Here is a 230686-nt window from a genome sequence, read left to right on the forward strand (position 1 = left end):
GCCCTCGTCCTCGCCGGGGAGGGGCTGCTCCAATAGTGTCGGGTCGTCCACCTTGTTGTCGGAGAGCTGTACGGTGTGCAGGTCCACGTTGCCTATGTTTGTCACGGTAAAGGTATAGGTGATGCCGTCGATGCACCCGTCGCTGTCGGCGTCCACGTTGGCCGCTCCCTGTTTGGTGACCTGGATGGCAGGTGTTTGGCAGCTTGATAGATCAACAGTTGTTATTTGATCTTCTAGAAAACTATCATTATCTGAATTGTCTTCAATACTGATTCCTGGAAAATTCAGAACATCTGCGGTCACTTTTGCTTGGTTATCCACCTTACCTGTATTTATATCATCCGCGGTTATATCGTAAGTAGCTGTATAGGTCCATACTTCTGAGCCGTCCAGTATATCATCCCCATTATCTCCGAATGGCCCGTCGATGACAAGTCCTGGAAAGTTTAAGTCGGCCAATACCACATTATTTAACAGAAGGCCAGTATTACCTTGATTTACCACTGTAAATGTATAATCAATGGTCAAACAGTCCGGGTTTATAAGACCTTCTTTAATGAGAGAGATACGGGGCATACACCCAGAAAGATCTACCACCGTAGGACGATCTGACTTTTCATCTTCAAAATCCGAATCATCTTCAACATGAACATCAGTTCCTTGATAATCCATCGACCCGGTAACGCGAGCTTGATTGATTACCTCTCCTGCTAAAATATCAGCAGTGGTTATTGCATGTGAGCCTGTGAACACCCATACCTCTGCAGGGCTCATTACCCCATCATTATTGGCGTCGGATTGAGGACCGTTAATTACCATGAATGGAAAGGTTTCATCCTCAACGACAATCTCTTTTAAGGGACCTGTTAAGTTATTTCCCTGATTGGTCACTGTAAAGGTGTATAGAATTTCTTCGCAACCCGGAACTACCTCTCCGGTTTTAATCAGACTAATGCTTGGAGTACAAGCTGAAAAATTGATAATGGTGGGATTGTCAGCATTGAGGTCTGTAGGATCCGAAACATCTGACACCAAAACACTTGCATCTTGTACCGTAACACCTTCCACATAGCCCTGAAGCTCTATTTGACCTGCTGCAACTTCTGCTGCTGTAGGGCTATAACTTTCTGTATAGATCCAAATTTCTCCAGGATCTAAAACCCCAAATGGGGAATTGTCTCCCGAAAGTGGAGCGATAAGTTCATCACCGTTCTGGCCGTATACTACTATACTCTCAAAGGTTTCTCCAGGAATAATACTGGTGTAGTGAACTTCGTAAGTAATTTGAACAAAAGCACAGCCACCATCATTTCCGCTAATATCTTTGGTAACTCCCTTCAAAAGCATGTTAATACCTGACCTACAGCTTATTTTGGTCACGGTAGGCCCGTCCAAATTTATATCGGATGGGTGGGAGTCATCCATTACTATAGTACCACTCCCAACTACAGATGCTTCTATATGTGCTTGATAAATAATTTCAGCATTTAACTTATCTGCTTCTGTAATGGGCCTAAATGCTTCATAGAACCATACCTCTCCTTCATCTATTTGATTGTTGCTATTTGTGTCACCACTTACCAATGGCCCAACGGTAATGTCTGGGCCCATATCAATTACTACAGTGTTTCCATCAATGGATTCGTTGTTGGTGCTAGTATTAAATACCCTTATAACATACCTTAGGGAAGTACATCCCGGTGAGTCCCCGTTAAAAGTGAAGGAGCTACCGTTTAAGGTTATTGCTATTCCTGGGACAAAAAAACTTTCTTCATTTGATGAAAATGCCATGTCGTCCAGAGAATTTTTGGAGGTAATACCTGCAAATAAATTAGACGATTCCTGTATTTTGCTTTTTTGGGGAGCATTATCAAACAAAACCGAGATAATACCAATTAGAATGAAAAACAAAACTAGGAAGTCCTGTTTTCTCAAGGGGGAAGATTTGGAAAAGAGCATGGCTAAATGAGTTAAGTTCTAACCCACGATATTAAGGAAATGCCCTAATTATTTATTAGGTCAATTGACGGATGCCCTAAATGAATTGATATATGCGTGTTATGAATTAACCAATTATATACTTCTTGGTATGAAAAAGTGTTTTTTTGATGGTGATGAACTACCTTAAAAAGGAAAAAAATATAGTTTTTCTGACAGGTATCTCGCTGTATGTGATTGGTTGTTGCCAACGATTTCCTCAGGGGTGCCTTCAACAACCAAATTTCCTCCTTTTTCGCCTCCTTCTGGGCCGAGATCGATGATATAATCGGCACATTTTACGAGTTCCATATTATGCTCTATCACTACTACGGAATGTCCCTTATCGATAAGCTCATCAAATGATTTGAGCAGTTTTTTGATGTCATGAAAATGGAGTCCCGTTGTGGGCTCATCAAATATAAAAAGTGCTTTTTCCTTGGTATGTCCCTTTACTAAAAATGAGGCCAGTTTGATGCGCTGTGCTTCACCGCCCGAAAGGGTAGAGGAGGACTGACCCAATGCCACATAGCCCAAACCAACATCCTGCAAAGGCTTTAGTTTGGAAATTATTTTATCCTGCTTGTAATTTTTGAAGTGTTCTACGGCATCATCAATGGTCATGTTCAGAATGTCATCGATGTTCTTGCCTTCAAAATGGACTTCCAAAATGTCTTTTTTGAAACGTTTCCCGTTGCACACGTCGCACTCCAAGTGAACATCGGCCATAAATTGCATCTCTACCGTAATTTCTCCTTCGCCCTTGCATTTTTCGCATCGGCCACCATCAACGTTAAAAGAAAAGTGCTTGGCCTGATACCCCCTTAACTTGCTCAATTTTTGAGACGCGAATAGGCTACGGATGTCATCGTAGGCCTTGATGTAGGTCACCGGATTGGAACGGGAGGAACGTCCTATTGGGTTTTGATCTACAAATTCCACATGCTTAATATGGGCATATTTACCTTCCATAGAAGTGAACTGTCCGGCTTTTTCCCCATAGCCGCCTACTTCCTTTAAAATGGTCGGAAAAAGAATTTTCTTTACCAAAGTGGACTTGCCGCTCCCGGAGACCCCTGTGACCACGGTGAGCATGTTCAAAGGAAAAGTAACATCTATATTTTTTAGGTTGTTTTCACGGGCTCCTTTTATTTGGATATAGTGCTTGGAATTTCTACGTTCTTTTGGAACAGCTATTTCCATGGAACCATTAAGGTATGATGCCGTTAAGGAATCCGATTTTAAAATTGAATCCCAGTTTCCAGTGGCCACAACTTTACCTCCCAATGTTCCGGCTTCGGGCCCGATATCTATAATTTCGTCAGCAGCTGCCATAATATCTTCATCATGTTCCACCACAATCACGGTATTGCCCAGATCTCTCAGTGATTTTAGCACCTCTATCAAATTTTCGGTATCTCGCGGATGGAGCCCTATGCTCGGTTCATCCAAAATGTACATGGAACCTACCAAGCTACTGCCCAGAGAGGTTGCCAAATTTATTCGCTGGCTCTCTCCGCCCGAAAGCGTATTGGATTTTCGATTCAGGGTCAAATAACTCAGGCCTACCTTGTCCAAAAATTTCAAGCGAGTCGTAATTTCCTTCAACAATCGCTGTGCAATGGCCTTATCATGGTCGGAGAGTTGAAGCTCTTCAAAAAAAGGAAATAGTTGGTTGATGGGAAGTTCAATCAAATCCGAAATGGATTTTCCGCCCACCTTAACGTAGTCAGCTTCTTTACGTAGGCGTTTTCCTTTACAAACAGAACATCTGGTTTTTCCTCGGTAGCGGGAAAGCATCACCCTGTTCTGGATCTTATAGCTTTTTTCCTCCAGTTGTTCAAAGAATTTATGGATACCGATAAAGTGTTCGTTGCCATCCCAAACCAATTGTTTTTGTTCTTCGGAAAGTTGAAACCATGGTTTGTGTATCGGAAAATCAAACTTGTATGCAGCATTCACCAATTGGTCACGGTACCATCCCATGCTTTCGCCCCTCCAAGGAAAAACAGCATTTTCATATACTGATAATGCCGTATTCGGAATTACAAGGTCTTCATCAATACCAATCACATCACCGTAGCCCTCACATTTGGGACAGGCTCCGTATGGATTGTTGAAACTGAACAAGTGAACGTTCGGTTCCAAAAACTTCATTCCATCAAGCTCAAACTGATTGCTAAAAGTTTTTATTTCACCCGTTTGAAGGTTTTCAATGGCGCATTGGCCTTTTCCTTCAAAAAAGGCATTGTCCACCGCATTTCCCAATCGGTTGTAAAAATCTTCATCATCCTTTACAATGATCCTATCGACCACCAAATCAAAAGTCCGTCCAATATCTTTTGGGGCCTGGTCTATCCGGATGACCTCTCCTTTATATTTGATACGGGCATATCCCTGCTTGGAAAAAAGTTCAAGAGATTTTAATGGTTCCCGTTCATCTTTTATTTGAATACGTGCCAATAACAATAATTTATCCCCTTCGTTCAGGTTTTTAATATAATTGATGACATCGGTAACGGTGTGCTTTTTTACTTCTTTGCCTGAAATGGGGGATATGGTCTTTCCGATTCTGGCATACAACAATTTTAGATAGTCATATATTTCCGTGGTGGTCCCAACCGTAGATCGTGGATTGGTGGAGTTTACTTTTTGTTCAATGGCAATGGCTGGGGCTATACCTTTAATATAGTCCACTTTGGGTTTGTCCAATTTCCCCAAAAACTGTCGGGCATAGGAAGAGAGACTTTCCACATATCTACGCTGACCTTCGGCATAAAGCGTATCAAAAGCCAAACTGGATTTTCCTGAACCTGATAAACCTGTGATAACCACCAACTTGTTCCTTGGAATAACAACATCAATATCTTTAAGGTTATGTAGTTTGGCACCTTTTATGATAATATTCTGCTTGGGATCTACGTTTATATTGACTGCCATCTGTTAAAATTAGGATTCCAAAGATACGATACACTACACTTAATACGTATATTGCATCAGTTAACATATAAAAATCGACAACTCACAACATAGATTTTTAAGTCGCCTCCTTATTTATCTATATTTGAAGTGTAATTAAAATCCTGATAGGCCTATACAGAATAATTACTTTTTTAAAGATTAAAAACTGAATAACTAATGTCTTTCCTGCAAGGGGAGGGCTGTGATTTTAACCCAAAAAAAGTAATTTGTATGGAACAACTACAGATTAAAGACTCGATTTTAGTAAAGAACTACATTGACGGAGACGAGAAAGCGCTCGAAATCCTGATCAACAGGCACAACCAGAGAATCACCAGCTTCATTTACAGCAAAGTTTTGGATAGGGATGTCGCAGAGGACATTTTCCAGGACACCTTCATCAAGGTGATCAAAACCTTAAAAAAGGGAACGTATAGCGAAGAGGGCAAATTTTTGCCTTGGGTAATGCGAATTGCCCATAACTTGGTAATCGACCACTTCCGCAAGAACAAAAGAATGCCCAAATTCGAGGGAAGCGATGATTTCAATATTTTCTCCGTTATCCACGACGAAAAGTTGAACGCCGAAAAGCAAATCATCAAAGATCAAATTGAAAGCGACCTCACGCTTTTGATCGACGAATTACCTGACGACCAAAGAGAAGTATTGATCATGCGTATTTATAAGGATATGAGTTTTAAGGAAATATCCGAAAACACTAACGTTAGCATCAATACAGCTTTGGGAAGAATGCGATATGCCCTTATCAACCTTAGAAAGATTGTTGAGCGCAAGAATATCGTTTTAACGAATTAATCGAGCATTACGTCGAAGTCCGCAATAATTCCAATCTAGCGCCGTTATATAATGGAAACAATTACTTACGCTAGAATATGGAAAACATTTACTCTGAAGAACAAAAATCCGTAAAAACGGTAAAAGCAAGTCAGAAAACTGTTGATTTCTTGCTTAGCTTTTCGAAATCGATTCATGTAGTTGACTACAAAAAACACCAGTTTGAGGTAACATTGAATTAATTTAAGGATCAAACTGACGAAAAGAGCCGCAATTAGCGGCTCTTTTTGTTTTTATAGTATTCGTTGATCACCGTTTTACGGCCAACGGTCTTGGTAATGATATCCTTCTCCAGGTCCCAGCCCCTAGCTGGGGAATATTCCCGGCCGTACCATATGATTTGGAGATGTAACCGGTTCCAGATTTCCTCCGGGAACAATCGCTTGGCATCGCGCTCCGTTTGGACCACGTTTTTGCCATTGCTGAATCCCCATCTGTACATCAATCGGTGAATGTGCGTGTCCACCGGAAAAGCAGGGATGCCAAAAGCCTGTGAGACCACCACACTGGCCGTTTTATGGCCTACGGCAGGCAATTCTTCCAATAAGGCAATGTCTCTGGGAACCTTACCATTATATTTTTCGATCAATATTTTGGAAAGCCCATAAATACCTTTGGATTTCATAGGGGAGAGGCCAACAGGTTTGATGATTTCACGAATCTCTTCTTGTGAAAGCTTGACCATATCAAAGGGATTATCCGCCTTTTCAAACAATAAGGGTGTAATTTGATTGACCCGGACATCGGTACTTTGGGCCGATAATAAAACCGCTATCAATAATGTATAAGGATCTTTATGATCTAAAGGAATGGGAATTGTTGGATAGAGTTCATCCAGGGTCTTAATAGCAAAATCAACCTTTTCTTGTTTGGTCATATTTGTTTAACTTTGTTTGTGTAAATATTAAACAATAAATTCAAGAGCAACGCAAATGAATATGTTAAAAGTAGGAGATAAAGTACCTGATTTTTCAGCAAAAGACCAAGACGGGAACACAATTAATCTAAGCGATTACAAAGGAAAAAAATTGGTCGTGTTTTTTTATCCAAAAGCCAATACTCCCGGATGCACAGCCGAGGCCTGTAACTTGCGCGATAATTATAAGGAACTGCAGGCTCAGGGCTACGAGCTCTTGGGCGTAAGTGCCGATTCGGAGAAGAAACAATCCAATTTTAGGGTCAAATACGAATTTCCCTTTCCATTATTGGCCGATGAGGACCATACCGTGATCAACACCTTTGGTGTTTGGGGACCAAAAAAGTTCATGGGCAAGGAATATGATGGCATTCACAGAACAACTTTTGTTATTGATGGTGATGGCAAAGTGGAAAACGTAATTGAAAAAGTAAAGACCAAAGATCACGCCGCCCAAATATTAGCATAAATAGATTTGTCACATCGATTGGGTTGGAACTGACATTTAAAAATAAAAAAGGCGCTGAATCAGCGCCTTTTTTGTTTCTATTCTTTTTCTTCAAGAACCTTTCTGGTGAACAAGTTCTTTTCCTTTATGATTTCAGCAATACCTTCGGGAAGTTCATTCTCCCAACCATCGTCTTTATTGATGATTTTTTTGAGAACGTCCCTGGAGAAAATATGAAGAACATCGGGGTCGTAATCGATAATATCCATCACCTTGCCATTATATTTAAAGAATTTGTACAATTCCTTCATTCTAGGATGGACCTTAACATTGTTGCTCGTAAGAATCTGACCGGTCTCCGGGTCTTTCATTGGATATAGGTAAACCTTTAAATCCTTGAAGAACAGCTTACCGAACGCTTCCAAAATCCCACCGCTCAAATGACGGTAATATTTTTCATCGAATACATCTACCAAGTTATTGACCCCCATGGTCAAACCAATTTTGGCCTTGGTATAATTGTTAAAGTATTCCACCAATTTGTAGTATTCCTGAAACTTGGAAATTAAAACGGTGTGACCTAGCGAACACAACAGTTCGGCCCGGTCCATAAAGTCCTGTTCGTCAATTTCGCCCGAAGCTTTTAGGTTGGAAAGTGTTATTTCAAATACCACAATGGTGTTTTCGTATTCTACCGTTTGTTCCCTTACAAAGATGTCATAGGACTTTTGGAACATGTCCATATTTACCTTGGTCACAGGTCTAAAACTTCCCCTTAGTGCCAAAATACTCTTCTTGTAAAGCACCGCTGCCGGAAGCAAGTTGTTCCCATCGGGGCCGAACATTACTGCATCGGTCATATCGTTTTTAATAAGCTGTAGGCTCATCAAACGGTTATCCACATCGGCAAAATTGGGCCCGGTGAAGTTGATCATATCGATTTCCAAGGTGTCCTGGTCAATATGATCGTACAAATATTTTAGGAGCTTTTTGGGTTTATGGAACTTAAAAAACGCACCGTAAATCAAATTGACACCTAGGATACCCAAGGTTTCCTGTTGTAATCGGGCTTCGTTCTGCTTAAAACGGATATGAAGGATAATCTCATCATATTCCTTTTGGTCGGGGTCTAACTGAAACCGTAGTCCTACCCATCCATGCCCCTTGTATCGCTTGGAAAAATCGATGGTGGCCACGGTGTTGGCATAACTAAAGAACAAATAATCCGGATTGCTGTCCCTGCTGATACGTTCCTCTACCAAACGCATTTCGTGGTCCAACATCTTTTTTAAACGGGATTGGGTAACATAGCGCCCATCCTCCTCAATACCATAAATGGCATCACTAAAGGATTTATCGTAAGCGCTCATTGCCTTCGCAATGGTACCCGAAGCACCACCGGCCCTAAAAAAGTGTCTGGCAGTTTCCTGTCCGGCGCCAATCTCGGCAAAGGTTCCATAAATATCCCGGTTCAAGTTGATCCTAAGGGTTTTCGCCTTTATGGAAGGAATATTCTCAAAAGCATTTTCTTTGCTTGGTACGGTGGGCATATCCGAATTTTTTTATGTTGGCAAAGTTACACTCTTCAATCAATCTATTAAATAAATAAGTTATAATTTTGGATTTAATGGATGATAGTATGACCATTACATTTTTGGGCACGGGAACTTCGCAGGGAATACCGGTAATCGGAAGCGACCATCCCGTTTGCCTTAGTACCAACCCCAAGGACAAAAGACTTCGAGTATCCGTATTGATTTCATGGAAAGATTACAACTACGTAATTGATTGCGGCCCGGACTTTAGACAACAAATGCTCGCCAATCCCATTAAAAAATTGGATGGTATTTTATTTACCCATGAGCATGCGGACCATACGGCAGGTATGGACGATATTCGCCCCTTTTTTTTCAGACAAGGGGATATTCCCATATATGCACACCCTAGGGTCTTGAACTCCCTCCAAAGACGTTTCGACTATATTTTTGCCGATGAGGACCGATATCCGGGAGCACCAGCGGTACAGGTACATGAGGTTTCAAAGGATGAAAAACTAACATTGGGCGATTTGGACGTAGTCCCTATTGAAGCATTCCACAACAGATTACAGGTTTTCGGATACCGTTTTGGAGAGTTTATTTATATGACGGACGTAAAGCGTGTAGAGGAAGAGGAAATCAAAAAAATGAAGGGTGCCAAAGTTTTAGTCATCAATGCACTGCGGCGCGAACCCCATCATTCGCACTTCAATTTGAAAGAGGCCTTGGAGTTTGCCGAGAAAATAGGGGCGGAGCAAACGTATTTTACCCATATCAGCGCTTTATTGGGATTTCATGAGGAAGTGGAAAAAAGTCTTCCCAAAAACATACATTTGGCCTACGATAACCTACAGATTAAAATTTAAACTCGATGAAAAGCAGAATTTTTCTATACCTATTTGTTTTTGCCGCCTTATTGGCCCTTTTTCAATTTGTCACGGGGAACAATATGCAAAAGGCGTTGACAGAGGATGTTGAACAATTGCAAACGGGAGTCGGAGAGTTAAAGGACTCCTTGCAGACCATGCACTTGAAAGTGCTGGACATGCAATATTTTTCGCTGGAGAACAATGATGATGCGCTGGCCTATTATGACCATTTGAATTTGGAAAATCCATCACTATATATTCAAGATAAGTTGCTGGAGACCAATGAGCAAAAGGGCGACAATCCATTGATACCCTATGAAGGCATGGAGAGCGATTTTAAAATCAACAAGATCAAAGTGCTCAATCACAAATGGATCTTGGCCGATTTTTCCGATGGAAAATATTGGGGCGACCTCATTATAAAGTATGAGCTAAAAGATGATTTGAGCGTGGACTTTACCTTGGCAGAACATCTTTTGTATGCACCGCAGGAGTACTAATTTACCTGTGATTTTCTAAAAAAATCACTTCAGGGTCCATTGTTGGATGGGGTTCCGTGTCAAGCACGGAATGACAACTAGGATTTAAATATGCTTTTCCAACCACTTTTTAAAGGAAAAGAAGTTTTGTTGTGAGACACCGTGCCCCACGGGAAACTCCTCGTAAGTTGTAGGGATATTTAATTTTTTAAGAAAATCAGGGGATTTTTGGGCCCATTCCAAAGGAATTACCTGATCCACTTGTCCATGGGATACATAGAAATTTAAATCACGATGGTCTTTATCAGTATAGTCATTGATCAAAATGTTTTCATTGATGTATCCGCTCAGTGCCACTACATTTTTTACTTTTTCAGGATATGACAACGCCACCGAAAAACTCAAGATAGTTCCCTGGCTAAACCCAAGTAAGGTGATGCTCTTTTCATCAAGTGGGTAAGCTTCAATGGCCTCATCGATAAAAGCAACTATTTTTTCCCTGGATTCCTTCGCTTGTTCATCATCGCTCCATTTACCTTGTTCGGCATCAAAATTTATGGCATACCACGCATGGCCAAAGGGTTCAAGGTCGTATGGCGCCTTTACGGAAAAAATCATGAGTTCTTCCGGTAATTCGGAGGCAAAGGAAAAAAGGTCTTCCTCATTGCTGCCGTAGCCGTGAAACATAAAAAGGACAGGTACTTTTCCTGAATCTTTTGATGAAGGTCGAAGCAAGTATTCCAGCGATAGGGGTTTAAGGGACATTGTTTTAGTTTATGAAATGAATGTGAACCATTTTTGAAAATAGGGCCCCAAAATGGGCAGAGGTTTGATTTTACCGTTCAATGCCTGCAAAAAACCATACACCCAGATTCCCAGATAAAAGATATACACAAATGCAGACAGGTAAACCATTCCCGTGTAGGTCATTAAAATAGCCAGGGCGTGGAACAATATGTGAATCCCGAACGCCTGCCGAATATGGAAACGGGCAAATGCGTTTTTGGGCTCTATATTCATGGTGATGGCAATCAAACACCCGACAATGGTAATGTATGCCACAATTGCCGTGGTTTTGCCAGGGTCCGAATTACTCATTATAACGTAGTTTGGTCATTGTTGATGATTCCGTAAACTTTTCCTTTTAACGTGGCTCCTACGAACATGCTATTTTTTGATGTCGAAAGAATATTTTTTGTATCAAATGTATATTCACCATCTGGATTGAAGAGGGTCAAACAGGCTTTGGAACCTTCCTCCAGTCGTGGCACCTCAATTTGATATCGCGAGCGGCCCTTGGTCAACAATGCAACGGTTTCGTCCAGGTCAAAAATGGTGTTCAGGCATCCAAAGGCCGATTCAAGTCCAATGGTTCCGTTTTTGGCATTGTCAAACTCCACACGTTTATGTTCAATATCCATCGGTATGTGGTCCGAGGTGACAAAATCTATGGTACCGTTTTTAACACCTTTGATCAGTGCCTTACAGTCCGATTTGGTCCGTAATGGCGGGGAGACCTTATAATGGGTGTCAAAACTTTCCAGGGTTTCATCCGAAAAGAAAAGATTGTGCACCGCGACACTACAGGTTACATCCAATCCCTTTTTCTTGGCTTCGGCTATCAATTTTACCGATTCTGCCGACGAAATTGTCGGAATATGGAGTTTTCCTCCCGTATATTCCAACACGAACAAATCTCTTGCAATCTGAAGTTCCTCGGCCAAGGCAGGTATTCCTTTAAGTCCCAGTTTTGTGGAAATCTCGCCCTCGTGTACCACACCCTTGCCCTTAATGTCACCATCTTGGGGAAAAGAATAGACCAGTCCATTAAAGTTTTGGGCGTAGAGCAATGCAATCTTGAGCAGGTTTGGATTGGCAATGTGCTTTTTAAAATCGTAAAAGGCAACCGCACCCGCATTTTTCATGTCGAAAAGCTCTGCAAGGTCGATGCCCTCTGCATTTCGGGTCAAGGTTCCCAATGGATAAAGTTTTGTGGCCATGCCCTGCCCACGTTCCTTTAAAAACACCACGTCGGAACTTGTATCGGGCACGGGATGCGTGTTTGGATTGAGCACAATATCTGTAAATCCGCTTTTGCCCGCTGTAAAAAGTCCATTGGCAATGGTCTCGCGCTCTTCAAATCCAGGCTCCCCGAAACTTACGCTGCTATCGAACCATCCCAATGAAACATGGAGGTTTTCTTTTTCCACTACCTTGACATTGGGCGGGGTTTCCACAGCGGCACCGATTTTTTCGATCACTCCTTTTTTGATGAGGATATCGCGCTTTTTCAAGTGGAGCTCCTTGTTTTCTGGGCATACAATTTTTGCAGACTTCAGCAGAATGTTCATGTAACAAATTTTTGAATGAGTACCTCAATAAGCGCCAGAAGCAACGCTAAAATAACAAACCATTTCCAATATGCAGTAATGTTGTTCTCGGCTTTCAAGTATTCAAATAGTTCCGGAACGGAATCCATGGTGTTCACATTTTCCAAAGTTCCCAAATCCAGATATTTGAGTTGGCTTTCTGTTCGCGGATAGTTGAAACTTATATTTTGTAAAATTTGTTCGTTCTGTACAATCGAGTAAATCCCGTCTTCGGTAGGGTTTTGGTCAAAAGTGAGCCGGACCCGATTGGGAAAAGTCTGCTGTAGCGGAATAAACTCATATCCATCTTTGGAAACCTTTAAAATGTCATCGTTTCCTATTTCCGCGGAAATATCCACTGTGGAGACTTCCCCGAGGGTTTCGTAAGGTTTTGGTACCCGTAAACTGGATTGGGCCATATTGTAAAAGGTAGGTACGATCAATGGGGAGTTTATAAAGTTTGAGTTCTCCAATTCCAAAGGAACCGTAAACACGTACAGCCCATCGTCACCGACCAAAAAGGGATCACCGCCATCCATGGACAAAGCTACTGGCAGACTGGTCTGTATACCAAAATGTTCCTTTACCGATGGGTATTGGAAATTGGTGACTTCCTGTTTGAACACGTTCCGGTACAACGGATGCTCGAATGTAATTTTGGTCAATTGGGCGTTGGAAACCACTTTTTCCGAAAATCGGGTTGTTGATAAACTGGATAAGAGGCTGTTGTAGGATGAAATATCACTGTTCTGGTCGGGAACAATGATAAGGGTGCCCCCATCCGTCTTAAAAGTACGTAAAATGTTCTGGAGACTACTGGGAATCGACAACTGGTCATCCAAGATTACTACGTTTTGATTTCCCAAACTGCTGTAATCTAACTGGGTCAATCTGTTTTTTTGAAAATCAAACTCCTCACCACGAAACAGTCGTTCCAAATAATCACTATCCGATTCGCTAATGGCCAGCACTTTTATTTTTTCTTTCGAATTAATACTGAAAAAGAACCTATTGTCATACCCCAAAGCGTTATCGATAATGCTCAAACGTCCGTTCAACTGTTCATTCGTCGGAATGGTGAAATCTACCTTGGCATCACCAGAGGAACTGAATTTAGCTGCGGTTTTGGCAATCAGCTCATCGTTGTTGTAAAGCGAAATGGGCAAGGCCTCCTCCTCATTTCCGCCGGTTAGAAATACATTGAGGGTGGATTGGTCGTTTAAACTTTCATTGATAAAAATGGAATCAATGGAGACATTTTGAATTTCCCGTGGCCGCATCGGAACAAAGTGAGGAATCAAAGTGGTATCCAACGTGGTGCTCCCGGCTGATATCCGTTCCTGAAAATCAGAAATCACGATCAAATTCTTTACCGAGCCCCTATTTTGTGAAAAGAGGCTTTTTGCCTTAAGTCCAATTTCGTTCAGATTTAATTGTTTGTAGGAATAGGGTAGTGATAACAAAGTGTTTTGAATATCCTTTATTTGGACGTTGGCAAATGTTTTTTCGTTGGTAAAGAGGCTTAACCTGGAATCACCATCCATATTTTTTATTAAATCCTGAACAGACTTTTCTAGGAGGGAAATCCCATTGTTTTTGGCCTGCATACTGAAGGAATCGTCTAAATAGACCACGGTTTCCTTTTCCTTGAGCGCTATGGATGTTGAGGAAAAAGGTTGTGCAAATGCAATGATGACGGCCGCCAATAACAACAATCGGGTCAACAATAGCAACCATTTTTTAAGGGTATTGCTCTTTCTGGACTCCGAGACCACTTTTTGTAGCATGGCCACATTGGTAAACGGGGTTTTGGTAAAGCGGCGTAACTGGAATAAATGGATTAAAATGGGTATGACTAGAAGAAAAAGTGCCCAAAGAATTTCTGGATGTTTAAACTGCATTCCCAACATTGCTTGATCAAAGATAGGCATTAATATATTCTGATTTCAAACTTCATTTATCAATGATCAATTAATGATCTACAATTTATTGTCATTCTGAGCGGAGCGAAGAATCTTTTTTCAAAACACGGAAAACCTAGCAAAAAAAGAAGTAATCCTGCATTGGTAATTGATTTAAGTCTGAAAAATACCTTCGAATTTCTTGCTGTGCATCGGCATTGGCCACGGTGATGAGGCTCTGCGAATTATTCAATTCTTGTAATACCTCAAAATGGACCAGTTCTTTCCCATAGATCTTTTTACCGATTTTTTTCGGGTTATCGCACAGCCAAATAAAATCCAATCCCTGTTTTTTCAACCCTTTGGCAATCTTTTTTCCTTTGAATCCAGCACCCCAGACCACTAGTGGTCGGTCTATATCCCGATTCAATTTTAAAAAATAATGGAGCTTAATATCCAAAAAATAGTTTTGAGCGTAATGCTCGTGGGTGCGGGATGTGCGCGTGTCGTAATCACGCCAAAGATGCAATACTATATCGCAGGGAATAATTTTAAACCCATGTTCGTAAAACCGAAACGTGAGGTCATAATCTTCGGGATAGCGTTGGGGCTCAAAACCTTTGCACTTTTCAAAGTCGTCACGATAGGCCATCCAGCAAGGGGAGGGGATAACACATTCTTTGTAGATTTCATCAAAATTATTTCCTTGGGACGTCAGTTGGTTCAACCATTCCTCATAGCGTTCATAGCCATTGCTGATGCCCCTGTCCGAAAAATATTTTACCTGCCCCACAGCAATATGACCTTTCCCTTCTTTCTTCAATGCATTTACCATGAACTCCAAACGGTTGGGTTTCATAATGTCATCCGAATCCATACGTGTTATGAAGTTCCCTTGGCTTTGGTGATATGCCTTTTGAAGCGCAGGAATGATTCCATCTCCCTTATTTTGAAAGACTTTGATTCGCCCATCTTTTTGGGAATAGGAGGTGAGGAGCTCAAAGCTTTCATCGGTAGAATGGTCATTAACCGCGAGCACTTCCCAGTCGGTATAAGTTTGATTTACAATGGAATCCAGACACTCGGGCAGATAATGCGCGGTGTTCTTAAAGGGGATAATGATGCTGACCTTGCCATTTTGCATGCCGCAATGTAACGAAATTCTTAAGTGAAGGGAAGCAGGTCGGGTTCCAAATAGGCTGTTTTTCCTCTTGGGTCGGCAAGTAAACTTTCTCCGTAATGTTGGAAAAGTAATTCTTTGAATGAAGCAATAAGCTTTGGATTTTCGGCCACAAAATCATCAAACGTGGTCGCCATTGATTTTTGCTTAAAATGATGCACCACTTTTACCGCAGCAACGGTCAAGGTATGGTGGTATTTGCTGCCATCCCCATGAAGTTTATCAAAATTTTTGATGGCTCCGCACGTTTTGGAAATAGTGGTTTCTTCATCAAACAGATTCAGATAAATCCATGCCAGTTTTATATGTGCTCGGTGATTGAACGCTTTGGGTTGGAATTTTCCTGCTTCAAAAGCTCGTATAAAATGGGCATCATCCATTTTACTCGGTTTTGAGAGCCTTTTCTATGGCCTCATTCACCATACGCTCCATAATCTCATATCCTGCTTTAGTAACATGCACTTCGTCCGTAGTTAACTTGGACTGCATGCCATTTCTATCATCGACCATTTCGGAGAAATAATCCAAGTACATAATATCCTCGGTTTCCGTCATATCCTTAAGCATTTCATTGAGCTTTGGGATTTTAATATTTGGATTTAAACCTGGTCTCCATGGATAATCGTAGGCGGGAAGCACGGAACAAACTATGGGTTTTATTCCATTGGCTTTTGCCAGTTGGACCATGGACAAAATATTATTGTGTATTTGTTCCAGTGTCATGGGTCCTGTGTTGCCCGCTATATCGTTGGTGCCTGCCAAAATCACCACTACTTTGGGGTCAAGGTCAATTACATCCTGACGAAAACGCAACAACATCTGGGGAGTGGTCTGCCCACCAATGCCACGGTTCACGTAGGGGTTTTCGGTGAAAAAGTCAGGATGAGCATCCTTCCACATTTCGGTGATGGAATTCCCCATGAACACTACCCGATTTTCTCCTTTTGCGGGTGCGGGAAGTTCTGTATTTGCATTTTTATACTTTTCCAAATTAGGCCAATCTTGGGCTTTTATTTTTGAGGTGATAGATAATCCTAGAAACGATATCATGAACCAAAATATAGTTTGTTTTTTCACTATGTGCGGTTTTTGTTAAAAATAGAAAATTATCATAGGACAAATAGTAAATAGAGCATAAAAAAGAACAGAATGGTGGCTATAATAGCATAGAACATTTGTTTCTTCTCTTTTTCTTTTTGAATAAACATTTTTTTACGTATTCGAACTATATCGCGTCGTGTTGATTTTTTGAAATTAAGTTTAGTGATGTTCTCTTTGCCGTAAACGTCATCTCTAGATTTCAACCTTCTTTTTTTGAGCATCTCCCTGTTGGCCCTTAGGCTCTTCATGGCATGCATCATACTTCCTTCGCCTCCCATAATTAAAATATTATATCATATATGTATGATATATTGAGTATTTGTTACAAAAACACAAATGTTTCAAATAATAATTCAATGAAAAAGCGGTACAACTTATAAAGTCATACCGCTTTAATTATTTTATATACTACGAATTAATATTTCGCGCTCTTCCCGTTGGCTTGGGTTCTTAAAATGAACGCCCGAATATCTTCGTTGGCTGTTTTTAAGTCTTCTTTACGCAAATACATCATGTGTCCAGAGCGATATCCTTTCCACTCGAACCTGTCTTTCATTTTACCGCTGGGGTCTACTTGCGACATTGTGTACTTGGCTGCAAAATAAGTGCAGGCACCATCATAATAACCGGATTGTATCAAAACGTTCAAGTATGGATTCTGGGCCATAGCCTGGCGCAAATCGTCACGTACACTATCGTTACTGTCATCCCAAGGATGTACAGGGCCGAACATATTATACTTGATGTCAGTTTTAAAATCCAACTCTTCCTGTAAATAATAGTTGATTGCAGGAGTAAAACTGTGCAACCAAGAGGTCAGCTCTGGAGAATAATCTGGGCGGGTACCGGCCAAGGTTTTGTCAATTCCCAAATAGCGACTGTCCAAGCGACCGATGGTGTAACCTCCATCTCTTCGCATCAAAGCTTTCCAGAAAAATTGGGTAGGTACGTCCAAGTTGTGGTCCAATATGTCCTGTACTTCCAATCCAGAATAGCGCGCCATTTTATTGGCAATGGCCTTACGTTCGGAATCTGCTATAAATCCACCTTTGGCAATGGCTGGCAATAATTCGTTAATGGTAAATTCTTCCACTTCGGGCAACACCTCTAAAAGGTCTTTGCTTTGCAGATCGGAAGGCAATGCTTTATGATGCCATGCGGTAGCCGCAAAATAAGGCATGTTCAATGCGCTGGAAACCGGGTCATTGTCCCGGAACACCTTATAATCGGCAGGGGAAACCATGATGACACCGTTCAAGTACATCCACTGTTGGTTTTGAAGCGCCAAGGAAAGCCCCATGACACGGGTACCACCATAGCTTTCACCAACAATGTATTTGGGAGATCTCCAACGGTTGTTTCTGGTTACAAAAGTGTTCAGCCACTCGGCCAAATATTTGGTATCTGCGTTGATTCCGAAAAACTTATCGCGATCTACATCTTTTCCTGTTTCTGGAATAGTTCGGGAATAACCAGTATTAACTGGATTTACGTAAACAATATCGGTTACGTCCAATACAGAGTATGGATTCTCCTTAACGCCATAAGGCTGAACAGGGTATCCTTCATCATCAATTTTAAGGATTCGTGGTCCTGTGTAGGCCAAGTGCATCCAAACAGAACCGGAACCCGGCCCTCCGTTAAAGGAAATCAGCAAGGGTCTTGATGCCCTGTCCTTTACGTCGTTTTTGGTGTAGTACGTGTAGTGAAGTGTGGCGGTGGGTTTGCCCATTTCATCCCAAACGGGCTGTGTTCCCGTGGTGGCCGTGTAATTGATACGTGTTCCGTCAATGGTTACGGCATGTTGAGTGGTTATTGCCGTGTCAATAGGAATTTTTCGTTCTTGGGCAAAGGCAAATGACGTGCATAACGCCATACCTAATAGTAAGAGTTTTTTCATTATTATTTGGTTGAATTAGTCTAGCCATAAAAATAGGGAATTTGAAAGTTCTTACCTTGTTAAAAGAATTCTAAATGGTGAATTAACCTATTATTCTTAATTTTAGAGTACACTCACTAAATCAAAACCTTATGAAAATCATCACCCGAAGAAGTTTTAGCAGTCTCACCGCAAAAGGAATTGGCGGAGCAGCTTTATTGTCATCCGCGCCATTTGCATGTGCCATGGGAGCAAATCAGGATAAAAAGAAACTTGGGATAGCCTTAGTGGGATTGGGGAGTTATAGTACCTACCAGCTTGCCCCCGCCTTGCAGGACACCCAATATTGTTATTTGGCCGGAATTGTGACCGGAACGCCTGAAAAGGAGAAAATATGGGCTGATAAATACGGAATCCCGGAAAAGAATATCTACAATTATCAAAATTTTGATGATATCGCCAATAATGAGGATATCGATGTAGTGTACGTGGTGCTTCCCAATAGTATGCATGCCGAATTCAGTATTCGAGCCGCAAAAGCGGGCAAGCATGTGATCTGCGAAAAACCTATGGGAATAAGTGTTGAGGAGTGTACAGCCATAATCGAAGCGTGCAATGAGGCCGGGGTAAAATTGGGGATGGGCTATCGCTTACATTCCGAACCCTACACCCAGCAGGTAAAGGAATATGTAAAAGAAAAAACCTTTGGGGATATTCTCTTCGTTTCCGCTGATGCTGCCTACCGCTCAACGGGCAATCCAGACCAGTGGCGATTGAACAAAGAAATGTCAGGAGGTGGTGCTTTAATGAACATGGGCGTTTATGCCGTACAAAGTACCATTTATGGTACAGGTGAAAATCCTATTTCAGTTGCGGCTCAGGAATTTAGTACTCGCCCCGACTATTTTAAGGATACCGACGAGACCATTACGGCACAATTTAAATTTCCAAGTGGGGCAGTAGGGAATATTACCACTTCCCACAATTTTAATGCAAATGCCATGTATGCTTCGGGAACATCGGGATGGTTTCGGTTACAGCCCGCCAATAATTATGGACCGTTGAGCGGGGAGACCTCCAATGGAGATACCATTAAATTCCCGCACGAAAGCCAACAAAAATTGCAAATGGACGACTTTGCTCGACATGTTTTATTCGATGAACCTAACAAAGCGCCTGGCGAAATGGGCAAACGTGATATGATGATCGTAGAGGCTATTTATAGATCCATCGCCAATGGGGGAGAGACCATTGCCTTGGATTTTGAACCTGGTTATGGGTTTGGGGGGTAAAATTTAAAGTTTACTATAAAACATTATTCAAATCCTGACTCCCAATAATAGCAATAATTTCAACTAAATCATTATTCAGTTTATAATAGATACTATCTGAGCCACAAACACAACGTTTATATCCTTTTTTGATATGGTCCACTGATTCAAAAGAATATGGTTGCTGGGCAATGATTTGGAAATATTCAAAAAAAGTTTCAAAATATTTGTCAGCTTGAGCCATCCCAAACCTTTGAACGCCATATTGATGGATTCTAATTAAATCTTCTTTTGCTGTGTTGCTCAGTCTATATTTAGCCATTCAGCATTGACTTGGACTGGGCCAGGATTTCTTCTTTGCTATCACTGGTAAACCCGCTATTTTCGGCTTTTTCCAACTTAGCTTTGACCCAATCAATTTGTACTTGTTGTTTTCTTGCCTGACGTATCAAATCATTGACAAGTTCACTTTTGCTGGAATACTCTTCCTTATCCACTTGTTCTTTAAGCCATTGATCGTTAGGTTTTGTGAAGGAAATACTTTGACGAGCCATAATTTCTGATTATTTGATATGGTGTAAAAATACACCAAATCCGAATCATCTCAAACAATTTTATGATTTTGATACGGACATTTAATCTAAAACCTTTCAAAAACCCCCAATCCAAACAGTGCGAAATCGTATTTTACAGGGTCGGTGGCATCCAGTTTTCTTAGATTTTTGTCCAACTCCAATAATGCTTTGGCATCGTTCTGTTTGCGTTTGAGCAGTTTGAGTTTACGGGCCACGTTACCTGAGTGCACATCCAACGGGCAAGAAAGTTTGGCAGGGGCAATACCATTCCACAAGCCAAAATCAACCCCAGTATTGTTGTCTCTCACCATCCACCGTAAAAACATATTGATGCGTTTGGCTGCAGAGCCTTTATTGGGGTCGGAAACGTGCTTTTGCGTTCGACTCTGGTGTGGCAGCTCAAAAAACAGTTCCTTGAACTTGGAAATGGCAGGCTGCATGGAATCTTTGGTCTGATGTGCGGTGAAAACCGCTTCCAAACCATCGTGGTTTTTGTAAATATTTTGAAGGCTGGTTACAAAGTAACCAAGGTCAATACCATTAAAAGTACGATGTACAAAAGGAGAGAGGCGCTCCAAATCACCATGGGTATGGTTCATCACAAAATCATGGGGTGTGTTGCCCATCAATTCTATGAGTCTTGTGGCATTGTTGATGATGCTTTTTCGGTTTCCCCACGCTATGGTGGCCGTTAAAAAAGCACTGATCTCAATATCCTCCTTTTGCGTGAATTTGTGTGGGATTTGCAAAGGGTCATCCTCCAAAAACTTGGGATGGTTGTATTCCAAAACCTTGGCCTCCAAAAATTCTTTGAGTTCCGCTTTGGTCATATCAATCTTTGGAAACGATCAAACCATCCACCATGGTGAGTTTTCGGTCCGCCATATCGGCCAATTCTAGGTTGTGCGTCACCAAAACAAAGGTCTGGCCAAATTCATCCCGAAGTTTAAAAAACAGCTTGTGAAGATTCTCGGCGCTCTCTGAGTCCAAGTTTCCGCTGGGCTCATCGGCCAAGACCACAGAAGGATTGTTCATTAGGGAACGGGCCACGGCCACGCGTTGTTGCTCACCGCCCGATAGTGCATTCGGTTTATGGTCGTAGCGATCCTTTAGTCCCAAAAAGTCCAATAGTTCCTTGGCACGTTTTTCCGCTTCGGCTTTCGCAGTTTTTCTGATAAAAGCAGGTATACACACATTCTCCAAAGCGGTAAACTCGGGCAGCAACTGATGAAACTGAAAGATGAACCCTATATGCTCATTTCTGAACTTGGCCAAATTCTTCTCGTTGAGTTGGTTTACGTCCGTATTATTGATCAACAACGTGCTTTCCCCTTTATTGGTCGGGCTGTCCAATGTGCCCAGAATTTGTAATAAGGTAGTTTTTCCCGCACCAGAGGCACCTACTATGGAAACTACTTCGCCCTTTTGGATTTCGAGATCAACCCCTTGTAAAACCTTGAGGTCTCCGTAACTTTTTTGAATATTTGTGGCCTTTATCATATGTACAACTTCACTGGTCGAAGATAATCATTGTTGTTGTATCGCAAAGATGATCGTTTTGACATGAATTCCACAAATTTTCACCAAGTATCCTTGTTTCATGTTGAGCCAAGGGTAAAATGATAGCATATCCGATGAAATAAGTTTTAGACCATAATTTCGACCAAGGAACATATAAATATTTGTTAGAATTAATTGTTACACTCAAATATTGTTTAACTTTGAATCAAAATGGATAAACAAAATACTTTAGGATTGGAAACCGCAATATTTGCGAATGGTTGTTTTTGGTGTACCGAAGCGGTTTTTCAAAGACTTGAAGGTGTAGAAACCGTAATTTCTGGTTATACGGGCGGAAACATAAAAAATCCAGCCTACCGAGAAATCTGTACTGGCCGTACAGGTCATGCCGAAGCCATCAAAATAACCTTTACCCCATCAAAAATATCGTACAACGAGCTGTTGGAAGTGTTTTTCGCTACCCATAATCCTACAACTTTGAACAGACAAGGGAATGATGTGGGCACTCAATATAGAAGCGAAATCTTTTACACGGACCTGGAACAAAAGAAGTTGGCAGAAGACTTTATTGCTCTTTTGGAAAGCAAAAATGTTTTTGAATCACCCATAGTGACTGCGGTATCCGAAGAAAAACCTTTTTACGCTGCCGAAGAGGAACATCACAACTACTACAATCAAAACAGGCGACAACCATATTGTCAAATCATTATAGATCCCAAGATCAAAAAATTGAATAATTATTTTTCAAAAAAATTAAAGCATGGCTCCATATAGAAACCTCGAAGAGTATAATATTGAAATTACCAATGAGGTTAAAGACCATTTCTCCAAAATTGTAGGGGATATTGGTGAAGACGTTACCCGAGAGGGATTGATCAAAACTCCAGAACGGGCCGCAAAAGCGATGCTTTTTCTTACCCAGGGCTACAAGCAGGATGCCGAGAAAATCCTAAAGGGTGCCATGTTCGCCGAGGAATATGATGATATGGTCATCATAAAGGATATTGAATTATACTCCCTTTGCGAGCACCATATGCTGCCCTTTTTTGGGAAGGCGCACGTAGCCTATATACCCAACGGACATATTGTTGGTTTAAGTAAGATTCCCCGGGTGGTCGATGTTTTTGCCCGTAGACTTCAAGTGCAGGAACGTTTAACGCACGATATTTTGGAATGCATCAACAAAACCTTAAAGCCTAAAGGCGTGGCCGTTGTAATCGAAGCTTCCCATATGTGCATGATGATGCGCGGGGTGCAAAAACAAAACTCGGTCACTACTACCTCTGGTTTTAGGGGGCAATTCGAAAAAATTGAAACACGGAACGAGTTTTTGAAGCTGGTGAGCGCCGATTTGTCATAATCTTCTTTTCCAATTAAGCGGGAATCGCTATTTTTCCCGTATGGCAACTGAAAAAAATAACAAGTACCGAAACCTCCTTTTGGGTTTACTATTTGATGGTATTGGTATGCTGTCCTTTGTAATTCCTGGGATCGGGGAGTTTTCGGATGTAATTTGGGCGCCAGTAGCTGGCTGGCTCATGACCCGTATGTACAGGGGAAGAGTAGGGCAAGCCGCAGGTCTAGTCACCTTTGTGGAAGAGTTGGTACCCGGTATGGACGTGATTCCCACATTCACCCTTACTTGGATATATACTTACCTATTAAAAAGGAAAAAAGGTCAACCTATAAAAGATTGACCTTTATTTTATTTGTGAAGACCCAGCGATTACAAGGGAACATTCAAATTAAAAGAAATATTCCTTCCAATGTTGGCGATGCCATCCGCTTTTAATCTTGACAGGTGTGAGATATAGTTCTTGTCGAACAAGTTGTTCCCGGTAATGGAATAGCCCACTTTTTGATTGAAGATTTTCATATCGCCACCAATGCCTACATTGAACAAATTGTATCTTGGGGTCCTTGTCTCAAAATCGGCCACTTTGTTCTGGTCAAAATTTGTTTGAAGCGTTACGAACGCATAACACCTATAGTCTTGGTTCCTCTTTTTCCATTCCACCCTAAACGTATTGGTCCAGCGGTTGGCAGGAATCAAAGGTAGGTTGGATTTGTCTTCCAATTGTCCGTAAACAATATCGTAGCTACTTTCCAAGTGCAACCAATCAATAGGGTGGGGGTGCAGGTGGAAACCAAACTCACCACCATATAAAATGGCGTTTTGTTGTTGGAAATCGTAGACGGGGTCCAACTCCCTGAACTCTCCCGTAGGTTCCAAATAAATATAATCGTTTACAATATTGTAGAACGTGTTTATGTAGGCTTCAAGATGTTTATTGCCATACTCCAACGCCAAATCTATTTGAAAGTTTTGCTCACTGTCCAAATCGGGATTACCGATTTCCACACGGTTGGCACCACTATGCAATCCATTGGAAGCTAGTTCGGACAGGTTGGGAGCTCTAAACCCCGTGGCCAAGTTCAATCGGCCCATTATATTTTGGGTAAGATCCATACGATATCCCACGGCTGCATTGAAACTGTTGAAGTTTTTATCCAAAGTAGGGATGTATTCCTCATCGCCCTCAACTCCGCTTGATTCACCATTTATTGATCTTAGGTCGTACCGTAAACCCAATTGTAGGTCACTTTTATTAAAATGGATATGTGAGGTTGCCAAAATCCCAAAATCGTTGGTGATCGCGTTGGGAACCAGCACTTCCTCTCCAAAATTTTCATTGGTCTGGTGCATTCCCTGAACCCCGAAAATGGTTGTCATTTTGCCCCATTGCGGATTGAATTGGATGTTGTAGTTAAAGGTGCTCAATCGCATATCCAATGCGGCACCTTCGTGCTCTTCTTCATGTTCCTCCTCTGCGTGTTCTTCCTCCTCCTCGGCATGTTCCTCGCCTTCATGCTCTTCGTGGTGTTCCTCAAACTCTTTTCTATCGTTTACCGTGTATCCAAATGTTGCTTCCAAGCTTGATTTTTTGAAAAAGAAGTTGTTCTTCGAACTCAAAATATGGGTGGACAGCTCCTGATAGGGCATCAAAGGGTCACGGTCGTTATTTTGAACACCAATTTCCTCAGGAATCCCAAGTTCCGAAGCATTGTAGTTGTAACGGAGCTCTGTTTTAAATTTTGAGGCTTGGTAGGCCAGTCCGGTTTTTAGGTCGGCTTCGTTAAATCTGGAATTGGTAACGCTTGTACCGTCACCGGTCTCGTAATCCGCATTGGACGCATAGGCACCACGGACCAAAAACTTGAGCTTTTCACCGGATGTTTTGAATCCGGCATTGGCATTGTACCCCAAGGTATTGGTAAAATACCTCATATTTACATCGCCCGAGGTTTCGCCGGAGGTTTCAAATTTTTCAGGATTTAGATAAAGTACACCGCCCAGAGCATCGGAACCATAAAGCAAAGATGCAGGACCTTTTATAACTTCTACACTTGAAATCCCAGCATCGTTCAGGCCAAGCCCGTGTTCGCCCCCATATTGTTGGTTTTCCAATCGTACCCCTTGGGTATAGACCAGAACACGGTTAAAACTAAGTCCCCGGATAACAGGTTTTCCTATTCCAACTCCTGTGGATACCGAAGAAACGCCTGGAATGTTGGTAATTCCTTCGGATAGTGTTATGCCCCCTTGTTGCTTGAGCTCCTCCATGGATTTCTGTTCCACCTTCATTACGTTTTCGCGTTGCAATTTGTGAAAAGGGGTGGAAAGCACCACTTCATCCATTTCTATGGCCGAGGGGGACAGCTGATGGTCAAGTTGATTGTTTCCAGGGTTGATTTCAACGGAAGTGGAATAGGTTTCGAACCCAATGTAGGATACCACCAGTTTATAGTTTCCTTCCGGTAAATTTCTAAGGGTAAAATCCCCGTTTTCGTCCGTTATCGTGCCGTTTTCAAGCTGCGGGATGTAAACAGAGACCTGCTCCAACGGTTCTCCAGATTCAGCGTCCGTTATTTTTCCCGAAAGGGTATTTTGTGAATAGGTATATAGTGATGTCAATGCCAATAGCATTGAAATATAGAATTGTTTCATTGTAAAAAATAAATGGTTTTAAAAAAACTTAAATCGACCGTATTTACTATGAAACAGCAGGTGGACCTCGCAAAGCCCGGAAAGAAACCTCTTTGGGTTTATAAATGTAGGTATATACCGAGGTCGTGTACTTTATTGTGGGTATCTCGACCGGGATATAGTTGAAAGAAGTATTAATGAGTACTTTGTTGACCAAAGTAAAATCGTGAAAATCACAATCCAGATCAGCATCGTGAATATGATTTGTGCCATATGCAACACAATGTTTTTCTTGGCTATGCTCGTAAAGGGTATGTCCCAGCTTTATGAGGGAGGGGGCCAAAATGGCCATTGCCATCATCAGGGAACCAAAAATAAGTATGCGCTTGTAGAGGTCGGAAATCATACTAGGGCAAAGTAACCACTGTAAAACCTCTTTTTATGTTAAAAAAACCATAAACTATGGTACAAGAAAGCCCAAACCCATTCGTTTCAGCATCTTTTTCTCAAAATTCCAGAAAAACTCAAACTGCCCGAACAACCACCCAAAAGCAACGAGAATGACCTGGTATATGGGGAAAATCAAAAGGATACGAAGTGACCAATAAATTGCTCCGTGCACATTCCCACTATCCAAACCAATCCAATGAACCAGGGGGCCTGCCAATTTTCCGGCAGCACTTCCCGTCAAGGCAAAAACAATGAAGATGGCAATCATCTCCCATTTGTAATCCACTTTCCATTTGTTTTCTACCTTTTTAAAGCACCAAAGGAAAAACTTCACCAGTATAAAATACAGTAAAGCCACACCACCAAAGGTGACGATCCATTCAAACACGGAGTTGTTGAGGCCAAAAATGTGCAAAAAGCTTCTAGATATGGTGTAGGCGGTGAATAAAACCAATAGTGCGCCCAAAATAGGAAAGATAATTTGCCAGTTCTCTTGAATCTCCCAGCGCTGTTTAAGTTTTTGCATTGCTCAGATGTAATTTAACGCAAAAATAGTACATTAAATCCTTGGAATGAAAGGGCCCAATCGCTGATTATATTTTCTCTGAAAATAAATGAAGTAATTATAGAGCTTGTAATTTACCTCGTAACCATAGTCAATGCTTGGATCGTAATTGATCTGCATTTCGTAGAGATTGGGGTTCCATCTTAGTGGGTTGAGCACCCTTTGGTTCCAATTGGTCACCAAAATGATGTTCCGATTCTCCAAGAACGATTGCGAATAATATCCTTCCGGCCTGGCGATGGACTGTAGCCATGTATTGAACCCAGGTTCTATTATGATGATTTCATATTCGGTTTCGTCATCCGCAATTTCTACGGGTTCTTCATCCTGAGATTCGAAGACTGCCTTCTCTTCACTGGAAACATCTACCACCGATTTTTGTGAAGTACAGGAAAGTATTCCAAAGCACATTATCAAACCGATTAAAATGGGGAATAAAAGTCTCTTTTTCATACTTTTAAAATACAAAAAAAGCCACTTGAATCTTCAGGTGGCTTTGTTAAATAAGGTTAAGATGTGGATTTATTTCCCAAAAAGTCCGCCAAGTACTCCTCCCAGCCCCCTTTTTTTCTGATTTCCACCATTTAGCACCATTCCGGCCAAATCATCGATAACACTGCCATCGCCATCACTGTCCAAGAAAGTTTCGATCAAGGATTGCTGTTTGTTCGCAACTTTGTTTCCTCCCATCAATCCTCCAAGAAGTCCGTTGAGCCCATCAGGACTGTTCACGTTCTGTTGTCTGGTTTGTTTGCCCAAATATCCTAAAAGGATAGGGGCGGCGATTTTCAATATTTGAGCAACAGATCCTGCATCGATTCCTGATTTGGTGCTCAGGGCATTTTCCACCTGTGACTGTTTGGAACCAAGCACATGACCAAGAATCCCGGCGCCATCGTCCATAACTGTTTGGTCCACACCACCTCCGAAGAGACTTCCCAAATCATCCAGAATGCCACCATCATGTTTGGAGGAGAGGGCATCCATAAGTCCCTGTGCGCCCCCCGGTGTGGAAGCGTTCTTTTTCATTGCACCCATTAAAAGGGGCATGGCCATGCTCAAAACCTCGGCCGTTTTATTTTCTGGTTGTCCTGTTTGTCCAGCGACACCGCTGACCAACTGTTTGCCTACGGGGCTGTTGATCAAATCTAATAATCCTGACATTGTGTTAGTGTTAAGGTTGAAAGGACAATGTACAAAAAAGTAGGTTTTGATAAGGTCTCAAACCTTTCAAAACTATCATTTTAGCAATTTGATAACCTTCTCTGCCAGTTCCACTGCAATTCGTTCCTGCGCTTCCGCGGTAGAGCCACCAACGTGCGGACTAAGGGAAATTTTGGGATGCATCAATATTTGGATTTCCGGATTGGGTTCGGATTCGTATACATCCAGACCTGCAAAAGCAAGGTGGTCGGAGTCCAAAGCCTCTATAAGTGCTACTTCATCCAAGACCCCACCTCTAGATGTATTTATAATTCCCGCTCCCGGCTTCATAAGTCCAAGTTCTTTTTTTCCGATCAGATATTTTTCTTGTGAAGGAACATGTAAGCTCACAAAGTCCGAATTCGCCAAAACCTCCTTCAAGGCCCTACTTTTAACTTCAAAACTTACGGATTGTCCATCAAAAAAAGAAAGCTCGAGAGTAGCTTCATTGGTTTGGTGATCGGTGAACAAAACATCCATTCCCAAAGCAAGGGCCATTTTGGCCGTAGCCTGTCCAATTCTCCCAAAACCAACTATTCCCAAAGTCTTTCCGCGAAGTTCCACACCACCGGCATAGCTTTTTTTGAGTTGTTTGAATTGACTGTCTCCTTCCAAAGGCATATTCCGGTTGGAATCGTGCAAGAACCGAACACCGTTCAGCAGGTGAGCAAAAACCAATTCTGCCACGGATTCCGATGATGCCTCCGGCGTATTGAAAACTTCGATTCCCTTGGATTTTGCATGTTTAATATCAATGTTGTCCAGACCTACGCCGCCTCTCCCTATAAGTTTAAGGGTAGGGCATGCGTCAATGAGTTTCTTGTCGACCTTGGTTGCGCTACGTACCAATAATCCTTCAACATTGTTTTTATTGATATAGTTGGCCAATTGTTCCTCGGCAACACGGGTGTTCTTTACTTCAAAACCCTCTTTTTCAAGCAGGTCAATTCCTTGTTGGGCAATTCCGTCGTTAGCTAAAATCACTTTCATAAATAAATGTTGAATTATAAGTTCTAAGTGCTAAATCTCTTTTTGACTGGTCTTCACGATTTTAGTCAGAATTCTAATGATTTGGTCAATTTCATTCAGGTATTCGGATAGTTCTAATTGCGATAGATTGGCCTCCTTTATCAATTTTAGCCAATATCTGGTTTCCCTTGCTTCTTTGGAAGCAATTGCCATTTTTGAAATAAAATCTTTCTTGGATTGCCTTGCCCCAGCTTCTGCTACGTTGGCCCCAATACTTGTTGACGACCGAAGAAGTTGATCCGCAAAAATAAACTCCTTGTTGCTCTTCAAGTCTTTTACCAACTTGATTATGCTCAAAGAGAACTGAAAACTTTTTTCTTCAATCAACACTTAAAATTTAGAACCTAAAACTGAAGGACGTTATCCTTTCTTTTCCAGTTCACTCATAATATCCACCAAAACACCGACACTTTCAATGGGAAGGGCGTTATACATCGAAGCCCGATAACCGCCCACAGAACGGTGTCCGTTGATGCCGCTTATACCTGCTTCTTTGCACATATCGTCAAATACATCTTTTAGTTCATCATCGGTGATGTTGAAGGTCGCGTTCATAATGGAACGGTCTTCTTTGGCGGCAAATCCTGAAAAAATAGGGTTGAGCTCAATTTCCGAATATATCAAGTTGGCTTTCCGCTCGTTGATTTCCTCGATGGCGGCAATACCGCCCAAATCTTTCAACCATTGCATGGTAAGCATGGACACATAGACGGCAAAAACGGGAGGAGTGTTGAACATGCTTTCCTTGGATACGTGTACCGAATAATCCATCATGGATGGTATTTTACGTGATACCTTGCCCAGAATATCCTCTTTGATTACAACAAGGGTAGCCCCAGCTGGCCCCATATTTTTTTGTGCGCCGGCGTAAATCAAATCAAATTTTGAAAAGTCCAACTGACGTGAAAAAATGTCTGAACTCATGTCGCAAACCAGAGGAACATCGGTTTCGGGAAATTCTTTGATCTGTGTACCGAAGATGGTGTTGTTGGAAGTAAGATGCAGATAATCCAGATCGGATGGAATTTTATAACCTTTTGGGATGTATTTAAAATTATCTTCTTGGGAAGATGCCACTTCCACCACGTCGCCGAACAATCGGGCCTCCTTTATCGCTTTTTGGCTCCAGGTTCCCGTGTTCACATATCCTGCTTTTTTGTCGAGCAGATTGTACGCGGCCATCAAAAATTGCATACTGGCTCCACCTTGAAGGAATAAGGCTTGATACCCTTTGCCCTCCAGTCCCAAAAGCTCCAGGGCAAGTGAACGGGCCTTTTCCATAATGGCCACAAACTCTTTACTTCGGTGGGATATTTCTATAAGTGAAAGTCCGATACCATCCAATTCTTGGACAGCCTCGGAAGCCTTTAACATTACCTCTGCGGGCAAAATGCAAGGGCCTGCGCTAAAATTGTGCTTTTTCATTGATTAGGTTTAAGGAGTAAAGGTCTTAAAAATTGTTGGATCTTAAAACGTTTCCTGTGGTTAGGATTTTCTTAAAGTTTCAACAGGAATTCCATTGTATCGATTCCATCCGCATAGTCGTTTAAACTTGGTTTTTGGGTGTCGCCAAAGTTTACCTCGTTTTCCTTTGCTTTACTGGAAACCACACATTGGATTTGATCCTCCATTTCTTGTAACTTTTCTCTCAGGCTGGATTCATTATCATAATAGGAATAAAACAGAGCGGAAATGGGGGAGGTGAGTGATTCGTCCTCTTTCAAAATCAGAAAACCGTTATCCAAGATCTTAAATTCACTCATCAAATAAACGGCCTTGTTGTAATCGTAATTATTGGCGTATTTATGTTGGTTGATGATATCCTTATAAGGGAAAAGTGCATTGAACAAACCGTCAAAATTATAATCTTTCGGCACATAGATTTTGGAAACATTGCGGCAGCCCAGTCCGTAGTACCTGAAAATATCCTCTCCGAGTACTTTTAATTCTTCTTCGCTCTCGTTTCCGCTAAGGACGGCCACCGAGTTTCTATTTTTTCGGATGATATTGGGCTTGTTTCCAAAATAATATTCAAAATAGCGACTAGTATTGTTGCTCCCCGTGGCGATTACGGCATCAAAATTTTCAAGTTTTCCCTCAACAAATTCAATTTTATCCGCAAGGGACGATTCCTGCGCCATCAAATATTTGGAAAGATAGGGCAATAGCACTTTATCGTTGGACGACAACTTGGCCAAAACCTTGTTGCCTGAAAGAAGAACGGATAAAAAATCGTGAAATCCTACCAATGGAATGTTCCCCGCCATAACGATGCCCACGGTTTTTGGCTCACTATTTTTGCTAAAAGTGTAACGGGATAACCAATTGTTCAAATTTTCTGTCGTAAGCAATTCTCCCCACTGTCTCAAAGAAAACAAAATGTTATCCTCGGTAAACCAACCGTTGTGATGACCCGCCAAGGTGACGGCTTCCTTCAGCTTTTCATCAACTTTTGGGTCATCGGAATACCATTTATCACAAAAATCCGTTAGGTATTTTCCAAGTTTAACAAAAGCTTCTATGGTATTTCTATCTGGTGCCATTAAATTTGTACACTAATTTACTAGGGTTTATTTTTGTCAAAAGTAAGCATGCTGATAAGAATCAGCCCAAAAGGAAAAGAAAATTATGGCAATTATTATAACAGATGAGTGCATAAATTGTGGTGCTTGCGAGCCAGAATGCCCCAACACGGCAATTTATGAAGGTGCGGATGAATGGAGATATAACGAAGGAACATCCCTTTCCGGTGATGTGGTATTGCCCAATGGAAAAGAGGTAAATGCCGATGAAGCCCAAGAGCCTGTTAGCGATGAGCTTTACTATATAGTCCCCGATAAGTGTACCGAATGCAAGGGATTTCATGAAGAACCACAATGTGCGGCGGTATGCCCCGTGGATTGCTGTGTTCCCGATGAAGATCATGTTGAAACGGAAGAGGAGCTATTGGGCAAGCAAAAGTTCATGCACCCCGATGGTTAGGCGATAAAAAACATTTAATTTAGCCCCGGACCAATGTTCGGGGTTTTTTATGCAGGAAAAAGAAAAGGAATACAACGGTATTTGGAAGCAGGCAGGATGCATTTTATCCCTGATAGCCATTTTTGGCATAATCGCCTTGGTAATAATAGGACTTTATTTATTGATTCAAGGGTATTAGGCACCAGTGCCAAAACTTCAACTTATATTTGCACCCTCAAAACATAAGAATTTAAATGAAAGCAGGTATTGTAGGATTGCCAAACGTAGGTAAATCAACACTTTTCAATTGTTTGTCCAACGCAAAAGCGCAAAGTGCCAACTTCCCTTTTTGTACCATTGAACCCAATATTGGCGTGGTAAATGTGCCCGACCAACGTTTGGAAAAATTGGAAGAATTGGTGAATCCGGAACGTGTGGTGCCTGCCACCGTTGAAATCGTGGACATTGCCGGGCTTGTAAAGGGCGCCAGTAAGGGTGAGGGACTTGGAAACCAATTTTTGGGCAACATCAGGGAAACCGATGCCATTCTCCACGTGCTCCGTTGTTTTGACAATGATAATGTGGTACACGTTGACGGCTCCGTAGACCCAATTAGGGACAAGGAGACCATAGATATGGAATTGCAGTTGAAGGATTTGGAGAGTGTGGAAAAGAAACTGGACAAAGTAAAGCGTGCTGCCAAAACTGGAAACAAGGAAGCCCAAAAGGAAGAAGCCGTACTTTCTGCATTGAAATCAGGTCTCGAAGCTGGAAAATCCGTCAGGGCCATCGAAATTGGAAAGGAAGACCGTGAAGAATTCGTGAGGCCCATGCAGTTGATTACGGACAAACCCGTAATGTATGTTTGCAACGTGGACGAAGGAGCGGCTGTTGACGGAAATGCCTATGTTGAAAAAGTAAAACAGGCCGTTGCCGACGAAAATGCCGAAGTCATCTTTTTGGCCGTTGGAACAGAGGCAGATATCACTGAATTGGAGACCTATGAAGAACGCCAAATGTTCTTGGAAGACTTGGGACTTTCCGAGCCAGGTTCAGCCAAATTGATTCGTGGCGCATATAAACTACTTGATTTGGAAACCTATTTCACCGCAGGGGTAAAGGAAGTCCGCGCCTGGACTATTCCCGTTGGTGCAACAGCTCCCCAAGCTGCCGGCGTAATCCATACCGATTTTGAAAAGGGCTTTATCCGTGCCGAGGTCATCGCTTACGATGATTACGTGAAATATGGAAGCGAAGCCAAAGTAAAAGAGGCTGGTCGTATGCGCGTAGAGGGTAAGGAATATATCGTGAAAGATGGTGATGTAATGCACTTTAGGTTCAACGTGTAACCGCTGGGCATTGTAATTCTTATAATTTTCCGTTTTCATCTTTTTTGGTATAAAATAGCTTTGCCCAATGTCCAGTAAAGGTTTGGGAATTTTATACGGTGTTTTGGGGGTGGTTCTCTTCTCCTCAAAGGCTGTAATGGTCAAACTCGCGTACCGCTACGATGTGAATACGCTCGATTTGCTGTTGTTTCGAATGCTATTCTCCCTTCCGTTCTATATTTTTATTCTTTTCTTGATCCGAAAAAAATCATCAAAAGCAAAAATTGTGACCAAAGATTATGCGTGGCTCATTGTTTTTGGCTTCGTGGGCTATTATTTGGCCAGTTATTTCGATTTTGAAGGATTGAATTACATCAAGGCTGGTCTGGAACGCATTATTCTTTTTGTATACCCGACTATTGTAGTATTTCTAACTTGGTTGATTTTCAGGAAAAAGATTACCCAGGTTCAGTTTATCGCCATTTGCGATACCTACGTTGGGGTGCTCATTACCTTTTGGGACGAATTGGACACCTCGGGCAACGAAGTACTGTTGGGAGGATTCTTGGTATTGTTAAGTGCCATTACCTATGCATCCTATTTGGTGGGCAGCGGTTGGTTGATTCCCAAGTTTGGCGTGCTTCGGTTCACCTGTTACGCCATGATCGTATCTACCATTTGCATTGTACTGCACTATTTGGTCGCTGGGAACTGGGATTTTATGGATTACCCTGGGCCTGTGTATGCTTATGGTTTGGCCATGGCTATTTTTGCCACATTGATTCCGTCTTTCCTAGTGTCAGCGGCCATAGAACGATTGGGCGCCTCCAATTTTTCAATTTTGGGAAGTTTGGGACCCATCTCCACCATTTTGCTTGCTTTTGTGTTTTTGGACGAAAAACTAACATATTGGCAGTTGGTTGGGATGTTGGTGGTTATTTTTGGGGTCACATACCTTTCGGTGCAAGGAAAGAAAAGGGCCGGACGTTGATTTATATTAACAATTAATAGTATTCATTGTTGATTACTTTCTATAGCGCAACCTTTTATTTTTGCTCCTAAATTTTATATTGCAGGGATTAACCCTTTACTAATGGCAGATACTCAATATACCGAGGATAATATTCGTTCGCTGGACTGGAAGGAGCATATTCGTATGCGTCCTGGGATGTATATTGGTAAGTTGGGCGATGGTTCCTCAGCGGATGATGGTATTTACATCCTTCTAAAAGAAGTACTCGATAACTCCATCGACGAATTTGTGATGGGAGCGGGGAAAACCATTGAAATCAGTATTAAGGAAAACACGGTCCATGTCCGCGATTACGGTCGTGGCATTCCCATAGGAAAAGTGGTGGATGTTGTTTCCAAAATGAACACCGGAGGAAAGTACGATACACGTGCCTTTAAAAAATCCGTGGGACTGAACGGGGTAGGTACCAAGGCGGTGAATGCTCTTTCAAATTACTTTAGGGTAGAATCCAACCGGGACGGACAATCAAAATCTGCGGAGTTTGAAGCGGGGAATTTGGTAAATGAAGAGCTTTTGGAAGATTCTTCTCGAAGAAAGGGAACCAAAGTCAGCTTTACCCCGGATGAATCCATCTTCAAAAAATATAAATATCGAAATGAGTATGTGGAACGCATGCTCAAAAATTATGTCTATCTAAATCCAGGTTTGACCATTGTCTTCAATGGTGAGAAATTCTATTCCGAAAATGGTCTTAAGGATTTATTGGAGGACAATAACAACGAGGACGATTTCCTTTATCCCATTATCCATTTAAAGGGTGACGACATCGAAGTGGCCATGACCCATAGCAGAACGCAGTACAGTGAGGAGTACCACTCCTTTGTGAACGGGCAGCACACCACACAGGGAGGTACGCACCAATCTGCCTTCAGGGAAGCCGTGGTAAAGACCATACGTGATTTCTACGGGAAAAATTATGATGCTTCCGATGTTAGGAAATCGATAATCTCTGCTGTATCCATCAAGGTGATGGAACCTGTTTTTGAGAGCCAGACCAAAACCAAATTGGGTTCGACCGACATGGGAGGAGATTTGCCCACGGTACGGACCTATATCAATGATTTTGTAGGCACCCAATTGGACAATTACCTGCACAAGAATCCAAAGACTGCAGAAGCGCTCCAAAAAAAGATTGTTCAGGCGGAAAAAGAAAGGAAAGAACTTTCGGGAATCCGAAAACTGGCTAGGGACCGTGCTAAAAAGGCAAGCCTTCACAATAAAAAATTGCGTGATTGCCGTGTTCACCTTCAGGATATGAAAAAGGACCGAAGATTGGAATCGACACTTTTTATTACAGAGGGAGATTCTGCTTCTGGATCCATTACAAAATCAAGGGACGTGAACACGCAGGCGGTGTTCAGTTTGAGGGGAAAACCGTTGAACTCCTACGGAATGTCCAAAAAAATCGTGTACGAGAACGAAGAGTTCAATCTACTGCAGGCCGCCCTCAATATCGAGGATTCGATGGAGGAACTCAGATACAATAATATTGTGATCGCCACGGATGCCGATGTGGATGGAATGCACATTCGCTTATTATTGATTACCTTCTTTCTGCAATTTTTCCCGGAATTGATCAAAGAAAACCACTTATATATTCTTCAAACCCCATTGTTCAGGGTGCGCAATAAAAAGGAGACCATTTATTGCTATAGCGACGAGGAAAGAAAACAGGCCATTGAAAAACTCTCCGGAAAGCCAGAAATAACACGATTTAAAGGATTGGGTGAAATATCCCCTGATGAGTTCAAAAACTTTATCGGAGAAGATATTCGTCTGGAACCGGTAATGCTGGACAAGGCCATGAGCATTGACAATCTTTTAAAGTTCTACATGGGCAAAAACACCCCCGATAGGCAAGAATTCATCATCAACAATCTTAAAGTAGAACTGGACCTAGTAGAAGAAAACCAACTATAACCCAAATAAATGCCCCGCTTCTAAATGGAAGAGAATGAAGAACTGAACGATGAAAGTTTAGAAAACCAAGACGAGTCCCAAGATAGCCTGGTAAAGGTGACCGGGATGTACAAGGACTGGTTCTTGGACTACGCTTCGTATGTAATATTGGAGCGCGCCGTACCTGCCATCGAAGATGGATTTAAGCCAGTGCAGCGAAGAATTATGCATTCGCTGAAGGAATTGGACGATGGCCGTTACAACAAAGTGGCCAACGTTGTCGGACATACGATGCAATACCATCCACATGGCGATGCCAGTATTGCCGATGCCATGGTACAAATAGGGCAAAAAGACCTTTTGATCGATACCCAAGGTAACTGGGGAAACATTTTGACGGGCGACGGTGCCGCCGCCCCACGTTATATCGAGGCAAGGCTTTCCAAATTTGCCCTTGAGGTCGTCTATAGCCCAAAAATCACGGAATGGCAACTTTCTTATGATGGTAGAAAAAAGGAACCGGTAAACCTTCCGGTAAAATTCCCGCTGCTTCTGGCCCAAGGTGCCGAAGGTATTGCGGTGGGTCTTTCCACAAAAATATTGCCCCACAACTTCAATGAGTTGATAGATGCCTCCATCAAACATCTCAAAGGAAAGAAATTTACCATTTATCCAGATTTCCCTACGGCGGGCATCATTGATGTGACCAATTACAATGATGGTATGCGTGGTGGCAAGATCAGGGTAAGGGCCAAGATTTCCACTTTGGACAAAAACACTTTGGTCATCAACGAAATACCCTACGGGACCAATACATCCTCATTGATAGATTCCATACTGAAGGCCAACGATAAGGGGAAAATCAAGATAAAAAAGATTGAGGACAACACGGCCGCAGAAGTAGAAATACTGGTACACCTGCCCAATGGTATTTCACCCGATAAAACGATTGATGCACTGTACGCCTTTACCGCCTGCGAATCGTCCATATCGCCCTTGGGCTGCGTTATCGAGGATAACAAACCCTTGTTTATCGGGGTAAAGGAAATGCTGGAAAGATCTACGGACAATACCGTGGAATTACTTAAAGCAGAGCTTCAAATACAGCTGGATGAACTGGAAGAACAGTGGCATTTCTCTTCTTTGGAAAGAATCTTTATTGAGAACAGGATCTATCGCGAAATTGAAGAAGAGGAAACCTGGGAAGGTGTTATTGAAGCCATTGACAAAGGATTAAAGCCACATATTGCCCATTTAAAAAGACCGGTGACCAAAGATGACATTGTTAGGCTGACCGAAATCCGAATCAAAAGAATTTCAAAATTTGATTTAGACAAGGCCCAACAACTCATTGAAAGTTTGGAGGATAGAATTGCACAGACCAAACATCATTTGGAGCATTTGGTGGATTATGCCATTGACTATTTCAAGGAGCTTAAAAAGAAATACGGAGCGGGACGGGAAAGAAAATCCGAGATAAAGATCTTTGATGAGATTGAAGCCACCAAAGTGGTCATCAGAAACACGAAACTTTACGTGAATCGCGAGGAAGGCTTTATCGGCACCTCTTTAAAACGTGATGAATATGTTACTGATTGTAGCGATATCGACGACATTATAGTCTTTACCCAAAAAGGGGAGATGATGGTCACCAAAGTAGATTCCAAGGTGTTTGTCGGGAAAAATATTATCCATGTAGCGGTCTTCAAAAAGAAGGACAAACGGACCATCTACAACATGATCTACAAGAGCATGAAGGGTGGGCCCAGCTACATAAAAAGGTTCAATGTCACCAGTATAACTCGGGACAAGATATATGACCTTGCGGGCGACAAGTCTACCTCCGAGGTATTGTATTTCTCAGCCAATCCAAATGGGGAGGCTGAAGTAGTCACCGTTATGCTGCGACAATCGGGGAGCATCAAAAAATTAAAATGGGACATCGATTTCTCGGACGTTCTTATCAAAGGAAGAACATCGAAAGGAAATTTGGTCACCAAATACCCTGTAAAGCGCATCGAACTCAAAGAAAAGGGGGTGTCCACACTAAAACCTCGAAAAATCTGGTTCGATGATGTAGTGAACCGACTCAATGTTGATGGAAGAGGGGAGCTACTTGGAGAATTCAGAGGTGACGACCTGTTGTTGGTAATAGACCAGAAAGGTATCGTAAAAACCATTCCGCCCGATTTGCTCACACGCTTTAACGACGATATGGTGGTCTTGGAAAAATGGAATCCAGACAAGCCAATTTCGGTGGTACATTATGTAGGGGACAAGGACCGATTTTATCTTAAGCGGTTTTTAGTAGAAAATCCGAACAAGGAGGAGTTGGTCATCGATGAAGACCCTAAATCCTATTTGGAACTCGTATCTACGGATTGGAGGCCTTTATTGGAAATTGAGTTTGTAAAGCCTAGAGGGAAAGATGCCAAGCCCAACCAAGAAGTGGATGTGGAGGACTTTATCGCTGTAAAAGGTATAAAAGCAATTGGAAACCAGCTCACTGCGGATAAGGTGAAAAATATTAATATTTTGGACCCTTTACCATTCGATGAGCCCGAGGAACAGGAAGCTGAGGACATCGAAGTTGTGGATGAAGAAGAAATAGATTCGGATGATAATGATATAGGAACAAAGAATGACAGTTCTGATCAAACTACTTTGTTTTAAAGCTTTTTATGTCTAATTTGGTGCGTTAAGTTACACACCTAAAGCATTACGGTTTAATACATTTTTATGGATTTCACAAACCCGCTGGTATATGGCGTACCAGTCTTTATTGCCTTTATTTTATTAGAATTAACGTATAGCAAAACCCATGATCACGACCACCACGATCTTTACAATTGGAAAGATTTGGCCGCCAGTGGTTTTATGGGCATCGGGTCCGCAATTCTAGGTCCCTTATTTAAAGTAGCTTTTGCGATTCTTCTGTTTGAAGGAACTTACGAACTCTTCAATCCTTTAGTGGATGGGGTAAGGACCAATATCATGGGTTATACATCCTTCGGTTATGCTTGGTATGTGTGGATCTTGTGTCAATTAGGTGATGATTTTACGTATTATTGGTTTCACAGGGCCAATCATGAGGTACGCATTTTGTGGGCGGCTCATATTGTTCACCACTCATCCGACAACTTTAATTTAGGGACGGCAATCCGAAATGGATGGTTCACCATTTTGTACAAGCCCTTCTTTTACATGTGGTTGCCAGCAATTGGTTTCCCTCCAGAAATGGTGGTGGTTTGTTTAGGTATTGAAGCCTTATGGCAATTTCAACTCCATACCGTTTATGTTCCAAAACTTGGGTTTTTAGAGAAAATATTCAACACACATACCATGCACCAGGTACATCACGCCCAAAATGTGGAGTATTTGGACAAAAACCATGGAGGTTTCTTGAATATCTTTGATAAAATGTTCGGTACCTGGAAGGAACTGGACGATGATATTGATGTAAAATACGGTGTGATTCACGCTCCGGAATCATATAATCCGGTAGTGATTCTCACCCATGAATTCAAAGATATCTGGAAGGACGTAAAGAAATCCAAAAAGCTTTCACATAAACTAATGTATATCTTCGGCCCTCCGGGATGGAGCCACGATGGGAGCACGCTTACCGTAAAGCAGCAGCAACGCCTATTTAAAGAGCAAAAGGAAGCCAGTCCGGAACTGGCCTATCAAAGACCAAACTAAAAAATTCATGCCCGCACAGGAATAGTTTAAATCGGGGACCCATTAATCAACTTTATGGGCCGTTCCTTTAAACTTTCGATTATCCCCAACAACATTGTACTCAAAAGTATATGAAGATTCTGTTGTGGTCAATATTTTGATATGAATTGGTTTTTCTTCGGCCTTGTTCTTGGGATTTAAATTTTTAAGGACATATTCACAGTCATTGATCCATCGAATGGAGGAAGAATCCTTTTTTCCTTCAAATTCATCTACTTCCAGGTCCAAGGTTCTGTAGAATGTAGTTTTTTTCTCCTCACCATCTATGGTTGCGGTAAACGTAAATTTACCTGTTTTAAAATCCGTGCAATTACGCTCCGGTGGTTGACCACAGCCAAAAAAAAGCAACACGAGCAATCCTGAAAATAAATACTTTGTCATGTTGCAAAGTAACGGAAAGTACCTGAAAGCATCAATCCTTTTTGCTGTGGTATGTTTCAAAAGTACCGTCGGGATAGAAGATAACTATTTTGGAGGGCTCCTTGGTGCCTGTAGACTTTGTTTTTGCCACATTAAGATCAGATGGAGAGGCTGGTTCCTTTTTCTGTTCCAAGACTTCCTCCTCTATATCGGCCACCTGTTGTTTTGGAAAACTTCCTTCTCCTTTTAGCAACCAATACAGGTCCACCTCTGGATATGCATGGACCAGTTTCATTATAAAATCCAAACTGGGTTTGTTCCTACCGTTCAATAGGTGGGATATGCTCGAACGCTGCACGCCTATTTCATCTGCAAAAGCGGAAACGGACAATTCCAGGTAATCAATTATGGTTTCTATACGAGCTACAATTTCTTTGTTCACAATTGTAAATTAATATAATCCAAAGGTAGTATATTCAGCGCACAAAACATTATAATTACACCATAGTGATTTCAAAAATGTAAAACTATAGGTTGATTTGACACTGTACAAAATATTGAATAATAGTTATTTATGATTGTAATATAAGAACCTGTTTACAATAGTGAAATATAGTACAAACAAACAAATGAATGTTTATGATTGTCACAATTATGATATTTTACGCAGTTACATTTGTAAATTATAGGATGTTTACTTTTGTAAACTTTAATTAAAATCCCAATGGTTGATTATTCATTGCATAAAGAGAAATCCATTCAAGGCAGGTACCTTAACATGGATGCTCTGCAAACTTGTTTTAATAAGCTCGATACGCCTACCGAGACCATTGGCCATTCCGTTGAAGGTATTCCGATAAAGGCCTTCAAATTAGGTTTTGGGGACAGACGTGTTCTTATGTGGTCCCAAATGCACGGCAATGAATCAACTACTACCAAGGCCGTTTGGGATTTGGTCAATTACCTACAATCTAAGGATACTTTGGCGGAAACTATTTCAACGGAGTGCACGCTGATGATAGTTCCCATGCTGAACCCTGACGGGGCAAATATGTACACCCGAGAGAATAGCAACGGAGTGGACCTGAATAGGGATGCCAAAAACCTGACACAACCTGAAAGTATCGCTTTTAGAAAATTGTTTGATTCATTTAAACCGCATTTTTGTTTTAATCTACATGATCAACGTACCCTGTTCAGTGCTGGAAATTCCAATAGGCCTGCAACTGTATCTTTTTTGTCCCCGGCAAGCAACAAGGAGCGACATATCACCCCGAGCCGTGAGGTGGCCATGAAGCTTATTGTGGCCATGGATTCAATGCTGCAGAAAGAGATCCCGGGACAGATAGGCAGGTACGATGATGACTTTAACGATAATTGTATTGGCGATACCTTACAGATGCTAGGGGTCCCCACCATATTATTCGAATCGGGGCATTATCCGCAGGATTATGAGCGCGAAGAGACAAGGAAGCTTATCTTTCTCTCCATGTTGGAGGCATTGAAAACGATAGCACGGGATGAAATCGACACCTACAAAACAGGAGATTATTTTACTATTCCGGGAAACAAAAAGCTGCTTTTTGACGTATTGATAAGCAATCCAGAGGTAGTCAACGCTGCAATTGAACCGGGAAATCGTGTCGGAATTCGATTTAAAGAGGTATTGGATAAAGGAAAGGTTATTTTCAAACTAGAAATAGCCGAAATAGGGAAGCTTGAAGGATTTTACGGACATGAAACCATTGAATGTGTTGATACCAAGGATTTTGGCTTTTCAACCAATCAAAAGCAATTATTGGATTTGATACTGAATATCAATAAATAACGACCGTTTCTCGTTTCTTCTTGCACATTATTTAAAAAATAACCATTTTTATTACGTAAATTTCCTTTTTTAACTACTTTTGCTGCTAAATTTAATGTAATGAACAAAGTTAAGCTAGACGAGATAGATCACCAGATATTGGATATGTTAATAGATAACACCCGTACACCGTTTACGGATATCGCAAAGAAATTGCTGATTTCTGCCGGTACGGTTCATGTCCGAGTCAAAAAAATGGAGGAGTCCGGAATCATAAAAGGTTCCTCACTTACCCTTGACTACGTCAAATTAGGGTACTCCTTTATCGCGTACGTCGGTATTTTCTTGGAAAAAACACATCAGACCAAGTTTGTTTTGGAAAGATTGAGCCAGATTCCCTACGTGACCGTGGCCCACATTACTACCGGAAAATTCAATATTTTCTGTAAAATTCGCGCCAGGGATACCACACACGCCAAAAACATCATTTTTAAGATTGACGATATAGAAGGTATCAGCAGAACGGAAACTATGATTTCCTTGGAGGAGAGCATTAACGACAAGAGACGTTTGATGCACACCATCTTCAACGAGCTGTAATTCCATCAAAAAAATAGATGCTGCTTTCAGAACTTCCATCATCTGAATACAATCCCTTTTACCATACCTATATCATGGCCTTGGGCAATGTGGGTCTGGTCGAAGAATTAACATCAGGAAGGGATGTCTTTTTGTCCCTTTTGGAAGAAATCCCAGAAAAAAAACTTGATTACGCTTACGCCGAGGGCAAATGGTCCTTGGCAGAGGCGTTGTTGCACATATTGGATACCGAAAGGATTTTTCAATATCGTGCCCTTCGAATTGCACGAAACGATAAAACGGAACTGCCGGGGTTTGATCAGGACGAGTACGTGCCGCATTCCAATGCGGCGGAACGGTCCGCTCAGGATTTGATCGAAGAATATGCGGCTGTCAGAAATTCCACGATAGCACTTTTTAAGTCATTGGACGAAACCGCCCTTAAAAGGGTAGGAGTAGTGAGCGGCTCAAAAATGAGCGTAAGGGCAATCGGGTTCATAATCAGCGGGCATCAGTCCCACCATGTAGGTATCTTACGGAAACGATATTTGAACTAGATCAATATTCCTCGTTTTCCATATCCTCAACGGAAGTTTGTAAATCTTCCAAGGAGCCTTCTTCAAAATCCGGAGCAACCAGTTCTTTATCCAGTTCCTTGTCTATGGTCTCTTCAAAATTTGAAATAAATTGTGAGAGGCTCTTACTTATCTTTACCAAATAAATGGTATCCGTTGTTCTAACCTCTACAGCTTCGATGATTTCCCCATCCGGTTTTTTAATGGTGATAATGTCGTCGTCTCCATATCCGTAGGGATAGGTGTCGATTAAAATGGCCGCGACCTTGTGGTCCAATTTTTTGTAATCTATCAAAATCCGTCTCATAATGGTCCTGTGTTAAAAGCATTCCTAAACTAGGAATTTTTGAATTTGAAGGATTCAAATAGTTGTAAACCAATGTAAAAAGTATACGAAACGATTATTCGTGGTAGTAAGCAAATGCCTTTTGAAACATTTCTTCGGGAATCTTGATATCGGTGACCGCATCGCCAATGGATTGAAGCAGTACAAAATTTACATTCCCATGGGAATTCTTTTTATCGTACTTCAGTAATTTTAGAATGGTATCGATATCCTTCTGGCTAAACTCTACTTTTTCAAAATGGACCAAAAAAGCTTTCTTGATTTCCTCCAAGGATACTTTGGAAAGTCCCCTTAGCTCGTGCGATAAATAGGCCTCCAGAATCATGCCTATGGCTATCGCCTCACCGTGCAACAGCGTTTTTTTGTGGTCGCTTTCCAAAAAATACGATTCAATGGCGTGGCCCAAGGTATGTCCAAAATTTAAAATTTTCCGCAATCCTTGTTCTGTAGGGTCCTGCAGTACGACTTCATTTTTAATGCCAATGGACTTTTGAATGCAGGAAGCCTCGGTAAAATTGCCTTCGGCAATGAGGTCGTTCCAGTAACTTTTGTCCTTGATAAGCCCGTGTTTCAACATTTCGGCATATCCGCTTTTTAATTGTCGTTCATCCAGCGTTTCCAAAAATTCAGGAAAAACAAGAACCATTTGCGGTTGATTGATCACGCCTATCTGGTTTTTTAGCGAACCTAGGTCCACACCGGTCTTGCCTCCAACGGAGGCGTCCACCATGGAGAGCAGGGTGGTAGGGATGTTTATAAAATCAATGCCCCGCTTAAAGGTGGATGCTACAAATCCGCCCAAATCGGTAAGCACACCGCCCCCTAAATTGATCAACAAACTCTTGCGGTCCCCGTCCATATTGGAGAGGTCCTCCCAAAGTTGCAAGCAGGTATGGATATGCTTGTTTTCTTCCCCTGACCTTATTTCCAATATGTAATCTACCGGACCGTTGAATTTTTTCTTAAAAATGGGAAAACAATGTTGTTTGGTGTTCTCATCCACCAAAAGAAATATTTTGGAGTAACTGTTTTTAACAACATGCTGGTTAAGAGCAGCTTCTGCCAATTCGTTGATGTGTACCTCGTAGGACTGTGATTTAACCGATTCCATAAATTCAATTACACCGCTAAATAAAGATTATTTTTATATATACTGTTCTAGTTTGCGTACTTATCTTTGAATCTTTAATGGATATCAAAGAATGCGACCTAATTTTGAGAATACTGCAATAGCTTTTGAGCTAAAATCTGACTCGCAGTTGGAGCGAGCCTACTTTCTTTTTAAAATGATCTCTATGGAGCCATTGGTTCGGATTGGAACCGCAATGACCAATTTTGCCATCAAGGCACATCTTCCGGTGGAGGGGCTGATAAGGGCCACGGTATTCGACCATTTTTGTGGAGGTGTGAACGAAGAAGACTGTCTTCCCATAATCGATAACATGTACGGGAACGGGGTGTATTCCATTTTGGATTATTCGGCCGAAGGAAAATCCGTGGACAATCAGTTCGATTTTACCATGGAAAAAACCTTGGAGATCCTTGATTTTGTAAAGGAGAAAGATGCCATGCCCTTTGCGGTTTTCAAACCTACGGGTTTCGGACGTTTTAAATTATTCGAAAAAGTGACCGCAGGTGTGGAATTGACGAAAGATGAGAAAGCGGAGTGGGGCAGGATTGTAAACAGGTTTGAGAAGGTTTGCCAAAAAGCACATCAGTTGGATGTTGCGTTATTGATCGATGCCGAAGAAAGTTGGATGCAAGAGGCCGCTGATGATCTGGTTTTGGAAATGATGCGCAAATACAATAAAGAAAAGGCCGTTGTTTTCAATACTTTTCAAATGTATCGCTGGGACCGAATGGGATATATCGTGAAGCTTCACAAATTGGCGGAGGAAGAAGGATTCAAAATAGGGGCCAAGGTAGTCCGTGGTGCCTATATGGAAAAGGAGAACGATAGGGCCGAAGAGAAAGAATACAAAAGCCCCATTTGTGAAAACAAGAGGCTGACAGATGAAAATTTTGATGCCGCCATTGATTATATGATGGAGAACTTGGGATACTTTACTATTTTTGCGGGTACGCACAACGAGAAAAGTACGCTTCGCTTGGTGGATTTAATGGAGGAACGGGGCATTGACTCCAACGATGACCGTATTTGGTTTGGACAGTTGTTCGGAATGAGCGACCACATTACCTACAACTTGGCCGCCCATGGATATAACTCTGTAAAGTACATACCCTACGGGCCTGTGAGGGACGTAATGCCCTATTTGATCAGAAGGGCGGAGGAGAATACTTCGGTCGCTGGGCAAACCTCACGGGAACTGGCTTTGATTACCAAAGAACGGAAGCGCAGGAAGTTGGATTCTTAACGCTTCGCTTATCTAAAATATTTTCTTCCCTAATTCAGGTATTCCACCTAAAAATAAATACTGATTTATAAATCAGACTTCATATTTATAAATCCCATAGATCTTCATTTGCAGTTTTTGTCTTTTGTGGGGACATTTAGTCCATGCAAATTTTGGCAAAAGAAATGATTAAGGCTTTCCTCTACATAATGGGTTATTTCCCATGGGAAATTGGCGATATTTTGTATGGAATAATCATAATTACCATTCTCGTCATTATGGTATACATATCTGGGCAATGCTCGAATATGGAAAATGTCATGTTGATTATAAAGAGGGAACAACAGTTTAGAAAAGAAATAAGTGTTCATTGAATAAAAAGGTGAAGAAATTGCTAACGCCATTCACAATTTCTAATCCTAATTTTAACTTTGAGTGGCATAACTTAAAAAAATATTTTTATGAAAAAAATTGATTCTTCAAATATGGAAAAATTGCATGGTGGCGGTTTGTCAAAATGTGAGATTGGTGTTATCGGAGGTTGTTTTATTTCCGGGGCTGCATTTACCATGGCGCTTGGGCCAGTTGGTGCTCTATGGGGAGTAGCCTGTTCGTTAACGGCTGCTGCGTCGGACACATGTGAAGGAAAATGAGAAATCTTAGCAAATATCGATTCCTTTCTTTAAGGAATCGATATTTGTAATCCACTAAAAAATTATATGTAAGAATATTTTATGAAAGATTTAAACAAAAATAAGCTTATTGACAAATTAGAGCTTTTTAACGAGGAGTATACTTTAGAAGGAGATTCAATTATCATTAAAGTAAGTAAATCGCTTAGTTTATGTGTAACATTTGTCGAAGGTAAGATTATTATGGAAGGTAAATTAACGCGTCTAAATTTTTTGACAGGATTAATTAAACTAAATATGAATAGTCTTTATTCATATACTTCCATGCTTCCGATATTTGCAACTTTGCTAGTGATTTATTTATTGATATTATATTCATGGAAGGATTTACAGATAAACAATAATCATTTGGCTTTTTTAACCTCAGTACTTATTATAATTTTCTGTTGGACTATTGTTTCATTACTTCATTTTTATTCCAGTTTTTATTTTAAGAAGTTACAAATATCCAATTGGTTAAGTCAAAATTAGATGTCTGTTTTAGCTTCAAAAAACTTTGGTCTGGCAAAAAACAGCCCAGTAAGATTTATTTTACTTGTAGGATTGTATCTATCCCTCACGTATATTTCGAACATAATTCTATATGACAAGGAATTTTTGATTAATCTTGTTGGTAGAGATTTTGAAAACTTTTTAAAAGTAAGAAAGCAAATTGATACTTTTGGTTATTTTTTAATACCCGTTTTCTTTCTATGTAAAATTTTGCTTATATCCTTTATACTTGATTTTGGCTGCTATCTTTATGGCAAGGAAATTGATTATAAGGCTCTCTTTGGTATTGTCGTTAAGGCTGAATATATTTTACTATTACCGGTATTATTTAAAACTATTTGGTTTTCTTATTTTCAAAAAAATTATGACCTAAAAGACCTACAGCTTTTTTACCCATTATCATTATCAAATTTAGTGGAATATAAGGATTTGGGTATTTGGTGGATTTACCCTTTGCAAATAATCAATGTTTTTGAAGTTTTTTATTGGATCATCCTTGCTTATAATTTAGATAAAACGTTAAAGACCCCTGAAAATAAGAATACCGGGATAAAAATTGTTGCAAGCAGTTATGGTGTAGGACTATTGATTTGGGTAATCAGTGTCATGTTTTTTACCTTAAATTTAAATTAAAATGCGAAAAAAGTATATTCTTTTTTTTGTTATAATGTCAGTTTTTGGTTTGTTATCATATTTCATTTACGGCATTGTAGTTAAAGTCGGCGAAAAAAACACCATTGCCCAACAGTTAAAAACCGTCCCAGTATTTGAACTGCTGACAGTAAATCAAAAAGTTTTTACCAATCGTAATCTTAAACCAAACTTGTATACGGTATTCCTGTATTTTAACAGTGAATGTGAATTTTGCCAACACGAGGCGCAAAGCATTAGTGAAAATTTGAATCAATTTAAAGACGTACAAATCTTATTTGTTTCAACTGAATCCCTTGGAGCCGTTCAACAATTTTCTGAACATTATAATCTACACAATAAACAAAACATCACCTTCCTTCAGGATAAGGATGGTTTATTTAATACGCTGTTTGATGCCACGACAATTCCATACATTTTGATTTATGATAAAAATCAAAAACTCATCAAAAAACATAAAGGGCAACTAAATGCTAATGGAATATTAAGAGCGTTGCATGGTGATGGCTGAGAAAGTAACGATATCCCGTAAGTTGATAGAGCAAACATTTGTATTACAGCAGGATCAATCAGATTGCGGTGTTGCGTGTTTATTATCACTCATCCAATTTTACGACGGTTCGAGCTCCTTGGAAAAGCTACGCGAGCTGAGTGGAACAACCAAGCAAGGAACCACACTGTTGGGGTTATTTCAGGCTGCCAATCAATTGGAGTTTACGGCACAAGGCAACGAAGCGGATACCCAAGCCCTAATAGACCATGGAGAGCCTTTAATATTACACGTTGTCATTGAAGGTCGTTTACAGCATTATATAGTTTGCTATGGGTATATCAATGGCAAGTTTATCATTGGTGACCCAGCAAAGGGTATCTTAAACTATACCAGGGAAGAATTGGAATCCATCTGGAAGTCCGAAACTTGCTTAACATTAACACCAAAAGAGACTTTTGTAAAAAAAGAAACAAAAAGAAACGACAGAAAACAATGGTTTTTAAAACTGTTGAAAGAAGATTACAGGATTTTGTCATTTAGTGTATTGCTTGGGGTGGGAATTGCGATTCTTGGAATGGCAATGGCCATTTTCTCTCAAAAGATGATCGATGACATTTTACCCGCAAAAGATATCAACAAACTTATTACTGGTGTAGCGTTGGTTGCTTTTCTATTGTTGGTAAGAGTATTATTAACAGCTTTAAGGGATTATTTTTTAATCCGCCAAACAAGAGATTTTAATAATCGCATTATAGACAGTTTTTACTCGTCACTATTAAATCTTCCAAAGCCTTTTTTTGACACTCGTAAAATTGGTGAATTAGTAGCACGTCTTAATGATACCCAACGTGTACAACGTGTTATCAGTCAAATTGTAGGCAATGTGGTTATCAATGCGTTGGTAGCCATAGTGTCCCTAATCTTTTTGTTTTACTATTCTTGGCAAACGGGCTTAATAGCTTTCATTAGCTTACCATTCTATTTTATCTTAATTTATCGCTTTAACAAACGTATTATCAACGCACAAAAGGAAGTAATGCAAAGTTATGCTTTCAGTGAGAGCAACTACATCACCACAATGCAGGGTATAGCAGCAATAAAAAATAAAAATGGGCAGCCCATTTTTCAAAAAATCAACCAACTTATATATGGTAACTATCAGGAAAAAGCTTTTGATCTTGGCAAAATAAATGTACGCTTATCAATATTCTCAGGTGTTTTTAGTGTATTATTTTTAATTGGGGTTTTAACGTATTCAGCTATCCATGTCTATGAAGATACCATGCAGTTGGGTGAATTAATGGCAATATTGGGTATTGCCGGTAGTTTGTTGCCTTCAATAGCGAGTTTAGCATTAATCACTATTCCCATAAACGAGGCCAAAGTGGCCTTTAATAGAATGTATGAGTTTGCTTCTGTAAAAAAAGAAAGTGCAGGAAGTTTGGATATTGAAGAATTTAAATGCCTTGAAATTACAAACTTATCCTTCCGTTTTGCAGGTAGAAGTCAGTTATTGAAAAGCATTAGTCTTACAATCAATAAAAACGAATGTGTTGCTATTGTTGGGGAAAGCGGAAGTGGTAAAAGTACATTGGGACAAATACTTCAAAAATTTTATCCATTCGAAAATGGGGCGATAATCGTAAATAATCAATATAACCTTACCGAAATAAACACAAAAGATTGGCGTAACATTTTGGGCGTTGTACCTCAAGATGTTACCATTTTTGGAGGTAATGTCATTTCCAATATCCTTTTAGGAAAAGAAGATAATCCTGATAATATTGTAAAATTTTGTCGAGATTATGGTTTTGAGAATTTTATCAACTCTTTACCTCAAGGCTATACTACAATTCTTGGGGAGGAGGGTATCAATCTTTCCGGCGGGCAAAAACAAGTCATTGCCTTAATGCGTGCTTTATACAAAAAACCGCAAGTACTATTGTTAGATGAATTTACATCTGCAATGGATAGAAAAACAGAGCAGTTTGTGTTGAACTTACTCAATAAATTAAAATCTGAATTAACCGTGATTTTTATCTCTCACAGACTACATTCCTTACCCAAAATTACGCATAAAATCTATGTTATAGAAGACGGTATTGTTTCGGATTCTGGAAATCATGGCAAGCTAATGGAGTCAAAAAACTTCTACAGCGATTTTTGGACCGAACTAAAGCAAAATATGCCGAGTCTCATAGATTAGGAATAAGGTCTTAATTTTCTTTTGCAAGATTTAACATGTTAGGTCCCCCTCCACTCATCCTCCAAAACCTTCTTAAAAAACACCCCTGGCGTTACCCCAGTTTTATCTTTAAACGTTTTTGTAAAAACGTTTAGGGAGTTAAATCCATACATTTCGGCTATCTGAATCATAGATTTGGTTTTGACTATCTCCGGATTTTCCTTTACATGATTTATCGCATAAGTAATCCGAACATCTTTTAGGTAACTTGCAAAGTTTTTATTCTTATAAGCGTTGATTACCTTGGATAAATAGGAACTATTGGTATTTAGCTCTTTTGCCAAGGACTGCTGTGTCAACGAATTTTCCAAAAACCCTTCCTTCTTTTCCCAATCATCAAGACTTTGCAAAACTTTGGAGACCGTATCCTCATCCAATTGATCATTACTTTCCTTTGAGACATCGGTTTTTTCAAGTGTTAGACTGCCACCCATTAAACGAGCCAGCCGATTTTTCGTCCTTTTGTATTTTATAAAATAGGCCGTCAAACCTATAAGCATACATCCGCACATTACATATAACCATGTCAGCCACTTGGATTTCGACGATATAATGTTTCCCAGCAATTCTTTTTCTTCCTCTTGCATAGGGAGGTCAAACTTTTTTAGGGTTATCTCACGTAGGTTTTTTTGAGTGATCAAGAGTAAACTGTCATAATAAACAACCCTGTTTAAATAGTGGTCGGCCAAACCGGTATTTCCATCGTTTACTGCTTCCTTTAAGAGAAAGTGGTAAACTTCATTGGAGTTATCATATAGAGGATAATTGAATTTTTTCATTATGCTATCGTACGATTCAAAATACTCTTTTTTGCCATTCAAATTGCCTAGCTTACCCTCTATCATGCCAAGGTAAAATTGAGTATCGGCTTTAGATGTCCCTTTTTCATCTTTTACATAATACTCTAGTACCTTTTTTGCTTTAACAATATCACCAGCATAGTATTCTAATTGTGCTTTAAGTACTTTAAGTCCAGAAACAATCGAAACTCTATTTAATCCTTTGGAAATTTCTAAAGCCTGATTAGCGTATGCATGGGCAGAATCAATTTCCATATTGTAAGCATAACATCTTGCGGTTCTTGACAGGATATCCAATTTTAAATCGTCGTATTCTATTAGTTCATCTCGATTTTCTTCTAAAAATCTCAAAGTTCTTTTTTGAAGTAAAATAGCTTCACTTTCCTGTCCAAATTCAGCCTTTATACTCGCCAGAATAGACAATGTTCTGATAGTTAAATCTTTATTGTTGGTTTTTTTTGAGTAATCAAAACTTTTAATAAAAGCATCTACTGCTCTTTCATCTTGATAATTTTGATATAAAATACTAGCCTTAGTGTAAAAAGCTAAAGACATGAACTTCTCAAATTGTCTTAAGTCTTTGTTTTTGATTTTTTTGGCTATATTAATTGACGAGTCCAAACTTTGCAAACTTTCTGGAAAGCCAAGATTATATGAGTGAAGTCGATGCGCCTGAGCTAATTCCAAAGTATCTTGATTATTTTTGGCTTTTTCTACATAAACAGAAAAGGCATTTTCCAGATAAAGAGAATCGGCATCGGAAACCATAATGTCATAGAGTTCATCATAGGTAAGGTTGGATAAATCTCCCGAATAGGTGTCCTTGTTTTGAGCCCAGCAGAAAACCGCACTGCTAAGAAGAAGGCATAGAGTTAATTTAAATTCTTTGACCAAAACAAATTTCATACTAGATTAAAGTTAAAAAGTAGGAAATATATGCTTTTGAAAATAAAAATTCACCTGTTAATTGATGTATGGTCCATATGAGTTGACCAATGCCTTGCAGATATCATCAATCGATTTCCTTCACGCTTTGTAATGTGACCCCATCCTCACAATTCTTGGCGAGCAATTCCAATTCCTCACCCTTGTACTCATGGGAAATGTAATACGTTTTGCATGGTTCGGATTTGGTGTCGCTCTTGCCAAAATCTACATGGCCATCTTTTAAAAACGATTGAATCAATAAGGTATCCTGGTATTGTTTTGGAACAGACCCCGAAAAGGAAAAAGGTTTGGAGCGCATGTCCTTGAGCACCCTACAATTTGGCAAATAGCAGAAATCCAATCCCTCTTCACCTGATTTTTTCTTCAAGATAAAAACCAAAAATATCAATCCAATGGACAGTCCAACCAAGTACCATCCCAATCGTTTTAAAAATGCCATTCAAGTTAAAAAATAAGAAAGTTAATATCGTTATAGCTTAGGCCAAACCAATCGCCCACAGATTTGTTGGTCAGAATACCATGGTACATATACAGGCCGTTGCGTAATCCTTTGTCAAATCGGAGAGAATGTTCAAGCCCGCCTTCTTCCCCAATTTTCAATAAATATGGGGTAAAAATGTTACTGATGGAGACGGAGGATGTCCGAGGATATCGGGATGGAATATTGGGCACACAGTAGTGTACAACACCATATTTTTCAAAGGTGGGTTTGGTGTGGGATGTCACTTCCGAAGTTTCAAAACAGCCTCCCATATCAATGCTCACATCAATAATCACAGCTCCTTTTTTCATATTTTCCACCATTGAGCTCGAAACCACAACGGGCGAACGGTCTTTGCCCCGTGTGGCGCCAATGGCAACATCGCAGCGCTTTAAGGACTTTATCAAATTTTTAGGCTGCACTGTAGAAGTGTACAAGGTTTGGTTCAAGTTGGTCTGTAGGTTGCGGAGCTTACTGATGGAGTTGTCAAAAACCTTGACATTGGCCCCGAGCCCTAAAGCCGACCGCGCCGCAAATTCCCCTACGGTACCTGCACCTATGATCACGACTTCCACTGGGGGCACACCACTGATGTTCCCGAACATCAACCCATTGCCCGTATTGGGGTTGGACATCAGTTCCGAAGCGATCAAAATCGAAGATATCCCGGCAATCTCGCTCAACGACCGTACGGCAGGGTAGTTGCCATCATCATCACGGATGTATTCAAAAGCAATGGCGGTAAGCCTTTTTTTGGCCATTACCTCAAAATAATCCTTTTTCTGGGTCTTTATCTGCAGGGCAGAGATCACGATAGTCTGCGGATTTATAAAATCAATTTCCGAAAGCGTAGGAGGCTCCACCTTTAAAATAATAGGGCAGGAGAATACTTTCTTGGTGTCCCTGGTAATCTCGGCCCCTGCATTGGTATAATCCAAATCTGAAAAATTGGCCCCCTCACCGGCACCTGACTCTATAAGTACCCGATGCCCATGTGCCGTAATGGCATTGACAGCATCCGGTGTAAGACATACCCGCTTTTCTTGATATTGGTTTTCCTTGGGGATACCAATAAAAAGTTCTCCTTTTTGTTTTACGATCTCCAGGGTTTCTTCTTGGGGCAGCAATTGCTGTTTGCTAAAAGGCGAGGAAGTTTGGCTCATAAGGGGTAAATCTATTCAAAATACCATGAGGTATCTGAGCAAATTTACATTTTTTTTGAAACGGTCTTTTGACGCCGTTCCAGTTTCTCGCGTTCCTTGCGCAATTCTTCTTTCTCCTTCAGTATTTGAAGTTCGGTATCCATAGCGTCCAAGTCGATGCCATGCACGTGCTTGTCCACCAGTTTTATCCTGATAAAATATACCACAGGTACAACCACCATGGTAACAGCCACAACATAGAGGATTTCGTTCTCATCAATTCGCTCACTATTGGAGTAGTTTAATGCAGTGAACAATTGAAAACTGTACATAGACAACGGTATTAAAATGGCATGGTACCACCAGTTTTTGGAAGTCACAAACCAAATCACCAATAGTAATAAGGGAACAAACTTGTTAAAGTAATAATAGATGGCGGTAGCTACCTCACCAAAATTATTCTCTTTGAACTCGATTCCAAAATAGGTCCAAGTTGTACTACCGGGGGGGATAGGAAGATATTTGTAACAATAAAACAATAAGGGAGTTATTGCAATTATAAACGCAACAGCACCTTCTATTATAAATCGTTTTCTTACCGTAGACTTTTTGCTCATCACTTTTGTAAACTCAAAAAATCCAGGAATATTGTAAAAAAATAACCCCTTCTTATAAAAAAAGGGGTTAAGCGGTTGTTGGATAAGAAGTTAAACTTAGATTCTAACTAGCTTCTTCTTCTCAATGCTTACTGTTTGATTGTCGTCAAAGGTAACTGTAGTAGATACAGCGGTCATTGCCAAAAATGCAACAGCTAGCAATCCAAAAAAAACTTTTTTAGTGTTCATCGTAAAAGAGTTTTTGGTTAATAAATGAATTCATTCACAGAACAAATGTAGGAAAATATCTCAACTATCCCTACCATTAATCGATAAAATTTGTTTTTTAACGTAAAAAATAAACGCTTTATCGAAAATGACTTGCTCTGTACAATAATTGCTTTTGAAGATAGAGTGATTGACCTTTAAGAAATATTTAACTCGATTGAACGTGTGTTTTCCTCGATAAAGCGCAGGAATATGCCCACGGAATCATCGGGCAACAGCGATGAAATTTTTTCCGGCCATTCTATAAACAACCAGGCGCCTGAATTCAAGTAATCCTCAAATCCCATATCCAGCGCCTCCATTTCATCGTTGATTCGGTAAAAATCAAAATGATAGGCCAATGGGGCATCATTATGTCCGGAATATTCATTAACGAGCCCAAAAGTAGGGCTATTGGCCACATCTCCGGCACCGAGTTCTAGTACCATAGCTTTGATCAAGGTGGTTTTGCCCACTCCCATGTCGCCATAAAAACAAAGGACTTTGTTCGGGACTTCTTGTAGTAATTCCTTGGCTACATCTTTAATTTGTCCCAGTTGAAAGGTTTTTTTCAAAATCATATTTATTTAGGGTCCAAAACTACAAACGGAACGATCATTTCTTCCAAAGACACGCCCCCGTGCTGATAGGTGTTTCTGTAATATCCCACATAGTGGTTATAGTTGTTAGGGTACGCAAAAAAGAGATCGTTCTTGGCAAAGATATAACTGCTGCTCAGGTTGATATTGGGCAAATGGATTTCTTGCGGATTCTTCGTGGCAAGCACATCCTTGTCCTGATAGGTCAAGCTCTTACCGGTTTTGTAGCGCAAGTTCAAACTGGTTTCCCTGTCCCCGATTACTTTGGAGGGCTGTTTTACGTTGATGGTCCCATGATCCGTGGTCAATATCAGCTTCATACCAAGATTTTGTGCCTGTTGAATGATTTCCAACAAGGGAGAGTTTTTGAACCAGCTCAGCGTTAGAGATCTATAGGCCTTATCGTTGGATGCCAGTTCCTTTACCACTTCCATTTCGGTCTTGGAATGGGAGAGCATATCCACGAAATTATAGACGACCACTGTAAGGTCGTTGTCCTTTTGCGACTTGAAATTTTGGGCCAGTTGTTTCCCCTGTTTCAGGTTGTTTATTTTATGGTATTCCCAATTGAAACTGAATCCCAATCGCTTGAGCTGTTCCCCTAAAAAATCGGACTCAAAAAGATTTTTCCCCCCATCATCCGTATCGTTTTTCCACCAATCCGGATATCTTTTTTCCATTTCGGAGGGCATCAGGCCCGAAAAAAGGGCGTTACGGGCATATTGTGTAGCCGTGGGCAGAATACTGAAATAAGCACATTCCTGCTTTTTCTTGTAATGGACGGAGAGGGTTTTCTCAAAGGCCAGCCATTGGTCGTACCTTAAATTATCGATGACCACCAATAGCGTTTTGTTGTCTTCCAGTTCGGGTTGGATTTTATTTTTGAAAAGCGTGTGCGACATTACCGGGGCATCCCCATCTTGGAACCAGCTTTTGTAATTTTTGTCTATGAATTTACTGAACTGTGCATTGGCCTCCACCTTTTGGGATTCCAATATCTCGAACATCCCAGAATCTTCGATTTGTTCCAGCTCCAGTTCCCAATAGATCAATTTTTTGTAAAGTTCCACCCATTCCTCATAAGTGTTTATCATGGAAAGGTCCATGGCAATTTTTCGAAATTCCTGTTGGTAGTTCGCCGTGGTTTTTTCCGACACCAAACGGGAGTTGTCCAAGCTCTTTTTCAATGAGAGCAGAATTTGATTAGGATTGACAGGTTTTATAAGATAGTCGGCGATTTTGGACCCAATGGCCTCGTCCATAATGTATTCCTCTTCACTTTTGGTGATCATTACCACGGGGATGGAAGCATCATATTTTTTTATCTCGGTAAGGGTTTCCAAACCGGATAGGCCGGGCATATTCTCGTCCAAAAAAACAATATCGAAAAACGTTTCCTTGATCTCCTCAATGGCATCTTGTCCACTCTGGCTGGTGACCACTTTGTAGTTCTTGCTTTCAAGAAATAATATATGTGGTTTTAGAAGGTCTATCTCATCATCGACCCAAAGAATTGTTATCTTGTTCATATAGTAGTTATCTTTGTGGGAATTAAAACAAAAATCCTTGGTAAAAACCAATAAACTTAATGTTTTCAACGATCCAATTTACGGTTTTATTGGAACTCCCAACGAACTAATCTTTAGTCTAATCGCGCATCCTTACTTTCAAAGGCTGAGGAGAATTTCCCAAATGGGGCTTTCTTTCTTGGTATATCCAGGTGCGCACCACACCCGGTTCCACCACGCTTTGGGAAGCATGCATTTGATGACGAAGGCCATACAGGTCCTGAGGCTAAAAGAAGTAGAAATAACTACTGAGGAAGAAAAAGGCCTGTTGTGCGCCATTTTGCTTCACGATATTGGCCATGGACCATTTTCGCATGCACTGGAAGGTTTTGTGGCCAAGGAAATAAGCCACGAAAAAATTTCCCTTCGATTTATGATGGAGTTGAACAAGGAGTTTAATGGCGAACTGGATGTGGCAATCTCGATTTTTCGGGGGGACTATCCCAAACCATTTCTGAACCAACTCGTGTCCAGTCAATTGGACATGGACCGTTTGGATTACCTGAAGAGGGACAGTTTTTATTCTGGTGTCACGGAAGGGAACATCAATTCGGAGCGCCTCATTTCCATGCTGAACGTTGTGGAAGGCAATCTGGTAGTGGAGGAGAAGGCCATTTATGCCGTCGAAAAATTCTTGATGGCACGCAGGTTCATGTACTGGCAGGTATATCTTCATAAAACAGGATTAGTAGCGGAACAACTATTGGTCCGGATCATGCAACGAGCAAGATTGCTTTTGATTGAAGGGGAGCAACTTCCGGCAAGCCAGTCCTTGTTGTTTTTTCTGAAAAATAATGGGTCACTGGATTTTGGGGCCGAGGTTTTGGAAACTTTTGCCGAACTGGACGATATCGATATCCTAGGGGCTTTGAAAAACTGGCAGCATCACGATGATTTTGTGCTTTCCAAGCTCTGTAAAATGATCTTGGACAGGAAACTTTTGCACGTAAAAGTGAAAAAGAAACCAATGCCAGATGAAAAAATCAAGGAAAAATTGGATTGGATCATGGAAAAGCATGATCTTACACTTGAAGAAGCCTCCAATTTTGTGTTTCAGGGAGAAATCTCCAACAAAGCCTACAGCAAAGAAAAGGCCATTCAAATTTTAAAAAAGAACGGAAGAATTTCAGATGTTTTAAAGGAGTCGGACCAACTTAGCCTAAAAGCATTGGCCAAAACCGTCACCAAATATTATAGCTGTTATCCAAAGAAAGCCGTTTGACAAATTTTGTTACTTTTGCACCAATGAAATTTACAGCTACCCAAATTGCCGGAATCTTAGAGGGGGAAGTTGAGGGAAATCCTCAAATCGCTGTCCATAAATTGTCGAAAATTGAAGAGGGCGAACAAGGTTCTTTGACCTTTTTGGCCAATCCAAAATACACATCCTATATATATTCCACTAAGGCATCCATTACCATAGTAAATAAAGACTTTGTCCCTGAACAATCACTGTCCACTACATTGATCAAAGTGGACGACGCCTATAAATCCTTTTCCAAATTGTTGGAGTACTACAATCAGGTCAAAAACAATAAGGTAGGAATTGAAAACCCGTGCCATGTTTCGCAAAGCGCAAAATATGGAGAGGGCTTTTATCTTGGTGCTTTTGCCTATTTGGGCGAAAACGTTACCATTGGCGACAACGTCAAAATTTATCCCAACGCCTACATTGGCGACAATGTGATCATAGGAAACAACGTGATTGTGTTCGCTGGGGCAAAAATATATTCGGAAACCGTTATTGGCAACAACTGTGTTGTACATGGAGGAGCCATTATCGGTGCGGATGGATTTGGATTTACCCCAAATTCGAACGGAGAATACAGCAAGGTACCTCAAACAGGAAATGTCATCATTGAAGACAATGTGGACATTGGAGCGGGTACCACCATTGACCGTGCAACGCTCGGTTCCACGATATTGAGAAAAGGTGTGAAATTGGATAATCAGATCCAAATAGCGCACAATGTGGAAATTGGTGAAAATACTGCCATAGCGGCCCAAACCGGGGTTGCAGGCTCCACCAAGATAGGGAAAAACTGTCTGATCGGCGGGCAAGTAGGTATCGTAGGGCACATCACCATTGGTGATAGGGTCCGCATACAGGCCCAATCCGGAATCGGAAGAAACGTTAAAGATGACGAAGTGCTCCAAGGATCGCCAGCCTTGAACTATGGGGACTTCAACAAATCATATGTACACTTTAAGAATTTGCCGAAGTTGGCAAATCAAATCTCCAACCTAGAAAAAAAAGTTGAAGGTGAGCAAACCAAGTAACAAACAACGCACCATAGCCAAAAAAGTAACGCTACAAGGTGTAGGACTGCATACAGGCGAAAACGTGACCATGAGCTTTCTTCCAGCAGATGCAAACCATGGGTATGCATTCAAAAGAATTGATTTGGAAGGTGAACCCATAATCGAGGCGGATGCCAATTATGTGGTAAATACCCAGAGGGGAACCAATTTGGAGAAGAACGGCGTAAAGATCCATACTTCCGAACATGTACTCGCTGCACTGGTGGGATTGGATATTGACAATGTTCTGATTGAACTGGATGCACCGGAGCCTCCAATTATGGACGGTTCTTCCAAGTTTTTTGTGCAAGCTTTGGAAGAAGCTGGCATTGTGGAACAAGACCAAGAGCGTGAAGAATATGTGGTAAAAGATGTGATATCCTATAAAGATGAAACCACCGGAAGCGAAATCACTATAATCCCTGCGGACGAATACCAAGTGACCACGATGGTGGATTTTGGAACAAAGGTTTTGGGCACTCAAAATGCGACTTTGGAAAAAATGTCCGATTTTAAAGAGGAAATAGCAGATTCACGTACCTTCAGTTTTCTTCATGAGCTAGAAATGCTGTTGGAAAACGGTCTGATCAAGGGAGGCGACCTCAATAATGCCATTGTTTATGTGGACAAGGAAATATCCGAATCCACCATGAAAAAATTGGAAAAGGCCTTCAACAAGAAAAAACTTTCGGTAAAACCCAACGGTATTTTGGATAACCTCACACTTCACCATCCAAACGAAGCGGCACGTCACAAGTTGTTGGATGTTATCGGAGATCTTGCCTTGGCCGGTACACGTATCAAGGGAAAAGTGATTGCCAATAAACCCGGGCATTTTGTAAATACACAATTTGCAAAGAAACTTTCCAAAATAGCCAAAATCGAAAAAAGGAACAAGGTCCCCAGCTATGATCTGCACCAAGAACCTTTGATGGACGTGAACCAAATAATGGAGCGCCTGCCGCACCGTCCACCCTTCCTTTTGGTCGATAAGATATTGGAACTCTCCGACACGCATGTGGTGGGAGTCAAAAACGTGACGATGAACGAACCATTTTTCGTAGGTCACTTTCCAGGAGCACCTGTTATGCCCGGCGTACTCCAAGTTGAGGCCATGGCCCAAACTGGAGGAATCCTTGTGCTCAGCACGGTTCCCGACCCGGAGAACTACCTTACCTTTTTTATGAAGATTGATAAGGTGAAATTTAAACAACAGGTAGTTCCGGGAGACACTTTAATATTTAAATGCGATTTGATATCTCCCATACGTAGGGGAATTTGCCACATGCAGGCCTATGCGTACGCCAACGGAAAATTGGTTTCCGAGGCGGAGTTGATGGCACAGATCGTAAAAACAAAAAATACAGATTCGTAGATGAACCAACCTCTAGCATATGTACATCCAGGAGCAAAAATCGCCAAAAATGTGGTGATCGAACCCTTCACGACCATACATAATAATGTAACCATCGGAGAGGGAACTTGGATAGGTTCCAATGTAACCATTATGGAAGGTGCCAGAATCGGGAAAAACTGCAGTATTTTTCCAGGGGCCGTCATTTCCGCAATGCCTCAAGACCTTAAATATCAGGGTGAGGAGACAACAGTTGTAATTGGTGACAATACAACAATCAGGGAATGTGCCACGATTAACAAAGGTACTTCCGATAGGATGAAAACGGTGATAGGAAATAATTGTCTGATTATGGCCTATTGCCATGTCGCACACGATTGTTTTGTGGGCGATGGCTGTATCTTCAGTAACAACTCCACTTTGGCAGGTCATGTTACCATCGGTCAGAATGTGGTTTTGGCAGGTATGGTTGCTGTGCATCAGTTTGTTTCCATTGGAAACCACGCTTTTGTAACAGGTGGTTCTTTGGTGCGTAAAGATGTGCCTCCATACGTAAAAGCAGCAAGAGAACCTTTATCCTACGTAGGGATCAATTCCATTGGATTGCGGCGAAGAGGTTTCGAATCGGATAAGATTCGGGAAATCCAAAATATTTACAGACTACTTTATCAACAAAACTATAACAATTCCCAAGCGGCATCCATTATTGAAGCTGAGATGGAAGCAACTCCCGAGAGAGATGAAATCCTTCAATTTATAAGAGATTCGCAACGTGGAATTATGAAAGGTTATTTCAGTTCAAATTAAATTTATGGCAAGTACTTCTGATATAAGAAAGGGATTGTGCATTAGGTACAATCACGATATCTACAAGATTGTAGAATTTCTTCATGTTAAACCTGGTAAAGGACCTGCATTTGTCCGAACCAAATTGAAAAGTGTCACTACCGGAAAAGTGATAGATAACACTTTTTCCGCAGGACATAAGATAGAGGATGTCCGTGTGGAAACCCGAAGCTACCAGTTTCTGTACAACGAAGGTGAGACCTATCACTTCATGAATACGGATGATTACACACAGATTGCTTTGCAAAGGGATGCTCTTGATGCATACGATTTGCTAAAAGAAAGCGAAGTCGTCACAATCATTTTCAACGCCGAGGACAATATGCCACTTTCTGTTGAAATGCCTGCAAGTGTAGTATTGGAAGTAACGCACACCGAACCCGGTGTCAAAGGAAACACGGCAACCAATGCAACCAAGCCGGCTACCGTTGAAACAGGAGCGAGTATTAATGTGCCTCTTTTCATCAATGAGGGTGACAAGATTAAAATTGATACTGAAAAGGGAGCTTACTTGGAACGTGCGAAAGAATAGCTTGGAATGAAATTCCCTAAAACATATACTTTAAAGGAAATTTCGGAAATCATTGCTGCCGATTTTGTCGGGGATGAAAATTTTCCTGTACTCGGTATGAATGAAATCCATGTGGTGGAAGAAGGGGACATCGTATTTGTGGATCATCCCAAATATTATGATAAAGCCCTTCAATCAAAGGCAACGGTGGTGCTCATCAACAAAGAAGTTGAATGCCCGGAAGGGAAGTCATTGCTCGTTTCCGATGACCCTTTCAGGGATTTCAACAAATTGACCCGTCATTTCAAACCTTTTCAAACTGCGGCTGCATCAATAGCTGAATCAGCAGAGATAGGGGAGGGAACCGTTATTCAGCCCAATGCATTCATTGGCAACCACGTAAAAATTGGTAAAAACTGCGTGATCCATCCGAACGTAACCATTTATGATGGATGTATCCTCGGCGACAATGTCACCATCCATGCCGGAACCGTTTTGGGTGCCGATGCGTTCTACTACAAGAACAGACCAGAAGGGTTTGACAAGTTGCTTTCCGGTGGAAACGTTGTAATCGAGAACAACGTGGATATTGGTGCCGGGTGCACGATTGACCGAGGGGTAACAGCTTCAACAACAATTAAAGAAGGTTCCAAACTGGATAATCAGATTCAAGTGGGGCACGATACGGTCATTGGAAAAAAATGTTTGATTGCTTCCCATGTTGGAATAGCGGGCTGTTGCATTATCGGGGACGAAGTAACCCTTTGGGGGCAGGTCGGGATAACCAGTGGGGCTACGATAGGTAAAAAAGCCATTATCTTGGCGCAATCTGGGGTTTCCAAATCACTGGAGGGCAATAAAACCTATTTTGGATCTCCTGCGGAGGAGTCCAGAGAAAAGCTAAAACAAATCGCAGCCGTCAAAAAGATTCCTGAAATCTTGGAAAAAGTAAAAAAGATTTAACAAATCAATAGATAAAAACTTTAGTAAACCATATTTTTGTATCTAGATTAAGTAAAACATATGAGCGTCTTAGTAAACAAGGATTCAAACATAATTGTACAAGGATTTACCGGTAGTGAAGGAACATTTCATGCCGAACAAATGATTGAATACGGAACCAACGTGGTTGGTGGTGTGACCCCCGGAAAAGGTGGTCAAGAACATTTGGGAAAACCAGTTTTCAACACAGTTGAAGAAGCTGTAAAAGAAGTTGGTGCCGACACCACAATTATTTTTGTTCCGCCCGCATTTGCTGCCGATGCCATTATGGAAGCTGCCGATGCAGGAATCAAAGTAATCATTACCATTACCGAAGGAATTCCAGTAGGGGATATGGTAAAGGCCAACGATTACATCAAGGACATGGACTGCACATTGATCGGTCCAAACTGTCCTGGCGTCATTACTCCCGGTGAAGCGAAAGTTGGTATAATGCCAGGATTCGTTTTCAAAAAAGGAAAAGTTGGTATCGTTTCCAAATCCGGAACATTGACTTACGAAGCTGCTGATCAAGTGGTTCGTCAAGGATTGGGAATTACTACGGCTATCGGAATCGGTGGTGACCCCATTATCGGAACCACAACAAAACAAGCTGTGGAGCTTTTGATCAACGACCCAGAAACCGAATGTGTAGTTATGATCGGTGAAATTGGAGGCCAATTGGAAGCCGAAGCAGCAAGATGGTACAAAGAGAGTGGAAGTAAAAAACCGGTCGTTGGATTCATTGCCGGGGAAACAGCTCCTGCCGGACGTACTATGGGACATGCCGGTGCCATTGTAGGCGGTAGCGATGATACGGCCCAGGCCAAGAAAAAAATCATGCGCGACTGTGGTATTCACGTGGTGGATTCACCCGCAGAAATCGGTTTAAAAGTGAAAGAAGTGGTTGGGTAACCAATCGTTAAAACCATACTAAATCCCGTTTTATGCGGGATTTTTTTTCGTCTAAACATAAAACAACAACTATATTTGGTCATTAACCATTCAAACACAATCATTGTATGAAACTTTTGGAAGGGAAAAACGTAATTATAACAGGAGCCAGTCGGGGAATAGGTAGAGGAATTGCCGAAGTATTTGCAAAGCACGGCGCCAATGTCGCATTCACATACAGTTCCAGCGAAGCCCCGGCCTTGGAATTGGAAAAAGAACTGTCCAAAATGGGCGTAAAGGCCAAGGCCTATAAAAGTAATGCCGCCAGTTTTGAAGAATCTGAAGCACTTGTTGCCAAGGTTTTGGAGGATTTTGATGGCAAAATTGATGTACTCATCAATAATGCGGGAATAACCAAGGACAACTTGTTGATGCGTATGGGCGAGAATGATTTTGATACGGTTATCGAAACCAACCTGAAATCTGTTTTCAATATGACCAAAGCTGTTCAACGCACTATGTTGAAGCAGCGCAAAGGTTCCATAATCAATATGAGTAGTGTGGTGGGTGTAAAAGGAAATGCTGGACAAACCAACTACGCAGCATCCAAAGCGGGTATGATCGGTTTTACTAAATCCGTAGCCTTGGAATTGGGATCAAGAAACATCCGTTGCAATGCCATTGCCCCTGGGTTTATTGAAACAGAAATGACCGAGAAACTGGACGAAAAAGTAGTACAAGGATGGAGAGAGGGCATTCCGTTAAAACGAGGTGGAAGTCCAGAAGATGTTGCCAATGCATGTGTATTCTTGGCATCTGACCTATCCGACTACATAACAGGACAGGTATTGAATGTTGATGGTGGAATGTTAACATAAATGAATGGTGTTGAGCACGGTACTTCTTATTGTTTTAGCAGTTGCTGCCGCGCTTATCCTTGTCTATTTTCAATACTTCTATAAAAACCCAAGAAAGGGTTCACTTAAGATACTATTGGCCGCATTAAGGTTTGTCACCTTGTTTTGCGGCCTTTTACTTTTAATAAACCCAAAGTTTGTAAGCAAGGATTATTTTGTTGAAAAAGCCAATTTGATTCTGGTAGTGGATAATTCCACTTCTATGCAAGATGCTTCATCCCAGACTGATATTTTCCAAGCTATCCAACAAATTAGTCAGAATAATGCTATAAACGAAAGATTCAACATCCATCAATACGGGTTTGGCAATACCATTTCTGCTAGCGATTCTATTCAATTTGATCAGAGCAATACCGATATTTCCAATGCACTCAATACCTTAAACGAAGTATTTGTCAACGGAAATAATGCTTTTGTGTTGTTTTCCGATGGCAATCAAACTTTGGGAAGAGATTATGAGTACATCACGCTCAATGAAAATTCAACCGTAAACCCAGTTGTCGTTGGGGATACGACCCAGTATGAAGATATTTCAGTAGGGCTTATCAATGTAAACAAATACGCTTTTTTACGCAATAGCTTTCCTATAGAATCTACAATTCGTTACCAAGGTAGCCGAGCGGTATCCAGTACGGTAACTATTTCCATCAATGGAAGCAGGGTGCACCAAGAACGCATAAACTTTAGTGCTACCAAGAATAGTCAAACCTTGAACACCTTGGTGGAGGCGCAAAGTGTGGGCATCAAAACCATTAAAATTGAAGTGGGGACCATGGAAAACGAACGTAATACCGCCAACAATTCCAAGGAAACCGCCATTGAAGTAATCGACGAAAAAACCAATGTGGCCATCGTTTCGGATATGTTGCACCCTGATATCGGGGCATTGAAAAAATCCATCGAATCCAACGAACAGCGCTCAGTTACCCTTTTAAAACCCAACGTCAGTCAATCCGAATTGGAAGACATGGGATTGATCATTTTGTATCAGCCCAATCGAAATTTTAGAAGTATTTACGAGTTTATCAATAATTCAGGTGCCAACCATTTTACCATCACTGGAAGCAAAACGGATTGGAACTTTTTGAACGGTATTCAAGAGAGCTTCACCGTTTCGGGTAGCAGACAAGCAGAGGATATTTTACCTGTTTTGAACAACGCCTTCGGGTTATTTGGTCTTGGCAATTTTGCTGTTGACGGATTTCCACCCTTAAAGGGAACCTTGGCAGATATTCAGTTGAACAAAGAAAGTGAAACATTGATGTTCCAGCAATTGCAGGGCATCAACCTTGAAAAGCCTTTATTTTCAATTTTGACCGAATCCAACACAAAGGAAGCCGTTCTTTTTGGAGAGGATATTTGGCGTTGGCGGGCCCAAGTGTACCGAAATGAGCAAAGCTTTGACATTTTTGATGAATTTATCGGGAATTTGATGGTGTATCTGGGCTCCAACAAACAGCGCAATCGTTTGGAACTGGACTATGAATTGGTGTTTGACAATGCGAGTATGGCCAAGATCAGGGCTTCCTATTTTGATGAAAGCTATCAGTTTGATTCCAATGCCAACATTTCCATTTCTATCAAAGGAAGGGAGAACGATTTTTCACGGACTTCGCCAATGTTGTTGAAGGGCTCTTTTTATGAAGTGGACCTGAGTGATCTGGGAGCAGGGGAATATCAATTTACGGTAACGGTCCAAGAGGAAAACCTGAACAGTTCCGGGACATTCAGGATTTTAGACTTTAACCCGGAAAAGCAACTCGTTTCTTCCAATTACCAAAAAATGGGTCGCTTGGCCGCAAAAAACAGAGGGGAGTTGTACTATCTGGACCGTTTGGAAACATTGCAATCTGACTTAAATTCTTCACAACGGTTTCTTCCAGTCCAAAAGAGCAGGGATAATGTTGTATCTTTAATAGATTTCCGTATTTTACTTGGACTGATAGTCATTTCACTCGCATTGGAGTGGTTTATCAGAAAATATAATGGACTAATATAAAACCATATACAAATGGATAAATTACCAAAGATTGCGTTACCAGCATTGGCAGCGATTATTTTATTAATTATTATCATTTCAAAATCAGCGATCACTATTGGATCGGGTGAGGCAGGAGTACTTTATAAAACGTTTGGAGGCGGTGTTGTTACCGATGAACCTCCATTGGGAGAAGGTTTCCATTTGGTTGCACCTTGGAATAACGTTTTTGTCTACGAAGTAAGACAACAGGAAGTTTTTGAAAAAATGCAAGTACTTTCCTCCAATGGACTGGAAATTAAACTTGATGCCTCTGCCTGGTTTCAACCAGAGTATGAATCCTTGGGAAAATTGCACCAAGAAAAGAGTGAGCTCTACAAGGACCGTATCCTGTTGCCCGCTATCCGTTCTGCTGCACGTAGTGTGGTGGGCAGATACACACCTGAGCAACTATATTCCAGTAAGCGGGATGCCATTCAGCAAGAAATTTTTGAAGAAACAAGAAACATTGTTGGCGATCAATATATTCAATTGAACCAAATTTTGGTCAGGGATGTTACCCTCCCGCCAACCATAAAGGAAGCCATTGAGCGCAAGCTGAAGCAGGAACAACAATCCTTGGAATACGAGTTTAGATTGATCACAGCCGAAAAGGAAGCCCAAAAAGTTCGGATTGAAGCCCAAGGTAAGGCAGATGCCAATAAAATATTGAGTGCATCCCTTACAGATAAGATATTACAGGACAAGGGTATAGATGCAACGCTTAAGTTGGCGGAATCACCAAATGCCAAAGTGGTTGTTGTAGGTTCGGGCGATGACGGATTGCCATTAATTTTGGGAAATAACTAAATTCTCCTTTTTTGATATAAAAATATATCCTATTTTTGGTGCATAATGAGAAATAAAAACACACATCATCATTTTTATACTTGCCCTCAAGCGAGATAGAAATGTATTGTTGTTTTTAAAATATATTCTAACCCGTTTGAGAAATCAAACGGGTTTATTTTTTGTACCCATTTGATTTTTCGGACAAAACGATTAAAAAATGACAAAAATTAGAATTGCAGTCCAAAAAAGTGGCCGATTGAACGAGGATTCCCTCGCTATTTTAAAAGATTGTGGAATTTCCATCGATAATGGAAAGGACCAGTTAAAGGCCACCTCAAGAAATTTTCCTTTGGAAGTTTTTTATTTACGGAACGGGGATATTCCACAATACCTGAGAGATGGGGTAGTGGACATTGCCATTATCGGGGAAAATGTTTTGATTGAAAAAGGAAAGGACATTTCCATCGCGGAGCGTCTTAATTTTTCCAAATGTCGCGTGTCCTTGGCCGTGCCCAAGGGCGTAACCTACAACTCCATCAAAGATTTTGAAGGCAAAAAAATTGCCACTTCGTACCCGAACACCGTAAGGGAGTATTTGGAATCCAAAGGTGTAACAGCAGATTTGCACATCATCAACGGTTCGGTGGAAATCGCACCAAATATTGGCTTGGCGTATGGAATTTGTGACATTGTTTCCAGTGGCAGCACGTTGTTCAAAAACAATTTAAAGGAAGTGGAAGTGATGTTGAAAAGTGAGGCCGTATTGGCGGTATCACCCACCATTTCCGAAGAGCGCAAGGAACTGTTGAAGAAAATCCAATTCAGGATCAAATCGGTATTGCAGGCGCGGAACAACAAGTATGTTTTGATGAATGCCCCCAACGATAAATTGGATAAAATCATTTCCATTCTTCCTGGAATGCGCAGCCCCACCGTTTTGCCTTTGGCAGAAGAAGGATGGAGCTCCGTGCACACCGTAATCAATCGGGAGACCTTTTGGGAGGTTATCGATGAGCTGAAAGCAGCTGGTGCAGAAGGTATTTTGGTTTGTCCAATTGAAAAAATGGTATTGTAATGCAACGTATCAACTATCCACAGCCTACGGAGTGGGAAGAAATCTTAAAGCGACCTACCCAGACCGTTTCCGATATTGAGGAAATTGTCAATAGTATTTTTAAGGAGGTCCAGACCGGGGGCGATACCGTCATCAAAAAATATACGGCCCAGTTTGATAAAGTGAGTTTGGAATCACTTTTAGTGAACGATGCTGAGATTGATAACGCCAGTAATTCTGTTTCTGATGCGTTGAAACAAGCCATCACGCTGGCCAAATCCAACATTGAGAAATTCCATGCGGCACAGAAAACCTCAAAAATAGAAGTTGAAACCATGCCTGGTGTGGAGTGCTGGCAAGAAAAACGCCCCATCCAGAAAGTGGGATTGTACATTCCTGGGGGAACAGCGCCACTTTTTTCTACAATTTTAATGTTGGCTATTCCTGCTACATTGGCGGGATGCAAAGAAATTGTGCTCTGTAGCCCACCAGATAAAAATGGGGAAATCAATCCAGCGATTTTATATACGGCCCAATTGTGCGGTGTAACACAAATATTTAAAGTAGGTGGCATTCAAGCCATTGCAGGGATGACCTTTGGAACGGAGAGCATTCCGAAAGTGTACAAAATCTTTGGCCCTGGGAATCAATATGTGACCGTCGCAAAACAACTGGCCACCCAATACAACGTGGCTATCGATATGCCCGCGGGTCCAAGTGAATTGTTGGTGGTTGCTGACGATTCTGCCAATGCGGCCTTTGTGGCCTCGGATTTGTTGAGTCAGGCCGAGCACGGGGTGGACAGTCAAGTGATTTTGGTCTCCACTTCAGAAAAGTTGGTTAAGGCTGTTGAAAAGGAAATCGAAAATCAGATACAACTTCTGCCCAGAGAAGAAATCGCTCGTAAATCCATCGGTAACAGCAAGCTCATTCTAGTCAAGAATGACCAGGAAGTATTGGATTTGATTAATGAATATGGTCCAGAACACTTTATTGTTTGTGTGGAAAATGAGGATTTTTATCTCGGGAACATTCAGAATGCGGGTTCGGTCTTTATTGGAAACTATACGCCAGAAAGTGCAGGGGATTATGCTTCGGGCACCAATCATACCTTGCCCACAAACGGCTACGCGAAACAATATAGCGGTGTGAACCTGGATAGTTTTATGAAGAGCATGACCTTTCAGAAAATATCCGAAAAAGGCATCAAAGGTATCGGAACTGCCATTGAACTGATGGCCGAAGCGGAAGGGTTGCAGGCACATAAAAATGCGGTAACCCTTAGATTAAAAAGTTTAAAATAATGGAAGGGTTTGATTTAAATAAGTTGGTGAGGGAATCGGTTCTTAAGCTACAACCGTACTCTTCCGCGCGCGACGAGTATGTCTCGGATGGTTCGGAGATGATATTTTTGGACGCCAACGAAAATCCCTTCGATAATGGCGTCAACCGCTACCCAGACCCATACCAGCGAAGTTTAAAATCGTTGTTGGCAGAGCAGAAAGGGGTGTCGGAAAATCAAATTTTACTCGGGAATGGGAGCGACGAGGTCTTGGATTTGATCTACAGGGCGTTTTGTGAACCGAATCAGGATAATATTATCACGCTGCCACCAACTTACGGAATGTATAAGGTGCTGGCAGGCATCAATGCAGTTAAAAACAAGGAGGTGCTGCTATCCAATGATTTCGAACCCAATGTGGATGAAATTTTAATGGCGGTGGATATCAAAACCAAGTTGTTATTCATTTGTTCGCCAAATAATCCTACGGGCAACGCTTTCAAAAAAGAAGCAATCGAGCAATTGCTGAAATCCTTTCAGGGTTTGGTGGTGATTGATGAAGCTTATATCGATTTTTCAAAGGATGAAAGTTGGTTGTCGAAATTGGATAACTATCCCAATTTGATTGTGACCCAAACGCTGTCCAAAGCCTATGGATTGGCTGGTATCCGATTGGGCATATGCTATGCATCAGAAGAAATTATCGGTGTTTTGAACAAAATCAAACCACCCTACAATGTCAACCAATTGACGCAGCAACGTGCCTTACAACGGGTGTTGAACCAAGACTTGGTCAATAAAGAGGTGCAACAGATTCTTGATGAAAGAGATGAATTGATTAATGCTTTGAACGGTTTGGAATTTGTAAAGGAATTATATCCAACCGATGCTAATTTTGTGTTGGCCAAAGTTGACGATGCCAACAAACGCTACCAACAACTATTGGATAAACAAGTGGTGGTGCGGAACCGAAGCACACAGCCGCTCTGTGAGAATACGTTGCGATTTACCGTAGGCACACCAGAGGAGAACAAAAAATTGATAGCCATTTTAAAAGAATTGAACTAATGGGCAAAAAAGTATTGTTTATTGATCGTGACGGAACCATCATCAAGGAAACTGTGGATGAGCAGATAGATGCTTTTGAAAAAATGGTTTTTTACCCCAAGGTATTTACTTATTTGGGCAAAATTGCCAAAGAGTTGGATTATGAATTGGTCATGATCACCAATCAAGATGGCCTTGGTACCGACATTTTTCCTGAAGATACGTTTTGGCCCGTGCATAATTTCATCATCAAAGCTTTTGAGAACGAAGGTGTGATTTTCGATAATGTTTTTATTGACAGAACCTTTCCAAAAGACAACGCCAATACCCGAAAACCAGCTACGGGTATGTTGACCTCCTATTTTTCCGATGAATATGATTTAGCGAATTCATTTGTGATCGGTGACCGTTTGACGGATGTGGAATTGGCCAAAAATCTGGGTGCCAAAGGAATCTTTATCAATGATGAAACACATTTGGGCACAGGGGAAATTACAGTAAAACGTGAAGAATTGGATGAGTACATCGCTTTGGAAAGCAACGATTGGGAGAAAATTTATGAATTCCTAAAATTGGAGAATCGTGTTGCGGAAATAACCCGAAAAACTAACGAGACCGATATCTACATCAAAATCAACCTTGACGGCACAGGAAAAAGTGACATCAATACAGGTCTGGCGTTTTTTGACCATATGTTGGACCAGCTAGCTAGGCACGGACAAATGGATTTGGAAATCAAAGTGGATGGAGACCTGGAGGTGGATGAGCACCACACCATTGAAGATACTGCGATTGCCTTGGGCGAGCTGTTTTCCAAAGCCTTGGGGAATAAATTGGGAATTGAACGATATGGTTTTGCATTGCCCATGGATGATTGTCTTGCACAAGTTGCCATTGATTTTGGCGGACGGAATTGGTTGGTCTGGGATACCGAATTCAAACGTGAAAAGGTGGGGGATATGCCAACGGAAATGTTCATGCACTTTTTTAAATCGTTTACCGATGGCGCCAAGGCCAATTTGAACATCAAGGCCGAAGGAACCAACGAACACCATAAAATCGAGGCCATATTCAAAGCTTTTGCCAAGTCCATTAAAATGGCGGTAAAACGGGATGCTGAAAAAATGGTGCTGCCCTCTACCAAGGGGATGCTATAAAAAACTGTTATTTCGAAGGAGCTTACGACTGAGAAATCTAGATTTTTCGCTTTGCTCGAAATGACAAAAGATTAAAGAATAAATGAAGATTGTAATAATCGATTACGGAGCAGGTAATATTCAAAGTATCATATTTGCGATAAAACGGCTAGGATATGAAGCTGTTTTGAGCCATGATGCAGAAGAAATCCGAAATGCCGATAAAGTGATTTTCCCTGGAGTGGGAGAAGCCAGTTCCGCTATGGCCAAATTAAAAGCTACAGGATTGGACAAGGTAATTCCTACCTTAAAACAACCTGTTTTGGGCATCTGTTTGGGCATGCAGCTCATGTGCCATTCATCCGAAGAAAGAAATACGGAAGGCTTGGGCATTTTTGATTTGGATGTGGTTAAATTTTCCAATAAGGTCAAAGTCCCTCAAATTGGATGGAACCAGATTTCGGATTTAAAAAGTGAGCTGTTTTCTAAAATTCCTGAGAAAGCCTATATCTATTTGGTGCATAGTTTTTATGCTCCGATTGGCTCGGAAACTATTGCCAAATCCGAATACGATGTGGAATATAGTGCGGCTCTGCAGAAAGAAAATTTTTATGGGGTACAGTTCCACCCTGAAAAAAGCAGCGATGTAGGTAGTGAAATATTGAACAATTTTCTAAATATTACCTGATATGGAGTTCCATATTCTGAAGGACAAAGAGAAATTGGATATCCTAAGAATCCACAAAGAGGTAACCTCTACATACTGGGGAAAGGAAAGAACCTGGGAGGAAACCTTGATGACCATTGAAAAAAGTATCTGCTTTGGAATGTTCAATACGAACGGTGAGCAGGTTGCTTACGCCAGAATGATGACAGACGGTTTGGTGTTTGCCTACATTATGGATGTAGTTGTCTTTGATCCCAACAAGGGCAAAGGACTTGGAAAAAAATTGGTGCAATATATTTTGGACCAACCTGATGTGAAGAAAGTGAACACCGTAGCACTAAAAACATTGGACGCCCATAGTTTTTATGAAAATCTGGGCTTTAAAAAAGTTGGGGATTCAAAAATGTGGATGTCCATAGAACGAGTAAAATATGACTAGAAAATGAGATTGATTCCAGCCATAGACATTATCGATGGAAAATGTGTTCGTCTATCAAAAGGTGATTATAGCACCAAAAAAGTCTATAATGAAAATCCGTTGGAAGTGGCCAAGGAGTTTGAGGCACACGGTATCCAGTACCTACATTTGGTTGATTTGGACGGGGCTAAATCCCAACATATTGTCAACTATAAGGTATTGGAAAACATTGCCTTAAAAACCAGTTTGCAAATTGACTTTGGTGGTGGATTAAAATCGGGTGATGATCTGCATGTTGCTTTTCAAAGCGGAGCACATCAAATTACGGGCGGAAGTATTGCTGTTAAAGACAGGGAAACTTTTTTGAGCTGGTTGTCGACCTACGGAGCTAGAAAAATCATTCTAGGTGCCGATGCCAATAACGAGAAAGTCGCGGTTTCGGGCTGGCAAGAAGAATCGGATTTGGAGCTGATTCCTTTCGTTCAGCAGTATCAATCCGAAGGTATCGAATATGTGATTTGCACGGATATAAGCAAGGATGGCATGCTGCAAGGGCCTGCGTTCGACTTGTATCAAAAAATGTTGGCCCAAACCAAAAAAGGCTTAAATTTAATTGCCAGTGGTGGAATTTCCACTTTTGACGAACTCCCCAGACTTGCCGAACTTGGTTGTGAAGGTACGATCATTGGAAAAGCCATTTATGAAGGCAAGATCAGTTTAAAGCAATTGGAACATTATATTCTTGAAAATGGATAAAGAAAGAGAACTCCAAGAAGAATTGGTATGGAACGCAGGGTACCGTATGAACGAAAGCCTGCGGATGATCAAAATTTGTTTAGATCAGTTATCGGAAGAACAGGTATGGGAAAAACCCAATGAATCGAGCAATAGTATCGCCAATCTCATCCTTCATTTATGCGGAAACATTACCCAATACGGGATAGCTTCCATCCAAAATTTGGAAGATGAACGTAAGCGGGATGAAGAGTTTTCCACCGACTCAGGTTTTACCAAAGCAGAGCTCATCAAAAAGCTTGAAGACACCATTTCCGATGCCAAAAGGGCATTTTATGATGCCCCGCTCAATGAATTGTTGCGGAAACGAAACGTGCAGGGCTTCAATTTTTCAGGTGTGGGCAACATTATCCATGTTACCGAGCATTTGTCCTACCACACGGGTCAAATAGCACTTTGGACAAAAATTTTAGAAAACAGGGACCTTGGGTTTTATGGTGGAGTCAACCTGAATGCCAAGAATGAAACTAAAAACATGCAATGATTGACGACGTCATGCTGAACTCTCCTGCCTGCGGCAAAGGCAGGTTTCAGCATCTTATCAATAAAGCCATTGAGACCCTGAAACAAGTTCAGGGTGACGATATCTCTAAAAAGCGTCATGCTGAATTCATTTCAGCATCACATCTAGATATCAAAATTAGTTGATAAAAACAACCAAGAGGACGACAAGAAGCTGCACATGATAGAATATCAAATCAATAAAAGTGTCATTTCGAACTTGTTTCGGAATCCCATATGATATGAAAGAAAGCTTTGTTTACATAATGACAAACAAATACAGAACGACATTTTATATTGGGGTAACTTCAAATCTTGAGAAAAGAATTGAAGAACATGGTGAAGGACTTGGTTCAAGATTCACAAAAAAGTACCAGTTAACCGATTTGGTTTATTTTGAAGTCTATTTAGATATTAATCACGCCATTGCGAGAGAAAAACAATTGAAGAATTGGCATCACGATTGGAAATTGAATTTGATAAAAGAACAAAATCCAACTTTAGAAACTTTGGATTATGGATAGCGTCATGCTGAACTCGCCTGCCTGCAAAGGCAGGTTTCAGCATCTCATCAATAAAGTCATTGAGACCCTGAAACAAGTTCAGGGTGACGATGTGCCCCTAATGAAGGTTTTATAAATAAAATAAATGCTTACAAAAAGAATCATACCCTGTCTCGATATTAAAAACGGACGCACCGTAAAGGGAATCAACTTTGTTGATCTACGTGATGCAGGAGACCCAGTGGAACTGGCATCCATTTATGCTAAAGAAGGAGCGGATGAATTGGTTTTCCTGGATATCTCGGCTACGGAGGAAAAACGGAAGACCTTGGCGGAATTGGTATATCACGTGGCTGAGACCATCAATATACCTTTTACCGTTGGCGGAGGAATTTCTTCCGTGGAAGATGTGGATATTCTCCTCAAAAACGGGGCCGATAAGGTTTCCATTAACTCATCAGCGGTGAAAAGACCTGAATTGATCAATGAATTGGTGGCCAAATTCGGTTCGCAATGTATTGTGGTTGCTATTGATGCCAAACAGCTAGACGGAAAATGGAAAGTCCATTTGGTAGGAGGGAAGGTACCTACGGAACTGGATCTTTTTGATTGGGCAAAGGAAGTGGAAGAACGCGGAGCAGGTGAGATTTTATTTACCTCGATGGACCATGATGGCACCAAAAATGGTTTTGCCAATAAAGCTTTAGCAAAATTGTCCGCCCTGGTGAACATTCCAGTGATTGCCTCAGGTGGGGCGGGAAATATTTCTCATTTTACCGATACATTTAAAGATGGAAAAGCTGATGCGGCCTTGGCTGCCAGTGTTTTTCACTTTAAGGAAATTGAAATAAACACACTTAAACAAGAATTAAAGGAAGAAGGAATTCCTGTAAGAATATAACAATGCAAATAGACTTCAATAAAAATTCAGACGGACTTGTACCAGCTATTGTTCAAGATGCAACCACCAAAAATGTGTTGATGCTGGGCTATATGAACCAAGAAGCGTTTGAAAAAACCAAAAAAACCCAAAAAGTCACTTTTTTCAGCCGTTCCAAACAGCGGTTATGGACCAAAGGGGAGGAAAGTGGCAACTTTTTGAACCTTGTTGACATGCAAGTGGATTGCGACAATGATACGCTTTTGGTGAAAGTAAACCCCGTTGGACCAACCTGTCACAAGGGAACCGATACATGTTGGGCCGAGGAAAATGTTCAAGGATATGGTTTTTTATCCACCTTGGAAAACATCATTGAATCCAGAAAGAACGACCAAGAGAATGCTGATAGTTATGTGGCTTCCCTGTTCCGAAAGGGCATCAACAAAGTTGCCCAAAAAGTAGGTGAGGAGGCTGTGGAAACAGTCATCGAAGCCAAAGATGATAACGATGATCTTTTCTTGAACGAAAGTGCCGACCTGCTGTTCCATTATTTGATATTATTGAAGGCAAAGAATTTTGACCTCAATGCTGTGGTCAATATTCTAGAGCAGAGACATTGACCACATGAGGTATTCAATCCTTTTTTATAATACTGGAGGAGCCAGAAAGTTCACTTTCCTGTATCGTCGCGTCTCCCTTATAGTTTAATACACTGGCACCTGAAGCTTTTATGGAAATACTTTCATTTACAGAAAGAAAGGCCGTGCTCGCCCCATACAGGTTTATGTCCAGATTGGAAATATTAAGATCATAATCCAACAGGTCGCTGCTCCCTGAAATCTCCGCTTCCAAGGATGAGATACTACCAAAAAGATTAACGGAAGAGGCTCCTTCGAGATTCATTTGTAATCGATCAGCGAGCAATTCCCCCTTAAAATCAGAGGCCCCAGAGATTGTAATCTTTCCGTCCTGTACTTCCCATTGATTTTCCAAAATCAACCTGCTCGCACCGTCAATATTGAACTTGGAAAGGTTTTTGGTGGTGATGTATGCGTTCATCACAGCCTTACCACTTACCGAAGTGTGATCTTTTAATCGGATAATCAATTCATCACCGTCTTTTTTGACGACAATTTTTTCGTGCAGATTGTTGTTGGCCGCAATTCGGATTTCTTCTTAAGATTCGGAAAAAAGTACATAAACATGGAATGCGTCGGAAACCCTAAGTCCATTATAATCATTTATGTCATATTTGATAGAGGTCACTTCGCCTTCGGCGTAAATCTTCTCATAGTCACACGAAGAGAAGATCAACAGTACGGAAAGCAGTATAAAACTGATTTGTGTTTTCATTTTTTTTGATTTTTGATTGATGTAATAATGCGTGCAAGAAAAGCTAAGGGTTGAAAAGTGGAACAGGCACCCATTGAAATGGAATAACGGCCCATGCTCTATTTCCATATTGGGCAAATACTTGCTCGTTTTTTGTGTAGACCCGTAGTGTTTTTATAGGATGGTGAAGACGGTTGCTGTAATTTTCCATTAGTCCAAATGTTTTTTGTAACGGTTACGCCCCATATTGAACACTCCTAATTTCACCCCAATGCCACCAGAAAAACCATTGAGACGGTCCACTGGGCTTTGCGGCAATTCTATTTTACTGGACATTCTATATCGGAAACCAGCCTCCAATTGCACGAATCTGGAAATATTGAACAATACATTCATTCCTGGCTCAAGCACAAATACGGCGTCTATATCGTCATCGTCAAGATCAACGTTCTCATCGTTCACCACGGCATTATGATCCACGTAGCCTACACCGCCGCCCCCTATCAACACTGGAAAGGACAGACTTACTCTTTTTTTGCCAAACAATATGGGCTCCAAATGTATTCCTCCATATATGGCCACAATATCATCGTTGTTATTTGTTCTAGGGTTGAAGATGTCTTGTTCGGAATAAAGCACATTGCCCATAAAACCCACTTCAAATTGTCTGTTGGCCACATAGGCCACTTTTAATCCTCCAATGTAAGTATCCTCTCCCTCGATTTCACCAAAATAGGTAGATAAACCCAAGTAGACCCCGTGCACCACATTTTTACGATCATTAAAGGTGATGTATTCGCTATCATCGTTCTGGGCGAACCCCATAGTGCACATGAGCAAAAAGAGTAATAAAGTTGTTGTTTTTTGATTGTTCATTTTAATTGGATTTATGATTGATTTTGTTTTAAAGACAAGGCATTCGTTAAAAGGTTGCATTTCTTAATCGTTTATGGTCACAATTCCTTTTTCGCCTTGTATGGAAATCTTTCCTTTTCTCTCCTTGCCATAAGTGGCATTTATTTTACGGAGCCTACGGCCTTTGTCCAACATTTCGGAACCTACATTATCAAATGATTTTGGCAAGCGAACCACACCTTGTTCCAAGGTTGCCGTGAAGTCATGTGGAAAATGGTCGATATTCAAAGTGATATCCGCGGATTCCTGTTGTATGGATATATCAGCCGACGGATCTATAATATTGTACACCTGAAAATCGGTAATCTTCATTGTAGCATCTACATCGCCTGCCAATCGTTCTATTTTAAAAGTGGTGAATTCCAGGTTACCAAACAGGGATCCTGCTTCGTTAATGGAAATATTGTCCTTGTTGGAATACACCTCCAACGAATTGACCGAATTGATATGGACTTCCGAACCATCACTTTTTAATCGTAGGTTTTTTGAATTTTCCATATTCAATTCCCCAATTTTTAAATCAAGGTCTGCATAGTTCAAATCCTTTGCTCGGATTTTACCATACTTCAAAACAATATCCGCCTTGTTCAAATTCTCCCCGATCCATAAATCACCATGCTCGATCAAGGTATTTAGTATACCCGTACAGTTTTCAATGACCACATCCCCAAAACGATTGGTAATCCTAAGGCCTGCCTTTTTGGGAAGATAGACCTCATAATCTATCTGAACATGACTGCGGTCAAAGTCAATGGGATTGGCACGATTCAATAGATCGGCCAACCACCCCGTATTTTTATTGGAGATTTCAGAAACAATGGAAATATAGCTGTTGCTCGCCTTGATATTTGGGCTGATACGTCCCAACAAGTCCTTGGCGTTCTCTTTTTTACGATGGTTCACGGTAACAGAAATGTTTACCTGAACTTTGTTCTGTTCCCACCCTTTAAGCGTTACGTTGCCATATTTATTTTCTATTTGAAACTCTCCCGAATTTGTGAACGGGAAGCTTTTTTCAATGGTTTTATGAACCTTTTCCTGTGCCATGGCGCAATGCACTGAAACCAGTAAAAATGCCATCCATAGGACCGCTTTATAATGTGTATCCATAATCATCTTCATCCAATTTTTTAGATTCGTTTATCTGGTGCAAGAAATTCTCAATGAGTTCAATGCGCTTTTTGTAATTGCTTACTATAGCTTCCAGCACTTGCTCATTGTCAAGGTTTTTCTGCATCTCTTTTTTGAGTACTTCATATTCAGCATCAAGTTCATCCATAAAGGATAGGAATTCCGCTTTGTTCTCTTCTGAAAGATTCTGATTGTTCCTGACCAATTGCACTTGGTAGGAGACCAGGTCTTTGTAATACATGTCTATTTCCATCAGTTCCTTGGAAGCATATTGTGTTTTGTTGGCATTATTGTTCAACACCGCCAGTCCAAAAAACGAAGCCGCACCCAGCAGTAATAGCACAGAGGCAGCCACACGAAAAAGGGGCCTTTTCCATAGTGGGATAACCTTGGATGGCTCTTGATTCAGTTCTTCTGAAATCTTCGCCCACATTTTGTCCTTGTCCGCCCTTCGCTCGTTGAATTGGGCTGCATGGTCCCTAATATGTTTTTCAAAATTGTCCATTACAGTTCATTGATGATTTCCAATAATTTTTTCTTCGCTCTGTGGTACTGGGATTTTGAAGTACTTGTAGAAATACCCAAAATCTCTCCAATTTCCACATGGTCGTATCCTTCAATCAAATATAGATTGATGATTTCCCTGTATCCATCGGGCAACAGGGCAATGCCCTTCTTTACTTTGTTCAAATCCGTTGCCTCTGCCTCTATGGGCTCTTCATCCGTTAGATGGAACTCATGTGCCTCCATGGGAACCACAGGTATACGCTTAGCCTTTAGGTGGTTAATGCTCTTATTGATGACAATTCGCTTCAGCCATGCACCAAAACTACTCTCGTACTTAAAGTTGTTTAGGTTTTTAAAGGCATCCACAAAACTGTCCTGTACTATATCCTCTGCATCTTCCGCATTGCCCAAAAAGCGGAACCCCACATTGTACATGGCATCCACATAACGGGAATACAGCTCGTATTGCGAGTTGCTATTGCCTGCTTTGCACTGCTCTACTATGGCCTTATGCGTAAAACGGATTTCGGTTTCCAATGGTTTAGGTTGATGCCTTATCTGTAGCTAAAGACAAAAGAAAAAAGAAAGGGTTGCACTATGAAGGAAAAAACTTTTAAAAAATTTTATACATGCAACCCTTCCTTTTTTGTCCTGTCTATGATGTTGAAAATTTAGTGTACAACCATCAAAACATCAAAAAATGAACAGTAAGTCACAATTAAACCCAATAAGCAAATGTACCGTTTGGTTATTGTGGTCTTTATTTTTTGGCTGTATGTCTGCCATAGGGCAGACCAGCCACACCATTAGCGGTACCATTACCGACAAAAGCAATGGGGAGACCTTGTTCGGTGCCTCTGTATTCTTGAGCGGGACTACCATTGGCGGGGTCACCAACGAATATGGATTTTACTCCGTTACCGCTCCAGAAGGAAAATATGTATTGAGCATTTCATACATGGGCTATAATGAGGTCAACATTGAGATTGACTTGAATCATGACATGGTACACGATGTGGAAATTTCAGAATTCTCGACCGCATTGGAGGAAGTGGTCGTAATGGCAGACGAGCCAGAACGGGCCATATTGCGAAAACCTGAAATGAGCGTGGTAAAGATGAACATAGGCACCGTGAAACAAATGCCCGTGGTATTAGGGGAACTGGATGTATTGAAATCCCTTCAAATGTTGCCAGGGGTCACCAATAATGGAGAAGGCACGGGTGGATTTCATGTGAGGGGCGGTGCACAGGACCAGAATCTCGTGCTTCTGGATGAGGCCATTATATACAACACTTCGCACATGTTCGGGTTCTTCTCTGTATTCAATGCGGATGCCATCAAGGATGTAAAACTCTACAAAGGCGGTATTCCTGCTAGCTTTGGTGGCAGGGTATCTTCTGTACTGGATATTCGACAGAAGGATGGAAACAGTAAAAATTTTGAACTGAACGGGGGAATCGGGGTTATTTCAAGTAGGTTAACGGCCGAAGGTCCCGTATTTGGGGACAAAGGATCTTTTTTAATTGCTGGCCGCCGTTCCTATGTAGATCTGTTGCTCAAAGCCGCAGGCGATGAAAATAGTGTAAGTTTTTATGACCTGAACCTAAAGACCAATTATAGCATCAATCGTAACAACAAGCTTTTCTTGAGCGGTTATTTTGGTCGCGATGCCTTTAAACTGGGTAGCAGTTTTGACAGTAGTTATGGAAATTCCACAGGAAATCTACGTTGGAACCACATTTTTAACGACAGATTGTTTTCCAATCTTTCGGCCATTTTAAGCCGATATGACTACGATCTGGAGTTTGCACAGGATGAATTTGAATGGCTGTCATCCATCACCAACTACAACCTTAAATACGACTTTAAGTATTATTTGAGCGACGCCTTTAAACTGGATTTTGGTGCCAACGGTATTTATTATGATTTCAACCCTGGAGAAGTAAACCCTACTGCCGAAACATCGCCCGTAAATCCATTAAAGTTAGATCAGAAAAAAGCCTTGGAAAGCGGATTGTATGTCAGTGCGGAACATAAACTAAGCCCCAAGCTTACAGCACAGTATGGCCTGCGTTACAGTGCATTCTCACGGTTTGGAGGCCAGCCCATCAGCACTTATGCAAACGATCGGCCCGTAGTATACAATCCTGAACTGGGCATTTATGAGCGCGGTGAAGCAACGGGGGAGACCAATTTTGACAAAAGTGATGTTATTGAAACTTTCGGCAATATTGAACCTCGGGTTTCATTGGCTTACCTGCTCAACGAGGAATCATCCATAAAAGCAGGATATTCACGTACCGCCCAATACATTCATTTGTTGTCCAACACTTCATCCGTAACCCCTTTGGATGTGTGGACACCCAGTGGACCTTTCATAAAACCACAGTTGTCCAATCAGTATGCTTTGGGATACTTTCACAATTTTAAGGACATGGTGTATTCGCTCGAAGTAGAGACCTATTATAAAACCGTTGATAACCGAATCGATTACATAGACGGTTCCGATCTGATTGGTCAAAATACCATTGAGACCGAAATTTTGAACGGCGAAATGCGGGCCTATGGATTGGAACTCCTGCTTAGAAAGAACGGGGGTGATTTTACGGGATGGATTGCCTACACCCTTTCCAAATCGGAGCAACGAACCTTGGGAGGAACGGCTGGAGGGCCAGGAATCAACAATGGAAATTGGTATAATGCCTATTTTGATAGAACACATGACATCTCCTTATCGGGATCGTACCAATTGGACGATCAATGGAGCTTTGGGACCAATCTGGTTTTTCAAACTGGTAGACCCGTAACTTATCCCAATGGGCAATATGTGTACGAAGATTTGTCCATAGCAAGCTACGCCCCCAGAAATTCGGACCGTTTACCAGCCTACCATCGGATGGATGTTTCCATCAATTACAAACCCAGAAAATATCAGAATAAACGGTTTAAGGGCGAATGGGTGTTCAGTGTCTATAATCTGTACAGTAGAAAAAATGCCGCTTCTATCTCCTTTGGGCAAAATCTGGAAACTGGGGCCAACGAAGCTACCCGAACAGCCATTTTTGGTATAGTACCCTCATTGACCTACAACTTTAAATTTTAAATCATGAAAACATTGAAAAAAATCATATTGGCGATTACCGTTATCATTTTTGCCTCCTGTGAGGACGTAGTGGATGTGGAAGTCCAGGAAGGACCACAACGATTGGTGGTAGAAGCATCACTGGATTGGGAAAAAGGAACGGACGGAAATGTACAGACCATCCGGTTGAGAGAATCCACTCCGTTTTTTAATACCAATACCAACACGGAGGTAACTGGTGCCTCCGTTGTGGTGACCAATGATGACAATGGAACAACCTATAATTTTGAAGATCAGGGCAACGGAGAATACCTGACCACGAATTTTGAACCCATTCTAGGGCAGACCTATTCCCTGAGGATTGAACATAATGGCGAGGTATATACCGCAAAGGAGACCATGACCCCTGTGACGGATATCACCAATGTTTTTCAGGACCGTAAAGATGGTTTTGATGATGAAGTATTGGAAGTACATGTGGTATTTACCGATCCAGAGGAAGAAGGGAACCATTATCTTTTCAAATTTCAACGAGAGGGTGATTTGCTGCCTGATTTGGAAGAAGGGAAAGATGAATTCTTGAATGGCAACGAGATTGATTGGTGGTACGAAATTGAGGAGGACGATAATACTGAAATAGAACCCTTTAAACCTGGCGATGTAGTGAACATAGGAATGTACGGAATTTCCAAGTCCTATTATGATTATATCAAGATACTCATCTCCCAATTGGGCGGTGTTGGTCTTTTTGAGTCAACACCAGTGGATGTGAAAGGTAACTGTATCAATACTACAAATCCTGAAAACTATGCTTTTGGGTATTTCAGGTTATCACAGGTGGTAAAAACGAGTTACACTTTTGTGGAAGACTAGTTTAAGTTGGTTGGATGCCAAGCGTCGGGTTTCTAGGGCTCGGCGCTTTTTCGGTTTATAGCGTTAAGTTTTTTCTAAAGCCCTAGCCATTACAGCGAAATACCGTAAATTTATATGATGGCTATGAATACAAGAAAAGGGTTTCGTTTTACCAATTACGAGGCACCCGACCAAACTCCGTTCGAAAAACTCTTTGAGATTTTTCAAGAACTAGTAACCCACACTTCGGGTGATGTGGAGGAGGCTCTGGACTGGCTCCGTGAATTGGACAAAGAATACGAACTTACCGACGACGATTACACAATTGATGACTTTATCGAAGACCTCAAGTCCAAAGGATACATCCGTGAGGAATTTGACGTGGACGGTCCGCAGGGCGGCGAAGGTGAAGAAGGCGATGAGAATGGAGGGGGCGGAAGTCTTTCCGTAACAGCCAAGCTCGAGCGAATGCTACGCCAACGGGCCTTGGACCAAATCTTCGGTAAAATCAAACGTAGTGGTTCTGGAAACCACAAAACAGGGAAATCAGGCAAGGGCGACGAGCACACTGGTGAGTTCCGTGAATACCGATTTGGGGATTCGTTAGAGCATATCAGTATGACGGAAAGTCTAAAAAACGCACAAGTCAACCACGGATTGGATAATTTTTCGTTGAGCGAAGAGGATTTGGTGGTGGAAGATACCATGCACAAAGCCCAGATGAGCACGGTGTTGATGATCGACATTAGCCATAGTATGATTTTGTACGGTGAGGACAGAATCACACCCGCCAAAAAAGTGGCAATGGCACTTGCTGAACTCATTACGACCCGTTATCCAAAGGATACCTTGGACATTTTGGTGTTCGGAAACGATGCCTGGCCCATTCCGATTAAGGATTTACCTTATCTACGTGTGGGGCCCTATCACACCAATACCGTTGCGGGATTGCAACTCGCGATGGATATGCTACGCAGAAAACGGAATACCAACAAGCAGATTTTTATGATCACCGACGGAAAACCTTCATGTTTACGCCTTCCGAATGGTGATTATTACAAAAATAGCGTAGGACTGGACGAATATATCGTTGAAAAATGCTATGCCATGGCACAACAGGCCCGAAAACTTCATATCCCTATAACCACGTTTATGATTGCAGAAGACCCTTATCTGATGCAGTTTGTCCGTGAATTTACCAAGGCAAATAAAGGAAAAGCCTTCTACACGGGACTAAAAGGTTTGGGCGAAATGATTTTTGAAGATTACGAACAGAACAGAAAAAGAAGAATAAAAGGATAACACAACATATGAAATTGGATCACACCAACATTACAACGCTGGGCGAACTTAAATCAGCTGGCTATACAAGTAAAAGCATCAAAGACGAACTCAGGGAAAACCTTTTGGAAAAAATATCGAAGGGAGAACAGGTGTTCGAAGGTGTTTGGGGTTATGAAAACTCAGTAATTCCAGAATTGGAAAGAGCCATTTTGTCCCGACACAATATCAATTTATTAGGATTGAGAGGGCAAGCAAAAACACGTTTGGCCCGTTTAATGGTTCAACTGCTTGATGAATGGATGCCCATTGTGGACGGTTCTGAAATTCACGATGACCCATTGGAGCCTATTTCCAGATACGCCACCGAGCTGATCAAGGAAAAAGGGGACAATACTCCTGTGAGTTGGATACATAGAAGCGAGCGTTTCTATGAAAAATTGGCCACGCCAGATGTTACGGTAGCGGATTTGATAGGAGATGTGGACCCCATTAAAGCGGCCAATCTTAAATTATCCTACGCAGATGACCGTGTGATTCATTTTGGAATGATACCGAGGGCCAACCGTTGTATTTTTGTGATCAACGAACTTCCCGACCTTCAAGCAAGGATTCAAGTAGCCTTGTTTAATATTCTGCAAGAAGGGGACATACAAATTCGTGGGTTCAAGCTTCGTTTGCACTTGGACATTCAGTTTGTGTTTACCGCAAACCCTGAAGATTACACCAATAGAGGAAGCATTGTAACCCCATTGAAGGATAGGATCGGTTCCCAAATTTTGACGCATTATCCTGAGAGTATCGAGATTGCAAAGAAAATCACCAAGCAAGAGGCACAGCTCGATAAGCGCCAATCTGATTTCGTCCAAGTACCCGAAATCGCGATGGATTTGTTGGAACAGATCAGTTTTGAGGCCAGAAAAAGTGAGTATGTAGACGCCAAGAGCGGGGTAAGTGCCCGTATGAGCATCACTGCTTTCGAAAATTTATTGAGCACTGCGGAACGTAGGGCCATAGTTGCAGGCGATAAAAAAACCACTGTCCGTTTAAGTGATTTTATGGGTGTAGTGCCATCCATCACAGGAAAAATAGAGTTGGTATACGAAGGAGAGCAGGAGGGAGCAGGCTCCGTTGCCGAAAATTTGATTGAAGATGCCGTTAAATCTTTGTTCCCGAGTTATTTCCCAAAAATCGAAAAGCTTCAGCGCAAAGAGGAAGAAAATGAATACGATGAATTGGTCAGCTGGTTTTTTGAAGGAGAGGGTTTTGACCTTTTGGATGACGAAAAAGAGGAAGATTATAAATCCAAACTCGACGCTATTGGCCCATTGAACAATCTAATGAAAGAATATCAGCCAGAAGTTCCGAAAGAAGAGTCATATTTCTTGAAAGAATTAGTGCTTTGGGGCTTGGTTGCCCATAAAAAATTGAGCAAGCACCGCTTTCAGCAAGGGTATCAGTTTAAAGATCTGTACGGTAGTTATATCCGAGGACTATAAACTATTGCCAAATATTTAGGTTGTCGTTATAGTTTTCAAAATTGTAGACTCCAACATAACGTTTTCTCAGCCAAAAGGTATACAGCGTTAGAATCGGCAAAATGCTGAACAGTACTACGGATAATGTTGCCATTGGTTTAAAGGTTCCAGGAATCACGTGTTCTCCATACGTTTTAATGGAATTGAGGACGGTAATGCTGTCGTAAATTTTGAAAACGTAAACAACCATGATGGCGTAGAGCACATATTCAATGTTGCGCATTTTGGGGTCGGGTAGTTCATCCTCGGAAATTTTGAACCAAACAACATATAAGTATAAAAAATGAACCGAACTCAAAACTGGGAATATATAATTGTCGGGTTTTAAAAAGTAGAATTGATTCGTATAAACCCCGTAAAAGCTTAACACTATTAAAGTTAACAAGACAACTATGCTGGTTAGTATGTTTCGTTTCCAAGTGATTATTTTTGACAGTGTATTCATTTCTATCTAAGATTTGGGACTAAATTCAACATAAAGAACGAGCTTTTTAAGTCACTATTTCAAAGAAATCGACGACCCGCAAATAATGTTGGATAATCCGAAAAATCCGACATGAAACTATAAAAAATCGACATGAAATTTCTTGGAGAAATCTAATCGAAAAGGTCGGAGGATAGATAACGATCGCCCCGGTCGCAAACAATGGATACAATGGTTCCGCTTTCCAAGGTTTCGGCCAAACGAAGTGCAACGGTTGCAGCGCCACCGCTGCTCATCCCTGAAAAAATACCCTCTTCTTTGGCTAGGCGTTTTGCCATTTCGGTAGCTTCTTGCTCGCTAACCTCCATTACGGTATCCACTTTGTCAGGATTAAAAATTTTGGGAAGATACTCCTTTGGCCATTTGCGTATACCGGGAATTTTGGAATCATCCGTAGGCTGCACGCCCACAATCTGTACATTTGGATTCTGTTCCTTTAAATAGGTGGAAGTGCCCATGATAGTTCCCGTGGTCCCCATGCTGGATACAAAATGAGTGATCTCACCATTCGTATCTCTCCAGATTTCTGGTCCTGTAGTTTTGTAGTGGGCCTTCCAGTTATCATCATTGGAGAACTGGTTCAACATTTGGAACCCTTCTTTTTTGACTTTGTCCTCAGCATAGTCCCTGGCACCCTCAATACCTACATCGGCAGGGGTCAAGGTAACCTTAGCGCCATAGGCTTTCATGGTCTGCACCCTTTCTTTGGTAGAGTTTTCGGGCATTACCAATTCAATATCAAGCCCAAAGATTCCTGCAATCATGGCCAAACCAATACCAGTGTTTCCGCTAGTGGCCTCGATCAATTTGGTTTCCTTGGTAAAATCACCACGTTCCAGCCCGCTTTTTATCATATTGTATGCTGGGCGGTCCTTTACACTACCACCAGGGTTGTTTCCCTCTAGCTTAAACAGGATTTTTACATTTGGATTGGTGTTCAATACTTTGGATTCCACCAAAGGGGTGTTTCCGATAAGATCTAATATGCTGTTAGACATTTGGGGTTGTCTTTATTTTAATTTCTGGTTTGTGATAAACAGTGGAGTTGGGGGGCACAGAGGACGTGATCCATGCATTGCCTCCGATTACGGAGTTGGCACCTACAACGGTATCACCTCCTAAAATAGTGGCATTGGCATAAATGGTCACATTGTTTTCAATGGTGGGATGCCGCTTTGTTTTCTGCAAGTTCTTGGCCACGTACAGGGCACCTAGGGTCACCCCTTGATAAATTTTTACGTTGTCATGGATTACAGCAGTTTCACCGATAACTACACCGGTGGCATGATCAATAAAGAAGGACTTGCCAATTTTTGCCCCTGGGTTAATGTCCACACCGGTCTGTCTATGCGCATATTCGGTCATCATCCGAGGAATCAAGGGCACACCCTCTTCATAGAGTTCGTGTGCCAACCTATAAATGGCAATGGCGTAAAAACCAGGATAGGCCATATAAATTTCCTGCATGGAAAGGGATGCAGGGTCACAATTTAAAATAGCCTCTGCGTCCAAATTCAAATTCTCCAAAATTTTGGGAAGTTGGGACACATAAACCTTCCAAAGTTCTTCACTCGGTCGTTCCAAATCCCAGCAAGCCATATCCATCAACTTGTTGAACCTATTTTCCAATAGCTCCAAATTGACATCCACAGGAGTATTGGCATCGAATAGGGTATAAAAAAGAGTATCGGTAAAGTCCTCCGTTTCCTGCTTCAATCTAAAGTCAAGATAGGGCAGTTTTTTGTGCCTGTTAAGTTCGGCTATGATTTTTTCCTTGTCCATGCTGCGCTATATAGTCTTAAAATTAGAGAAATCCTTACCATACCCACCCATAAAAGAGTAACTTTAGTTTAAAAATAACATTTTAGGAATATATGGCTGGCAATATTACAATCTCCAAAGAAGTCTTTGATTTTTTGACAGAACTCCAAGAGAACAACAACAGAGAGTGGTTCGAGGCCCATAAACCCACATTCAAGAACCACCAGGCCAAGGTCAAGTCCTTTTTTGAAGTGGTAAAGGACAACTTGAACCACCATGATGAGATTGAAAAGATGAAGATGTTCCGTATTTATCGAGATGTTCGTTTTTCCAATGATAAAACTCCATATAAAAGCCATTTAGCAGGATCTTTTTCTAGACTTGGCGCCCATTTACGGGGAGGGTATTATATTCACTTAAAACCTGGAGGGTCATTGCTGGCCACAGGATTTTGGAACCCGAACAAGAATGATCTTTTTCGTATTCGAAAAGAACTGGAAATGGATGCCTCCGAATTCCGGAATGTCATCAATAAGAAAGAATTGAAAACCATTTGGGGAGAACTCAGCGGAGATGAAGTCAAAACCGCACCAAAAGGATTCGACAAAGAACACCCGGATATTGATTTGATAAAGAAAAAACAGTTTGTTTTTGTGCGTAACCTTACGGACAAAGAGGTTTTGTCACCTTCTTTTTTGGAAGAAGTGGACAGGTCCTACAGGGCCATACGGCCATATTTTGACCTGATGAGCGATATCCTTACTACAAACTTGAACGGAGAATCAATTCTGGAATAGAGCCTCTTCCTCCAAAAGTTGGATCTGATCTTTTAGGCGTTCCGTTACCATGTTCATCATCCGCTTGTTCAATGCGGAGGAATTGGTGATATAATCCCGGTACTCTTGCACGGTAAACTGCCCGATGATCATTCCCTTTAAAGAGTTTCTGAATTTGATGTCCTTTTGTATGGCACGCTCGATATATTGCATTTTCCTTTCCAAGGAGAGTTCGTAAAAAGCTCCCTTATGCTTGTTGGCATAATTCTTAAAAGCTTCCACCAACAAATAATTTTGAAGTTTGATAACAGGCCTCAAAGTTTTGTTCTGAAAATGCTCATCAAAACCCATCTGATCATTGAAATGCGACTCTGGAATGGTAGGACGAATATCCAGCCGGGGGTCGGAGTGAGAATCCATGGTTGTGGTTTTTCATAAAATTACAGAATGATGAATCGCTCACATTTTGAAAATCGAATAGTTGTCAACTAGGTTATGAACAACTGTATTTATTGTAAGCTTGGTAAAACTTTAAAACAACTTGGATACCCAATACACTATAGGGCATATCAAACAGATTGAAAATTCGGTCAGAACCCAATATCTGAATAGTTTAGGTAATCTAGAAGGTCTGGGAAAATGTTTCATGACTAAACATAACGAAAAAACAGATAAAATGTATTAAATCGTTTTACGGACCAAAAGCCTTATTTTTATCTCAAATTGAATTCAACATGAAATTCGGAAAAGTAGACCACCCAGAACATATTGATTTCACCATTCCATCCGACCACCCCGATACTCCCGTGGTGCTATCCAAAACCAAAACGGGTGCTGAGACCAAAATATATGTGGGCTGCGCCAAATGGAACCGGCAAGATCTGAAGAATTTTTATCCAAGGGGTACCAAAGATGAATTGGAATACTACTCGTCCCAATTTAATTGTATTGAGCTCAATGCTACGTTTTATCGAATCTTTCCGGCGGAACAGTATGAAAAGTGGCGGGACAAGACACCAGAAGGTTTTAAGTTTTTTCCAAAAATGACCAATGAGGTGAGCCATCTTCGTCGCATGAACGACAAAGTTTATGAAATCGCGGATAGGTATTTGGAAGTAACCTCTTTGCTTGGCGACAAGCTTGGGACCATCTTTTTGCAGATGCACAACAATTTTGGTCCCAAAAATTGGGATAGGGTAGTGCGCTTTGTGGAATACTGGCCGAAAGAATTTCCCTTGGCTATGGAGTTTCGGCATACGGATTGGTTCAACGATGAGAAAACGGCCCAAGAACTCTATCACTTATTGGAAGAGAACAATATTGCCAACGTTTTGGTGGATACTGCGGGCAGGAGGGACCTTATGCACATGCGATTGACCACCAACGAGGCTTTTATTCGGTATGTAGGCGCCAATCACCAATCCGATTATCCTAGGTTGGACGATTGGATCGACCGCCTATCTTCGTGGATGGATTTGGGATTGGAGCATATTCATTTTTTTGTGCACCAAAACCTGGAATTGGAATCCCCGTTATTGTCCGCATATTTTATAGAGCAGTTAAACAACAAATTGGGCTTTGATCTACACATTCCCAAGACCACGCTGCCTCCTCAAAAAGGTTTGTTCGATTAAAACGGAACAAATTGATCAAGTTTAAAATCTTTGGTGGTCAAAATTAACTACTTGGTATTTGCCGACCAGTAATTGTTCCAAATTCATAATTCACATAAATTAAAGGGTTTATCAATAAATTCTTTAAAGGATTGGGCTAACTTTGCACAAGAATTATTAAAGTTTCAACTATGCGATTTCATACAAGAAAGTGGGTAAAACCTGAGGATTTGAACGCCAATGGAACGCTGTTCGGGGGCAAGGTACTTGCCTGGATAGACGAAGAAGCCGTATTATATACCATCATACAACTGGAGAACAAGAAAATTGTGACCAAATACATGTCCGAGATCAATTTTATGAGCACGGCGCATGAAGGCGACATCATTGAAATTGGTATCGAGGTCATAAAGTTCGGGGTCACCTCCATTTCCCTCAACTGTGAGGTAAGAAACAAGATGACCCACGAAAGTATCGTCACGGTAGATAATATTATTATGGTAAACCTTGATGAGAACGGTAATCCCAAGGCCCACGGCAAAACCAAAATTGAATACGTTAAGGACCGATTGGCCAAAAAGGAAAAAGAGGAAAACGCCTAATCCATGGATTTGGCGACTGCCTGGACTTCATCCAAAACCCTTAAAAGGTTTCCGCCCCACAGTTTTGCTATTTCTTCTTCGGTATAGCCTCTTTTTACCAGCTCTAAGGTTACATTAAAGGTCTCGGAAGCATCCGACCAACCTTCAATACCACCACCTCCATCAAAATCGGAGCTGATACCCACGTGGTCGATACCTATCAATTTTACCATATAGTCGATATGGTCCACAAAATCCGATACATTGACCGCAGGTGGTACATTGGGGTCGGTTTCCGCCAATTCCTCACCAATGCTTCTTACTTTACGGTAATTGGCAAAGAATTCTTCGCGTTGTTCATCCGTTAGGGAACCAAATTGGGAACGCTCGTACCAAGCAACCCCCAAGGAATCGGCCACTTTTTTATAGACTTCGGTCATGTAGGTGGCACGCGCCTCGTGTTTTTCTGTGTTCAGGTAGGAACTAAAGGCCACTGTTTGGACCACCCCGCCATTTTCCTTCATCAACATCAACTGTTCGTCATCCAGGTTACGGCTATGGTCACACAGTGCCCTGGCCGATGAATGCGATGCAATGATTGGTGCTTTGGTAAGGGCTATCATTTGTTTCATCGCTTCTTTGGATGGATGGGAAACATCGATCATCATTCCAACACGGTTCATTTCTGCAACCGCTTCTTTGCCAAGTTCGCTCAATCCGTTATGAAGCCAAACACTGTCCTGTTCACCTGTATTGGAATCGCTCAATTGGCTATGGCCATTGTGTGCCAAAGACATATATCGGGCACCACGCTTTTGGTATTCTTCAATTTTGGAGAGGTCCTCACCAATGGGGTAGGCATTTTCCACACCGATCATCGCTACTTTTTTTCCAGAGGCCACGATTCGCCTAACATCTTCAGAAGTAAGCGCAAGTTCAATCTGATCTGGGGCAATCTCTTCACAAAGCTTATGTATCGCCTCAAATTTGGAGATCGCGTTTTCGGAAGCTTTGGCATAACCCTCCGTGGTCAACGTATCCTGCCCGGTGTAAACGATGAACCAAGCTACATCCAGTCCGCCTTCCTTCATTTTTGGCAGGTTTACCTGTGTATCCAAGTTTTGGGTGTAGTTGATGCTGTCCGTAAAGTTTTGGACATTGATATCGTCATGCGTATCAATGGTAATCACGGAATCGTGTATCCGTTGTGCTTTTTCTTCCAAGGTTTCGGTTTTTTCAGTTTTTTTCTCAGCGCAAGAGATTAAGAAGACAATACTAAAAATGAGGTAAAAATATTTCATGGTTGGTTTTTTATACATACAAATAAAGCAATTTGACAACAAAATCCGAGTGCTACGAAACAATTAATTGTAAACCCTCAGTTTAATCGACATTTTTAGTATGATTAATAACCATTACTGCAAAAAATTGGGAACACGCGAATTACTGACGTATCTGGAAAAGCTCGAAATAGGGTTGAGTTCATTTTCTTATGAAGAATTGGGAGTAGTGGAGGCCGGAGAACTCAAAAAATCCTTCGAGGTTTTTAAGGTAGGATTGGAGAACAAAGTTTTTGGAGCTTCCGAAATGCAACAATTGGAATCCATTTACCAAAAAGTGGGTATCCAAAGCTTGGAAAACCAAACACTGAACGATACGGAAACCAGCCGATTCCTGTCACTCTTGCAATCCTTGGAAAATACCGGACTTTCACGGAAACAGACCGAGATTGTGGAAGAACTAAAAAAAATAGCCAAGTATCCTTCATTTGAAAAACCTCAAAATTCAGATAAAAATACCTTAAATAGTATGTCGACTGATTTTGAATATATCGAGAAAAGCTTGCAGGCCGGATTCGCATCACAACATATTGACCTAAAGCCCGTGCTGGAAGATTGTATGGGACAAATGGAACTTTTGGAGGAATTGATACGCATGTTCAAACAAAATGTCCTCGAGTTTGTAGGAAGTGCCAAAGTGCACCTTATGAACGATAACTTCGACGAACTGGAACAGGCTTGCCAGAAGATCATGCCGTCCTTTCGAATGATGAATACCAACGGACTTTTGGAAGTTGCCCAACAGATGGCCCGTCTCTGTAAAACAGATCATGATGTGAAATACCTATCCTTTTTATACGATCAGTTCGTCCAAGAATATCCCCGTGTTCAAGAACAGATCGATTTTGAAATGGAATTGTTCAGAACAATGTAAAAAAGAATGGCCATGGCAAACTCAGAACTCCCAGAATACCTACAAAGCATATTTTATCCTCTTTTTCAGCACACTAAGGACCTTGAGTGCCGTTTGATGCTGATGGACGAAATGTTGGAAGTGGGGGATAAGAAGGAAATTCCTTTTCTGAAGCAATTGGAGTCCGATGAAAACCCCAAGATAAGCAACAAGGCCTTTGAAATAAAAGCCGCCCTACAATCCAAATTGGGCGTATTGTCCGATGCCGAAAGAAGGAGGCTGCCCATGAACCTTTGCTTCATTTATGACGAATTCAATATCCGTCCCAGTAAAGTGGACAGGGATTTTGATTTTGAGGTGGAACTGGACATATTGAACATGAAATAAAAAAGAATTTCACCACCATTTATAGAATGTTCACCACATTTTATGATAGTGAAATAATCTTTGAGCAGAAATGACGTTTTTTAGATAAAGACCCAAATAAAAACCTATTACTGGCATGTTATACGATACCTACGGAGAAGAATACTTGGCATTTTTACAAGAACTCAATGAAATATTGAGCGTAAACGAACTTGCCGAACTTGATTACCTATAGATTAGTTGACAAACACCCCAAAATTTGTTCACATGAAAAACCATAACAAAGAAAACACAGCCTACTTGAATTTTATTCAAGATTTGAAAGACATGCTCACCGACTTTGATATTAGTCTTTTGAGCAAACCCTGATTATTAAGTGTCTATCATGGAAAAGGGGATGTTGTCAACAACATCCCCTTTTCTATTTATCGATTATTGGGACTTTACCCCAAATAAGATTTCAAAATTTTACTTTTAGAGGTATGCCTTAACTTTCTAATGGCCTTTTCCCTAATTTGGCGTACCCGTTCTCTTGTGAGGTCGAACGTACTACCTATTTCCTCCAAGGTCATGGAAGGTTGGTCCCCAATGCCATAGTACAGTCTTACCACATCGGCTTCTCTTGGGGACAAGGTATCCAATGCCCTGTTGATTTCTGTGTTCAAGGATTGGTGCATCAACCCTTTATCGGGTTTTGGGGAATCCCCTGCATTCAGCACATCATACAAATTGGACGTTTCCCCTTCTTTTAAGGGAGCGTCCATGGACACATGGCGACCGGTATTTTTCAAGGATTGTTTTACTTCGGAAACCGTCATGTCCAGTTCTTTTGCTATTTCCTCTGGAGACGGTGGCCTTTCGTGTGCCTGTTCCAAGTATGAGAATGTTTTCTTTATCTTGTTGATGGAGCCAATTTTGTTCAAAGGCAAGCGAACTACTCTTGATTGTTCTGCCAAGGCCTGTAATATGGATTGTCGAATCCACCACACAGCATAGGAAATGAATTTAAATCCACGGGTCTCATCAAAACGCTTGGCCGCTTTCACCAATCCTACATTGCCCTCGTTGATCAAATCGGGCAATTTTAAACCTTGGTTTTGATATTGCTTGGCCACCGAGACCACAAACCTGAGGTTTGCATTGGTCAATTTTTCCAAAGCAGCTTGGTCACCGGCCCTTATCTTTTGTGCTAGCTCAACTTCTTCCTGCGCGGTGATCAAATCGATCTTACTGATGTCCTGCAAGTATTTGTCAAGAGATTTGGATTCTCGGTTCGTAACCTGTTTAATGATTTTTAGCTGCCTCATGCTGTTATACGGTTTGAAAGTGTTATAAGCTAACATTATACATTTTTATAAGCTATTTTCCAAGTCCAAAATGTTATTGTTATCAAAATGTTATAAGCGTTTCAGGTAAAATCATAAAAAAAGTATCAAATAACGATTGTTGATACAATTTTAATAGAAAAGCTTCCCGGTATTGGCCACAAGGATAAAAAACCCCTAATTTTGTAGGGTTTTTTAATTAAGAATCCATAACGCTAATTTCCTTTGGAAGTAAACAAAGAAGTCAAGAAGAAAACATTATACGGGTACCAGAAAGAAGATCTGAACAAGATCTTTGATCAGTTGGATCAACTACCACCGGGCACAAATATATTGTACCAATTGCCCACGGGTGGTGGTAAAACCGTTGTGTTTTCCGAAATCACAAGACGATTTATTGAACAGACCGGGAAAAAAGTAATGGTGCTTACCCACCGGATAGAGCTCAGCAAGCAAACTTCCAAAATGCTAAAAGGATTCGGTGTGGCCAACAAGGTCATCAACAGCGAGGTAAAGGAACTCTACGACCAGGACAACTATATGTGCTTTGTGGCGATGGTGGAGACCCTGAACAATCGTCTGCAAGAGGAAAAAGTCAAGATCAACAACATTGGCCTAGTTATTATTGATGAGGCCCATTACAATTCCTTTAGAAAACTGTTCAAATATTTCGAGGATTCTACCATTTTGGGGGTCACGGCGACACCTTTGAGCTCCAACATCAAACTTCCCATGAAGGATCATTATAAACATTTGATCATTGGGGAATCCATAAAATCCTTGATCGACAAACAATTTTTGGCAAAGGCCAATTTGTACAACTATGATGTGAGCCTTCGCACCTTGAAGCTTGGAATTAACGGTGATTATACCGTAAAATCTTCGGATGAATTCTACAGTGCCCACAGCATGCTCGGTAAATTGCTCACCGCTTACGAGGAAATTGCAAAAGGTACAAAGACCTTGATCTTTAACAATGGTATCAATACGTCACTGTACGTTTATGAAACCTTTAAAAAGGCAGGCTACAATATTAAGCACCTGGACAACAAGAACACGGCCACGGAACGTAAGGAAATCCTGGAATGGTTTGCCGAGACCCCGGATGCCATTCTTACTTCAGTGAGTATATTGACCACTGGTTTTGATGAACCTACCGTACAGAGTATCATCCTAAATAGGGCGACACGTTCACTTACCCTGTACTTTCAGATGATAGGTAGGGGATCTAGGGTGCTTCCTGACAAAGATGAGTTCAACGTAATCGATATGGGGAACAATATTGCCCGTTTTGGACCGTGGGACGCTCCGGTAGACTGGCAGGAAATCTTCCACTTTCCTGACTTTTATTTGGAAAACATCAAAAATGATGAGGAAATAGAACGAGATTTCGTTTACGAAATGCCGGATGAGCTAAAGGCGAAGTTCAGTAAATCGGACAATATCACCTTTGATGTAAAAGAGGAGTACAAGAAGATATTCGCCCAAGGCAAAAAATCCAAGATCGTTCTGGAAAAGAGCATCGAGCAGCACGCCCAGATTTGTGTGGAAAACAGTGAAGATGTTTTTGATGCGCGCATATTGGCAAAGGAACTCAAGGACGAAATATCCTATCGTGTAAAGCAATATTCGTATTGCATTATGAACAACACCAAGAATTATAAAGAGTGGTTGGAGGAAGATTATGAACGAAAACTACGTTCCAGTATCTCCAAAATGTTCGCGGCCAAAATGTGAGACTTGAGCATTGGATTGTTCAATTTAAAATTTTGATACTAGAGCTTGATTTTGAACTAGTATTTTAGCAATTCCAACTTCGTACATTTATCCACATGTCAAAAAAATTACTTGTCATTGGTTATGTTTGGCCAGAACCCACTACCACGGCCGCGGGATGTCGTATGCAGCAATTGCTGGAAGCATTTTTGACCTTTGGTTATCGAATTACTTTTGCCTCCACGGCAAGTAAAACGGAATACAGTCTAGATCTGGAACAAATGGGGATACAGGAAGCCACCATAAAACTCAACCATTCCAGTTTTGATGATTTCGTCAAGGACCTCTCGCCCCAGGTAGTACTGTTTGACCGTTTTATGGTAGAAGAGCAATTTGGTTGGCGGGTCAGTGAGTCCGTTCCGCAAGCCATTCGAATATTGAATACCGAAGACTTGCACGCTTTGCGCAAGGCTAGGGAAGAGGCGCATAAAAAAAATCAACCCTTTAGGATAGAAGATTGGAAAAACCATCCGATGACCCTCCGGGAGCTGGCCAGCATCTATCGCTGTGATTTAAGTTTGATGATTTCCCATTTTGAAAAGGAAATTTTGCAAAAAGAGCTCCATGTTCCATCCAATTTGTTAATGCATTTGCCTTTGATGGTTGATGTTTCGGCGATATCCGAAGCGAAATTTAAACCGTTTGAAGCAAGAACAGGCTTTGTAAGTATCGGCAATGGTAAGCATGCTCCCAATGTTGATTCCGTCAACGTGTTGAAGCACGAAATTTGGCCCCGAATACGAAAGCAACTGCCCGATGCAGAACTACAGATCTACGGAGCTTATCTGCCGCAGCAAATCAACGAGATGCACGACCCCAAAGCGGGTTTTTATATTCGAGGTTGGACGGAAGATGCAGAAAGCGTTTTCCAAAATGCCCGAGTCTTATTGGCCCCTTTACAGTTTGGTGCCGGGATAAAGGGCAAACTACTGGATGCCATGAAAACGGGAACGCCAAGCGTTACCACCACCATTGGAGCAGAGGGCATGCATGGGGGCCTACCTTGGAACGGAACCATTACCAACGATTGGGAAACTTTTGCCAAAGCCGCTGTTGCATTGCACCAAGATCAGGAATTATGGAAAACGGCACAAAATTATGGAGCTGATGTGCTCCGTACGTTTTATGATAAAGCTACCCTGCAAGGGCAATTCGAACGACACCTGATCCAAATTGAAAAAAACATGAAGGACCTTAGGGAACAAAACTTTATCGGGAAATTGTTGCAGCATCAGACCATGGCGAGCACCAAGTATATGGCCAAATGGATTGAGGAGAAGAATAGGGGGTAGTTTTCCCTTTGAGTTACTCCAATCGGTGGTGAATGGCATTTGGATTTTTAACTATACCTTAAAAGCGCATTGATTTTGGTCCCTTTACTGGGCATAAAAGCAGAATTCATCAAATATACCGTACCATCATTTTTTAGAACCTGCATTGCCGCAAGATTCATTAAAGATAGACTTTCATCGTTTCTTTCTTTGTGTATTTCAACCTTTTGTTCTTTTTGCTTAAAATTCCCCCAAAGCTCAGCGCGATTCTCTAGAAAGAGGGTGTCAATTTTCCCTTCAAAAGCAAAAGGAACGATGTCGTGAACCACATCGGTTTTCTTCTCAGGCTTGGCTTCTTCATACTGTTCCATTTTTTTGCGTTTGTCTGATTCAAAGTAGTCTTCAAGCAAGTCTACAGCTTTTTCGTGCAGACCGTTTATGTCAACATCGTTAGGGTTTCCTTTCATTGGTTTTTCATATAGTTTTTGGTATGAATTTGCTTCATTGTAGATCGGGAACAAATAATCCTGACAATAGACAACCAAAGGGACGCTCTCACCCTGCAATACCTTTACGATTCCTTTGTCAACTGCATTGAAAAACCTGAAAATCTCTTCTTTTTCTTCACGGTTACCAGCCCCTTGTCCATGGAACATGCTACCACCTGCATCATTTTGCTGCTGATTTCTTACTTGGAGGTGCTTTTCTTCATAATCATAGCCCACCACGTCATTTATATTGCCTGGAACATGGTCTTTTACATTTACTTCGGAAAAACTGAATTCAGTAGCTTCATAGAGCTTCACTTCTTCTAATTGAAGCGCCAACACATAAAACTTATGATTGGCCGAAAGCGCATCGGCAAGGGGACGAACATAGAAGTGATTGGAGATGTGAGTGTAATCTTCGAACTTAGTTGGCAGTCGAAATTTTTGAAAAAAATTCTCTGCCGCAAAAAGAGCCAGTCCATGAGACTGATACTTCCAAAACTTATCATCTTCCAACAGCTCTTGAATGGGTTTTCCGATTTTTTCTATGCTTTCTGAGGTAAAGCCTTTCTTTTTCAACTCTCGGCTGCATTGGTCCCATTTACTTTTCAATTTGGTTTTATCCTGATTTTCCAACACTTCTTTTCCCGCGATATTGGTGTGCATAAAAATGGTAATACAAGGTTCTGACCTGTGAGTTAGTAAGTTATTCAATTGACTCTTTTTTATAAATTCCATGTGATGATTTGTTTTTGGGTATTTATAAGTTAAGGTTTATTTTTCAATTAGCCATATGGAACAATCTAAAATGTAATCTTATCCTGATGGGTGAATTGTAACGTGCGTCTCTATTTATCTACTGAGCCTAATTTATTTCTGCTTATTTTTAGATAACCTGTTAAGAGAAAGTTCAGCTTTAAACAAATTATTCTTCTGTAATTTGGGCATCATCGTTTTTAAGAAATATTCAAAATACATTGAACTGCACCTTTCTGGTACTGAATCGGTTTGGGACCCGTGGTAAAATACATTGACCGATTGGGATGCCGCCCAAATAGTCGTACCTTCTTTACATGGAAAAAATATTAGTTGCAGGTGCTACAGGCACTACAGGAGAAAAGGTTATAAAATTGATACATGACTCGGAAGATTATAATCCCGTGGCCATGGTACGCACTGAAACACAGAAAGCCCAATTTGAATCCCAGGGTATTGAAACCATCATGGGAGACTTAACAAAAGATGTATCCCACACCACAAAAGGAATGGATAAAGTAATTTTTGCGGCAGGTTCTGGCGGTAAGGACGTGGTCAATGTTGACCAAGAAGGTGCCAAAAAACTTATTGATGCTGCAAAGAAAGAGCGCGTTGGTAAATTTGTGATGCTCAGTTCCATGGGAACGGACAATCCCCGAGGCGAACTCAAGGAATACCTACAAGCCAAACAGAATGCAGACCAATATCTCGATATCAGTGGTTTGACGTTTACCATTGTTAGACCTGGATCTCTGAACAATAAGGAGGGGATAGGCAAAATAAAGCTTTCTAAAAAATTGAACGAACGAGGGGAAATTCCAAGATGGGATGTTGCCAGAACTTTGGTCAAAAGCCTTGAAGATGGTGTTGCCAAAAATCAAGCGTTCGAAATTTTAACTGGCGAAACCAAAATAGAAGAAGCTGTGCAGGAATTCTAATCATTATTTCCCAAATAGAAGTGGGAGGTATGCAAATAGACTGCCAAGTACCATGACCAAGTGTTTGGAGGAGAAGAATACCAAGAGCTAAGACAATCTTCCCATAACACCTTCACCAGTTTTTATATCGATGAAACCCCGTTCGGTTCCCGAACGGGGGTCCAAGTTCTCGTGGATCTGGATATTGTCTCCCATTTTGAACTGCGTTCTCAGTCCATCCAGGTCCAGAACCGTATCAAAATACATCCAATCAGCGGTTTGGTTGCTCCAAGAGCGGCCATAAAAAGAGACAGTAACATTTTGATCTATCAGATAGGTGGCCACATCTCGCAAACTATCCGAACATATCCAACGGGTCTTGTCCCGAAAGTAGCGATCAAAATCAAGGATTTCTGCCTTTAGATGAGGGGAGAGAATTGATGCTTCGCCCATTAAATTAATAAGGCTCCTATCAAAATCGGCATGGTGTTGCATGGACTTCACTTTATCCAACACCTGTTCCAATATTTTATTTTTTTGAGGTTGATCGATTTCTTTTTGCAAAGCCTGTAACAGCTTTGTTTTTTTTTCTTGAAAATTTTTCATCGAATTCAATCATTATGTATGGTCAGCTCTGGGTCATATGTGGCCCCTTTAGCAACCTGAACCATGGTGATACGTACTTTGGTGGGGAAAAACTTTTCGGGGTCGGCCCTTTTATGTGCATGGCCTTGGCCGCCGCTATCATCTTTGATAACCAAATCCATTTGTTTGATACCTTCTTCCCAAACAATCGATTCATTTTCCCAAAATTCGGTCATGGAAACTTCTTTTTCGTAGATGCCCTCTTCCAAGAATAAATCGGTAGAAGTGCAACCATATCCGTTTCCCTGTCCTTTGTTAGGGATATAACAGAGGGTCCATTTGGTCGGTTCCCTGCCAGGAGGTTTATCCAACACCTCAATCCGGATGTGCACCGTTCCGTTTCTATAATCAACCGGAGCTGTCCAATCTTTGGGACGATCCGCATTTAACATATCCCCTGTGACATAGTAATGGGATTTGCTCGGTGTGGACGTATCCGCATCCTGTTTGGTGTATGTAAATTCCACATCGAAAAGAACAAACTGGGATTCGTTGGTCTGGGAACAGCAGAACAGCGGTAGAAACAGCATCCAAAAATGTAGACTGTATTTCATTGTGCCTATTTTTTCACCAATTGGTACGAAGCTCCCATTTGTTCAAAAAGCATGCTGTTCTCTTCAGGTTTAAAGGTAATCGTAATTTTTGCAGGTTTAAATTCAAATTGATGCTCGGCTATGGCCTCTAAAGGAAAAGCAGGTTGTCCTGTGGCCTGACCTTTAAGTTCACCATCCACAATTTTTATATCCAAATCCAATGGAAACCCGGGTGATGCATAAGTGCCAACGTAGGCCTCCAACTGGTCCAAGGTAACTTCGTAGTTATTGAATTCAGGCATTTCAAAAGGATCATTATACACGGTGCTCAAGATGGTTATGGCAATATCGTTGGTATTCATATTGGCGCCATTCGAGGTCATCGCAAAGGAAATATTGCCATCATCAAAATGGCCAAAAAGAGAAGAAAAACCATCAATACCGCCGGTATGTCCATAACTGGTCCTACCACGATATGGAAAACTGAACAACCCAAAACCGTAGGCGTCTTGCTTGGTTTTCATCAGTTCCACATATTCAGTTTTTAATAGATTTCCGCCAAAAAGGGCATCGCTGAACTTAACAATATCCACTGGTGTAGAAACAACCGCTCCAGCTCCCAAAGGTATTGACAGATCGGTTTCCGGTTGTTCCTGCCATGTTCCCAAATTTATATATGATTTGCACTCATTTGAATTGGTTCCAATTTTACTTCCCACATAGGTGTTGGAAAGGCCCAAAGGTTCGGTAATAAACGAGCGGAGCAGATTGGGATAGCTGTCTGACATGCTTTTTTCCAAAATAAAGGTCAACAAAATAAAATTGGAATTACTGTATTGCGCCTTGGAGCCCGGTTCAAAATCACTTCCTGCGGTAACAATAATATCCAGAAGTTGCTCTTGGGCCTGTGGCTGGGTATAATATTCCATGTATTTGGCATCATCCGTGATATTGTGAATACCGCTTCGATGACCCAAGAGTTGTTTTATGGTTATTTTTTCTGAATTGGGCACTTCAGGAAAAAAATCGTCCAAGGTTTGATCAAGTGACAGTTTTCCTGCTTCAATGGCCTTGAAAACTAAAACGGTGGTGAATGTTTTGGAAATGGAACCAATTCTGTATTTGGAGGAAATATCTGCCTTTGCATCTTCGGCTAGATTACAGTACCCTACAGAGCGTGTATAAATGAGCTCACCACCTTTGGAGACGGCCACACTGCCCATGAATTTATCGTTGGCCTCCAAAAGGTCAAAGTATTTGTCTAGTTTTTCATAATTAAAACTTTGCGCATTGCAAAAAAAGCTGCCAATCAGTAAAATAGTAGGTAAAATCCAAGATTTCATAATTTATATATAAATGGTTAATGTTCAATTTTTCAGGTGCCCGGGACCATGCACTACGCGTCCGGGCATATTTCCTGTGTGCTCTCCATTCTTCAAGACCTGTGTCCCGTTCACAAAAACGTGCTGTACGCCTTCTGAATATTGATGGGGTTCTTCAAAAGTAGCTTTGTCCATAATGGTTTTAGGATCAAACAAGACAACATCGGCATAATTACCGTTGGAAAGACTTCCCCGTTTGTTTATTTTGAGATTGGTGGCAGGCAACAGCGTTAATTTGTGCACTGCCTCCTCCAACGAAATAATTTGCTCATCCCTGACATATTTCCCCAATAACCGTGCTACGTTACCGTATGTCCTTGGGTGTGTGCTCGATTTAAGAAAAACGCCTTCTGTGGCAGGGGAACCTGCATCGGAACCAAAACTCATCCACGGCAGGGCAATTTGTTTTCTTACGTTTTCCTCGGACATCAAAAAATAAATGGTGCCCACACGGCTACCATCCTGTACCACCAAATCCATTGCCGTTTCTTCAGGGGAAGTACCGCGCATTTCGGCCACTTCTTTTAATGTTTTTCCTGTCAAATATTTCAACGAATCAGCCTTAAAGCCAACCAGTAGGATTTTACTGGGGTCACCTGCGGCTTGCATCAAACTTTCCCATTCGTCGGTCGGGGTGGTCATTTCTTCTTTTACTTTTTTACGTATTTCCGGGTCTTGCAAACGCTCCGCCCACTTGTCATAGCCGCCTTCCTGTACCCATGGGGGCATGGAAGCATCCAATCCTGTGGCTCCTGCCACATAATTGTACATATCGGCAGTGATGTGCAGTCCTGCCGCATTGGCCGAGTCCACTTTGGCCACAACCTCATCAAACTTGTGCCAGTTATCTTTTCCACTTTGTTTTAAATGATAGATTTCGGCACGGATACCAGCTTCATCAGCTATTCGAATCAATTCATCCAGACTTTCCAAAAGTCGTGAACCCTCGCTACGCATATGACTGATGTACATCCCGTCGTACTCGGCGGCCACTTTGCAGAGTTCAATCAATTCTTCGGTAGTGGAGTAAAATGCAGGTGCGTAGATCAATGAGGAACCAACGCCAAGAGCGCCTTCTTCCATGGCCTGTTTTACCATCAATTTCATGGAATCCAATTCCTGTGGGGTAGGGGCTCGGTCTTCAAAACCTACGGTATTGATTCGTAATGTGGTCGCACCCACAAATGAAGCTACGTTGGAAGAAATGCCCTTTTTGGTAAGATATTCCAAATATTCGTTCAACGTATTCCATTCAATTTCATATTTGATATCACCCTGACTTTCCTGCTCTTCTTTTTTCATGGATTCGTTGAGCGGCCCCATGGACCAGCCTTCTCCAAACACCTCCAAAGTGACACCTTGTTTGATATCGGCCATGGACCTTCCGTCCTCAATCAATGATTCTGTGGCCCAACTGAGCATGTTGATAAATCCTGGGGCCACAACAAGGCCTGAGGCATCAATTTCTTGAGTTCCTGTGGCATTTTCCAAATCACCTACGGCGGCAATGGTGTCGGCATTGATGCCCAAATCACCGATATAGGAAGGTTTTCCCGAACCATCCACAATCTGTCCGTTTTTTATGAGGACGTCAAATTGTTGGGGCTGTGAACAGCTCGTCAGAATGATAAAAATGGAAAAGGCTTGCAAATAGTGGTTAAATCTCATATTCCGTTCAATTAGTTGGTGTAATGACCAAATTAATCTTTTTTGAACGCAATCTGATGCCCAATACAAATAACTTTCTAACTACTAGGTATTTGCTGACTTAAACAATGTAGCGTTCCAAATCCCCATATCAAATCGATGGCACTTATTCCTATGACTTCCCTGTCAGGGAAAATGTTCGTAAGCAAGTTAAGAGCTTCACTATCCCTACTATCATTAAAAGTTGGCACAAGCACCGCATGGTTCAATATGAGAAAGTTGGCATAACTGGCGGGTAAGGTCAAACCATCAAAATCGATACGTTTTGGCATGGGCAACGGAATCACCGTTGGCCTTTCGCCATTTTCCAGAACGGACTCTTCCAATCGCTGAAAGTTTTCCCGCAACGCCTTGTGATTGATTTCCGAAGGATTCTCCTCTATGACAGTTACGATGGTGTTGGGGCTTACAAAACGGGCCAAATCATCCACATGTCCGTGGGTATCGTCCCCTTTGATTCCTTCCCCCAACCAAATGGTATTGGTAACGCCCAGATATTCCTTAAAAATTTTTTCGTAGTCCTCTTTTGTAAATCTTTGGTTCCTTACTTGGATTTTAGGGTCCAATAAACACTCTTCGGTCGTAATCAGCGTACCTTTTCCATTTACATCGATGGCGCCTCCTTCCAAAACAATGGGTTTGCCTTTATAAACGGCCTTTTCCACGGGAATGTTCAAAAAATCGGCTACTTTGGAAGGAACATGTCGGTCCAATTTATAATTGGGGTACTTGGCCCAGCCGTTAAAATTAAAATTCAACGCTTTGCGCTGTTTACCGTTCTTTACGATGATCGGACCGGAATCCCGCATCCAGCTACGATTGGTTTTGTGGACAATAAAAGATACCCTGTTGGTCTTTACATGCGCCATGCTCAGCATACCATGTACCTTGTCCCTCAGTTTTTCGGAGGAAACCACGACCATCACCCTTTCAAATTCAGCGATTTTCTTAATAAACTCAATAAAAGCCCATTGAATGGCTCCATACTTTCCCGGCCAGTCTTTTCCATTGTGCGGAAAGCAGAGCAGGACGCCTTCTTGTTTTTCCCACTCTGCCGGAAAAATCCATTTTTCTTTCTTCATCTTAATCTATGGCGCGTTTGGTGATGGCCCCGTACATATCTATACGCCTGTCCCGCAGAAAGGGCCAATTTTGTCTAACATTCTCTTGGAGGTCCAAGTCCACTTCGGCCATTAGAATTTCCTCTTGGTCATTGGAAGCCTGGGCCAATATTTCTCCTTGCGGTCCGCATATAAAGGATGAGCCCCAAAACTCGATTCCATCCGTACCGGGCAAGTATTTTTCCAAACCGATGCGGTTCGCGGCGGCCACATATACTCCATTGGCCACTGCATGCCCCTTCATCACATTCATCCAAGCGCCATGTTGTTTCTCTCCAAATTCTTCTTTTTCCTGGGGATGCCAGCCAATGGCGGTAGGGTAGAACAACACCTCAGCACCTTGCAGGGCCGTTAAACGGGCCGCTTCCGGATACCACTGGTCCCAACAGATCAATGTTCCTATGTTTCCTTTTTGGGTGGTTATGGTCTTGAAGCCAAGATCACCTGGGGTAAAGTAGAATTTTTCATAGAAATGGGGGTCGTCCGGAATATGCATTTTTCGGTACAGTCCCGCTTCGGAACCATCGGCATCGATGATATAGGCACTATTGTGATACACCCCTGCCATTCGTTTCTCAAAAAATGGGACAATGATCACTACGCCCAATTCTTTGGCCAATGCACTAAAAGCTTTAAAAGAAGTACCGTACAAAGGTTCTGCAAGGGCGAAATTATCCGTGTCCTCGCTTTGACAGAAATAGTGACTGCTGTACAGTTCGGGCAACAAGATGACCTCGGCGCCCTGAGAGGCAGCTTTTTTTACCCACTCTGTACATTTTTTCAGATTGTTCTCTGGGGTATTATTTAAGTTTAATTGAATTACGGCTATTTGGTATCTGTTTTTACTCATGAATATAAAATAAACTTTTCGAGGGAATAAAGATAGTTTTTATTGTTTTTTATCCCTAGTATCCAACTGTTGATACGGGATATAATTTTCCCATTTCCAAGGTGTGTAAACATCTTTTAGGGCTATATCCAACAATTCTTTAAAGATGCTGTTGCCCCTTTCAAAATTGGTCATGATCATAATTCCCTTTCCTGTTTCCGGAAATAGCACGGAATGATGAACAAACCCACTTCCGTGCCCTTCTTTAAAAACGGCTTTTCCATAAGGGGTCTCAAAATAGCCCCAGCCCAGACCATAGCCCAAATTGATGTCATCATAGGCATTTGTTGTGATACTAGTACCTTCACCAAATTGCTTTTCGTTCCTTATTTTGATGTGGGGACTAAAAATCTCGTTATAAGATGCTTCGCTTATTATTTTTTGATGTAATACCGCAGTTAAAAATTTGGTATAATCTTTTGGAGTGGTCTCCAAGGTTCCACCGCCCCTTGGTTCATTGTCCTTGTCCTTTTTAAGAGCTTCCTCATGTTCGTCATGCCCAAGGGCGAAGTCTTCATTAAATTTGCTTTTCCATTCGTAGGCGGAGTTTTTCATTCCCAAGGGCTCAAAGATGATTTCTTGTGCGAGTTCTTCCAATCCCTTTCCAGTTAATTTTTCCAAAACCACCTGCAGGTAGATAAATCCTTCCCCACTGTACCCAAACTGGGTTCCGGGTTCCCAGTGCACCCTGAGCTTGTAGTCGTCTTCGAACCATCTATAGTTTTTGAAACCCGTGGTGTGGTCCAAGCACATCCTTGCCGTGATTTTGGAATAGAGGGAGTCTTCTTTCAAACTGGAAAAATCATCGTGCCAACGGGTCTGTGGCTCGTACTCATAGATTTTTTTGGGCAAATAGGATTCTAAGGGAGTATCCAAAGCGATTACACCTTGTTCTACCAACTTCATTACCAAAACGCCAAACACAGCTTTGCTAAAGGATGCTCCATAAACGTTTGTGGAGTCTGTCAACACAATTTTATTGGGGTAATCCTTGTATCCAAAAACCTTTTCATAAACTGGCTGGTTGTCATTAAAAATAGTCACGGCCATCCCGTAGATTTCAGCATCCGTCATCAACTGGTCTATTTTTTTGGTTATGGAGTCTTTTGTGATCAAAGAACCGTCCAATCGTTCCACAGTTTCCTGCTTGGGAGCGGAGCAACTGCCCAGCAACACGAGAAACCCTAGTACCAAACTATAAATGTTGTTTTTTTTTAATCTTAAAAATGGGATGGAAAAAGGGTAGTAGCACTTATTCTTTTGTACGACGTAGATTATGTTGAAAACGATGATCGCGATACAAATGGGCACTACGGAGATGAAAATAAAAAATCCCCATTTTTCAATGGTCACTAGGCTGACGAAAGACAATATGGCAAGAATCAGCACGGTAATCTGAAAATTGATAACCTTAATACCGTGTTTGTTATAGATCGGGTTGTCCTCCCTTTTGTGAATCCAAATAAAGAGAGGGATGAGCACATTGAGCAGCGGTAAAAATATTCCGATCAACGGAGTGGCGTGCATTAGCAGCAGCCATTTCTTTTTTACGGTTTCTTCCTTTGGATTTTCCAATGGAATTAGGTCATCCACCTCAATTTCCAAGGCTACGGCCAGTAGTTTGATGGTGTTCAAATGTGGGGAAACCTCTTCTTTTTCGATACGCTGTATCGTTCTTACGGTTACATTGGTTCTGTGGGCGAGCTCTTCCTGCGAATATCCTTTGACCTGTCTTTGATACTTTAGTCGTTCTCCGATTGATGTTTTGTTCATGGTTTTGATTTTTAACTGTTGAACAAATTTATCGAGAGCTGCTCGACAGCACCACGACATTTAGATGTCACCTTTATGTCATCCGTTGTAAAATGTGCTGTTTGGGCCATTACTTTTAAAAAATATCATTCTGGTCATGAACTTAAAACTATAATTCTATACTACCTAAAATTGAAGCGAAAAAGGTCTTTGGAAATGGGATGGTGCAAAAGAAAACCCTATCCGGCATATGCGGATAGGGTTCTCGTGTAACATTCTGGTATCTACGTTAACTTAAAACATAAATCCAAGTCCTGCGGAAAATACGGAGTTATGGACATCAACATCCTCTACCATTTCGGAAAATCCGTAGGAATAGCGTCCCTGGATAAAGAATCCGGAAGGAAACTTGTATTCCACACCAGCTGCCCCTTGCAAATCAAAGGTCTTAATGGAGTCGGAATCAAAGCTTCCCGAATCGTCTCCCGGAGCCAAATCGAGTGATTCGTTGACTTTAAATCCAAATTGTGGACCTGCCTGTAGGTTGAGTCCGTCCGCAATGTAAAATTTGAACAACACGGGCACTTGGATGTAGTCTACCTTAAACTGTGCATCCGGCGAATCCGGTTCATCGGTAATATCAAAACCCTGTGCTGAATAAAAAACCTCTGGTTGCAAGGATACATGATCGGTCAATGGCGCTTCTGCCAATAGTCCCAAATATAAAGATGTTCTGGAATCCGGGCTATCGAAACCGTCTCCTGCCACTGTGGCAAAATTGGCACCGCCCCGCACACCCAGTTGTACATTGTTCGTATTCTGTCCGTAGGTGGTGAGCCCAGCTAGGAGCACACCCAAAATCAATAAATTCTTCTTCATTGTATTTAATTTTAGTGTTTAAAATCAATACGAAAGTAGCGTGCTGTTGTGGTGCAAGTTGATGCATACCATAGAATTCTTGACGCTATAAATAAAGGGATGGCTATCAAATCGTTACTAAAGATGAATATGAGGGGCTCCAAGGTTTAGTACTGAATTCTAACCAGAAAGAAATCAAGGGATTTGGGCGAGGACTTAAGTTATATGTGCTTTATATCAGTAAGTTACATATTAAGCATACACTAATTTTCAGATTTTAAACCTATGAAAGTAATTCACAATGGGTTCGGACACCGTAATCCCCGTAATCCCCGTAATTGCGGTTATATATGGTAAGGCATTGTTCTTACTCCTTTATTTTTTCATAATCTACGCTTGCTTTTGCTATCCCCTCTGGATTTGGGTCCAAGTATAACTGATAATCCTTCAAAAGTTTTACTCTTTTCGATTCACCTTTATCAATTGAAATTTCTTCAATAATCTTTTCAGCTTGTTGCACTCTTATTGAAAATTCTCGTTTTCCTATGTTGTTTATTATTGCATAACAATCTTGTCCAAAATATGGATTAATTGTTCCATCTTGACCAGGTCCCTTTCCTGTCATTATCATACTTTGAGAAGGTTCAAGTACAAATTCTGTTTGAGCGTTCGCTTCAAAATGTATGAAGACTATCAATGAAATTATAAGAGTTATTTTTTTCATTTTTAATATATTTCTTGTGAAGTGTCTATTTAGAATGTCTGCTAGCTTTAAAGCTAAAAAATCATCTAGTAGATTATTTTTTTTTCATCAATAACGAAGTTCGCAGAATTTCACCTCACAGGCAACACTTGTTATTAGGTGTTATCAACATTAAAGTATTGATGCCTATTCAGTTATATCGTTCAAAACCCTTTTGGCCATGCTAAGCGATCTATTAGAAATAACTATAATCCAGAATTTCCGTTATTTTGTGGTACAAGAAAACTACAACTATGGAATCACCCAACTGGCAGACTGCCATGGAATTTGAGGATATCACCTATAAAAAATGTAACGGCGTGGCGCGTATTGCCTTTAATCGCCCCGATGTGCGCAATGCGTTCCGTCCCAAGACCACCAGCGAACTGTACAAGGCTTTTTATGATGCGCAAGAAGATACATCGATTGGGGTAGTGCTGCTTTCTGGCGAAGGGCCATCATCCAAGGACGGTAAGTGGGCCTTTTGCAGTGGCGGCGACCAAAAAGCACGCGGACACAAAGGGTATGTGGGCGACGATGGTTACCACCGTTTGAATATTTTGGAGGTACAGCGTTTGATACGTTTTATGCCCAAAGTGGTGATTGCCGTGGTGCCTGGATGGGCCGTCGGGGGAGGGCATAGCCTTCATGTGGTGTGCGATATGACCCTTGCCAGTAAGGAACACGCCATTTTTAAACAGACCGATGCGGACGTTACCAGTTTTGATGGTGGCTATGGCTCTGCATACCTCGCCAAAATGGTAGGGCAGAAAAAAGCTCGGGAAATTTTCTTTTTGGGCAGAAACTATTCCGCGCAAGAAGCGTACGAAATGGGCATGGTCAATGCCGTGATTCCCCACGATGAATTGGAGGATACCGCCTACCAATGGGCTCAGGAAATCTTGGCCAAGTCGCCAACATCCATAAAAATGTTGAAGTTCGCCATGAACCTGACCGACGATGGCATGGTAGGGCAACAAGTGTTTGCGGGCGAGGCGACTCGTTTGGCCTATATGACCGATGAGGCCAAAGAAGGTAGAAATGCTTTTCTGGAAAAGCGTAAGCCCGATTTTGGCAAGGACAAGTGGATTCCGTAAAACAATGGGTGATTTACAGTAAGTAATTTACAATTAGGTTTTTTCAGTCTGAAGAAGGAGGGCGATAGGAAAACCTAGATTTCCCGTCCCGATAGCTATCGGGAGCTCTCGAAACGACAATAGGAATATTCTTGGTTGTCATAGCTCACAATTCTTGATTCAATTAGAGGAATTGATGAAATTAGTTTCGATAAACCATTTTGGTTATATGATTTAATGTATTTCTGAAAGAGGGTGATTTGAAGAATCTAGGGGATTGGTCACCCTTCGGCTACGCTCAGGGTCCATGATTGTTTTATGCATGGTTCTGGCTACTTACTATTGATGCAATTAGGGCAATTCGTGTCAAACTATGAGGATAGGGTGGCCCTAAATAGAAAAGAGCCCTGCCACTTGGGTCAAGACTCTTTTACGAGAACACTATATGAAAATGAAAAAATTACTTTCGTTTTTATTACATAGTAAAAGTAGCTTGCTTCTCCGTTTTGCTGAAATTATTGTTGTGAAGTTGGCCTTAGATGTTGTCATCTTGGTAATCATGTCATTCTTTCGCTCTCTATTGTGTAATTATTGTTATTCTAAAGGAGAGAACGAGTGAAGAATCTAGGGGAATTGGTTACCCTTCGCTAGCGCTCAGGGCATTTTAATCGGTTAAGGAGTTTATAACTGTGATATCGAGCCCAGTCAAGATGCGACAGGACATGTTCCGAATAGCCCCAAATCAAAAAGAGTCCTGCCACTTGGGTCAAGACTCTTTTACGAGAACACTATATGAAAATGAAAAAATTACTTTCGTTTTTTATTACATGATAAAACTACCACGAGTGTTCCCGTAAATAAAATTATTGTTGTAAAGTATCCCATTACTGTGGTTTTTTAAGCTTTTTAGTATATCATGCCATTCTAAGGCACAGCTTTCACAATGTTGGATAACACTCCGTTCACATCAAAATAGGGTTCTTCGGCCAGACCGGTCCGAACAATTACGAGGTCTTTGGATGGAATCATAAATACGTGTTGGCCTTCAAAACCATTGCACGAGAACATATCTCTGGGCACATCGGGATACTTTCCTTCAGCATTCAACCAAAAATGTGCACCGTAGGTACCATCGGAATTAACCGTAGGAGTGGTAATGTAATCTACCCAAGTGGAATCAAACAGTTGTTCCCCGTTCCAATTTCCCTTGTTCAAATACAGTTGTCCAAATCGGCCCCAGTCCCTGGTATTGGCCCATGCGTAGGAAGACCCCACATAATTGCCCGCAATGTCGGCTTCCAAGACCATAGAATACATCCCTATCTTGTCTATCAAGGACGAGTACGGGAAATCCAAGTATTCCTGATGGCTCCTGAACTGTTGGCGCAATATCCCGGAAAGTAGATTGGTGGTTCCCGAAGAGTAATTCCAAACCTCCGTAGGTTTTGCGATGGCTTTTTTGTCACGCTGCGCTTGGGTCATGTCACTATCCAAGAACAACATCCGTGTCACATCGGATATACCGGTATAATCTTCGTCCCATGCCAAACCACTTTGCATGCGGAGTAAATGGTTCAAGGTGATGTCCTTCCGTTCATCATCTTTCCATTCTGGAATCGGTGCCGGCCAATCCATCTCCAATTTTCCCTGATGCTCCAAAATCCCAAAACACGTGGCCAATACACTTTTTGTCATGGACCAGCCCAAAATAGGGGTGTCCTTGTCAAAACCATCGATATATTTTTCGGCAATCAAATGCCCTTTGTACAGAATGAGGAATGTTCTTGTCTTTTGGGTTTCCGGATTGACAAACGCCATGGCCATCGCCTTGTTGATTTGGTCCATATCCACCTCGGGCAAGATCGTATCCAAGGGAGCCGCTTGTCCATACGGGAACGGGATAGTGTCCTCAACTTGGTTTCTTCTGGGTCTGATGGTAAGCTTTTCAGGGTCGTAATCATCGTTGATCAGAACTGCCCCCAAACCATCACGGTACACCGCGGTTCGTTCCATAAGACCGTACACGGTGGAGGAGGCCGATTCCTCGCTCTCATTGACCTCAGTGGAAGCCAATTCTATCAATGGAGCGCTATTATCGTATTGGTTCATGCTTGCTGCCGAACGATGTGCTACAAACACTCCGGAAGCCACATTTTTGGCGGCATAGCCAGAAATAATGTTCAATTTGGGATAGTTAAGGTAGACGACCACTCCGATCACAACGATAAGTAGTAATAAAAGACGCTTAAGTAGTTTCATGGTTATAGGATGTATTTGTAACTTTCTGCATCTAAATATAAACATATTAAACATGTCCAACGTCGGATTGATCATCGAAGAACGAAGCAGGGATATAGGGGATTTTTTAGTGGGAAGGCTCATTCCTTTTCGTAAAAAGCGTATGATAGGCCCTTTTATTTTTATTGACCATATGGGACCTACGCAATTGGGGCCTACAAAGTATATGGATGTGGACCAACATCCACATATGGGGCTGTCCACCTTGACCTTTATGCTGGAAGGTGAAATTATTCATAAAGACGGTTTGGGAACCCGCCAAAGAATACGACCTGGATCTGTAAACTGGATGACCGCCGGTAAGGGAGTTTCCCACACCGAACGAACCCCGGAGGATATGCGCAATGGCAACACCTTCACGGCCCATGGCTACCAGATATGGGTGGCTTTGCCAAAGGAACTTGAAGATATGGACCCCGAATTCCATCATATTGATGCGAAAGATATTCCACAGTGGAGTGATGGCACTACGCAATTTAGACTAGTTGCCGGTGAGGGATACGGCAAAACATCTCCAGTGCCCGTGCATTCCAACCTATTTATGGTAGAGGTAAAAAATGATGAACCTTATACCCTAAACGTAAATGGGAAGCTCAAGGGCGAAATAGGGATCTGTATTGTGGATGGCAGCATAGAGGCCTGTGGCGAAACGGTGGGAAAAGGAAATATCTTGGTTTCCAAGGTAGAGGATACCTGTAACATCAAACTAAAAGCCAATACCCATTTAATGCTGTTTGGAGGGGAACCTTTCCCCGAGGAACGCTATATTTATTGGAATTTTGTTTCTTCAAGTAACGAAAAGTTGAAAAAAGCCAAAAAAGCATGGGCCGATAAGACCTTTCCTATGATGGAGAACGAGAATAGTTATATTCCATTGCCAAAATAGAGCGCTCATCAAACCGCAACCATACCGCCAACCAATGCCGACCAAACCAAAAGCCCTTACCTTAGTTTCGTTTGTCTTTTTTTTTATTTTGCTCGCCTGCAAAAAAGAAAAGAAGGTGTCAGAAGGCGCACAACTCTACAATACATACTGCGCCAGCTGTCACCTGTCCCCAAAAATAAATGAGCTTCCTAAAGATGTTTGGAAAAAATCCGTGCTTCCCGCGATGATGGAGCGCATGGAAGTGGAAGGTCTGTACCAAGAGGAAAATTTGGTTCAAAACGGTTTCAGGCCTAAAATTTCACTATCGGATTGGGCAAAACTGGAAAATTATATTCTATCGAACGCTCCGGAGTATCTGGAAACCATACAAGTGCCCCATGCGGACACCTTAAAATTATTTAAACCCGAGCCATTTTCCGTCGATGGGCAAAATGGGGCAATGGTCACATATTTGGAATTTCTGGGCGATGGAAATCAACTGTTCTACGGTGACCTTTCCGGAAACTTAGGGATTTTTAATTTTTCCGAAGGAAGGGCATCTCAGATTTATCAGGGCACATCACCCATAACTTGGTACAGCAAGAAGGATTCAACGGAAATAATAACGGAAGTCGGAATCATTCGTCCTTCCGAAAGGGAAGAAGGCAAACTAATACATAGAGTAGGCGGTGACACCTTCACCTTGGAAAATATCTTTCACAGGCCCGTTCATACCCTTGTGGATGATTTAAACGGTAACGGGAAAAATGAAATCGTTGTCAGTGAGTTTGGCAACGACTCCGGGAAATTGTCACTTTTGGTGGAAACCGCACCGGGTGCATATGACAAAAAAGTATTGATGGACCTTCCAGGAGCCATTCGAACGTTGATCAGGGACATGAACAATGATGGAAAAAAGGACATCGTGGCTCTTATGACCCAGAGCAATGAAAGCATTACGGTTTTTTATCAAGACGACAATTTAGCCTTTGAAGCAAAAAAACTGCTGCAGTTCAGTCCTGTTTTTGGGTCCAGTTGGTTCGAGCTTGTGGATTACAATGGGGATGGCCTAGAGGATATCATCACGGTCCAGGGGGACAATGCGGATATTTCCTATGTCCACAAGCCCTACCATGGGATGCGCATTTACCTGAACAATGGGGACGGCACTTATTCCGAATCCTATTTTTATCCGATGTACGGGGCAACAAGGGTATTGGCCCGTGATTTTGATCAGGACGGGGACATCGATTTTGGATTGATCAGCACGTTTCCCAATTATTTGGAGTTTCCCGAACTCAGCTTCGTGTATCTCGAAAACAAAGATTCCGACAATTATCGGTTTACGACCAATATTTTGGAGGATCCTTCCATGGCAAGATGGTTTTTAATGGACTCCGCGGATATTGATGATGATGGTGACGAGGATATTGTTTTAAGTTCCCTTACCTTAGGTTTTACTCCCGTTCCCAAAGTTTTGTCCGAACGTTGGAGCAATAGCAACGTGGATATTCTGGTCCTAGAAAATTTATTGCATTGAAAAAATGGATTTTTATAGCGTCTTTGATCATCATTGGGTGTTCCCGAAAGGAGAAACCTACCCAACCGCCATCGCAGTACAAATGGTATGGACACGAAGTCACGGCCTCTGCCTATAATTCCGTATTTTGGCAAACGGACAGTATCAATCCCTCCGTAGCTGCATGGGGCGATACATTAAAGCCAGGTATGAAATCCATCGCTGTTTCAAGAGATTTGATAAAAATGGGGCTGACCCATAATACCATGGTGAAAATAGATACCTTTCCGGATACTTTTTATGTAAAGGATAAAATGCATTGGCGCTGGCGCAACAGAATTGATATTTATATGGGCAAGGATGTTCAAAAAGCAAGGGAGTGGGGCCGTAAAAAACTGATAATTTGTTATGCCGTGCCCATAGATTCAATAGAAAACAAAAATGAAAAAGACTAGCTTACTATTTGTTCTGGGGATTCTTCTCGGAAGCTGTTCCGTTAAAAAAGAAATCGTGGACATCCCTATCATCTTTGATGACCAACGTATTGAATTGACCAAAGAATATCTGGAGCAACGCTACGGGATTGAGCAGGACTCTCCCGAAATAACGCCCAAAATGGTGGTATTGCACTGGACCGCGATTCCATCACTAAAAAAATCGTTTGAAGCATTCAACCGTTCCACATTGCCCAACTGGCGGCCAGATTTGGTGAATGTAAGTGGTCTGAATGTTTCTTCCCACTTCTTGGTCGATCAAGACGGCACGATTTACCGATTGATGCCGGAAACCACGATGGCGCGCCACACCATTGGTTTGAACCATTGTGCAATAGGCATTGAAAACGTTGGGGGAACAGAAGGGCTTCCTTTGACCAAGCAACAATTGAGGTCCAATATTTTCTTGGTGAACTATTTGGCATCCAAATACGATATTGATTATGTCATCGGACATCAGGAATATACCTTGTTCGAGGACCACCCGCTATGGTTGGAAGTTGACGATGGATATCGGACCGAAAAAACAGACCCAGGAATGGATTTTGTGGAAAAAGTGAGAAAAGCCACAAAAAAATTTAACTTTAAACCCGTTCCAACTCAAAATCAATGATAAAAAAACTTATTTCTTTGGCCATCGTCTTGCTGGCGTTCAATGTGCAAGCACAGGACGAACTTACTTCTAAACTATACGAAACTTATGATGACTATAAGGAGACCAGTATAGGCAAGCGTAGAATAAAACATGCCGACATTCAACCCTTGATAGAAAAGTTCAAAGCCAATCCTAAATTTGAGGTACAAAAAGTAGGGAAGTCCATCCAAGGCAGGGATTTGCATTTGATCAGCATTGGTTCCGGGGACAGCAATATTTTTTTATGGTCCCAAATGCACGGGGATGAACCTACGGCAACACAGGCAATTTTTGACATTCTCAATTTTTTGGATGCCCCGGATTTCAAAGAAGAAAAGGAGGCCATACTTTCCAAGCTAAAATTGCACTTTTTGCCCATGTTGAACCCTGATGGGGCAGAAGTTTTCACACGGAGGAATGCCCTGGGAATCGATATTAACCGGGATGCCCTTCGTTTGCAGTCACCAGAGGGACAAACTTTGAAACGACTGCGAGACAGTCTGGATGCAGATTTTGGTTTTAACCTTCATGATCAAAGTAGGTACTACAATGCCGAACGTACCGAAAAACCTGCTACCATTTCCTACTTGGCAACTGCCTACAATTATGAAAAGGACATCAACGAGGTGCGTGCCAACGCCATGAAGGTAATCGTGTACATGGATAAAATCATACAAAACTACGCTCCCGGTCAGGTAGGTCGTTACAGCGATGATTTTGAACCAAGAGCTTTTGGTGATAATATCGCCAAGTGGGGCACCAGCTTAATTTTGATAGAATCCGGAGGGTATCCTGGTGACAGAGAAAAACAGGAAATCCGCAAGCTGAACTATGTTTCCATTCTTTCCGCTCTGTATACCATTGCGAATGAATCTTACCAGAATATTCCTGTGGAAGATTATGAAAAAATTCCAAGAAACGATCGTATGCTGTTCGATTTGAAAATCGAGAACGTCACATACGAGCTTTTGGGCGATGATTATATTCTGGACCTGGGAATCTTTAATCACGAAATTGATTTAAAAAACCATAACGATTTTTATTACCAAAGTTCGATTGCGGATCAGGGTGATTTATCCACCTATTATGCTTACAAAACTTTTGATGCCGAAGGATACAAAATAGTTCCACCAAAAGTGACCAAAGTGGACCGCATTGAAAATGCCATGGATTTATTGAGGGATGGTGTGGCTTATGTTAAGACCGAAAAACCGGATAAAAGCGCATTTATTCACCCACCGTTGATATTGGTAGACAACACCTTCAATTTGAAACCTTTTAGCCTGCAACCAGGAATGAATCCAACGTTCTTTTTGGAAAAAGATGGAAAATTGACCCATGCCGTGGTCAACGGGTTCCTAATCGACCTTTCCAAGCCGCTGAATCAACAGAATACCGGTAATGGATTGATCAATAAATAATTAACCTCCTTAAATTAATAACCCCTTTAGCACATAAACAATGAAAAAACAAATTTTAACAGTACTATGCCTGTTGGCTATTCAATTGACATTCGCACAAGAATCCATCTCACTCTTTAATGGAGAAAATTTGGATGGTTGGGTCAACCACGGAGAAGAAAAGTGGTTTGTGGAAGATGGCGAGCTCATTTGTGAAAGTGGACCAAAAGCCGAGTATGGGTACTTATCCACCGATAAATTTTATAAAGATTTTGAATTGACACTCGAATTTAAACAAGAGGCCGATGGCAATAGTGGCGTGTTTATCCGTTCCACTTTTGAAGGCACAAAGGTTAGCGGATGGCAAGTGGAAGTAGCTCCTCCCGGAAAGGATACCGGCGGTATTTATGAATCTTACGGACGTGGTTGGTTGATAAAGCCGGACCCTGAAAAGGATAAAGCCCTGAAAATGGGGGAGTGGAACACCATGAAAATCCGTGTGGAAGGTCCTGAAGTGACTTCATGGCTCAATGGGGTGGAAATGGTACACTTGGAAGATGAAAAAATAGGAGAGGGCGAAGGCGCCATCGCATTACAAATCCATGATGGTGGTGGAATCCGTGTAAAATGGCGAAATATTGAACTTATCCCCTTGGATTAAGCACAAAAAAAGCCCGATTGAAGAAATCGGGCTTTTTTTTATCCTGACCCTCAATTTTTTAAAGGGGTCACTTGAAAGCTTCTGTATTCAATTGGGCCGTGGTCTCCTTGAATCATGAATGGACCCGGTTCCCCTTCTTTACTGTCCAACGCACCCCCCGTTATCCCTGGGATTGTGGTATCACAAATAACCGTTTTGCCATTTAGCGTTACCGTTACCCTTCGTCCTATCAAAGTGATATCGTACGTTTGCCATTCACCAGCTGGCTTGGAAGCATTTTCATTTGGTTCCAGAAAACCGTAAACTCCGCCTAAATAGATGTCGGATGGCTCGTAGCCTTCGCTGTCCACAATTTGTACTTCGTAACGTCCACGAAGATAGATACCGCTATTGCTTCCTTCAGGGTAGCGGAATTCAACGTGCAGTTTAAAATCTTGGAATTTTTCATCTGTAATCAGGTTAGATCCAGATTCTGGGCTGGTCAAAATACCATCCTTTACCACCCATTGGTTCTTTTCTCCGTCCACATGCCAGCCGCTAAGGTCTTTCCCATTGAACACATCAATGTTTTTTCCCCATTTCGGGTTTTCGGTATAAGTCAGTTCAGGAGCTTTTGTTCCTGTCCAGTGAATGATGGAACCATCCGTATAGATCATAGTCCCCTTTAACTGGTCACCATCCAATTCACCGTGGAAAATCATGTCACTCCCCTTAGGCTCCCATTGGTTGGGAATACTAAAGGTAAATTTGTTTTCACCAAAAGTTTCCACTTCTGCAATGGGTCGCGCACTACCAAAAGCGAAAACAAAACGCCCCAATAGTGTTGCGGTTCCAGAATGTCTAATTTCCAACCAGGAAGGGGAGGTCTTCCCCATAAAATCCATTTCCAAATCCCATCTGCCCTCCAATGGACTGGTATGCTGGGCCTGGAGATGGTTGGCAAAACCTAAAAATAGGGTGCAAATAAACGTGTAAATTACTTTTCTTCGAAGTGTCATAAGCTTGTTTGGTTTTATCGCCCAACAAGATACGTATAATCCAAAAATTAACTAATCGATAAGCTATGGTAATCTACTCGCAACCTCCTGTAAAGCCTTTGGCGTTGAACTTGGTCTGAACAGCTCCTTCAAGCCCGTTATGCGTTAGCTGAATCACTAAGTTGCTTTCACCACTGCCATCACGTTTCGGGGTACAATATTCAAAAAGGTAGTAGCTTCCTGCTTGCTCCTCTACACGTTCGGAGATATCGTTAAAGGTATTTTCCAATTCTTCTGAATTACTGGCAAATACACTGGCAGTTTTACCAATTTGCTCTAAAACTTCGGTATCTATTTCAGCACCAAGTCCTATGGTGAAAAAGGAAATGTTTCTGTCAGCTTCTTCTACGGCTTTCAATGCATCGGATTCTCTGTAACGGGAAGCTTGGTCGGTACCATCTGTGAACAATACCACGGATGCCGCATTGATAACTTCCGAATTTTCAGCCAGCAAATTCTCGGCAATGTTGGTAGACTTAATAACCGCCCCGTACAAATCGGTGGAAGGGTCATTGCTGATATCGTTGGTAATGCCATCCACAGAGGCCGTCAACTCTGCAGAAGACGACGTTAAGGGATTCAATAAATGAAGTTCATCCTCTCCATCGAACCAATAAATGGCCATTTTAAAAGAATCAGAACTCGGCGAAGGCATCACATTATCGATAAAACTTGTTGTGGCCGCTTTCAACTGGTCCAAACTGCTTTCGAGCACACTATTGCTCAAATCCAGTACCAAAAGTGTGTTATTGTTGAACACTTGGGAGTTGGGCGAAATCCTCGCAAAGGATTCGGAGGAGGATATGGAATTGAAACAGTCATCGTTTCTGCCTTGCTCATAAATGGAAAATTGATTAGCGGTCAAGCCTGAAATAGGATTGCCCATAAGGTCGGAAACCCTGAACAATATGGAAACCTTGCCCGGCAAGGTGGTAAATTCATCCTGTATGGACAATAGCAGTTCATTTTCACCAAAACCTAGACAGTCATCCGGCTCTTCACCGAGACCCAGTTCCCTGTCGTTTATGTCAAAACTGACATCATCATCTGCATTTCCGCAAGAAAATAAAATAAGGCCAAAAAATATCAGGAATGTAAATCGAAATAGGTGTTTCATTTTCATATCAAAGTTAAGGTTCTGCTTTGCACAACGCTGAATTTGGCCGAAAATTATCTCCAATTGTAAGAATTAAACCAAAAGAAAAGTTAAAAGAAATCCATAGTTGTTAAAATATAATGGTTCCGGGCAATTTTTAATATTTTCACCACACCGAAAACATACCGACCTATACTAACCAAAATTCAAACAAACAATAACGCTAATAGGTTGATATTATGACTATACTTTTGTTCGGAGCTACCAAAGATCTTATAGGGACCCCAACATTATCGGTTCCAACAGCAAGCTTGAGAGGGAGAAAAATTCCAAATACCGTAGGGGAACTCAAGGAATTTCTGGAAAATACATACCCCGAACTCAAAACCATATCCCAAGTTACCGTGGCGGTAAACCAGAACTATGCTTCGGACCACGATAAGATAAATTCTTATGACGAGATTGCCCTGATTCCGCCGCCGAGCGTGCGATAGCTAAACCCAATTTATGAAGCCGGAACCTAAGACATCAGCAAGGAATGCATCCAGATTATTTGGGCTGGTGTTGTCCGGTGGCTCCAGTACCCGGATGGGGGAGGACAAGGGACTCTTGGAATACCACGGAATACCGCAGCGGGAGCATCTATATCATCTTTTGGGCAAGGTATGCGACAATGTTTTCCTGAGCATTCAAAAGGAGCAATTGGCCCATGTGCCCGACGGATTTAAGACCATTTTGGACCAAGATGTCCATAAGGGACCTTTCAACGGCATATTAAGTGCTTTTGATGCCTATGACGATGTGGCTTGGCTTGTTTTGGCCTGTGATTTGCCTTTTATGACCCAGGATGTTTTGGAGCAATTGATACGGAACAGGTGCCTCGGTAAGGATGCTACCGCTTTTGCAAGCCCAGAAACCGGCAAACCGGAGCCATTGGCCTGTATTTGGGAGCTCCAAGGTCTGAAAAAGGCGTTGGCATACACCCAAAATACAAATGGGAGAAGCCCTATAAAGTTTTTGATGGAGGCAGATATACAATTGGTGAACGCAGAAAACGACCTAGCCCTGTTCAATGCGAATTCGGAAACGGATTATACGTTTGTAAAGAACAAATTGATGGAGTAGGGGACTGATCAATTTTTGGAGGAAGGCTTTTTTTGATTGTCCACATCAAGTATTTCCAAATCCTGGAAAATACCACAAGAAATCTGTTTTTTGATCAGTGATCTGGATTTCTTTCGTTTGGTACGCGATTCTATTTCCTTGTTTAAGAACTGCATGGAAAAGTGTTTTTGCTAAAAACGAAAGTATGCCTTTTTTATTTTGATTTACAGTGTTTCAGTGCCTTTTAATAGGGATTTGTGCTTCAATATGTTCCAAAATGGACATCCAGTGCATCCGCAATATCAAAGCAGCGGTAGGGGTATTGTCCTCCTGTATGGCATCGACAACAGAACGTGTTTGGGAGCTGAGCTTTTTAAAAAACATAAAATCCCGAATAAAATCATATTCATAAAAATGGAGCCTGAGCTTAAGGTCTTTCAGGATTTTGAGCAAAACCTTGTTGGGAGAGTGCTGCACCAAATGGTTATGGAAACTAAAACGAACCGCAAGTCCATCAGCTATGGTCTCGCAATCTTCCATATGGGTCTGCAAGGAATCCAGAACTTCCATTGCTTTCGGATGAAATTTCGAGTTTTCGAGTGCCATCACCTCCAACTGGGCCACCACTTCTATAATGTTCTTCAACTCCAATTTAGAAAGTTTCTCTACCACAAAACCTCGATTGGGCACCGCCTTTAATACCTGTACATATTCCAACTGACTAAGTGCTTCGCGAATGGGTGTGACGCTGATTCCCGTGTTGCGGGAGACCTCTGCCAAGTTGATGGTCTTTCCAACTTCCAGCTCGCCCTTCTGAATTTGCAACAATAAATAATCCTTGATTTTCTCCCGTAAAACGTGTCTGGCCATGTTACTAAAATAACAATCCTATACGGTTCAATAACAATCCATTGCACTTAATATTATATATTTAGGTCTTCTTAAATCCGTAGGAAATGAAAAAGTGGTTATTGGGTACGCTTCTCGTATTGTTCTTGGTAGGTTGCAAACAATCTGAAACAGCTAGGACAGAACCGATCAGTATTTATGAAACTGAATTGTTCAAAGAAGTGCAGTTGGCATCGGTTTTTGGAGACTCCAAAACTTTTGTGGACTTGGAACCCAAAAAGGACATTGCGCTTTTGGAGAAAGAATACCTTGATAGCAGGAATAATCCAAATTTTAAGCTTGCGGATTTTGTGCTGGATAATTTCACCGATAAATCCATGGAAGGACTTCGGTTTAAGTTGGACACTACCCAAAATATGTATGCGCACATCTCGCACATGTGGGAGATTTTGGAAAGAAATCCGGACAGTGCCGTCTCTAATTCTTCCCGGATAGCACTTCCATACAATTATATTGTTCCCGGGGGCAGATTTCAAGAGATCTACTACTGGGACAGCTATTTTACGTTGGAAGGTTTACTGGTGGACAATGAGGAAGAAATTGCACAGGGCGTGGTGGACAATTTTGCTTTTTTGATCGATTCCCTTGGATTTATTCCCAATGGCACCCGGGATTATTACAATACACGTTCCCAACCGCCTTATTTTGCATTGATGGTGGATGCACTGGCCCAAGGAAACGATACGCTGCTCATAAAGTACCTGCCACAGATGCAGGCCGAATACGATTATTGGATGGATGGAGTCCAAAAAGCGAAGACCCTAAACCCTGTAAAATGTGTGGTAAACTTGGACGATGGCAACACACTGAACCGCTATTGGGACTCCGGCAATACGCCACGACCCGAATCCTACAAGGAAGACTTCCTACTGGCACAGGACTTGGAATCAGATTCCCTAAAACAGCAATTGTACAAGGATTTGCGTTCCACGGCAGCATCCGGGTGGGACTTCAGCTCCAGATGGTACGGAGAGGAGGGGGGCCTTGCATCAACAGAAACTACCTCTATTTTACCGGTGGACTTAAACAGCTTGCTCTATTTTATGGAGAAAACGCTTTCAAAAGCTTATACCGTGCAAGGGGATACACAGCAACAAAATCAATATGCGGAACTGGCGGAAACCAGAAAAAAACTGATCCAGGATTATTTTTGGAACGAGACCACAGGGTTTTACCACGATTACAATTTTGTGAAGGGTTCCATGACCCCACATCTGACCATGGCAGGGGTGACCCCTTTGTTTTTTGAAATCCCGACATCCGATCAAGCCCAAAAGATAAAAGATGTGCTTATGCATACTTTTTTAAAGGAGGGTGGCCTTGTAACGACCTTGAACCAGAGCGGACAGCAATGGGATGCCCCAAATGGTTGGGCCCCGATGCATTGGCTGGCCGTTAACGGGCTTTTGAACTACGGTTATGTAGAAGAGGCAAAAGAAATCATTACAAGATGGTTGAGCCTGAACGAAAAGGTATATGCCGATACGGGCAAAATGATGGAAAAATACAACGTGGAAGATCTGTCGTTGCTTTCCGGCGGTGGCGAGTACCCTACCCAAGATGGATTTGGATGGACCAACGGTGTAGCCGTTGCCCTAAAAAAAATCATGGAGGATTTGGAACGCCCTAACTAATCCATAGGATTACCGTTTCAAATAGACATAGGAAAGCACCCCGGGCAAATCGTCACCTACATTTTTTATGATGGTGTTGTTGCTCAACTGTAAGACGCCCAAGGTACTGCTACCCTGAAAGGCAACCTCATTACCATCGCTCCCCCAAGCACCCGTGGCCAGGTTGGTACCGGAACAGGCCACATAATATTGATCATTGGTGATGAAAGAAATAGTGAAACTGGATTGTTCGTATTTATAGGTGGTATCCGCATTAAAAATAATTGTTCCGGAAATACAGTCCTCCTCGTCCAGAAGATTGTCGGAAGACTGACCATCACCATCAAGATCTACGGCCGAGCTTAATTTGACTTCCACCAAATCCCAAGTGCCTACCAGTGCTTCCACGGAGAATCCGCCATTGTCGTTTCCATCATCATCACTACAGGATAAAACGGTGGAAAGAACCCCAATTGACATAAGAAACAACTTGATGTTTTTCATAGCATTATGATTTATTTCAGGATGAAAATAAGATAAATTCAAGAATAAATATTCCAATCCTACATGTATTTCGTCGATTTACATTCCGTTTGTACACTAAAAAAAGAGTGGTTACGTTTTTTCTGTTACAAATACATAACCAAGTAAAATGAAGAAACTTAGCTTTAGAATTTTGTCATTTACATTCGCCAGTATTGTCTTTATCGGCTTCCAATCCTGTAGCAAGGATGGCATGTCCGGTGAAGATGGAACGCTCTCCCAGGCTGAATTGAAGACCATTCTGACCACGGATGATATTGCCGGTGCGGCAGATACGGCCTTGGCCGAAATATTTGCGGGAAACACAGCGGCCAAATCCTATACGGCCAAAGAAGGGGACTGTTATGTTGCCGAATACACCGAAACCGGTTTTGTGGCCACCTTCAACAATTGTGTGCTCAATGGAACCGATAATGTAAACGGATCAGTAACAGTAACCTACGCAGTGGGTACAGAGACTTCCTCGTTTACCGCCACATATCAGGACTTTTACGTTGGAAACATCAAAATAAGCGGAACCAGAAGTTTTGAAATTTCTGCAAATAGTGAAGCGACCGCTATCTTGTTTTCTGTGGTAAGCGATATGTCGGTAACCATGGAAGATGGCTCCATAATTTCTGAAAATGGGACCAAGACCTTCGGTATCACCTTTGGTGATAGCTTGGAAAGCACCGTTTTTAGTCTATCCGGTAGCTGGACCATTGTTGCAAACGAAAACACCTATGCCATTGAAACCTTGGAAGACCTTCAAGGGAACGCTTCTTGTGAATATTTGACCACGGGAACCATGGTGGTATCCAAAAATGGATTGGCCATCACGGTGGATTTCGGAAATGGGGATTGCGATAACAAGGCGACCCTAATTTATCCGAACGGTGCTACGGAAGAGATTGCTCTCTAATTTTTTTATAATCATACGTTTAAGGCACCGGTCGTTTCCGGTGCTTTTTTGTTTTATGGAAGATGCTGTTCCCAAGTTTGCCTATATTTAAAGAAACAATCAGTTTATGGTGAAGCAATTGGTAGCTGCTCAGAATGACTTTTTTGCCACACAGAAAACCAAGGATGTCAGCTTTAGAAAACAGTATCTCAAAAAACTGCAACAAGAGATCATAGATCAGGAAGATGCGATTTGTGATGCACTCTATGCCGATTTTAAAAAACCCAAGTTCGAGAGTCTGGCCACCGAGACCCAATTTGCACTTTCGGAACTAAAGCATGCCATTAAAAACGTGGAATCCTGGAGCGAACCCGAGCAGGTTTCGGCCTCTTGGTCCAATTTTCCGTCCAAAGAATGGATCCAGCCCGAACCTTATGGAAAGGTGCTCATTGTTTCGCCTTGGAACTATCCGTTTATGCTGGCCATCTCGCCCTTGATCGGTGCGTTGGCCGCCGGGAACACCGCCATATTAAAACCGTCCGAGTTCAGTACGAACACTTCCAAAATCATCTCTCAGATTATCCGTAAAGTGTTTCCGCCCGAATATGTGACCGTAGTGGAGGGTGGAGTAGAGGTCTCCCAACAATTACTGGCCGAAAAATGGGAATACATCTTTTTTACGGGCAGCACCAAAGTGGGCAAGATCGTCTATAAAAGTGCCGCGGAACACCTGACTCCCGTGACCTTGGAACTGAGCGGAAAAAACCCATGCATTGTGGACGAAACAGCTTCCATAAAATTGGCCGCGAAGCGTATTGTGTGGGGAAAATTCATCAATGCGGGGCAGACCTGTATTGCTCCCGATTATATTTTGGTGCACAAAAGCGTGAAAGATGGGCTCGTAAAGCACCTAAAACAGCACATCACGGATTTTTATGGGGAAAACATGGAAACTTCCAACGATTTTGCCCGTATTGCCACCAGCAAACACTACGAGGAACTTAAAGCGATGCTTGAAGGGCAGTCCGTACTGTTTGGGGGAACTTTTGCCGATAAAGACCGATATATAGCGCCTACTTTAGTGGATGAGCCCCAACTGGACAGTACCATTATGGAAGGGGAGATATTCGGCCCCATCTTGCCCATTATCAGTTATACGGAAGAAAGCGAGCTGGACACCTATATTTCCAAGTACCCAAAATCGTTGGCGTTTTATGTGTTTTCGGAAAATAAAAAGTTTCAAAAACATTTGATGCGGCAGTATTCCTTTGGTGGGGGCGCCATTAACGATACAGTGGTGCACATCAGCAATAAGAATTTGCCCTTTGGCGGTGTTGGGGCATCGGGAATAGGGGGCTACCATGGCAAACATACGTTTGAGCTGTTCTCCCACCATAAATCCGTTGCCAAAAGAGGCACTTGGGTGGATGTGCCCCTGCGTTACGCACCCTATTCGATTTCCATGGATTTGGTCAAAAAAATCAAACATTTGTTTTAAAGGGATGACAAACCATTAATTGTGGACGTTGATTTTTGACAAATTGATATTTTTTTGCCAAACAAACGTTAAATCACTGACCCATAGGCAGTTTGATGCTAACTTTAGAAGTGACCACAATAAATAAACGCCTATGGAACCTACACAGAAAAAATACCGCATTGCGGTATTGCTGGATATGTCCAAAAATTCCGCCTTTGTATTGACCAGTGCCTTGGAACTGGCCAAACAGATGGATGGAGCCGTAGAAGTGTTTCATGTACAACCTTCGAGGGCAAGTCGGCAAGCCAATCCCAATTACGTAGCTACACAGACCGAAATCGAGGCATTGATCAACAAAATGGGAGCGGAGGAACAGTTGCCCATCAGTTACAAAGTGGAGTATGGCCGCGTAAAGCATCGCGTACGGGACTATTTGGCCCTGCAAAAACCCGATATTTTGGTTTTGGGAAAGCGCAGGCCCAAATTGGGCATTTTTGGGGAAAGCATTACGGATTTTGTGATCAACCAAACGCAGAGCACCAACGTGCTGTTATTGGGCGAGGATGACAAATTTCACACGTTCAAGAACATTAACCTTGGATTTTTTGGAAACGAACTCAAAGAATCGGATTTGGAAGTGATCATGGATTTGACCCGTAACAGCGACAAACCTGTGCGACATTTTGATATTTCGCAGGATCCATCGCAAAAACGGATATATCCTTGGCACAAAACGGTTTCGTACCAATTTCCCGAAGGAACCAATGCCATGAACGGTCTGGTGAATTATGTGTCGCATACCCGTACACAATTGTTGTGCGTTCCCAAAACAGCGGGCAAACGGATAATGCTCCGATCCAACCCGATCAAAACCGTAATTCGAAAAACAAAGGTGCCTTTATTGATTCTGCCCAAATAAGAAATTGGGGGGATGGCATTGGGTTTTGAAATATTCTATTTTACATAATGTAAATTATAGAACAAATTATTAAGTACGGCAAATTGCGTATAGCTATGCTATTTGATATAAAATCAGTTCTGATGCTTGTGCGTCATAACGACAACGATTTTATGTCAAAGCAATTTGTCGTTAGTTCATTTACTCCAACACTGGCCCGCATTTTCTTCCTTCCATGCTTTCAATACATAAAAACTAGTCAGCTCTAATTACCTCAAGAATTGAATCAACTTCCTTTTGACTAACATTATAACGTTCAAAAAATTCAGATTTTGTGGTGTTTAAAATACTTTCCCTAGCTTTCAATTCTCTGGCAACCTCATTTATTTTAATTGCTGATTCTTCCTCATTATCTATAATGGAATCCTGCCATAAAACCATGAAATGATTTAGCTCTTCTTCTAAATTTTGACCAGCGATAAGAAAATCGATTGTTCGGTTAATCAGTTCTTTATCTTTAAATCTATTTTTTGTAGAATTTAGTTTGTCCAACCAAAACTTCTGGAAATCGGCAATAGATTTACTTTCTTCTTTGATTTTATGAACATTATCAAGGCTATTGCCATATTTATCAACCCTTGCCTCCTTAACAAAAACATCTAAGTAAGTATTTCTTTTATTGTATATTTTGGCTGCCTGATCCTGAGCCTCCAAACAAAGTGCCAATTGTTGTAATGATTCCGACTTCGATGGTTTACAAGCTACTTGTGTCATGATTAAAAAACATAAAACCACCGATATACTCAAACGTAAGAGAGATGTCATTAACCTGCTAAATTTATTTCCACATATTATAATAAAACTTAAATATCCAAACCGTTTTTCTCTATATAATTATTTATCTTTTCTATGTTTTCTGTATTATCATCAGAAAATAAAGACGTTCCATATTTAGAAAGACTATCCCAATTATAATAATATTTTTTCTCAATTCTTTCACCTGAAAATTCATCAGAATAATGATATTTCAGCAAAATCAATAATCCTAATTTGTCTTCGATTCCAGTTAGATTTATACTTTCCATACTTCTAACCCGAATTTCTACACCACCAGTTTGCATTGGGATAATATCTAAATTATCCTGATAGTTTTGCATTTTGATATGTTGGCTTATGTTTTTTTTATCTGGTAACATTGCAACGATTGCCTTACTACCAAAATTCTTTGCCATTCTTTTTCCTAAATTCCTAAACAGGAATGAAACTCTGTAATGACTGCCATCCAAATCATTTCTCTTTTCTAGTTTAGCGACAACTTCTACTTCAGGTCTTTCAAGTTCAAACCTTTTTTTCTCTAGTGCTAATTGCTCTGATACTTTTTCTTCAAAAATTTTAGTCTGATTCAATGTACTTCGTAACATTCCTATTTGTTCTTCAACTTCTTTTTCAATTGATTGAAGTTGACCATTAAAACCCTTCAAGTCATCATTTATTTTTACCACTCTGTCAAGATTCTGATTTAATTCGGTAATTATAGAATCTGATTTCTCTTTTAATATTCTGGTGTTCGTAATTGTGGTATCTAGTTTTACACTCTGTGTTTCTGAATCCTTGTTTTTTATGTTTGTGTCCTTAATTGAAAAATATAATCCTGTAAGAATCAAAATAACAATTATGGCTGACATAAAGTATTTGTCGTCTTTACTTAAACTGGCATTAAAAACCAATAATAAGATTGCAATCACTGCTGCAATGATAATACTTACAATGTCGTATCTCATAAATGAATTCATTTAACTTTTAACCCTTTACATACTTCATTTAAAACTTCACATGGATTAACATCAATTGCTAATGCTATCAAATACAACTCATCAGCGCGAAGCTTTGTTTTTTTATTATTTGAAAGTTCGCTTAAACGAGTTTTGCTGATACCAGTTTTTCTAGCCACGTCTGAACGGTTTACAGATTTCTTTGCGAGAAACAATCCTAACTCAGTCATTTTTATCTGATTTTCGTTCAATAAAGTTAGATTTTATGAACGCTTTATCTTAAAATCAGAACCAAATTGATGAATTCTATCCGTTTTTAAGTATATTTATTCCGATAATCGGAAACTTTATTCTTATAATCTTATAATACATGTCAAATTTTAACCTACTCCCCCTCCTCTCCTACTTTGAAGATTGTCACGAAGGAGATTTACTTTCCTTTACCCAATGGTTGGATAAGGCCATTTATATGTTCCATTACCTTCCTACAGATACTTTTTCAGAAACGGAGCGCCAAAATGTTTGTCATGTGCTTATGGAACTAAAAGAAGCTATCCTAAAAATTCATGTTGAACAAAATAATTGTGCCTAAAATCCATTCCATACACTTTTACCCCCCCAACTCCCCTTGGACTCCGCTCAAGACAAGTGCGGGTACGGCAAAATAGTATTCATTACATTTTTTAAAAGGAAGTTTTTAGCTCAACTTTTCAGACGCTACAATTTTTAAAGAATGAGATTCTTTAAAAATTTAGGCGAGTTGGTGCGGTGGAGGTAAGCTTTGCTTATACCTAAGCAAAGAAACATAACGCGAGAACATTATGGTACAATTTAATTCCCGTAAATTTTCCATTGGTAGGTATCAACCATTTCACCCAATTTTGTAATGCTACCACTATCAATACTTTCTGTTCCTGGGTTATCCGAATAATACATTGTACCATCTGTTAGTGAATATAACACAACGTTATCATACAAGATGGAAATAATTTCATCTAGAATTTCATTATCGAATTGATTGTTTGCGAGCTGCAATGAAGTCAAAAAGGGATTGTTGGATATATCAATGGTTTGAAAGTTGTTATTGCCAATCACTAAAGATTTTAAGGCCTCATTACTTGAAATATTTAACTCGGTGAACAAATTGTCATTTGCATCCAACCTTTCAAGATTTAGATTGTTCGAAATATCCAAGCTGCTTATTTGGTTCTCATTAATTTGCAAGAATTTTAGCAATGGATTGTTCGAAACATCAATAGAAGTTACCTGATTAAATCCAACAGACAAGGAAATCAATTCAGCATTATTCGATGTATCTAAATTTGTCAGTAAGTTACTGCCTAAATATACATGGGTTAGTTTAGTATTATTAGATATATCAACACTACTTAATTGATTTTTATTGGCAGATATTAGCACCAAATCTTTATTGCTAGCCAAATCCAATGTTGTCAACTGATTTTCTGACACGTAGATCTGTTCTAAATTTGGATTTTGGGTGATATCCAAACTTGTCAAGGAATTTTCAATTATATATATCTCCTTTAAATTCGGGTTGCCTGATAAATCAATACTGGTCAGGTTATTTCGATACACTATTAAATTTTCCAACACTGGGTTACCAGAAATATCGATGGTGGATAATCTTCCTTCATTAATCCCCACATACTTTAGCAATTTTAATTTAGTTAAGTCAACCGAAACCAAATTATTTTGATATTGATATATCTCATTTGGAATTTCACCTCCAATAAATGTAAAGTATTCTATAACCTCAATGGGGCCATTAATAGTTATAGTATAATTTCCAGCGGTCTCATAAATATGAACAAGCTCGATCGGTTCTTCTGTATCGGTTGTGGAGGTAGTATAATCATCAACAACCCCATCTCCCCAATCCACCAAAAAATTCGAACCCGTAAGCGACTTAATAGTCAATGTCTTGGTTGTTTGTAGTTCGGATTCATCTATATGTAATTCAAAAAAATCAGAAATCTCAGGAAACTCCAAGCTTAAGCCAGTATACCCAAAATCAGTGGATGTAAAACCTGCGGTAAATAGGTTTTCTGTAAGTGTATTATTTACTTCATTTTCTGAAACATCAAATGCTATGGGCAAAGTATTGGCAACGAACTGTGACATTGCCGAACTTTCATATGGCACCATTGAAAGAACCACATCATTCTCATCGACCACAATAAACTCTGTTAACCTATAATTACCTACTTTCAAAGTTATTTCAGAAGTACTATAACTTCCGTTCACATGGATCAAATTAACCCTTTCCCTCTTAAGAATTGAGCTCCCATTACTACTTTTTATGCTAATCAAGGCAAAAATAGGTTCAAGGTTTTCCGTACCTTTTTGTGATGTACTCTGTACCTTTAGTTCGGTAAAATCAATTTGAAATGTATGGAAACCATCAATTTCTGAGGGTATTAAATCTTCGGATGTAGATTCGGATGAACAAGAAATCAGTAAAAATACTGAAGCCAAAAGGAAAAATATTCTAATTCTCATTAAGAGATAGTTTTGGATAGTTTGTTTGGTTAATTCTCGCCTTAAATTAACACTATTTTTCTTAAATAAAATTTTAATAATCGGTGTTTATCGAAATTTCTAGTTCAAATGCCTTGGTTTTAATTTGCAAATATTGACGCTGCCAATTTAAGTTGGTATAGTAGTTCAGAGCTTTTTGTCATTCCACACACATTACGCTCCCCTCCTACGACGGGTCGCATAAAAAGTTTTCCATTATCTTTTTTGAAGAATATTTTTAGAAGAAATTTTTCAGAAAGCGCACTCCAAACTTTCACTTTTAACAAAGCTCAAGTTACATAACGCGAGAACATTATGGTACAAATGTCGTCATGTTGTATTTTAAGGGTTTCGCCATTAGATAGCTATAATTTGTCGCTATGTAAAATGGCCGCTCGGCCAACAGCACATTGCTTTCATAAAAAGTAAATGCCCTAGCATTTATTTTTATACGCAATTCTCAGCCACTTGGCCAGCGCCATTAAAAGCTCAGTTTTTCGTATGTATTGAAACCTTAGGTTTAATTGCGAATTTGGAGAAGAAAAATTTCAGGAAAATTTCGTCAGCTTGTCGCAAAAGCTTAAAATTTAGCGGAGCATAAATTTCTAAGCACTTGCTAACCTCATACTATTCTATAGATTTGTAAAATTCATGGCTCATTCCAACCTGGATAATTTTTGTATCATGTTCCAAGTAAGGGCCATCCATTTGTAATATGGTTGTTCACTATTGGAGAAATTTGTTTTAATAAATAACAATATTGTACTATTTTATTGTATTACTCGACCTTTGATTTACTTTTTTAATGATAGATATGTTTCGTATTATAAGAATTGTTGTTTGCTATTTGGTTTTGTGCTCCATGGCCTATGCCCAAGAGGGCAATGCGTGGACTTCCTCTACTATTTGTTGGGATACGTCCTATTCTATGTTTGAACGTGATCTGGAACAAGAGTTGGATCTGCTGGATAAAATATTCGAAAGGTCGCCCGATCAAAAAGTTCAATTGCTATTGTTTGACATAACGGTGGAAGAGCATGAGTTTACCATAGAAAATGGGGATTGGAATGCCCTTAGGGAAGTTTTAGTCAATACGAAAGCGGATGGAGCGACCTATTACGGAAATCTGGAAGGGAAAATTAAGCATGAAACGGTCTATTACTTTACGGATGGAAAACACCTAGGTACAAACGAACTCTTGCCCATTAAAAAAGGAAATATTATTATCAATAGCGTGGCCAATAGGGACGAAGCATATTTAAAAAGAATGGCCCTATTGGGAAAAGGCAGACTTATGGATTTGGCTGCTATTTTTCCGGATAACATCGTCACCGATAGTGCGACCTTAAAAAAGGGGCGCACAATTACGGGAACGGTTTATTTGGACAATGAACCTGCCCGCGGCATAGAGGTCCGAATAAAGGGAAGCCATAATCCCGTAAGTACCGATGATGCAGGAAAGTTTGCCATTTCAGCTGTACCCGGAGACTCTATTTTGGTTTCTAGCAAGGAAGACCGAACCTTAAAACTCTTGCCAATAGGTTATTTTGATAAAGATGTGGATGTATTTTTAGAGTCCAATGTCATGCAATTGGAAGAAGTCATAGTTTCTGAAAAGAGAATTGAAGCCCAAAACATCGAAATGGTCAATACCAGTATAGGGTTACAAAACAAGGAAGGTGTCGGTTATGCCGTACAGTCCATAGATGATAATGACATTATTCCCGCCCATACCGAAGTGTCATCCGTGATTCAAGGTAAATTTTCAGGTGTTTCCTTAAAAAGCGATCAGGATTTATCACAATTTAAAGGCCGGGATAATAATACGCTTTTGGGAAACAACTACGGTCTTGTGGTCTTGGATGGTATACCCATGCAAACATCGGCAAGTGCCGGTGGCCTTACCGGTTTCGCTGCCCCGCCTCTTATCGAATTACAAAGGTCAAAAGCCGATCTATCTTTTTTAAATCCGGACAATATAGCGGATATTACGGTCTTAAAGGGGTTTGCGGCTACAAATAGATATGGGGCCTTGGGGAATGGAGGGGTTTTGCTGATTACCACGAAAAACGGCCAATATGCCAAAGGCAAGAGAAAACCTGCAAATTCGGCTTTGGTCCAAAACAACGTCTATGATCCCACTTCGGAAATTGCACCAAATCAATCTGCTGTTTTTAAGGCTCTAAAGGCTACGCCCGATGTCCAACAAGCGTATGGTAAATATTTGGAATTGCGAAGTTTTAACATGGGCGATTCATCATTTCTTATGGATTGTTTCCAATATTTTAGGGACAAGGATCATAAGTTGGCCTTAAGAATACTATCGAACATGTGGGAGACACATCCGGATGATGAGAATGTAATCAAGATCATGGAACTTTCGGCAAGGGCTGTTGGAAATTTGAAAGTTTCGGAAATGGCCAATCGCAGGTTAAATCAACTAAAACCTTTGGCAATACAGCCTTTTTTTACCGAAGCGCAGTTGGCTCTGGAACAAGGTGATTGGCAAAAAGCGTTGGACTCATGGTCGGTCTTGTCAAAAGGCGGTAATTATGGTTCATTGGAAGTTTCCGATATACAGAAGTCCGTCGATAGGGAAATCAAGAATCTGATTTTGCACAATAGGGCTGACTTACGTACTTCGGAAATTGAAGAAAGATATTTTAAAAATGAACAAATGAATGTTCGTTTAAAGCTGGAATGGAGCGACCCGAAAGCCGAGTTTCATGTGCAGTTCGTCAATCCTCAGAATAGATACTTCGATTGGGAGCACACAAGTGAATCCGATGCCAAAAGGCTACAGCGAGAGGTGAGCCTAGGATACGCCATGGAGGAGTTCGAGGTATATGACGATTTAAAGGGAGAATGGCAGGTCAATGTCAATTATTTGGGAAATATGAATGGCAATACAGTGGAACCTTTGGTTTTATTATGTTCAAAATACACGGATTTTGGACTTCCTTCACAAAAAAGGGAGTTGATATGGATTTATGTGGATGCGCAAAGCCCAAGAAAAAGCTTGGTTCGTTTTAAAATATAGAAATCATTAAATAATCTTCATTTCGTCCTTCATGGTCTATTTGGGTCAAATGCTCCATAGGAATCTTAAAACCCGAAAATTTTGTGCCATTTTTGGAATAAGGCCTTTAAGGGAATTATGAACAGGGTCATGAAACATTCACTAGCGGTTGGCTACGCTACATCTTTTCATTTACTCACACATTAATTATTTTACGGGTGTTCGTGAACGCTACGCATTTTTATCACTCCCCTCCTACCTCGAGTTTCCTATTGCAAACTGTCAAAGCTTATTTCCCATTTTACGAGAGCATTACAGAACAACCTTAATCATGTTCCACTGTATGAGCTTTCTACATATTAGGGCCAAATCACAAAATTTTTAACAAAAAACAGGGTGAATACGTACTGTTTGCTATTCTTTTTTCAAAGAAATCTCATTTTTACTAGGATTTCTGCAAAAAACGGTTATCTTATAAGTTAGAAATTGTTATACTAAAAAATATATATGAGGCAACTAAAGATTACGAAACAGATTACCAACAGGGATACCAAGTCATTGGAAAAGTATTTTCAGGAAATTTCCAAAATTGATTTGATAACAGCAGAAGAAGAAGTAGAACTGGCCAGAAGAATTCGAGAAGGTGATCAAGTTGCTCTCAACAAATTAGTAAATGCCAACCTTCGTTTTGTGGTGTCCACCGCAAAACAATACCAAGGTAGTGGCCTACGCCTTTCCGACCTTATCAATGAAGGGAACATAGGCTTGGTGAAAGCTGCCAAACGTTTTGACGAAACCAGAGGATTTAAGTTTATATCCTATGCGGTTTGGTGGATTAGACAGTCCATACTACAGGCCATTTCACAAAACTCCCGTATGGTGCGGTTGCCCCTTAATAAAATTGGGGAAATCAGTAAAATAAAGAAAGTCTATTCCGCATTGGAACAAACACACCAAAGACCTCCGAGCGCGGCCGAAATAGCCAACGAACTTGATATGAGTTCCGCAAAGGTAAAATTGGCCATGAAAAATTCAGGAAAACACTTGTCCATGGATGCGCCATTTCAAGAAGGTGAATCCTCCAACCTATATAATGTCGTAGCATCAAAAGACTCCTCGAGTCCCGATGATAAAATGATCAAGGATTCCCTAAGTTCCGATATCAATCAAGCGTTAAAAACCCTTCCCGATCGTGAGAGCGAAATTATACGTCTCTACTACGGTCTTGGAGAACGGACCCCAAAAAGTCTGGGCGAAATAGGTGAACTATTTGACATTACCAGGGAACGCGTAAGGCAGATCAGGGAAAAAGCCATCCGAATGCTGAGAAAACGTTCGCACAACCAAGTTTTACAAGCTTATTTGTAAGAAGAAGCTCCAAGTACAAAAAAGAGGGTATCTAAAAAGTATTTATAACTTGATTTGTCAGGTTGAGCCTGTCGAAACCGATATTGATTATCGGTAAGTTGAAAATATTTCGACAAGCTCAATATGACATTGTCTTACTTTTTAGATACCCTCTTTTAGTTATTCATAAAAAGGAAAAGAGGATTCCGTTCACGACAATTCCTCGGCCACCATTTGGTCTTTGGAGATACCTAGGTTTTCCAAATCCTTTTGTACGGACTTCATCATCGGTGGCGGTCCACAGAGGTAGAACTTGGCGTCCTTGTCTGTGATGTGCTCTTTTAAAAAGTCGGTGTCTATATGGCCATGCGGGAACTTGCTGCTCTGCTCATCGGAAAGAATGTTGATAAAATCCTTGCCCAACCATTTTTCAAATTCCGCTTGCATAATAATATCGCGCTCGCGCTTATTGGCGAACAACAAACGGTTTCCGTCCAATTGGTTCTTTTGGGCCAAATACCTAAAGATGGCAATAAAAGGGGTTACCCCTGCCCCACCAGCCAGAAATACACCTGGGCCTTGGTAGGAGATGGCGCCCCAAGCATCGTCCAACAATAAATGGTCGCCTTGTTCCAGTGTTTGCAACATATCGGTTACGCCGTTATGATCGGGATAGACCTTTATGGTAAACTGTAAAAAGCCATCATCGGGGAGTCCTGTAAAGGTGAACGGTCGCTTTTCTTCGCGCCAACCTTCCTTGTCCAGGGCAACTTCGGTGGCCTGACCTGGCTCAAAATTATAATCAGCAGGTCGTTGCGTCTGAATTCTCAGTACGTTATGGGTAATAAACCTTATTTCTTGAATTTTTACTTTATGTGGCATGTTTTGTTTTTAGTTGTTACAATTGCATTGTGTCTTTTATGGGCCGCTGCCCAAAAAGAGGTGCCAACTCCTAAAAGCCAGCACCCGTTCTGTTCCATCAATACTTCAGGCTATTTTTTTAGCGTCACCTTGAGTTGAACATCGGCTTTTAGCAATTTTGAAATGGGACATACCTCCTTGGCCTTATGTGCAATTTGCTGAAATTGCTCGGCATCTATCTCTGGAATGTCGCCCTCTAGATCCAAGTTGACCGTGGTGACCTCGCCGTCTTCAAACGTTACCTTGGCGGCAACATCCAAACTATCGGGAGTAAATCCGTCCTCTCCCAACAAAACACTTAACTGCATGGCAAAACAGCCCGCGTGTGCCGCTCCTACCAATTCTTCAGGGTTGGTGCCTTTTTCTCCATCTTCGAAGCGTGTGTGGAACGAATAGGACGTTTTGTCCAATACGCCACTAGCCGTGCTCAATGTTCCTTTTCCTTCTTTGCCCGATCCTTTCCACTGGGCCTGTGCTTTTCTTGTAAATTTCATGTGTTATGTTTTTAAAATTATTTATTCGTTGTGCATTTTGACAGATTCATTTTCCAAAACCGTCAATTCGAGTGAAATTCCAAAGGAATTTTTTATCGAGAATCGATTTTGGGCTTGAAATTCTGGTTCTCGCTACAATTTTTCTTTCGAAAAACCACTCGAACTGACAAACTTCAATCAAAATGACAACAGATTTGTATTCAATTTTTTATGCTTCCTGTTTGACGCTTGCCTTGGGGTAATCGGTATAGCCTTCCTTGCCTGGGGTATAAAAGGTATCCTTGTCCCACTCGGCCAGCTCTACATCGTTCTCAAAGCGCTCCACCAAATCTGGATTGGAGACATATGGTTTCCCGAAGGCCACCAAATCTGCATTTCCCGAAGCTATGACGGCATTGCCCGATTCTTGGTCAAATCCGCCATTGATCATTAGCGTACCATTGTACAACGGTCTAAAATGTTTGGCAATTTCCGTTACCGCGTAGGGTATATCGGAAACGTCCGTAAAGGGTTCCGATAAATGGATGTAGGCCAAATTGTAATCGTTCAATTTTTTGATGATGTATTCAAAGGTGGGAATGGTGTCTTCGTCCATCGTCATTCCAAAAACCCCATTTAACGAAGGATTGAAGCGGGCTCCGATTTTTTCCTCTGGAATTACCTCTTTCACGGCATCCAATACTTCAAAAAAGAAGCGGGCTTTGTTTTCATGGCTGCCACCATATTCATCGGTCCTTTTATTGGAGGTGCCATTAAAAAATTGATGGAAGAGATATCCGTTTGAGGAATGTATTTCCACCCCATCAAACCCGGCTTCCACTGCATTTTTGGCGGCATTTTTGAAATCTTCCACCGTAGTTTTAATATCCTCCTTGGTCATTTCCTTCGGAGTCACGGTATCTTTAAAGCCATCTGGCGTGTAGGATTGCTCGTTGGGATTTATCGCCGATGGTGCCAGAGGCAATTCCCCATCATGAAAAATCGGGTGGGACATTCTACCCACGTGCCACAACTGTATAAAGATTTTCCCTCCTTTGTCATGGACGCGCTTGGTCACCTTTTTCCAGCCCTCTACTTGAGCTTGGGTATGTATTCCTGGCGTATTTATATAGCCTACCGCCCGTTCCGATACTTGGGAGCCTTCGGTAATGATCAAACCTGCCGAAGCACGTTGCTCATAATAGAGTCCTTGGAGTTCGTCAGTCGGTTTTTTTTGGTCATTGTCGGCCCTACTACGGGTCATGGGTGCCATTACGACACGATTTCTCAATGTAATGTTCTTGTTGTATGGTGTGAGTAAGTTTTGCATATATCCGATCTTGTTTATCAGTAATATACAATGCGGAAAGTCTAAAATGATTGACCTATGTCAATTAGGTTTTTTTTAACGCGCCCATTTTTCTGCGGGCACGGCTGAGGCTTTCTGGGGAAGCTCCCAAATAATTGGCTATTTGATAATTGGGTACACGGTCCTCGATATTCGGATAGCTTTCGCAGAATTCCAGATACCTTTCCTTAACGGTTTTTCCCAAAGATGATAGGATACGTTTGCGAAGCGCAATGAACGCACTGGTGACCAATTTCCTAAAATAACGTTCGAATATGGGAGCTTGCTGAAACAAGGTTTGCAAATCATCATAATTGATGGCCAATAGAGTGGAATCTTCCAGGGCTTCAATATATAATTTGGAGGGCACCTGATTGTAAAACGCATCAAAATCACCCAGCCACCAATTCTCTATGGCAAACTGAACGATGTTCTTGTTTCCTTTCTTGTCCAAATAATAAGCGCTTAAGCATCCCTTTACCACAAAATACTCATGTCTCACATGGGTATCAGGTTGCAATAAAAGTTTGCCTTTGGCCACCGCCACTTCCCGAAGTTTTGAAGAGAGCAAATAGATATCCTCTGGTCTTGTGCTCACTTGGCTCTTGACATGTTCAATTAAAGGCTCATGGGTCATAAGTGCTTAAAAAGAATGATTTCGCGGTTTAAATTTTTGGTTGAGATTGAGTGAAAAGACCAAATGTTCAGTTGCATTACTTCTTGCTAAATACCATACAATGCTGCCAAGGGAGGTTGTCATCATTTCGTTCCAAGACCAGGCCAGCGGCATTCATTTCTTTAACAGCCTGTGCTTCGGTCATTTTATGTAATTCCTTTATGGGCACTGTCGGGTCTTCGCCACGGTATTCTATCAAAAATAATTTGCCATCGGGTTTTAATGCCTTTTTTATGGAGGCAATCATTTCCTTCGGATAATTGAATTCATGGTATACGTCAACCATCAGCACTTTGTCCACACTATTTGCTGGAAGGTTTACACTTTTTTCGCTACCCTTTATTATTGTGATATTTTGAATCTGCTCCGCTTCTTTTTTTGCCTGTAGCGCTTGGAGCATTTCATCTTGGATATCACCCGCATAAATGGTTCCCTCGTCGGCCATCGGCGCCATTTTAAAGACATGGTAGCCAGAACCAGCACCAATATCGGCAATGACATCGGTTGGTTTTATGTTCATGTTTTTTAAAAGGATAGAGGTATTTTCCTCTTCCTCACGTTCGGGCCGTTCCAACCAATTGATTCCCTGAAACCCCATTACATAGGCTATTTCTCGACCCATATACCATTTTCCAATACCGTTGGGGTCACCTTTTTTATACACATAGTCGGTGTTGTCCTTGGTTTGGCCATTACAACCGCAAATAAAAAACAGGCCGAATAAAACTGGGATTCTTTTTATTATAAATCTTAGTGACATAGTTAGAATTTAGTATCCAGCAGCTTGACCATCCTTTCTGGATTCCGATGCCCCTGTATACACCTTGTTTTCAACATCAACTCCAATGGCTTGATAGCCTCCGAACATCCCTACGCCAAAGCCCAAACGATGGCCTTTTTTACTCAATTCCCTTAGGGTTTCGGGTGCAAAACCGCTTTCGAGATACAGCGTGCCCCCATTCGTCATGGTAGACCCTGTGGGCTGCGAGCTGCCCCGATGGCGCATCCTTGGTGCGTCGCCAGCTTCCTGTAAATTCATTCCAAAGTCAACGATGTTCACCACGATCTGTGCATGTCCCTGGGGCTGAACTGCGCCGCCCATGAGGCCAAAACTCACCCAAGGTTGACCATCTTTGGTTATAAATGCTGGAATAATGGTGTGAAATGGGCGTTTCCCTGGTTCCAACGCATTCGCATGGCTCCTATCTTGCACATTGAACATTTGACCGCGATTTTGAAGCACAAAGCCCAATCCATCGGGCACCATGCCCGATGCAAACTCGGAATAAATACTCTGTATCAAAGATACCATGTTGCCATCCTTGTCGGCAACGGTCAAATAGGTTGTGTTTCCTGTTTCTATTTCCATGTCACCTGCGGGATAGCTATCGGCAGCTTTATCGAGATCGATTAGGTTTCTTCGTTGGGACGCATATTCATCTGACAACAGCGTTTCCAAAGGAATATTGACGAAATCTGGGTCGGCATAGAATTTGGCCCTGTCCTCATAAGCCAACTTTTTTGCTTCTGTAAGCACGTGCAAATATTCGGCACTGCCAAAACCCATTCTTCCAATATCAAACCCTTCAAGAATGTTCAGCATCTGCAACGCAGCGGTGCCCTGTCCGTTGGGAGGAAGTTCCCAAACATCGTATCCGCGATAGTTCACCGAAACAGGCGTTACCCAATTTGAGGTGTGATTGGCCAAGTCTTCATATCTTAAAAACCCATTGTGTTTTTTCATGTAGCTATCGATGGTCTTTGCAATGGAACCTTTGTAAAAGGCATCTCGGCCACCTTTGGCAATCAGTGCGTAGGTGTTGGCCAAATCCTGATTTACAAAAACCTCTCCCTTTATCGGTGGTCTTCCAGATGGCATGTAGGTTTCGGCAAAACCAGGTTGGTCTTTATGCCCATCATAACTCGAAGCCATTTCAAACGCAATGACCTCAGATACTGGAAATCCATTGTTCCCATAATCTATAGCGGGCTGCAAAATATCTTCCATGGGCAACTTTCCAAATTTCTCATGCAATTTGAACCAACCGTCCACACAACCTGGTACTGATACGGGCAATGGGCCATACAGGGGAACATATTTTAATCCTTTTTCCATAAAATAATCGATGGTCAAGGACTTGGGCGCCCTGCCGCTGCCGTTTAACCCATATAATTTCTGTTCTTCGGCGGACCACACTATGGCGAAGATATCACCACCAATTCCACAACTTGCGGGTTCCACAAGTCCTAGCACGGCATTGGCCGCTATGGCGGCATCCATTGCGCTACCTCCTTTTTTTAAGATATCCAAAGCAGCTTGGGTGGCCAACGGTTGGCTTGTTGCCGCCATACCGTTCTGTGCCAAAATTTCGGAACGTGTAGTAAAGGGTTCACCTGTCAATCGATCTTGGGCATGCATCATGGTCCCAAAGGTGAACAGGGCAATAAAGGTTGATAAAATTTTCATTTTCAATTTTTTAGAAAGTAGTCATCATTTGAGTCGATTGGATTCAAATGATGGGGTTAGTTACAGAGTTGGTTTGTTCCTTTAAATATAACGATAGTAGAATCAACCTACCTAGCCATTCGAAAAAAAGTTGATATCCAACACAAGGAATAAGGTTTTCGAATATTCATGGGTGGTTTGGTACCATTATTTCCATTTATTCAATAATTCAAACTAAAAAACCACCCAAAGGGTGGCTTTTCCGCTCTCATTTGAAAGAGATATTGTAAAAATGGAGTACTTATAGTATTTCCACAACTTCAAGGTCAAAAACCAAATCTTGGCCAGCCAACGGGTGGTTGGCATCGATGATAATATCTTCTTCTTCCACCTTGGCCACACGGAATTGTTGTTCCTGTCCGGCAGCATTGGAGCCTACTAGACCCATGCCAACTTGAGGCTCCAGGTCTTCTGGCAATTGAGATTTCGAGACTTTTTGAAAAAGGGATTCATTGACCTCTCCATAAGCATCCTTTTTATCGATGGTAATGGTTTTCTTTTCATTAACGGCCATATCGATCAATCCTTTTTCAAAACCTGGTATAAGTTGACCCTGTCCCAAGGCTACTTCCATAGGTTCGCGCTCCAACGAACTGTCAAAAACCTGTCCATTGGTCAATTTACCTGTGTAGTGCACCTTTACAGTGTCATTCTCTTTTACTGTACTCATAATTTTTGTTTATAGTTTTAAAATCAAAACGTTGCAAATATAATAGGTATAAAACGGTTCAACGAATGAGAGGTGCATTGGTTTTCGAAAAAAGGGGGATTTTGCACCTATTTTACTCCAAGAGCTCCAATTTATTTTTCAAAAAGCTTTTTGTGCTGTCCGTTTCAATTTCCAGCCATACGGGAAGGTGGTCGCTAATCTGGTTACGTTTCCAGAATCTGTTGTAATAGGATTGAAATGCTTCATCAGAAGTCAGGTTGGACGGATCGTCCTTATGTGCACGCATCAACTCGTGGTATTTTGAGATGTCTTCAGGTGTATTTTGATACACATAATCAAACAATTTAAAGACCCCTCCCCGCTCCTGTCCGTTTTCGTCTTTTCCTATTTTAAAATATTGATCCACATGCAGAAAAATGCGATCATAGATTTGGTTAAGGCTGGTATTGGTATATTTTCCCTTGAGACCATCACTTTCTATAAACCCTTTATCGTTTATCAATCGTACAATATCCTCATCTTCTTTATACAAATTGGTATCACCCAAAACAATAAGGTTGCGGTCCTCGAAGGACGAGCGGTTCAGTTTGAGCTCCAAGAGCTGCATGAGCAGGCGTACTTCTTCACTTCGGATTTCCTTGTCGGTCGGATTCCCAGCGCCATTGGCGCCTTCTCCGGGGTGAAGGTGCAAACTCACAATGGAGAATTTTTTCCAACCACTTTCGAAACCAGTGAACGTTGGGGTTCGCTTCAGTTGTTTTATAATGGGATTTTCAGAGATGAACTCATCGGGAATCACCAGTTCACCCGAGAGTCCGGAGTGGGTCACTCGCCTAGAATCGTAAATAAAACCAAACCGTTCCTCGTTGCCCGCCCTACCTTCGGTCACATCGCTAATGGTGTATTTCCAGTCACTGCCCAAAAGGCTCATGATCTTGTCAAAATGGTCCAAGTCCCCATTGATTTCTTGCAGCGCAACAATGTCGAATGCATTAATGATCTCTGCAATGTAAAACAGGGATTCGGCCGTTCTATCCCTTAACCTTCCAAAATTTTTGATGTTCCAAGAGGCCAACAATAGGTTTTTGTCCACGCCCTTTGGTGGAATATTGTTCAAGAGGCCCTCTTTAAGTTGCAGTAGCCCTTTAATGGTTCTTTCTTTGCCCTCATTGTCCAACAACCTTGCATAATTGTTGTTTTTATCGAGCATAACCAAAAAGTAGCGATTGGTATTTAGTTCCGCATCCGGTCTAAGATCGGTGTACCACATAATTTCAGTTTTTAGGATTCTATTGTATGTGGGGAACCTTTTCGGATTTCTCTATCGAGGGAAACGGGGAGTATTCTTTCTGATATTCAATCTTAGAAAGAAAAAACATTTCAATATATGAATTTTATGGTTGATTCCATTGGTGTAAAACCTTAAGAATTCCGTGGGTTTTATGAGGGGTTTTTAAGGGTTTGGGTTAAATATAAAATTAACGAGGTGTCTTACCTGGTTTTTTGCTGGAACTTTTTCTTTTTTCGACTTTCTCACCCAGCAGTTTGGAAGATCATCAAGTTAACGGGTTTTACCATCTCTTTATCCCTTTTCAATAAGACTATCGGATAATTTTCTTTATTTTCACATTTTTTGAAGTAATATCTTACATAAATGACCAACCTCAAAGCGTGGCTGTTTTTCTGCCTGTTTCCTGTTTTTACAACGTTTTCCTATTCTCAATGGACTCCTACATCTGGGCCAGAGGGTGGGGCTACTAGTGATGTTATCAAAGTGAACAATACGTTACTGGTGATTTCTTCGTATACAATTCATTCTTCTACAAATAATGGTGAATCATGGACCAAAAGTATTTCTGGGCTACCGGAAGATGGCGGGGCAACTAGTTTGACTACTGATGGCAATACTATTTACGTTGCTTTGGTCGGAAACGGTATTTATAAATCAACAGATGAAGGAAATTCTTGGGTTCCCGCAAATAAATATATTGAGGACCTTACATTTTACAAGGTTTTTGCCAATGGTGCTACAATTTATGGTGGTACGGATACAGGTGTAATATATCGATCTCTTGATTCAGGAGAAAATTGGACAGTTTGGAGCACTGGAGTTACAGGTTATCAAGTCAGCGATTTTGTAGTTTTTAATTCCAAAGTATATGTAGGTACACTTGACGGGGTTTTCGAAAATGATGGTAATAGCGCTATCTGGACACAAGTAGACATACCTGGACTTACCCATGGCGCATGGTCTTTAACAACTCAAAACGGAATATTGTATGTTGGAGGTATTGGTGAAGTATATGTTTCTAATGATAATTTGAGTACGTGGTTAGCAATGAACACTGGGAACGCAAGTATTTCAGACCTAATTTCCATACAAAATACTGTATATGCTGTTGGTGGGTCACGTTCATATTTTTATTCAAACGATAATGGAGCCACTTGGAGTGAGGTCTCGGTTTTGTCCCCTGACAATTATAGCATTTTAAAGTCTTTACTAATATCAAATGGGAAAATAATAGTCAGCTCTACTTCTGGTAACTATGAATCGTTGGATAATGGTATCTCTTGGACATGGAACAATACAGGTACTAGAACACAAAACATTACAACTTTTGCTTCAAATGATTACTACCTTTTTGCAGGTACTGGAGGTAATGGGCTGTTCCGTTCTGCTAACAATGGTGTCTCCTGGACTGCTATTAATTCAGGAATCGATAGACCAAACGCTTTCACTATCCATGAAATGATAGAAGTGGACAATAAACTAATTATTGCCACCGGTGGAGGGGTGTTCTTATCCAATGACAATGGTGATACTTGGGAAAAAAAGATTGATTCAGGAATCAACATTGCAACCTCTGCTTTGGATTATTCTAATGGCATATTGGTATCGGGCGTGCGGGGAGATGGTATCTATTTATCCTACGATTTAGGGGAAACATGGGAGGTTTTTGTTCCCGAAGGTTTGGATTCAGGGGAGTCTTATGTAAAACTAGCAATGGAAGAATCTACAATGCTTCTCGATTCGGGAAACGGCGATGTTTACCTATCTACGGATATGGGACAAAGTTGGAATCTCATCACCACTTTGGAGAATAATTCTATTTTTATTGAAGATATTGATATTATCAATGGTAAACTTTTTGTTTCGGACAGTTATGGGCTTCATAAATCCCCCGATATGGGGCAAACTTGGACCACCTACCAAAATACTGACTTTAGCATCGTAGAGAATATTACTGTTGAGGGCGATATACTGTATTTAGCAACACGAAAAGGTTTTAAGGCAACAACCATAGATCAAGATGTTTGGTATTCGTTTGCAGACGGTATGGGAAACATTGGCACCACCAGTATTTTCCTCAATAAGGGACAATTGTTCGCTGGCACTTATAGATTTAGTGTATGGTCTAGACCTGTATCCGAAGTAGTGGTTCCTTTTCCTGATGATGACAATGACGGCGTTGCCAATGCGGATGATTTTTGCCCAAACACTTATCCAGGTAATGTTGTGAATGAAGATGGCTGCGATCTAATAGCTGCGGACGCAATTAGCGTAGTTGGGAAATCACCATCTTGCCCAAATGTTGACAATGCCAAAATAGAGGTAGGCACAACGCTATCCGGATATGTTTTTGATATAAGTCTGGAAGGAGAAGGAGTTAGCCAAAGTTTCCAAAGCGTGAGTCTTGACGTAGATTTTACGTTAGATGGTCTTGCTCCGGGCACCTATGAGGTAGTTATTTCAATACCTGAAATACGTTATGAGCAATTGTTCGGTTTGAACATTAATGAAATCGACAACATATCGGGAAAAAGAAACAGTGTCGATAAAAACAGTAAAACGGCAAAATACGTGGTTTCAGGAAGCAAGGAATATTTGGTCAATGTTAATGGATTGCAGAGAAACTATTATTTCGAAAGCGAAGGTGAAAACGAGATTTTGATTCAAAATTTAGAAAGCTTCAACACCGTTCAAATTTTGAGCAAAAGGGAATGTCAAGGAATCATTGAAGACAAATTGATTTTGGAAACTGAAATACAGGTATTTCCAACAATTACTTCAGGCATGCTCTCCATAGCAGGAGAATCCAAAATAACACATATCAACGTCTACAATGCAATTGGTCAACTTGTTCTCCGCAAAAAAATAAATTCACTGGAAAACTACAGGACCATTCATTTGGAGGGCCAATCGGCTGGACTATACATCGTACACGTGGTCGGCCAAAATAATATCAAAAGATTCAAAATCATCAAACAATGAAAAAGCATTTGAAAAGTAAAGTCTTTACAATAACTATGCTATCGATGCTATTAGGCGCGTGCTCGTCTTCTTCCTCACCTGAAGAGGTGGAAGTTATAGCGCCAAGTAAACCAAACGCAATACTTCCGGTAAACGGTGAAACTTGTTCTGATTATATCGAGGTCCCTCAAGACGAAAGCAAAGCCATTGTTCTCTTTACATGGGAAAGTACTGCGAATGCAACGAGCTATCTTTTAGAAGTATTCGATGGGGATGTTGTGGTAAACAGCATACGTGCCTCTCGAACGGATACAGAAGCTACTCTTGACAAGGGCAAATCCTATACATGGACCATAACGGCCGAAAACACAGCGGGCCAAACAACGAGCGATACCATGTCGTTTACAACACCGGGTGAAGCTATCGCAAATTATGCACCCTATGCCGCTGAAATCAGCACTACTTTTAATATTGAAACCTCAGAACTTGAAATATCTTGGGTGGGAAGCGATAAGGATAATGACCCCCTAGTCTATGATATTACCGTAAATACGAGTGAAGGTGCCAATGTAATCGAACAAACAGGACTAATCGAAACAACTTTGGAACCCTTTTCTGTTGTTCTTGGCGAAACTTATTCCATAAGTGTTAAAAGTATTGATGATACCGGTAACTTTTCCCTCTCTACTACGTACGTTGAAATAAAAACCTAATACAAAACCATTGCTCTTAACGTAGGATTCATTTAGCAAAATGGATTTAATTATTGATTGTTCGAGTTCTGAATTAATGTCTAAAATTTAATCAAAGTTGCACTACTTTTGATTTACTTCAACCAAATTATTATTGTTCCACCCACCCGTATATTTTTCATAAATGGGGCAAAACATGCCCCATTTCGTGTACGATAACATCTTCAAACAAATCCAAAGACTCTAGAAATTCCAAATCGTCAACATCAAAAAACATAACATCTGAAATAGGTAAGAAATCACTGGTACGAACAAAATTGGGGCCTGCTTGTCCCAAAATCCCACCAGGTCCGTCAATGGGTGCCAATGCGACCTCTATCACAATGTCGTCCAATGTGCCATCAACTGCAGGTGGAAAATTGTTGAATGCAGAAGGTATGGTTCCCGTAATGGAAGGGACGTCCCTTATAATTATACGCTCCCAACGTGCATCGGCCAAATCAAACACCTCTTGTGGTCTCTCCGTAGGTGGGAGCAAAAATTTTAGGCTGATATTAAAACGTCCTCTGTCCTCGCCTGCGGCATCACTTGCTCTTGCCGTAGAAATATCGGTTTCTATCAAATCGTCGATAATAATAGGTTCACCTGTACGCAAGGCAAGTTCCACCACTTTTGGTTCCGACTCCATTATCGCATTGGTATCTTCCTCCATGGCCACATCTAGCGAGCAGGAATTAAATACAGACATACCTAAAGTGGCTGCCAACAATAAAGAAAAGAATCATGTTCTCGTGAGGTTTTTCATAATCGTGTTTCAATTTAAGGTTACATAATAATCGACCTTAGGATGATGAATTAATTATAAATTCACAAGTAATATGTATAAATGGATAAAATTTATGTAGGAATGGATATGTAAGAATTTTGGTTTTACTTCTTATTGACCTCTACCAATTTATCATCGTTCCACTCACCGCCAGCGACCACATCACCGTCAGCATCATAAAATTTACCTGTACCACTGCGCTTGTCGTTTTTCCAGTCACCCGTGTACTTTTCACCATTGGGCCAATAGTAGGTGCCAAAACCGTTTCGTTTGTCATTTTTATAGCTGCCAACATAATATTCGCCATCGGGCCAATAAAAGGTGCCTTCACCATGACGTTCATTGTTGGCCCACTCGCCTTCGTATCGGCTTCCCGTATCCAACAGCGCAACTCCAAAACCATGTGCCTTACCATCTTTCACTTGGCCTATGTAGTGCATTTGATTCCCCTTTTTACTTTTAAAGGTGAGATATTCGCCAAAGGATTTTTGTTGTAATTGTTTTTTTAAACGGGCCAGTTGCACTCTGGCTTTCTCCAAAGAAAAATTGATGGAATCGTATTTTCTAACAGCCACTTCTTCCGACCACTCGGAATTTGGCAAGGTATCTTGCTCGGCTTTTAAGCTATCAGGGGCAGGATTGACGCTTGTATTGTTCTGTCTCAACTTTTCCGCCAAGGCAATTCGAAGTGGAATGAGCATGTTATTTTCCTCTTTGGAATTCATGGATGCATTGTACGAATTAATGGCAGCCTCATAATCCCCTTGAAGTAACAGGGAATCGATTCTGGTCAATTCTTCGTAGGTGTGTATTTTTTCGGATATGGCCTTGTTTTCTTCCTGAATTGTGGCGAGTTCATTTTGCAACTGAACTGATTTGGAAACAAAGAAGATGATGGCAACGGCCAGAATGGCCAAAAGAACAAAAGGAGCGTATTTTTTTATCTGCATGCGTTAATTGCTTGGTTCACTATTAGATACGGTCTAATCGGTTAAATGGACGTCGGGCAACTTATTTTTGACCCTTCTGAAGTCCGGTGAATAGTACATGTGAAAACGTAGGGTCCACCCTTGCTGAAAATATCCTGGGTTGGAACGTTCCTGTCCCTGCGAGTACATTACCCCTGCTGCAAAGGTCAACCGTGGGGTCACAATGTATCCCAAGGTGGTAGTCAATCGAAGATCTTCCATTGGACTCCCTATCACTTCCTTTCCGCTTTGCATGATCAGTTCCGCCTCGGGCGACACATAAATCGTTTTGGGTTTTAACTTCGTATCGTTCAAAGGTATTTTGGCGCGGAACATATATCGCCAGCGGTTCCTGAAAATATAATCACTGTCCTCTGCAAAACCTTGGGTCCAACGATGTTCAATTCTAATCCTGTGGTACAACATGGCCGAATAAAAGGGCATGGCAAATTGATATTGGTGCCAAATACGCCACTCGGGGACCACATTTCGATCCTCCGATTCTTCATCGGTGTTAAAATTAATCCGTACCACACCTCCCAATCTAAAGTTGGTCTTTTTATCAAAAATATATCCAATGGCGTGTCGGTTGTAAATTTGAGCTATTTGTCCCAAAAAAGGAGTGCTTTCTGTCTCTTCGAACCTGAAGTGGGTCTGGGCATCCCAAAAGAACCGCTTTCCGATCCTGATATTTCCGTAGGTATTGACCCAAACTTTTGTTTTTGGGTCTTTGTATTGCGAGGTTTCAGGCAATACCACAGGTTCCGATTCTTGGGCCACGACCGTTCCACAATACATCAATAACAAACCAACAACCACCAAAAAGCTACTGCTACTATTCCTCATGCCTATTGATTTTTTGATGTGAATTGCTGATTCAACAATTGTAAAACTTCGATAGGTCGATCCTCTCGCCGCAGCTGACGTTCCAGTTTTCGCGTGTCCTTATTTCTCAGATTCAGTATAGTTTGATGCGTTTCCGCTATTTGATCGTTCAACTTGCCCGCATTGTCACAGGTCAATTCTTCACGAGCCACCTGCAAAAAGTATGGAATCAATATATTTTCATAAGCTCCTGTTATGCGTTTTTTCACCTCTTCCGCCATCACATTGGCCATAAAGGGGTTCCACACGGCATCGGTATATTCTTTTTTGATTTCTTCTTGGCGTTCAGGAATACTTTTAAGGGTTTTCGCCAAACCTGTCAATTCGGAAAGACATGTTTTTACCCCTTTTCCATATTCCAGTTTTTCATTGGGATTCTTAATATCCGCATAGCTCGCCAAAGCACTATCGGCCAAATGTTGTAATTGGTTCAACGCGGCAGTGTACTCTTGGGGAAGTTCCGAAACGGAATCAATCTCTTGCTCAAGACCATTATTGAGCTCAATAAGTTCTTCTTCCAATCCGTTCAAAATCTGTAATTGCTCCTCATTGGTCAATCTGGAAGAAAGAGATCCCTTAATGTACTCCAAGCTCATTTTGGCATAGGTGGCCATTGCAGCTACGGACAATAGATCATTGCCCTCGTATCCGAACTCCTCCGAACTGGGCAAATTAAATGTTCTTGAATCACCAGCCTCGTTGGCGGGAACCACAATATTCTTTTCTGGTTTTCCCGCAGGCCAAAGGCGTTGCATTATTACAGGAACCTTTTGGTACTGGACAATATCGTTTTCCTTATACCCCACAAGGGTTCCCAGGGGTTTTAAAAAGTCATCGCTGATTTTTTGGGCCACATTGTAGTAGAAAAAGGCTTCTGGGTCGGTTCGTTTTACAATATTAAGGTGGCTGTTCTCCAAAATATCCTTGCTCAAATCCGCAGCAACCTCATAATCTTTCACAATCTGATCTAAGGTTTTATTTTGAAGGGAATCCAAGGGATGGTACGGCACCCTTACTTTGGCGTCCATGGAAAATCCATATGAACCTAAATACTGAAGTACCTCATTGATTTTTTGATAATATCCAAGATGCTGCCCCAACAATCGCGATATATGGCTGGTCGTCACCTCATCTTCCAAAACAGCGTTCAACAGGGCAATATATTGTTCATTTAAAGTAATCGTCTCATAGTTTAGCTCGTTGGCGCTGAATATGGAGACTTCCTTAGACACCCTTTCGGTTTTTATCATAATGGTTCGAAGAAGGCCATCATCAAAAAACCAATCTTCAATATCTTCCACCGATTCCGTGCCGTAAAAAGACCACTCATCATGAGCCAATCCGTCGCGCAGGAACCGCCCGACCAAGACGCTGGTATCGTTTTCTATTTGAAAGTTTTGCTGTGGAACACCATCATCAAAGGAAAAACTGCTCTTGAACAAGGTCTTTTCTATCTTGGAATCTTTGATTTGGTTGATAGTATAGGTCCAGGCTCCATCAGGTTTACCTTTGGTAAGATTTCCTTCTCCCGTTTCCTGAACACCGCTCACCAAGACCCGATACTCATTGTCCACTACCTGACTCTGACTATTGGTCTGGAACTCCCCAAACTGAAACTCCCAAGGTCCATTGGCTGTGCCTTGATCAAAATAACCAGTGAAACGAAAAGAAGAATCCTCGTTTTCCATCAAGGTTTCGAGATTGGATTTTTGCAATTGAAAATCACCGTTAAAAACCGTATCCAAGTCCACTATGCTGTATTGATAGATTGCTTTTCCTTGATAGGGTCCCACTTGAAGCGGTCCTTCATAAGTTTTCAAATCTTGGCCAAAGGTCTGAAGCGAAAACGCCAAAAAAAGAAATGCAGGGAAAAGCCATTTTTTAGAGGGCTGTATCATGTAGAGTTGTTATTTAGCTGAATGGTCTATTTTATTTACGTAGGACAACGCCAGATGGACTATTTGACCTTGCGTTTTGACTATTTTCTCACTTTTCTCTCAATAAATTCAAGGATTGCGAATTGTGACGAAGTGTAATTGATAAAATACAATGAAACAGGTCAAAAATGACAGGATTCATCAGATAAAAAAGTAAGAGGGCTATTCCATTTTTTTATACCTTGTTTACCTAAGTCATCATTAAAATAACTCAATGAAAAGAAACTACTACCTATTGGCCTTGGCCATGTTTATCGGTTTTTCCACGCTATCCGCTCAGGACAAAGAGGAGGAAAAGGACAGCACGGAAAAAGCTACCAAGGAACTCCCATTGGAACCTGAAAGAACCATTTCATTCACCACCAAAGAGGGCACTTGGATGTCCTTGGATGTAAGCCCAGATGGGAATACCATTATTTTTGATTTGATGGGCGATCTGTACACCATTCCCATACAAGGAGGCAAAGCCACCAAAATAACCGAAGGAATGGCCTACGATGTGCACCCAAGGTACAGCCCAGATGGTAAATCCATTGTTTTTATTTCCGACAAAAGCGGTTCCGACAATATTTGGACCATGGATTTGGAGTCCGAAGAAACCAAACAGATCACCGAGGACAACAACCAGAATTTCTTTTCGGCGGACTGGAGTCCCGATGGGGAATATATTGTTGGTGCGCGTGGCCGCAGAAATATCAAACTGCACATGTACCACAAGGATGGTGGTAGTGGCGCCCAGCTTATTAATGAACCCGACGATCTAAAAACCATTGACCCTGAATTTTCACCCGACGGCAAGCTTATTTATTTCTCTAGACGGATGAGGGCTTGGAACTATAATGCACAACTCCCACAGTATCAATTGGGAACCTATAGCACGGACGATGGAGGGGTTTCCACGATTACCTCCCGATACGGTTCTGCATTTACCCCTACCCTTTCGCCCGATGGCAAATGGTTGGTATATGGCAGTCGTTTTGAAACGGAGACTGGGTTGGTACTCCGCAATCTGGAAAATGGCGACGAAAGCTGGTTGGCTTACCCAGTGCAGCGCGATGAACAGGAGTCCATAGCTCCATTGGGTGTTTTGCCCGCCATGGCATTTACTCCCGACAGTAAAAATCTGGTAGCCAGTTACGGAGGAAAGATTTATAGCATCAATATTGCATCCAATACGGCCAAGGAAATTCCTTTTGAGGTGGATGTGAACCTTGAACTGGGACCGCAACTCTCTTTCAAATATCCAATTGAGGATACCAAAGAAGCTTTTGTAACGCAAATTCGTGATGCGGTACCTTCACCTGATGGCAGTCAGCTTGCCTTTACGGCTTTGAACAGACTATATGTAATGGATTTGCCGAATGGCGAACCAAAGCGTTTGACCAAAAACGACTTCACGGAAGCACAGCCCGCATGGTCTCCCGATGGCGAAACTATTGTTTTTACCTCTTGGGAAACCGATGGTGGCCATCTGTACAAAATCAATGCAAACGGACGCGGGGGTATCAAAAAATTGACAGAAGAAGCGGCCATTTACAGTAATCCTGCTTGGTCCTACAAAAGCAACAGGATTGCCTTTACCAAAGGTTCGGCCCAAGTGTACCGGGATGCCATAGGGCCCAGGGCCAGTGGTTCGCAAGAAGATTTGGCATGGATTCCTTCGGATGGTGGAAAAATAACCATAATCGACAAGGCCGAAGGTCGTTCCAACCCTCATTTCACCAAGGTGGACGACCGTATTTACTTGAGCAATGGAAAGGATTTAATTTCCATTCGTTGGGATGGCACGGACCAAAAAGAGCTCCTAACATTGAGCGGTATCACTACTTTCGGTTCCTCTTCATTTGGATTTCATGATGAAAATGGCGGGCACAACATTCTGCCAGGTTCTGAGCAATATCAAGCCCCCGAAGATAAGTCTTCAGCCCCTTCGGAAATTAAGATTTCTCCCGATGGCACCACGGCCTTGGCCAAGATAAACAATGATATTTACACGGTGACCATTCCAAAATTTGGAAAAACACCAAAGGTTTCCGTAGCCGATGCCGAAAAAGCGGCGTTCCCGGCCATGAAACTGACCGTTATGGGAGGGGAGTTCCCTGCTTGGTCGGACAATAGCAAAGATGTGCACTGGTCCTTGGGCGCGAGTCATTTTATCTACAACATTCCTGAAGCAGAAGCATATGCCGATAGCGTTGCCGTTGCCAAAAAAGAAGCTGAAAAGCTCAAGGAAAAAAAGAAAGACGAAGAGGACGAGGAGGACAAGGATGAAGATGAAAAGGACAAGGAAAAGGAAGAGGACAAAGGCTATACTGCCAAGGAATTAAAGGTAAAAGTCATCTATACCAAGGATATTCCGGAAGGCAGCATTCTGCTAAAGGGAGCAAGAATCATCACCATGAAGAACAACGAAATCATTGAAAACGGTGATGTCCTCATTGAAAACAATCGAATCAAAGCAGTAGGGCCTTCGGGTTCCTTATCAGTTCCGAGAGGTACGGTAGAAATTGATGCATCGGGCAAGACCATTACGCCCGGTTTTGTGGACACCCATGCCCATATGTGGCCGAATTGGGGCATACATAAAAATCAAATTTGGATCTATTCCGCCAACTTGGCCTATGGCGTTACCACTACCCGCGATCCACAAACGGCCACTACCGATGTGTTGACCTATTCCGATATGGTGGATGCCGGGATGATGCATGGACCCCGTGTATACAGTACCGGGCCAGGTGTTGGCTATTGGTCTTACAAAATCAAATCGTTGGAACATGCCAAGGAAGTTTTGAAGCAATACAGCGAATATTACGATACCAAAAGTATCAAAATGTATTTGGTGGGGAACCGACAGATGCGCCAATGGATCATAATGGCGGCCAAGGAACTGGAACTGATGCCCACCACCGAAGGAGGATTGGATTTTAAACTGAACATGACGCAATTGTTGGACGGCTATCCCGGACATGAGCATTCGTTCCCCATCTACCCCATATATAAGGATGTAGTACATTCCGTTGCCGAATCCAAAATGGCCGTAACCCCTACCCTTTTGGTGTCTTATGGAGGACCATGGGCAGAGAACTATTACTACGCTACAGAAGAGCCTTATCACGACAAAAAATTGCAATACTTTACACCTTACGAAGAGTTGGCAGAGAAGTCGCGAAGAAGGGGTGCTTGGTTTATGCCAGAGGAGCATATTTTTCCGAAACATGCCGAATTCATGAAGGATTTAGTGGAAGATGACGGTCTTGGCGGGGTTGGAAGTCATGGTCAGTTACAGGGATTGGGGTACCATTGGGAACTTTGGTCCGTGGCCAGTGGCGGCATGAAAAACATGGACGCACTGAAAGTTGCTACCATATTGGGCGCAGAATCCCTTGGATTGGATGGCGACCTTGGAAGTATTGAGGAAGGCAAATTGGCCGATATTCTGATCATGGACAAAAATCCGTTGGAAGATATTCGAAATACCAATACCCTGACGCACGTCATCAAAAACGGAAAGGTATATGATGCCGACACCTTGGATGAAGTGGCCCCTGTTAAAAAAGAGGCAGAGACATTCCATTGGCAAACCAAAAAACCAGAAGGAGTTCCAGGAATGAAAAAATAAAATTCCCTGAATTTAAAAATGAAAGGCGCACCGTTGGGTGCGCCTTTTTTTACGGCATTAATAATCATGACTCTATAGTCCAATCAAATCCCTAACTATTAAAATTGATTGTTATTAAAGGTCCAATCATAATCCAACCCTAGCTCGTTGATTTTTGCAATGGTGGATTGATCAATCAAATCTGTACCTGGATTTAGTTGGAAATCTATATAACCACCATTAATAGCATTTAAAACCGCATTATCGTAAACGCCTGAGATTATCAAGTCCAGTTGGGTTTCATTAAATTCATTGTCTCCAATGGAAAGATGCCTAACTAGAGGATTATTGGATAAATCCAAATTGTTCAAATTATTGCTTTCAATGGCTAATGTTTCCAAACTATCTTGAAGACTCAAGTCTATGTCAGATAACATATTACCCATGATGTATAACATATTTAAATTTAGGTTTGAAGAAAGGTCTATAGAACCTATCTGATTGAAGTATAAATCTAGTCGTTCCAATTCAGTGTTTTTAGAAAGATCTATTTGCGTCAAATTATTTCTTCCAACATTTATTTCTGTCAAATTCAAGTTTTGGGATACATCTATTTCCGATAACAAATTGTCACTCAAATCAAATCGTTCCAAAATCAAATTATTTGTAAAATCTACTTCGGTTAAAAAATTTTCTCTCGCAATCAATACTTTTAGCACTGAATTGTTGGAAATATCTAAACTGGAAAATTGATTTCCCGTTACCGACATAAAATCCAACTCAGAGTTTTGGGAAAAGTTTATTTCTGTCAGCTGATTATAATCTGCATATAGCATTTTCAGCTTTTCATTAGTAGACAAATCCAAACTAGTTAGTTGATTACGGCTAACCCCCAAGTACTCCAATGAAAGATTTTGGGAAGTGTCGAGGTTCGTAAGCTTGCCTGCATGAAAAACAATTTCTTTTAATAAAGGTAAACCGCCAATATCCACAGCTACAAGATTACTTTGATACCCATCTTCATCCAACCAACTTCGAAACTCCACTTTTTCAATAACCTTAATGGCTCCAATGATTTTTATTTCATATATACCATTCTCTTCGTATTTATGGGTCAACTCATTGGTTAAATTAAGACCGCTCAGGATAGAGACGTATTCATCCACCGTACCGTCTCCCCAATCAATCTTATAGGTTGAGCCCGTTAAGGAAATCAAAGAAAATGTTTTGGTCGTAAGACTTTCTGAATCATCAACCGTTAACGTAAAGAAATCTTCAGATTCCGATAAAACAAGGTCATCTTCCTCGTATCCAAAATCCACCCAAGCGTAACCTGCAGCTTCAATATTTTCAACGGATGTGTTCTTTGAATCTGCTTCTTGAACCGTGAAATCAAAAGGAAGTGAAGTTCCTGTAAACTGTGATAAAGCCGAAGTGGCCTTTGGCACCAAGGAAATGACCAAATCACCAGAATCGACCACGATAAATTCAGTCAATTTGTATGTTCCTGGGTCCAGTTTTATTTCTTCTGTCACATAATCATCTCCTTGGTCAATAACATCAAGTTTCTGTCTATCCAATATGTTGCCGCCATCATTAGTTTCAACACTCACAAAAACATAGGCTGGTATAAACTCCTTAGCGGTATAGTTTGAAGAATTTTTAGCGGTAATTTCCTTTTTGCTAATGGTAAAGGATTGTGCGCCTTGTTCAACCGCATCGGGTGTTTCTGGTTTGTTAGGGGGCAATGGTTCTTCACTTTCTGAACATGAAACAACAAAAGTGAACAACGTTAGTAAGTACAAAAACTTTTTCATGAAAATTGGAATGTTTAGTCGAAACAGGCGCAAAGAATACGGTGTCTAGAAGAATAAGGTTGATTCATAATTTAATGTGCTTCATAAAAGTATAGATTTTGAAGAAAAAACCTACACTCTTCTCTTTAAAAAGCATGAATTTCAGATTAAATCACACCAACCCCGCAACCAACTGCAAAGCCTTATCGATTTCTTCCTTGGAGTTATAAATATGAACGGAATGCCGCAACATTTCGCTGCCCACGGAACGGGGCTGTAAACGTTCCTTGTCCCACATATATTTTTGCAGATCTGGGCCGCTCATGCCTGCAACGCCGTAGGTGGTGATTCCCGCTGCCATATCCTCGTTGGTGGATGAATAAAACGTGACGTGTTTCATTTCCTTAAGTCCATCCCTGAGATATTTGCCCAGTTCCTTTACACGGGCCAACCATACATCATGACCAATGGTATTGAAGAAATCCACCGCGGCATCGTAGCCTGCCATCAGTCCTGCGTTGCCTGTTCCGTTTTGCATCAAACGGAAACCATGATCCTCTTGATTGTCCCAATTATAGCTGGCAATGGTGGTCCAAATATCGCCCACCACATCTTTGTTGATATAGAGCAATCCACTGCCCGATGGGGCCAACAACCATTTGTGCAAACTGGAATAATAGGCATCGCAGCCAATGTCCTTTACATCCACGGGTATCTGCCCTACGCATTGAGCACCATCCAAAACGGTGAAAATACCACGTTTTTTCGCTTCCGCACAAATTTCCTTCACAGGCATTACGGTTCCAAAGCCAGAAATTATATGGGGTACTGCGATTACCTTGGTCTTGGGTGTGACTTCCTTAAAAATGGCATCTACGATTTCTTGGGAGTCGTTCGCAGGTTCGGGCATGGTGGTCTGTTTGTATACACAGCCTTTGCGTTTGGCCAACAATTGCCACGCACCGAATCCGCCCCCGTGTTCCTGATTGGTATTGAGCAGTTCGTCGCCTTCCTGTAAATTGAGGCCCATCCCCACGTAGTTCATGCCGAACGTAGCGTTTTGGGTCAGGGAGATTTCCTTGAAATCACAGTTGATGATCTTGCCCAGCTTGGTACGCAGATCTTCGTAGGGAAAGTAGCCCGTCAACAATTCGGGTCCCGAACCATTTTTATAGTCCACCGTAGCCGCCTCTACGTTCCAGTGCATCATGTGGTCGAACATTTTGTCGAGCACATAGCCTGGGGTCGGTCCCATGGTGCCGTTGTTAAAGTAGGTCTGGCCTTCTTTTAAGGGAAACTGTTTGCGGACCATTTTCCAATACGCCTCATCTTTGGGAGCATTGGTTTTTAGAGATGAGATGGACCAATCTTTTTGGGGGTCAAAAGAAATAAACGGTAGCGACATCATGGCCGCTGCTCCCTGCTTCAGAAATTTTCTACGTTGTGACATATGGGTTGGTTTTTGGTTATTGGTTGATTGTTGATTGAACATTGACATTGTTTGTCAGTCATGAAAACCGAGTCCTTTCAATATCTTGGGAATATACTTCTCCACACGCGATGCACGGGTCTTTGACTGTTTCGCCCCTGCAAAATAGAGCAAATAGCCTTTTTGTCTGCCTGGAGTCAATGCTTCGAACGCTTCTTTCAAATCGGCATCGGTATCCAAACGTTCTTGAAACTCTTCGGGAATTTCATATTCCGAAATATTTTTAAAGTTCACCTTCAAACCCTTTTCATCGGCTTCAATGGCCTCAAAAATATAGGCCTTCAACACATCTTCAAGTGCCGCGATTTCTTCCACTTGAGTGAACCGCACCACTCGCCCTGCTTGGGAATTCTTTCCAGGCTTTTCCAAAATCCCATGTTCATCTTTTAAAAGTGCTCCCTTAAAAAAACTCAGCGTCGCACTTTCTTTAAAGGCCACGACCATAACTATGGTATGGCCGTTATGGGTATAGCACGGCACTTTCCATTTCAATTCCTCCGTTAATCCACAACTCAAAACGAGTTGCCTTAGGTATCTGAGTTCCTCTTGCCAGTTATGTACCTTGCATTGAGGGGTGCTGTATAACGAACATCGTCCACAGCCTTCCAATAAATAATGGTCTATTTCAGGATTCATTTTATGTTTATCAATTTGAGAGGGGCTTTTCAAAGAAAATGCAAATTCTTTGAAAATTTAGCATCACTTCTCCCCTTTTTGCTTCATTACCTTTAAACAATCCCTTAAATTTAAGTGCTAATTCAAAACAATGAAAAATAAATTACTTTCCCTACTCCTTCTTTTTGGGGTAATCAGCGTCTCGGCCCAGGACAAAATCATTGGGTTCAGTGAATCAGCTTCGGAAGCACAAAAAGAGCTCGAAGCCAACTACGAAGAACAACTTTCCGCCAACAACCTCGACCAATGGATGAAGCGCTTGGCCGCCGAACCCCACTGGGTAGGTACCGAATATGGCGAAGAGAACGTAAAATGGATGGAAAAACAGTTTAAATCGTGGGGCTATAAAACCAAGATAGATACCTACCACGTACTGTTTCCCTATCCCAAGGTCCGTTTGCTGGAATTAACGGCTCCCACCACCTACACCGCCTCCCTGGAAGCCATTCCCGTGGAGGGCGACCCGTACACCGCGCAGGGCGACAAATTACTGCCCAGCTACAATGCCTTCTCTACCGATGGTGACGTAGAGGCCGAACTGGTCTTTGTGAACTACGGAATTCCCAGTGACTACGAAGAGCTCGAAAAACTGGGCATCGACGTAAAAGGCAAGATCGTGATCGCGAAATACTACGGTTCTTGGCGAGGAATCAAGCCTAAACTTGCCGCCGAAAAAGGTGCCATTGGCTGTATCATCTATTCCGATCCCGAGGATGATGGCTACGCCCAGGGCGATGTTTATCCGAAAGGCGCATTTAAGAACAAAACAGGCGTACAGCGAGGTTCCGTAATGGATATGCCCTTGTACCCTGGTGATGTGTTGACCCCTGGTTATGCCGCCACCAAGGATGCCAAGCGTTTGGACCGCGAAGAGGCGCCCACCATTACCAAGATTCCCGTATTGCCCATTTCCTACGAGGATGCACAACCGCTTTTGGAAGCATTGGAAGGCCCTGTGGCCCCCGCTTCTTGGAGAGGTGCTTTGCCCATAACCTATCATATTGGGCCTGGTCCTGCCAAGGTGCACTTAAAACTGGAGTTCGATTGGCAATTGAAGCCAGCCCATAACCTGATCGCTACTTTGGAAGGTGACGAGTTCCCAGACGAGTGGGTGATCCGTGGCAACCACCACGATGCATGGGTACATGGTGCCAGTGACCCCATCAGCGGTATGGTCGCTTTAATGGAAGAGGCCCGCGTAGTGGCCCAATTGGCCAAGGCAGGCAATAAACCGAAACGTACACTGGTCTACTGTGCCTGGGACGCCGAAGAACCTGGACTGATCGGGTCCACCGAATGGGTGGAGGACCATATTCCTGAATTGAAAGAAAAGGCCGTGGCCTACATCAATACCGATGGCAATAGCCGCGGATATTTGGGCGCTGGGGGATCACATTCCCTTCAGGCCATGGTAAGCCAAGTGGCCCATGCGGTGACCGACCCACAAAAAGGCGTGTCCGTAGCGGAGCGTCGCAAGGCTGCCAATGTAATGCGCGGTGGCGACAACTCCTTTACACTTTCCGCATTGGGCTCTGGGTCCGATTACACCCCGTTCATCCAGCATACGGGCATCCCCTCGTTGAACCTCGGCTTCGGCGGTGAAGGTTCTGGTGGGGAATACCATACCATTTACGATACCTATACCCACTACACCCGTTTTAAAGATCCTGGGTTTGACTACGGCGTGGCCTTGGCCAACACAGCAGGACGCATTTCGTTGCGTTTGGCGAACGCCGAGGTGTTGCCGTTTGAACTCACCCAATGGCACAATACCATTGAAGGCTATTTGGGCGAAGTGATGAAAACCTTGGAGGACATGCGTGCCGAAGTTGAAAAACACAATAAACTGGTCGCATCAGATGCCTACCAACTGACCATGGACCCCAAAAAACCCGTAGCACCCGCAAAAATGAAGGAAGAAGTGCCCTATTTGGACTTCTCGCCCATCCAAAATGTGGTTGCCGAACTAGAAAAAAGTATCGAGACCTTTTCCAAGGCCGATGTACTTGCTTTGTCCAGCGCCAAAAAGGCACAACTGAACGAAAAGTTGATGGGCTTGGAGCAAGTATTGCTGCAGGATAAGGGTCTGCCCCGTAGGGACTGGTTCAAGCACCAGATCTATGCCCCTGGATTTTACACAGGGTATGGGGTAAAAACACTTCCAGGCGTGCGCGAGGCCATTGAACAGAAGGAATGGAAAGAAGCACAGGAACAAATTGGGGTATTGGCCACCACCCTAAAAGCTTTTGATGCGCAGGTACAAAAACTGAATAGCATTGTGCAATAGATAGATTTCTCCTGAAAAGCCAAGACCGCCCCTACAGACATCGTTTGGGGCGGTTTTTTTATGCCCAAATCGCATTTTTGCTTTTTTCACGGGCATGGACTACCTTTCCCCAACCCAAAACTTACAAACACCTACCATGAACGTACGGCTTACCAAAGAACAAAAAATAAAAGTGCTCAACTCTGCGGACATATATGCGATTATGCAACAGGTATTGCTGCGCGAAAACAAGATACGCCGCAACCAAGAGCATTTTTGGGTGGTGGGGCTCAACCACAACAACAAAATACTGTTTGTGGAGCTTATTGGTCTGGGTGCCAGCAACCGCGTAAATGCCGACCCGCCCGATGTGTTTCGGATGGCGATCTACAAACTGGCCAGTAAACTGATCTTGGTGCACAACCACCCCAGTGGCTCGCACGAAGTTACCGATGCCGATATTACCTTTACCGACCACATGCTAAAAGTGGGAAAACTCATAAAAGTGGAAGTACTCGACCATTTGGTGATCACCGAAACCAACTACACCAGTTTTGCCGACCAAGGCGTAATGGACGAATTGAAGAAAAGTGGCCTTTTTGAGATCATGGGTCCCGAAAAGCAAGAACTGGAACAATTTAAGATTGAGACCGAGAAAAAACGGGCCATAAGAGAGGAACGTTTAAAGGTTGCCAAATCTTTAAAAGAAAGTGGAATGTCCGATGAAGACATTAAAAAGCATACGGGTTTGTCCTTAAAAGAAATCGTCAAATTAACCCATTAATAAATCCAATTTATCTTTACTCTCCTCTTTTAAAAACTTTCTGTTTGTTTTAATAGCTTTTAATAAACTCTCATATTTATTTTTCTCATTGACTCTACTCAAAACTTTATCTCCAATAATGCCAATTGTTTTATCTAAAAGTTTTGATGTTAAAACTTTATAAAATTCAGCATTACCTGAATTTACCAAGTAATTCTCAATTTGAGTAATAGAGTTAGGTGTTTCACTTATTCTTTTATCAAAATTTCGTTTATCAATCCCTATTTTAAGTTCTAATAAGTTTTTGAAAATTATATGGTGACTATTCAAATTAGGGATTGTAGAAATTAGAAATTTAAAAGCCTTTTCTTTCAACTTTTCCAAATCAATATATTTTTTTCTTTCTGAATATTGTTGATATCCCAAATTGTGATAGTCAACATTGGAATGACAAATTAGACTAATGACTTGATCAGAATATGTTGTGCTATTTATCTCTTTTTCTGAAAGACCAATATTAAATAGTGAATCAAAAAATTCCCTTTTAGCTTTGGCAGTATTTTGTACTCTTAACTGGGAAACAATTGATTTTGCAAGATCTAACCTATCGGGAACATCATCTTCAAACTTTTTAATTAAGGTATTAAAATTAACCAAGGATTTTTTCAGCCAAATTTCTAAAAGACTTTTTTTCCTTTCTACACTAAAATAAGGATAGAAATTTTCTGCAAAATGAAAATCGGCAGACGCCTTTGTATAAATCTGATTTGAATATTTTGTTTCTTGTGAAAAGAATTCAGTTACTGGCATAACTCCCTCAATGCTTGCCAAAATAATTCTAGCATTAGAAAAATTTCTAATATAATTGATAGTCCCATTTAATACCTCTTGCTCTATATTATTTTGAAATTTTCCTTTATCCTTAAATAAAAAGAAAAATTTAAACCATAATTCACTATTTATATATCCCCCATAGCCAAAAACCTTTTTAACTTGAACAAATAACTGTTGATACTTATTTTGGTGATTTTGGTCAATTCTAACTTTAATTACAACTTTCTTGAAATAAGTATAAAGCGAATCTATTCCAAGGTCTTTCTCTCCACTCTTTTTACTGCTGTTTATTTTTTCATTTAAAACGTGTATTGAACGATTAAGCAAGTCAATAGACTCTAAATAAATTGAGTTGTTAAAAAATTTTTCCTCGTATTTTACTAATTCCTTATAAAAGCATTGCAATCCCTCCTCAAGGGTTTTATCTCCAAACTGAAATTTTTCTTGAGTTATAGTTGAAATAACCTGCTTAAGCCAAGCTGGTGATGCAAGCAATTCACGTGTTGTCTTAGTTCTACTTATTTTTTCGAGAATTTCAAAATCATCACTATAATTTTCAAGGATGACTTTTCGCACTTCCTTGAACTCACCAACTTTGTAGAAAGTAGGATTACTCAAAAAAGTTTCCAACATCATTCTTTTCTGTTTCTCGTCTAATTTAATTGACATAACCTATAAATTAATCTAAAAATGAATAAACGAAATCTTGAGTCTGTTGTTTATTTATCAACTGTTTTAACCTTGCCTTATCTGAATCGGAAACCATCTTGTCGTAAAATTCAGAAATCAAATTACTTGGGTCAATTGTACTTAGATAGGAACTATGCAGATTTAATTTATTGTAAATCATTCGATACGTTGTATCATTTAAGGTCAATTCTTTAAATTTATTAAAATGCAAAAGACCATCAACAAAATTTGCAAGTAGTACTGGATTGTTTATCCTGTGAAGTTTTTCATTTACAACCTGGCTAAACTCATGTTGCTTATTTTGAATATCAACGTTTTGAAGGAAATTCAAGTCCTCTGTAAATGATTTATTATTTTGTTCTTCTGAGGCTAGTTCTTTATATTGTATCAGTTCACTGATTTTATTTGCTTCAATAATTTTTATTACTCTTGAACTATTTTCAAGCTTTCTTTCAAACTTATTGGTTCGAAGTTTAAAAAACTGATCTAGAGACTCTATTTTAACATGTTCAGTCAATTTCAAAAAATCATGAAAATCGGCAACTCTTTTTTCTGAAAAGTTCCTAGTTCCATCCACATTTGTTTTATCGAGTTCAATTGGCGTTTCTTCTAGTTGATAAATCATACTTCTTCTATATGTTTCCATAATATCTGGAAACCTTTGTATCAACAACAAGTATTTAGCTAATTTGGCGATATCCTTGCTCAATGAAAACCCTTCAATTAATCTTTGAGATACAAGTAAATAATTTGAAATAAGAATGTTAATGAATTGAATGATCTGTCTTGGATTTTTATCAAAAGCTTGAACTATAAGAGCTGCTAATTCCTCATTTTCAAAATCTTTAATCTTAGTTTCTCTTAATTTTTCAGAAGCTAAATCCTCCAGTTCATTAATATAAAACTCAGGAATCCAAATTATTGTGTTAAAAAATTTCCTTAAGTATTCTCCTGCATAATTATGATAATCATCACCTCTAAAATCTTTTGAGTAACTAAGTGTATTTCTAAGATGTCTTTTAATTGCGGATTCATCACAAGGGATTATGAAAACAACATCGACATTTTCCACCTCTTCGTCAACTGGGTCTAAAAATGTTTTAATTGTAGACATGATTTCTATCGCTTTTTCTCCTCCCACCCTATCTAAGTTATCAAAAGCGATTACTAGTTTTTTCTTGAGAATTCCATTCTTTAAGATTCTTTTAAACTCAGATTCAAATTCATGAGGGTCTTTAAATCTATCCTGTGTTTTAGTCTCTTTTTTGGTTTTAATAAATTGGTCAATATACTTATAAAAAAAAGGTAATAGTGACAATGAAAAAATACCACCTATACTTTGACCTAAAGGAGAATCTAAAAAGTCCCAACCAAAAATATATTTCAATACAACCCAAAAAATGAAAAATGGTAATAAAATAAAACAAGAAAAAAGTAGTACAATCAACAGATGTAATCCCAACCTCTCTTTTAAAATAGTTTGAAACTCTTCAGTTATTGATGTAGAATTAAAATTTCTATTATCAAGTTTAAATTCTTCATTGAAGTAACTTTTATCATAATTTGACTTCATGTCTCCTACAACAGTGTTCAAGAAAGTTCTTCGTAAAGCATCTCCCTCATGTTTCCATACATCAAATAAAACCAATGGAATTTGATTCTGCTTCAATTCATTTTGCAAAGATGATATGATAGTACTTTTACCAGACCCCCAATCTCCATACAGTCCAATTGTAAAGGACTCAGGGCTATTGGATATAATAGTTTTTAATGTATCAACTATTCTTTCATGACCAAATGAAAGCGGATTTTCCTTTCCTCCAGAAATTGGGTTCTCAGAAATAAACTGAAATTCTATTTTTGAATTCTTTTTTCTGTTCAATTTATCTAAGCACCTTTTATATTTTTCTTTTAATCCCATTATTGCTTCACAGGAATTAGAATTCAGTTTTTAGTAGTATAAAAATGGGGTTGAGGATAAATATATATAATTTTAACAAGTAATCCATTACACCAAACATTCACTAATAAAAAAAGCCCTAAAGGGCTTTCATCAACATTCCAAAAAATCCAACAATCCAACCCTCCTTAAAAAGAAAGTATTCCCTGCACCCTCTTTAACAACTCGGCTGCCATTTCGGGCTTCAACCCATAATCCTGTAAGCTGTGCACAGGGTTTTTAAAACTCAGTTGGGTGGTGGTATCATCCAGTTGGTGCAGTACCAGTTTTAGGGGAATATCGTTTATGGCCAAAGGATCGTTCGCCATGATCTCTGCAATATATTTCGGGTGAAAAAAGAGCAATTGCCGCAACGGCGCTATGTGCACCCCATGTTTGGCCACAATGGCCTGGGTGTCTATTTCGTGCAGGAGCAAAAAGTCGTGGTCCACGATCCGTTTCTTTAAAGCGCCGTACAACTGCCCAAAGGGCACGGGCAGGGTTTGGCGTATTACATGTGCTTTCATAGGTTGGGGTTAGGCCATGGCGGCACGGGCAAAGCCCACCGTTTCGCGATAGGTTTTGGGCGAAATGTCCGCATTGTTCTTAAAAAATCGGCTAAAGTAGTGCTCATCGTCATACCCAAGGTCGTAGGCAATCTCCTTTACCGTTTTGTTGGTAAGGTACAGCTCTCGTTTGGCCTCTATAATGATCCGTTCGCTGATCAGGTTGGTCATGGTCTTGTTAAAATGGTTCTTGGTCATTTTGGCAAGTGCCTTGGGGCTAATGTTCAACAGATCGGCATACTCCCCAGCAGAGTGCATGGTCTTGTAATGTGTCTCGATCAGGTTTTTGAGCTTTTGCAGGATAAAGGGCTCCTTTTCTTCGGGAGTGCCCTCCAAGGCTTCGGGCTGTTGCTTGGCCTTGGCACGGGAGGCCGTGATCAAGAATATTTTAAGGTAAGAGACCAACAGCTCGTACTGCGCCAGTTCCGATTTTTGCACTTCGGCATACATCTGCTCCAGTACCAGTTCAAAACTTTGGCACATATCGTCGGTAACACAGAGCATGGGCGGACTGTAAATATTATTGAACAGCACCCCATTGCAGGCCACCTGTTCGTGGTGCTTGTGGATGCAGAAAAAATCGGGGTGGAAATTCAACACCACGCCCTCCAACGGTTCTTCCTCGGTGAACGCAAAGGGTTGATAGGGCGTTACGGCAATTAGGGTGTTTGGCGTAAACGTGTACTCCGAAAAGTCCACTTGGGCGGTGCCCCTCCCCTTTTTTATCCAGATCAAGGAATAGTAATTTAAACGGTGCGTCTCGCAAAACTGGCAGCTGCTCTCAAATTCGGAGAGTTTAAAGGCCAGGTTTCCCGTTTGTTCGTCGATGAGCGTGTTGGTGTTGTAGATGTCCATATGTCTTTAGTTATCAGTTGGCAGTTATCAGTTTTCAGTTGGCAGTTATCAGAAGTCTGAAATCCGATGTCTGTCACCTCGATGTTGTCAGGTCGAGCGCAGTCGAGACCGCTTATTTAGCCATTTACGAGCAAGACTTCTCGACTGCGCTCGAAGTGACAATGTCTTGAAACGTATCAAAGTCTTCTCTCCGATTCGTCTATCGGCAGGTCGTTGATGCTGGCATAACGCTTTTGCATAAGCCCATGCGCGTTGAACTCCCAATTCTCGTTTCCATATGCGCGAATCCACGCTCCTTCGGCATTCTGGTATTCGTATTCAAACCGAACTGCAATCTTATTGTCGGTAAAGGCCCATAGTTCCTTTCTCAATTTGTAATTTTTTTCTTTTTGCCACTTCTCCGTCAAAAAGGCAACCACCTCCTCGCGTCCGTTGATAAACTGGGAACGGTTGCGCCATTCGGTGTCAATGGTATATGCTTTGCTTACCTTTTCAGGGTCTTGGCTGTTCCAAGCATCTTCGGCCAATTGTACCTTGTCGCGGGCAGTTTCTTCAGTAAAAGGGGGCAATGGATATTTTTTTTCTGTTTCCATGATCATGTTTTTTGGATGAAAAAGGGCAGGAACCTATGGCGGGCCCTACCCTATCAGCTAATTAAAACTACTTGCTGTTTTTGACCGTGGGCCAATTGGCATGTGCTGCCGTTTTGAGCTCCGTGGTGCGTTGCCCCCAATCTTCGTAGGTATTGAAAAGCTCCCCGTTGAACGGTCCGTTAAAGAACAGGTACAGTTTACCATCGATCACGGTGTAAGTTTCTGGGTTGATAGGAAATTTGGCTTCCTTGGCCCCTACGCCCCAAGCACAGTAGCCATCAAACTGAGGCAAATAACTGTTGGGCGATTTTTTAAAGGCACTTTGGTTCGCCTTATTGGCAAAGTAATAGGTAGCTCCGTTGTGCTTTACCGCATAACTTTTGCTTCCGTGTGTTGCTTTTCCCGAAAAATAGGAAACCACATCGTACCCACCAATGGCAAGACCATTATCGTCTACAGGTGGAGTTTGAGCCTGCGCACTTATGGCGGCAAACAACGCAATTCCAAAAAGAAATAAATTTCTGAACGTTTTCATTTGTTTTGATTTTAAGATTACTGATGGATTAAACCGTAGCCACTTCCACTACTGGGAAGTCGATATCGGTGTTGGCCGTATTATTGAAATAATTGGTCAAGATGTTCAAGGCTACGTGTGCCACGATCTCGCCCACGGCTCCATCGGTATAGCCAGCTGCTTTTACGGCTTCCACATCTTCGGAGGAAACACGACCGTTTTTGTTGATCAAGGTTTTCGCAAACTGAAGCGCTGCGGCCACTTTTGGATCCGAGTTGATACCTTCTCTTGCGGATTGAAGCGTGTCGGTATCGATGCCCACCAATTTTTCACCGATAAAGGAGTGCGCGGAAAGGCAATAATTACAGGCGTTGGACTCTGCAACGGACAAGGCCAACAATTCGCCCAATTTTCCGCCCAAGGATCCTTTGCCCAGAGCATCGCTCAAGTTGAGGTACCCTTCCAAAACGGCTGAGGAGTTTCCCATGGTCTTCATCATATTGGGAACCATTCCCAATTTGGCTTGGATGCCGTCAAATAATTCTTTTGATCTTCCAGTGGCTACTTTTGGATCTAATGCTTGTAAACGTGTCATAACTTTCTATTTTTTTAATGAATAAATGGTTTGTCACTATTGACATCACAAAGGTGCGATGATGGGTGTTCGGATAAAATGGACAGATGCCGCAACTCCTTGGACAATTTTCCCTAATTCGAATTACTTGACTGATTATCAATAAATGAGAGGATATTTTTTAAGGAATCGTTCGTCAACCTGAACTCGTTTCAGGTTCTCATCATCATTGTGTAATCAACAGGGTGAGATTCTGAAATAAACCTGTCTGCCGACAGGCAGATTCAGAATGACGTATCTGCTTATCTCCAGAACAATTTTCCCGCTCGTCGAATACTTAACTGATTGTACATATATTAAAGACCATAATAAAGAAGCGTTCGTCAACCTGAACTCGTTTCAGGTTCTCATCATCATTGTGTAATCAACAGGATGAGATTCTGAAACAAGTTCAGAATGACGCATTAAAACAAAAATGAAGGGCCGAACCTATGGTTCGACCCCTCATCACTCCACTACAACATCACACCTCACTACCGTTTATTTGATTGGGTGTATTTTCAATTCTTTTACCAATTCATCGGTGGTGAATACACGGCTGGAAATCATTTTGTAGTTGGTCTGGGCAGCTTGGTTGCCATCCAATCCAGGTAAAATGGCCGAGGCGGTAGCGTCACCCACAACGGCCACTTCAAAACCGTTCTCCACCAATTCCCTCATGTGCGATTCGGCACACAGGTTCCCAGACATACCTGCCAAAATCACTTTGTCCACCCCTTGTTTTCTTAATTGCAAGGCCAAATCATTGGATTCGGAGCCAAATACTTTGTGCGGGCTGGTCACCACTACTCTATCTTTATTGATGTATTTTTTGTAGCGGGGCAACCAATCGGCTCCCGAACCTTCAAAACCTTTTACATTCAATTGGTCCCCACGGTCGAACATGTTGATGTTGTGCATCAACTTTTCAAGGGTTCCCTCAAATTTCCACACGTGATCGTGCTCGTAGTAGTAGTGTGGGGAAACAAACACGGGAATGTTGTACTGTTCGCCCAACTTAAAAATGGTCTCCAAATTTTCAATGGTGTTGTTCTCTTGGACACTTTGTCCCACGGCAGCCCAAGCCACGCCATCAGGGCTAAGGAAATCGTTTTGTGGATCGGTGATCACAATGGCGGTGGTTCCATCAATGATAAAACCAGGCTCTGGCAATTGGGCATATACGCCCGTAACGGTAATCAAGAACAGGGATACTGTTCGCATCAAATTTTTCATGGTATTCTTTTTAACTGATTAAACTTAAATTTTGATGGAACAAAGTTGCGGCAATGGCCTGGGTGAAAAATGGATGAAGTTCGCCACTGAATGGACAATTTTCCGATTGCGATGACCTCCTAAAAGGAAGGTGTGAAGAATTTGGTCCATTCAAACAGGGCATCCCTCAATTCAAAACAGGCATCCGTCAATTGGGTGTGTAAAATAATTGCGTATCCCTTAGTTTGCACAAAAAATAAGATAATGACTACACTAGAAACAATAAACACCTTACAGATACTCTGTTTGATCGGATTGGCATTCATTGTTTACCTGGCCGGCTGGATGCACGGGGCCCATTGGGGGAAAAGAAATAAGGTTTAAACAATACACGCCATGTATCAACGTTTCAAAATACTCCAAACCTTATTAAACCTACGGAGCTATTTTTTGGCGAGATTCCAATATTGAACGTGTTTTGGCCTTTTTTGGGGACCGGGAGTATACCGTAAAAATCGATAAACTGCGTACCGGTGAAATACGGTATCTCTGCTGGAACAACAACAGCAGTCTTTTAGGACGGCCGAATCTGGTGCTTGTGAACGGAAAAGTGAGACAGTCACCGGAAAAGGATGCAGTGGAGTATGTTTTTTCGCACGAAAACAGCACCTTTACCGTGGAACACATATCGGCGATACAAAAGGGCGGCATGGAGTATTTCTTTTTGGAGGTATGTGACCAGGAACAAAAAAAAAGTACTTGGAAAATGGACCCAAAGGACATTCCCAAGTACTTTATACTGTAAAATTTTTGTGCTGTTATGCCTTGTAGGTCACCCTATAGATAGCGTTTCCTTCATCATCCGAGATGAGCAAAGAGCCATCTTCCAAGAAAAGCAGGTCCACGGGCCTACCAAAGGCTTCCTGTGATTCTTGGTCCAACCAACCATCTATAAATGGTTCGTAGCTTACGGCCTCCCCGTTTTCCAGTTTTACCAAGGTAATCCTATACCCAACTTTGGAAGAGCGGTTCCATGAACCGTGTTCCGCCAAAAAGGCATGTCCGCGATATGCTTCCGGGAACATGGGGCCTTTTCCAAATTTGACGCCAAGAGGTGCTACGTGCGCTCCTAGCTGCTGGACTGGAGGCACAAAGTCGGAACAGGGGCGCTGATCGCCATATTCTGGGTCCGGTATGGTGCCGCCGTGGCAGAAAGGATAGCCAAAGTGCTGTCCTACCTCGGTCAATTTGTTCAATTCGCATGGAGGAACATCATCTCCCATCATATCCCTTCCATTATCGGTAAACCAAAGATTCTTGGTCTCCGGATGCCATGTAAAACCAACGGTGTTCCTTACTCCGTGGGCCACAATCTCCCGATTGCTGCCATCAGGGTCCATCCTTGTGATGGACGCATAGCGTTTGTCCACCGTAGCACTATCGCAAATATTGCAAGGAGCTCCCACGGGAACATATAATTTATCGTCGGGGCCAAAGGCTATGTATTTCCAACCGTGGTGAAACTCGGTAGGATAGTCGTCATAGATCAGCTCCGGTTCACCGGGGTTCTGTACTTTCGATTCGATATCGGAAAATTTATACAGTCGGCTCACCGCCGCAACGTAAAGGTCCCCATCTTTAAAGGCAACACCGTTGGGCTGCTCCATATCGGAAGCGATCACATAGGTTTCGTCCACCTTATAGTCCCCATCGGTATCTTTTACGGCATACACCTTGCCCTCGTTCCGAGTACCAACGAAAAGGGTTCCATCTGCTCCCATGGCCATGGAACGGGCCCCTTCCAGGTTCTGTGCGTAAAGTTCTATACTGAACCCTTCTGGAAGATTGAGACGGTCCAATGGCAAATCACTGGTCGAGCCAGGGTTTTCCCCTCCATTGTCCACAGTTTCTTCGGTGGTTTCCTCATCTTTGTTCTCTTTTTTTCCGTTGCAGGCCATCAATGTGATGGAAAGCAATAGTACTGTTATTGACCTAAGTGTCAAAGAATACATTTTCATCTGTTTTTTTAGTTGTTTTAGTTTCTGAATCAATAAAGCTATAATAAAATCGTGGAAGGGTCACAGTGCCCCGGCCAATCTTTTGCAACTCTACTCTTCTTCTTTAAACTTGGAAAGATTGCCCTGGTACCAAATATTGGTCCTGTAGTTACTGGCCACCATAAGTCGGGCAGTGCCGTTGGGATATAACTGGGCGATTACCTGATATCCCTCTGTATCTTGATTGATATTGAAACGCATGGTCTGCCCTTGTCCCTTCTTGATCGGGGTAAAGGATAGGTCTTCGGGAACCCCCTCGAACTTGATGCCCGTATTGTTTTGATTGTAATATCCACCCATACGCCGTTCCCCAAAAAAAGGAAGGTCCGCCATGATGCTATCTCCCTTCATCCGTAAAAATCCACGGCTGCTGGATACATCGATACGGCTAACGGTGCTGCCCGGGGGCAATAATCCCGCATTGGCGATGCTGTTCAGGCTTTGTGTGGCCATGGGCTGGGCCCAGTTCGCCTTTATTTCAAATTTTTGGTCGGATATCATCTGGTCCAATGCCGCCACTTCTTCGGGCGTGGCCGTATTCTTGCTGGATGAACAGGCCAGTGTGATCACCAACATCAAATATCCCCCCATTTTTAATATAGTCTTCATCAGTATTTGAATTTGTTCTTTAAGCTACGAAAAATAAGGACCAATTCCGAGAGAAATAACGGTGTCTTAACGTTTGAACCTTTCAAAAATGGCCAACGTCTTCTTGGTATTGATAAAATAGACGCCCGTCAACAAAATAGCGGCAGCCACGATGGACTGAAGGGTTATCTGCTCATCCAAGAAATACCAGCCCAGTAACAATGCCACAATGGGATTTACATAGGTGGAGGTCGCCACCTTTTCCGGGGAAACGGCCTTCAATAGATAGTTGAACGATGTGAACGCTACGATACTGCCAAAGAATATGAGCAGCAACATGGAGATTTGAACTTCAGGGTCCCAAGAAAGCGGGGAACTCCATGTTTCTCCAAAACCAAGGCTCATCAGCGCCAAGATCAAGCCTGCAAAAAACATCTGATACCCGGTGTTCACAAAATAATTTGTGGGTAGGTCGGCCTTGGCCACGAAAAGACTGCCATACGCCCAACAGAGCATACAAAAGAAAATCATGACCATGCCCACAATGGATTCTTCCTGCGCGATTATCTGTTTTTGGCTGACCAATAAATAAATGCCGACGATGCCCAGAACAACCCCTACCACGGACATGGGCTGTATTTTTTTTCCTTGGAGCGCGCGCATCATCAACAGGATGATCAGTGGCTGCGAAGATATTTCCAACGCAGCAAAACCACTATCCACATATCGGAGGGCCCATACTACAAAACCGTTCCCCACGCTCAGAAAAAGAATTCCGGCAATGATGGTGTTCTTGAGCTGTTTTTGGGTGATGCGAAGCGAAATCCCCATGATTTTGGCCAACAGAAAGATAAAGATTCCGGCAAGGGTAAACCTACAGCTCGCCAGCATGAAGGGGTCCAGCTGCATCACCGCAATCTTGTTCATTAAATACGTGGAGCCCCAGATAACGTAGATGGCAAAGAACGCCATGATCACCAGAGCAGAATTTGAGGATTTTGCCATGCCAACATCGATTGTCCTGCAATATTACGCCGTTTGGTTTACAAATGGGCACTGCCTGAAAATTTTAAGCGGAAGGGCACTATATTTTAGAGAGGGGTTTTTAAATCAAGGATGTAGGAGGCATATTCACTTTCCAGTTTTTTAAAGCGTTTTAGATGTCGCTCTATTTCGAGGGTATCCTGATCATCAATTTCAAAGCTCAGCCGCCTAATCTTCGCCATAATGTTTTTATGGTGCTTGGAAAAGTCTTCAACACTGCGGTTGAGCTCGTAAAATTTTTCGAAGCGCTTGGGACATTTGGGCTCACAGGTATAGGAGTTCAGTTTTTGTGAAAGTCGTTGCACCATTCTGTGGTTCCTTTCCATACGTACCAGTAGTTCCTGCTGATATTCAACACTGTGTTGGGTGATGTTTTCCATAGCTGTAATGATGTAGATGTTGGCGTTAAACAATTGACTCCATTTAAGTTAGGCAATTTCTTACGAACCTTTTACGAGTTAACGGATATTTAATACTTTATTTAACATCTATAAACAAAAAAAGCCCGGTCGTTGACCGGGCCTTCAAGCTATAATGGAGATGACCTCTAGTTTTCGGTCTTCTCGTATGCTTCTTGCTTTAGCTCTTCACTAGCAATAATGGCAAGTTCCACGCGTCGGTTTGCGGCTTTTCCGGCAGCCGTTTCATTGCTCTCAATGGGCTGTTCCTCACCGTACCATTTTGTGGTAAAACGTCCGCTTGAAATTCCTTTGGCCACTAAATAGTTGGTAACCGCCTGAGCCCTTCTCTGGGATAGGCCCATATTGTATTCGGCAGCACCGTCGCTATCGGTATGTCCTTCCACCAGAATATTGGTCTTTGGGTATTCTTTAAAAATACCGGCCAATTTGTCCAAAGTATTAGCGGATGCACCTTTGATCTCGGCTTTGTTGGTATCAAAATAAACACCGTTCTCACCGCTAAAGGTTACATTGATACCCTCGCCTACCCTTTGTACTTCGGCACCGGGGATTTCCTGTTCTATTTTTTCGGCCTGTCGGTCCATGCGATTACCAATGTAACCTCCTGCGGCACCGCCTACAACGGCACCGATAATGGCACCAAGGGCCGTATTTCCTTTTCCTACGTTGTTACCGATAACCCCGCCGATCACAGCACCACTACCAGCGCCTATTGCGGCTCCTTTTTGGGTGTTGTTGGCATTTTTAACGGCATCACAACTAATGATCATGGTCAACGCCAAAAAAGCCGTTGCCCCTTTTAAAGCTATATTCTTCATGTAATTATTTTTTAGAGAATTGATAAACAACAGTAACGGGCTGTCCGTTCGCTGAGACGTTCGATTTGAGCGTCATGGATTGTTCGGATAGATTGACAATGTTCAAACGGTATCCATAGCCACCGGAAATATCCTTTCTGTTCTCGTCGATAAACTTGAACTGAAGCTGACTTTGATAGTTGGATTCCGGTTCGATGACGGACCATCTAAAGAATCGGTCCCCACCTTGACAAAGCGAACTCTGTGCTATCGTGTAGCGGCCGGTACTGTTATTGTCTCGAAAAAACCACTCGCTGTCCTCGAAGCAAATATCTTCGGCATCATTAAAGATGGTGGATTTAAAATTTCCAGTGGCATTTTCGTAGTAAACATTGTCCAAATTCCAAGTGCCGCTAAAGAGATCTCTTTGCGTTCTTGCGCTCTTGGAAACGGAACATGATGAGAGCAAAAGTCCCACCACGGTAATCAATAATAGTGATCGTTTAATCATAAGTATTAAAGTTAATGTTCAAAAAATATACGATTGGGGAGGTTATAATAGTTGTTAAATTATTAAAAAATCGGATAACCATCTTACTTTTAGGTGGATAAAGCACAAATTAATAGTGATACAGTTCAATTAGCGCTGATTCAAACCGATTTTTTGGTAAATAATTTGCTTCAAGCGATTTTGCAAACGGGACAGGGGTTTCCAAACTGCCCACCCGTTTGACCGGAGCGTCCAAATATTCGAAGCAGTTTTCCATGACCATGGCCGAGATATCACTTGCAATGCCCCCGAACAAGGTATCCTCTTGAAGCACGATAAGTTTCCCCGTTTTCTTCACCGAATCGAATATCGCCTCCGTATCCAACGGCTGAAGGGTTCTTAAATCCAACAGGTCAGCGTCGATTTCCGGGTGGTTCTCCAAGGTTTCCAAAGCCCAATGGACCCCGGCACCATAGGTGACCACCGTTATGGCATTCCCTTCCTTCACTTTTGCGGCCTTTCCAAAGGGCAAGGTGTAATAGTCCGTCGGAACATCCCCCTTAATGCTTCGGTACAATCCTTTGTGTTCGAAAAAAAGGACGGGGTTCGGGTCATTTATAGCTGTGTTCAACAATCCTTTGGCATCATAAGGAAACGCAGGGTACACTACTTTGAGCCCGGGAGTTTTGGTGAACCAGGCTTCATTGGTCTGGGAATGGAACGGGCCCGCGCCCACTCCACCGCCACAGGGCATCCTTATGACCACATCGGCATTTTCGTTCCAGCGATAATGTACTTTGGCCAAATAATTGACAATCGGGTTGAACCCAGAACTTACAAAATCGGCAAACTGCATTTCCACAACGGATTTCATTCCATTTATGGACAGACCCATGGCGGTGGAAACAATGGCGGATTCACAAATCGGGGTGTTCCGCACCCTACTCTTTCCGAATTTGGGAACAAAACCTTCGGTGATTTTGAAAACCCCACCATAATCGGCCACGTCCTGTCCCATAATAATGAGTTCGTTATGGCGATACATGGATTGCTCCAATCCTTGTGAGATGGCATCTACAAACCGAATATTCTCCGATGTGCTTGATTTATATTCAATATGTTGATATTCAAAATCTTGATAAACTTCTTTTAATTCTTTGGTTTCATTACATTCAACTTCGGGCTCATCAAAGGCCAACTGCAGATTGGTATTGATTTCTTCGGTGATTTCCTCCTTAATCTCATCAATTTTATTTTGGGAAAGCACCTCATTCTGCAACAGGAATTCTTCATAATTGGAGATTGGGTCTTTCTTTTCCCATTCCTTCATCAACTTATCAGGGACATACTTGGTGCCACTGGCTTCCTCGTGCCCGCGCATGCGAAAGGTTTTGAACTCCAAGAGTACTGGTCTTGGCCTACGCCGAATGGCCTTACAAAGTTCATCTACCTTGGTAAAGACCTCAAGGATGTTGTTTCCGTCAATAATTCTGGATTCCATACCGTAACCTTTGGCCCTATCGGCCAAGTGCTCGCAATTATACTGTTCGTTCGTGGGAGTGGAAAGTCCGTACCCATTGTTTTCAATACAAAACAAAACAGGAAGGTTCCAGACTGACGCTATGTTCAGGGCTTCGTGAAAATCCCCTTCGCTTGTGGCGCCCTCGCCAGTAAATACGGCCGTTACCCTCTTTTTTCTGCGGAGCATATCCGCAAGGGCAATACCATCGGCAACCCCCAATTGGGGGCCCAAATGGGAGATCATTCCCACAATCCTATATTCTTGTGTGCCAAAATGAAAACTACGGTCCCTCCCCTGCGTAAAACCGCCCTGCTTGCCCTGCCATTGCGCAAAAAGCCGGTTCAATGGAATGTTCCTGGATGTGAACACGCCCAAATTTCGGTGCATGGGCAAAATATACTCGGTTTCCTTCAATGCCTGCGTAACGCCTACCGAGATAGCTTCCTGCCCAATACCGCTAAACCATTTGGAAATTTTGCCCTGCCTAAGAAGAATCAGCATTTTTTCCTCGATCATTCGAGGCTTGAGCATTCCTGTGTACAAATCCAACAACTTTTGATGTTCCAAGTCGCCAACATGATACCTCATACAATAAAATTCTATCGGTTAAAAGTAGTAAAAAGCCCTTCAAAACAATTTAAAATTCCAAAAGCTTGATCAATATTCCTTATTTTTGACCTTATAGCAAAGAAGATTATATGAGCATGATACCAAGTGTGGACCTGAAGGATTTTGTTTCCGGGGACCCCAATAGAAAGGAAAAATTTGTCAAAGAAATCGGTGCCGCTTTTGAAGAAATCGGCTTTGTGGCCTTGAGCGGACATTTTTTATCGGATGAGTTGGTGGAAAACCTGTATTCCGAAATAAAAAAGTTCTTCAACCTGCCGCAAGAGGTCAAGGACAAATATGAAATTGAAGGCATCGGAGGTCAGCGAGGCTACACTTCCTTTGGAAAAGAGCATGCCAAAGGCAAAAAGGAAGGAGACCTGAAAGAGTTTTGGCATTTTGGCCAATACGTGGAAGACAATCCCGAGCTTGAAGCCGAATACCCCGATAATGTAACGGTAGAAGAACTTCCCAACTTTAACAGTGTGGGCAAGGAAACCTATAAAATGCTGGAGAAAACGGCAAAGTACGTGCTCAGGGCACTGGCATTGCACCTTGGATTGGAGGAAACATATTTTGACGATTATATTAAAAATGGCAATTCCATACTTAGGCCCATCCATTATCCGCCCATAACCGAGGAGCCCAAAAATGCTGTGAGGGCAGCGGCGCATGGCGACATCAACCTTATCACCTTGCTCATGGGAGCACATGGAAAAGGGCTTCAGGTCAAAGACCATCAAGGCAATTGGGTGGATGCAATCGCAAAACCAGATCAGTTGATGATCAATGTTGGGGACATGCTATCACGGCTCTCCAACAATAAACTGAAGTCTACCATACACCAAGTCGTGAACCCTCCGAAGGAATTATGGGGCACATCCCGATACTCCATTCCATTTTTTATGCATCCAGTGAGCGATATGCCTTTGGATTGTTTGGAAAACTGCATTGACGATGAACATCCCAAGGCATTCGAAGATATTACGGCAGGAGAATTTCTACATGAGCGCCTAATCGAGTTGGGATTGATTAAAAAATAGCACATGGATTTAAACGATCAGTTAAAGAACCTGTTTCCGGACCATGAATCGGAAGAGGAACCGGAAAATGAAAAGGAAAAGCCCAAATACTGGCTGCAGGACGACCCCATCATTTGTAAGTACGAAAAGCGCAAGGGGAAGCCTGTAACCATTCTTGAGGGGTACAACGGAGCAGATTCCGACTTCAAAAAACTGTCCAAAGACCTTAAAACACTGCTCGGAGTGGGCGGAAGCTTTAAGAAGGAATCCATCATAATCCAAGGCGACTACCGGGATAAGATCATGGATTTTTTGGAAGAAAACGGTTTTTCCGTGAAGCGCGTAGGTGGTTAGCTGACAATTCGGCAAAAAAACAATTTAGTTTTTTGGACATGTTAAAAACGAGGGTTTTGGCCCAATGTTTTGTGAAAAAATTTTTGTGTTCTTGCTTTAAACATTACTTTTATTCTTCCTAACCAACGAAAACTCAGCTGAAAATGAAATCACTGTTGCATATTACCAACGGGGACAGTTTCACATCCAAACTGCAGTCTTTACAGTTAGAAGGCGATGTAATCACTTGGAGGGAAATGCTTTGCGAGGGAAAGACCCTTTCCTCTGTAGGAAGTGAATCCTTCTGGAAGACTAGGTTTGAATTCCTGAACAAAAACTACAAGGTATCCAAATCCTGGTTCATTGAAAAAACTCTAAAAGAGTATCGATCGCTCTGCAATCACAAACAACAGGACCAAATCGTTTTGTGGTTTGAATACGATCTTTTTTGCCAAATCAATATGTTAGCGGTCCTCAGTTGGCTCAAAACGCATAGAAGGCATGCGGAAATTTCTTTGGTATGCAGTGGCAAAGAGGACGCTACCGATAAGCTCTACACGCTCAACGAACTGAGCAATGAAAAACTATTGGAGCTTTACGAAAATAAAAAAGTGTTGTCCCAAGACGATATTGAATATGCGGATTACGTATGGCAATTGTATTGCAGCGACAATCCTATCCGCTTGGAAAATCAAATCGCAAACAACGATTTTCAATTTGAATACCTCTCCGAGGCCCTCAAAACCCATTTGAAGAGGTTCCCTACCATTAAAAATGGTCTGAACGATCTTGAAAACCATATTTTGGAAGTGGCCAAGAAACACAAGCCAAAGTCCAAAAAGGAATTAATGGCCGATTTATTGACAGATCAGGGTTTTTATGGATTTGGGGACACTCAGTACGAGCGTATGATTTCCTCCCTAAAACCGCTCTTCAGTTCGTTCGACCCGGTCAAATTGACCAAAAAGGGGTTGGATGTATTGAAGCAAGAATCCAATTATTATTCAGAACTTCGTGATAATCAAATGTATTTAGGTGGCTCCTTAAAGTATAACTTCTTATATAATACTGATACGGACCGAATCCTTAAATTGTAATAAATGAACTCGTCTTTGGGCAGTTCAGAGCTTATTCTGAATCCTGATGGCAGCGTTTATCACCTCAATCTTTTTCCGGAAGATATCGCCAGCACCATTATTACTGTTGGCGACCAAAACCGTGTTCATGAGGTTTCCAAGTACTTCGATTCCATCGATATCAAGAAAAGTAAACGGGAGTTTTTCACGCACACCGGCACTTATTCGGGCAAAAGACTGACCGTTATCTCTACGGGCATCGGAACCGACAATATTGACATTGTTTTTAATGAATTGGATGCCCTAGTGAACATCGATTTTGATTCCCGTGAAATAAAACCTCGAAAGACAGCGCTTAATTTTATACGGGTCGGTACATCTGGTTCCCTACAACCGGACATCCCAGTTGATTCCTTCTTAATGTGCACCGTTGGCATTGGTTTTGACAACCTGCTGCATTTCTATGATTCCGCACACATCAGGAACAAAGAGCTGGAACTGGCCCTGACCGAATACTTGGGTTGGGAAACCCACAACATTCACCCCTACGCGGTTGATTTTGATAAAGAGCTTGCAGACGTTTTCGCTTCAAATCGTATACGATTAGGTGCAACAGTAACAAATTCAGGTTTTTATGGTCCACAAGGAAGAACGCTTCGCTTACCTCCGGCCATCAAGGACTTTAATGATAAGCTAGCAGCTTTTTCCTTTGGAAATACTCGAATAACCAATATGGAAATGGAAACCTCGGCCATATATGGCATCGCTAAACTGCAAGGACATCGAGCGGTTTCCCTCAACGCCATATTGGCCAACAGGGCAACGGGTGAGTTCTCCCAACAGGGGGCCAAAACCATTGATGAATTGATTCAATACACATTAAAACGGATTGCCCAAAGTCAACTGGTATAATTTTACAGGGTAATTTTTTGGAAAGATACCGAGTGGAATCCTAATTTTAACATCACAAAGAACTGAAACGTATGAAAAAGGTAAAGATAATCGGTGTCCCTGAACATTTTAACCTTCCCTGGCATTTGGCCATGGAGGACAATACGTTCGAAGACCGAGGCATTCAACTGGATTGGACCGATGTTCCCGAAGGCACTGGAAAAATGACACAAATGCTTCAGGATGGCGAGGCTGATTTAGGAATTATCTTGACCGAGGGCATCATCAAAAGCATATCACAGCGAAATCCAAGCAAAATTGTTCAGGAATATGTTTCCTCTCCCTTGCTTTGGGGCATCCACGTAGCCGCCGACAGCGAACGGAACTCGATAGCCGAACTAAAAAATGATAAAGTAGCCATTAGCCGAATGGGCAGTGGCAGTCATCTTATGGCCTACATCAATGCCCAAAACCACGGATGGGACACAGAAAAGCTCCAATTTGAGATCATCAATAATCTGGATGGTGCCGTTGAAAATTTAACCAGCGGTTCCAATGCCTATTTTATGTGGGAACATTTTACCACCAAACCTTTGGTGGACAATGGTACGTTTAAGCGTGTGGGCGACTGCCCTACCCCCTGGCCCTGTTTTGTAATCGCTGCTTCGGATACATTTTTGAAAAATAGCGGAGGATTACTTAAACACATTTTGGAGGTCATCAACACTTATACCTCGGAATTCAAGCAAATTCCAAGTATAGATCGAACCTTGGCCAATAGATACGAGCAAAAATTGGAGGACATTCAGGAATGGATGTCCAAAACCACCTGGGGACAAGAGCAACTTTCAGAGAAAACCGTAAACGAAGTACAATCAAGGTTGCACGACCTTAATTTAGTGGATGAAGTCAAGCCTATTGAAACCTTTCTTTGGAAATAGCTTTTCAAAACGGAAGATGTCAGGTCGAGCGCAGTCGAGACCGATCAACTCCGCTATTATTCCACCAATACACCTCTCGTCTGCACTCGAGGTGACACGTTTTACCAATCAATCGGTTCTTTGCCCATTTGGGCAAGCAAAGCGTTGGTTTTACTAAAATGCTGGTTGCCAAACCATAATCCGCGGTTGGCACTCAAGGGCGAAGGATGCCCCGAGGTTAAAATATGGTGCTTGGTTTTATTGATCAAAGATGATTTTTTCTTGGCAAATCCGCCCCAAAGCAGAAAAACAACCCCTTCCAGTTCATTGGAGACCGTTTTGATCACGGCATCGGTAAACTGCTCCCAACCTTTGTTCTGATGGCTGCCCGCCTGATGCGCCCTTACCGTTAACGTAGCGTTCAACAACAAGACTCCTTGATCCGCCCAACGCTCCAGGTTACCACTCTTGGGATATGGCTTTTCCACGTCAGTTTTGATTTCCTTGAAAATATTGACCAAGGATGGCGGATGCGGGATACCATCTTTCACGGAAAAACAAAGACCATTGGCCTGATTGGGCCCATGATACGGATCTTGGCCAATAATCACCACTTTGGTTTCTTGGAACGGACAATGGTCAAAAGCAGAAAATATATCCGCTCCCTTCGGGTAACAGGTGTTCTGTTGATATTCCTGCTTCACAAAAGCAGCCAACTGCTGAAAATAGGGTTTATCGAACTCATTCTGCAACTTTGACTTCCAACTTGGTTCAATGTTTACGTCCATGTGATGACTTACTTCTTTTTGGTCAGTTTATAGATCAAATACCCAATACCAACAACAAAATGCAGCAATATAATGCCCGCAATAATATAGACTACGGTATTGTCGCTCCTCATTTTAATTGCGCTTGAGTGATTGTTTTAAGGATGAATCAAAAGTACATAAAGCGAATTGTTTTTGCTAAATCCGAAAGCTTCAAAAACCCATCAAAACCCTATCTTTGCGCTGCTAGTAGAAAAAGATGCGAAACATTCACCCCAAAACCCTCCAAGATTTAGAATTCCCCACGGTATTGACACAAATCGCCGCGCGATGCAATACGGAACTGGGCAAGGAAAATGCTCTGGCCATAGAACCATACCAGCAAAAAGAAGAGCTGCTGGACGTTCTGGGACAGACTTCGGAGTATTTGGCCTCTTTTTCCAACGATAACCGTATTCCCAATCATGGATTTGACCATATCAACAGCGAACTGGGGCTGTTGAAAATCGAAAACAGCACCTTGGAAATCTCTGGTTTCAGAAAAATTGGTGGCATCTGCAAAACTGTGGCCATCCACCAGAAATTCTTCAAGAAGTTCAAGGAATACTATCCGTTACTTTTTGAAAAAGTGAATGCCCTGGAACTGCATCCCGAAATTCCTGATGCCATAGATTACGTTATTGATAAATTTGGGGAAATCAAAGATTCCGCTTCGGATGAACTCCTGTATATCCGCAGGCAAATCAACGAAGTACGGAGCAAGATCAATCAAAGTTTTAGTGCTGCCCTTGGTCGATACCAATCTTCCGACTTTTTAGATGAAATCCGCGAGTCCGTAGTGGAAAACCGCAGGGTTTTGGCGGTCAAGGCCATGCATCGCAAAAAAGTGAAAGGCACGGTCATGGGCACTTCCAAAACGGGAAGCATCGTGTACATTGTGCCAGAGGCCACGCTGTCCTACACCCGAGAACTCAACAATCTCGAATTTGAGGAAAAAGAGGAAGTACAACGTATCCTGAACAAGCTTACGGATGAGATTCGACCTTTTCTAGAACCGCTCAAGGAATATCAAAACTATCTTTCGCATATTGATATTACCGCGGCCAAGGCCAAATATGCCAACGAAATGAACGGGCTCTTGCCAGAAATCAGCGAGGACCGCGAACTGTTCCTCCGCGATGCCTACCATCCCCTGCTCTATCTTTCCAATAAGCGGAAGAATGAAAAAACTTGGCCCCAGACCATAAAATTGCATCCTGAGAACCGAATTATCGTGATTTCAGGCCCTAACGCAGGAGGAAAAAGTATCACATTGAAGACCATCGGATTGCTTCAAGTGATGCTTCAAAGCGGCATGCTGATTCCTGTGCACGAACGTAGTTCCGTTTGCTTTTTTGATAAGATTTTAACGGATATTGGAGATAATCAATCCATTGAAAATCATTTGAGTACGTACAGTTATCGACTCAAGAACATGAACCAGTTCTTAAGAAAGTGCAATGACAGAACTTTGTTCTTGATCGATGAATTTGGAACAGGGAGCGACCCTGAATTGGGCGGTGCCTTGGCCGAAGCCTTCTTGGAAGTATTCTACGACCGCGAGGCTTATGGCGTAATTACTACGCACTATGCCAATTTAAAGGCTCTGGCCAATGAATTGCCGCACGCCACCAACGCGAACATGCTGTTCAATTCGAAAACACTGGAGCCCACCTTTCAATTGGTCCTGGGCGAAGCGGGAAGTTCCTTTACGTTTGAGGTGGCCCAAAAGAACGGCATCCCCTACTCTTTGGTCAACAAGGCCAAGAAAAAGATAGAACGCGGCAAGGTCCGTTTTGATGCCACAATTGCCAAGCTGCAAAAAGAGCGTAGCAAAATGGTGGAGACAGGATCCAAACTCAAAGAAGAAGAAACCAAGGCACGCGAAGAGAATGAACGTCTGGAACAGCTCAATTCCAAAATCAAAGCCAAGTTGGAGAGTTACCAGGAGATGTACGACCACAACCAGCGCATGATCCAGTTGGGGAATAAATTGAACACCGCTGCCGAAAAGTACTTTATTGATAAAAAGAAACGCCCGTTGATCTCGGAAATGCTCCGTATTGTGGAAACGGAGAACAGCAAACGCAAAAAAACCACCGCCAAAAAGGCGAAGGCCGAACAGCAGGAGAAAAAACAGGTGGCCCAAGAGCTGGAACAAAAAATCAAGAAAGTCCGAACGGAGAAAAAGGTACAAAAGAAGAAAGAAATCCAGGCTGAAAAGAACAAACCGCGCCCTGTGTTTAAAATTGGGGACCGTGTTCGCTTAATGGACGGCAAAGCTGTGGGCACCATCGACGTTTTGGAAAAGGGCAAAGCCGTGGTCAACTATGGAATGTTTACCACCAACGTGAGCGTGGACCAATTGGATTTGGTGGAAGCAAAAAAGTAATCCCGTTGTCATTTCGAAATGAGGAGGGCACCGACGATTGAGAAATCTCTTTGCTATTCAGATTTCTCACATTCGTTCGAAATGACACGCTACCATCATTTTAATGTTAACAACTCCTCATAAGTCAATGGATTAGCCTGTTGTTTTTCATGAATTTTATCGAACTTAATGGATTGATCCAAAAACTGATTTGGCGTATGTAACAATCGCTGAACTATGGCATCTTTATAATCAACACTAACCAATGTATCATGCGACTGAATATTTTACTGGTTTTATCACTGTGCTTATCAAATCTTACGAGAGCACAAACTTCACTGGAAAAAATCAATCTTGAAAACGGTAAATACAAAGTAGGTTTTCAGAACTATATTGTCCATGACAGTACAAGAACCTACAGTAGGGTTTTTGATTATTCCAATGAGAAGATAGCAAGGCCAATTTCCGTAAGTATCTGGTATCCTTCCGAACAAAATCTGAGCAATTCCAAACCATTAGAGGTCGTGGAATATCTCGAAATCTTAAAAGAAGAAGAGGAATGGGAACATTTGCCCAATGATCAAATATTGAAATGGTTTTATTATTCCAACACCCCTGAAAACCAAAAGCACCTGAAAGAAGAAACTACGGCGCACTCAGGGGCAAAATTTGCAAAAGGGGAATTTCCCGTGATTATCTATGCACCAAGTTACCAAGCATCATCAATCGAGAATTTTGCCCTATGTGAATATTTGGCAAGTCATGGTTATGTGGTCCTATCGAGCCCAAGTCGAGGGACCGAAAATCGTTTTTTCAGCAATAACAATGTGAAGGAAATGGAAACCCAAGCAAGGGATGTGGAGTTTTTGATGAAAGAAGCTGGAAAATTTGCCGTCTCGGATTATGATACCATGGCAATTATGGGCTTTAGTTTTGGCGGCCTGTCAAATATCATCGTGCAAAATCGAAATGATTATGTCAATGCAATTGTCAGCCTTGACGGCACGGAAAGATATCAATATAGCCTAATGGACAAATCACCTTTTTTTGACCCCAAAAGTATTGATGCCCCCTACCTTCATATGGCACAGAAGGAAATTCCCGAAATGGTCTTGAAAGAAGATAAAATCAATCCTGAACTTAATACAAAATTTCAATTGTATGACAGCATTACAAAGACCAATGCTTATCAATTAAGGTTTAACGATTTGACGCATAGCCATTTCAGTACTTTGGGGGTTCTTTTTGCCAATAGAGATAAACGACAGGACAAGAGCGATTCCAAGATTATGAAATCGTATAAATGGATGGTGCTGTACACCCTCAACTTTTTAAATGCAACCCTAAAACAAGATGATCTAGCATTGAAGTTTATGGACAACGACCCATCTGACAATGGAATTACCATGGACTTGATTACGATAAAATCCAAACTATCCGAAAAGGATGGATTTACCTTCCAAGATTTTAACCATCTGGCATCAAACCGAAACTATGAAAGCTTAGTTTCTCTTCATGATTCAATAGCAAAAGTGCATCCCTCGTTTGAAGCACCTGAAGGTAATTTGAACATTCTTGGGCTACAATTGGTTTTTAATCCCGATAAATCATCACAAGGAATCAATGTGTTTTTGCTGGCATTAAAACTTTATCCAAATTCAGCAAATCTTTACGACAGTTTGGGAGAGGCGTATTTGTACGTTGGCGACAAAGAAAAAGCTATCGAAAGTTTTGAAAGATCATTGGAGCTATACCCCCAAAACCAAAATGCCATCGAGCGATTGGAGCAGTTGAAAGAATAAGACTTGGGGTCAACAAGTGCTTACTCCTATCCAACTAATTTATAAACATCACAAAATCCCCATAAAGCCTCGGCTCATTTTTCATATCTTGTTTAGCAATTAGAAATTAAACATCGTAAACAAAAAATGAAAAAAACAACCAATTCCCAAAGTAGAAGAAACTTTGTTAAAAACACTGCGTTGGCATCCAGTATTTTTATTGTTCCTCGCCATGTCCTGGGCGGACCAGGCTTTTTGGCCCCCAGCGACCGATTAAATATCGCGGCCATTGGTGCCGGTGGTAAAGGGGCAAGTGATATTGCCAATGCCTCCGTAAACGGCCGTGAAAATGTCGTCGCACTTTGTGACGTGGACTTTTCGGGCTCCGCAAAAAGCTCCGTGGAACGCTTTCCCAAAGCAAAGCTCTTTAACGATTACCGCGAAATGCTCGATACCATCAAGGATATCGATGCCGTGACCATAAGTACCCCCGACCACGTACACGGACCTGCTGCGGCCTACGCTATGCAGCGTGGCAAGCACGTATATGTACAAAAACCCATGACCCACAACATTAGCGAAGCACGGATGCTCACCCAAATGGCGCGCGATAAAAAAGTAGTGACCCAAATGGGAAACCAAGGAGGGTCCAATCCCCTATTGGGCATGGTCCAAAAATGGGTGGATTCGGGCAAGCTGGGCAACATCGGTAAAGTGGAAATATGGACCAACCGACCTGTGTGGCCACAGGGATATGCCATGCCCAGTCCACAACCTGGTCAAAAACCAGAAGACCTGTATTGGGACCTTTGGTTAGGCCCTGCGCCGATGCGCCCGTACACGCCCAACCTGCACCCCTTTAATTGGAGAGGCTGGTGGGATTACGGCACAGGTGCCCTTGGAGATGTGGGTTGTCACTTGATCGATATTCCCTACCGAACTTTGAAGCTCAAATATCCGACTGCGGCAGAATGTAGTGTAGGAACCGTGTTCTCCCAAATGTGGAATCCTGACTACCATCCTGAAGGTTGTCCTCCCTCCTCTTTCATAACTTTGAATTACGAAGCCACGGATAAGACAGGCACACCCTTGACCATGACCTGGAGTGACGGCGGCATACGGCCTTCACACCCAGAGATTATTCCCGCGGATAGTGATATTGGAGGTCCTGGTAGCTACAACGGCGTGTTGATTCATGGTGAAAACGGAGTTATTTCCACTAACATCAACGATAGTTCACCACTGACCCCAAAATTGTATTTAAACGATGGCACTACCGAATTTGGACCAGAGGTAGAAGAAATGGAAGAACCAGAATATGGACATCAACGCAAATGGGTGGACGCCTGCAAAGCTGGTTTTGGCAGTGAAGAACACCAAGGCTTGACCTCTTCTTTTGACTATGCAGGACCTATGACAGAAACCGTACTTATGGGGAACCTTGCCATTCGCAGCTATATGTTGCGCAGACAAAACGAGGAAGGCAATATGGAATTTTACGGCCGTAAAAAACTCCTATGGGATGGCGACAATATGGAAGTCACCAATTTTGAAGACGCCAACCAGTTCGTTACCCGCACCTACCGCGAAGGTTGGGAAATGCAGGATGTATAAACTGAACGATTTTTTTATAAACAGGGCCGCTCTCTTTGCGGCCTTTTTATTTTGCGCCCAATCCTCCCTCACGGTATTTATGGATGGATTTCTTTGAAATGGGAAAAAAATCCCTGAACTTATAGCAACCCACTATTTTTTTGATAAAACATTATTTTAAACCTATTACATGAATCAGTTTTTAAAAGCATGGGGCGAAGCCGCCTATACAAGTCTTGGCTTTTTTTGGATGGCATTATGGGCCTTTGCATTGGGTTATCTGATAAGCTCCATGATCCAGGTTTTTGTCACTGAAAAAAGAATGCAGAACATGATGGGCGACAAAGGAAAGAAAAGCGTACTGCTGGGAACCTTTTTTGGATTTATCAGCAGTTCCTGTAGTTTTTCTGCGCTCGCCACCTCCAAATCATTGTTTAAAAAAGGGGCAAGCTTTGTTTCTTCCATTGCGTTTTTACTGGCATCCACCAATTTGGTCATCGAACTGGGAATTATCATATCCATCTTTTTGGGGTGGCAGTTCGTTGTCGGTGAATATGTCGGCGGGATATTATTGATTTTGTGCAGTTGGCTCCTGATACGCATCATCAATCCAAAAAAAATGATCGAGAACGCGCGGAAACGACTCGATGAATCCAGTGAAGACCATGCGGATAAAAAATCCTTGTCTGAAAAAATCAAATCACATGAAAATTGGGCCAAAGTGGGCAAACAATATGGCATGGAATGGAAAATGGTCTGGAAAGATGTCACCGTTGGATTCACCATTGCAGGAATTGTTGCCGCTTTTGTTCCCGATTCCTTTTTTCAGACACTTTTTATCAATACAGGCGAGGGTCAACAATCCTTTGGTTTTTTTACACTATTGGAACATGTAATCGTTGGTCCCGTTGCTGCATTTTTAACGTTTATCGGGTCCATGGGCAACATCCCCCTAGCTGCGCTATTGTATGGCAAAGGCGTGAGCTTTGCAGGTGTCATGGCCTTTATTTTTAGTGATTTGGTGGTTTTTCCTGTGTTGCGCATCAACGCGAAATATTACGGATGGAAAATGTCGCTCTTTATCTTGTTTCTCTTGTTTACCTCTTTGATTGCCACATCGCTGTTGCTCCATTATGGATTTGATTTATTCAGTTTGATTCCACAGGGAACGGATAAGGGCATCACGGAAGAAGAGCATTTCTCCATTGATTATACCTTTTTCTTGAATCTGGCCTTTGTGGCGCTGTCGGGATTGATGGTCTACTTTGGCTTCTTTAAATGGAAAAGTGTAAAACATCATAAGGAAATGGCACCAAAAAGTCCGTTGATGGAAAGAACACTAAAATGGATTTCCTTTGTGTGTTATATATGGTTGGCCATTGGGATTGTATTAAAATTTATGGGGTAATGAATTGTCCTCATTACGATTAAGAAGGCAAATAAATCAGATGTCTCGACTGCGCTCGACATGACACCGTATCATTCCGTGCAATCAACCATATTATTGTCATTCCTGTGAAAGCAGGAATCCAAAACAAAAATGGATTCCGCAACTTACTTCCACTACGCTCAGTATCCGAGTGGAATGACAAAAACCGCATCAGGGTCATTTCGACATGAGGAGCAAAGCGACAATTGAGAAATCTAGATTTCTCACACTCCTTCCTGTCGGTTCGAAATAACAAAAAAGGACCTGCCTCATGGATTCCCACATTCGCGGGAATAAAATAACAGCCGGCATCAAATGGTTGAACCCCACTTGAGCGGCCGACTGTCAGCACTATTTAATTACAGCTAATTGGTGAAAGTGTAATCTGAAGAATAAAATTGTTCGTCACTTCAAAACATTTTTGACTGCTCAGATATCCGTAAGACCTTGGACTGCCCAATGCTCTCCAAACAAAAGCATCCTGAAACTGGAATTCCACTTCCACATCGTGCGCTCCGTCAGGTGGGCTTTTTACGGAACGTTGTCCATTGTTTACCGTATGGTAGCCGCCAATAACCGTATTGTTTGTACCAGCGGTTTTATAAACGAACCTGTAACGAACATCAAAAATTGAATTATTGTCTACATCAACGCTGGCGTGGTCATACCTAAATGTTTGGCAACTTTCCACCCGATAATCCGTGGTGTATCCCATTTTGGCCAGCGTATTGTCTTTTAAGTATCGGATAGTATAGGCAATGGGCACTCCTGGATTTTCTCTGCTGTACACTGCATTCTCTCCTGTAATTACACTGTTCAAGGAACCATAGCCCGATTCAATATCCGCTAAATTGATGGCTTCGGAGGCTGCTTCCGCATTTCCGCCAATGGTAACAACCGTTATGTTGGACGTTTTCAAGATTTCATCGTAGTCAGAATTTACCGTTCCTACACCGCTCACTCCACCGGCATATTCCAATACTGCATCCAACTCAATGGACGTATTGGTATTGGTAGTTTCCATACGCACCATAATTATACGCCCGTACGAAACGGAACTTACATAGGCTGGCGGCGTATCGGAATCCATGGTAGACGCAACATCGGCTTGGGTAACCGAGGTATCAAAAACACTGCCAGGAGAGCTTGGGGTGTCCATAGTTACGGTATAGAAAACTTGTTTAAACACTACCCCGGCGTATCGCTTCTCCGTAGAGCTTTCATAATCAAATTGGGAGGCCAATGATCCCGTGGCCCATTCCACATTCAGGCCAACATCCAAACTAAATTGTTTGGAAGAGTATGAAGTAGAAGCTTGATAAGAAGAATTGGAAGCGTTCACATAACCCTCTTGGTAGGCATTGGCGTTCCACCACTCCAAGGCATCATCAATACTGGACTGTACCGAAGAGTTTGTGGGATTATCCACTACAATATTCCCTTGCGATCCAATCCCCGGTAGATCCAGCCGTAGAGTTACCGGTGCACGACCTAATGTCAAAGGGTCTGGAGCGCCATCCAACATTCCTTGGTTTCCAACGACCAAAGCTCCAGGAAACACGATGCCATTGGTCGGACGCAATATGGCCACGTCATCAAAATTGGACTCTAAACTGTAATCCTGTGTCCTACATTCAAAACTCTCTCCCAATATGGGACCGGTATTGGTTGTATTATCATTGGTTACGGTGCGCTCCGTGGCGCCTCCTCCGGTATCCTGTACATTTAATAGTTCATCAGGATTGTAAGACAAATTTTCTACGTATGCGTTGATGGCCTCAAGGTCATCATCTTCCCCTCCTCCATTCTCGCCACCGTTTTCACCGCCGTTTTCACCGCCGTTTTCGCCCCCATGGTCAATAGGAGGGTCCGTTCCTTCATCCTTGCTGCACGAAACAGCGAGGCACAATGTCATGGACCATATCAACAGGGTCCATAAGTTGATTTTTTTAAGAATTGATTTCATAACTATTTGGTTTTATGGGTTCAACGCTGTCGAAATTAGACCTCAAACCCCCACCAACCTATTTATGGACATGGACAAAGTATGGACACGCAAAGACACAAAGTGAGTTGAAGAGCATGGACGGTGATAGTACAGGAGATGTTCAAAATGAATTTATATAGCTGATAATCAATATTTTATATTTTTAGTAATAATATAAAACCCATCTTAAACCATGGACAATGAATGGACAAGAGAGGTTACGGCCAGATATTGGATGGTTACGGCGCTCTGGATTATTTACTACTTTAGAAAGTATAAAAGCATAACCTCGTGAAACACTTCATCATTATTTTAAGCTTACTTGGCTGTTTTTGGCAAACCATCAACGCCCAAGGCCGAGAAAAAGAATTGGACAGTTTGATTGCGCGTGCCGAACAACTTCCGGCAACCATTGAAAAAGCCCAAGTGCTTTCCCGAATACATGAAAGGATGATGTTCTCGGACCCCGATATGGCCCGGAACTATGCCCAACAAGCATTTGACCTTTCAGAAAAACTGGACTACAAAAAGGGAATTGCCAATGGATATCTTCAATTTGGGAATTATTTTTCCAACCGAACCGAGAACGACTCGGCTACCTATTACTACAATCTATCCTTGGAGAAATTCAAGGAAATAAAGTCCATCAGAGGACAAATTTTCGCCAATCATTCCCTGGCCGGAATTGAACGTGAAAAAGGAAATTACGATAAGGCCATTGAAATTACCCAAAGAAGCATTGGCCTATATAATGATAAGAACCGGGATACTACGGATTTAAAGGAATTCAACCTAATTGGTGCAGAGTACGAGGTATTGGGAAGCGTTTACATGGACAAGGGCAATTATACCCTGGCACTAAATGAAACCTTAAATGCGCTACGTTTTTTTGAAGAGGTTGATGACAGGGTACGAAAGGGTGATGCCCTGCTTCAATTAGGACAAATCGAATACAAACTTGGAAATTTTGACTCATCCCTTACCTACGAAGAGGAAGCCTTTGCCATTTATCGGGATGAAGGCGATAAGGTTTATCAATCCTATGCGGCGAACTATTCCGGGTTAGCCGCCGAAGCGCTCGGAAATATGCAAAAAGCGGAGGAATATCAAAGAGCTTCCATAGCATTGGCGAGAGAAATGGGGGTAAAATCGGCCCTGTCCACCGCTTTGCGGGATTTGGGAAGGATCTATGCAAAAAAAGGGCTGTTAAATGATGCCAGGGCATTGCTGCAAGAGTCGTATCAGGAGGCTGAGAGCACAGGAATAAAATTGGATATGGCCTCCGCACTCAAAGAGCTTGCACAAGTTGATCATAAATCCAATAAATTGGGCGAAGCCCTAAAAAAAATGGACCGCGTAATTGATATGACCGAAAGCATTGGCGCTACATCCATCCTAGGGGAATCTTACAAGGAACGTAGCGAGATTTATGAAAGCTTGGGTAAATACACCAATGCCATGGCGGACCTAAAAACGTACCAAATTATCAACGATAGTATTTTCAACAGTAAAAAGTCCCAACAAATCGAAGAATTGAAAACCATCTACGAAACAGAGAAAAAAGAAGCTGAAATTGCCCTGCAAGAAGAGGAAATCAACACCTTAAACGCCAAAGCTAAAGTTGACAAGCTTACCAAAGGCCTTTACGCTGGGGGCATGGCCTCTGCCCTGGCCCTTTCTGGGTTGTTGGTGTTTGGTTACCGCCAAAAAATGAAGAAAAACAAAGCGGAGCGCGAAAAGCAAGAGGAAATATACAAACAGGAAATAGCCCATAAAAAGAAGGAACTCGCCAGCCAAACCTTACACTTGGTTCAAAAAAACACTTTTATCCAAGAATTGATGGAGAACTTGGAGAACATTAAAAACTCCCCGGAAAAATTTAAAATGGAGTTTAGGCGCATCGTAATGCTCCTAAAAAAGGAAAATGCCTCCGATAAGGATTGGGAAGTGTTTAAAACCTACTTTGCCGAAGTACATAACGACTTTGACCAAAAACTCAAGACATTTTACCCGGATATCACAGAAAAGGAAATTCGCCTGGCCGCGTTCTTACGTATGAACCTTACCACAAAGGAAATCGCCGCCACCCTCAATGTGTTGCCCGATAGCATTTTAAAATCCAAATATAGATTAAAAAAGAAGTTGGGATTGGAAAAGGATACCGATTTGGCCACTTTCCTAAATACGTTATAATGTCATTGGTTTATGCTGGTTGTTGCTATCTAAAAGTACCCGCAAACCATTGCACTGAACTTTTGTTTTTCAAAGATATTTCAACGAAATTGGAAGCTTATAAAATCGACCACTTGAAAACAACCAACTTTATCCTGCCCTTTCTCTTCATATGTTTGATGGGCTGTCAGACCGAAAGGAAAGAGAACACCACAGAATCCTCGACCACAACTCAAAATTTCACCTCCAACGATTATCAAGACCTAGTGGCCTTGTTCAAAGAATGGCGAACGTTCGAAAAGCCTCCACTTTTAAATGGAGCTCCCGATTACAGGGCAGCAACTTTTGAAGAACGCTGGCCAAGATTCAAGGAACTGCAATCAAAACTACAGGCTATCGACACCACCAATTGGTCCGTGGAAAACCAAGTGGATTGGATAATCGTGTGGGCCGAAATGAACGGCTACGACTTCAACCAGCGCGTTTTACAGCCTTGGGTCCGTGATCCTGCATTCTACAAAGTGGTTTGGACCGCTAAAAGCGATGTGCCCGCCCACGAGGGACCTACCAACCATGGGACTACGGAACTCTGGACCTATAATTTTCCTTTATCCACAGAGGAACGTACCAAGCTTCTGTCCGACTTAAAAGTGATTGCCCCGTTCTATACCCAAGCCAAGCAAAACTTGACAGGGAACGCTCGTGAGTTATGGGTCACAGGAATCCGTGACATCAAAAACCAGAGCGAAGTGCTTACCGAGTTAAAAGAAAACGATACCGTTGCCAACGATGCCGAATTGGTTGCCGTTATCGACGAGGCCATTGCCTCCACCGACGACCTTGTTAGTTGGTTGGAGACCGAATCTGTGTCAAAAACCGGCCCGTCGGGCATCGGCAAGGACAATTACACTTGGTATATGCAAAACGTACACTTGGTGCCGTTGACTTGGGAAGACGAAGTGATGATCCTAAAACGGGAACTTGCCCGTGCATGGACCTCCTTAAAATTGGTGGAGCACAATAACAGGAACCTGCCGGAACTGGTGGATGCCGACTCCCCGGAAGCCTATGATAAAATGGCCGATGCATCCGCTAAAAGCCTGATAAACTTTTTGGAGCAACAGGACATTGTTACCGTAAAACCGTATTTTGACCCTGCCCTACGGGAGCATTTAGGGGAATTTATCCCCAAGGAAAAACGTAATTTCTTCGCCATCGGGGAGCATTACGATGCCAGACCCCTCTACTCCCATTTTTACCATTGGTTTGAACTGGCTCGTATGGATCAGGAACCCCACCAAAGTGAAATACGGAAAGGCCCATTGTTGTACAACATTTGGGATTCCCGGAACGAAGGGACCGCCACGGCCGTGGAAGAAATGTTTATGCAGGCCGGTCTGTACAACGATAGCCCACGGACCAAGGAGATCGTATACATAATGATCGCGCAGCGTGCGGCCAGAGGTTTGGGCTCATTGTACGCCCACGCCAATGAAATGACCATGGAAGAGGCCGGAGGCATCCACAGCGAATACACCCCGCGTGGTTGGATGAAGACCGAAAAGGAACTGCTCATTTTTGAGCAACACCTCTATTTGCGCCAACCGGGGTATGGATCTAGCTATATTACCGGTAAATATTTGTTGGAAGCCGCCTTGGCCGATTATGCCCGACTGCAAGAACTGGAGGGCGAACCCTTTGCCCCAAAGGACTTTTTTGATACGCTGAACAGCATTGGCAACATCCCTATTTCGTTGGGACATTGGCAAATGACGGGCTCCAAGGAGCATTTAAAGATAATTACAGAGTAAACGCAGCATAAAACAAAAGGAAAGAGGGCCGTAAAAGGCCCTCCTCCCCCTTAACCGTTCACCTTTCAACCCTTTACCCTTCACCCCCATCACCAATAATCCGCTCAATACACTCCCATAGGACTTTTATACTGTAGAGTGCATCTTTTTCTGCCTCATCCAAAGGTTCGGAGGAATGGTACACCGTAATATTGTGCAGCAGTTTTAGGGATTGTACCAAATCGGGGCCATCCAAGGCATCGGCGTAGTCCAGCAATTGGATTTGTGCCGGGCTGAGCATTTGGGGAATTTTGGGGACGCTTTGCGCATTCGCGTTGCCGCAATTAGGGCAACTTTTTTCTTGACCTTTTGAGTGTAGCATAACAAAAGTATTTAAGTTGAATTGAGGACAGGTCACTGCTACACTCATCAAAGCGGTGCCTTGAAGGTCTGGGGACTTTCACCCTTTTGCCTGTCCTTTAAATGTTCAAATGAGGTTGGATAGGCACCTTAATTTCGATAAGTGTAGCACTCCAAATATACATTTTATCCCGAAACGGTAAATAGGATTGGTTGATAACTTTTTTACAACTAGCTAAATTAACTTATTGATTTTGAGGGAAATTTCGGTGAAATTAGCTTTTGGATGATTGGAATTGAATAACTCAATTCAAAATAATGGATGATCCAATACATCGGTTATATCTCCTATTGGGTGTATATGGATGTATTTTATGCTTATATAAACGAGTTAGCCACAAGCTGAAAAAACACTTAGCCGAATGGAATCAATGTCAGAAGTAAAAGAAAGGTATTTAAAAGCCCAAATGGAAGAGCAAAAAAAGCAACTTAAAGACCATTCAGAAACTATCGAAGATTTCATTAAACTATGTTCAAAAATTGGAGTGAAGTTGACTCACGACAATTTCAGTTACATACAAACCATCGGAATCGTTGCAAACTATCCCGATTTACTCTTTCATCTGAAACCTGAATTGGAGAAAGTGGATGAAGATTTAATCGAGTGCAAATCATTGGAAAAATACTTTGAGAAAAAAGTTTTTAATAGTGGAATGCTGTATTCAGATAAGTTTATTGCGATGGCTCATTCTTACTTTAGAAGAGGAATGAGTGAATTTGCAAATTTCGCACCTCGATTTATTGACCTCTTTTGGCAATTTAAAGATGATAAAGTGAAAACATATATCGCTTTAGATGCAAATCGAGTAAGAGTTAATGTTGATGATTCAGCATATATGGAACTTGATACTTGGTATGGAGCCTCTTTTAAAGAACGAATAGAGGAAATCCCGAATGGTGTTGTAAAAATGCGCCCACCAGCTCAATTAGACGACACTTATATTTCTTTCTTTTTCAATGAAGCATATTCATTAGATGTTAAATGGACTGAAAGCAATGGAATAAAAACTTTTCAAGCCGAGGAATTTAAAACAGATAACATCATTATCAATGTTAACGGAGTTGAATACCATCCAGTAAGATACATTCACGCTGAATTCGATATAAAAAAGAAAAATTTCAGACATTTTGATGGGGCAGTTCATTTTTACGACAAGGATGAATATTACCAAAGAAGAGATTCCGACCTGAATTTTAACGAAAAAATCGAGACTCATCTAAAAGCTAAAACATTCAAGCTGTTTAAGATGAACGAAAATGTAAGTGTGGATACGTGGATTACATTTACAAGCCACTTTTGCACAGGCAATCCATTAGTATTTGAATATTTTGAAGGGAAATATCCTGACCGAATTCAAGAAATAATAGATAAAATTGGAAATAAAGCCAGTGGCTAACAATGTGTATAAGTAATAGTGGTTTAAGTGATAAAGTTAAAAACAAAACATAAAACAAAAGTCAGTGTAAAACCGAAAGGTTTGTGAACAGAAATCTGCTACTACTCATACACGAGACCGTTGTAGGCAATTTGAACAAAATGGAAAATAGAACAGAAAATACTTGGAAAATTTTTAACAATCAACAGAACTTAATTCGTCTTTTTGACACGAAAGTCAATGTTTTACTTGTAATTAGTGGAATTACAACATCATTCCTTTTGGTAAATTTAAAAGAGATTTTGGGTTTAGGAATGACAGGTAAAATAATGTTTGGGTTATTTATTTTGTTTTTTGCTTGTTTTGTTGTCTTTGCTCTGCTTACAATATTCCCAAGGAAACCAACCAAATCTGGAAAATCAATTCCCAAACTGATATATTTTAAAGATATAGCATCTCGTGTCGAGGCAAAGGATTATGTTGACGATTTTGAAAAAACCTCTGACAAAGAATTACAGAATGACCTCTATTACCAGATTTACGAATTAGCTACTATTGTCAAACTAAAAAGCGCCAATTATTTTAAAGCATGGATATTCCTTATTCTGCAATTTGTTGTTTTTACTATAGTACTTGTAATAATGAATTTTGCGAATGGATAAAAAAGACTTGAACAGCAAAGTAAAAGCACTATTTGATGAATCCTTTACCTCTAAAGAAGTCACAGATGTTCCTGATATCAGTGATAGCAGACTCACACATGGAGCGACCGGACTAGAGGGAGATTTCACCTTTTTATACGTAGATTTAAGGGGTTCTTCATCATTCACAGGTTCTCATAGATTATATACAATTGCAAAGATTTATAAAGCTTTTCATTATTGTATGGTCGAATGTATAAAACATAAAGGTGGACAAATCAGAAGTTTTGATGGAGATAGAGTTATGGCTGTTTTTGGAGGAAACCGAAAGGTTAATGACGCAGTAGAATGTGCGAAATATATGGTTGGTTGCCTCTATGATGTACTTCAACCAAAAATAAAATCGTATTACAACAACACCAGTTTTGATTTAGGAATTGGAATTGCCACAGGGAAAACGGTTGTAATAAAAGCTGGAGTAGGATATGACAAAAATAATAGAGACCTCGTTTGGATTGGCGACCCACCAAATCTTGGAGCAAAATTAAGTGATAAAACCTTATTTTGTGGCAAAATCGGCATTTGTTCTACATCATACAGCAAGCTTCTTGATAAAAACAAATTTCATACTGACGAACACGGAACAAAGAAAAATAAATGGACTTATACGACAATTGATTTTGGAGGTAAAAAAATCTATAAATATAATTCAATTTGGTATCAACCATTATAAAAAAACTGGTTACAACAATGACTATAAGTAATTGCTTGCCTGCCTGTCGGCAGACGGGTTCTCGCCTACCCTTCGACAAGCTCAGGACAGGCAGGCAGGTTAAGTACTAACCCGCGCAACTGTTCATAGCCGAGACGTTGTGTGTAATTAGAAAAAATGGCAGATAGGCACCTAAATAAAAATTATAAACAATGTTTACAGTAGAACAGATTGAATCTGCACACGGAAAAGTTAAATCAGGAGCTGATTTTCCTAACTATATTCAAGAAATCAAGGAAATAGGAGTCTTGGCCTTTGAAACTTGGGTTTTCGACAGTCATACCAAATATTTAGGAAAGAATGGATTTGAAACTAAATCTAAACCCAAATACAATAATTTAAAAATTGCAGACATTTCTGATAAAGATACGTTCAGAAAATATTTGAAAATTCACCAAAAAGGAGAAACCGATTATTTAACATTTTGCAATCATTGTGCAGAAACAGGAATCGAAAAATGGAATGTGGATCTTGAGAAAATGACATGCACTTACTATGATAAATCTGGAAATGAAATTTTAGTAGAACTTGTACCGACTGTATAGAAAAAACGAACAGTCAACAATAGCCATAAGTAATTGCTTAGTTTTCGCCTACCTTTCGATAAGCTTAGGACAGCCAGGCAGGTTAAGTGGCAAGCCACGCAACTAATTATATGCAAGACCGTTACCTCCAATTGAAAGACACATTTTGAAAAAAAATGACTGAAACAGAACTAAGACCATTTTGGGGAAGGCTATTCAAATTCAACTGGAAATTTGGTCTTTTTTTAATTGCATTGGTCTGTATTCCAAGATTTATTTTGGTCTTACTAGCAAATCAAAGTGGAAATTATGGACCTATAGGTGCAATAATGTTTGTTTCCGCAGTAGTTCCGTTCATCTTTCTGAACAAATACGGACGGAAAAAAATCGGAATTAAAGGAACTGGAAAAATTGGAGGATTAATACTATCATTAATCATTGGAATTGCTTTTAGCCTTTTACTCTACATTATCGGAATTGAATTGTATGGGAATTCTTTTCAAAATTGGTATGAGTACATAGCGAAATCCTACAACATTCCAAAAGGAATATCGGGGAACAACAAACTTATAATTTTCGCTATAATGGCATCCACGGGTATGATTTTTAGTCCTGTGGGAGAAGAATTATTCTTTAGAGGAATAGTGCACGGCAGTTTTGCAAAATCAATTGGAGATAAAAAAGCTTCTGTTGTGGACAGTTTGGCTTTTGCCACAACACATATTGCGCATTTCGGATTAGTGTTTGCTAATGGTATTTGGAGCTTTTATCCTATTCCGACAATAATTTGGGTAATAGGTATGTTTTTGGTAAGCGTTCTATTCTTCAGAATGAAAAAACTAACCAGTTCATTGTTGGGAGCGATATGTTGCCACGCAGGTTTTAACTTAGGAATGATTTACAGCATATTTTACTTGCTCTAAAAATGAACACAATAAATAACAAAAGCCGCTAACCATATATAACCGCAATTACGACGGATTCGACTATCCTTCGACAAGCTCAGGACGGGCTGAATCCACTCGGAATTGCTAAAGTCTATGCCAAACCGAAAATTAACGCATATTAACACCGTAACTGACGGTTATACAAGACCGTTAGCCACAAGTATGAATAAATGTCTTTTAAATAAGTTTTACTTGCCGTTTCTCTTACTTTTTTTAAGCTGCCAAAATGAGACATCAAGAGAACAAACTTCCCCGATTATTGAAAAAGGAACGGACTGGGAATCGAAAAACCTTTATGGAAAAGTTAAATCCATAGCCCTGTACAAAGCAACCTATTTGGATAGTAAAGGACAAAAAACTCGAGAACCAATTAAAAACTACAATGAGGAATTCACAGAATTTGGCTCATCAAAAAAGATGGAATATTTTGATGATTTTGGAGATTTATCACAATCCACAGTTAACGAATTTGATGAGAACGAGTTTCTAGTGAAATCTACAACGATAAATGAAAATGGATATAGACCTTTCAAATCAAGTACAACAATCGAACACGACACTATAAAAAACTTAATTATTCGAAATTCCATTTTAAACGATAGTCTGAACTTTAAGTACATAGAAGAGTATAATGAAAAAGGAAAATTGATGAAAAATACATCAATAGAAAATGGAGATACCATTGTATGGACTTCCAAACAAGAATACAACAAGGACAATAAAATTATTTTAGAAAAGGTATCCCCTTCTAATGACGATGAGCCTCAAATCTTTAAATATAAATATGACAGCTTGGGTAACGTTATTGAAAGTATAAATGGAAACAAATGGATGAAATTCAAAACCATTTCCAAGTATGAAGGCCACCATTTAGTACTGGATAGCACTTTTAACATTGGTGCTGACGAAAAGGAGCATCTTTCGCAAATAACAGAATATGATAATTTCACAAATCCTATAAACGTCAAAATTTACGAAAAATCGGAACTAAATAGGGAATTGAAAAACAGTTATGAAATGGACAAAAAAGGGAATTGGGTAAAGAAAATGGTGGCCTTGAAAGAACATTTTGCAGACTCGAAAATATTTACTCCAGCATATGTCGAAACCAGAGAAATTGAATACTGGGAATAAATACCTGTGGCTAACACTGGCTATAATTCATTGTTCCCTCCTCCCCTAAACCAAATTCCCTACTTTTAAGAAAAGACGTGTAATGAAAATTGAGCATATCGCCATTTGGACTTCGGATCTAGAAAAAATGAAAGACTTTTATCTGCGCTTTTTCGAGTTGGAATCCAATGAAAAATATTACAATCCAAAGAAAAAGTTCAGTTCCTATTTCCTCTCCTTTAAAAAAGGGGCACGCATCGAATTAATGCACAGGCCCGATATTTCAGAATTCGTTGCTAATAGGGATGCCCAACTTGGCCTCACCCATTTTGCCATATCCGTGGGTTCAAAAGAAAAAGTGGATGCCCTTACCGAAACCATCCGCAAAAATGGATTTAAAGTAATTGGAGAACCTAGAACCACCGGAGATGGATATTATGAAAGTGTTATTGCCGACCCCGAAGGAAATTGGATTGAAATAACGGAATAAAGCGGCCCACCACACTGGCCACATGGCCCCAACTTCCGCTCTATCCTAAAATTCCCTATTTTTAAGAAAACAAACATTAATAGCGGATACAGTTATCACATCATGTTAAAGAATACATATGCTATAATTATCTTGATAACATTATTTGTGGGTTGTCAGCCAGAAAAGGAGATAATTACTATTCCCGAGGGAAAAGTAGGACTGATTGGTTATGGGTCGCTCACATCCTCAAAACAAATGGAACAACAGCTTGGTAAAAAATATGACGGTCCAGTACAAATTGTCCATTTGACCGGATATCAAAGAAACTGGAATATGGTATTTCCCAACAACATACCCCATCCACCCGTAGATCATATCATAATGTGTATTCAAGACCAGGACACCCTAATACCCCAGTCCATTGTAAATCCTAATTTGGAAGCAAAAGAAGGCGCTTTTATGAACGCTTGTTTTTTTATAATTGACGAAAAGGACCTATCCATAATAGACCGAACGGAAAAAGGCTATGAGCGTATTGAGGTAACCCGATCAATTAGAGAATTTGAAGTAACCCAAGGAAAGGTATATGCCTACAAGGCCCTGCCAAACTATACCAGTACTCCCGTTAGCAATAATCCATATAAAAACGTGATTCCGGATGTGTACTTGGAATTTTTAAATGCTGCATTTGAAGAAAAAGGCGAAGCTTATAAAAAGGAATTTGAACAAACCACTGTTGGCTTTGACGAGTCCTTGATATTGGAATGTTCTATAGAAAATGATTCATTGTGAGAAATTAGACCATAATCTGTTCCTCCACCTACACCCACAGCTAAATTCCTTACTTTTAAGAAAACAAACACATATAGCGGAGACAGTTGCACATAATACCTACAAACGACATTCTGTAGCCATAACCCACACGGATAACCAATGAGAAAAACCGAACCGATCCTTTTTGCAGTGCTATGTTTGCTGCTTTTCACATCGGAACTATTTTCCCAAACCGATAAAGAGCAAATTGTATCCATAAGAATGGCTTCCAATTCAGCACTGAAGTCTTATGCTAATGAAGAGGTGCTTTCTTATTTAACAGATGATGTATTGACTACTACTGGAAACGGAACGCTGCTATGTGGAAAAGAGGAATTGAAACACTATATTTTAGAGGGTGGAAAAAGTAAAATGTATTGGATACGTGATACAAAAGACATTGTAATTAATGCAAAAAGAGGTTTGGCTTGGGAAACCGGGGTTTGGAATGGATATGACCCAGAAAAAAGTACAGGGTCTATAGTCAATGGGAATTATTCGGCAATGTGGACGAAAGCGTCCGGTGAATGGAAAATTAAATCACAACTTTTTGTAACACTGGGTGAAAAGTAACGCATTATCCCTAAATCTCTTATATAATTCATTGCTCACTCCTCCCCTGAACCAAATTCCTTACTTTTAAGAAAAGCTCCCCTAGGCAAGACCATTCTCACCCATTTTAATAAAAGATGGTATTGAGAACCATACTGACTTTGATTCCCTTACAAAAAGGCCAATTAAGATATTAACTTTCAATAAATTATAAATTTTATACCAAAAAAAGCCTACAACGCTTATCTTTAATACTTCACATATCAACCTTTAATCATGCACAAAAAACAAACAAAATCAGTAAAAATGTTCTTTGGAGCCATTCTTTTAATGTGCTCCGCACCGCTCATGGCACAAGACGGAACCATTTATCCCTTGGATGCCCCCGATGAACCCAATGCAATTTTGCTCAACACCGGTGGTGTGGAAGATCAGCCAGCTTCGGAGTCCTGGTTCCGCCAATGGGGCGATCCCATGGCACGTAATATTACCACGGCCACACTGACCCCTTTCTTGCCCGAGCCCGGAAAAGCAAACGGTGCTGCCGTAATCGTGGCCCCGGGAGGTGGGTTTCGATGGTTGTCCTTGGGCAACGAAGGGTGGGAAGTTGCCGAAGCATTGGCCGAGCAAGGAATAGCGGCTTTTGTGCTAAAATATAGGCTGCATCCTACTCCAGAATCATTGGAAGATTTCACAGCGTGGATGAACCGTCCGCGTTCGGCACCACCAAAACCTTCTGAAGATTCAAAAGAGGGGGAAGATGCGCCACCATCGCCTATGCAGCGCGACCTATCCGACCAGTTGGAGGATGCCGAAGCAGCTTACGCCATGATCGTGGACCGTGCCGATGAATGGGGAGTGGACACCGATCGTATCGGTATGATCGGTTTTTCCGCAGGCGCTGGCCTTACCATGCATTCCACCCTCAACTCCAAAACCATGAAATTGGCTTTTATAGGCCCCATTTATGGCGGAATGGGAGAGGTTGAGGTGCCGGAGAACGCACCGCCAATGTTCAATGCAATTGCAACGGACGACTTTCTTTTCAGGGGTCAGTTTGGGGTCATTAAATCGTGGTTCGAAGCAGGTATTCCCGTTGAATTTCATTTGTACCAAAATGGAGGTCACGGTTTCGGACTTGGCAACCCAAACCGTACGAGCAACAAATGGTTCGATGCCTTTATCCATTGGTTGGATGTCAACCAATTTCTGGTCAACGAAACAAAGTATTGAGGAAATAGTCTTTGGACACCATTTAACTTCTGCCACATCACCTAAAAGCATCGTATCTTTGCCAAAGTTCTTTAGTTATGAAGGACAACTGGGAAATATGGACTTTAAAAAAGTCAATTTTTCGATTTAAATGTTGATGTGGCAGTATGAATGATCAAAAAAAAATAATTTTGTTCGATGGTGTTTGCAATCTGTGCAACAACTCCGTTCAGTTTGTGATCAAGCGGGACAAAAAGGACATATTTCGATACGCTGCGCTGCAAAGCGAAATTGGTCAACAATTGGTGGAGCAACGTCAAATAGACACCAGCAAGGTGGATTCCATCATCTTGATAGAACCCGGAATAGCCTATTATACCAAATCGGATGCCGCCTTGGAAATTGCCCAAGAATTGGGCGGATTATGGAAATTGACAGCAGTTTTCACTTGGATTCCCACATCAATAAGAAACAGCATCTATGATTTTGTGGCCAAAAACCGCTACAAATGGTTTGGAAAACAAGAGTCTTGCATGATTCCTACGCCAGAACTAAAAGCTAAATTTTTGGATTAACCTTTCTCTTTTTTGGGCAAGTTATCGTCCCAATTTTTGATTTTTGGCTCCCCGAGCTTGCCCACGGATTTAGCAACGACCATTGATACTGTCGCATCGCCAGAAACGTTGACCACGGTTCGGCACATATCCAATGGACGGTCCACTGCAAAAATCAAAGCAAGGCCAGCTTCTGGAATTCCTGCCTGGGCCAGTACAATAACCAACATTACCATTCCGGCACCTGGAACCGCAGCACTACCAATGGAGGCCAAGGTAGCCGTAACAATGATTCCCAGTTGCGCGGAAAGGCTGAGGTCCATCCCGAAGGCCTGCGCGATAAAAACGGCCGCGACCGCTTGATAGAGACTGGTTCCATCCATATTTATGGTTGCACCAATGGGCAAAACAAAACTGGTCACCTCCTCTTCCACCCCTAAATGTTCCTCGACCCTTTCCATGGTCACGGGCAAAGTAGCGGCGCTAGAACTTGTGGAAAAGGCCAAAAGCTGTGCCGGCGACATTCCTTTCATAAAAAATGCAGGAGTGGTCTTGGTGAAGATCCATACGATCAAGAGATATACACAAAGCATGAGCGCCAGGCCAAGGACTACGCAAAAGGCATACCAGGCCAAAGCCTTGAACAAATCCAAACTCGGCGACTCCACTACCAATGCGGCCAATAGGGCGAACACACCGTAGGGCGCCGCCAACATTATAATGTCGATTAATTTGAGAATGACCTCATTGAAACCATCAAAGAATTTTTTAACTGGTTCCGCTGTTTTTTCGGGAATCAAAATAAGGCCAATTCCAAAAAAGATGGCAAAGAAAATAACCTGCAACATGTTTCCATTGTCACTAGCTGCCTTAAATATATTACTGGGCACCAAATCTTCGAGTGCTTGCAGGGGACCTGCTTCTTTCTGCTTGTCCGCCTCTGTCTTTATGTTATCAGCATCGCCCTTGTAGTTTTCGACCAATTCATTTCTGGTATCCTCGGAAATGGAACTTCCGGGCTTCACCGTATTTACCACCAACAATCCGATGGTTACGGCGATAATGGTCGTTATGATATAAATACCTATGGTACGACCTCCCATTTTGGAGAGTTTGGAGATATCCTTTAAGTCGGACACACCTTTGATCAAGGAGGCCAAAATCAACGGAACCGCAATTAATTTAAGGGAGTTGATGAAAATATTTCCGAACGGCTTTACCCAATCTGATACAATCTTTGGGCCCCATTCAAATTGAACCATGATCAACGCGAACAAAACACCCACGGCCATGCCTATGAGTATTTGCCAGTGCAATTCCAATTTCTTCATAAAGTAAGATTATGGACGGAAAGATACTTTTTTGATTGGAAACGTCCTAACCTGAAGCTAGATTTTGTTGGTACGGGCCAAAAGTGAGTAGTCTGCCAGCACCAACGCCGCCATGGCCTCCACTATGGGCACGGCCCTTGGCACCACACAGGGATCGTGACGCCCCTTACCTTGGGTGGTCACCTTTTCACCATCCTTGTTGATGGTTTCGTAAGATTGTAGCACGGTGGCCACGGGTTTAAAAGCTACACTGAAGTAAATATCCATTCCGTTGCTGATACCTCCTTGTACCCCGCCGCTACGATTGGTTTTTGTAGTGCCATCGGTATTGAATGCGTCGTTGTGTTCACTGCCCTTCATGGCCACTCCGGCAAAGCCGCTTCCGTATTCAAAACCTTTTACAGCGTTTATGGATAACATGGCTTCACCCAATCGAGCATGCAACTTGTCAAAAACAGGCTCACCAAGACCAATTGGTACATTTTGGATGACACAGGTAATTACGCCCCCAATGGTATCCCCTTCTTTTTTGATGGACTTGATATAATCCTCCATTTTCTGGGCCATTTCGGTATCGGGACAACGAACGGCATTGGATTCAATTTTGGAAAAGTCCAATTCTTGGTAGGGCTTGTCCAATTTCATTTCTCCAACTTGGGAAACAAAGGCGTTTATCTGGATATCGCTTAAAAATTGTTTGGCTATGGCTCCTGCCACTACCCTACTGGCCGTTTCACGAGCCGAGCTTCTTCCGCCACCTCGATAATCACGAAAACCATATTTTTTATCATATACGTAGTCCGCATGTGACGGTCTATAGGAATCTTGGATATGGGAATAGTCCTTGGATTTTTGGTTGGTGTTGTGAATGGCAAAACCAATCGGTGTACCTGTGGTCTTTCCTTCGAACACTCCGGAGTAAATTTCGACCGTATCAGGTTCCTTCCGCTGGGTTACAATGGCAGATTGTCCAGGTTTTCTCCTGTTCAGCTCCTCTTGGATCTTATCCACATCCAATGTTATCCCTGCAGGACAACCATCAATAATACCTCCCAATGCTTTTCCGTGAGATTCACCAAAGGTGGTGAGCCTAAAAAGTTGTCCAAAAGAATTTCCTGCCATTCGGTATAAAAATTATGATGTCCCCAAAGGTAGACGATTCAAATCTAATTCAAAAACAGGGTTTTGGCTTAATGTTATTGTAACATAATTCGCACCTACATGATATTTTTTTAACAATATCCTCATGAATTAATGACCTCAATTTGATTTCTAATTTATTCCTACCGTTTTATTTTGCAATAAACCCTATACCATTGAAAAGAAGGAAGATAGAACTAGCAGTCGTTTCAGATGTACACTTGGGAACATACGGGTGCCACGCAGATGAACTGATCACTTATCTGAATAGCATCCAGCCCAAAAAACTGATATTGAACGGCGATATCATCGATATCTGGCAATTCAGCAAGCGTTATTTTCCTCCCTCCCATCTCAAGGTACTTAGAAAAATCATCGGTATGGCTTCCCGAGGTACGGAAGTTTACTACATCACTGGAAATCATGATGAAATGCTCCGTAAGTTCAGCGATACTTCAATGGGCAATTTCAAAATTATGAATAAGCTGGTATTGGAACTTGACGGGAAAAAAGCATGGATTTTTCACGGGGACGTGTTCGATGTTTCCATACAAAATGCCAAATGGTTGGCGAAGCTCGGTGGGTATGGCTACGACCTTCTTATTTTGATCAACAGTTTTCTGAATTGGTGCTTGGCGAAAATGGGCCGGGAAAAATACTCCTTATCAAAACGCATAAAAAATAGTGTAAAGGGTGCCATAAAGTATATCAACAATTTTGAGAAGACCGCCGCGGAACTGGCCATAGAAAATGGATATGATTATGTGGTCTGCGGACACATCCATCAGCCCAAAAAAGAAATTTACGAGAACAAACATGGTAGCTGCACCTATTTAAACTCTGGGGACTGGGTGGAGAACCTCACGGCCTTGGAGTATTCTTTCAAACGATGGAAAATCTATCACTACAACCATGACCGCCTATCCCCTTTCTTTATGGACGAGGATTTGAAGGAAATGGACATCAACGACCTAATTGCCTCCATTACGGACAAAGAAGTCAAGATAGAGGACGTGACCGAAGAGCATTTCAGGGAAAGTGAAGAAGAAAATGTGGATCAGGATTTCCTAAACGATAAGGGCCTGTCTCAAGATTGAAACGGGGTGTTGCGCCTCCCTTTTCGTCCCATCTTTTATTTGATGCCTACAACTAGTCCCATTGGCCGCAATCAAAGTATCCTCCGCACTTTTATTGATTGAAGGAAACAATTTAAGGCTTCCCACTTGCATGCTCACCTCGTAATGTTCTTTTTCATAACCAAAAGAACCTGCCATACCACAACAACCGGAAGGTATTATCGTAACCTTATAGTTTTTCGGCAGATTGAGTATATCAAAGGTTACCTTTTGGTTGCTCAATGCTTTTTGATGACAGTGCCCATGGATTTTGATCGTTTTCTCTTCGTCGGTAAAACTATCTGAGGAAATATGACCTGCAGCGATTTCGGTGGCCAAAAACTCTTCGATCAAGAAGGAATGGGAAGCCAACTTGAAAAGTTGATCCTTGTCATGGTATAATTTCTGATATTCATCCCTAAAAGATAAGATTGCCGAAGGCTCCAAACCTACAATGGGTAGTCCTTCGTCCAAAATATCCTTTAACTTCTCCATATTTTTGGCGACCAATTTCTTGGCCTGCTTCAAAAAACCTTTGGACAAATAGGTCCTTCCGCTTTCACCATAAAAAAGTGTAACGTCATAACCCAGCTTACAGAGAAGCTCAATCGCATCTTTGCCTACTTCAATATCCAGATACTTTACGAACTCGTCCACATAAAGCACCACCTTTTTTTGGGATGTACCGGTATGTTCTGCCCTTTGCTTTTTAAGATGGTCGTCAAAGTTGAACCTGCCCACATTGGGCAGATTGCGTTCCGGGGCCACTCCGATGGCTTTCTTGAGCATTCCGCCAATCGATTTGGACCTGTAGACCCAATTGGTGATACCGGGGACGAGGCTTCCCAATGCGTTAAATTGCGTGTTGTAGGCGAAAAGTTTACTTCGCAGGGAATATCCGTTTGCCTCTTGGTAATGATAGAGAAACTCCGCTTTTAGTGCGGCCACATCCACATTACTGGGACATTCACTTGCACAGGCTTTACAACTCAGGCACAGGTCAAAGGCCGTTTTGAGCTCTTCGTGGTCGAACCGATTGGTCTTTTCCGAATTCGTTAAAAACTCCCGAAGCGCGTTCGCCCTGGCCCTGGTAGTGTCCTTTTCATTTTTGGTAGCTTGATAACTTGGGCACATGGCCCCGTTCATGTGATGGCTCTTTCTGCAATCACCGCTACCGTTGCATTTTTCCGCCGCTTTTAAAATTCCCTCACTATCAGAAAAATCCAATACGGTCTCTACCTGGGGCTCCTCTCGGTCAACCTCATAGCGCAACGATTCGTCCATGGGATAGGCGTCCACAATTTTGCCCGGGTTCAATATGCCATTTGGGTCAAAAAGTTGCTTTACCCGTTGCAATAATTCATAATTGGCTTTTCCTATCATCAACGGGATAAACTCCGCACGGACAATACCGTCACCATGCTCCCCACTAAAACTTCCTTGATATTTTTTGGTGAGTTTTGCCACATCGGTGGTAATACTTCGGAACAAAACCACATCTTCGGACTTTTTTAAATTAAGGATAGGGCGCAAATGCAATTCACCCGCACCGGCATGGGCATAGTACACGGCATCTTGCCCGTAACCTTTCATTATCTGAGTAAACTCCCCGATAAAATCCTTGAGGTCTTCCAACGCCACGGCGGTATCTTCAATACAGGCAACGGCCTTTTTATCCCCCACCATGTTGCCCAAAAGCCCAAGGCCGGCTTTTCGTAGCTCAATGGCTTTGTTGATATCATCCCCGTACAGGATGGGGCTCGCATAGCTCAAACCGGATTTTGCTATTGTTTTTAAGAGCGATTCCAGTTGCTGTTTCAGTTCTTCTTCGGAATTTGCCTTAACCTCCAACATCAAGATTCCCGCAGGATCTCCCTCTACAAAAAAGCGATTGGCCAATTGGGCCCTGTTATTTTTGGTGCAGTCAAGGATTACCTTGTCCATCATTTCACACAGATGAAGGTTGTGCTGCATTACAGGGGCCACATCACTCAGGCAATCTTCCAGTGTTTTATAGTGGGTCGCCACCATGGCCGAGAAAGACGGTGGCAGATTATCCAGCTGCAACGTTACCTCGGTGGTAAAGGCCAATGTTCCTTCACTCCCTGAAAGCAACTTACATAGGTTGAACTGAGAATCGCTGTCCTCGAAAATATTGTTTTTGAGCAGTTCATCCACAGCATACCCTGTGTTTCTCCGGTGTATGCTAGGCTTTGGAAACTCTGTCCTAATTTGGTCCTGGGTATGCGGATTGGAAAGCTCTTCAAAAAGGCTGCGATAAATTTTTGCCTCCAAAGAATTCCCTTCTTGCTTTCTTTCAAACTCCTTATTGGACAAACTTGTGAAGAAAGCATCGCTCCCGTCGGACAAAATGCATTGCATAGCAATGACCTTATCACGTGTAACACCATATTGAATGGATGTGGTTCCGGATGAATTGTTCCCCACCATTCCCCCGATCATACACCGATTGGAAGTGGAAGTGTTCGGGCCAAAGAATAGGCCAAAAGGTTTCAGATATTGGTTGAGCTCATCGCGTACCACACCAGGCTGGACCGTTACCTGCTTTTTATCCTCGTCAAGACGGATTATTTTGGTGAAATGTCGGCTCACGTCGACCACAATGCCATCTCCCACACATTGACCTGCCAGAGATGTACCTGCAGTCCGTGGAATAAGCCCCACCTTGTTTTTGCTGGCAAAGTCAATCAAAATTTTTAGATCAGCGGTGTTTGCCGGATAGGCCACACCAATCGGTAACATGCGGTAAACGGAAGCATCAGTGGCATAAATTGCCTTGCTCAAACCATCGAAAAAAAACTCGCCTTTCAACTTTTTAGAAAGGTCTTTTAACAAATTTTTATCCAAATTGGAATACTTTTGGCAACCAAAACGGTTTTTGAAACGTAAATCTAAAACAAAACTATCTCTAATTTTTAACTTAAAAGAGAAACTCATGAAGATTACCACATTATTTGCCGCTGTCATGTTATTTGCAACAGCTAGTTTAAGCGCTCAAAGTATTTCCGAACATGCTTTGGGATTAAGATTGGGCGACAGCGACGGCTTTGGTGCCGAAATTTCGTATCAAAATGCTCTAGGTGACAACAACAGGTTGGAAGTTGACCTGGGCTGGAGAGACAATAGAAACTTTGACGCCTTTAAACTTACTGGACTTTACCAATGGGTATTTCCTTTAGATGGCAATTTTAACTGGTACGTAGGTGCCGGTGGTGGATTGGGTAGCGTTGATTTTGAAGACCCGATTTTTGATGACGACGAAGGACTGTTCATTTTTGGAGCCGGTGATATTGGTATTGAATACAATTTCAATATTCCGTTATTGCTCTCATTGGACTTTAGACCTGAAATCGGTCTAGTCGGATACGATGGTTTTGACAACGATTTTGATTTTGATATCGCATTAGGAATTAGATATCAATTTTAATTGTACACCATATTTTATGAAAACCCTTGGCCCCATTACGGCCGAGGTTTTTTTTATGCCATAAGTATTGAATACCTTAGCGCCTTAAACATTTTTAAAATGAAAAAACTATTAGCAATTTCCTTAGGGGTCCTTTTTTTAACTGCATGTAATTCCGACCCTAAAGGATTTACCTTGAGCGGAACCATTTCCGGCGAACCCGAGAACGGTACCCAGATATTTTTAAAAACCACGGATTCCATAAACCAGCTGGTTGACATAGATACAACGACCATTGAAAATGGGCTGTTCAGTTTTAGCGGAAACCAAGTAGAACCCAAGATGCACTACCTGTTTGTGGACAAAGTTCGTGGAAATGTTCCCGTAATCATTGAAAATGGGAGCATCGAGGTCGAATTTCAAAAAGACAGTATTGGCCAAGCTACCATCAAAGGAACAGAACAAAATGAATTGTTCATGGACTTTTTAAAAGAGTCCCGAAAACTATCCAATCGTGCAAGGTCCATGCAAGAAGATATGCGAGTGGCCGCACAGCAAAGGGATACAGCCACCGTTGCGGCGTTGCGCGAAGAGTTCATCGAATTTCAAGAAGATGCGAAGGACTTTAATATGAACTATGCCAAAGAGCACCCCAATGCATATGTTTCCGTGTTGATCATAGGGAATTTATTGGCCACAAAAGCAGCTCCTGCCGATGAAATCAAATCCATGTTCGAAGGACTATCTCCAGAAATGAAGGCCACCGAGCCCGGTAAAAAGATTGCAGAACAGCTTGAAAACTTAAAATCAACCGAAATTGGAGCAGTTGCCCCAGATTTTTCGGCACCTACTCCATCTGGTGATGTATTGGCACTTAGCGATGTCACCAGCAATGCCAAGCTTACTTTGGTGGATTTTTGGGCCGGCTGGTGCAGACCATGCCGTGAAGAAAACCCGAACATTGTATCCGTGTACAACAAATACCACGAAAAAGGTTTTGATGTTATCGGTGTTTCTTTGGACAATAAGGTAGAGCAATGGACGAACGCCATTGAAGCTGATGGATTGGCCTGGAACCACATTTCCAACCTACAGCGTTTCCAAGACCCAATTGCCCGTTTGTACAACATCAACGCCATTCCGGCCGCTTTTTTGTTGGATGAAAATGGTGTTATTGTGGCAAGGGACCTAAGAGGTCCTGCTTTGGAAGAAAAAGTAGCTGAAATCCTAGAGAAGAGCTAAAAAAAGAATATATTTTGATGAATGAAGGTCTTGATAACTCAAGGCCTTTTTTATGGTCCTAAATCTTCCCCATTTTGTCCAATACAAAAAGTATGATAATCGGAACGGCAAGCAATATCACAATTAAAGTGTCCGTAACAAAAAGTTCTGGCCTAAAGAGCAACGTTGTTGCGTACCCGCCAATGGCACCGCCAAAGTGAGCGGTATGTCCAATGTTTCCCATGCGGCTCTTCATACCCCAAATGGAATACAGCAAATAGGCAATACCCAACACATACGCTGGTAATGGAATCGGGATGAACATAATGCCCAATTGCATATCAGGATTCAATAATATGGCCGCATAAAGTACTCCCATCACTGCACCACTGGCACCGACCGCACTATAAAAAGGCTCATCCTTATGAAAAATTAGTGCCAACAGGCTACCTGCAAGCAAACTGACCAAATAAATGATCAAAAATTTGATGGAACCAAACCAACCGATCACCACAGGCGCAAAAAAGTAAAGGGTAAACATGTTCAGGAACAAATGGGAAATATCCACGTGCAAAAAGCCCGAAGTCACCATTCGCTCACGCTGTCCCGCTTGTATGGCATTGATACTGAACTTGTATCTATCAAAGAATGCGTTGTTGTTGAATCCACGTAGTGAAACCAATACATTGGCGGCCATAATGGCAATGGTAGCGATGTGTAAATTGAGCATGTAACTATAGGTTTGGGTTCAAATATAGCTATATTTGCAGACAAGAATAGTCTATGCAGCTGGTAGTTTATATCCTTGTTTATCCTGTGCTCTGGTTGATGTCCAGACTCCCCTTTAAAATCATTTATTTTATTTCGGATGGTCTTTTTGTGCTTTTGTACCATATCATCGGCTACCGTAAAAAAGTAGTACGCAATAACTTGGCACTTGCCTTTCCTGAAAAGTCCGAAGAAGAACGTTTATTGATTGAGAAAAAGTTTTATGGCCATTTATGCGATATGTTTTTGGAAATGGCAAAAACATTGGGAATCACCAATAAACAAATGAAAAAAAGATACGTTTTCACGAATGTTGAAGTTTTTCAAAAATTGGAAAATGAAGGTAAAAATATCATGATAATGATGCCCCATTATGCTAGTTGGGAGTGGGTTTTTTCATTAAACTCCATGGTAAGATCAAAAGCATATGCCATATATCAACCCATTGAGAACAAATACTTTGATAAATTAGTTCGTGATATACGCAGCAAATATGGCACCACGCTCATTAAAACCTTTCAAAGCAGAAAAATTATCGCGGATGCCAAAGAAAGGAACGAATTAATTACTGTGGGAATCATTAGCGACCAATCCCCCATGTTGCAAAGAGCACGCCATTGGGCCAAATTTATGGATGTTCTGGTGCCAATACACGTTGGTGCAGAAGAACTTTGCAAAAGCCACGATATGATTCCTGTTTATTTGAAAGTCAATAAAGTAGGACGTGGATTTTACGAGGCCTCTTTTAAAATATTGGCCGAAAATCCCAATGAGGTAGAAAACTACAATATTTCTGAAGCGTTTATGCACGAAACGGAAAAAGCCATCCGAGAGGCTCCAGAATATTATTTCTGGACGCACAAACGCTGGAAGCATATGGGCAAAGCTCCAAAAGAGTTTCAACAAGAACCAGCAGAAGCAAATAACGCTTAAAGTCCCGCTACTTCTTTGATTTCACTTATGATTCTATCCGCCAAACCATCGGCTTCCTTCTGAGATTTAGCCTCGGTGTAAATTCGGATAATGGGCTCCGTATTTGATTTTCTCAGGTGCACCCAATTTTCTGGGAAGTCAATCTTTACTCCATCAATGGTCGACACCTCCTCATCTTTGTATTTGTGATGCATGGCTTCCAAAAGGGCATCCACATCCAAATCAGGGGTGAGCTCGATTTTCTTTTTGCTCATAAAGTAGCTTGGGTAGCTGGCACGTAGCTCGGCAACCGTCCCACCTCTTTCCGCCATAAGCATCAAGAATAAGGCAGTTCCCACCAATGCATCTCGACCATAATGGCTCTCTGGGTAAATGATTCCACCATTACCCTCACCGCCTATGATGGCATTGTTTTCCTTCATTTTGGTCACCACGTTCACCTCTCCAACCGCTGCAGCTTCATAAGTTCCGCCATGCTTTTCAGTAACATCCCGCAAAGCTCTGGAAGATGATAGATTGGAGACCGTATTTCCTTTGGTTTTTGACAACACATAATCAGCGCAGGCCACCAAAGTGTATTCCTCTCCGAACATTTGCCCATCGTTGCTGATAAATGCCAAACGGTCCACATCCGGGTCCACCACAATGCCAAAATCAGCCTTCTCTTCAACTACTTTTTTACAGATGTCGCCCAAATGTTCCTTTAAGGGCTCTGGATTGTGAGGAAAATGTCCCGTTGGGTCGCAATAGAGCTTTACCACTTCCACCCCCAATTCTTCAAGCAGCTTGGGAATGGCAATGCCCCCTGTGGAATTAACACCATCAACAACAACTTTAAAACCTGCTTTTTTAATGGTATCGGCATCTACCAAGGACAATTCCAACACTTCGTCAATATGGATGTCGATATAGGAATCATTTTTAATGATCTCCCCCAAATCATCCACCTCGGCAAACTCAAAACCTTCCTCTTCGGCCAAGGTCAGTATTTTCGCTCCTTGTTCGGCATCCAAAAACTCACCTTTTTCATTCAGCAGTTTTAATGCATTCCATTGTTTGGGATTATGACTGGCCGTTAGAATGATACCACCATCTGCTTTTTCCAAAGGAACCGCTATTTCTACGGTCGGTGTGGTAGAAAGTCCCAAATCAATCACATCGATTCCAAGACCAACCAAGGTAGAGACCACTAAATTTTGGATCATCTCTCCAGATAATCTAGCGTCACGTCCAATTACGACTTTCAAATCATCCGTACCGGAATACGATTTTAACCATGTGCCATAAGCCGCTGCAAATTTAACGGCATCAACAGGTGTTAAGTTGTCATTAGTTTGGCCTCCAATAGTGCCTCGTATTCCAGAAATTGATTTGATCAGTGTCATAATTGTTAAAAAGTTTTTGCAAATATAATGGGGCATATCCGATTCCATGTTTTGAATTTGTAAATTTCGACAGAAAAGAAATTTGCCCCGATGAACTTCTTAGCGCACATCTACCTATCTTTTGATGATAAGGAAATCACTTTAGGGAATTTCTTTGCCGATCATATTCGTGGAAATAAGTTCAAGCACTTTCCCGACAAAATCCAGAAAGGCATTCTTCTCCACAGAGAAATCGACACATTTACCGATGCACACCCCACGGCAAGACAAAGCAGCAAGCGTCTGCACAAAAACTACAGTCATTACAGTAGGGTAATTGTAGATATCTATTATGACCATTTTTTGGCCAAGAATTGGAGTGATTATTCTGATGTGCCTTTAGATGAATACGTTGAAAACTTCTATGATTTATTGGAGGACAACTATGATATACTTCCCATGCCCACCAAACGGATGATGCCCTATATGATTGCGGACAATTGGCTGCTCAATTACGCCAACTTAGCAGGAATTGACAGTGTACTCAATGGAATGAACCGAAGAACAAAAAACAAGTCCCGAATGAATTTTGCCATTTTGGATCTTGAAGAACACTATACAGAATTTGAAAATGAGTTCACCTCGTTTTTTGAAGAATTGATTACCTTTTCCAACCAAAAATTTATTTCTCTATGCGAAGACTAATACTTCTCCTTCCCCTAATCTTTTTTATCAATTGTACGCAGAAACCAGCTGAACCTACTGGGTTGGTAGCCGAAAAAGCCATGGTAGTCTCAGCACGGGAAGAAGCGTCCCAACTGGCGGTTGACATCATGAAAAAAGGCGGAAATGCCTTTGATGCCATGGTAGCAACGGAACTCTCCCTTGTAGTCGCCTATCCTTTTGCGGGAAGCGTGGGTGGAGGCGGATTCATGGTCTACCGCAAGAACAATGGTGAGGTCGGGGGAATCGATTATCGCGAAAAAGCTCCGTTAGCCGCGCATAAAAACATGTATTTGGATTCCTTGGGGAATGTAATCCCTGGATTGAGCACCTCTGGAGGTACTGCCGTTGGAGTGCCTGGAACGGTGGCGGGAGTGATTGAGGTCCATAAAAAATTCGGAAAGCTTCCCTTAAAAGAAATCATAGCGCCCATCATTGAACTGGCCAAAAAAGGCGTGGTGGTAACCGAAAAACAGGCGGCCAGACTGGAAAGTACCCGTGAACGTTTTATCGAGGCCAACGGTGATAGTACCAAATTTGCCCAACCTTTTGCGGCAGGGGACACCATTAAATATCCTGCTTATGCCAAAACGCTCCAGAAAATAATGGACGAAGGTCGTGATGGCTTCTACAAAGGCGAAGTGGCCCAAAAATTGGCTGCCTTTGTGCAGGAAAAAGGTGGTCTTATCACCGAAGAAGATTTGGAAAAGTACGAAGCCGTTTGGAGAGACCCCATAGTATTCAATTATAAGGATATCAAAGTGATTTCCATGAGCCCTCCAAGTAGCGGTGGTGTTACTATCAATCAAATATTCAAGATGATAGAACCCTATAACGTTTCCAAGTTTGAGCATAATTCGGCAAAAACCATACAACTGTTCACTGAAGCATCCCGAAGAGCCTATGCCGATAGAAACTTCTTTTTAGGAGACCCGGACTTTGTGGACATACCATACGATGTCCTTTTGAGTGATGATTACATTCAAGATAGAATGAGCAATTTTTCGTTTGATAAGGCAACCCTTTCTTCTGAAGTGAGCCATGGCGAGGTAGAAATTATCGAAAGTGACCAAACCACCCATTTCTCTATCGTAGATAGCGAAGGTAATGCCGTTTCGGTCACATCAACCTTAAATGGAGGGTACGGGTCCAAACTGTTCTGTGAAGAATTGGGCATCTTTCTGAACAATGAAATGGACGATTTCAGTGCCAAACCCGGTGTACCCAACATGTTTGGACTAATAGGTGCAGAAGCCAACAGTATTGCGCCCGAAAAACGAATGTTGAGCAGCATGACACCAACAATCGTGGAAAAAGATGGCAAACTGTATATGGTTGTTGGGACTCCTGGGGGTTCCACTATCATAACCGCGGTGGCACAGACCATTTTGAATGTTTATGAATTCAACTTGAGCATGCAAGAAGCTGTGAACGCACCAAGATTCCATCACCAATGGTTGCCCGATATGGTGATTTTTGAGCCGGAAGGGTTCTCGGAAGAGTTGATAGAAGAATTAAAATCAAAAGGGTATATCATCAATGAGGAGCGCACGCCCATTATCGGAAAAGTGGATGCCATTCGTGTGCTGCCCGATGGAAAACTGGAAGGCGGAGCCGATAAGCGCGGTGACGATGCCGCTGTTGGATATTAATACTATTCACTTTGGATGAAATTTGATATTGTAGTTTTGACGGACCACCGCTATGTGGCACCCAAAACAAGGACACCTTATATTGAAAATGTACTGCAAGAGGACCATTTGGTTTTGGAAGCTATGGAGAAGCAAGGCCTTAAAGTAGTGCGCAAAGCTTGGGACGACCCCGATTTTGATTGGTCTACTACCCAATATGCTCTCTTCAGAACCACATGGGATTACTTTGATCGATACCCCGAGTTTTCCGAATGGCTGGAAAAAACTTCAAAGCGGACAAGGTTCATCAATTCCAAGGAACTCATTTATTGGAATATTGACAAACACTATTTGCAAGATTTATCAAAAGCTGGGGTAACTATTCCAAAAACAGTTTTTGTAGAGAAAGGTTCCACCACAACATTGTTGGAGTCCATCATAAAAGCAAAATCGGAACATGGTTTTATTGCCGACACTTACATTTTAAAACCATGTGTATCTGGAGCTGCCCGTCATACCTACAAAATAGCAGAGGATGGGGTCACTGATTACGAGTCCATCTTTCAAGAATTGGTGAAAAATGAGGCCATGATGCTCCAAGAATTTCAGTACAATATTGTTTCTGAAGGGGAAATCTCCATGATGGTTTTCAATGGAGAGTTTACCCATGCCGTTTTGAAAATTGCCAAACCCGGTGATTTTAGGGTACAGGATGATTTTGGGGGAAGTGTTCACAAGTACAATCCAAATGCCGAACAGATTGCATTCGCCAAATGTGTGGTCGAGGCTGCACCGGAGCTGCCACTGTATGCCAGAGTAGATATTTTTAGGGACAATAATGGTAGCTGGGCCCTGGCCGAACTAGAAATTTTTGAACCGGAACTATGGTTTCGCCTCAACCCCGTAGCAGCAAATGTTCTGGCAAAAGAAATCAAGGAAACCCTCGCCTTCGATTGAAACCAAATGGGATTGATATATATTTTTATCTTTAAATAAACTTTTAGAAATGAAAAACCTAGCCGTTATTCTATTGAGCATATCCCTTGGTTGTTCTGCCCAACAAAACACGACGGAAGACTTGGTGGCCAACGAAGATGCCTTTTTTGACTATGTGGATAAAAGTACAGAGATAGAGGTACTTGCTGAAGGATTTAAATGGTCGGAGGGTCCTGTTTGGGTAAGGGAGGGTGGTTTCCTCCTGTTTTCCGATGCTCCACAGAACACCATTTTTAAATGGAAGGACGGCGAAGGTATCTCTGTTTTTTTAGAGCCATCGGGGTATACCGGTATTTTACCGTATAGCCGTGAACCTGGCAGTAACGGGTTAATAATAAATAAGGATGGTGAATTGGTAGCTTGCGAACATGGAGACCGTAGAATATCCCGGATGCCTTTGTCCCAAGGAGGAAAAGTGACCGTAGCGGATACGTGGCAGGGCAAACGATTCAATAGTCCCAATGATATTGTGCAAGCATCAAATGGCACCTATTATTTTACCGACCCGCCCTATGGCCTACCTGAACAAGAAAATTCAGCTTCGCGGGAAATTGAAGCTTTCGGGGTTTATAAAATCGATTCAAACGGAAAGGTAGATATGGTCGTCAGCAATCTTAAAAGACCCAATGGGGTAGCTCTGTCCCCAGATGAAAAAATACTGTACGTAAACCAATCGGATTCCAAAGCTCCCTACATTATGGCATACAAAATCCAACAGGATGGGTCTTTGGACGAAGGCCGGATATTCTTTGATGCCTCTTCGTTACAAGAATCTGGCTTAAAAGGTTCTTTGGACGGCCTTAAAGTGGCACAGGATGGCACCCTTTTCTCAACAGGGCCAGGAGGAGTGTTGGTCATAACCCCTAAAGGAAAACTTTTGGGCCGCATAGCAACCGGACAACCTACGGCCAACTGCGCTTGGGGAGAAGATGGGTCGGTTCTGTATATGACCGCGAACAATTATCTGATGAAAATTCAGACCAAAACCAAGGGGACAGGTTTCTAAGGTCGGGTTATTTGGCAATCTGCTTTTTCAGCTCCTCCATCGATTCCTGAAGCTGTCTGAGCAAACCTGTTTCGGTAGTGGCATCCACATTAAAGGTGAGTTTACTGCTCACCTCCCAAATTTCCTGAATTTGAAACGGTTTGATTTCGTAGGGTGGATAGGTTTCGTTCAAAGAGACCAAAGTAATGTTATTGGAATTCGGCTTTCGTTCTATTTTCTTCACCATTACCGAATCCTGAAGCACCACAACATACATTTTATTCGGGCTGACATGATCTATATGCTCAATGGCTCGTGCCAACACCCAATCGTTTGGTCTTAAATTGGGCAACATACTGTCACCTTCCACCTGAAATCCTCGATAGGTCGCATTTCTAAATTCCGGAATGGGCATGTCAAAAGCAGGTAATTGGCTGTACCAACTCGTATCCGAAATATTCTGTGGGTAACCAGCGGCCGCCTTGGCATTCACCATCACCATGTTGTCGTTATCGGAATTGTCCACGGTCACCACCTTAGGGATGACACTGGTTTTGGAGGTGTCCAAATGTTTTTGGTCGCTTTCCCCGAACAACCATAACGGATTTATTTTGAATCGTTTCAAAAGTTCCGCCACCACTTTTCCAGAAAGTTTGGTCCTCCCCCGCTCTATATCGGCCGTAGTGTTCTTCACACCCAATAATTTGGCAAAATCGGTTTGTGTATATCCCAGTTCCCTACGGATATCGGTAAATCTTTTAAGGGTTATTTCATTTTCCATCTTCATGTTGATAAAGTCAGGACGAGTAAGCTCGTATTGACTATACTTTCTCAAATATAAGTATTTTGGAATATTTCCAAAAACTTTTATGGATTATTTCCATTGTTTGGATTATTTCCATATATTTGATTGGAATATTTCCAAGTTATGAATTTTGATAGGATACGCGAAAAACTGAACATATTGGCCGATGCCGCCAAGTATGATGTCTCATGTGCCAGCAGCGGCAGTGACCGGACCAATAAAAACAAAGGTCTTGGAAATGCCTCCAAAATGGGTATTTGCCATAGTTATACCCCGGATGGACGATGTGTATCCCTATTGAAAATTTTGTTGACCAACCATTGCATTTTTGATTGCGCCTACTGCGTTACCCGAAAAAGCAACGACGTGCCCAGAGCAGCCTTCAAGGTCCAAGAGGTGGTTGACCTTACCATCAATTTTTACCGTAGAAACTATATCGAAGGGCTCTTTTTGAGCTCAGGAATATTCAAGAGTCCCGACCACACCATGGAGCGTTTGGTGGCCGTGGCCAAAAAGTTGCGGGAAGAGGAAAATTTCAACGGTTACATCCATTTAAAGTCGATTCCTGGTGCAAGCGATGAATTGATGTACGAAGCAGGTCTTTACGCAGACCGACTTTCAGTTAATATCGAGGTCCCCACTATCTCCGGACTTAAATTATTGGCCCCGGATAAAAAGCATGAAGACTTTACCAAACCCATGGAAAAAGTGAAAAATGAAATTGTACGCTATCAATCCGAACGGAAAATCATAAAGAACACGCCCAAATACGCTCCCTCGGGCCAAAGTACACAAATGATCGTGGGCGCTTCAGGCGAATCGGATAAGGATATTATGTATTCCGCCACCTATTATTATAAAACGTACAACATGAAACGTGTGTATTATTCCGGATATGTGCCCGTTACCCACGATTCGCGTTTGCCCGCCATTGGCTCCCAAGTGCCCATGCTACGGGAAAACCGTTTGTATCAGACGGATTGGCTATTGCGTTTTTATGGTTTTTCCATTGGGGAACTATTGAACAAGCAACATCCCAATTTGGATATGGATGTAGATCCAAAACTTTCGTGGGCCTTGCGCAACCTACATCATTTTCCTGTGGACATAAACAAAGCCGATAAGCGGCTATTGGCCAGAATACCCGGCATAGGAATGCAATCCGTGGATAAAATAATGAAGGCCAGAAAATTTAGAAAATTGAACTGGGACCACCTCAAGAAAATCGGGGTAGCCCTCAACCGTGCCCAATATTTTGTGGTTTGCGATTCCAACCAATGGGAGCGTCGCGATTTGGACGCGGAGAGAATTAAAGGCATGATCTTGCAGAATTCCTACGGAAAGTTTCGAGATCAGTACAGTACACAATTGTCATTGTTCAATTAGGAATAGGCAATTGACAAGTAAGTCATTTCGACCGAAGGGGGGAGAAATTTAGATTTCTCAGTCGTAAACTTCTTCGAAATGACATTAAAGAAACTAAAAAGCAAACACTATGAATGCTTCAACAACCTTAGTCTACGACGGCAGTTTTAATGGGTTCTTGACCGCCGTCTTCGTCGCTTTTGATGAAAAGATCAATGTGGCCGACATTCAAAAGAACAATCAATCGCAAAACGGATTGTTTTCCGAAACCGAAACCGTTTTTACCCATGTGGACAAAGCCAAACGGGTATGGAACGGTATCCGCAACAAGAGTCACAACGCTATTTCCAATGTGTATTTTGCTTTTTTGAGCGAAACCGAAGGGGTTGAAATGATGCTCTACAACTACATTCAAAAATTGATGGGTGCCAAAAGCGGTAAGTATTTGGATTATTCGGACAGCACGGTGCTCTTTATTGCGCAACTGGCAAGAAAAGTAGGCCGCGAAAAGCATCGCATGGAGGCTTTTGTTCGGTTCCAGTTGACGAAGGACAATATTTACTTTGCCAACATTGAACCCGATTTTGATGTGTTACCGCTTATCTCGAAGCATTTTCGTGACCGCTACGCCGACCAAAAATGGTTGATCTATGAAGTTAAACGAAAATATGGCATCTATTATGACCTGGACCATGTTGAGATGGTATCCTTGAACTTAAAGGACATCCATCACAACAAAACTGTGAAAAGTGATGCCTTTGCCACCGAAGAATACGAATACCAGACCCTTTGGAACGATTATTTTAAAAGCACCAATATTGCCTCGCGCATCAACCCCAAATTACATACGCAACACGTACCCAAACGCTATTGGAAGTATTTGAGCGAGAAGAAAGAGGCGGTTTAAACAATTCAAAACTAAAGCAAATTAAGTCGATATAATAAATAAACTAGTCCAAAAGAAATTATACAGAAAGAAGCAATACCAACAATAACATTCATGATATGTTGTTCGAACATACTATAGTTTCCCTGTTTTTTCTTCGAACCTGATAAGTATTTCAAGGATTTTTCTTTGCCTAAAATTTTAAAAAAATAAAATCTTGTTCGCTTACCCAAAAAATCAATGATAAGACCTTGTAAAATTATTTCGATGATAAAATTCATTTACTCTTCTCCCCAACAAAATGGTCACTTTTGGTCTTGAACAGCACATTAAAACTGGTCAAACTGCCATAAATGCGGGTAATGTATTGTTGTAGGTCCACTTTTTCTTGGTCGTCCAAGTTTTTACTGCTGTTTATCTTTTGCTCCATTACACGGATACGGTCGCGCACCATCACAATTTTATGGAAAAAGGTTTCAATGGGCATTTCCTTGTTGGCTGTGCCATCATCAGGTTCCAAGATCAATTTGCCGCCTTTCCATTTATCGGCCATGGCCACTTTTTCGTGGGTATCGCTCCATTTTTCCAGTATTTTGACCAGAGAACGTTCCACATCAAAAAAACTGACACTGTCCACTTCGTCCTCCACACATTCGATCACTTCAAAGTCAGCGTCCAAATCAATGGTTTCCAGTCCATTTTCCAAAAAGGTCACCCAATAGTGTTTGGAGGATACGTTGGTTACCACCCCTTTACCATACTCCGGGTGGTCAATTCTTGAGCCAATACCCAATACTTTCATGTTTATGACTTTTTCTATTTCCAAATTTAGAATTTTTGGTCATTTCCCCTAACTTCGTGCTTGGTTTTATAAACCAAAATACATGGAACCACAAAAAATTAGAGCAAAACTCGGAGAGTTGGCCTCTACATCAATCAGTGGCAACGACATCAGTTCTTCTTGTCTTTACGTATCTGCATTGGCGGTGTTGCACGCAGGCCAATATGCTTGGATTTCTTTATTGATCGTTGGTGCGGTCCTCTTTTTGTTTCGGAAAATTTATGGCGAAGTGGTCGGCGCCCTTCCTATGAACGGTGGGGCCTACAACGCCTTGCTCAATACCACCAATAAGGGCATGGCCTCCTTGGCAGCATCCCTTACCTTGCTCTCCTATATGGCAACCGCGGTTATTTCTGCCAATGAAGCAATGGCCTATTTAAAAAATATTGTGCCCCAACTGCCCGTTATTTTGGCCACAATAGGTCTATTGGCCATATTTATGGGGTTGGTCATCATTGGAATCGGGGAATCGTCCAAAGTGGCAATCGCCATTTTCATCTTCCATCTATCATCATTGATATTGCTGTCCTCTTTTGCGGGTTTCTATCTGTTTGAACACGGATGGGATGTTTTTGCGAGCAACAACGCTTTGCCCGTAAAGCACGGTGCACTGCCCATGGCCTTATTCTTTGGTTTTTCTGCCGCAATGTTGGGCATCAGCGGATTTGAAAGTTCGGCCAACTTTGTTGAGGAGCAGGAAAAGGGTGTGTTTCCAAAAACATTGCGCAATATGTGGGTGGTGGTCACTATTTTCAACCCGTTGATTGCATTTTTGGCATTGGCCGTTTTGCCCATTTCAGAAATAGAGTTAAATAGTGAGGCGTTGCTCTCCATTATGGGCAACCAAGTAAGTGGTTCTTGGCTATCTTTCTTGGTTTCCTTGGATGCCGTATTGGTTTTAAGCGGTGCTGTGCTCACCTCCTTTGTTGGGGTTTCCGGTCTTGTGGAACGCATCACCCTGGATAGGATCTTACCTCCTTTTCTTTTAAAGAGAAATAAAAATGGCAGTACGTATCGCATAGCCATTGTATTTTTTATTCTATGCGTCTCCATACTATTGATTACTGAAGGTAATCTGGAAGCCTTGGCCGGAGTCTACACCATTGCTTTTTTGTCCGTGATGGCACTTTTTGGCATAGGCAATATTCTGTTGAAGGTCCGACGAAAAAATCTCCCGCGTCCAGAACGTTCGGGGTGGTTGTCCTTGATGATTGCCATTTTGGCGGTAATCATAGCTTTGGTAGGTAACATCATCCTAAACCCGGATTATCTTGCGGTTTTCATGGAGTATTTTATTCCTACAATAGCCTTGGTTCTGGTCATGCTCAATAGGACCGCTTTGCTCAAACTGTTGTTGAAATTGATTCGGTATTTCTTAGACCCCATCAATCGTTTTCTTATCAGATCTTACAAAGGAATCAACCGGGTAATCGACAAGATCAACGATCAGGAATTTGTGTATTTCACCAAAAAAGATGACGTTGCGGCACTTAATAAGGTGTTGCTCTACATCCGGAACAATGAGCATACCCGAAAACTGAAAATTGTGTCCGTATTTCCAGAGGGAGAAAAAGCTACGGATAGTTTTGTGTCCGATTTGGATGTATTGGATCGAGAATACCCCGAGATAAAGATTGAGTACATTCAATTGAAAGGTGAGTTTACACCGGAATTGATCAGGGAACTCTCGGAAAGATGGAAAATCCCCATCAATTTTATGTTCATTGGAAGTCCCAGTGAGAAATTTCCATACCCCTTGCAGGAGCTCGGGGGGGTTAGGCTGATTATTTGATTTAAATCCTGATTGTTGTCGTACCTTTCACTAAAAAGAGTGACTTTGGGCCACTTCGTTTTTACGGTTCAAATCGCTACATTTGAGGTTTGCTATGATTTATGATCAATTACGAAGAAAATATTGAGGTAAGGGGCGCCAGGGTCCATAACCTGAAAAATATCGATGTTACCATTCCCCGCGAAAAACTTGTTGTAATCACAGGTCTTTCCGGCAGTGGTAAGTCTTCCTTGGCATTCGACACCATTTATGCCGAAGGACAACGGCGGTACATAGAAACGTTCTCGGCCTACGCCCGACAATTCTTGGGCGGACTGGAACGTCCCGATGTAGATAAAATAGATGGCCTCTCCCCTGTCATCGCCATTGAACAAAAAACAACTTCGAAGTCTCCAAGATCAACAGTTGGCACCATTACCGAGGTGTACGACTTTTTACGGCTTTTATTTGCCCGCGCGGGAGATGCCTACAGTTACAATACGGGCGAAAAAATGGTGAGTTATGGTGATGACCAGATCAAGAATCTCATCATTGAGTCTTACAAGGACAAAAAGATAAACGTACTGGCCCCCGTGATCAAATCCAGAAAAGGACATTATCGTGAACTTTTTGAGCATATTGCAAAGCAAGGTTTTGTAAAGGTTCGAGTGGATGGTGAGATTACGGACATTACCAAGGGGATGAAAGTGGACCGCTATAAAACACACGATATTGAAATTGTGATTGATCGCTTGAAGGTGGGCGATAGTGAAGACTTCCATAAACGGCTGGCTGAAACCATCAATACGGCCATGTACAGCGGAGACAATGTGCTCATGGTGCTGGAAGAGGGCGAAAAGGAGCCCCGTTATTTCAGTAGGGACCTTATGTGTCCTTCCACCGGAATCTCTTACCCCAGTCCTGAACCCAACACATTTTCCTTTAATTCCCCAAAAGGAATGTGCCCAGAATGCAGCGGACTGGGCCATGTTTTTGAGGTGAACAAGGATAAAATCATCCCAAATAAAAAGATATCCATAAAATCCGGGGGGTTGGCCCCACTGGGCGAATACAAAAAATCGTGGGCCTTCAAACAGCTGGAAACCATCGCCCAGCGCTACAATTTTGACCTTACGGACGCCATTGAAAAGATCCCTGAAGAGGCCATGAACGTTATTTTGAACGGGGGCAAAGAAAGTTTTGAGGTGGACTCCAAAAGTTTGGGCGTCAAAAGGCAATATAAAATTGATTATGAGGGAATTTCCAACTTTATCAAAACGCAGTATGAAGAAGCTAATTCCACTTCCATAAAACGATGGGCCAAGGATTATATGGACAAAATAAAATGTCCCAGTTGCGAAGGATCTCGATTACGGAAAGAATCACTGTACTTTAAAGTCGATGGCAAAAACATAGCCGAATTGGCCCAGATGGATATCGCCGAGCTGGCTACATTTTTTCAGCATTTGGAAGACAATCTGGAGGGGAACCAGAAAAAAATTGCAGAAGAGATCATTAAGGAAATCAAAGCCCGTGTTGGATTTTTATTGGATGTAGGGCTCGATTACCTCTCCTTGAACCGGAGTTCCAAATCGCTGTCCGGTGGAGAGGCACAACGTATACGATTGGCCACACAGATCGGTTCCCAATTGGTAGGGGTGCTCTATATTTTGGACGAACCCAGTATCGGATTGCACCAAAGGGACAATGAGCGTTTGATTCACTCCCTGGAAGCGCTGAGGGATATTGGGAATTCAGTGATCGTAGTGGAACACGATCGTGATATGATCGAATGTGCGGACCACGTTATCGATATTGGTCCCAAAGCTGGAAAGCACGGAGGTGAAATCATTTCCGAAGGAAGTCCAAAAGAACTGATCGGCCAGCATACCCTGACCGCTCAATACATCACCGGAGAGCTTGAAATCCCGATTCCAGAAAAACGACGCAAGGGAACGGGTAAAAAAATCACCCTTTCCGGATGCACCGGTAATAACCTGAAAAATGTGAGCGTAGAGTTCCCTTTGGGAAAACTGATTGGGG

At 41.7% G+C, this 230686-nt stretch carries 220 protein-coding genes (1 of these 220 cut by a window edge); 112 read left to right on the forward strand and 108 right to left on the reverse strand.

What is annotated here, in order from left to right; genetic code table 11:
• On the reverse strand, window positions 1-1611 hold a 1611-nt coding region (locus SD449_RS01725), incomplete at its 3' end, for a DUF7507 domain-containing protein (protein ID WP_318308308.1).
• A gap of 25 nt (window positions 1612-1636) precedes the next feature.
• Between SD449_RS01725 and SD449_RS01730 the strand changes: the two genes are divergently transcribed.
• A complete protein-coding gene (locus tag SD449_RS01730) occupies window positions 1637-1969 on the forward strand; it encodes a hypothetical protein (protein WP_318308309.1) in 333 nt (110 codons plus the stop codon).
• Window positions 1970-2124: 155 nt separating this feature from the next.
• Here SD449_RS01730 and uvrA (SD449_RS01735) read toward each other — a convergent pair whose 3' ends face one another.
• On the reverse strand, window positions 2125-4917 hold the full coding sequence (uvrA, locus tag SD449_RS01735) for an excinuclease ABC subunit UvrA (RefSeq protein ID WP_318308310.1): 2793 nt from the start codon (window positions 4915-4917) through the stop codon (window positions 2125-2127).
• Between the two features lie 252 nt (window positions 4918-5169).
• On the opposite strand from uvrA (SD449_RS01735), the gene SD449_RS01740 reads away from it, so the two are divergent.
• Window positions 5170-5754 (forward strand): RNA polymerase sigma factor, encoded by a 585-nt coding sequence (locus tag SD449_RS01740; protein WP_318308311.1) that lies wholly within the window; start codon window positions 5170-5172, stop codon window positions 5752-5754.
• 253 nt (window positions 5755-6007) lie between these two features.
• Here SD449_RS01740 and SD449_RS01745 read toward each other — a convergent pair whose 3' ends face one another.
• Window positions 6008-6670, reverse strand: coding sequence for an endonuclease III domain-containing protein (locus SD449_RS01745; RefSeq protein WP_318308312.1), 663 nt, complete (start codon window positions 6668-6670; stop codon window positions 6008-6010).
• Between the two features lie 55 nt (window positions 6671-6725).
• On the opposite strand from SD449_RS01745, the gene bcp reads away from it, so the two are divergent.
• Window positions 6726-7178, forward strand: coding sequence for a thioredoxin-dependent thiol peroxidase (bcp, locus tag SD449_RS01750; protein WP_318308313.1), 453 nt, complete (start codon window positions 6726-6728; stop codon window positions 7176-7178).
• Window positions 7179-7255: 77 nt separating this feature from the next.
• Here bcp and SD449_RS01755 read toward each other — a convergent pair whose 3' ends face one another.
• Complete coding sequence (locus tag SD449_RS01755) at window positions 7256-8707, reverse strand: TonB-dependent receptor (protein ID WP_318308314.1); 1452 nt, start codon at window positions 8705-8707, stop codon at window positions 7256-7258.
• A gap of 89 nt (window positions 8708-8796) precedes the next feature.
• Between SD449_RS01755 and SD449_RS01760 the strand changes: the two genes are divergently transcribed.
• Together SD449_RS01760 and SD449_RS01765 are read left to right on the forward strand one after the other, a co-directional pair.
• A complete protein-coding gene (locus SD449_RS01760; protein WP_318309179.1) occupies window positions 8797-9561 on the forward strand; it encodes an MBL fold metallo-hydrolase in 765 nt (254 codons plus the stop codon).
• Between the two features lie 5 nt (window positions 9562-9566).
• Window positions 9567-10064, forward strand: coding sequence for a hydrolase (locus SD449_RS01765; RefSeq protein WP_318308315.1), 498 nt, complete (start codon window positions 9567-9569; stop codon window positions 10062-10064).
• Window positions 10065-10148: 84 nt separating this feature from the next.
• Here SD449_RS01765 and SD449_RS01770 read toward each other — a convergent pair whose 3' ends face one another.
• From SD449_RS01770 to SD449_RS01810, 9 genes are all read right to left on the reverse strand, one after another.
• Window positions 10149-10808 carry an alpha/beta hydrolase gene (locus SD449_RS01770; protein ID WP_318308316.1) on the reverse strand — a complete coding sequence of 220 codons (660 nt, stop codon included), beginning with the start codon at window positions 10806-10808 and terminating at the stop codon, window positions 10149-10151.
• Between the two features lie 9 nt (window positions 10809-10817).
• Window positions 10818-11141, reverse strand: coding sequence for a hypothetical protein (locus tag SD449_RS01775; RefSeq protein ID WP_318308318.1), 324 nt, complete (start codon window positions 11139-11141; stop codon window positions 10818-10820).
• Window positions 11141-12394: a dihydroorotase gene (locus tag SD449_RS01780; RefSeq protein WP_318308320.1), complete on the reverse strand. Its 1254-nt coding sequence runs from the start codon at window positions 12392-12394 to the stop codon at window positions 11141-11143. Before SD449_RS01780 ends, SD449_RS01775 begins: the two co-directional genes overlap by 1 nt.
• Window positions 12391-14343, reverse strand: coding sequence for a BatA domain-containing protein (locus tag SD449_RS01785; protein ID WP_318308321.1), 1953 nt, complete (start codon window positions 14341-14343; stop codon window positions 12391-12393). Before SD449_RS01785 ends, SD449_RS01780 begins: the two co-directional genes overlap by 4 nt.
• A 106-nt stretch (window positions 14344-14449) precedes the next feature.
• Entirely contained in the window at window positions 14450-15457 is a 1008-nt protein-coding gene (locus tag SD449_RS01790; protein ID WP_318308322.1) for a glycosyltransferase family 2 protein, read from the reverse strand.
• Window positions 15458-15477: 20 nt separating this feature from the next.
• Window positions 15478-15873 (reverse strand): hypothetical protein, encoded by a 396-nt coding sequence (locus SD449_RS01795; protein ID WP_318308323.1) that lies wholly within the window; start codon window positions 15871-15873, stop codon window positions 15478-15480.
• A 1-nt stretch (window position 15874) separates the two neighbouring features.
• Window positions 15875-16543, reverse strand: a complete 669-nt coding sequence (locus tag SD449_RS01800) for an SGNH/GDSL hydrolase family protein (RefSeq protein ID WP_318308324.1) — start codon at window positions 16541-16543, stop codon at window positions 15875-15877.
• Between the two features lie 59 nt (window positions 16544-16602).
• Window positions 16603-16872: a hypothetical protein gene (locus SD449_RS01805; protein ID WP_318308325.1), complete on the reverse strand. Its 270-nt coding sequence runs from the start codon at window positions 16870-16872 to the stop codon at window positions 16603-16605.
• A 137-nt stretch (window positions 16873-17009) separates the two neighbouring features.
• The gene (locus SD449_RS01810) at window positions 17010-18494 is read right to left on the reverse strand and encodes a S10 family peptidase (protein ID WP_318308326.1); all 1485 of its coding nucleotides are present in this window, start codon (window positions 18492-18494) and stop codon (window positions 17010-17012) included.
• Window positions 18495-18625: 131 nt separating this feature from the next.
• Between SD449_RS01810 and SD449_RS01815 the strand changes: the two genes are divergently transcribed.
• Window positions 18626-19765 carry a Gfo/Idh/MocA family protein gene (locus tag SD449_RS01815; protein WP_318308327.1) on the forward strand — a complete coding sequence of 380 codons (1140 nt, stop codon included), beginning with the start codon at window positions 18626-18628 and terminating at the stop codon, window positions 19763-19765.
• A 13-nt stretch (window positions 19766-19778) separates the two neighbouring features.
• Here the strand turns inward: SD449_RS01815 and SD449_RS01820 are convergent, their stop codons facing one another.
• The 4 genes from SD449_RS01820 to SD449_RS01835 form a co-directional block, all read right to left on the reverse strand.
• Complete coding sequence (locus SD449_RS01820) at window positions 19779-20066, reverse strand: type II toxin-antitoxin system RelE/ParE family toxin (RefSeq protein ID WP_318308328.1); 288 nt, start codon at window positions 20064-20066, stop codon at window positions 19779-19781.
• On the reverse strand, window positions 20059-20298 hold the full coding sequence (locus SD449_RS01825) for a ribbon-helix-helix domain-containing protein (RefSeq protein WP_207031710.1): 240 nt from the start codon (window positions 20296-20298) through the stop codon (window positions 20059-20061). The genes SD449_RS01820 and SD449_RS01825 overlap by 8 nt, the downstream gene beginning before the upstream one ends.
• 86 nt (window positions 20299-20384) lie before the next feature.
• Complete coding sequence (locus SD449_RS01830) at window positions 20385-21149, reverse strand: TIGR02757 family protein (RefSeq protein WP_318308329.1); 765 nt, start codon at window positions 21147-21149, stop codon at window positions 20385-20387.
• 1 nt (window position 21150) lies between these two features.
• The gene (locus SD449_RS01835; RefSeq protein WP_318308330.1) at window positions 21151-21819 is read right to left on the reverse strand and encodes an ABC transporter ATP-binding protein; all 669 of its coding nucleotides are present in this window, start codon (window positions 21817-21819) and stop codon (window positions 21151-21153) included.
• 231 nt (window positions 21820-22050) lie between these two features.
• Between SD449_RS01835 and msrA the strand changes: the two genes are divergently transcribed.
• The 3 genes from msrA to SD449_RS01850 are packed head-to-tail and all read left to right on the forward strand — an operon-like array spanning window position 22051 to window position 23537.
• The gene (gene msrA, locus SD449_RS01840) at window positions 22051-22614 is read left to right on the forward strand and encodes a peptide-methionine (S)-S-oxide reductase MsrA (RefSeq protein WP_318308331.1); all 564 of its coding nucleotides are present in this window, start codon (window positions 22051-22053) and stop codon (window positions 22612-22614) included.
• Entirely contained in the window at window positions 22601-23200 is a 600-nt protein-coding gene (gene folE / locus SD449_RS01845; RefSeq protein WP_318308332.1) for a GTP cyclohydrolase I FolE, read from the forward strand. Before msrA ends, folE begins: the two co-directional genes overlap by 14 nt.
• Before the next feature lie 40 nt (window positions 23201-23240).
• A complete protein-coding gene (locus tag SD449_RS01850) occupies window positions 23241-23537 on the forward strand; it encodes a hypothetical protein (RefSeq protein ID WP_318308333.1) in 297 nt (98 codons plus the stop codon).
• A 29-nt stretch (window positions 23538-23566) separates the two neighbouring features.
• On the opposite strand, the gene SD449_RS01855 is transcribed toward SD449_RS01850, so the two are convergent.
• The 9 genes from SD449_RS01855 to SD449_RS01895 all read right to left on the reverse strand — a co-directional run bounded on the left by SD449_RS01855 (window position 23567) and on the right by SD449_RS01895 (window position 31618).
• Window positions 23567-25849, reverse strand: a complete 2283-nt coding sequence (locus SD449_RS01855) for a TonB-dependent receptor (RefSeq protein ID WP_318308334.1) — start codon at window positions 25847-25849, stop codon at window positions 23567-23569.
• Between the two features lie 46 nt (window positions 25850-25895).
• Window positions 25896-26234 carry a hypothetical protein gene (locus SD449_RS01860; protein ID WP_318308335.1) on the reverse strand — a complete coding sequence of 113 codons (339 nt, stop codon included), beginning with the start codon at window positions 26232-26234 and terminating at the stop codon, window positions 25896-25898.
• 54 nt (window positions 26235-26288) lie between these two features.
• The gene (locus SD449_RS01865) at window positions 26289-26804 is read right to left on the reverse strand and encodes a DUF6787 family protein (RefSeq protein WP_318308337.1); all 516 of its coding nucleotides are present in this window, start codon (window positions 26802-26804) and stop codon (window positions 26289-26291) included.
• 33 nt (window positions 26805-26837) lie between these two features.
• Entirely contained in the window at window positions 26838-27296 is a 459-nt protein-coding gene (locus tag SD449_RS01870; protein WP_318308338.1) for a DUF6146 family protein, read from the reverse strand.
• Window positions 27297-27365: 69 nt separating this feature from the next.
• Window positions 27366-28007: a DUF937 domain-containing protein gene (locus SD449_RS01875; protein ID WP_318308339.1), complete on the reverse strand. Its 642-nt coding sequence runs from the start codon at window positions 28005-28007 to the stop codon at window positions 27366-27368.
• Between the two features lie 75 nt (window positions 28008-28082).
• Entirely contained in the window at window positions 28083-29036 is a 954-nt protein-coding gene (locus SD449_RS01880; RefSeq protein ID WP_318308340.1) for a D-2-hydroxyacid dehydrogenase, read from the reverse strand.
• A gap of 30 nt (window positions 29037-29066) precedes the next feature.
• The gene (locus tag SD449_RS01885; protein WP_318308341.1) at window positions 29067-29405 is read right to left on the reverse strand and encodes a four helix bundle protein; all 339 of its coding nucleotides are present in this window, start codon (window positions 29403-29405) and stop codon (window positions 29067-29069) included.
• A 30-nt stretch (window positions 29406-29435) separates the two neighbouring features.
• Window positions 29436-30500 (reverse strand): 3-phosphoserine/phosphohydroxythreonine transaminase, encoded by a 1065-nt coding sequence (gene serC, locus SD449_RS01890; RefSeq protein ID WP_318308343.1) that lies wholly within the window; start codon window positions 30498-30500, stop codon window positions 29436-29438.
• A gap of 71 nt (window positions 30501-30571) precedes the next feature.
• The gene (locus SD449_RS01895; protein ID WP_318308344.1) at window positions 30572-31618 is read right to left on the reverse strand and encodes an acyl-CoA reductase; all 1047 of its coding nucleotides are present in this window, start codon (window positions 31616-31618) and stop codon (window positions 30572-30574) included.
• An 85-nt stretch (window positions 31619-31703) separates the two neighbouring features.
• Here SD449_RS01895 and SD449_RS01900 point away from each other — a divergent pair, with 85 nt between their 5' ends.
• The 6 genes from SD449_RS01900 (at window position 31704) to SD449_RS01925 (ending at window position 39998) form a co-directional block, all read left to right on the forward strand.
• Window positions 31704-32057, forward strand: coding sequence for a 4Fe-4S dicluster domain-containing protein (locus tag SD449_RS01900; RefSeq protein WP_318308345.1), 354 nt, complete (start codon window positions 31704-31706; stop codon window positions 32055-32057).
• 233 nt (window positions 32058-32290) lie between these two features.
• Window positions 32291-33385 (forward strand): redox-regulated ATPase YchF, encoded by a 1095-nt coding sequence (gene ychF, locus SD449_RS01905; RefSeq protein ID WP_318308346.1) that lies wholly within the window; start codon window positions 32291-32293, stop codon window positions 33383-33385.
• A gap of 67 nt (window positions 33386-33452) precedes the next feature.
• Window positions 33453-34355, forward strand: coding sequence for a DMT family transporter (locus tag SD449_RS01910; RefSeq protein ID WP_318308347.1), 903 nt, complete (start codon window positions 33453-33455; stop codon window positions 34353-34355).
• 102 nt (window positions 34356-34457) lie between these two features.
• Window positions 34458-36317 carry a DNA topoisomerase IV subunit B gene (locus SD449_RS01915; RefSeq protein ID WP_318308349.1) on the forward strand — a complete coding sequence of 620 codons (1860 nt, stop codon included), beginning with the start codon at window positions 34458-34460 and terminating at the stop codon, window positions 36315-36317.
• Window positions 36318-36341: 24 nt separating this feature from the next.
• Window positions 36342-38969 (forward strand): DNA gyrase/topoisomerase IV subunit A, encoded by a 2628-nt coding sequence (locus SD449_RS01920; RefSeq protein ID WP_318308350.1) that lies wholly within the window; start codon window positions 36342-36344, stop codon window positions 38967-38969.
• A gap of 66 nt (window positions 38970-39035) precedes the next feature.
• Window positions 39036-39998 (forward strand): sterol desaturase family protein, encoded by a 963-nt coding sequence (locus tag SD449_RS01925; RefSeq protein WP_318308351.1) that lies wholly within the window; start codon window positions 39036-39038, stop codon window positions 39996-39998.
• A gap of 42 nt (window positions 39999-40040) precedes the next feature.
• On the opposite strand, the gene SD449_RS01930 is transcribed toward SD449_RS01925, so the two are convergent.
• Window positions 40041-40418 (reverse strand): DNA topoisomerase IV, encoded by a 378-nt coding sequence (locus tag SD449_RS01930; protein WP_318308352.1) that lies wholly within the window; start codon window positions 40416-40418, stop codon window positions 40041-40043.
• Between the two features lie 31 nt (window positions 40419-40449).
• Window positions 40450-40842 (reverse strand): helix-turn-helix domain-containing protein, encoded by a 393-nt coding sequence (locus SD449_RS01935; RefSeq protein WP_404828016.1) that lies wholly within the window; start codon window positions 40840-40842, stop codon window positions 40450-40452.
• Window positions 40843-41121: 279 nt separating this feature from the next.
• Here SD449_RS01935 and SD449_RS01940 point away from each other — a divergent pair, with 279 nt between their 5' ends.
• The 3 genes from SD449_RS01940 to SD449_RS01950 all read left to right on the forward strand — a co-directional run bounded on the left by SD449_RS01940 (window position 41122) and on the right by SD449_RS01950 (window position 43340).
• The gene (locus SD449_RS01940) at window positions 41122-42225 is read left to right on the forward strand and encodes a M14 family metallopeptidase (RefSeq protein ID WP_318308356.1); all 1104 of its coding nucleotides are present in this window, start codon (window positions 41122-41124) and stop codon (window positions 42223-42225) included.
• 99 nt (window positions 42226-42324) lie between these two features.
• Entirely contained in the window at window positions 42325-42804 is a 480-nt protein-coding gene (locus SD449_RS01945) for an Lrp/AsnC family transcriptional regulator (RefSeq protein ID WP_108246105.1), read from the forward strand.
• 17 nt (window positions 42805-42821) lie between these two features.
• The gene (locus SD449_RS01950; RefSeq protein ID WP_318308358.1) at window positions 42822-43340 is read left to right on the forward strand and encodes a DinB family protein; all 519 of its coding nucleotides are present in this window, start codon (window positions 42822-42824) and stop codon (window positions 43338-43340) included.
• A 1-nt stretch (window position 43341) separates the two neighbouring features.
• Here the strand turns inward: SD449_RS01950 and SD449_RS01955 are convergent, their stop codons facing one another.
• Together SD449_RS01955 and aroB are read right to left on the reverse strand one after the other, a co-directional pair.
• Window positions 43342-43665 (reverse strand): hypothetical protein, encoded by a 324-nt coding sequence (locus tag SD449_RS01955; RefSeq protein ID WP_318308359.1) that lies wholly within the window; start codon window positions 43663-43665, stop codon window positions 43342-43344.
• 94 nt (window positions 43666-43759) lie between these two features.
• Entirely contained in the window at window positions 43760-44815 is a 1056-nt protein-coding gene (aroB, locus tag SD449_RS01960; protein ID WP_318308360.1) for a 3-dehydroquinate synthase, read from the reverse strand.
• Window positions 44816-44906: 91 nt separating this feature from the next.
• Here aroB and SD449_RS01965 point away from each other — a divergent pair, with 91 nt between their 5' ends.
• The 5 genes from SD449_RS01965 to SD449_RS01985 all read left to right on the forward strand — a co-directional run bounded on the left by SD449_RS01965 (window position 44907) and on the right by SD449_RS01985 (window position 50592).
• Window positions 44907-46079 (forward strand): proline dehydrogenase family protein, encoded by a 1173-nt coding sequence (locus SD449_RS01965; RefSeq protein ID WP_318308361.1) that lies wholly within the window; start codon window positions 44907-44909, stop codon window positions 46077-46079.
• Window positions 46080-46519: 440 nt separating this feature from the next.
• A complete protein-coding gene (locus SD449_RS01970; RefSeq protein ID WP_318308362.1) occupies window positions 46520-46711 on the forward strand; it encodes a hypothetical protein in 192 nt (63 codons plus the stop codon).
• 510 nt (window positions 46712-47221) lie between these two features.
• Window positions 47222-47875, forward strand: coding sequence for a hypothetical protein (locus SD449_RS01975; protein ID WP_318308363.1), 654 nt, complete (start codon window positions 47222-47224; stop codon window positions 47873-47875).
• A gap of 1 nt (window position 47876) precedes the next feature.
• Complete coding sequence (locus tag SD449_RS01980) at window positions 47877-48404, forward strand: peroxiredoxin family protein (RefSeq protein WP_318308364.1); 528 nt, start codon at window positions 47877-47879, stop codon at window positions 48402-48404.
• Window positions 48397-50592 (forward strand): peptidase domain-containing ABC transporter, encoded by a 2196-nt coding sequence (locus SD449_RS01985; protein WP_318308365.1) that lies wholly within the window; start codon window positions 48397-48399, stop codon window positions 50590-50592. Before SD449_RS01980 ends, SD449_RS01985 begins: the two co-directional genes overlap by 8 nt.
• A gap of 38 nt (window positions 50593-50630) precedes the next feature.
• Here the strand turns inward: SD449_RS01985 and SD449_RS01990 are convergent, their stop codons facing one another.
• The 6 genes from SD449_RS01990 to porX form a co-directional block, all read right to left on the reverse strand.
• Entirely contained in the window at window positions 50631-52337 is a 1707-nt protein-coding gene (locus SD449_RS01990) for a helix-turn-helix domain-containing protein (protein WP_318308366.1), read from the reverse strand.
• A gap of 106 nt (window positions 52338-52443) precedes the next feature.
• Complete coding sequence (locus SD449_RS01995) at window positions 52444-52818, reverse strand: DUF4258 domain-containing protein (protein ID WP_318308368.1); 375 nt, start codon at window positions 52816-52818, stop codon at window positions 52444-52446.
• 5 nt (window positions 52819-52823) lie between these two features.
• Window positions 52824-54023, reverse strand: coding sequence for an alanine dehydrogenase (locus SD449_RS02000; protein WP_318308369.1), 1200 nt, complete (start codon window positions 54021-54023; stop codon window positions 52824-52826).
• Between the two features lie 44 nt (window positions 54024-54067).
• Window positions 54068-54619 (reverse strand): hypothetical protein, encoded by a 552-nt coding sequence (locus tag SD449_RS02005; protein ID WP_318308370.1) that lies wholly within the window; start codon window positions 54617-54619, stop codon window positions 54068-54070.
• A gap of 404 nt (window positions 54620-55023) precedes the next feature.
• The gene (tsaE, locus tag SD449_RS02010) at window positions 55024-55440 is read right to left on the reverse strand and encodes a tRNA (adenosine(37)-N6)-threonylcarbamoyltransferase complex ATPase subunit type 1 TsaE (RefSeq protein ID WP_318308373.1); all 417 of its coding nucleotides are present in this window, start codon (window positions 55438-55440) and stop codon (window positions 55024-55026) included.
• An 8-nt stretch (window positions 55441-55448) separates the two neighbouring features.
• Window positions 55449-56993: a T9SS response regulator signal transducer PorX gene (gene porX / locus SD449_RS02015; protein WP_318308374.1), complete on the reverse strand. Its 1545-nt coding sequence runs from the start codon at window positions 56991-56993 to the stop codon at window positions 55449-55451.
• Window positions 56994-57030: 37 nt separating this feature from the next.
• Here porX and SD449_RS02020 point away from each other — a divergent pair, with 37 nt between their 5' ends.
• The 21 genes from SD449_RS02020 (at window position 57031) to hisIE (ending at window position 76548) form a co-directional block, all read left to right on the forward strand.
• Window positions 57031-58254 carry an HD domain-containing protein gene (locus tag SD449_RS02020; protein WP_318308375.1) on the forward strand — a complete coding sequence of 408 codons (1224 nt, stop codon included), beginning with the start codon at window positions 57031-57033 and terminating at the stop codon, window positions 58252-58254.
• A 23-nt stretch (window positions 58255-58277) separates the two neighbouring features.
• Window positions 58278-59312: a UDP-3-O-(3-hydroxymyristoyl)glucosamine N-acyltransferase gene (gene lpxD / locus SD449_RS02025; protein WP_318308377.1), complete on the forward strand. Its 1035-nt coding sequence runs from the start codon at window positions 58278-58280 to the stop codon at window positions 59310-59312.
• Window positions 59296-60708 carry a bifunctional UDP-3-O-[3-hydroxymyristoyl] N-acetylglucosamine deacetylase/3-hydroxyacyl-ACP dehydratase gene (locus SD449_RS02030; RefSeq protein ID WP_318308379.1) on the forward strand — a complete coding sequence of 471 codons (1413 nt, stop codon included), beginning with the start codon at window positions 59296-59298 and terminating at the stop codon, window positions 60706-60708. Before lpxD ends, SD449_RS02030 begins: the two co-directional genes overlap by 17 nt.
• Window positions 60709-61494 carry an acyl-ACP--UDP-N-acetylglucosamine O-acyltransferase gene (gene lpxA / locus SD449_RS02035; RefSeq protein ID WP_108246092.1) on the forward strand — a complete coding sequence of 262 codons (786 nt, stop codon included), beginning with the start codon at window positions 60709-60711 and terminating at the stop codon, window positions 61492-61494.
• A 4-nt stretch (window positions 61495-61498) separates the two neighbouring features.
• On the forward strand, window positions 61499-62065 hold the full coding sequence (gene efp / locus SD449_RS02040) for an elongation factor P (RefSeq protein ID WP_166248035.1): 567 nt from the start codon (window positions 61499-61501) through the stop codon (window positions 62063-62065).
• Between the two features lie 6 nt (window positions 62066-62071).
• Window positions 62072-63007, forward strand: coding sequence for a UDP-3-O-(3-hydroxymyristoyl)glucosamine N-acyltransferase (locus SD449_RS02045; protein WP_318308382.1), 936 nt, complete (start codon window positions 62072-62074; stop codon window positions 63005-63007).
• 60 nt (window positions 63008-63067) lie between these two features.
• A complete protein-coding gene (gene sucD, locus SD449_RS02050; RefSeq protein WP_318308383.1) occupies window positions 63068-63940 on the forward strand; it encodes a succinate--CoA ligase subunit alpha in 873 nt (290 codons plus the stop codon).
• A gap of 107 nt (window positions 63941-64047) precedes the next feature.
• Window positions 64048-64797, forward strand: coding sequence for a 3-oxoacyl-[acyl-carrier-protein] reductase (gene fabG / locus SD449_RS02055; protein ID WP_318308384.1), 750 nt, complete (start codon window positions 64048-64050; stop codon window positions 64795-64797).
• Between the two features lie 4 nt (window positions 64798-64801).
• Window positions 64802-66835, forward strand: coding sequence for a VWA domain-containing protein (locus SD449_RS02060; protein ID WP_318308385.1), 2034 nt, complete (start codon window positions 64802-64804; stop codon window positions 66833-66835).
• A gap of 12 nt (window positions 66836-66847) precedes the next feature.
• Window positions 66848-67663, forward strand: a complete 816-nt coding sequence (locus SD449_RS02065) for a prohibitin family protein (protein ID WP_318308386.1) — start codon at window positions 66848-66850, stop codon at window positions 67661-67663.
• 199 nt (window positions 67664-67862) lie between these two features.
• Window positions 67863-68720 carry an ATP phosphoribosyltransferase gene (gene hisG / locus SD449_RS02070; protein WP_207031647.1) on the forward strand — a complete coding sequence of 286 codons (858 nt, stop codon included), beginning with the start codon at window positions 67863-67865 and terminating at the stop codon, window positions 68718-68720.
• Window positions 68720-70003, forward strand: a complete 1284-nt coding sequence (hisD, locus tag SD449_RS02075; RefSeq protein WP_318308388.1) for a histidinol dehydrogenase — start codon at window positions 68720-68722, stop codon at window positions 70001-70003. The genes hisG and hisD overlap by 1 nt, the downstream gene beginning before the upstream one ends.
• Window positions 70003-71049: a histidinol-phosphate transaminase gene (gene hisC / locus SD449_RS02080; RefSeq protein WP_318308389.1), complete on the forward strand. Its 1047-nt coding sequence runs from the start codon at window positions 70003-70005 to the stop codon at window positions 71047-71049. Before hisD ends, hisC begins: the two co-directional genes overlap by 1 nt.
• Complete coding sequence (gene hisB, locus SD449_RS02085; protein WP_318308390.1) at window positions 71049-72185, forward strand: bifunctional histidinol-phosphatase/imidazoleglycerol-phosphate dehydratase HisB; 1137 nt, start codon at window positions 71049-71051, stop codon at window positions 72183-72185. The genes hisC and hisB overlap by 1 nt, the downstream gene beginning before the upstream one ends.
• A gap of 82 nt (window positions 72186-72267) precedes the next feature.
• On the forward strand, window positions 72268-72852 hold the full coding sequence (gene hisH / locus SD449_RS02090; protein WP_318308392.1) for an imidazole glycerol phosphate synthase subunit HisH: 585 nt from the start codon (window positions 72268-72270) through the stop codon (window positions 72850-72852).
• Between the two features lies 1 nt (window position 72853).
• Window positions 72854-73270 carry a GNAT family N-acetyltransferase gene (locus SD449_RS02095; protein WP_318308394.1) on the forward strand — a complete coding sequence of 139 codons (417 nt, stop codon included), beginning with the start codon at window positions 72854-72856 and terminating at the stop codon, window positions 73268-73270.
• Window positions 73271-73273: 3 nt separating this feature from the next.
• Entirely contained in the window at window positions 73274-74005 is a 732-nt protein-coding gene (gene hisA / locus SD449_RS02100) for a 1-(5-phosphoribosyl)-5-[(5-phosphoribosylamino)methylideneamino]imidazole-4-carboxamide isomerase (protein ID WP_318308395.1), read from the forward strand.
• Complete coding sequence (locus SD449_RS02105) at window positions 73998-74528, forward strand: DinB family protein (RefSeq protein WP_318308396.1); 531 nt, start codon at window positions 73998-74000, stop codon at window positions 74526-74528. Before hisA ends, SD449_RS02105 begins: the two co-directional genes overlap by 8 nt.
• A gap of 259 nt (window positions 74529-74787) precedes the next feature.
• Complete coding sequence (locus SD449_RS02110) at window positions 74788-75069, forward strand: GIY-YIG nuclease family protein (protein ID WP_318308397.1); 282 nt, start codon at window positions 74788-74790, stop codon at window positions 75067-75069.
• 124 nt (window positions 75070-75193) lie between these two features.
• Complete coding sequence (hisF, locus tag SD449_RS02115) at window positions 75194-75949, forward strand: imidazole glycerol phosphate synthase subunit HisF (RefSeq protein WP_318308399.1); 756 nt, start codon at window positions 75194-75196, stop codon at window positions 75947-75949.
• A 2-nt stretch (window positions 75950-75951) separates the two neighbouring features.
• On the forward strand, window positions 75952-76548 hold the full coding sequence (gene hisIE, locus SD449_RS02120; protein WP_318308401.1) for a bifunctional phosphoribosyl-AMP cyclohydrolase/phosphoribosyl-ATP diphosphatase HisIE: 597 nt from the start codon (window positions 75952-75954) through the stop codon (window positions 76546-76548).
• A 13-nt stretch (window positions 76549-76561) separates the two neighbouring features.
• Here hisIE and SD449_RS02125 read toward each other — a convergent pair whose 3' ends face one another.
• The 6 genes from SD449_RS02125 to SD449_RS02150 all read right to left on the reverse strand — a co-directional run bounded on the left by SD449_RS02125 (window position 76562) and on the right by SD449_RS02150 (window position 80350).
• A complete protein-coding gene (locus tag SD449_RS02125; protein WP_318309180.1) occupies window positions 76562-77098 on the reverse strand; it encodes a head GIN domain-containing protein in 537 nt (178 codons plus the stop codon).
• Window positions 77099-77104: 6 nt separating this feature from the next.
• A complete protein-coding gene (locus SD449_RS02130) occupies window positions 77105-77281 on the reverse strand; it encodes a hypothetical protein (protein ID WP_318308403.1) in 177 nt (58 codons plus the stop codon).
• Between the two features lie 189 nt (window positions 77282-77470).
• A complete protein-coding gene (locus tag SD449_RS02135; RefSeq protein ID WP_318308405.1) occupies window positions 77471-78136 on the reverse strand; it encodes a hypothetical protein in 666 nt (221 codons plus the stop codon).
• Window positions 78137-78199: 63 nt separating this feature from the next.
• The gene (locus SD449_RS02140) at window positions 78200-79285 is read right to left on the reverse strand and encodes a translocation/assembly module TamB domain-containing protein (protein WP_318308407.1); all 1086 of its coding nucleotides are present in this window, start codon (window positions 79283-79285) and stop codon (window positions 78200-78202) included.
• Window positions 79269-79811, reverse strand: a complete 543-nt coding sequence (locus SD449_RS02145) for a hypothetical protein (RefSeq protein ID WP_318308409.1) — start codon at window positions 79809-79811, stop codon at window positions 79269-79271. Before SD449_RS02145 ends, SD449_RS02140 begins: the two co-directional genes overlap by 17 nt.
• Window positions 79811-80350 (reverse strand): RNA polymerase sigma factor, encoded by a 540-nt coding sequence (locus SD449_RS02150; protein ID WP_108246070.1) that lies wholly within the window; start codon window positions 80348-80350, stop codon window positions 79811-79813. The genes SD449_RS02145 and SD449_RS02150 overlap by 1 nt, the downstream gene beginning before the upstream one ends.
• A 163-nt stretch (window positions 80351-80513) precedes the next feature.
• On the opposite strand from SD449_RS02150, the gene SD449_RS02155 reads away from it, so the two are divergent.
• From SD449_RS02155 to SD449_RS02170, 4 genes are all read left to right on the forward strand, one after another.
• Entirely contained in the window at window positions 80514-82919 is a 2406-nt protein-coding gene (locus SD449_RS02155; protein ID WP_318308411.1) for a TonB-dependent receptor, read from the forward strand.
• Between the two features lie 3 nt (window positions 82920-82922).
• A complete protein-coding gene (locus SD449_RS02160) occupies window positions 82923-83771 on the forward strand; it encodes a DUF4249 domain-containing protein (protein WP_318308412.1) in 849 nt (282 codons plus the stop codon).
• Between the two features lie 117 nt (window positions 83772-83888).
• Window positions 83889-85052, forward strand: coding sequence for a vWA domain-containing protein (locus tag SD449_RS02165; RefSeq protein WP_318309181.1), 1164 nt, complete (start codon window positions 83889-83891; stop codon window positions 85050-85052).
• An 8-nt stretch (window positions 85053-85060) separates the two neighbouring features.
• Window positions 85061-86530, forward strand: coding sequence for a magnesium chelatase (locus tag SD449_RS02170; RefSeq protein WP_318308414.1), 1470 nt, complete (start codon window positions 85061-85063; stop codon window positions 86528-86530).
• A 1-nt stretch (window position 86531) separates the two neighbouring features.
• Here SD449_RS02170 and SD449_RS02175 read toward each other — a convergent pair whose 3' ends face one another.
• From SD449_RS02175 to epsC, 3 genes are all read right to left on the reverse strand, one after another.
• Window positions 86532-86792, reverse strand: a complete 261-nt coding sequence (locus SD449_RS02175; protein WP_318308417.1) for a hypothetical protein — start codon at window positions 86790-86792, stop codon at window positions 86532-86534.
• A gap of 374 nt (window positions 86793-87166) precedes the next feature.
• Window positions 87167-88051: a cysteine synthase CysM gene (cysM, locus tag SD449_RS02180; RefSeq protein WP_207031619.1), complete on the reverse strand. Its 885-nt coding sequence runs from the start codon at window positions 88049-88051 to the stop codon at window positions 87167-87169.
• Window positions 88044-88835: a serine O-acetyltransferase EpsC gene (gene epsC, locus SD449_RS02185; protein WP_318308418.1), complete on the reverse strand. Its 792-nt coding sequence runs from the start codon at window positions 88833-88835 to the stop codon at window positions 88044-88046. Before epsC ends, cysM begins: the two co-directional genes overlap by 8 nt.
• Window positions 88836-88927: 92 nt before the next feature.
• On the opposite strand from epsC, the gene SD449_RS02190 reads away from it, so the two are divergent.
• On the forward strand, window positions 88928-89611 hold the full coding sequence (locus tag SD449_RS02190) for a DUF2461 domain-containing protein (RefSeq protein WP_318308419.1): 684 nt from the start codon (window positions 88928-88930) through the stop codon (window positions 89609-89611).
• On the opposite strand, the gene SD449_RS02195 is transcribed toward SD449_RS02190, so the two are convergent.
• Window positions 89597-90010 (reverse strand): glyoxalase, encoded by a 414-nt coding sequence (locus tag SD449_RS02195; RefSeq protein WP_318308421.1) that lies wholly within the window; start codon window positions 90008-90010, stop codon window positions 89597-89599. The genes SD449_RS02190 and SD449_RS02195 overlap by 15 nt on opposite strands.
• 314 nt (window positions 90011-90324) lie before the next feature.
• On the opposite strand from SD449_RS02195, the gene SD449_RS02200 reads away from it, so the two are divergent.
• Together SD449_RS02200 and SD449_RS02205 are read left to right on the forward strand one after the other, a co-directional pair.
• Window positions 90325-91224 (forward strand): DUF72 domain-containing protein, encoded by a 900-nt coding sequence (locus SD449_RS02200; RefSeq protein WP_318308422.1) that lies wholly within the window; start codon window positions 90325-90327, stop codon window positions 91222-91224.
• 170 nt (window positions 91225-91394) lie between these two features.
• Entirely contained in the window at window positions 91395-91805 is a 411-nt protein-coding gene (locus SD449_RS02205; RefSeq protein WP_318308423.1) for an acyl-CoA thioesterase, read from the forward strand.
• Here SD449_RS02205 and SD449_RS02210 read toward each other — a convergent pair.
• Window positions 91802-93085, reverse strand: coding sequence for a dipeptidase (locus SD449_RS02210; RefSeq protein WP_318308425.1), 1284 nt, complete (start codon window positions 93083-93085; stop codon window positions 91802-91804). The two genes, SD449_RS02205 and SD449_RS02210, sit on opposite strands and share 4 nt — an antisense overlap.
• A gap of 100 nt (window positions 93086-93185) precedes the next feature.
• Here SD449_RS02210 and SD449_RS02215 point away from each other — a divergent pair, with 100 nt between their 5' ends.
• Window positions 93186-93998: an Hpt domain-containing protein gene (locus tag SD449_RS02215; protein ID WP_318308427.1), complete on the forward strand. Its 813-nt coding sequence runs from the start codon at window positions 93186-93188 to the stop codon at window positions 93996-93998.
• Between the two features lie 12 nt (window positions 93999-94010).
• Window positions 94011-94364, forward strand: coding sequence for a hypothetical protein (locus SD449_RS02220; protein ID WP_318308429.1), 354 nt, complete (start codon window positions 94011-94013; stop codon window positions 94362-94364).
• Window positions 94365-94786: 422 nt separating this feature from the next.
• Here the strand turns inward: SD449_RS02220 and SD449_RS02225 are convergent, their stop codons facing one another.
• Window positions 94787-95650 carry a sigma-70 family RNA polymerase sigma factor gene (locus tag SD449_RS02225; RefSeq protein WP_100818963.1) on the reverse strand — a complete coding sequence of 288 codons (864 nt, stop codon included), beginning with the start codon at window positions 95648-95650 and terminating at the stop codon, window positions 94787-94789.
• Window positions 95651-95893: 243 nt separating this feature from the next.
• Here SD449_RS02225 and SD449_RS02230 point away from each other — a divergent pair, with 243 nt between their 5' ends.
• Complete coding sequence (locus SD449_RS02230) at window positions 95894-97405, forward strand: DEAD/DEAH box helicase (RefSeq protein ID WP_318308430.1); 1512 nt, start codon at window positions 95894-95896, stop codon at window positions 97403-97405.
• 95 nt (window positions 97406-97500) lie between these two features.
• Entirely contained in the window at window positions 97501-98736 is a 1236-nt protein-coding gene (locus tag SD449_RS02235; RefSeq protein ID WP_318308432.1) for a glycosyltransferase, read from the forward strand.
• A gap of 47 nt (window positions 98737-98783) precedes the next feature.
• Here SD449_RS02235 and SD449_RS02240 read toward each other — a convergent pair whose 3' ends face one another.
• Window positions 98784-99941: a baeRF7 domain-containing protein gene (locus tag SD449_RS02240; RefSeq protein WP_318308433.1), complete on the reverse strand. Its 1158-nt coding sequence runs from the start codon at window positions 99939-99941 to the stop codon at window positions 98784-98786.
• 335 nt (window positions 99942-100276) lie between these two features.
• Here SD449_RS02240 and SD449_RS02245 point away from each other — a divergent pair, with 335 nt between their 5' ends.
• On the forward strand, window positions 100277-100897 hold the full coding sequence (locus tag SD449_RS02245) for an SDR family oxidoreductase (RefSeq protein WP_318308435.1): 621 nt from the start codon (window positions 100277-100279) through the stop codon (window positions 100895-100897).
• An 87-nt stretch (window positions 100898-100984) separates the two neighbouring features.
• Here SD449_RS02245 and SD449_RS02250 read toward each other — a convergent pair whose 3' ends face one another.
• The 9 genes from SD449_RS02250 to SD449_RS02290 all read right to left on the reverse strand — a co-directional run bounded on the left by SD449_RS02250 (window position 100985) and on the right by SD449_RS02290 (window position 110487).
• Window positions 100985-101482, reverse strand: coding sequence for a peptidase M16 family protein (locus SD449_RS02250; RefSeq protein WP_318308437.1), 498 nt, complete (start codon window positions 101480-101482; stop codon window positions 100985-100987).
• Between the two features lie 5 nt (window positions 101483-101487).
• A complete protein-coding gene (locus SD449_RS02255) occupies window positions 101488-102075 on the reverse strand; it encodes a hypothetical protein (RefSeq protein WP_318308439.1) in 588 nt (195 codons plus the stop codon).
• 5 nt (window positions 102076-102080) lie between these two features.
• The gene (locus SD449_RS02260) at window positions 102081-103397 is read right to left on the reverse strand and encodes a serine hydrolase domain-containing protein (protein ID WP_318308441.1); all 1317 of its coding nucleotides are present in this window, start codon (window positions 103395-103397) and stop codon (window positions 102081-102083) included.
• Between the two features lie 24 nt (window positions 103398-103421).
• The gene (locus tag SD449_RS02265) at window positions 103422-105104 is read right to left on the reverse strand and encodes an N-acyl-D-amino-acid deacylase family protein (protein WP_318308442.1); all 1683 of its coding nucleotides are present in this window, start codon (window positions 105102-105104) and stop codon (window positions 103422-103424) included.
• A 77-nt stretch (window positions 105105-105181) separates the two neighbouring features.
• Window positions 105182-106225, reverse strand: coding sequence for an agmatine deiminase family protein (locus SD449_RS02270; RefSeq protein ID WP_318308443.1), 1044 nt, complete (start codon window positions 106223-106225; stop codon window positions 105182-105184).
• Between the two features lies 1 nt (window position 106226).
• Window positions 106227-107114: a carbon-nitrogen hydrolase gene (locus SD449_RS02275; protein WP_318308445.1), complete on the reverse strand. Its 888-nt coding sequence runs from the start codon at window positions 107112-107114 to the stop codon at window positions 106227-106229.
• Window positions 107115-107153: 39 nt separating this feature from the next.
• Entirely contained in the window at window positions 107154-108926 is a 1773-nt protein-coding gene (locus SD449_RS02280) for a serine hydrolase (RefSeq protein ID WP_318308446.1), read from the reverse strand.
• A gap of 273 nt (window positions 108927-109199) precedes the next feature.
• Window positions 109200-109784, reverse strand: coding sequence for a porin family protein (locus SD449_RS02285; RefSeq protein ID WP_318308448.1), 585 nt, complete (start codon window positions 109782-109784; stop codon window positions 109200-109202).
• Between the two features lie 346 nt (window positions 109785-110130).
• Window positions 110131-110487 carry a hypothetical protein gene (locus SD449_RS02290; protein ID WP_318308449.1) on the reverse strand — a complete coding sequence of 119 codons (357 nt, stop codon included), beginning with the start codon at window positions 110485-110487 and terminating at the stop codon, window positions 110131-110133.
• 272 nt (window positions 110488-110759) lie between these two features.
• Between SD449_RS02290 and SD449_RS02295 the strand changes: the two genes are divergently transcribed.
• Window positions 110760-111602 (forward strand): 1,4-dihydroxy-2-naphthoyl-CoA synthase, encoded by an 843-nt coding sequence (locus SD449_RS02295; RefSeq protein ID WP_318308451.1) that lies wholly within the window; start codon window positions 110760-110762, stop codon window positions 111600-111602.
• 903 nt (window positions 111603-112505) lie between these two features.
• Here the strand turns inward: SD449_RS02295 and SD449_RS02300 are convergent.
• Window positions 112506-113840 (reverse strand): serine hydrolase domain-containing protein, encoded by a 1335-nt coding sequence (locus tag SD449_RS02300; RefSeq protein WP_318308452.1) that lies wholly within the window; start codon window positions 113838-113840, stop codon window positions 112506-112508.
• Between the two features lie 52 nt (window positions 113841-113892).
• On the opposite strand from SD449_RS02300, the gene SD449_RS02305 reads away from it, so the two are divergent.
• The 6 genes from SD449_RS02305 (at window position 113893) to SD449_RS02330 (ending at window position 119452) form a co-directional block, all read left to right on the forward strand.
• Entirely contained in the window at window positions 113893-114765 is an 873-nt protein-coding gene (locus SD449_RS02305; protein WP_318308453.1) for a pirin family protein, read from the forward strand.
• Window positions 114766-114880: 115 nt separating this feature from the next.
• Window positions 114881-116284 carry an FG-GAP repeat domain-containing protein gene (locus SD449_RS02310; protein WP_318308454.1) on the forward strand — a complete coding sequence of 468 codons (1404 nt, stop codon included), beginning with the start codon at window positions 114881-114883 and terminating at the stop codon, window positions 116282-116284.
• The gene (locus SD449_RS02315) at window positions 116281-116718 is read left to right on the forward strand and encodes a 3D domain-containing protein (RefSeq protein WP_318308455.1); all 438 of its coding nucleotides are present in this window, start codon (window positions 116281-116283) and stop codon (window positions 116716-116718) included. Before SD449_RS02310 ends, SD449_RS02315 begins: the two co-directional genes overlap by 4 nt.
• Window positions 116705-117370: a peptidoglycan recognition protein family protein gene (locus tag SD449_RS02320; RefSeq protein ID WP_318308456.1), complete on the forward strand. Its 666-nt coding sequence runs from the start codon at window positions 116705-116707 to the stop codon at window positions 117368-117370. The genes SD449_RS02315 and SD449_RS02320 overlap by 14 nt, the downstream gene beginning before the upstream one ends.
• A complete protein-coding gene (locus SD449_RS02325) occupies window positions 117367-118812 on the forward strand; it encodes a M14 family zinc carboxypeptidase (RefSeq protein ID WP_318308458.1) in 1446 nt (481 codons plus the stop codon). Before SD449_RS02320 ends, SD449_RS02325 begins: the two co-directional genes overlap by 4 nt.
• A gap of 40 nt (window positions 118813-118852) precedes the next feature.
• A complete protein-coding gene (locus SD449_RS02330) occupies window positions 118853-119452 on the forward strand; it encodes a 3-keto-disaccharide hydrolase (protein WP_318308459.1) in 600 nt (199 codons plus the stop codon).
• A gap of 50 nt (window positions 119453-119502) precedes the next feature.
• Here SD449_RS02330 and SD449_RS02335 read toward each other — a convergent pair whose 3' ends face one another.
• Both SD449_RS02335 and SD449_RS02340 read right to left on the reverse strand, forming a co-directional pair.
• Complete coding sequence (locus tag SD449_RS02335; RefSeq protein WP_318308461.1) at window positions 119503-120450, reverse strand: 3-keto-disaccharide hydrolase; 948 nt, start codon at window positions 120448-120450, stop codon at window positions 119503-119505.
• A gap of 73 nt (window positions 120451-120523) precedes the next feature.
• Entirely contained in the window at window positions 120524-121612 is a 1089-nt protein-coding gene (locus tag SD449_RS02340; RefSeq protein ID WP_404828011.1) for a vWA domain-containing protein, read from the reverse strand.
• Window positions 121613-121824: 212 nt separating this feature from the next.
• On the opposite strand from SD449_RS02340, the gene SD449_RS02345 reads away from it, so the two are divergent.
• Window positions 121825-122079 (forward strand): MoaD/ThiS family protein, encoded by a 255-nt coding sequence (locus SD449_RS02345; RefSeq protein ID WP_318308465.1) that lies wholly within the window; start codon window positions 121825-121827, stop codon window positions 122077-122079.
• Between the two features lie 13 nt (window positions 122080-122092).
• Window positions 122093-122710: a molybdenum cofactor guanylyltransferase gene (gene mobA / locus SD449_RS02350; protein ID WP_318308467.1), complete on the forward strand. Its 618-nt coding sequence runs from the start codon at window positions 122093-122095 to the stop codon at window positions 122708-122710.
• Between the two features lie 8 nt (window positions 122711-122718).
• Here the strand turns inward: mobA and SD449_RS02355 are convergent, their stop codons facing one another.
• Both SD449_RS02355 and SD449_RS02360 read right to left on the reverse strand, forming a co-directional pair.
• The gene (locus tag SD449_RS02355) at window positions 122719-122865 is read right to left on the reverse strand and encodes a hypothetical protein (RefSeq protein WP_318308469.1); all 147 of its coding nucleotides are present in this window, start codon (window positions 122863-122865) and stop codon (window positions 122719-122721) included.
• A 58-nt stretch (window positions 122866-122923) separates the two neighbouring features.
• Window positions 122924-123559 (reverse strand): GntR family transcriptional regulator, encoded by a 636-nt coding sequence (locus SD449_RS02360; protein ID WP_318308471.1) that lies wholly within the window; start codon window positions 123557-123559, stop codon window positions 122924-122926.
• 86 nt (window positions 123560-123645) lie between these two features.
• Between SD449_RS02360 and SD449_RS02365 the strand changes: the two genes are divergently transcribed.
• Complete coding sequence (locus SD449_RS02365; protein WP_318308473.1) at window positions 123646-125232, forward strand: trehalase family glycosidase; 1587 nt, start codon at window positions 123646-123648, stop codon at window positions 125230-125232.
• Window positions 125233-125241: 9 nt separating this feature from the next.
• Here the strand turns inward: SD449_RS02365 and SD449_RS02370 are convergent, their stop codons facing one another.
• Window positions 125242-125715, reverse strand: coding sequence for a DUF5004 domain-containing protein (locus tag SD449_RS02370; protein WP_318308474.1), 474 nt, complete (start codon window positions 125713-125715; stop codon window positions 125242-125244).
• Between the two features lie 148 nt (window positions 125716-125863).
• On the opposite strand from SD449_RS02370, the gene SD449_RS02375 reads away from it, so the two are divergent.
• The 3 genes from SD449_RS02375 to SD449_RS02385 all read left to right on the forward strand — a co-directional run bounded on the left by SD449_RS02375 (window position 125864) and on the right by SD449_RS02385 (window position 129033).
• On the forward strand, window positions 125864-126655 hold the full coding sequence (locus tag SD449_RS02375) for a hypothetical protein (RefSeq protein ID WP_318308476.1): 792 nt from the start codon (window positions 125864-125866) through the stop codon (window positions 126653-126655).
• A gap of 106 nt (window positions 126656-126761) precedes the next feature.
• Complete coding sequence (locus tag SD449_RS02380) at window positions 126762-128132, forward strand: aldehyde dehydrogenase (protein ID WP_318308477.1); 1371 nt, start codon at window positions 126762-126764, stop codon at window positions 128130-128132.
• 133 nt (window positions 128133-128265) lie between these two features.
• The gene (locus SD449_RS02385) at window positions 128266-129033 is read left to right on the forward strand and encodes a universal stress protein (protein WP_318308479.1); all 768 of its coding nucleotides are present in this window, start codon (window positions 128266-128268) and stop codon (window positions 129031-129033) included.
• A gap of 234 nt (window positions 129034-129267) precedes the next feature.
• Here SD449_RS02385 and SD449_RS02390 read toward each other — a convergent pair whose 3' ends face one another.
• From SD449_RS02390 to SD449_RS02400, 3 genes are all read right to left on the reverse strand, one after another.
• A complete protein-coding gene (locus SD449_RS02390; RefSeq protein WP_318308480.1) occupies window positions 129268-129786 on the reverse strand; it encodes a hypothetical protein in 519 nt (172 codons plus the stop codon).
• Window positions 129787-129875: 89 nt separating this feature from the next.
• Entirely contained in the window at window positions 129876-130793 is a 918-nt protein-coding gene (locus SD449_RS02395) for a hypothetical protein (RefSeq protein ID WP_318308481.1), read from the reverse strand.
• An 8-nt stretch (window positions 130794-130801) separates the two neighbouring features.
• Window positions 130802-131014, reverse strand: a complete 213-nt coding sequence (locus SD449_RS02400) for a helix-turn-helix domain-containing protein (RefSeq protein ID WP_318308482.1) — start codon at window positions 131012-131014, stop codon at window positions 130802-130804.
• A gap of 140 nt (window positions 131015-131154) precedes the next feature.
• On the opposite strand from SD449_RS02400, the gene SD449_RS02405 reads away from it, so the two are divergent.
• Complete coding sequence (locus SD449_RS02405) at window positions 131155-131376, forward strand: hypothetical protein (protein WP_318308483.1); 222 nt, start codon at window positions 131155-131157, stop codon at window positions 131374-131376.
• 239 nt (window positions 131377-131615) lie between these two features.
• On the opposite strand, the gene SD449_RS02410 is transcribed toward SD449_RS02405, so the two are convergent.
• On the reverse strand, window positions 131616-133304 hold the full coding sequence (locus SD449_RS02410) for a leucine-rich repeat domain-containing protein (RefSeq protein WP_318308484.1): 1689 nt from the start codon (window positions 133302-133304) through the stop codon (window positions 131616-131618).
• Window positions 133305-134136: 832 nt separating this feature from the next.
• On the opposite strand from SD449_RS02410, the gene SD449_RS02415 reads away from it, so the two are divergent.
• Together SD449_RS02415 and SD449_RS02420 are read left to right on the forward strand one after the other, a co-directional pair.
• Complete coding sequence (locus SD449_RS02415; protein WP_318308485.1) at window positions 134137-136362, forward strand: YfaP family protein; 2226 nt, start codon at window positions 134137-134139, stop codon at window positions 136360-136362.
• Between the two features lie 486 nt (window positions 136363-136848).
• Complete coding sequence (locus SD449_RS02420) at window positions 136849-137709, forward strand: sigma-70 family RNA polymerase sigma factor (RefSeq protein WP_225604493.1); 861 nt, start codon at window positions 136849-136851, stop codon at window positions 137707-137709.
• A 189-nt stretch (window positions 137710-137898) separates the two neighbouring features.
• Here the strand turns inward: SD449_RS02420 and SD449_RS02425 are convergent, their stop codons facing one another.
• From SD449_RS02425 to SD449_RS02460, 8 genes are all read right to left on the reverse strand, one after another.
• The gene (locus SD449_RS02425; protein ID WP_318308488.1) at window positions 137899-138570 is read right to left on the reverse strand and encodes a ferredoxin reductase domain-containing protein; all 672 of its coding nucleotides are present in this window, start codon (window positions 138568-138570) and stop codon (window positions 137899-137901) included.
• 110 nt (window positions 138571-138680) lie between these two features.
• On the reverse strand, window positions 138681-139103 hold the full coding sequence (locus tag SD449_RS02430) for an OsmC family protein (protein ID WP_318308490.1): 423 nt from the start codon (window positions 139101-139103) through the stop codon (window positions 138681-138683).
• A gap of 208 nt (window positions 139104-139311) precedes the next feature.
• On the reverse strand, window positions 139312-140412 hold the full coding sequence (locus SD449_RS02435) for an alkene reductase (RefSeq protein WP_318308492.1): 1101 nt from the start codon (window positions 140410-140412) through the stop codon (window positions 139312-139314).
• Window positions 140413-140476: 64 nt separating this feature from the next.
• Complete coding sequence (locus SD449_RS02440; RefSeq protein ID WP_318308494.1) at window positions 140477-141028, reverse strand: Crp/Fnr family transcriptional regulator; 552 nt, start codon at window positions 141026-141028, stop codon at window positions 140477-140479.
• Between the two features lie 115 nt (window positions 141029-141143).
• Window positions 141144-141866: a class I SAM-dependent methyltransferase gene (locus SD449_RS02445; protein WP_318308496.1), complete on the reverse strand. Its 723-nt coding sequence runs from the start codon at window positions 141864-141866 to the stop codon at window positions 141144-141146.
• Between the two features lie 9 nt (window positions 141867-141875).
• On the reverse strand, window positions 141876-143573 hold the full coding sequence (gene ggt / locus SD449_RS02450) for a gamma-glutamyltransferase (RefSeq protein ID WP_318308497.1): 1698 nt from the start codon (window positions 143571-143573) through the stop codon (window positions 141876-141878).
• A 280-nt stretch (window positions 143574-143853) separates the two neighbouring features.
• Entirely contained in the window at window positions 143854-144282 is a 429-nt protein-coding gene (locus SD449_RS02455) for an FKBP-type peptidyl-prolyl cis-trans isomerase (protein WP_318308499.1), read from the reverse strand.
• 112 nt (window positions 144283-144394) lie between these two features.
• A complete protein-coding gene (locus SD449_RS02460) occupies window positions 144395-145552 on the reverse strand; it encodes an endonuclease/exonuclease/phosphatase family protein (RefSeq protein WP_318308501.1) in 1158 nt (385 codons plus the stop codon).
• 384 nt (window positions 145553-145936) lie between these two features.
• Between SD449_RS02460 and SD449_RS02465 the strand changes: the two genes are divergently transcribed.
• Both SD449_RS02465 and SD449_RS02470 read left to right on the forward strand, forming a co-directional pair.
• Window positions 145937-148555 (forward strand): T9SS type A sorting domain-containing protein, encoded by a 2619-nt coding sequence (locus tag SD449_RS02465; protein ID WP_318308503.1) that lies wholly within the window; start codon window positions 145937-145939, stop codon window positions 148553-148555.
• 44 nt (window positions 148556-148599) lie between these two features.
• Window positions 148600-149247 (forward strand): hypothetical protein, encoded by a 648-nt coding sequence (locus SD449_RS02470; RefSeq protein ID WP_318308504.1) that lies wholly within the window; start codon window positions 148600-148602, stop codon window positions 149245-149247.
• Between the two features lie 157 nt (window positions 149248-149404).
• On the opposite strand, the gene SD449_RS02475 is transcribed toward SD449_RS02470, so the two are convergent.
• From SD449_RS02475 to SD449_RS02490, 4 genes are all read right to left on the reverse strand, one after another.
• Window positions 149405-149974, reverse strand: a complete 570-nt coding sequence (locus SD449_RS02475) for a hypothetical protein (protein ID WP_318308506.1) — start codon at window positions 149972-149974, stop codon at window positions 149405-149407.
• 182 nt (window positions 149975-150156) lie between these two features.
• The gene (locus SD449_RS02480) at window positions 150157-151002 is read right to left on the reverse strand and encodes an MORN repeat-containing protein (protein ID WP_318308508.1); all 846 of its coding nucleotides are present in this window, start codon (window positions 151000-151002) and stop codon (window positions 150157-150159) included.
• Window positions 151003-151035: 33 nt separating this feature from the next.
• Window positions 151036-151866, reverse strand: coding sequence for a DUF2490 domain-containing protein (locus SD449_RS02485; RefSeq protein ID WP_318308510.1), 831 nt, complete (start codon window positions 151864-151866; stop codon window positions 151036-151038).
• Window positions 151867-151868: 2 nt separating this feature from the next.
• Window positions 151869-153803, reverse strand: a complete 1935-nt coding sequence (locus SD449_RS02490; protein WP_318308512.1) for a hypothetical protein — start codon at window positions 153801-153803, stop codon at window positions 151869-151871.
• Window positions 153804-154056: 253 nt separating this feature from the next.
• On the opposite strand from SD449_RS02490, the gene SD449_RS02495 reads away from it, so the two are divergent.
• On the forward strand, window positions 154057-157461 hold the full coding sequence (locus SD449_RS02495) for an amidohydrolase family protein (RefSeq protein WP_318308513.1): 3405 nt from the start codon (window positions 154057-154059) through the stop codon (window positions 157459-157461).
• A 98-nt stretch (window positions 157462-157559) separates the two neighbouring features.
• On the opposite strand, the gene SD449_RS02500 is transcribed toward SD449_RS02495, so the two are convergent.
• From SD449_RS02500 to SD449_RS02510, 3 genes are all read right to left on the reverse strand, one after another.
• On the reverse strand, window positions 157560-159257 hold the full coding sequence (locus SD449_RS02500; protein ID WP_318308515.1) for a leucine-rich repeat domain-containing protein: 1698 nt from the start codon (window positions 159255-159257) through the stop codon (window positions 157560-157562).
• A 151-nt stretch (window positions 159258-159408) separates the two neighbouring features.
• On the reverse strand, window positions 159409-160686 hold the full coding sequence (locus SD449_RS02505; protein WP_318308516.1) for an aminotransferase class V-fold PLP-dependent enzyme: 1278 nt from the start codon (window positions 160684-160686) through the stop codon (window positions 159409-159411).
• Window positions 160687-160740: 54 nt separating this feature from the next.
• Window positions 160741-161361, reverse strand: a complete 621-nt coding sequence (locus SD449_RS02510) for a YdeI/OmpD-associated family protein (protein WP_318308517.1) — start codon at window positions 161359-161361, stop codon at window positions 160741-160743.
• Window positions 161362-161491: 130 nt separating this feature from the next.
• Between SD449_RS02510 and SD449_RS02515 the strand changes: the two genes are divergently transcribed.
• The gene (locus tag SD449_RS02515; RefSeq protein WP_318308520.1) at window positions 161492-163687 is read left to right on the forward strand and encodes a transferrin receptor-like dimerization domain-containing protein; all 2196 of its coding nucleotides are present in this window, start codon (window positions 161492-161494) and stop codon (window positions 163685-163687) included.
• 136 nt (window positions 163688-163823) lie between these two features.
• Entirely contained in the window at window positions 163824-164450 is a 627-nt protein-coding gene (locus tag SD449_RS02520) for a JAB domain-containing protein (RefSeq protein WP_318308522.1), read from the forward strand.
• Here SD449_RS02520 and SD449_RS02525 read toward each other — a convergent pair.
• From SD449_RS02525 to SD449_RS02560, 8 genes are all read right to left on the reverse strand, one after another.
• Entirely contained in the window at window positions 164439-165932 is a 1494-nt protein-coding gene (locus SD449_RS02525; RefSeq protein ID WP_318308523.1) for a hypothetical protein, read from the reverse strand. The genes SD449_RS02520 and SD449_RS02525 overlap by 12 nt on opposite strands.
• 10 nt (window positions 165933-165942) lie before the next feature.
• The gene (locus SD449_RS02530; RefSeq protein WP_318308524.1) at window positions 165943-167874 is read right to left on the reverse strand and encodes a P-loop NTPase fold protein; all 1932 of its coding nucleotides are present in this window, start codon (window positions 167872-167874) and stop codon (window positions 165943-165945) included.
• A 167-nt stretch (window positions 167875-168041) separates the two neighbouring features.
• Window positions 168042-168419 carry a DUF302 domain-containing protein gene (locus SD449_RS02535; protein WP_318308526.1) on the reverse strand — a complete coding sequence of 126 codons (378 nt, stop codon included), beginning with the start codon at window positions 168417-168419 and terminating at the stop codon, window positions 168042-168044.
• A gap of 9 nt (window positions 168420-168428) precedes the next feature.
• Window positions 168429-169313 (reverse strand): helix-turn-helix domain-containing protein, encoded by an 885-nt coding sequence (locus SD449_RS02540; RefSeq protein ID WP_318308527.1) that lies wholly within the window; start codon window positions 169311-169313, stop codon window positions 168429-168431.
• A gap of 176 nt (window positions 169314-169489) precedes the next feature.
• Window positions 169490-169906, reverse strand: coding sequence for a nuclear transport factor 2 family protein (locus SD449_RS02545; RefSeq protein ID WP_318308528.1), 417 nt, complete (start codon window positions 169904-169906; stop codon window positions 169490-169492).
• 67 nt (window positions 169907-169973) lie between these two features.
• Complete coding sequence (locus tag SD449_RS02550) at window positions 169974-170441, reverse strand: YHS domain-containing (seleno)protein (protein WP_318308529.1); 468 nt, start codon at window positions 170439-170441, stop codon at window positions 169974-169976.
• Window positions 170442-170469: 28 nt separating this feature from the next.
• Window positions 170470-171015: a carboxymuconolactone decarboxylase family protein gene (locus tag SD449_RS02555; RefSeq protein ID WP_318308531.1), complete on the reverse strand. Its 546-nt coding sequence runs from the start codon at window positions 171013-171015 to the stop codon at window positions 170470-170472.
• A gap of 519 nt (window positions 171016-171534) precedes the next feature.
• On the reverse strand, window positions 171535-172269 hold the full coding sequence (locus SD449_RS02560; RefSeq protein ID WP_318308532.1) for a cysteine hydrolase: 735 nt from the start codon (window positions 172267-172269) through the stop codon (window positions 171535-171537).
• A 457-nt stretch (window positions 172270-172726) separates the two neighbouring features.
• On the opposite strand from SD449_RS02560, the gene SD449_RS02565 reads away from it, so the two are divergent.
• Window positions 172727-173053, forward strand: coding sequence for a hypothetical protein (locus SD449_RS02565; protein ID WP_318308533.1), 327 nt, complete (start codon window positions 172727-172729; stop codon window positions 173051-173053).
• A gap of 13 nt (window positions 173054-173066) precedes the next feature.
• Here SD449_RS02565 and SD449_RS02570 read toward each other — a convergent pair whose 3' ends face one another.
• The 7 genes from SD449_RS02570 to SD449_RS02600 form a co-directional block, all read right to left on the reverse strand.
• Window positions 173067-174260, reverse strand: coding sequence for a PQQ-dependent sugar dehydrogenase (locus SD449_RS02570; RefSeq protein ID WP_318308535.1), 1194 nt, complete (start codon window positions 174258-174260; stop codon window positions 173067-173069).
• Window positions 174261-174356: 96 nt separating this feature from the next.
• Entirely contained in the window at window positions 174357-174914 is a 558-nt protein-coding gene (locus SD449_RS02575; protein ID WP_318308537.1) for a DUF4251 domain-containing protein, read from the reverse strand.
• A gap of 66 nt (window positions 174915-174980) precedes the next feature.
• Window positions 174981-175898 carry an EamA family transporter gene (locus SD449_RS02580; RefSeq protein ID WP_318308539.1) on the reverse strand — a complete coding sequence of 306 codons (918 nt, stop codon included), beginning with the start codon at window positions 175896-175898 and terminating at the stop codon, window positions 174981-174983.
• Between the two features lie 86 nt (window positions 175899-175984).
• The gene (locus tag SD449_RS02585; protein WP_318308540.1) at window positions 175985-176317 is read right to left on the reverse strand and encodes a hypothetical protein; all 333 of its coding nucleotides are present in this window, start codon (window positions 176315-176317) and stop codon (window positions 175985-175987) included.
• Window positions 176318-176484: 167 nt separating this feature from the next.
• On the reverse strand, window positions 176485-177177 hold the full coding sequence (locus tag SD449_RS02590; protein ID WP_318308541.1) for an OmpA family protein: 693 nt from the start codon (window positions 177175-177177) through the stop codon (window positions 176485-176487).
• A gap of 4 nt (window positions 177178-177181) precedes the next feature.
• The gene (locus SD449_RS02595) at window positions 177182-177667 is read right to left on the reverse strand and encodes a lipocalin family protein (protein ID WP_318308543.1); all 486 of its coding nucleotides are present in this window, start codon (window positions 177665-177667) and stop codon (window positions 177182-177184) included.
• A 109-nt stretch (window positions 177668-177776) separates the two neighbouring features.
• Window positions 177777-179756, reverse strand: a complete 1980-nt coding sequence (locus SD449_RS02600; protein ID WP_318308545.1) for an alpha-ketoacid dehydrogenase subunit alpha/beta — start codon at window positions 179754-179756, stop codon at window positions 177777-177779.
• A 110-nt stretch (window positions 179757-179866) separates the two neighbouring features.
• Between SD449_RS02600 and SD449_RS02605 the strand changes: the two genes are divergently transcribed.
• The 5 genes from SD449_RS02605 to SD449_RS02625 all read left to right on the forward strand — a co-directional run bounded on the left by SD449_RS02605 (window position 179867) and on the right by SD449_RS02625 (window position 184037).
• Window positions 179867-180817 carry an isopenicillin N synthase family dioxygenase gene (locus SD449_RS02605; protein ID WP_318308547.1) on the forward strand — a complete coding sequence of 317 codons (951 nt, stop codon included), beginning with the start codon at window positions 179867-179869 and terminating at the stop codon, window positions 180815-180817.
• Between the two features lie 3 nt (window positions 180818-180820).
• On the forward strand, window positions 180821-181150 hold the full coding sequence (locus SD449_RS02610; RefSeq protein ID WP_318308548.1) for a translation initiation factor: 330 nt from the start codon (window positions 180821-180823) through the stop codon (window positions 181148-181150).
• 143 nt (window positions 181151-181293) lie between these two features.
• Window positions 181294-182226, forward strand: coding sequence for a DUF1835 domain-containing protein (locus SD449_RS02615; protein ID WP_318308549.1), 933 nt, complete (start codon window positions 181294-181296; stop codon window positions 182224-182226).
• A gap of 3 nt (window positions 182227-182229) precedes the next feature.
• Window positions 182230-183117, forward strand: a complete 888-nt coding sequence (locus SD449_RS02620) for a nucleoside phosphorylase (protein ID WP_318308550.1) — start codon at window positions 182230-182232, stop codon at window positions 183115-183117.
• 71 nt (window positions 183118-183188) lie between these two features.
• On the forward strand, window positions 183189-184037 hold the full coding sequence (locus SD449_RS02625) for a substrate-binding domain-containing protein (protein ID WP_318308552.1): 849 nt from the start codon (window positions 183189-183191) through the stop codon (window positions 184035-184037).
• A 101-nt stretch (window positions 184038-184138) separates the two neighbouring features.
• Here the strand turns inward: SD449_RS02625 and SD449_RS02630 are convergent, their stop codons facing one another.
• Window positions 184139-184804: a uracil-DNA glycosylase gene (locus SD449_RS02630; RefSeq protein ID WP_318308553.1), complete on the reverse strand. Its 666-nt coding sequence runs from the start codon at window positions 184802-184804 to the stop codon at window positions 184139-184141.
• 238 nt (window positions 184805-185042) lie between these two features.
• On the opposite strand from SD449_RS02630, the gene SD449_RS02635 reads away from it, so the two are divergent.
• The 4 genes from SD449_RS02635 to SD449_RS02650 all read left to right on the forward strand — a co-directional run bounded on the left by SD449_RS02635 (window position 185043) and on the right by SD449_RS02650 (window position 191975).
• Window positions 185043-187214, forward strand: coding sequence for an endonuclease MutS2 (locus SD449_RS02635; RefSeq protein ID WP_318308555.1), 2172 nt, complete (start codon window positions 185043-185045; stop codon window positions 187212-187214).
• 251 nt (window positions 187215-187465) lie between these two features.
• Complete coding sequence (locus SD449_RS02640) at window positions 187466-188995, forward strand: tetratricopeptide repeat protein (protein ID WP_318308556.1); 1530 nt, start codon at window positions 187466-187468, stop codon at window positions 188993-188995.
• 126 nt (window positions 188996-189121) lie between these two features.
• The gene (locus tag SD449_RS02645) at window positions 189122-190588 is read left to right on the forward strand and encodes a Gfo/Idh/MocA family protein (protein ID WP_318308558.1); all 1467 of its coding nucleotides are present in this window, start codon (window positions 189122-189124) and stop codon (window positions 190586-190588) included.
• A 169-nt stretch (window positions 190589-190757) separates the two neighbouring features.
• Window positions 190758-191975 carry a permease gene (locus SD449_RS02650; RefSeq protein ID WP_318308560.1) on the forward strand — a complete coding sequence of 406 codons (1218 nt, stop codon included), beginning with the start codon at window positions 190758-190760 and terminating at the stop codon, window positions 191973-191975.
• 376 nt (window positions 191976-192351) lie between these two features.
• Here SD449_RS02650 and SD449_RS02655 read toward each other — a convergent pair whose 3' ends face one another.
• Window positions 192352-193962: a thiol-activated cytolysin family protein gene (locus SD449_RS02655; protein ID WP_318308561.1), complete on the reverse strand. Its 1611-nt coding sequence runs from the start codon at window positions 193960-193962 to the stop codon at window positions 192352-192354.
• A gap of 312 nt (window positions 193963-194274) precedes the next feature.
• On the opposite strand from SD449_RS02655, the gene SD449_RS02660 reads away from it, so the two are divergent.
• Together SD449_RS02660 and SD449_RS02665 are read left to right on the forward strand one after the other, a co-directional pair.
• Window positions 194275-196176 (forward strand): tetratricopeptide repeat protein, encoded by a 1902-nt coding sequence (locus SD449_RS02660; RefSeq protein ID WP_318308562.1) that lies wholly within the window; start codon window positions 194275-194277, stop codon window positions 196174-196176.
• Window positions 196177-196289: 113 nt separating this feature from the next.
• Window positions 196290-197966, forward strand: a complete 1677-nt coding sequence (locus SD449_RS02665; RefSeq protein ID WP_318308564.1) for a hypothetical protein — start codon at window positions 196290-196292, stop codon at window positions 197964-197966.
• 73 nt (window positions 197967-198039) lie between these two features.
• Here the strand turns inward: SD449_RS02665 and SD449_RS02670 are convergent, their stop codons facing one another.
• A complete protein-coding gene (locus SD449_RS02670; protein ID WP_318308565.1) occupies window positions 198040-198327 on the reverse strand; it encodes a hypothetical protein in 288 nt (95 codons plus the stop codon).
• 409 nt (window positions 198328-198736) lie between these two features.
• Here SD449_RS02670 and SD449_RS02675 point away from each other — a divergent pair, with 409 nt between their 5' ends.
• The 11 genes from SD449_RS02675 to SD449_RS02725 all read left to right on the forward strand — a co-directional run bounded on the left by SD449_RS02675 (window position 198737) and on the right by SD449_RS02725 (window position 207362).
• Window positions 198737-199762, forward strand: a complete 1026-nt coding sequence (locus SD449_RS02675) for a hypothetical protein (RefSeq protein ID WP_318308566.1) — start codon at window positions 198737-198739, stop codon at window positions 199760-199762.
• A gap of 140 nt (window positions 199763-199902) precedes the next feature.
• Window positions 199903-200403, forward strand: a complete 501-nt coding sequence (locus tag SD449_RS02680; protein WP_318308567.1) for a Pycsar system effector family protein — start codon at window positions 199903-199905, stop codon at window positions 200401-200403.
• A complete protein-coding gene (locus tag SD449_RS02685) occupies window positions 200396-201115 on the forward strand; it encodes an adenylate/guanylate cyclase domain-containing protein (RefSeq protein ID WP_318308568.1) in 720 nt (239 codons plus the stop codon). The genes SD449_RS02680 and SD449_RS02685 overlap by 8 nt, the downstream gene beginning before the upstream one ends.
• 191 nt (window positions 201116-201306) lie before the next feature.
• On the forward strand, window positions 201307-201699 hold the full coding sequence (locus SD449_RS02690) for a DUF1398 domain-containing protein (RefSeq protein WP_318308570.1): 393 nt from the start codon (window positions 201307-201309) through the stop codon (window positions 201697-201699).
• A gap of 155 nt (window positions 201700-201854) precedes the next feature.
• A complete protein-coding gene (locus tag SD449_RS02695) occupies window positions 201855-202601 on the forward strand; it encodes a CPBP family intramembrane glutamic endopeptidase (RefSeq protein WP_318308571.1) in 747 nt (248 codons plus the stop codon).
• Window positions 202602-202817: 216 nt separating this feature from the next.
• Complete coding sequence (locus tag SD449_RS02700; RefSeq protein WP_318308572.1) at window positions 202818-203759, forward strand: hypothetical protein; 942 nt, start codon at window positions 202818-202820, stop codon at window positions 203757-203759.
• 82 nt (window positions 203760-203841) lie between these two features.
• A complete protein-coding gene (locus SD449_RS02705; RefSeq protein WP_318308573.1) occupies window positions 203842-204228 on the forward strand; it encodes a VOC family protein in 387 nt (128 codons plus the stop codon).
• Window positions 204229-204465: 237 nt separating this feature from the next.
• Window positions 204466-205002 carry a hypothetical protein gene (locus SD449_RS02710; protein ID WP_318308574.1) on the forward strand — a complete coding sequence of 179 codons (537 nt, stop codon included), beginning with the start codon at window positions 204466-204468 and terminating at the stop codon, window positions 205000-205002.
• 141 nt (window positions 205003-205143) lie between these two features.
• Window positions 205144-205596, forward strand: coding sequence for a DUF4440 domain-containing protein (locus tag SD449_RS02715; protein WP_318308576.1), 453 nt, complete (start codon window positions 205144-205146; stop codon window positions 205594-205596).
• A gap of 255 nt (window positions 205597-205851) precedes the next feature.
• Window positions 205852-206808, forward strand: a complete 957-nt coding sequence (locus SD449_RS02720) for an alpha/beta hydrolase (RefSeq protein ID WP_318308578.1) — start codon at window positions 205852-205854, stop codon at window positions 206806-206808.
• 146 nt (window positions 206809-206954) lie between these two features.
• Window positions 206955-207362 carry a thiol-disulfide oxidoreductase DCC family protein gene (locus SD449_RS02725; protein ID WP_318308579.1) on the forward strand — a complete coding sequence of 136 codons (408 nt, stop codon included), beginning with the start codon at window positions 206955-206957 and terminating at the stop codon, window positions 207360-207362.
• Here SD449_RS02725 and SD449_RS02730 read toward each other — a convergent pair.
• Together SD449_RS02730 and aroC are read right to left on the reverse strand one after the other, a co-directional pair.
• Complete coding sequence (locus SD449_RS02730) at window positions 207359-208672, reverse strand: dicarboxylate/amino acid:cation symporter (RefSeq protein WP_318308580.1); 1314 nt, start codon at window positions 208670-208672, stop codon at window positions 207359-207361. The genes SD449_RS02725 and SD449_RS02730 overlap by 4 nt on opposite strands.
• A 57-nt stretch (window positions 208673-208729) precedes the next feature.
• Entirely contained in the window at window positions 208730-209794 is a 1065-nt protein-coding gene (gene aroC, locus SD449_RS02735) for a chorismate synthase (RefSeq protein WP_318308582.1), read from the reverse strand.
• Window positions 209795-209988: 194 nt separating this feature from the next.
• Between aroC and SD449_RS02740 the strand changes: the two genes are divergently transcribed.
• Window positions 209989-210909 carry a UDP-2,3-diacylglucosamine diphosphatase gene (locus tag SD449_RS02740; RefSeq protein ID WP_318308583.1) on the forward strand — a complete coding sequence of 307 codons (921 nt, stop codon included), beginning with the start codon at window positions 209989-209991 and terminating at the stop codon, window positions 210907-210909.
• Here SD449_RS02740 and SD449_RS02745 read toward each other — a convergent pair.
• The gene (locus SD449_RS02745; protein WP_318308584.1) at window positions 210880-213795 is read right to left on the reverse strand and encodes an FAD-binding and (Fe-S)-binding domain-containing protein; all 2916 of its coding nucleotides are present in this window, start codon (window positions 213793-213795) and stop codon (window positions 210880-210882) included. The two genes, SD449_RS02740 and SD449_RS02745, sit on opposite strands and share 30 nt — an antisense overlap.
• An 88-nt stretch (window positions 213796-213883) precedes the next feature.
• On the opposite strand from SD449_RS02745, the gene SD449_RS02750 reads away from it, so the two are divergent.
• A complete protein-coding gene (locus SD449_RS02750; RefSeq protein WP_318308585.1) occupies window positions 213884-214375 on the forward strand; it encodes a hypothetical protein in 492 nt (163 codons plus the stop codon).
• A 99-nt stretch (window positions 214376-214474) separates the two neighbouring features.
• Window positions 214475-215596: a DUF4369 domain-containing protein gene (locus SD449_RS02755; protein WP_318308586.1), complete on the forward strand. Its 1122-nt coding sequence runs from the start codon at window positions 214475-214477 to the stop codon at window positions 215594-215596.
• A gap of 58 nt (window positions 215597-215654) precedes the next feature.
• On the opposite strand, the gene SD449_RS02760 is transcribed toward SD449_RS02755, so the two are convergent.
• Window positions 215655-216305 carry a rhomboid family intramembrane serine protease gene (locus SD449_RS02760; RefSeq protein WP_318308587.1) on the reverse strand — a complete coding sequence of 217 codons (651 nt, stop codon included), beginning with the start codon at window positions 216303-216305 and terminating at the stop codon, window positions 215655-215657.
• Window positions 216306-216358: 53 nt separating this feature from the next.
• Between SD449_RS02760 and SD449_RS02765 the strand changes: the two genes are divergently transcribed.
• Window positions 216359-217276 (forward strand): lysophospholipid acyltransferase family protein, encoded by a 918-nt coding sequence (locus tag SD449_RS02765; protein ID WP_318308588.1) that lies wholly within the window; start codon window positions 216359-216361, stop codon window positions 217274-217276.
• Here SD449_RS02765 and glmM read toward each other — a convergent pair.
• Window positions 217273-218661: a phosphoglucosamine mutase gene (glmM, locus tag SD449_RS02770; RefSeq protein WP_318308590.1), complete on the reverse strand. Its 1389-nt coding sequence runs from the start codon at window positions 218659-218661 to the stop codon at window positions 217273-217275. The two genes, SD449_RS02765 and glmM, sit on opposite strands and share 4 nt — an antisense overlap.
• Window positions 218662-218751: 90 nt before the next feature.
• Here glmM and SD449_RS02775 point away from each other — a divergent pair, with 90 nt between their 5' ends.
• From SD449_RS02775 to SD449_RS02790, 4 genes are read left to right on the forward strand one after another with little or no spacing between them, the layout of a single operon-like run.
• Entirely contained in the window at window positions 218752-219345 is a 594-nt protein-coding gene (locus SD449_RS02775) for an acyl carrier protein phosphodiesterase (protein WP_318308592.1), read from the forward strand.
• Window positions 219333-221015: a gamma-glutamyltransferase gene (gene ggt, locus SD449_RS02780; RefSeq protein WP_225604526.1), complete on the forward strand. Its 1683-nt coding sequence runs from the start codon at window positions 219333-219335 to the stop codon at window positions 221013-221015. The genes SD449_RS02775 and ggt (SD449_RS02780) overlap by 13 nt, the downstream gene beginning before the upstream one ends.
• Window positions 221016-221030: 15 nt before the next feature.
• Complete coding sequence (locus tag SD449_RS02785) at window positions 221031-221951, forward strand: ATP-grasp domain-containing protein (RefSeq protein ID WP_318308593.1); 921 nt, start codon at window positions 221031-221033, stop codon at window positions 221949-221951.
• Window positions 221952-222000: 49 nt separating this feature from the next.
• A complete protein-coding gene (locus SD449_RS02790) occupies window positions 222001-222996 on the forward strand; it encodes an SMP-30/gluconolactonase/LRE family protein (RefSeq protein ID WP_318308595.1) in 996 nt (331 codons plus the stop codon).
• 7 nt (window positions 222997-223003) lie between these two features.
• Here SD449_RS02790 and SD449_RS02795 read toward each other — a convergent pair whose 3' ends face one another.
• Window positions 223004-223756: an XRE family transcriptional regulator gene (locus tag SD449_RS02795; RefSeq protein WP_225605892.1), complete on the reverse strand. Its 753-nt coding sequence runs from the start codon at window positions 223754-223756 to the stop codon at window positions 223004-223006.
• Window positions 223757-223903: 147 nt separating this feature from the next.
• On the opposite strand from SD449_RS02795, the gene SD449_RS02800 reads away from it, so the two are divergent.
• Together SD449_RS02800 and SD449_RS02805 are read left to right on the forward strand one after the other, a co-directional pair.
• A complete protein-coding gene (locus SD449_RS02800) occupies window positions 223904-225166 on the forward strand; it encodes a putative DNA modification/repair radical SAM protein (protein WP_318308597.1) in 1263 nt (420 codons plus the stop codon).
• 109 nt (window positions 225167-225275) lie between these two features.
• Window positions 225276-226052 carry a TIGR03915 family putative DNA repair protein gene (locus tag SD449_RS02805; RefSeq protein WP_318308598.1) on the forward strand — a complete coding sequence of 259 codons (777 nt, stop codon included), beginning with the start codon at window positions 225276-225278 and terminating at the stop codon, window positions 226050-226052.
• 256 nt (window positions 226053-226308) lie between these two features.
• On the opposite strand, the gene SD449_RS02810 is transcribed toward SD449_RS02805, so the two are convergent.
• On the reverse strand, window positions 226309-226833 hold the full coding sequence (locus SD449_RS02810; protein WP_318309183.1) for a hypothetical protein: 525 nt from the start codon (window positions 226831-226833) through the stop codon (window positions 226309-226311).
• An 82-nt stretch (window positions 226834-226915) separates the two neighbouring features.
• Here SD449_RS02810 and SD449_RS02815 point away from each other — a divergent pair, with 82 nt between their 5' ends.
• Window positions 226916-228664: an APC family permease gene (locus SD449_RS02815; protein WP_318308599.1), complete on the forward strand. Its 1749-nt coding sequence runs from the start codon at window positions 226916-226918 to the stop codon at window positions 228662-228664.
• Window positions 228665-228765: 101 nt separating this feature from the next.
• On the forward strand, window positions 228766-230686 hold the 5' portion of the coding sequence (uvrA, locus tag SD449_RS02820) for an excinuclease ABC subunit UvrA (protein WP_318308600.1). It continues 968 nt past the right edge of the window; 1921 of the gene's 2889 nt are visible here — the first part of the coding sequence; it begins with the start codon at window positions 228766-228768; its stop codon lies beyond the right edge, outside the window.

It is taken from the genome of Flagellimonas crocea (assembly GCF_033441595.1).
Classification (GTDB): Bacteria; Bacteroidota; Bacteroidia; order Flavobacteriales; family Flavobacteriaceae; genus Flagellimonas; species Flagellimonas crocea.

Coding starts and splice junctions, on each gene's coding strand:
- mobA (WP_318308467.1), top strand. CDS start 122,093: ATGAAGCCGGAACCTAAGACATCAGCAAGGAATGCATCCAGATTATTT.
- hisB (WP_318308390.1), top strand. CDS start 71,049: ATGGGCAAAAAAGTATTGTTTATTGATCGTGACGGAACCATCATCAAG.
- SD449_RS02170 (WP_318308414.1), top strand. CDS start 85,061: ATGAAATTGGATCACACCAACATTACAACGCTGGGCGAACTTAAATCA.
- SD449_RS02755 (WP_318308586.1), top strand. CDS start 214,475: ATGAAAAAACTATTAGCAATTTCCTTAGGGGTCCTTTTTTTAACTGCA.
- hisA (WP_318308395.1), top strand. CDS start 73,274: ATGAGATTGATTCCAGCCATAGACATTATCGATGGAAAATGTGTTCGT.
- SD449_RS01855 (WP_318308334.1), bottom strand. CDS start 25,849: ATGAAACAATTCTATATTTCAATGCTATTGGCATTGACATCACTATAT.
- SD449_RS02270 (WP_318308443.1), bottom strand. CDS start 106,225: ATGAAGAAAGAAAAATGGATTTTTCCGGCAGAGTGGGAAAAACAAGAA.
- SD449_RS02695 (WP_318308571.1), top strand. CDS start 201,855: ATGACTGAAACAGAACTAAGACCATTTTGGGGAAGGCTATTCAAATTC.
- SD449_RS02245 (WP_318308435.1), top strand. CDS start 100,277: ATGGAAAAAATATTAGTTGCAGGTGCTACAGGCACTACAGGAGAAAAG.
- SD449_RS02655 (WP_318308561.1), bottom strand. CDS start 193,962: ATGAAATCAATTCTTAAAAAAATCAACTTATGGACCCTGTTGATATGG.
- SD449_RS02600 (WP_318308545.1), bottom strand. CDS start 179,756: ATGAGGTATCATGTTGGCGACTTGGAACATCAAAAGTTGTTGGATTTG.
- SD449_RS02415 (WP_318308485.1), top strand. CDS start 134,137: ATGTTTCGTATTATAAGAATTGTTGTTTGCTATTTGGTTTTGTGCTCC.
- lpxD (WP_318308377.1), top strand. CDS start 58,278: ATGAAATTTACAGCTACCCAAATTGCCGGAATCTTAGAGGGGGAAGTT.
- SD449_RS02235 (WP_318308432.1), top strand. CDS start 97,501: ATGTCAAAAAAATTACTTGTCATTGGTTATGTTTGGCCAGAACCCACT.
- SD449_RS01950 (WP_318308358.1), top strand. CDS start 42,822: ATGCTGCTTTCAGAACTTCCATCATCTGAATACAATCCCTTTTACCAT.
- SD449_RS01730 (WP_318308309.1), top strand. CDS start 1,637: ATGGATTCGTTGTTGGTGCTAGTATTAAATACCCTTATAACATACCTT.
- SD449_RS02365 (WP_318308473.1), top strand. CDS start 123,646: ATGAAAAAGTGGTTATTGGGTACGCTTCTCGTATTGTTCTTGGTAGGT.
- SD449_RS02240 (WP_318308433.1), bottom strand. CDS start 99,941: ATGGAATTTATAAAAAAGAGTCAATTGAATAACTTACTAACTCACAGG.
- glmM (WP_318308590.1), bottom strand. CDS start 218,661: ATGACACTGATCAAATCAATTTCTGGAATACGAGGCACTATTGGAGGC.
- SD449_RS01825 (WP_207031710.1), bottom strand. CDS start 20,298: ATGGCTCGTCAAAGTATTTCCTTCACAAAACCTAACGATCAATGGCTT.
- SD449_RS02525 (WP_318308523.1), bottom strand. CDS start 165,932: ATGTCAATTAAATTAGACGAGAAACAGAAAAGAATGATGTTGGAAACT.
- ggt (WP_225604526.1), top strand. CDS start 219,333: ATGCGAAGACTAATACTTCTCCTTCCCCTAATCTTTTTTATCAATTGT.
- SD449_RS01980 (WP_318308364.1), top strand. CDS start 47,877: ATGCGAAAAAAGTATATTCTTTTTTTTGTTATAATGTCAGTTTTTGGT.
- bcp (WP_318308313.1), top strand. CDS start 6,726: ATGAATATGTTAAAAGTAGGAGATAAAGTACCTGATTTTTCAGCAAAA.
- epsC (WP_318308418.1), bottom strand. CDS start 88,835: ATGGACAAGGAAAAAATCATAGCCGAACTTAACAGGCACAAAAAACTG.
- SD449_RS02205 (WP_318308423.1), top strand. CDS start 91,395: ATGCGATTTCATACAAGAAAGTGGGTAAAACCTGAGGATTTGAACGCC.
- SD449_RS02520 (WP_318308522.1), top strand. CDS start 163,824: ATGAACGTACGGCTTACCAAAGAACAAAAAATAAAAGTGCTCAACTCT.
- SD449_RS01810 (WP_318308326.1), bottom strand. CDS start 18,494: ATGAAAAAACTCTTACTATTAGGTATGGCGTTATGCACGTCATTTGCC.
- SD449_RS02555 (WP_318308531.1), bottom strand. CDS start 171,015: ATGACACGTTTACAAGCATTAGATCCAAAAGTAGCCACTGGAAGATCA.
- SD449_RS02045 (WP_318308382.1), top strand. CDS start 62,072: ATGAAATTCCCTAAAACATATACTTTAAAGGAAATTTCGGAAATCATT.
- SD449_RS01820 (WP_318308328.1), bottom strand. CDS start 20,066: ATGGCTAAATATAGACTGAGCAACACAGCAAAAGAAGATTTAATTAGA.
- SD449_RS02530 (WP_318308524.1), bottom strand. CDS start 167,874: ATGGGATTAAAAGAAAAATATAAAAGGTGCTTAGATAAATTGAACAGA.
- SD449_RS02390 (WP_318308480.1), bottom strand. CDS start 129,786: ATGACACAAGTAGCTTGTAAACCATCGAAGTCGGAATCATTACAACAA.
- SD449_RS02345 (WP_318308465.1), top strand. CDS start 121,825: ATGACTATACTTTTGTTCGGAGCTACCAAAGATCTTATAGGGACCCCA.
- msrA (WP_318308331.1), top strand. CDS start 22,051: ATGGATAAACAAAATACTTTAGGATTGGAAACCGCAATATTTGCGAAT.
- SD449_RS02570 (WP_318308535.1), bottom strand. CDS start 174,260: ATGTATTCTTTGACACTTAGGTCAATAACAGTACTATTGCTTTCCATC.
- SD449_RS01880 (WP_318308340.1), bottom strand. CDS start 29,036: ATGAAAGTGATTTTAGCTAACGACGGAATTGCCCAACAAGGAATTGAC.
- SD449_RS02785 (WP_318308593.1), top strand. CDS start 221,031: ATGAAATTTGATATTGTAGTTTTGACGGACCACCGCTATGTGGCACCC.
- hisD (WP_318308388.1), top strand. CDS start 68,720: ATGCAACGTATCAACTATCCACAGCCTACGGAGTGGGAAGAAATCTTA.
- SD449_RS02130 (WP_318308403.1), bottom strand. CDS start 77,281: ATGAAAACACAAATCAGTTTTATACTGCTTTCCGTACTGTTGATCTTC.
- SD449_RS02005 (WP_318308370.1), bottom strand. CDS start 54,619: ATGAGCAAAAAGTCTACGGTAAGAAAACGATTTATAATAGAAGGTGCT.
- SD449_RS02460 (WP_318308501.1), bottom strand. CDS start 145,552: ATGTGGTACACCGATCTTAGACCGGATGCGGAACTAAATACCAATCGC.
- SD449_RS02175 (WP_318308417.1), bottom strand. CDS start 86,792: ATGCGCAACATTGAATATGTGCTCTACGCCATCATGGTTGTTTACGTT.
- SD449_RS02355 (WP_318308469.1), bottom strand. CDS start 122,865: ATGCAGTTCTTAAACAAGGAAATAGAATCGCGTACCAAACGAAAGAAA.
- ggt (WP_318308497.1), bottom strand. CDS start 143,573: ATGAAAATTTTATCAACCTTTATTGCCCTGTTCACCTTTGGGACCATG.
- SD449_RS02290 (WP_318308449.1), bottom strand. CDS start 110,487: ATGAAAAAAATAACTCTTATAATTTCATTGATAGTCTTCATACATTTT.
- SD449_RS02595 (WP_318308543.1), bottom strand. CDS start 177,667: ATGATTAAACGATCACTATTATTGATTACCGTGGTGGGACTTTTGCTC.
- porX (WP_318308374.1), bottom strand. CDS start 56,993: ATGAACAAGATAACAATTCTTTGGGTCGATGATGAGATAGACCTTCTA.
- SD449_RS01965 (WP_318308361.1), top strand. CDS start 44,907: ATGCGACCTAATTTTGAGAATACTGCAATAGCTTTTGAGCTAAAATCT.
- SD449_RS02535 (WP_318308526.1), bottom strand. CDS start 168,419: ATGAAAGCACATGTAATACGCCAAACCCTGCCCGTGCCCTTTGGGCAG.
- SD449_RS02500 (WP_318308515.1), bottom strand. CDS start 159,257: ATGAAAAAGTTTTTGTACTTACTAACGTTGTTCACTTTTGTTGTTTCA.
- cysM (WP_207031619.1), bottom strand. CDS start 88,051: ATGTCTAACAGCATATTAGATCTTATCGGAAACACCCCTTTGGTGGAA.
- SD449_RS02580 (WP_318308539.1), bottom strand. CDS start 175,898: ATGGCAAAATCCTCAAATTCTGCTCTGGTGATCATGGCGTTCTTTGCC.
- hisC (WP_318308389.1), top strand. CDS start 70,003: ATGGAAGGGTTTGATTTAAATAAGTTGGTGAGGGAATCGGTTCTTAAG.
- SD449_RS02810 (WP_318309183.1), bottom strand. CDS start 226,833: ATGAAAGTATTGGGTATTGGCTCAAGAATTGACCACCCGGAGTATGGT.
- SD449_RS02295 (WP_318308451.1), top strand. CDS start 110,760: ATGGAATCACCCAACTGGCAGACTGCCATGGAATTTGAGGATATCACC.
- SD449_RS01945 (WP_108246105.1), top strand. CDS start 42,325: ATGAACAAAGTTAAGCTAGACGAGATAGATCACCAGATATTGGATATG.
- SD449_RS02510 (WP_318308517.1), bottom strand. CDS start 161,361: ATGAATCCTGAAATAGACCATTATTTATTGGAAGGCTGTGGACGATGT.
- SD449_RS02395 (WP_318308481.1), bottom strand. CDS start 130,793: ATGAGATACGACATTGTAAGTATTATCATTGCAGCAGTGATTGCAATC.
- SD449_RS02165 (WP_318309181.1), top strand. CDS start 83,889: ATGGCTATGAATACAAGAAAAGGGTTTCGTTTTACCAATTACGAGGCA.
- SD449_RS02000 (WP_318308369.1), bottom strand. CDS start 54,023: ATGAGCCAAACTTCCTCGCCTTTTAGCAAACAGCAATTGCTGCCCCAA.
- SD449_RS01805 (WP_318308325.1), bottom strand. CDS start 16,872: ATGGGAGGCGAAGGAAGTATGATGCATGCCATGAAGAGCCTAAGGGCC.
- SD449_RS02630 (WP_318308553.1), bottom strand. CDS start 184,804: ATGGACGTAAACATTGAACCAAGTTGGAAGTCAAAGTTGCAGAATGAG.
- SD449_RS02060 (WP_318308385.1), top strand. CDS start 64,802: ATGGTGTTGAGCACGGTACTTCTTATTGTTTTAGCAGTTGCTGCCGCG.
- SD449_RS02370 (WP_318308474.1), bottom strand. CDS start 125,715: ATGAAAAACATCAAGTTGTTTCTTATGTCAATTGGGGTTCTTTCCACC.
- SD449_RS02220 (WP_318308429.1), top strand. CDS start 94,011: ATGGCAAACTCAGAACTCCCAGAATACCTACAAAGCATATTTTATCCT.
- SD449_RS02285 (WP_318308448.1), bottom strand. CDS start 109,784: ATGAAGAAGAATTTATTGATTTTGGGTGTGCTCCTAGCTGGGCTCACC.
- SD449_RS01990 (WP_318308366.1), bottom strand. CDS start 52,337: ATGAAATTTGTTTTGGTCAAAGAATTTAAATTAACTCTATGCCTTCTT.
- SD449_RS02465 (WP_318308503.1), top strand. CDS start 145,937: ATGACCAACCTCAAAGCGTGGCTGTTTTTCTGCCTGTTTCCTGTTTTT.
- SD449_RS02805 (WP_318308598.1), top strand. CDS start 225,276: ATGAATGCTTCAACAACCTTAGTCTACGACGGCAGTTTTAATGGGTTC.
- SD449_RS02475 (WP_318308506.1), bottom strand. CDS start 149,974: ATGTCTGTATTTAATTCCTGCTCGCTAGATGTGGCCATGGAGGAAGAT.
- SD449_RS01745 (WP_318308312.1), bottom strand. CDS start 6,670: ATGACCAAACAAGAAAAGGTTGATTTTGCTATTAAGACCCTGGATGAA.
- SD449_RS02800 (WP_318308597.1), top strand. CDS start 223,904: ATGAATTTTGATAGGATACGCGAAAAACTGAACATATTGGCCGATGCC.
- SD449_RS02305 (WP_318308453.1), top strand. CDS start 113,893: ATGTCCAACGTCGGATTGATCATCGAAGAACGAAGCAGGGATATAGGG.
- SD449_RS02625 (WP_318308552.1), top strand. CDS start 183,189: ATGAAAAAGGTAAAGATAATCGGTGTCCCTGAACATTTTAACCTTCCC.
- SD449_RS01860 (WP_318308335.1), bottom strand. CDS start 26,234: ATGATTTCCGACCTCTACAAGCGCATACTTATTTTTGGTTCCCTGATG.
- SD449_RS02495 (WP_318308513.1), top strand. CDS start 154,057: ATGAAAAGAAACTACTACCTATTGGCCTTGGCCATGTTTATCGGTTTT.
- SD449_RS02575 (WP_318308537.1), bottom strand. CDS start 174,914: ATGAAGACTATATTAAAAATGGGGGGATATTTGATGTTGGTGATCACA.
- SD449_RS02670 (WP_318308565.1), bottom strand. CDS start 198,327: ATGCTACACTCAAAAGGTCAAGAAAAAAGTTGCCCTAATTGCGGCAAC.
- SD449_RS01910 (WP_318308347.1), top strand. CDS start 33,453: ATGTCCAGTAAAGGTTTGGGAATTTTATACGGTGTTTTGGGGGTGGTT.
- SD449_RS02685 (WP_318308568.1), top strand. CDS start 200,396: ATGGATAAAAAAGACTTGAACAGCAAAGTAAAAGCACTATTTGATGAA.
- SD449_RS02360 (WP_318308471.1), bottom strand. CDS start 123,559: ATGGCCAGACACGTTTTACGGGAGAAAATCAAGGATTATTTATTGTTG.
- SD449_RS02410 (WP_318308484.1), bottom strand. CDS start 133,304: ATGAGAATTAGAATATTTTTCCTTTTGGCTTCAGTATTTTTACTGATT.
- SD449_RS02710 (WP_318308574.1), top strand. CDS start 204,466: ATGGAACAACAGCTTGGTAAAAAATATGACGGTCCAGTACAAATTGTC.
- SD449_RS02650 (WP_318308560.1), top strand. CDS start 190,758: ATGAATCAGTTTTTAAAAGCATGGGGCGAAGCCGCCTATACAAGTCTT.
- SD449_RS01895 (WP_318308344.1), bottom strand. CDS start 31,618: ATGGCACCAGATAGAAATACCATAGAAGCTTTTGTTAAACTTGGAAAA.
- SD449_RS01940 (WP_318308356.1), top strand. CDS start 41,122: ATGGTTGATTATTCATTGCATAAAGAGAAATCCATTCAAGGCAGGTAC.
- hisG (WP_207031647.1), top strand. CDS start 67,863: ATGACAAAAATTAGAATTGCAGTCCAAAAAAGTGGCCGATTGAACGAG.
- SD449_RS02330 (WP_318308459.1), top strand. CDS start 118,853: ATGAAAAAACAAATTTTAACAGTACTATGCCTGTTGGCTATTCAATTG.
- SD449_RS01850 (WP_318308333.1), top strand. CDS start 23,241: ATGGCAACTGAAAAAAATAACAAGTACCGAAACCTCCTTTTGGGTTTA.
- SD449_RS02540 (WP_318308527.1), bottom strand. CDS start 169,313: ATGGACATCTACAACACCAACACGCTCATCGACGAACAAACGGGAAAC.
- SD449_RS02225 (WP_100818963.1), bottom strand. CDS start 95,650: ATGAGGCAGCTAAAAATCATTAAACAGGTTACGAACCGAGAATCCAAA.
- SD449_RS02250 (WP_318308437.1), bottom strand. CDS start 101,482: ATGAAAAATTTTCAAGAAAAAAAAACAAAGCTGTTACAGGCTTTGCAA.
- SD449_RS02435 (WP_318308492.1), bottom strand. CDS start 140,412: ATGCAAAACTTACTCACACCATACAACAAGAACATTACATTGAGAAAT.
- SD449_RS02635 (WP_318308555.1), top strand. CDS start 185,043: ATGCGAAACATTCACCCCAAAACCCTCCAAGATTTAGAATTCCCCACG.
- SD449_RS01770 (WP_318308316.1), bottom strand. CDS start 10,808: ATGTCCCTTAAACCCCTATCGCTGGAATACTTGCTTCGACCTTCATCA.
- SD449_RS01760 (WP_318309179.1), top strand. CDS start 8,797: ATGACCATTACATTTTTGGGCACGGGAACTTCGCAGGGAATACCGGTA.
- SD449_RS02425 (WP_318308488.1), bottom strand. CDS start 138,570: ATGCCACATAAAGTAAAAATTCAAGAAATAAGGTTTATTACCCATAAC.
- SD449_RS02155 (WP_318308411.1), top strand. CDS start 80,514: ATGAACAGTAAGTCACAATTAAACCCAATAAGCAAATGTACCGTTTGG.
- SD449_RS02190 (WP_318308419.1), top strand. CDS start 88,928: ATGGCTGGCAATATTACAATCTCCAAAGAAGTCTTTGATTTTTTGACA.
- SD449_RS02385 (WP_318308479.1), top strand. CDS start 128,266: ATGGAACCTACACAGAAAAAATACCGCATTGCGGTATTGCTGGATATG.
- SD449_RS02645 (WP_318308558.1), top strand. CDS start 189,122: ATGAAAAAAACAACCAATTCCCAAAGTAGAAGAAACTTTGTTAAAAAC.
- SD449_RS02380 (WP_318308477.1), top strand. CDS start 126,762: ATGGTGAAGCAATTGGTAGCTGCTCAGAATGACTTTTTTGCCACACAG.
- SD449_RS02105 (WP_318308396.1), top strand. CDS start 73,998: ATGGATAAAGAAAGAGAACTCCAAGAAGAATTGGTATGGAACGCAGGG.
- SD449_RS01775 (WP_318308318.1), bottom strand. CDS start 11,141: ATGAGTAATTCGGACCCTGGCAAAACCACGGCAATTGTGGCATACATT.
- SD449_RS02160 (WP_318308412.1), top strand. CDS start 82,923: ATGAAAACATTGAAAAAAATCATATTGGCGATTACCGTTATCATTTTT.
- SD449_RS02445 (WP_318308496.1), bottom strand. CDS start 141,866: ATGTCACTAAGATTTATAATAAAAAGAATCCCAGTTTTATTCGGCCTG.
- SD449_RS02255 (WP_318308439.1), bottom strand. CDS start 102,075: ATGAAATACAGTCTACATTTTTGGATGCTGTTTCTACCGCTGTTCTGC.
- sucD (WP_318308383.1), top strand. CDS start 63,068: ATGAGCGTCTTAGTAAACAAGGATTCAAACATAATTGTACAAGGATTT.
- SD449_RS02065 (WP_318308386.1), top strand. CDS start 66,848: ATGGATAAATTACCAAAGATTGCGTTACCAGCATTGGCAGCGATTATT.
- hisH (WP_318308392.1), top strand. CDS start 72,268: ATGAAGATTGTAATAATCGATTACGGAGCAGGTAATATTCAAAGTATC.
- SD449_RS01985 (WP_318308365.1), top strand. CDS start 48,397: ATGGCTGAGAAAGTAACGATATCCCGTAAGTTGATAGAGCAAACATTT.
- SD449_RS02140 (WP_318308407.1), bottom strand. CDS start 79,285: ATGGATACACATTATAAAGCGGTCCTATGGATGGCATTTTTACTGGTT.
- SD449_RS02375 (WP_318308476.1), top strand. CDS start 125,864: ATGAAGAAACTTAGCTTTAGAATTTTGTCATTTACATTCGCCAGTATT.
- SD449_RS02275 (WP_318308445.1), bottom strand. CDS start 107,114: ATGAGTAAAAACAGATACCAAATAGCCGTAATTCAATTAAACTTAAAT.
- SD449_RS01830 (WP_318308329.1), bottom strand. CDS start 21,149: ATGACCAAAGCGGAACTCAAAGAATTTTTGGAGGCCAAGGTTTTGGAA.
- SD449_RS02750 (WP_318308585.1), top strand. CDS start 213,884: ATGAAGATTACCACATTATTTGCCGCTGTCATGTTATTTGCAACAGCT.
- SD449_RS01740 (WP_318308311.1), top strand. CDS start 5,170: ATGGAACAACTACAGATTAAAGACTCGATTTTAGTAAAGAACTACATT.
- SD449_RS02490 (WP_318308512.1), bottom strand. CDS start 153,803: ATGATACAGCCCTCTAAAAAATGGCTTTTCCCTGCATTTCTTTTTTTG.
- SD449_RS01765 (WP_318308315.1), top strand. CDS start 9,567: ATGAAAAGCAGAATTTTTCTATACCTATTTGTTTTTGCCGCCTTATTG.
- SD449_RS01815 (WP_318308327.1), top strand. CDS start 18,626: ATGAAAATCATCACCCGAAGAAGTTTTAGCAGTCTCACCGCAAAAGGA.
- SD449_RS02210 (WP_318308425.1), bottom strand. CDS start 93,085: ATGAAATATTTTTACCTCATTTTTAGTATTGTCTTCTTAATCTCTTGC.
- SD449_RS02790 (WP_318308595.1), top strand. CDS start 222,001: ATGAAAAACCTAGCCGTTATTCTATTGAGCATATCCCTTGGTTGTTCT.
- SD449_RS02135 (WP_318308405.1), bottom strand. CDS start 78,136: ATGAACAATCAAAAAACAACAACTTTATTACTCTTTTTGCTCATGTGC.
- SD449_RS01970 (WP_318308362.1), top strand. CDS start 46,520: ATGAAAAAAATTGATTCTTCAAATATGGAAAAATTGCATGGTGGCGGT.
- SD449_RS02400 (WP_318308482.1), bottom strand. CDS start 131,014: ATGACTGAGTTAGGATTGTTTCTCGCAAAGAAATCTGTAAACCGTTCA.
- SD449_RS02605 (WP_318308547.1), top strand. CDS start 179,867: ATGAGCATGATACCAAGTGTGGACCTGAAGGATTTTGTTTCCGGGGAC.
- SD449_RS01865 (WP_318308337.1), bottom strand. CDS start 26,804: ATGCAAAAACTTAAACAGCGCTGGGAGATTCAAGAGAACTGGCAAATT.
- SD449_RS02095 (WP_318308394.1), top strand. CDS start 72,854: ATGGAGTTCCATATTCTGAAGGACAAAGAGAAATTGGATATCCTAAGA.
- lpxA (WP_108246092.1), top strand. CDS start 60,709: ATGAACCAACCTCTAGCATATGTACATCCAGGAGCAAAAATCGCCAAA.
- SD449_RS02690 (WP_318308570.1), top strand. CDS start 201,307: ATGTTTACAGTAGAACAGATTGAATCTGCACACGGAAAAGTTAAATCA.
- folE (WP_318308332.1), top strand. CDS start 22,601: ATGGCTCCATATAGAAACCTCGAAGAGTATAATATTGAAATTACCAAT.
- SD449_RS02705 (WP_318308573.1), top strand. CDS start 203,842: ATGAAAATTGAGCATATCGCCATTTGGACTTCGGATCTAGAAAAAATG.
- SD449_RS02725 (WP_318308579.1), top strand. CDS start 206,955: ATGAATGATCAAAAAAAAATAATTTTGTTCGATGGTGTTTGCAATCTG.
- SD449_RS02195 (WP_318308421.1), bottom strand. CDS start 90,010: ATGGATTCTCACTCCGACCCCCGGCTGGATATTCGTCCTACCATTCCA.
- SD449_RS02590 (WP_318308541.1), bottom strand. CDS start 177,177: ATGAAGAATATAGCTTTAAAAGGGGCAACGGCTTTTTTGGCGTTGACC.
- SD449_RS02515 (WP_318308520.1), top strand. CDS start 161,492: ATGAAAAATAAATTACTTTCCCTACTCCTTCTTTTTGGGGTAATCAGC.
- SD449_RS02260 (WP_318308441.1), bottom strand. CDS start 103,397: ATGAAATCTTGGATTTTACCTACTATTTTACTGATTGGCAGCTTTTTT.
- SD449_RS02765 (WP_318308588.1), top strand. CDS start 216,359: ATGCAGCTGGTAGTTTATATCCTTGTTTATCCTGTGCTCTGGTTGATG.
- efp (WP_166248035.1), top strand. CDS start 61,499: ATGGCAAGTACTTCTGATATAAGAAAGGGATTGTGCATTAGGTACAAT.
- SD449_RS02340 (WP_404828011.1), bottom strand. CDS start 121,612: ATGAAAATGAAACACCTATTTCGATTTACATTCCTGATATTTTTTGGC.
- SD449_RS02680 (WP_318308567.1), top strand. CDS start 199,903: ATGGAAAATAGAACAGAAAATACTTGGAAAATTTTTAACAATCAACAG.
- SD449_RS02265 (WP_318308442.1), bottom strand. CDS start 105,104: ATGAGATTTAACCACTATTTGCAAGCCTTTTCCATTTTTATCATTCTG.
- SD449_RS01835 (WP_318308330.1), bottom strand. CDS start 21,819: ATGATAAAGGCCACAAATATTCAAAAAAGTTACGGAGACCTCAAGGTT.
- SD449_RS02640 (WP_318308556.1), top strand. CDS start 187,466: ATGCGACTGAATATTTTACTGGTTTTATCACTGTGCTTATCAAATCTT.
- fabG (WP_318308384.1), top strand. CDS start 64,048: ATGAAACTTTTGGAAGGGAAAAACGTAATTATAACAGGAGCCAGTCGG.
- SD449_RS01800 (WP_318308324.1), bottom strand. CDS start 16,543: ATGATATCGTTTCTAGGATTATCTATCACCTCAAAAATAAAAGCCCAA.
- SD449_RS01785 (WP_318308321.1), bottom strand. CDS start 14,343: ATGCCTATCTTTGATCAAGCAATGTTGGGAATGCAGTTTAAACATCCA.
- SD449_RS02335 (WP_318308461.1), bottom strand. CDS start 120,450: ATGACACTTCGAAGAAAAGTAATTTACACGTTTATTTGCACCCTATTT.
- SD449_RS02775 (WP_318308592.1), top strand. CDS start 218,752: ATGAACTTCTTAGCGCACATCTACCTATCTTTTGATGATAAGGAAATC.
- SD449_RS02485 (WP_318308510.1), bottom strand. CDS start 151,866: ATGAGGAATAGTAGCAGTAGCTTTTTGGTGGTTGTTGGTTTGTTATTG.
- SD449_RS01900 (WP_318308345.1), top strand. CDS start 31,704: ATGGCAATTATTATAACAGATGAGTGCATAAATTGTGGTGCTTGCGAG.
- SD449_RS01870 (WP_318308338.1), bottom strand. CDS start 27,296: ATGAAAAAGAGACTTTTATTCCCCATTTTAATCGGTTTGATAATGTGC.
- SD449_RS02455 (WP_318308499.1), bottom strand. CDS start 144,282: ATGAGTACAGTAAAAGAGAATGACACTGTAAAGGTGCACTACACAGGT.
- SD449_RS01915 (WP_318308349.1), top strand. CDS start 34,458: ATGGCAGATACTCAATATACCGAGGATAATATTCGTTCGCTGGACTGG.
- SD449_RS02470 (WP_318308504.1), top strand. CDS start 148,600: ATGCTATTAGGCGCGTGCTCGTCTTCTTCCTCACCTGAAGAGGTGGAA.
- SD449_RS02675 (WP_318308566.1), top strand. CDS start 198,737: ATGTCAGAAGTAAAAGAAAGGTATTTAAAAGCCCAAATGGAAGAGCAA.
- SD449_RS02280 (WP_318308446.1), bottom strand. CDS start 108,926: ATGAACAAAACATCAATCGGAGAACGACTAAAGTATCAAAGACAGGTC.
- SD449_RS02430 (WP_318308490.1), bottom strand. CDS start 139,103: ATGAAATTTACAAGAAAAGCACAGGCCCAGTGGAAAGGATCGGGCAAA.
- SD449_RS02730 (WP_318308580.1), bottom strand. CDS start 208,672: ATGAAGAAATTGGAATTGCACTGGCAAATACTCATAGGCATGGCCGTG.
- SD449_RS02325 (WP_318308458.1), top strand. CDS start 117,367: ATGATAAAAAAACTTATTTCTTTGGCCATCGTCTTGCTGGCGTTCAAT.
- SD449_RS01795 (WP_318308323.1), bottom strand. CDS start 15,873: ATGGATGATGCCCATTTTATACGAGCTTTTGAAGCAGGAAAATTCCAA.
- ychF (WP_318308346.1), top strand. CDS start 32,291: ATGAAAGCAGGTATTGTAGGATTGCCAAACGTAGGTAAATCAACACTT.
- SD449_RS01930 (WP_318308352.1), bottom strand. CDS start 40,418: ATGACAAAGTATTTATTTTCAGGATTGCTCGTGTTGCTTTTTTTTGGC.
- serC (WP_318308343.1), bottom strand. CDS start 30,500: ATGAAAAAGCACAATTTTAGCGCAGGCCCTTGCATTTTGCCCGCAGAG.
- SD449_RS02610 (WP_318308548.1), top strand. CDS start 180,821: ATGGATTTAAACGATCAGTTAAAGAACCTGTTTCCGGACCATGAATCG.
- SD449_RS02200 (WP_318308422.1), top strand. CDS start 90,325: ATGAAATTCGGAAAAGTAGACCACCCAGAACATATTGATTTCACCATT.
- SD449_RS02505 (WP_318308516.1), bottom strand. CDS start 160,686: ATGTCACAACGTAGAAAATTTCTGAAGCAGGGAGCAGCGGCCATGATG.
- SD449_RS01875 (WP_318308339.1), bottom strand. CDS start 28,007: ATGTCAGGATTATTAGATTTGATCAACAGCCCCGTAGGCAAACAGTTG.
- SD449_RS02145 (WP_318308409.1), bottom strand. CDS start 79,811: ATGGACAATTTTGAAAAACATATTAGGGACCATGCAGCCCAATTCAAC.
- SD449_RS02720 (WP_318308578.1), top strand. CDS start 205,852: ATGCACAAAAAACAAACAAAATCAGTAAAAATGTTCTTTGGAGCCATT.
- uvrA (WP_318308310.1), bottom strand. CDS start 4,917: ATGGCAGTCAATATAAACGTAGATCCCAAGCAGAATATTATCATAAAA.
- SD449_RS02320 (WP_318308456.1), top strand. CDS start 116,705: ATGAAAAAGACTAGCTTACTATTTGTTCTGGGGATTCTTCTCGGAAGC.
- SD449_RS01780 (WP_318308320.1), bottom strand. CDS start 12,394: ATGAACATTCTGCTGAAGTCTGCAAAAATTGTATGCCCAGAAAACAAG.
- SD449_RS02300 (WP_318308452.1), bottom strand. CDS start 113,840: ATGAAACTACTTAAGCGTCTTTTATTACTACTTATCGTTGTGATCGGA.
- SD449_RS02560 (WP_318308532.1), bottom strand. CDS start 172,269: ATGAAAAATTTGATGCGAACAGTATCCCTGTTCTTGATTACCGTTACG.
- SD449_RS01975 (WP_318308363.1), top strand. CDS start 47,222: ATGTCTGTTTTAGCTTCAAAAAACTTTGGTCTGGCAAAAAACAGCCCA.
- aroC (WP_318308582.1), bottom strand. CDS start 209,794: ATGGCAGGAAATTCTTTTGGACAACTTTTTAGGCTCACCACCTTTGGT.
- SD449_RS02420 (WP_225604493.1), top strand. CDS start 136,849: ATGAGGCAACTAAAGATTACGAAACAGATTACCAACAGGGATACCAAG.
- SD449_RS02405 (WP_318308483.1), top strand. CDS start 131,155: ATGTCAAATTTTAACCTACTCCCCCTCCTCTCCTACTTTGAAGATTGT.
- SD449_RS02615 (WP_318308549.1), top strand. CDS start 181,294: ATGAAATCACTGTTGCATATTACCAACGGGGACAGTTTCACATCCAAA.
- SD449_RS02815 (WP_318308599.1), top strand. CDS start 226,916: ATGGAACCACAAAAAATTAGAGCAAAACTCGGAGAGTTGGCCTCTACA.
- SD449_RS02585 (WP_318308540.1), bottom strand. CDS start 176,317: ATGGAAAACATCACCCAACACAGTGTTGAATATCAGCAGGAACTACTG.
- SD449_RS02545 (WP_318308528.1), bottom strand. CDS start 169,906: ATGGAAACAGAAAAAAAATATCCATTGCCCCCTTTTACTGAAGAAACT.
- hisIE (WP_318308401.1), top strand. CDS start 75,952: ATGCAAATAGACTTCAATAAAAATTCAGACGGACTTGTACCAGCTATT.
- SD449_RS02480 (WP_318308508.1), bottom strand. CDS start 151,002: ATGCAGATAAAAAAATACGCTCCTTTTGTTCTTTTGGCCATTCTGGCC.
- SD449_RS01920 (WP_318308350.1), top strand. CDS start 36,342: ATGGAAGAGAATGAAGAACTGAACGATGAAAGTTTAGAAAACCAAGAC.
- SD449_RS02550 (WP_318308529.1), bottom strand. CDS start 170,441: ATGAAAACGTTCAGAAATTTATTTCTTTTTGGAATTGCGTTGTTTGCC.
- SD449_RS01755 (WP_318308314.1), bottom strand. CDS start 8,707: ATGCCCACCGTACCAAGCAAAGAAAATGCTTTTGAGAATATTCCTTCC.
- SD449_RS02620 (WP_318308550.1), top strand. CDS start 182,230: ATGAACTCGTCTTTGGGCAGTTCAGAGCTTATTCTGAATCCTGATGGC.
- SD449_RS01790 (WP_318308322.1), bottom strand. CDS start 15,457: ATGCAAAATGGCAAGGTCAGCATCATTATCCCCTTTAAGAACACCGCG.
- SD449_RS01955 (WP_318308359.1), bottom strand. CDS start 43,665: ATGAGACGGATTTTGATAGATTACAAAAAATTGGACCACAAGGTCGCG.
- SD449_RS01925 (WP_318308351.1), top strand. CDS start 39,036: ATGGATTTCACAAACCCGCTGGTATATGGCGTACCAGTCTTTATTGCC.
- SD449_RS02110 (WP_318308397.1), top strand. CDS start 74,788: ATGAAAGAAAGCTTTGTTTACATAATGACAAACAAATACAGAACGACA.
- SD449_RS02215 (WP_318308427.1), top strand. CDS start 93,186: ATGATTAATAACCATTACTGCAAAAAATTGGGAACACGCGAATTACTG.
- SD449_RS02795 (WP_225605892.1), bottom strand. CDS start 223,756: ATGGAAAATGAAATAACCCTTAAAAGATTTACCGATATCCGTAGGGAA.
- SD449_RS01995 (WP_318308368.1), bottom strand. CDS start 52,818: ATGGCATTTTTAAAACGATTGGGATGGTACTTGGTTGGACTGTCCATT.
- SD449_RS02715 (WP_318308576.1), top strand. CDS start 205,144: ATGAGAAAAACCGAACCGATCCTTTTTGCAGTGCTATGTTTGCTGCTT.
- SD449_RS02760 (WP_318308587.1), bottom strand. CDS start 216,305: ATGCTCAATTTACACATCGCTACCATTGCCATTATGGCCGCCAATGTA.
- hisF (WP_318308399.1), top strand. CDS start 75,194: ATGCTTACAAAAAGAATCATACCCTGTCTCGATATTAAAAACGGACGC.
- aroB (WP_318308360.1), bottom strand. CDS start 44,815: ATGGAATCGGTTAAATCACAGTCCTACGAGGTACACATCAACGAATTG.